This window comes from Bradyrhizobium sp. JR4.1 (genome assembly GCF_040548605.1).
Classification (GTDB): domain Bacteria; phylum Pseudomonadota; class Alphaproteobacteria; order Rhizobiales; family Xanthobacteraceae; genus Bradyrhizobium; species Bradyrhizobium canariense.
Map to the genome: position 1 here is coordinate 1 of NZ_JBEPRY010000003.1, position 224588 is coordinate 224588.

Sequence of the window (224588 nt, forward strand, 5' to 3'; positions counted from 1 at the left end):
ACTGCTGCCATGGAATTGGCGCTCTGCCATCCGGAACGTTGATCAAGCCGCCTGAGCCGAAAATGACCCGCGCGCGGTCTTCACCGGATGCTTACCTTGAATCTCCTGTAGGCACGTTTGAGACCGTAGTACCGGTCTTCTCATCAATATTGACCGTTCTAACGATCTCTAGCGCGTCGGGCGGTACCATGAACGGGGAATGCGTGGTGTAGATGATTTGGTTGAGTCCTCGCGGAAGTGTTTGAGCAAATGTTCTTGTGATTTGGCGTGTAGATAAAGCCCAGGCTCATCCAGGAGAAGAATGGCACCGTCTGCATTCCCACCTTGGGTATCTGCTGAGAACGTAATGTAAAAGGCAAAGAACCACCTAAATCCTCGGCTGCGTTCGTCTAGGTTGACCTCGACGGGATACTGAGCGTTCGGGTCGGAAACCAGAACGGTGACGTTGGGGCCGTCGACGTCAACCCGAACCATCAACTGACGATCTTTCCAGAGACGACGAATTTCGCCGGTCACAAGAGAGCTGGCGCGATTGAGAATTTGTCCCCTTAATTCATGGTCGTTGCGTTTTTCGTACAATTCTTGAGGCTTAAACCCAGCAACCCTAGCCAGCTTTTCGAAATTGTCCTCACGTTCCTTAGTCGCGGGGTTTTGTCCGCGGCGCTCAACGAAAGATGAAAGTTCTTGATGCCCGTACAGTTCAGGGAAGTCCGCTATGTAAACAAATTCCGGAAGCCATTCGAGGACTCGCTTATGCGCCTCTAACTTATTGGCATCGTAGCTAGCTATCTTGATCGCATGATCTTCAAGTTCGGTGAGGAGTTCGTCCTGTTTGTCGTCGAGCATGATGCCCGCGGCGCCCAGGTGTTGTCTCACAGCAGCGGCAGCGGGCGTCACCGCTGCGGCCCAGGCTTTTGAGTCCGTATTTGCGTTAGCTTTTTCAAGGGCGGCCCAGGCACTATCGACCTGGCCCTTCTTCTCACCCTCCAACGCAGTCCACCGCGGCTCAAGGACTGGCTTTAGCCGCTTAAGCACGTTTGTCGTTTTTTTTGCATCCAGTTCAGGCGGTTTTGTTTGGAACTCGGTCCAGACACTTTCAGCGGCGTACCCGCGGCCGATCGCCACCTTCTTGATGGCACCTACCAGCGGTGCAAGTTCTTCCGCTTCTTCGGGCGTCAAAACCCACCAGGTCCAAACAACAACGGTGTTGCCTTTGCATTCCTCCAGTCTGCGGCTGCGGGGGAAGTCTTTGACAGGGTTTAGGGGCTGCCTTTTCCCGGGCGGGTTTAAGGAGGCCAGTGCTAAGAGCAAGTTTGACTTCCCGCTTTCGTTGCGCCCGACCAGCGAGGTAAGGTCATTGACGTTGATCCAGCCGCTATCCTCAACGGAGCGGAAGTTTTTGATCTGAAAGCTCGTTAGTTTCATAGCATCGTCTTCTTTTTTTGCTCAAAACATTGTTTGAGAAATTGGTGCGTACCGCCGGTAAGGCTGCATCTATCCCGCAACCCGAACGTCTCCGTACTCTTCTTTGTTCGGCCGCTCGCCGTCAAAGTCTGTGTGAGCGAGTAGGGCTCCGATCCCGAAAAGCACCATCCCGCCAATCCAGATCAGGCTAGAGGCCGCCAACAAAGCAGACGTTCCCACGCCGATTGATCCAGTTAGGCCCAAGAGCGTCCCAGTGTTGAACAACAACCCGACAATGCCCCACAGCCAGAAGAGCAGTGTCAGAAGCCCGCGGCCGATGCGCTGATGACTTCTCAGCCGAAACGTTCGCTCCCATTGCTCCTTGCGCAAAAATAGTCCCATAGCGCTTAGATACTACTTCTTTGTGCCGTAGGGACTCTGGTTGGTTGGCGCTAACGAAATCTCTTCTTCGGAAGCTTTGTTGTAGATCGCGTTTTCGGTCCGCCCTAACTTCAGGCCGATCACTCGCGTCGGCGTGTTGCCTTTCACGAGCTGTCTGAGTTGGCTCACTTCGCCTGGGGTCCATGGTTTGCCGCTGTTACGGGTCGACTTCGCCATATTGCATTGCTCCTATTGATGGGTGCCGTAGCGATTGCCGGTTTTGGAGTTCACGTACGTGCCGCCACGATGAGATGAGCCGGAGATGCTCCCAACGAAGCTCCCCCCGTGGCTAGAAGTGTGATGTCCGCCGCCGTAACTGACGCGGCCTCCGTGTGATCCGCCGCGTGCACTCGCATCCTGGGTCAGAGCTAGAACCACCAGCAATCCCACGGTGGCTTTGATCGTATTCTTCACTGTTGCCCCCGCAAATTTGTGAAATTCTGGTTCCGCAAAAAGTTTGAGTGCGACGGGCACTCGCGGAGCGCCAGCAGGTTATCGTTATAGTAGCCATCGGCATGCGTTCGAACGTATTTGCCATTGGGACCATCGACGACGCCGATGTCAGCCCGCTTGCCATCGACCATCGTGAAAAAGGTGTTTGAGCCCGACTCGATGGATTGAATCACCTGCAATCTAGGCCATTTCCAGTTAGACCCGCCAAGGTGAGTGATGCCCTCATGGGGATTATCTCTAGGCTGCTTGTTGATACACGTGACCTGAGCATCGGCCATGTCAGTTGATCCTCCATTCTAGGAAAGGATGTTTCCAGCGATGCGGTCAAACCCCTGGCGGCCCTTGCGCCACGTCGACGACATGTCGTTCCGTACCTACTGTGATGACTATGGTGTAGCTCTTCTGTGCGCCGGCCTGATCGGTTGGCGGCGCCACATGAAGTTGACCTCCGTACCATTCACCTGGCATTAGCGTGTTGTCTTTGATGACCGACTGCTCGAGTACGGCCATGTTGCGCTGCCCAGTTTCCACCGTTGCAGCAATCATGGTCTCGTTCTGCACTGCTGCGTTGTTTTGCGCGATTACTGCAGCGGTCGGGCTGTAGAAGGTGCCAGTGCGCCCGCTCGGAGTGGTGTAGCTCCCATGTCCCGCGTGCGATGCGCTGTAGGCATTGGCGCCTGCTGCCAAGCCTGTGAGGAGGGCGGCTGCGACCTGCCGATTTCGCTCCTCTTGGACCAACATCTCGTAGGTCACGACTTTCATTTCGAAGTCAGAGCCAGCGGCGTGCTGGACAGCCTCGACTTGCGCAACGCGGAAGTCGACCGGCTGCTTGCTTAGATTGTTGATGCCGACGATGAACACGGGTCTCCCATTCGCCTGGAGCTGGCGCGAAGCCGGTCTCACGAGAACGAGTGAGTTCTTTTGTCGAGACACCAGGGCAGGCTGCCCATCTCGCATAAGCGCCTGCTGCTGCGGATTTGACGCTCGAAAAGAAACGGTCTCGCCAGTAGATACGCAGCCGCCCAGCATGACGCAAAGCGCCACGACGCCAAATCTACGCATTTGAAAAGCCCCCCGGCCCAAAAACAACAGGGCGCACTGAACCTCAACCAGTGCGCGAGATCAATAGGTTGCGCGCGTAAAATGCGGCAACTAGGGAAAAATATGCAGGGCTTGTGGACGAACGCGCCGAAGCGCCGCTAATGGAGGACCGGCGCCGAGGGTGGTCAACGCTTCGCCAGCCTCACGCCCGGCCCGCCGTCAATCGCTTGGCCGTCGTTGAGGAAGATAACTCCCGCCGCCTCGAAGGCGGCGCGGATATCGGCAACCGTCCTGGGCAACAACTCCTCACCGCGCTCCAGTCTGGTGATCGTGTTGGTGGACACTCCAGCGGCCTCAGCGATCTCGCGAACTCCCAGATTAAGAGCGGGTTGCAATTCAGGGGCCCGCCAGTTCACGCTGCCAAGCCAGCGTGCTAAAGCAGCTCGCAAGGGACCGGTGCCCGCCGGTCTAATGTTCTTTTCAACTCCCGTCGGCTCGCAAGGTCGGCGGGTTTCTTTTCCGCGGTCGCCGCCAGCAGGCTGAATCTTCGAGGACTAGCCGAGCCGCTGGAAGTAAGGCAGCAACTTCTCAAAAATCTCTGCTCGGTGCCGGTCGATTTCCCTGGTTAGCGCATCACTGAAGCCGGGCGCTTGAGCGTGGATTGTTTCACGATCTGCAGAGACTTTCTTTGGCGTTCCATTGATGACCACCCATCCAATCAAGGCCTTCCCATCCCATTCGACTGTCTGTGTGGTGCGATCGATAGACATGCTCACCTCCACGAGTTGCTAGCGTGCATTAGCACCACGGCGCGCCAGGCGCTGTTGCGAAAGCTAGCCGTCTTCGCAGGGAATACCGAAGTTGTCACAAGCGACAGCGAATGAATCTTTTGCTTTCGGATCCTCGAAGCAGAAGCGAGTGCCGATTTCCGCGCGATCGATCCACCAATCGACGTTACTGCTTTTAGCAATGCGGGAGGCTTCGCCTCGTAAAAGATCCAGTTGTCTCCCGGCAGCACGAACGATCAGGCAATTTTTCTCTTTGGACATATTACCTTCTCCAATGGCACAGGACGCCGAAGTCATTGGTACTAAGAGCCGTGAACACGAAGGCCGCAGCAGGGGACTGCTGCTGCGGCCCGCGCGCTCAAACGCCGGGTGAAAAACGACTAGGTGAAATATTTAGCCAGCCCCGGTGCGTTGATCGTAACGCAGCATCCCCGGCTCGCAATGTGATCTATTTCACAATCGGCAGAAGGCCTAACCTGCATCAGGGCGCCGGCTCTGCTATCCCATGAGGGTCGGGAACATTCGGCAATCTGGGCGCATTCGTCTCCAGCTCCGGGCGATATCTCGGAGCGACGCGTAGAACTTCCGGCCTCAGGAAACATCCTCTGGGGCCGGCTTTTTGTGGGATGCTGTGGCGAGAGCTTGATTTAGCCGTCGCCTATCCCATTTGGCATATGAAAGGTGGCAGTCCGAAGGCGGTTTTACCTCATGGAAAGCGACCGGGATATTTTGGCAATTCAGCGGAAGCTGGCACACTGTCGCCAGCTCGCGAAAGACTTTCCTGACGGACCAACGGCGAAGCATATCCGCGAGTTGGAGGACGACCTGAGGGCCGAGCTAGTGGCCGAGTTGCGCACCACAACACCGCCACCGGTTGACCAACCGCCGGTAGGAACTCGACCAGCGCTCCAATGTTGGCGCCTCATGCCCAAAGAGATCGCGATAGCGCTCTGGTCACTGGCTGCCGCCTGCGTAGTCGCGTTTAGCGTGGCGGCTCTCGTTTCTCCTCACTAACTGCCCAAAAGAGACGACCCCGGCTGGATTGCCTGGGGGGTCAAGGCCGGGGCCGCTCCGCCAGCTCGAAGAAGAGAGCTAGCGAGACAGCAAGCCGGGCAGTGATGCTAGGTTCCTACGGCTGTCAGCAGATCCCGCCCGAGTGTTAGCAGCCGCACGTAGGTACCGCTCTCGTGCAGATCGAGCCAGCCGCGCTCGACCGCATACCAAATCAGGCGGCGGACTGAACAGGAGTCTTCTTTTCATTCATTCTAGCAGCGCGTAAAAGAGTCCGCCGACTGAGACGGCATTTTTGGCTACATTTCGTCATTGAGCTACTTAACTTTCTAATCGACTAACACTTACTTATTTCCAAAATCATAGGAGCGCGAATGTCCTCTCAAGAAGAAGACGATCGACGCAAATTTTTAGAATCCTGCGGCAGGTTCGCCGCCGTAACACCTCCGACCATTACAGCGTTGCTTTCGACCTCACTGTGCAGCAACGCCATTGCCTGCTCCGACGGCCGGGGTCGTGTATGCCTAATAAGTATCGCTGAGCGTGGAAGGTCGTAACGACGGGCGGCCTTAGACTGTCGCGCATGCTTGGCCTGAGTTGCCCGCGACTGTCATGCCAGTTCGGGACGATATGCACAGATCCTGCGGCGCCGCATGCCGAGCAGACCATGCGCAAGCCGACGCTCGACCACGGTTGATCCTGCGGGAGTGTCTCGAGCCGCACGTCAACTCTGCGATCGCAACGGCCGTTCAGGCACTGGATGCTGCAGGTCACATGCCCGTCAGCCACCCATTCCGCAGGGCTGCGGGGCGGATAGTGGCCGGCCCATTTCGTGTATCGGCGAGTGCGCATGCCGCCATCAAAGCGGCATCGTAAGCAGCGCGCAAAATATCGATTCCTAGTAGGTCCGGGCGGGCGCGAACTACCGCTTGTCGTAGGTGGGGAAAAGTCGCTCGAAACGTCCGCCGGTCAGGGCGGCAGGTGCTCGCCTGAGCGACAAGCCAAAATGACGCCGCCGGGCAAACAATACCTTGTCCCGGCGGCGATCGGTTTAGTCCAGCCCCGAGAGGGATCAACAAAATCCCGGATACTGATACTACGGACAGAAGCGCGCGAAGTTTCAGTGCACCTCTCCGTGCATTGGATTCGAGGGCCTGCCGGTTCACGCTGGCCGGCCTGCCATTGTGCAGCAGAATGCCAAGCCCGAAGGCCCTAGCGGAATTCAGTATCTATTCTCGTGGAACACGCGCCTAGTGGATCCATCACCGGCCCATCACGGCCTCTATCGGTGACTGAGAGCCCCGTGCTCCCGCCAAGATATGCGGAGCCATTTATGCCCATGCTCACCACATCCCTGACAGAACGCCTCACCCAAATGGCGAGCGCCGCTCGCAGCCGGGCAGAGGCAACACCTCCGGGGCCCAAGCGGGAAGCTTTGCTAAAAGCCGCGCGCATGAGTGAGAACGCCTTGCACATTCAGCAATGGCTAAGCTCCCCCGGCCTCCGCCCCCCAACGTAAGGCCCCACTCGATGAGCATGCCGTCTCATGTGGCGGCCTCATCGTAAGCGATGGTTCGGGCTGACGGACCTCTGTGCTAGCACCACCGGTGCCGATCGTGCGGAACGGTAGCGGCGTCGGTCGCAGGAGCAGCCCTTGGCCGTTCCTGCGACCTTCACTTTCGCGGCTCCGGCGCTCTAATCCGCAATTGAATCGGCGGCCGGGAGCATTGGGGGCTGGAGGGCGAGCCATGCCATGTTCGCTCCAAACTGACAAGGCGCCACCGGTAGTTGTACGGAGTCCATTTTCGGAACGGGGTGTTCTACTGTGAGAACACCGGCGCGATTTAAGTACCAAGCAATTTCATTTATCCGGGATGGCCGCAGTGGGGGCTGGAACCACGCTGCGGCCTTTCCCTGTTTGCGGCGGTCTCACAGAGCTGATTGTTTTCACGTGCATTGGGCAAGCGGCCGACTTAACCTGCGTTAAGGAGATCAGGCCCGCTCTCGCCGGGATTGTAGCCCTACCGATCTCCGGCTGGCCGTCATGTTCGACGATGCTGCTAAGTTCCGGCTAGAGTCTGAGGAATGCCGCAAGCAAGCGGGCATAACGCAAAACCCGTGCTCCAAGGCGCAGTGGCTTCTTTTCGCTGACGAGTGGCTAAAGCAGGCTGTTGCCGCTGAGGCTCTGGCGAAGCGCGAGGCGGCTGAACCTGTGGCCGCAAAGTAAGTCCGCCTCAGTGGTCGGCTTAGAGACGACCCCGGCTTCAGGGGGGCTTATGAGGGTGGCCGGGGCCGCTCCGCCAGCTCAGGAGAGGAGCTAGCAAAAGCTGCAAGCCGGTCAACGATGATAGGTTCCTCCCGGAGCGCCAGCCGGGGCCGGTAACGAACTGTTACAATCCGACTGGAATGTCGGGCTTGTGCCGCATTTGGTCCGGAGCGACCGTGTATAGTTCAATGAGTGCGTCGGATTCGGCCGGCGAAGTAAGCAGAGCAATATTTCTCAGGGGCACGCTCTTGCCCATTCCCGCCAATGACAACCACCTCTTGCTCACACCCGAGCAGGCGGCCTCTCGGCTTAACATCACCGAAGATCATCTCCGCGACCTCGTTAGCGAAGGCGCCATCGGATACATCAACGTCGGTCTCGGCAAAAAGCGGCCACGCCGCCGATTCACCGAGACGGATCTGAACGAGTTCATTGAGCGGCGGCGCGAGAGGGAAACGCCATGTCAGTCTACAAAGACCCACGGTCGCCTTACTACTCGTATGACTTCTGGCATGCCGGCAATAGGTTTCACGGCTCGACGAAATGCACGACTAAACCGGACGCGAGAAAATTCGAAGCTGCAGAGCTAGAGAAAGCCAAGGCGCTGGTGAAAGCGACGCGGCGCGCCAAGGCGTCGCTCGCAATCGATGATGTTGTTGACCGTCTCTGGATCGACAGCGCTCAATACGATGCGGAACCGAATGCCACCGAAACCAACCTTGCACGGCTGGTCGAGTACTTTGGCAAGGAGAAGCCGCTAACAGAGATCGACCACAAGGCAGCCAAGGAACTGGTGGCGTGGCGGCGAGGGCATCGGGTCTCGCGCCGCGGCAAGCGTACTAAGGAAGCGGAGCGCGCCCTGCCGCTGGTCTCAAACGCTACGGTCAACCGATCGGCGACCAAGGTGCTGCAGCGGCTGTTCACCTTCGCCAAGGCCGAGAAGGTGGTATTCGAGAATGAGCCCGAGTGGGACAAGCTTTTGCTGGCAGAGCCGGTGGAGCGTGTCCGCGAACTGAAGATCGAGGAAGCCGACGCCCTGGATGACGCGATGCGCGCCGACTATGGCCCGTTCTTTGATTTCGTTCGCGCTAGCGGCATGCGGCTGAGGGAATGCGTGACACTACGCTGGTCCGAGGTGGATTTCGGCACCAAGCAGATTGTTCGGCTCGGCAAGGGCGGGCGCCGCGTGGTGTTTCCGATCACGGCAGCGGTTCGCGAGATTCTGTTTCCGCTGCGGGGGCAGCACCCGGAGTTTTGCTTCACCTACGTGGCGGTCTACGGCAACAAGCGACTTGGCCGGGTGAGGGGTCAGCGCTACCCGCTAACCTACACTGGCGCTAAAACGGCCTGGCAGCGGCTGCGGGCCGGCTCTGGCCTGAAGGACTTTCGTTTCCACGACTTCAGGCACGACTTCGGAACCAAGCTTCTTCGCGACAGCGGTAACCTCAAGCTGGTGCAAAAGGCGCTCAATCACCGGGACATTAAGAGCACCCTGAGATACGCGCATGTGCTGGATGAGGACGTTGCCCTAGCGGTCGAGCGGCTCGCAGAGTCCCGGAAAAAGTCCCGGAGTAAGCTCCGGGAGGTGGGTTAAGCGCCTGATTTAACAAGGGAATGGAGAATCCGCATTCCACATTCCAGATGTCGTTTGCAGCAACGCTCGGGCTGGTGGCGCTGGTGCAGATCGGCATGCCGAATTTGTTTGCCTCGCCGGACCATTCGGCGACTGCACGCATTGCGATGTGGGGCGGCCGCGAGATCGCGATGCTGTTCATGGCTTCGCTGATTGCGGGACTTGCGACCACACCCTACGCCGCTTTCCACTTCCACCGTGTCACGCCGTTCGGCGTGCTCGCCAATCTCGGCGCGATGCCGGTGGTCTCGGCGCTGGTGATGCCGGCGGGGCTGTTGGGGCTGCTTGCTGCACCGTTCGGGCTGGACAGCGTGTTCTGGTGGCTGATGGGGATCGGCATCGACTGGATGGTCGCGGTCTCGCGCTGGGTCGCAGCATTGCCGGGTGCCGTCGGCCGCATCGCGGCGTTCGGGATCGGGCCGCTGATCGCGGCGAGCCTGGGAATCATCGTGCTGGGCTTGTTGCGGACGCCGCTGCGCTGGTCCGGCGCCCTGGTGCTGCTGGCAGCGATCCTCTGGGGACTGTCGGCGCGGCAGCCCGACATCCTGATCGCCGGGGATGGCGCGAGCGTCGCGGTGCGGGGCAAGGACGGATATCTGCACCTGATCAGGACCAGCAAGGACAGCTTTCTGCTCAAGGAATGGCTCGCTGCCGACGCCGATCCGCGCGATGCCGGCAGAGCCTCGCTGGCTGATGGCGTGTCCTGTGACGAATCCGGCTGCGTGACGCCACTGATCGACGGGAGGCTGGTCGCGCTGGCACTGCGGGTCGACGCTCTCGCCGACGATTGCAGTCGGGCCGCGCTGGTGGTGACGACGCGTCCCGCGCCGCCCGATTGCGCGGCGATGGTGGTCGATCGGCAGCGGCTCGCCAGCCAGAGCGCACTGGCGCTGACGCAGCGTGGTGACGGATTTGTGGTTCAGGCGGTGAGGGCGAGAGGCACGAGCCGCCCCTGGTTGCCGGCCGGCGCCGGCGAGGGTGATTTCGACGGCAGCCTTGCGCCGAAGGCGACCGCGCCCCGCATCAAGGACGCAACGCCGGCGGAGACCGACTTGCAGGCCGACGATTGATCTGATGGTGCGGAGCAACGCAGCGGGTCGGTGCGTCCGCTCGGATTCGCTGGCGCAAACCACACCATCTCGCCGGCCACGGCGCCGGCGATGGCAATTCAATCCTGACCTCCGACCTCGTAGCCGGAGGGCGGCTGTTTCAGCCGATCGGCAGGTGCGTGACGGTCGGCTGCCTGTCGGCGATGATCTGCGCCTTGTGCTCGCGCTCGATGACCGACTGGGTCACAGGCAGTTGCAGCACGGTCGCGCGCTGGCCTTCGACGAGCTGCGTCACCAGCACAAATTTGCCGTCGGGGAATTCGATCGCGTCATGATGGCGGTCGGGAACGTGCGGATCGATCTTGCCGAACTTGCCCACGCGGGAATTGATGGTCCGCGTCCAGATCCAGCGATTGTCGTAGCGGACGTCGTCTGCGAAGGCGAGCTCCGTTCCCGGCAGCAGGCAGACGGCAACAGACGGATCGGCTGCGGAGGCGAAGCCGCGCGTCGAGGTGCCGCGGAAATTTGTCGAGACGATCGTCTCGCCGACTTCGGCGGGGCGCGACGCGACGGCATGCAGGCTGTAGTCACACATCGGGTGCTCCTCATGCTGGGATAGCAACCCGCGTCTCTTATCGAGGCGCAGGCCTCTATCAGAGTTGAAGCACGAAAGCTCTGCTCGGTTGTGGGCAAATCTGCGGCTGGTTTCCGCAAGCCGCGATCACATTATCTTTCCCGAATTCAATAGGAACAAAGCGAGTTGCGATGCATTCGGGAGGCGCATGCGCGAATCTTGCCGGCTGGTGCAACGACCTCGATCGCTGGTCGCTGTTTCCTCGCACACCCGAGCCGCGAAGCGGTGCTGTTTCGGTGCTGCTTCGTGGGCGTCGCGAGGAGCCAGCGCCGGAGGAGGGGCCGGATAGTCTGTGCAGAACCAGAAAGACTATCCAGCCGGAGCGGACGATGATCCGCTCCAATCTCTGACCGGCGATGCCGATCGGAAGCGCGCGAGGCGCCAACTTCTCCAGGTATCAAGTACGTCCGGTATCAGTACTTCCGGTAAAGCCCGATCAGCTTGCCCTGAATCTTCACCCGATTGGGCGGCAGGATGCGGACCTCATATGCAGCGTTGGCGGGCTCGAGCGCGATCGAGGCGCCGCGACGGCGGAAGCGCTTCAGCGTCGCTTCCTCGTCGTCGATCAGCGCCACCACGATGTCGCCGGTATCGGCGCTCTCGTTGCGCTGAATCAGCGCCATGTCGCCGTCAAGGATGCCGGCATCAACCATGGAATCACCGCGCACTTCCAGCGCGTAATGTTCGCCCGAGCCGAGCATGTCGGGCGGTACGCTGATGGTGTGGCTGCGTGTCTGCAACGCCTCGATCGGCGTGCCGGCCGCGATGCGGCCCATCACCGGTACCGCCACGGGGCGTTCGCCCTCGTCCGCGGGCAGGCTGGAGCCCGCACGCACCTTGCCGAGATTGCCCTCGATGACGCTCGGGGTGAAGCCGCGGCGGCTGCCGGCGGCTGCCTGGAGCTCCGGCAGCTTGATGACTTCAATCGCACGGGCGCGGTTGGGCAGGCGTCGGATGAAGCCACGCTCCTCGAGCGCCGTGATCAGGCGATGGATGCCCGACTTCGAGCGCAGATCGAGCGCATCCTTCATCTCGTCGAAGGAGGGCGGCACGCCGCTTTCCTTCAGACGTTCACTGATGAACCGCAGAAGCTCGTATTGTTTGCGCGTTAACATCTCGACCAAAGTCCCCCGGTTGATGTCGTCCGATTCCGAGACGCAGAATTCGGCAATAAGCCGCTACATGCTCGAAACAAATCATGAACGGACACTATATGTTCGATACATGTTCCGCAACTGCTTAATTTACCGTGAACAGAGCAAACTCCGCGGAACGCGCGTTGCGGGGGTGCTCAGACGGGGAGCCGCAACACTTCGCAAGCTGTGCCGGCTTCGGCCTTCGGCGCGAATGGTGCGCGCACGAGAAGTACCTGTGCTGCAGCGAGATTCGCAAGCAGCGAAGAGTCCTGATGGTTGACGGGAAGAACGACGCGTGTGCCATCGTCACGCTCCTCCAGATGCGCGCGCAGATAGTCCTCGCGCTGGTCGTTGGCGCCGACGCCGCGGCCGAGCACGGCGCGTTCGCGGCGATGGTGAATCACTGAACGGCCCGACAGGGCGCGAATCAGCGGCACCATGAACAGGAAAGCGCACACGTAGGACGATACGGGATTGCCCGGCAGGCCGATCACACCCATTGCGCCGAGGCGCCCATGCATCATCGGCTTGCCTGGCCGCATCGCGATCTTCCAGAACGCCATCGCGATGCCTTCGTCCCTCAGTGCCTGCTGGACCAGATCGTGGTCGCCGACTGATGCGCCGCCGGTCGTGATCAGGATGTCGGCGCCGCTCTCACGGGCGCGGCGGATGCCCGCGGTGGTCGCCTCCAGCGTGTCGGCGGCAATACCGAGGTCGATGGTCTCGGCGCCCTCGCTGCGGGCGAGCGCGTGCAGGGCGTAACCGTTGGAATAGACGATCTGGCCGTGGCCGGGCGTGGTGCCCGGCATCACCAGCTCGTCGCCGGTGGCGAGAATCGCGACCTTCGGACGCCTGAAAACGGCAAGGTGCGGATAATTCATTCCGGCGGCGAGCGCGAGGTCGCGCTCGGTGAGACGACTTCCCTTGCGCAGGAGCACGTCGCCCTCGCGGAAATCGACGCCGGCGGGGCGGATGTGCCGTCCGGCGATCGCGGCTTCCTTGATCGTGATCCGCTGGCCGGCGGCGACCGTGTCCTCCTGGATCACGACGGCGTCCGCGCCACCGGGAACGACCGCGCCGGTGAAGATCCGTACGGCCTCGCCGGCGCCGATCGTCCCGGCGAACGGTCGGCCCGCCGCGACTTCGCCGATGACGGTCAGCTCCGAATCGATCGTCGCGGCATCGGCCGCGCGCACCGCGTAGCCGTCCATCGCCGACATCGCCTGCGGCGGCTGCGTGCGCCGCGCCGCGACGTCACGCGCGAGCACGCGATGGTAGGCCTCGTCGAGGGAGATCATTTCTTCCGGCAGCGGCTCTGCACCCGCCAGCACCGCGGCAAGCGCGTCGGAAACCGGCATCAAGGCCACGGCGAAAACTCCTGCTCGGCACGTTCGGGCGAATGTTCCGCACGTCTTCTAGCCGAGCGCGGGCGCAGAGGCAAAAACGGCTGAGCGGGCACAGTCATCCCGCCGCTTCACATTGTTCCGGAAGGCAGGATCAAGCGCGTCGCGGCATGATCCGAAGAACCTGACAAATCGGCAGGAGAGTGGTCATGGAAGCGACGAAAATCACGGCAAGGAAAATCACGGCAAGGCGAGAACGACGAGCGCCCTGGCCTGCATCGATCAGCTCCCTGCCTGCCCGGGAGTTACGTCGGGCGCCTTGGCTCCCTGGTCTTTGTCGGGCAGCGGATCGGCCTGGGATTTCAGGTCGGCGGCCTTGCTCACAAGCTTGGCGGAAAGGTCCGAATCTGAAGTTGTCCTGGCGAATTCAAGAAGAAGAGAGGCCTGCTTGGTGAGGTAGGTTTTGCCCAGCACGATGATGCATCCGTCCGTAGAAGTCCCAACGGACTCTAAGAGTCCGGAAGGCGGTATTCCGTTCCCGGAACTCTGTACAAAAATGCACAAAGTGATCGGGTTCCTCAATTTCTCAAAATTGGTCCCGTGGGGCGGTGCCGCCGTGGGTTTCGCGACACCGACTCCTCGTCAAATGCCCAATGCCTTCAATGCGTTCCCGACGTCACGCGGCGAGGTCACATGCACCGCCGTCAAGCCGCGCGCCCGCGCTCCCTCGATGTTTTCAGCAAGATCATCGAAGAACACGATGCGCCCGGCGGGCACGCCGATCGCCGCAACGACGTGGTCGAAGGCCTCCGCATCCGGTTTGCGCAAGCCGATGCTGGACGACAAATACAGCTCGCGGAAATGGCCGAGAAGGTCGGCATATTCCCTCGAGAAATGGTCCACGTGCGGCCGGTTGGTGTTGGAGAAAGCGTAGAGCGGCATCTGCTTCGCTGCCCGCGGTAGCAGCTCGGCGATGTCAGGCATTTCGCCGGCGAAGATCGCGTTCCAGCCTTCCAGGAACTGCGCGTCCGAAATGCCGATTCCGAGCGAGGCTCGCAATGAGGCGAAATAATCCTCATCGCTGATCTTCCCCATCTCGTGCAACCGATAGGCTTCGCTGTCCCGCACATAGCGCGCGACGATGGCTTCGGGCTTGCAGCCGGCATGTCCCGCCCAGCAGGCGATTGCCTTGGAGAAATCGATATCGAGCACCACGCGGCCGAGATCGAACAGGAGCGCATCCGCGCTGCCGGGAGAGAGCGATGTCACCTGCATCCTTTCACTCAGTATCGATATGGCTCGTGGTCGAACAGCGGAAACGCGCTGAACACACTCGGCGCGTTGGTTGCGGTCGCCTGGTGCAGGCAGGATTTGTCGAGCTCGGCGAACGACGTCGCACCCAAGAGGCCGAGGCAGCGCAGCACTTCGTCCTCGAGCAGCTCCAGCATGCGCGCCACGCCGGATTCGCCGGCCGCCGCCAGCGCCCAGCATTGTAGCCGGCCGATGCCGACGAGGTCGGCACCCGCCGCGATCGCCTTGACGATGTCGGTGCCGCGACAGACGCCGCCATCGACCATGATTTTGGCGCGGCCGTTCACGGCATCGACGATCTCGGGCAGCACATGCATGGCGCCGCGACCGTGATCGAGCTGACGGCCGCCATGGTTGGAGACGTAGATCCATTCGACGCCGTGATCGATCGCGATCAGCGCGTCCTCTGGCGTCGCGATGCCCTTGAGGATCAGCGGGATCTTGAACTTGTCCTTGATCATCTTCACCGTCCGCCACTCCAGACCCTTCTGGTAATCGCCGCCGGTGGCGCGCAGGCGGCTCTCGCGAACGTAGCGCTTGGCGATGTCACGTTCGCGACGGCTGTAGTGAGCGGTGTCGACGGTCAGGCAGAAGGCGGCGTAGGCGTTCTTCTCGGCCCGGCTGACGACGTCGGCAACGAAGGCGTCGTCGCCGCGCACATAGAGCTGGTAGAGGCGCAGCGCGTCGGGCGCAGCTTCGGCGGTCTTCTCGAGGCCGGGCTCGGACACGGAACTGAGCATGTGCGCCGCACCGAAAGTGCCGCAGGCGCGTGCCACGCTCGCCGCACCATCCGGATCGAAGATCTCAAGCGCGCCGACGGGGGCGAGTACCACCGGCAGGCGCATCTTGCGGCCGAACTGCTCGACCGAGCCGGTGACCTTGCGGACATCGCGCAGCACGCGCGGGCGAAAGGCGATCTCGTCCAGTGCCATGCGGTTGCGACGCATCGTGGTCTCGGTCTCGGCCGCGCCGACGATATAATCCCAAGCATTCTGGTTGAGGTTGGCGCGGGCTTTCCGGACGAATTCATGCAGATTCTGGAACGGCTCGGTGCTGGCGCCGAGCTCGACGTTCCTTTCCGGTTGGATGCGGGGTGCTTCGTTCATTGTTATCCTCCCGAGAATTTGAAGCCTTCCGTCATCGCCTAACCCGTCCGGGGCGCCAAAACCATCCTAAAATGGCATGGCAGCGAGGCGTGGGCCGGCCGGCCGACCCCCGCTGCGCACCAACCGGGTCCTGCAACGTTGCCGAAAGTTTAGGTCCGGACGAAGGGATTTTTACGGTGTACCCGCCGGCGTGGCATCCCGGCCTTGAAGAAACCAGAATGGTATTGTGAGAAGCAGGCTGGATCGCCATTTGCATGGCGGCTCCCCAGCCCCACCGAACCGCGAAGCAAAAAGGCCAGCCTATCCATGCGGAAAACCCTGCTGTTTCCACTGGGCGCGCTCACCGGAGCGTGTCTGACCCTTCTGGTAGCCAGTCCGCACGGCGGCGTATGGGCGGCACGGGCGGCAGCGAGCGCGGATGACGCCTATTCCAAGCTCAATTTGTTCGGCGAAGTGTTCGAGCGGGTGAAGGCGAGCTACGTCGAGAAGCCTGACAATGCCAAGCTGATCGAAGGCGCGATCACCGGCATGGTGACCTCGCTCGATCCGCACTCGCGCTACATGAACGACAAGGCCTGGACCGAGATGCAGGAGACCACCTCCGGCGAGTTCGGCGGGCTCGGCATCGAGGTCACGATGGAGGACGGTCTCGTCAAGGTCGTCTCGCCGATCGACGACACGCCGGCCTCCAAGGCCGGCATCATGTCGGGCGACCTCATCAGCAAGATCGACGGTGATGCCGTGCAGGGCATGACGCTCGAGCAGGCCGTCAACAAGATGAAGGGGCCGGTCGAGACCCAGACCAAGCTCACGATCGTGCGCAAGGGCGCCGACGCCCCGCTCGACGTCGCGATCAAGCGCGAGATCATCCATGTGCGCCCGGTGCGCTTCCACGTCGAGAACGGCGACATCGGTTATATCCGCGTCACCTCGTTCAACGAGCAGACCACCGATGGCCTGAAGAAGGCGATCGCATCGATCTCCAAGGACGTTCCGCCGGAGAAGCTGGTGGGTTACGTGATGGACCTGCGCAACAATCCGGGCGGACTGCTCGATCAGGCTGTGTCGGTGTCGAGCGCGTTCCTGCAGCGTGGCGAGGTCGTCTCGACCCGCGGCCGCAATCCGGAAGAGACCCAGCGCTTCACGGCGCATGGAGGCGACCTCACCAAGGGCAAGCCGCTGGTGGTTCTCGTCAATGGCGGCTCGGCCTCGGCCTCGGAGATCGTGGCCGGCGCGCTGCATGACCACAAGCGCGCCACGCTGATCGGCACGCGCTCGTTCGGCAAGGGCTCGGTGCAGACCATCATTCCGCTCGGCACCGGCAACGGCGCGCTGGCGCTGACCACGGCGCGCTACTACACGCCCTCGGGCCGCTCGATCCAGGCCCAGGGCATCGCGCCCGACATCGAGATCCTCCAGGACGTGCCGGCCGAGCTGAAGGGCCGGATGGACACCATGGCGGAGTCCCAGATGCGCGGTCATCTCCAGGCAGCCGACGGCACCGAGCAGACCGGGTCGCAGTCCTATGTCCCGCCGGAAGCGAAAGACGACAAGGCCCTGCATACGGCCTACGACTTCCTGCACGGCCAAACCGCGAATGCGGTGGCCGCCAAGCCGGCGCCGAAGGCTGCGGTGCCGAACTAGGCCCTCGCCAGTTCCAGAGATCGATCGCCCGGGCGTGGTTGACCGCTCCCGGGCGATTTCGTTTTGGACGCCGTCTCAGCTGGGATTCATGGCCGCAAGGGTGGCCTCGTAGCAGCCATCGCGCTCGGCCCAGCGCAGGGCGCGGTCGCGCTCGAGCAGCACTTCGTCGCGGGGATGGACCCGCAGCTCCAGCGGCTGCGTTAACAAGGTCGGCCGCGTGCTGAGAATCTGCCAACGACGCGACTTCCAAGTTCAAATTGGTCGAGCGCTCGGTCTTAGCTGAGTGACAGCGACGCCGGAGATCGCGAGCAGCCCGCCGATCATCAACATTGGGGTCATGCGTTCGCCAAGAAACAACACGCTCGACATCAAGGCGAACACCGGAAGCAGCAAACCGAAGGGCGCGACGCGACCCATGGAGCAACGCCCGATCAGCCAGAACCACAGGCCAAATCCGACAATTCCCCCGATGAAAATCGTATAGGCGAGTGCCAGCCAACCACGTCCATCTGCAGTGACGAGGCTCGCGAGTTGTCCATGTTCAAGGAGCAGCGACATCAACATGACCTGCGGCACCGTGAACAGCGAGGACCATCCCATCAACATCAGGGGATCAAAAGGGCCGTAGCGTTTCGTCAGGACATTGGACACCGCGAATGCGAAGGCTGCCCCGACCACGAGCAGCAGTGGAAGCGCGTTTGCGGACGGGCCGGGCCCCGCTGCCAGCACGACCACGCCGACAAATGCAAGCACCACTCCAGCGGACGTGGTGAGAGACGGCCGCTCCGCGAGCAGCGGCCAGGCCAGCAGGACGGTGAAGGGCGTGGCGAGTTGAATTGCGACGGCCGACATGCTTCCGGAGCCGAGGCCGAGGCCAACATAGAAGAGCCCGAAGTTCAGTCCGCCAAGGAAAAACGAAATCGCTGCGATCGGGCCAAACTGTTGACGTGCGGGCCTTTTGACAAAGGGAACAAGCAGCAGCGCGATGGCCAGGAAGCGCAGCGCGAGGAAGAAGAGGGGTGGAAACTCCATAACGCCCACTTTGATGGCCACGAATTGATAACCCCAGAGCAAGGGGACAACCACCGCGCAGACGATCTGAAAGCCGGACATGGTATCGTTCTTTTCAAGACCGTTCGGTCTAGATATAGGCGTGCGAGCAGCGGAAACGTCCATGGTTGTCTACCTGATGAAGCGGTCGAGAAAAGCGTCAACGGTGGCTTGCGAAATGACCCGTGTCGGTGCCGTTTTACCGACCACCCGCAGGCCCTCGACGAAACAGACGAGAATTCGGGCGGCACTCGAAGGCTCGACACCATCGGCCAACTTGCCCGCTGCCTTCGCACGGGAAAGTGCACCAGCCACCCGAGCCTCCATAGCTTTGAAAAAGCTCCCGATGCGACGATCAATTTCGGCATCACGGCCAGCCAGTTCCATGGCTGTGGCTACCAACAGGCATCCGCGCCGACCATTGGCACCGCTGTTGCGGTCAACATAGCCGGCAAGGTAGGCCCTTAGGCCGTCGATCGGCTCCCTGCGGGGGTCGAGTTCGATATCCATCCGTGTCAAGGCAATGGCAATGTAGCGATCAAGCGCAAGCAGGAACAGCGAGTGCTTGTCGCCGAAAGCGGCGTAGAGGCTGCCCCGCGAGAGCTTCGTCGCACGAAGAAGGTCCGGTAGCGCCGTGGCGTGATAGCCGCGGGACCAGAACACATCCATCGCGCGTTCGACGGCGGATTCCATGTCGAAACTTCGGGGACGGCCACGGGGCAACTGCACAGGGGTTTGGCGGGGCATTGCCGATATATAGACCGAATGGTCTTTAATTTCTAGGGGCGCCACCGCCGTTTGGCCGTCCGCCGATGTTTCTGCTTGGCCTCCCGAGCCGACAATTGCGCGTGTGTGAGTCCAGGCCCTAGCTTGCCTCCCGGCGGCGGCCTTCGTTGCCGCCGCGCTGGGCGAGACGGCTGCGATGAGCTGCGAACAGCTCCAGCACTTTGGCGGCGGGTTTTGCGGGGCTGAACAGATAGCCCTGCATCTCGGAGCAGCCGAGCGCGCGCAGCAACCGCTGCTGCTCCTCGGTCTCGACACCCTCGGCCGTGGTGGTCATGCGGCGGGCAGCCGCGAGATTGACGACCGCCTGCACGATGCTGGCGGAGCCGTCCGGGCCGGCGATGTCGTTGACGAAGCAGCGGTCGATCTTGATCTTGTCGAACGGGAAGCGGTGCAGATAGCTCAGCGAGGAGTAACCGGTGCCGAAATCGTCGAGCGCGATGCGGACGCCGATGGCGCGGAGTTGATGCAGGATCGCAAGCGCGGTGTCGTCGTCGCGGATCAGCACCGCCTCGGTGATCTCAAGCTCGAGCCGGCTTGCCGGCAAATTGGAGGCGGCAAGCGCTGCCATGATCTTCAGCGCCAGCGTGCCGCTCTTGAACTGCACCGGCGAGACGTTGACGGCGAGGCGGACGTCGTCGGGCCAGTTCGCCGCGTCTCGGCAGGCGGTCGCGAGCACCCATTCGCCGATCTCGTTGATCAGGCCGGTGTCCTCGGCGATCGGGATGAACTCGGCCGGCGAGACCATGCCGCGTTCGGGATGGCGCCAGCGCACCAGCGCCTCGCAGCCGGTGATGCGGTCGTCCTTCAGGCTGAGGCAAGGCTGGTAATACACCTCGAGGCCGCCTTCGAGCCCGCCTTGGGCGATGGCGTGGCGCAGGTCGATCTCGAGCTGCCGCCGCTCGTGGATCTTGGCGTCCATCTCAGGCTCGAAAAAGCGATAAGTGCGGCGCCCGGCGGCTTTAGCGGCGTACATCGCCATATCCGCGTTCTTCAGGATCTGGTCCAGCGCCGTTCCATGTTGCGGCGCCAGCGCGATGCCGATGCTGGCGTCGGTGGCAAGATGATGTCCCATGCAGTCGAACGGCGCGCGGATGGCCTCAAACACCCGCGCGACGAACTCGTTGACCTGATCCAGCGATGTCACCGCGCTCTGGATGATGGCAAATTCGTCGCCGCCGAGGCGCGCCACGAAGTCTGTCGGACCCGCACACCGGTGGAGGCTCTGCGCGACTGACTTCAGGAGCTCGTCGCCGATGAGATGCCCGAGCGCGTCGTTGACGCCCTTGAACTCGTCGATATCGATGTAGTGCACCGCGAGTTGTTCGCCCCCGGCGACGAGATCGAGTTCCTGACGTAGATGCTCGTGGAACATGGTGCGGTTGGGCAGGTCGGTCAGCGCGTCGTAGTGAGCGAGATGGGTGATGCGCTCCTCGATACGCCGGCGCTCCGTGATGTCCTCATGCGTCGCGACCCAGCCGCCGTCCGTGAGCGGTTCGTTGACGATCTGGATCGAGCGACCGTCGGAGGTCTCGACTACCATGGAATTGCGCACGTGGACGTCGCGCAGGACCCGTGCGACATACTGGTCCACATCGCCGGTGAACGAGCCGGTGGCTCTGCGGTGCGCAATGATATCGTGGAAGCTGCAGCCGGGTCTCACGATTTCGGACGACAGCCCGTACATCTCGATGTAGCGCTGATTGCAGATCACGAGCTGCTGCGATGCGTCGAACAGCAGCAGGCCCTGGGTCATGTTGTTGACGGCGCGGTCGAGACGCTGCTTTTCCAGCGTCAGCCGTTCCCGCGAAAGACGATGCTGCTCCAGGAGCTTGCGTATGATCGCGATCAGCACGCCCGCGATGGCGAGCGCGGAAGAGGCGGCGACCGAGATCAGGATGCCGATCTGCTCGCGCCAGTCCGTCAGGGCCGTCGCGCGCGTCGTGGTGGCCATCATCAGGATCGGGAAGTGAGGCAGGGCGTGTGAGGAAATCAGCCGGTCCTCGCCGTCGACGGGGCTCATGAAGCGGCCGGCAAAATGGTCGAGCCCGAAAACCCTTTGATGCGCGAACGGACCGTTCTTGAAATTCCGCCCCATCAATTCGCTGGAATGGGGATAACGGGCGAGCATCGTGCCGTCCCGGTGCAGCATCGAGATCGTCGTGCTTTCGCCGAGCACGGCGGACTCGAAGAACTTTTCGAAATTTGCCGGCTCGATGCCGCGTCCGACCGCACCCAAGAATTCGCCGTTCGGTCCGACGACCTTGCGCACGATCAGGATGGTCCAGGCGCCGGAGATGCGACTGTAGAGTGGCTCGATCAGGACGTCGGGAGCATCGGGATCGTACCGGAAGGTGCGAAAATAGGCGCGATCGGCAACGTTCACGTTCGGGGCCGGCCATGCCGTCGACGAATTGATCAAATTGCCTTCGGCATCGATGACATTGAGGCCGCCTATGCGGGGTAGTGCATCGATCTTCGAGCGCAGCATCCGGTGGAGGTCCTGGCCGGCGAGGCGCTTGCGATAGTCCGCCGCACTGGTGATGCCGCTCGCGCGGACGTAGTCGACAAAATCCTTCTGAATGACTGCGAAATCCTGCAATTGCTGGTCGAAATGATGGGCCAGCATCAGCACGGTGTTTTCCAGCTCGCGGCCGGAGCTGCGCAGCGCACGTTCGCGGAAGTTCTGCGCCATCAGGGTCGCGCCGACCGCGATCGCAGCGATCAGCAGCGTGCCGCCCACCACCAGCCAGCGGATCGGTCCGCTGCGCACGAAGGCCTGGTCAAAAAGGCGACTGCCGAATCCCGTCATCATGATCGATCGTTGTCGTGCACACGTCAGGGTCAGTTCTTGGCCCCGGGAACATCCGTCGGTTTACAGGAACGGAGTGGAGGCGAAGTTAGCAAGCTGGGTTAATGCGCCGTGAACGGACGCTCGCAAAAGCAATCAATATGCGGGACGCGAGACGTGCAGCATTGTCGGAAGCTTCCGCGCGGCCGGACAATTTCTGCCGACCATCGCCTGATCGCCGCCGGCATCGCGCTTGCGATCATCGCCGTGGTGAACGGCCTGGGCAGCAAGCTCGATTCAAGATTCGGGGCGATCAGCGCGTCGTTGCGCTGATCGGCCGGGTTTCGCTGCGCGCCAGTATCGCCAACACGATCAGTGCCGCGACGATGTTCGCGGCGGCGCTGATCAGGATCGGCAAAGTATAGCTGTGATTGAGGTCGTAGGCGAAGCCGGCCGCACTCGGACCAACCAATGTCCCGAACGCCACGCTGGTGTAGAGAATGCCGATGATTCCGCTGACGTTGCGTCCGCCAAAATAGTCCATGACCACGGCGGGCAGCACCGCGACCCAGCCGCCGTAGAACACGCCGTAAATGAAGGCAAAGGCGGCGAGGGTCCGGACATCAGCGGCAATGGCCCAGATCGCCATCGCGAACGCCATTCCGATCATGACCATGATCAGAGAGCGATCGCGGCCCATCCGGTCGGCGATCGCGCCGAGAAAGAAGCGACCAGCGGTGCTGCCGGCCCCGATCACGCCCAGCAGCAGCACGGCAGAGGACGCCGCGACACCGTGGTCGCGCGCGTAAGGCACGAGATGAACGAATGGAACGAAGGCGCCGAACGAGCAGACCAGACACGATGCGTAAAGGGCGACGAAACGCGTCGACCGGACGGCCTCGCGCACCGAGGCGCCGCCGGCGTTGGCCGTGTCCGCCGCGTCGCAAGGCGGATCGCCGTCGGGCCGGAGGCCGCGGTCCTTCGGATCGTTCTCGATGAGCATCGACATCCCACCGCCCAGCACCAGCGCAATCGCGCCCAGCACCAGATAGGCGCCGCGCCAGCCCATCGATGCGATCAGCAAGGAGGCGAGCGGCGGCATTGCCAGCGTGCCGAGCCCGATGCCACTCACCGCGAGCCCAGAGGCAAAGCCGCGGCGCTTGACGAACCAGCGTTGCACCGCGCCGATTGCCGGAACATAGGCGCAGCCGACGCCGAGGCCGACACCGAGCCCGTAGGCGAGATAGACCTCCACGAGGGAACGTGCCGCGCTCGCGGCCGCAAGTCCAACCGCCATCAGGACCATACCCGCTACGGCCAGCGGACGCGAACCGAGCCGGTCGGCGAGGGTACCGCTGACGAGTCCGAGAGCGAAGTACAGAAAGCCCGCAATCGAGAACACCAGCGAGATTGAACCACGGGAGGCGCCGAAATCGCGCTGGAGCGGCTCCAGAAATGCGCTGAATGTGTACACAGAACCAAAGCCGACGAACATCACGGCAAATGCCGCCGCGACGATGAACCAGCCGTGGAAAATGCTTCGACCTACGGGATTGAATGGAATGGTCAATGCTGCCTCCGCGAGGTGAGGGAAGGATGGCGACGATGCCAGGACGTGACACGCTGGAACGCAGCGCCGGCGCGAACCAGCGTGGCCTCGTCGAGATGGGCTGCGACAAGCTGGAACGCGATCGGCAGTCCGTCCGCCGATGCACCACCTGGTAGCGTGATCGTGGGATGACCGGTCATGTCGAACGGGCAGGTGTAGCGCTGCAACTTCGCGATCAGATCCGGCTGCTCGCCGAGCGTCTGGATCATGGCCAGCGTCAACGGCGCGAAAGGGTGGACCGGGATCAGCAGCAGGTCGATGGTCTCGAACAGTGCGGTCACCTGGCCGCGCAGTGCCAGCCGCCGCAGCAGGATCTTCTGATAGTCGAGACCGGAGAGCGCGCGACCAGCCTCGAGCAGCGAGCCGAGGATTGGGCCATACTCATTCTTGCGGACAGGATGGGTCGCCTCGTGCGCGACCGCAGCTTCCACCGCACAGTTAGGGGTCCAGTCGGCGATCGCCTGTTCTACGTCGGGAAATCTGACGTTGACGGTGTGGGCGCCAAGCGCACGGAAAGCATCGATGGCATCCGCCAACACGTGCTGTGTCGCAACGTCCACGTCCTCGCCGTTCCAGGCAGCGTCGACACCGATCCGCAGGCCCCGCACGTCCCGTGCGGCCGCGGCAAGATAGTCAGGCACCGGATTGAGCAGCGACGTCGGGTCGTTGGGGTCGTGTCCGGCGATGACCCCAAGCAGTACGCCGGCATCGACCGCGCTGCGGCCGATCGGTCCGATATGGTCGAGCGTCGCGGCCAGCTCGAACGTGCCGTGGCGGCTGACGCGGCCCCAGCTCGGCTTCAGCCCGGTCAGGCCGTTGGCGGCGCAGGGCCAGCGGATCGAGCCACCGGTGTCGGAGCCAAGCGAGCCGAAGCAAAGTCCGGCGGCCGTCGCGACCGCCGAGCCGCTGGACGAGATGCCCGGCCAGTAATCCGGATTCCATGGATTTCTCGGTGGCGTCACCAGCGGGTGGTGATCGGAATAGGCGCCCTCGGTGAGCTGCAACTTGCCGAGCACCACACCGCCTGCATCCCTGACCCTGCGCGTGACGGTCGCATCTTCACCAGGGCGGAAATCGCGATGAAGCGTGGTGCCGGCCGCCGTCGGAATGCCCTTGGTCCAAAACAGATCCTTCAGCGCAATCGGCACGCCATGCAGGGGGCCCCGATACTGGCCATTTGCGATCTCAGCGTCCGCGGCCTTCGCCTCGGCAATAGCCGTTTCCGACATCACGTGAACGTAGCTGCCGAGTTCATGGTCCAGGGCGTCGATACGGTCGAGTTGCGCGCGCGTCACCTCCAACGCGGAGATTTCGCGCGCCTCGAGGCGTGCAGCAAGCTCGATGAGTTCGAGATAGTGCGGGGCTTCGGCCATGGCGTTCTCCATTTTGTCATCGCAACCTCGCTCGATTTCGATGACATGCAGACACCCGTATAATAAATATACTGGTGTCTGTTGCTGTCAACCGGTAAATATGTTTTACTGGTGTTCCAATTCTCCGGGTATTCCGATGTCGAAAGAGTCACGCAAGTTCCAGGTTCCTGACGCGTTGGCGAACATCTACGATTTCGCCAACACGCTCGATGTTCGCCACTTCTCGCATTTCGGGGTGGAGCACCCGCAGAGCGACGAACTTGCCGGGATGAAGCAGCTCGCGGACTGGATGCAGGAGCGCGGCCTCGGCGGCGGGCGCATCACGCCCGCAATGTTCGCGACCGCGCTGCGGCTGCGCGAAGCGCTACGCGCCTATCTGCAATGCGAGCCGGCCGAGCGGCGCCGGAACAAGGAGGTTCTCGGCGCGCTCGGTGACGCGCTCGCGGCGTTTCCGTTGCGGGTGGAGACGCGGGTTGGCTGCGGCGCAGTATTATCGACGATGCGCGACGATGCGCTCGCCGGCCTGTCGGCTATCGCCATCGAGTTGCACAACGCAACGCTTGTGGGAACGTTGGACCGGCTGAAGATGTGCGCCTCTGAGGAATGCCGGCGGGTGTTCTTCGATCGGTCGAAACCATCGACGCGGCGGTGGTGCATGTCGACGCTGTGCGGCAATCGGATGAAGACGCGTGCCTATCGCGAGCGGCAGCGCGAGGCGAAATAGATTAGCAGCAATCAGACGCGGTAATGGCCGGACTTGCCGCCGAGCTTCTCGACCAGATGGATGCCTTCGATGCGCACGCCGCGTTCCACCGCCTTGATCATGTCGTAGATGGTGAGGCAGGCGACCGAGACGGCGGTGAGCGCTTCCATCTCGACGCCGGTCGGTCCCGTGACCTTCACGCTGGCGCGGACGAGGCAGCCCGGCAGCTTTGCGTCGGGCTCGATTTCGACCGTCACCTTCGACAGCGCGAGCGGATGGCAGAGCGGGATCAGCTCCGCGGTGCGCTTGGCGGCCATGATGCCGGCGATGCGGGCGGTGCCGAGCACGTCGCCCTTCTTGGCGTTGCCGGACACGATCAGGTCAAGCGTCGCCCTGGTCATGACGACGCGTCCTTCCGCGACCGCGAGCCGCTCGCTCGCGGGCTTGTCCGACACGTCAACCATCCGCGCCTCGCCGGAAGCGCCGATATGGGTGAGGGCAGGGCCGGTCTTGGTCGGTTTGGCCTTTGCGGGCTGACGCGCCATCAGTTCGTGCCTGTGGCGCGCGCGGTCTCGCGCGCCAGCAGTGTGCGCGTCGCAGCGGTAACGTCGGCTTGCCGCATCAGGCTCTCGCCGACCAGGAAGGTCGACATGCCGACGCGCTCGAGCCGGGCGAGATCGGCGGGCGTGAAGATGCCGCTCTCGCCGACCATCAGCCGATCCCCGGGTATGAGCGGAGCCAATGTTTCGCTGGTCGCAAGCGTGGTTTCGAAGGTGCGCAAATTGCGATTGTTGACGCCGATCATCGGCGAACGCAGCTTCAGCGCGCGGTCAAGCTCGGCGCGGTCGTGGATCTCGATCAGTATGTCCATGCCATAGGCGATGGCGGCGTCCTCGAGCTCTTTGGCCGTGGCATCATCGAGCGCCGCCATGATGATCAGGATGCAGTCGGCGCCGTGCGCGCGGGCCTCCGCCACCTGATAAGTGTCGAACATGAAATCCTTGCGCAGCACCGGCAGTGACGTTGCCGCGCGGGCCGCCACCATGAAGTCGAGATGGCCCTGGAACGAGGGCGTGTCCGTCAGCACCGACAGGCAGGCAGCGCCCCCGGCCTCATAGGCCCTGGCCAGCAGCGGCGGATCGAAATCGGCGCGGATCAGGCCCTTTGAGGGCGAGGCCTTCTTGACCTCCGCGATCAGCGCGTAGTCGCCATCGGCGTGCTTGGCCTTGATCGCGCGCAGGAAGCCGCGCGGTGCTGCTTGCGCCCTGGCCTTCGCCTCCACCGCCGACAGCGGCTGCGCTCGCTTGGCCGCAGCGATTTCCTCGCGCTTGTAGGCTTCGATCTTGATCAAGATGTCCGACATGTCAGGCTCAGCCGTTCGAGACCGCGATCAGATGTTTCAGCCGCGCGCGCGCCGCGCCGCTGTCGAGTGATTTTGCGCCGATCACGACACCTTCCTTGAGATCCCCGGCACGCCCGGCCACGACCAATGCGGCAGCGGCGTTGATCAGCGCGACGTCACGGTAGGGGCTCGGCTTGCCGTCGAGCACGCCCTGCAAGGCGATAGCGTTGGCGTCGGCGTCGCCGCCTTTGAGTGCACCGGCCTCGCAGCGCGGCAGGCCCGCGTCCTCCGGTGTCACCTCGAAATTCCGGATCTCGCCATTGTGGAGCGCGGAGACGAAGGTCGGGCCGGTGAGGGTGATCTCGTCGAGGCCATCGGAACCGTGCACGACCCAGGCGGAATCAGAGCCGAGGTTCTTGAGCACTTGCGCCAGCGGCTGCACCCATTGCCGGGAGAACACGCCGACCATCTGCCGCTTCACGCCGGCCGGATTGGACAACGGGCCGAGCAGATTGAAGATCGTGCGTGTCGCAAGCTCCACCCGGGTCGGGCCGACGTTCTTCATGGCGGGATGATGGGCGGGGGCGAACATGAAGCCGATGCCGCATTCGCGTATGCAGCGGCCGACCTGTTCGGGCCTCAGATCGATCTTCACCCCGAGCGAAGTCAGCACGTCGGCGGCGCCCGAGCGCGACGACAGCGCGCGGTTGCCGTGCTTGGCCACCGGCAGACCGGCGCCCGAAACGATGAAGGAGGCACAGGTCGAGACATTGACCGAGCCTGAGCCGTCGCCGCCGGTGCCGACAATGTCGACGGCGTCCGCGGGCGCATCGACCGTGAGCATCTTGGAGCGCATTGCCGCGACCGCGCCGGTGATCTCGTCCACGGTCTCGCCGCGCACCCGCAGCGCCATCAGCAGGCCGCCCATTTGCGAGGGCGTAGCTTCGCCGGACATCACGGCGTCGAAGGCGGAAGCCGCTTCGTCACGCGACAGGCTGGCGCCGGTCGCCACTTTTCCAATGATCGATTTCAGGTCGTCCATCGCGTGCTTTCAACTCACTGGTTCGCGCCGGTCACCTGCGCGAAGGCGGCCTGATTAATGGTGGTCCCGATGTCGGTTTCAAGCTTGTTGACGTAGGACGCGACCTGCTCCTCGGTCTGCGCGCGGTCGAGAGTGTCCTTCAGCTTCTTGACCGCCTCGGAAGCGGCATCGACCGTGGGATCGACGATCTCGGTGACGCGGAACACGATCACCTCGGTGTCGCCGGTCACTGCCGTCTGCCCGACGCCGTCCTTGCCGACGCGGAAGGCGGCCGACACGACGGTTGCGGGCACGCTGGCGGGCGAGTCGTCGCGCTTGAAGCCGCTGGCGGTCTCGACCTTGGCGCCGATCGCGGCTGCTTCGTCAGCGAGCTTGCCGCCAGATTCAAGCTTCTGCACGATCTCGGTCGCCTTGGCCTTCAGCTTGGTCGCGATCTGGTCCTGGCGCCAGCGCGCCTCGACCTGGTCGCGGACCTCGTCGAGATTGCGGTCGCGCGACGGCGTGATGGCAAGCACGTCGTACCAGACATAGCCGCCCTTGAACGAGATCGAGTCGTTGTCGACGCCGACATCGGTGTTGAAGGCCTGCGACACCACGTCGAGGCCCTGCGGAATGCCGGAGACCGGCTGGCCGCTCGGGGCGCGGCCGGAACGGTCGACGGCGTCGATGGTCACGGCGGTGAGGCCTAGCTTCTGCGCCGCGTCGATCACGCTGGCACCGCCGCCGCGCTCGTCTTCCATCTTGTCGCGGAGATCGGCGACCTTGACGCGCGCGCGCTCGGTGGCGATCTCGCGCTTGATGTCGGCGGCAACGCTCGCGTAGTTCGCCTCCACGCCCGGCTCGATCTTTTCGACCTTGACGATCGACGTGCCGAGACGGCCCTGGATGGGCTGGCTGATTTCACCGGCGGGAAGCGCGAAGACAGCGTCTCCAACTGCGGGATCGAGCGAGGATTTGGTCACGAGCCCGAGATCGACGTCGGACGCGCTCAGTCCGCGCTCCTTGCCGAGGTCCTCGAACGACGTCCCGCTGGTGAGCCGCTCGCGTGCGGCCTGCGCCTCGGCGGCGTTGGGAAATACGATCTGCTGGATCTGGCGTTTCTCCGGCGTGCCGAGCCGATCCTTGCGCTGCTCGAACGCTTTCTTGGCGTCCTCGTCCGACACCTCGCTCCACTTGCCGATCTCCTCCGGCGAGACCACGACGAACGCGATCTTGCGATATTCGGGCGCGCGGAACTGGACCTTGTGATCCTCGAAATAGGCGGCGAGCGCCTCGGGCGATGGCGCGTCGATGGTGCCTGCCTGGGCTGCGTCGAGCCTGACGAATTCAATGGCGCGCTGCTCGTTCTGGAAGCGCGTCAGCACGTCGAGCATCGCCTTCGGCGGCTCGATACCGGCACCGATTGTGCCGGTGATCTGCCGACGCAGCGAGACCTTGCGCTGCTCGGAGACGTAGCGCTGCTCGGTGTAGCCGAAATTGCGGATCACGGACTGGAAGCGGTTCGGATCGAAGTTGCCGCCGACGCCCTTGAAGTTCGGGTCGTTCATGATGAGCTGGCGGATCTGGTCGTCCGACTGGCCGAGCCCGAGCCGGCGCGCCTCTTCGTCGAGGGCGGCTTCCGCGATCGTCTGCTGGAGCACCTGACGGTCGAGGCCGAAGGCGCGCGCCTGTTCAGGCGACAGCGGCCGGCCGAATTGACGGCTGATCTGCTGGAGGCGATCGGTGTAAATCTGGCGGAACTCGTTCAACGAAATTTCGGTGCCGCCGACCTTGGCCACGGTGGATTGCCCAAAGCCCTTGAAGATGTCGGCAATGCCCCAAACGCCGAAACTGATGATCAGCACGCCCATCACAACGGCCATAATGGTCTTGCCGAGCCAGTTTGATGAGGCCTTGCGCATTCCTCGAAGCATTTGGTCCAACTTGTTTGGCAGGAGGGGAACGGGAGCGCGTCTTAATGCAGATTCCGCAAAAGCGCGTCACCAAATTGATCAATCATCATAAAGTGGTGGCTTTCCCCCCGCAACCTCGGGTCTAGCAGGCTTTCGATCCCTGCGGTTAAAAGCCCCTGGACTCTGGAACTGCCACGGGACCTCTGCTAGCGCATGAACAAACCGAATTTTGCTGGAATTTGACATGACCGATGCCATCCGCCCCCTGATCGCCGGCAACTGGAAAATGAACGGCCTGAAGGCCTCGACTGCCGAATTCGACGCCATGCTCAATGGTGCGGCAGAGGTAGCCGGCAAAGCCGATCTGCTGGTTTGCCCGCCGGCGACCCTGATCGCTGCCTTTGCCGAGAAGGCGCGCGGCAAGAAGGTCGCGGTGGGGGCCCAGGATTGCCACCCCAAGGCCTCCGGCGCCCATACCGGCGATATCGCCGCCGAAATGCTGGCGGATTCGGGTGCGACCGCGATCATCGTCGGCCATTCCGAGCGCCGCGCCGACCACGGCGAGGGCGATGCCTTGATCCGGCAGAAGGCTGAGGCCGCTTGGCGCGCCGGGGCGACGGCTATCGTCTGCATCGGCGAGACGCAGGGCCAGCGCGATGCGGGCCAGACCCTCGATATCCTGCGCGGCCAGCTCAACGGCTCGCTGCCCGATGGCTCAACCGCCGCCAATCTGGTCGTGGCCTATGAGCCGGTCTGGGCAATCGGCACCGGCCTGACCCCGACGTCCCGGGATGTCGAGCAGATTCATGGGTTTATCCGAGAATTCCTGACCTCCCGGTTCAAGGCCGACGGCGCCGGGATGCGCATCCTCTATGGCGGCTCGGTCAAGCCGTCGAATGCGGCGGAGCTGATGGCCGTGAAGAACGTCAATGGCGCGCTGGTCGGCGGAGCCAGCCTGAAGGCGGCCGATTTCCTTGCGATCGCTCAGGGCTGTCCCTAGCTAACTCCAAACCTTAGGACCCGGCGGATCGGGGGTGGCAATGCCCCCTCCGATCGTGTAACACCGCGCAACTTCAGGAAAACCCCGCGAAGCACGATTGGCCGCCGTCTCGGCGCTGTCGGCTTGTGAAGGACACTATGCAGACTGTTGTCATCGTCATTCACCTCATGATCGTCACCGTCATGATCGGCGCCGTCCTGCTCCAGAAGTCGGAAGGCGGCGGCCTCGGCATGGGAGGTGGCGCAGGCTTCATGTCGAGCCGCGGCACCGCGAACCTTCTGACGCGGACCACCGCGATCCTGGCGGTCGGCTTCTTCCTCACCAGCCTGTTCCTGTCCTGGTATGCCGGCTACGACCGCAAGCCGTCGTCGATCATCGGCACCCCGGCGTCGCAGACCCAGCCAGCCGGTGGCGGACCGATCGCGCCGCCGACCTCGGGCGGCATCCTGGATTCGCTGAAGAAGGCCGACGAGCAGCAGCAGGCTCCGGCCCCGAGCGGCCCGCAGGTACCGCGTTCGCAATAAAGCAGGGGGCCATGCAGGGCGGCTTCTACCGTCCTGCATCAACAATCCCCATCAAGGCTCTGTCACCACTCTTAGTTCTGGCTCACCCACAGCCCCGCAAAATGTTTGGGGCGGAATACGAATCGCTTTGGCGAATCGAATTCGAGGGATTAGAGGTTAAGCCCCATGGCGCGGTACATATTCATCACCGGCGGCGTGGTTTCTTCGCTCGGCAAGGGTCTGGCTTCAGCGGCACTCGGTGCCCTGTTGCAAGCCCGGGGCTACAAGGTCCGCCTCCGCAAACTCGATCCCTATCTCAACCTCGATCCCGGAACGATGTCGCCGTATCAGCACGGCGAAGTGTTCGTGACGGATGACGGCGCGGAGACCGACCTCGATCTCGGCCACTACGAGCGCTTCACCGGACGGCCTGCGACCAAGGCCGACAACATCACGACCGGGCGCATCTACCAGGACATCATCTCCAAGGAGCGGCGCGGCGATTATCTCGGCGCGACCATCCAGGTGGTTCCGCATGTCACCAACGCCATCAAGGATTTCGTCCTCGACGGCAACGACGATTACGACTTCGTGCTGGTCGAGATCGGTGGCACCGTCGGCGACATCGAGGGCCTGCCGTTCTTCGAGGCGATCCGCCAGCTCAAGAACGAGCTGCCGCGCGATCACGCCATCTACATTCATCTGACGCTGCTGCCTTACATCCCGAGCGCCGGTGAGCTGAAGACAAAGCCGACGCAGCACTCCGTCAAGGAGCTGCGCTCGATCGGCATCCAGCCGGACATCCTGCTCTGCCGTACCGATCGCGAGATCCCGAAGGAGGAACGGCGCAAGCTCGGGCTGTTCTGTAACGTGCGCGAGAGCGCCGTCATCGAGGCGCGCGACGCCGACAGCATCTACGCTGTCCCTCAGGCTTACCATGCGGCAGGCCTCGACGACGAAGTGCTTGCCGCCTTCGGCATCGGTTCGCGGATTCCGCCGGAGCTGCGGAGCTGGCAGCAGATCAACGAGCGCATCCGCAACCCCGAGGGCAACGTCACCATCGCCATCGTCGGTAAGTATACCGGCATGAAGGATGCGTATAAGTCGCTGATCGAGGCGCTCTCGCATGGCGGCATCGCCAACAAGGTGAAGGTGAATCTCGACTGGATCGAAAGCGAGATCTTCGAGAAGGAAGATCCCGCGCCGTTCCTCGAGCACGTCAACGGCATTCTGGTGCCCGGCGGCTTCGGCCAGCGCGGCGCCGAGGGCAAGATCCGTGCGGCGCAGTTCGCGCGCGAGCGCGACGTGCCGTATTTCGGCATCTGCTTCGGCATGCAGATGGCGGTGATCGAGGCCGCTCGGAATCTCGTCGGGATCGAGGAGGCCAACTCCACCGAGTTCGGCCCGACCAAGGAGCCCCTGGTCGGCCTGATGACGGAATGGCTGCGCGGCAACGAGCTCGAGAAGCGCACCAACGCCGGCGATCTCGGCGGCACGATGCGCTTGGGCGCCTATCCCGCAGCGCTCAATCGCGGCAGCCGCGTCTCGGAGGTCTATGGCGGCGCGACCGAGATTTCCGAGCGCCACCGCCATCGCTACGAGGTCAACACCGCCTACAAGGATCGCCTCGAGCAGCACGGGCTGAAATTCTCGGGCCTGTCGCCCGACGGCGTGCTGCCGGAGATCGTCGAGTACGAGGATCACCCCTGGTTCATCGGCGTCCAGTTCCATCCCGAACTGAAGTCGCGCCCCTTCGAGCCGCATCCGCTGTTCGCGTCGTTCATTCGGGCGGCGATGGTGCAGAGCCGCCTGGTGTAATCGACTCAGCGCGCGGTAGTGTAGTCGCGCGCAAGAAGCATCGGCTCCGGCGCAGCCGGCATTGACGTATCAGGCGCAAGCGATCCCGTGACGAGCTTCATCTGCGGCCGGCGCGTCAGCTTGTAGACGGCGGCCGGCGGCACGTTCAGCAGGGCACGATCCACCAGCTTTGCGCGCAAGCCCAGCCGATCGAGCACGGGCCGCGGGATCGGGCAACTCATGCCGTAGGTGAACTGGTAGAACGCGCCGCCGGGGCGGACGTGACTGAACGCGCCACCGACGATCGAGACGACCTTGCGCGTCGACATGTTGAGCAGCGGCAGGCCGCTCACGACCGCGCCGACGGGTGCGCCGTCATAGAGGCGTTCCGCTGCCAGCCGCCCCGCATCCATCCACAAGACGCGCGCGTTGGGGAAACGCATCTGGAGCAGCTTCATGAAGTCGGAGCCGTATTCGACCAGCGTGAGGTCCTGCTGACGCACGCCGCGTTTGAGCAGCTTGTAGGTGAACGCGCCGGTGCCGGGGCCGAGCTCGAGAACAGGGCCGGTCGATGCGGTGATCTCGCGGGTGATGAGATCGGCCAGCGCCGCGCCTGACGGCGCGATCGCGCCGACGCGACGCGGGGCTGACATCCATGACAGGAAGAACGAGAGGAAATCGTTGGGCATGCGCACTCCGGCATCTTGGTTGCGCCTCGCAGGTCAGAGGTGAGGCGGCCGAACAATCGCTTGCGTGCATTGCGACAGCATTGCGTGCCGCCTGCCGATTGCGTCAATTCTCCCGGACTGGCGGCAGTGACATCCTGAAGCACGCGCCGCCGATCGCTCCGTCCGCGACCGAGATGTGGCCGCCATGCAGGAGCACGATCTCGCGCACCATGTTGAGGCCGAGGCCGGCACCGCGATCGAGCGGTGTCAGCCGATAGAATGGCTCGAATATCTGTTCGCGCTGATCGGCCGGAATGCCGGCGCCTTCGTCCGTGACCTCGATGCTCGCGGGCCTCGTGACACGAATGCCGATGGTGCCGCTGCGAGGGCCGTGCTGGATCGCATTCTGCACGAGGTTGGTCAGCGCGCGCTCCAGCGCCGCCGCATCGCCGATCGTTTCGACCGGCGTGGAGGGGGCATCGAGCGCCAACTCGTAGCCGGCGGCAATGGCCAGCGGCGCGAGATCTGCGGCCGCACTTTGCGCGATTGCGACCAGGTCGACGCGCGTGAAGGGATGACCGCAGCGGTCGAGGCGCTGAATGTCGAGCAGTTGCTCGGCAAGCGTAGCCAGCCGCGCGGCATCCTCCAGCAGCCGGGTCTTGTCCGGCCCCGCCGGAAGCGACTCCAACCGCGTGTTCAGGATTGCGATTGGCGTGCGCAACTCGTGTGCGGCATCGGCGACGAAACGCTTGTGGCGGGCATAGCCCTGGTCTAGCCGCGCCAGCGCGTCGTTGACCGCGGTCACAAGCGGCACGACCTCCAGCGGAATCCGGTCCAGCGACAGCCGCGCGCCGCGTTGATGGATGTCGATGCGCCGCGCCTGGTCCGCCGTCGCATCGATCCCCCTAAAGGCGCGCCGCACGATCATCGGTGTGGCAATGAAGGTCGCCGTACCCATGAGGAGCAGGCCGGGCAGGGCGACGCCGAGCAATGCAAGCGACGTCATGAACAACGCCTTGGCGCCGGTGAGCCTGCCTTGCGTCGCCGTGATGATTTGCACATTGCCGGCGTCGGTGTCGACGCGCTTCAGCCGCGCCGGGGGCTTGCGCGGATCGTCCTCGAACAGCTGCCAGCCGAGCCGTGCCTGGCTGATCTGGTCGAGGCTGCTGCCTATGGCGGCGAATTCGGCCGGCACGGCGCCTTCGCTGAGCGAATGTCCCTGCCTGTCGCGGATCAGGAACCAGAGATCGGGGGTCTCGCTGCGCAATTGTTTCAGTTCAGTCGTCGATCGCAGGACCAGGTCGCCTTGCGCGTCGCGTCCGAGCGCGCGCTGGACGATTTCGATCACGTGATCTTCGTCGCGCCCGGCGATCGCGAACCCCGACACGCTCAACGCCCCGACGATGACGGCAACGAGCGCCGTGAGCAGCACCGCCTGGAGCGACAGCAGGCGCCAGCTCAGCCGCGAGCGCAGGCAATAGGGATCGTGGTGCCTGCTCATGGCAGCTTCTTCAGCAGATAGCCGACGCCGCGGATGCCGTGGATCTCCACGCGCGCATCGGCTTCCGAGAGTTTGCGGCGCAGGCGCGACACTTGCGTATCGAGCGCGTTCGACTGGATCTCGTCGTCGAAACTGTAGACGGCTTCTTCCAGCGCGGAGCGCAGCACGGTTCGGCCCATGCGGCGGACCAGGGCTTCCAGCACGAGGAGCTCGCGCCGTGGCAGCTCGAGCGGAGCTCCGTCGATGCTTGCCTCGCGATGGCCGAAATCGAAAGCGAGGCGGCCGGCGTGCATGATGTCGGGCTGCATCCCGGCGGGCCGGCGCAGCACGGCGCGCAGCCGCGCCAGTAATTCCTCCACCGCGAACGGCTTTGACAGATAATCATCCGCCCCGCAGTCCAGTCCGGCGACCCGATCGGCGAGTTCGCCGCGCGCCGTCAACACGATGATCGGCACGCCGTCGGCGCGCGCCCGCAGTTTCGGGATCAGGGTGAGACCGTCGCCATCGGGAAGCTGGCGATCGAGCAGGACGGCGGCGTGGACGTCGGCAGAAATGGCCTCTTCCGCCTCCGCGAGCGTGGGGGCGTGGTCCACCACCATGTCGTAGCGCTTCAGCGCCGACGCCAGCGCGTCCGCCATTTCGGCCTCGTCCTCGACGAGCAAAATCCGCATGATCCGCACCTCAACCTCAATCGCGCCAATCTAGCGGCCGTATCATTGCGGCAGCATTGCGGGAACCGGCTGCGGGATGGGGACTTTGAGCGGACCCTAGCCATGCGCGGAACGCCACCGGGGGCGGCCGAGCGGGCCTCAAGACACCGTCAGGGCCAACCGTTATAACCGCCGGACCTGATCAGGGAGGAACAAGAATGATCTACGAAATGCGCATCTATCGCTGCGTGCCCGGCCGCCTGCCGGCACTTCTCAAGCGGTTCGAGACCGTCACGCTGAAGGTGTGGGAAAAGCACGGCATCAGGCAGGCCGGGTTTTTCACGACGCTGATCGGTGAATCCAACCAGGAGCTGACCTATTTCCTGGCCTGGGAGTCGCTCGCCGAGCGCGAGAAGAAGTGGGCCGCCTTCATGACCGATCCGGACTGGATGAAAGGGCGCGCCGAGAGCGAGGCGGACGGCCAGATTGTCGGCAACATCGTCAGCCAGATCCTGGCGCCGACCGCCTTCTCGGCGGTGAAGTAGAGGCCGCCGGCGCGAGGCCATAGCTGAGGGCCTGGGTGCAACCCTGATATTCTGGGAGGCGAGGCCGAATGGGGTTGATCCGCCCTTCATCGCGGCTATGGTCGCGCCGAAACGAGGGATTTGCCTTGAGCTCTTCGACGTCAGCGGCGCCGGTCGTTACCATTGGCAAGGTCAAATTCGGCAATGATCTGCCGATCTCGATCATTGCGGGGCCGTGTCAGCTCGAAAGCCGCCAGCATGCGCTGGAAGTGGCCTCCGCGCTGAAGGAGATCGCCGCGCGGCTGCAGATCGGCCTCGTCTACAAGACCTCGTTCGACAAGGCCAATCGCACCAGCGCGTCGGCTGCGCGTGGTCTCGGGCTTGCGCAGTCGCTGCCGATTTTCGCCGAGATCCGATCGTCGCTCGGCCTGCCGGTCCTGACCGATGTTCATGACGCCGCGCAGTGCGCCGAGGTGGCGCAGGCGGTGGACATCCTGCAGATCCCCGCCTTCCTGTGTCGCCAGACCGATCTGCTGCTGGCGGCCGCCGCAACCGGCAAGGTCGTCAACGTCAAGAAGGGTCAGTTTCTTGCGCCCTGGGACATGGCCAATGTCGTGTCCAAGATCACGAGCGCGAACAATCCCAACGTGCTCGTCACCGAACGCGGCGCGTCCTTCGGCTACAACACGCTGGTCTCGGACATGCGCGCGTTGCCGATCCTGGCGCGTACCACCGGCGCACCCGTGATCTTCGACGCCACCCATTCGGTGCAACAGCCGGGCGGGAAGGGGACGTCTTCCGGAGGCGAGCGCGAATTCGTGCCGGTGCTCGCACGCGCAGCCGTCGCTGTCGGTGTTGCCGGTGTCTTCATCGAGACCCATCCCGACCCTGACAGCGCGCCGTCGGACGGACCCAACATGGTGCCGCTGCGCGAGTTCGAGGCGCTGATTCGAAGGCTGCTGGCGTTCGACGCGCTCGCCAAAGATTTTACCAAAGCCGACCCGCGCTGATGCAGCAAGGCGAGGCGCGGGCGCACGATCACGGCCTGCCGGCCGCGCTCTACGTCATCTCCGGTGCAAGCTTCGCCGCGGCGCTCTCCGCGCGCGCGCTCGATCCGGTGCTGCCGCACGTCGCCGAGGATTTTGGCGTCAGCATCGCGACCGCTGCCGGCTTTGCCGCGGTGTTCGCCTTCACCTTCTCGATCATCCAGCCGATCGTCGGCGCGGCCGCCGATCTGTTCGGCAAGACGCGGCTGATGATCGGCTGCCTCGCGCTGCTCGGCCTTGCCAACATCCTGGGCTCGCTCTCGACCTCGTTCTCGGTTCTGTTCGCGACCCGTATCCTCGCCGGCATCGGCTCCGGCGGCGTGTTTCCGGTGGCGCTCAGCCTGACCAGCGATCTCGTCGGTCCGGAGAAACGCCAGGTCGCGATCAGCCGCACGCTCGCCGGCGCGATGACGGGCAATCTGCTCGGCGCCTCCGCTTCCGGCTTGATCGGCGATTTCCTCGGCTGGCGCGGCGTGCTGGCGGTGCTCGGGGTGCTCGTGATTGTTGCGTCGGTCGCGGTCGCCGCCGGTTTTCGTGGCGCCAAGGTCAAGCATCCGCCGAAGACGAGCCTGTCGGCGCTGAAGGCGGGCTATCGCACCATCTTCACCAACCCGAACGCCTATGTCTGTTATTCGGCGGTGTTCATCGAAGGCTGCTGCGTGCTCGGCCTGTTTCCCTACATCGCCTCGTTCCTGTTCGAGCTCGGTCAGACCTCGCTCTCGATCGCGGGCATCGTCATCGCGGGATTTGCGGTCGGCGGCTTGTTCTACACACTGACTGTGTCGCGCCTGCTGCCATGGCTGGGCATGAAGGGCATGATGATCGCGGGCATGACGCTGGTCGCTTCGCAGCTCGTTGTCGTCGCCTTCGGCCCGCGCTGGGAAGTGCAGGCGCTCAATCTTGTCGTGATGGGCTGGGGCTTCTACATCGCCCATGGTTGCCTTCAGATGTTTGCCAGCGAGCTCTCGGTCGAAGCACGCGCCACCGCGCTGTCGCTGCATTCGTTCTTCTTCTTCATGGGGCAGACGGTCGGGCCGCTCGCCTATGGCCTTGGCCTGCAGCATGGCGGCAAGATGCCGACCCTGTTCGCGAGCGCCGCGATCATGGTGGTGTTGGGCCTTGTCTGCGCGCGCCTGTTGAAGCAGCGCGCGCCATCCGACGCGCGGACCTGACGGAAGTATCAAGCTAACGCTCTTCGAGCTTTAGCAGCATCAATGCCGCCGGCCGGCGTAGGCGCTAGTTCCCGATCGGCTCCATGCCGCTCTCTATGATCGCGTCGCGGGCGGCCGGGGAAGCCAGGAACTTGATCAAGGCCCGGCCAGCCTCGGGCTCTTTGGAAACGCTGGCGATGCCGGCTGAGAAGATCGTGATCTGCTGCAATTCGTTCGGCAGCGGTCCGACGATATCGATCCCCTTCACGGGCTTCAGCTCGCTGATCTGCTGAAAGCCGAGCTCGGCATCGCCGTGGGCGACGATCTCGCCGACCGGCGTGGCCGGAATCTTGCGCGCCTTGTCCTTCATGACATCGGCAATGCCGAGCTTTCCAAACATTTCGGTCGAGACGTAGACGCCGCTGGCGCTGTCGGAATAGGCGATCGTCTTCGCCGCGAGCAACGCGCGCTTGACCGCTTCCACCGAGCTGATGTCCGGCTTCGGCGCGCCCGATTTCACGGCGACGCCGATCGGCGATCTCGTCAGGTCGACCTGGCTGCCGGCGACGACCTTGCCCTTACTGGCGAGATCGGTGAGGGCGTAGCCCACCATGATCAGGACATCGGCCGGCTCGCCGCGCTCCAGCCGGACCGGGATGGCGTTGGTCGTGGTCCCCATCGAGGGCCCATATTCCGTCAGCACCTTGTTGCCGGTAGCCTTCTCGAACTCGGGCACAAGCGCCTTGTAGGCAGCCGTCAATCCGCCCGAGATCATCACGCGGACCTCGGCAGCGTCCGACGCGCCGGTGAACCACAGGACGCCCAGAAGGCCCAACGCAACGTTGCGAAATGTTGCTGATGTCGATGTCATCGTCATGCGTCTCCAACTAGCCCCGGCCGCGATAGGGCGCGACGCCCTGCTCGGGCACCCACAATCCCTTCGGCGCGCGGCCGGTCTGCCAGAACACGTCGATCGGGATGCCGCCGCGCGGATACCAATAGCCGCCGATGCGCAAGAACTTCGGCTTGATCTCGCTTGCGATGCGCTTGCCGATCATCACCGTGCAATCCTCGTGGAAGGCGCCGTGATTGCGGAAGCTCGCGATGTAGAGCTTGAGCGATTTCGACTCCAGCAACCATTGGCCGGGGGCGTAGTCGATCATCAGATGTGCGAAATCCGGCTGTCCGGTGACCGGGCAGAGCGAGGTGAACTCGGGCACGGTGAAACGGACCAGATAATCGGTGCCTCCTTGCGGATTGGGCACGCGGTCGAGTTTTGCCTTCTCGGGCGCATCCGGCCATTCCACGGCGCGGCCAAGCTGCAAAGCAGGGGAGTTGTTCGATTTGCTGGGTTTTTTCGACATCAGGCCGCCTCCGTGGCGCCCTCTTAGCCAATCATCGTGCGGCCGTCACCCGGCCTTTTCCGTTTCGATGCATTGCGGTAGAAGCACCCCAACTGACTGCTTAGTCCCCGAAAAGAGGCCCTCATGACCGCCATCATCGACATCATCGGACGCGAAATCCTGGATAGCCGTGGCAATCCCACCGTCGAGGTCGACGTCGTGCTGGAAGATGGTGCGCTCGGCCGTGCCGCCGTGCCGTCAGGCGCCTCGACCGGTGCCCATGAGGCGGTGGAACTGCGCGACGGCGACAAGGCCCGCTATCTCGGCAAGGGCGTCACCAAGGCGGTCGGCGCCGTCAACGGCGAGATCTTCGAGGCGCTGAGCGGCCTCGATGTCGAGCAGCAGGCCCAGCTCGACCAGATCATGATCGACCTCGACGGCACGCCGAACAAGAGCCGGCTGGGCGCCAACGCCATCCTCGGCGTGTCGCTCGCCTGCGCCAAGGCGGCCGCGAACTCGCTCGACATGCCGCTGTACCGTTACGTCGGCGGCACCTCCGCGCGTCTCTTGCCGGTGCCGATGATGAACATCATCAATGGCGGCATGCACGCCGACAACCCGATCGACTTCCAGGAGTTCATGATCCTCCCCGTGGGCGCGTCCTCCTTCGCCGAGGGCCTGCGCTACGGCGCGGAGGTCTTCCACACTCTGAAGTCCGAATTGAAGAAGGCCGGCCACAACACCAATGTCGGCGACGAGGGCGGCTTCGCCCCGAACCTGCCGTCGGCGGACGCCGCGCTCGAATTCGTCATGAACGCGATCGGCAAGGCCGGTTACAAGGCGGGCTCCGACATCGTCATCGGCCTCGACTGCGCCTCGACCGAGTTCTTCAAGGACGGCAAGTACGTCTACGAAGGCGAGGGCAAGACCCGCTCGATCTCCGAGCAGGCCAAGTACCTTGCCGACCTCGTCTCGCGCTATCCGATCGTGACCATCGAGGACGGCATGTCGGAAGACGACATGGACGGCTGGAAGGAGTTGACCGACCTCGTCGGCAAGAAGTGCCAGCTCGTCGGCGACGATCTCTTCGTCACCAACGTCAAGCGGCTCGCTGAAGGCATCAAGGCCGGACGGGCCAACTCGATCCTGATCAAGGTCAACCAGATCGGCACGCTGACCGAGACTCTCGCCGCCGTCGAGATGGCGCACAAGGCCGGCTACACCTCGGTGATGTCGCACCGCTCCGGCGAGACCGAGGATTCCACCATCGCCGACCTCGCGGTCGCCACCAATTGCGGACAGATCAAGACCGGCTCCCTTGCACGTTCCGATCGCACCGCCAAATACAACCAGCTCCTGCGCATCGAGCAGCAGCTCGGCAAGCAGGCGCTCTACGGCGGCAAGGCGGCACTGAAGGCGATGGCATAAGCCAGCGGTCGGACAAAAACAGGGAGGATCGACATGAGCGACGGGAAGAACGGCCTGCAATTGCGTTCGCTGATCAAGAAGAGCGGCGAGCTCGAGATCTCGCTCCTCGACGTGCCGACTCCCGAGCCCGCCGCGGACGAGGTCGTTGTCCGCGTCGAGGCGGCGCCGATCAACCCGTCCGATCTCGGGCTCCTGATCGGCGCGGCCGACATGAGCACGGCAAAGGCTTCCGGCGACAAGGGCGCTCCCGTCATCACCGCGAAGGTGCCGGAAGGCGCGATGCGAGCGATGGCAGGCCGGCTCGACGAATCCATGCCGGTCGGTAACGAAGGCGCGGGAGTCGTGATCAGGACCGGCTCGTCGGATGCCGCCAAGGCACTGATGGGCAAGACCGTCGCGATGATCGGCGGCGCGATGTATACGCAGTATCGCACGCTGAAAGTGCGCGAGTGCCTGCCGCTGCCGGAAGGCACCACGCCGGCCGAAGGCGCCTCCTGCTTCGTCAATCCGCTGACCGCGCTCGGCATGACCGAGACCATGCGGCGCGAGGGTCACAAGGCGCTGGTACACACTGCGGCCGCATCCAATCTCGGCCAGATGCTGAACAAGATCTGCATCAAGGACGGCATCCCGCTGGTCAACATCGTGCGCAGCAAGGAGCAGGCCGACATCCTGCACAAGATCGGCGCCAAATATGTCGTCGATTCCACCGCGCCGAGCTTCCTCGGCGATCTCACCAACGCGCTGGTCGAGACCGGCGCCACCATCGCCTTCGACGCCATCGGCGGCGGTAAGCTCGCCGGCGATATCCTCAACTGCATGGAAGTCGCGATCAACAAGACCGCGAAGGAATACAGCCGCTACGGCTCCAACGTGCACAAGCAGGTCTACGTCTATGGCGCACTCGATGTCCGCCCGATCGAACTGCCACGCGGCTTCGGCATGGCCTGGGGCGTCGGCGGCTGGCTGCTGTTTCCGTTCCTGATGAAGATCGGGCAGGCGGACGGGGCCAGGCTGCGCCAGCGCGTGGTCGATGAACTGAAGACCACGTTTGCCAGCCACTACACCAAGGTGGTGTCGCTTTCCGAGGCGCTCGATCCGGCCAACATCGCGGTCTACGCCAAACGCGCCACCGGCGAAAAATTCCTCATCAACCCAAATAAATAATCGTGATGTGCGACGGCACGTGACCCAAAGAAGGTCTTGCCTTCTGAGCGAAGCCGGAGATTATTCCGCCGCCATTGAAAGCGGAAAAAACCGCAGGGCGCGCTCAGAAGGGGACTTCTCCATGACCGATCTCAATCGCCGCCATTTGCTCGCAGGCGCCGCCGTCCTCGGTGCGGCGGCCGTGACCAAGCTTGGATCGACCACCGCCAATGCCTCGGTGCCGCAAACCGGCACGCAGGCGCCGGGCTTCTACCGCTACAAGATCGGCAGCTACGAGTGCACCTCGATCAATGACGGTGCGCGTACTTTCCCGATGCCGGACAAGTTCGTCGTCAACGCGCCGAAGGAGGAAGCGCTGGCCGCGGGCGAGGCGGCCTACATGCCGAAGGGCATGGTCACGGTACCGTTCAACCCGCAGCTCATCAACACCGGCTCCAAGCTCGTGCTGATCGATACCGGCAACGGTGTCGCCAATCTCGAGCCCAGCAAGGGCGCGGTCGGCCGCACGCTGCAGAACCTCGAGGCCGCCGGCGTCGACCCCAAGAGCATCGATGTCGTGCTGCTGTCGCATCTGCATCCCGACCACACCAACGGCATTCGCCTCGCCGACGGCGCGCTCGCCTTTCCGAATGCGGAGATCATGGTGCCGGGCAAGGACTGGGAGTTCTGGACCAGCGAGGACAATGCCGCCAAGGCCGAGTCCAACGCGATGATGAAGAACTACTTCGCCAACGTGAAGAAGACCTTTGCCGGCCTCGAATCCAAGGTGACGAAGTACGCGTGGGGCAAGGAGGTCGCGCCGGGCATCACGTCGATCGCGACGCCCGGCCACACGCCGGGCCACACCTCGTTTGCGGTCGCCTCGGGCGATGCCAAGGTGCTGATCCAGTCCGACGTCACCAACATCCCGGAGTTCTTCCTGCGCAATCCGGACTGGCATGTGGTGTTCGATACCGATGCTGCGCTGGCGCAGGAGACGCGTCACAAGTTCTACGACATGGCGGCGGCCGAGAAGGCGACCGTGATCGGCTTCCACTTCACGTTTCCCTCGGTCGGCCATGTCGAGAAGGACGGCGCCAAATATCGCCTGATCCCGTCGGCGTGGAATCCGACGATCTGAACCGATTTGCGGATTGTACCAACGACTCAGGCCGCCACTTGGCGGCCTGATGGTTTGGGCAACCGTTCAGAAACGCAGCGTTTCCAAATCCGATCGGTCCATGCACTTGCATCCATCACTCGGGATCGCTTAAGTGCCGCCCCGGCACTCCCGCTGAAGATTTCAAGGACACTCCATGGCCTACAATATTGTCACGATCGCCGGCAGCCTGCGCAAGGACAGCTTTTCGCTGAAGATCGCCCATGCGCTCGCCAAGCTCGCGCCGGCCTCGCTCAAGCTCGAGGTCATCACGCCGGCCGGCATCTCGTTCTTCAATCAGGACCTCGAGGGCGCGCCGCCGGCCGACTGGCTGTCTTTTCGCGAAAAGATCCAGAAGTCGGACGGCGTCATCTTCGTCACGCCGGAATACAATCGGGCGATCCCGGGCGTGCTGAAGAACGCCATCGACGTCGCCTCGCGGCCCTATGGCAAGAGCTCGTTCAACGGCAAGCCGGTCGGCATCATCGCGAACTCGCCGGGCCCGCTCGGCGGCGTCAGCGCCGCCAAGACGCTGCAGAACATCCTGCCGGGCATTTCCGGCCCGATCATGCAGCAGCCGGAGGCCTATCTGAACGGGGTGGGCGACGCGTTCGACGCTGAGGGCAACCTGACCAAGGAGTCCCTGAAGCCCGTGCTCCAGGCCTATATCGACGCGTTTGCGGTGCACGTCGCGAAGCATCACGGCTGAGGCCAAATCGCCCGCAGCCACAGCATAGGCCCTCATCCTGAGGAGAACGCGAAGCGTTCGTCTCGAAGGATGGCTCCGGGAAACTGCCGTGCCTTCATGGTTCTCGCGGCGATGCGAAGCATCGTCCGCGAGACGGCGCTTTGCGCCTCCTCGCCATGAGGGTCCGCTAGCGTCGCGCGCGGGGCCAGCGGACGGAAATTAGCACGCCCTTAACCAACCTGTCCCATCTTCCCAAGATGGTCTCCCGCGCGCGCCTGAAATCGATCCTGACCGGTCTTGCCCTCTATGCGATGGCGGCCGCCATCGTCGGTTATTTCGGGGTCAACGCCTATACCGGCAAATACGGCCTCAACGCCCGTCAGGAGCTCGACCAGGAGATCGTGGCGCTGACCAGCGAGCTGGCTCAGCTCAAGCGCGAGCGCGCCAGGAGCGAGCAGCGCGTTTCGCTGCTGCGCTCCGCGAAGATCGACCCCGACATGCTGGACGAGCGGGCGCGCTTCCAGCTCGACTACGTCAATCCGCGCGATCTCGTCCGGACGATCCCGGCGAACTAACCACTCTTCCTAAAGTTGAAGGCTTCCAAGTTGAAGCCTGGAACCGGACTGCCGCCTTGACGGCAGCGCCGCAAAGGGCTCATGGCTCCCAGCGCCATGGCCAGGGTTGACGCAGATCAACCGGGCCGTGCCGGCACGCTCTAGATTGCCACTCGGAGGAAACAGTGATGAATGGGCAATCCCCCCGGCATCACGCGGCCCGCGTCGAGGCCGCCATTACGTCAGGCCAGGCGGCACGCTCGTCGCTCGTGGCCTCGTGGCGCCGTTCGTCCAGATTGCATCGTCTCGATCCCGCCGGCCGCAGCTCACCGAACCGGCTGAGTGAAGCCGAGCTGCACCGCGCGCGCGAACGCGTCGCGCCGCTGCTCGCCGCTGCGCGAGGTGCAATGGACCGGCTCTACCAGGCGGTCGGCGCCAGCGGCTGCTGCGTGCTTCTCGCCGACGGCGAGGGCGTGCCGGTCGATCGCCGCGGCACCCCGGCGGACGATGCGACATTTCAGTCCTGGGGCCTCTGGACCGGCGCGCTTTGGAGCGAGGAGCATGAGGGCACCAACGGCATCGGTACCTGCCTCGTCGAGCAACGACCGCTGACGATCGACCGCGACCAGCATTTCTTTACCCGAAACACGCTTCTGAGCTGCACTGCCGTTCCGATCTACGACCATGAGGCTGCGTTCGCGGGCGTGCTCGACGTCTCCTCCTGCCGCGCCGACCGCACTGACGTGTTTTCCAGTCTGATCGCGCTCGCGGCCGGTGAGGCGGCCAAGCGTATCGAGGCCGATTTGTTTCGCAGGGCCTTCGCCCATGCCCGCATCGTACTGACGCAAGCTGCGGACGGCCAGTGCGGCGGCCTCGTTGCGGTCGATGCGGACGATCTCGTGATCGGCGCGACCAGGACTGCCCGGGCAGGACTGGGGCTCGCGCCGTGCCGGGCGTTGCGACCAGTGCCTGCGGCCGATCTCCTCGGCGGCGACACCGCGCGCGACCATCTTGCTGGCGGTCAACGCGCGGTGTTGCAGCGGGCTCTGCTCCGCGCCGGCGGCAATGTCTCGGCGGCCGCCAAGGCCCTCGGCGTCAGCCGCGCCACGCTGCACAGAAAACTCAAGCGGTTCGAGCTGAACGCGCATTGAGCTGCTGGTAGATATTCATGGTGAGGAGACCGCGAAGCGGTCGTCGCGAACCACAAGAGGCCCTGCTGTCACCTCCAGCCATCCTTCGAGACGCGCGCACGAGCGCGCTCCTCAGGATGAGGTCAGCATGTGCAGCGGCATGACGTGCAGCCTCGTCACCTGTCGCAGAACTGCGACAGGTCGGCTCCTCCATCGCTCCTATCAGGGCTGACAGAAGACGCCTCCCGCGACATCGTCGGTGCAAGTCGCGACCACGCGACGAATTGCGCAAACAGCAAACATCGGGAGTGATCAATGAACAAGGTAGAATTCCTCAGCGTCACCAAAATTCCCTTCGCCGAACGCTACGACAATTTCATCGGCGGCAAATTCGTCGCGCCGATCTCCGGCAAGTATTTCGACAACGCCTCGCCGGTGACGGGCCAGATCGTCTGCAAGATCGCGCGCTCCGACGCGCAGGACGTCGAAGCAGCCCTCGACGCTGCGCATGCCGCGAAGGCCGCCTGGGGCCGCACCAGCGTCGCCGAGCGCGCCGCGATGCTGAACCGGATTGCCGACCGCATGGAAGACAATCTCGAGCGTCTCGCCATCGCCGAGACCTGGGACAACGGCAAGCCGATCCGCGAGACCCGCGCCGCCGACCTGCCGCTGGCGATCGACCACTTCCGTTATTTCGCCGGCGCCATCCGCGCCCAGGAAGGCAGTCTCTCCGAGATCGATCACGACACCGTCGCCTATCATTTCCACGAACCGCTCGGCGTGGTCGGCCAGATCATTCCCTGGAACTTCCCACTGCTGATGGCCTGCTGGAAGCTCGCGCCCGCGCTCGCCGCCGGCAATTGCGTTGTGCTCAAGCCGGCCGAGCAGACCCCGGCCTCGATCATGGTCTGGGCCGAGATCATCGGCGACATTCTGCCGCCCGGTGTTCTCAACATCGTCAACGGCTTTGGTCTGGAAGCCGGCAAGCCGCTCGCGTCCAGCCCGCGCATCGCCAAGATCGCCTTCACCGGCGAGACCACGACGGGCCGGCTGATCATGCAATATGCCAGCCAGAACCTCATTCCCGTCACGCTCGAGCTCGGCGGCAAGTCACCCAACATCTTCTTCAGCGACGTCACGGCCGAAGACGACGACTTCTTCGACAAGGCGATCGAAGGGTTCGTCATGTTCGCGTTGAACCAGGGCGAGGTCTGCACCTGTCCGAGCCGGGCGCTGGTCCATGCCGATATCTATGACCGCTTCATGGAGCGGGGGCTGAAGCGCGTCGCCGCGATCAAGCAGGGCGACCCGCGCGCGGCCGACACCATGATCGGCGCGCAGGCGTCGGGCGAGCAGCTCGCAAAAATCCTCTCCTACATCGACATCGGCAAGCAGGAGGGAGCAAAGGTGCTGGCCGGCGGCGGACGCGCCGAGCTCGGCGGCGATCTCGCCGGCGGCTTCTACGTCCAGCCGACCGTGTTCGAGGGCCACAACAAGATGCGCGTCTTCCAGGAGGAGATCTTCGGCCCCGTCGTTTCGGTCACGACCTTCAAGAGCGACGAAGAGGCGCTCGAGATCGCCAACGACACGCCCTATGGCCTGGGGGCCGGCGTCTGGAGCCGCGACGCCAACCGCTGCTATCGCTTCGGCCGGGCGATCCAGGCCGGCCGGGTCTGGACCAACTGCTACCATGCCTACCCCGCGCATGCGGCCTTCGGCGGCTACAAGCAGTCGGGCGTCGGGCGCGAGACCCACAAGATGATGCTCGATCACTACCAGCAGACCAAGAACCTGCTGGTCAGCTACAGCCCCAAGAAGCTCGGCTTCTTCTGATCGGGCGGGCGGAGAGGGCGGCGCTGTTCTGCGCCGCCCGTTCCAAATGTCGGGACCGCGTTGGCTCAAGGTTGCATGACGCGGCCACGAATCTGCGCGTGCGGCGACCGTGTCGATTTGTTGCCCGATCCGCGTCAAAGATTTTGCAATATTACGATCACGTTGCAGTGCGGCATAATGAAAGTCGTGCCATGCCGCCGCGGTGCTTTCCAAGGGCGTTTGACTTGGGTTAGAGAGGGCTGAAGTTTTCTCTGACCCGGAATTCCCATGGCCGCACCCAAGAAAGCCGCCGCAAGCACTGCACAGGACAAGACCGACGGCGGTTCGCCCCCGGAATTCACCAGAGAGCAGGAGCTCAAGGCGCTCCGCGACATGCTCCTGATCCGGCGGTTCGAGGAAAAGGCCGGCCAGCTCTACGGCATGGGCGCGATCGGCGGCTTCTGCCACCTTTATATCGGCCAGGAGGCCGTGGTGGTCGGGATGCAGATGGCCCTGAAGCCGGGCGATCAGGTCATCACCGGCTATCGCGATCACGGCCATATGCTCGCCACCGGCATGGAGGCCAACGGCGTCATGGCCGAGCTCACGGGCCGTCGCGGCGGCTATTCCAAGGGCAAGGGCGGCTCCATGCACATGTTCAGCAAGGAGAAGCACTTTTACGGCGGCCACGGCATCGTCGGCGCCCAGGTCTCGCTCGGCACCGGGCTCGCTTTCGCCAATCACTATCGCGACAACGACAATGTCAGCGTCACCTATTTCGGCGACGGTGCGGCCAACCAGGGCCAGGTCTATGAGAGCTTCAACATGGCGGAGCTCTGGAAGCTGCCGGTGATCTACGTCATCGAGAACAACCGCTACGCCATGGGCACTTCGGTCTCGCGCGCCTCGGCGCAGCAGGATTTCTCCAAGCGCGGCGCCTCCTTCAACATTCCCGGCCAGCAGGTCGACGGCATGGACGTCCGTGCCGTCAAGGCCGCCGGCGACGAAGCTGCGGCCTGGTGCCGCGCCGGCAAGGGACCCTTCATCCTGGAGATGCAGACCTACCGTTATCGCGGCCACTCGATGTCCGATCCCGCAAAGTACAGAACGCGCGAGGAGGTCGAGAAAGTCCGCCACGACCAGGATCCGATCGAGCAGGTGCGCAACCGCCTATTGGCCGCCAAGGTCAGCGAGCAGGATCTGAAGGCGATCGACGCCGAGGTGCGCGACATCGTCAACGCGTCCGCCGATTTCGCCCAGCATGATCCCGAGCCGGATGCCGCCGAGCTCTGGACCGATATTTACCGCTAAACGCGCGCAAGCTTTCTCTTGGAGTCGATATGCCAATTCAAGTGCTGATGCCCGCGTTGTCGCCCACGATGGAGAAGGGCAACCTCTCCAAATGGCTGAAAAAAGAGGGTGAGACGATCAAGTCCGGCGACGTCATCGCCGAGATCGAGACAGACAAGGCGACCATGGAGGTCGAGGCGACCGATGAAGGTACGCTCGGCAAGATCCTGATCCCCGAGGGCACAGCCGACGTTGCCGTGAACACGCCGATTGCGACGATTCTCGCCGATGGCGAGAGTGCCGCCGATCTCGCCAAGGCGCCCGCTCCGCAGCAGAAGGCTGCCGAATCCGCAGCGCCCGCCGCTGCAAAAGCCGAAGCGCCAGCTCCCAAGGCTGCGCCGGCACCGCAGGCCGTCGCAGAGCCCGACCCGGAAGTGCCTGCCGGCACCGAGATGGTGACGCAGACCATCCGTGAAGCCCTGCGCGATGCCATGGCCGAAGAGATGCGCCGCGACGCCGACGTCTTCGTGATGGGCGAAGAGGTCGCCGAATACCAAGGCGCCTACAAGGTGACGCAAGGGCTGCTTCAGGAATTCGGCGCCAAGCGCGTGATCGACACGCCGATCACCGAGCACGGCTTTGCCGGCATTGGGGTCGGCGCCGCGATGAGCGGGTTGAAGCCGATCGTCGAGTTCATGACCTTCAACTTTGCCATGCAGGCAATCGACCAGATCATCAACTCCGCGGCAAAGACGCTTTATATGTCCGGCGGCCAGATGGGCTGCTCGATCGTGTTCCGCGGGCCTAACGGCGCCGCTTCCCGCGTGGCCGCCCAGCACAGCCAGGATTATTCGTCCTGGTATTCCAATGTCCCGGGCCTCAAGGTCGTCGCGCCGTTCTCGGCCGCTGATTACAAGGGCCTGCTCAAGGCTGCGATCCGCGATCCCAACCCGGTGATCTTCCTCGAGAACGAGATGCTCTACGGTCACACTGGCGAGGTGCCGAAGCTCGACGATTTCGTGATTCCGATCGGCAAGGCGCGCATCGTGCGCTCCGGCAGCCATGTCACGATCATCTCGTGGTCGAACGGCATGAGCTACGCGCTGAAGGCCGCCGACGAACTCGCCAAGGACGGCATCGAGGCCGAAGTGATCGATCTGCGCACGCTGCGCCCGATGGACACCGAGACGATCGTCAACTCGGTCAAGAAGACGGGACGTGCCGTCACGGTGGAAGAGGGCTGGGCCCAGAGCGGTGTCGGCGCCGAGATCGCCGCGCGGATCATGGAGCATGCCTTCGACTATCTGGATGCGCCTGTAGCCCGCGTCTCCGGCAAGGACGTGCCGATGCCCTATGCCGCGAACCTGGAAAAGCTCGCGCTGCCTTCGGCTGCCGAAGTGGTCGAGGCCGCCAAAGCCGTCTGCTACAGGTAGACCATGGCGGGTCCGAAGGAGCAGCCACTACCACCCGACGTCCTTGTCCGCGATGATGCGGTCGAGATCCTGCGCGTGTTCGTGCTGGACGGCGGGCTGTCGATGGCATTCCAGCGGGCTTTCGACGAACCCGACATGTGGGGCCTGCTGCTCGTCGATCTCGCCCGTCACGCCGCGCGCGCCTATGCGCGCGAGAGCGAATACACCGAGGAGGACGCGCTGAACCGGATCATCGAGATGTTCCAGGCCGAGATCGAGCGTCCCACCGACACCGGCACCACGACGCCGCGCGGGAAGGGGCACTGACCGTGGCGATCGAATCCTATCATTTCGATTTCATGCTGGAGGCGATCCGCGAGGCGGAAGCCTCGATCGCGCAAGGCGGCCTGCCGATCGGCGCCGTGCTGACCCGCGACAGCAAGGTCATTGCCCGCGGCCACAACAACCGCGTGCAGGAGAACAATCCGATCCTGCACGGCGAGATGAGTTGCCTGCGCGAGGCGGGTGCGATTTCGTTCCACGATACCGTCATGTACACCACGCTGTCGCCATGCGCGATGTGTGCCGGTGCGCTCGCGCTGTTCAAGGTCAAGCTCGTGGTGATCGGAGAGTCCGTCACCTTCGAGGGCTCCAAGGACATTCTCGACAAGTTCGGCATCCCGTGGATCGACCTTGCGGACGACCGCTCCATCACCATGATGAAGAACTGGCGTTCCATCCCTGCCAATGAGCGCCTCTGGCAGGGCGACATCGGCAACTAAACCTGGTCTGTTCGTCTCCGGTCCGGAGGCGGATTTTTGCAAAGTTCTTCTTGAGGTCAGCATGCCCATCAACATCCTGATGCCCGCTCTTTCGCCGACGATGGAGAAGGGCAACCTCGCCAAGTGGCTGAAGAAGGAAGGCGACAAGGTCAAATCCGGCGACGTCATCGCCGAGATCGAGACCGACAAGGCGACCATGGAGGTCGAAGCCATCGACGAGGGCACGATCGCCAAGATCCTCGTGCCCGAGGGCACGCAGGACGTCCCGGTCAACGACGTGATCGCGGTGCTGGCCGGCGAGGGTGAGGACGTGAAGGCGGCAGGTGCCGCCAAGCCCAGTGCTTCGGCCGCACCTCCGAAAGCGGCTGAAGCTCCTGCTGCTGCGCCGGCGCCTGCCGCGCCCAAGGCCGCGCCAGCGCCCGCCGCCGCACCTGCACCGCAGGCCGCAGCACCGGCTGCGCAGAGCAACGGCCATGCCGGCCGCGTGTTCTCCTCGCCGCTGGCGCGCCGGCTCGCCAAGGAAGCTGGCGTCGATGTTGCGATGGTGACCGGCACCGGCCCGCACGGCCGCGTGGTGGCACGCGACGTCGAGCAGGCCAAGTCCGGCAAGGGCCTGAAGGCACCGGTGGCGGCGCCGTCAGGCGCGCCCTCGACCGCGCCGACCATGTCGGACAAGCAGATCCTGTCGCTGTTCGAACCCGGCTCCTACGACGTCGTGCCGCATGACGGCATGCGCCGCACGATCGCGCAGCGTCTGACCGCGTCGATCCAGAACGTCCCGCACTTCTATCTCACCATCGACTGCGACATCGGCAAGCTGCTCGCCGCGCGCGAGGAGATCAATGCGGCTGCTCCCAAGGACAAGGAGAAGAAGCCGCTCTACAAGATCTCGGTCAACGACTTCGTCATCAAGGCGATGGCGGTGGCGCTGCAGAAGATCCCGAATTGCAATGTGAGCTGGACCGAAAGCGGCATGGTCAAGCACCATCATTCCGATGTCGGCGTCGCGGTGGCGATGCCCGGCGGCCTGATCACGCCGATCATCCGCAAGGCCGAGACCAAGACGCTGTCGACCATCTCCAACGAGATGAAAGATTTTGCGACCCGCGCCCGCTCGCGCAAGCTGAAGCCCGAAGAATACCAGGGCGGCACGACGGCCGTCTCGAACCTCGGCATGTTCGGCATCAGCCACTTCACCGCCGTGATCAACCCGCCGCATGCGACCATCCTCGCGGTCGGCACCAGCGAGGAGCGGCCTGTGGTCCGCGGCGGCAAGATCGAGATCGCGAACATGATGAGCGTGACATTGTCGTGCGATCACCGCGCCATCGACGGCGCGCTCGGCGCTGAGCTGATCGGCGCGTTCAAGCAGCTGATCGAAAATCCTGTGATGATGATGGTGTGATCCGGGGAGGCGCGGGGTGAGTGCGGACGCGTTGGCCCTGGATCTCCTTGTTGCTCTCGGCTGTGGTTGCACTCAATCCGGTCGGGCTCGATATTCTGCATTCCGCGTTCTTTGCCGGCGAGCAGCTGGCACGGAGCATCGGCCAGGCGGTCATTATGATCGCGTTGGCTATCATGGCCGGCGCGATCCTGCTCGAATGGCTGGTCAGGGTTTTGATTTCCAGGCGCCGCGCCCGCGGCACCTCTTGAGTTGAACGGGAGCCGCCATGGCCGATACATCCTTCGACATCATCATCATCGGCTCCGGTCCCGGCGGCTATGTCACCGCGATCCGGGCCGCCCAGCTCGGCTTCAAGGTCGCGATTGTCGAGAAATCCTATCTCGGCGGCATCTGCCTGAACTGGGGCTGCATCCCGACCAAAGCGCTGCTGCGCTCCGCCGAGATCTACCACTACATGCAGCACGCCAAGGATTACGGCCTGTCGGCCGATAACGTCTCGTTCGATCCGAAGGCCGTGGTGCAGCGCTCGCGCGGCGTCTCGAAGCGGCTGAACGACGGCGTCGGCTTCCTCATGAAGAAGAACAAGGTGAGCGTGATCTGGGGCGCGGCTTCGATCGACGCGCCCGGCAAGGTGACGGTAAAGAAGTCCGACGTCGAGGGGCCCAAGGGCGCGCTCGGCGAGGGGGCTTATCAGGCCAAGCACATCATCGTCGCGACCGGAGCGCGGCCGCGGGTGCTGCCGGGACTCGAGCCCGACAAGAAGCTGATCTGGACCTACTTTGAAGCGATGGTGCCGGAGCGGATGCCGAAATCGCTGCTGGTGATGGGCTCGGGTGCGATCGGGATCGAGTTCGCATCGTTCTTCAAGACGATGGGGTCGGATGTCACGGTGGTCGAGGTGCTGCCGCAGATCCTGCCGGTCGAGGACGCGGAGATTGCCGGACTTGCCCGCAAGCGCCTCGAGAAGCAGGGCATCAAGATCCTCACCAACACGGGTGTGACGAAGCTCGAAAAGAAGAGCGACAGCGTGGTCGCGACGCTCGACGACGGCAAGGCGAAGCAGACCGCCGAGTTCGAGCGCGTGATCTCTGCCGTCGGCGTGGTCGGCAATATCGAGTATCTCGGCCTCGAAAAGCTCGGCGTCAAAACCGAGCGCGGCTGCATCGTGATCGACGGCTACGGCAAGACCAACGTTCCCGGCATCTATGCCATCGGTGACGTCGCGGGTCCCCCGATGCTGGCCCACAAGGCCGAGCATGAGGGCGTGATCTGCGTCGAAGCCATCAAGGGCCTGCATCCGCATCCGATGGACAAGCTGATGATCCCCGGCTGCACCTATTGCAACCCGCAGGTCGCCTCGGTCGGCCTCACCGAAGCCAAGGCCAAGGAGAACGGCCGCGAGATCCGCGTCGGCCGCTTTCCCTTTGTCGGCAACGGCAAGGCGATCGCGCTCGGCGAGGACCAGGGCATGGTCAAGGTCATCTTCGACAAGAAGACCGGTCAGCTGCTCGGCGCCCATATGGTCGGCGCGGAGGTCACCGAGCTGATCCAGGGCTACGTCGTCGCCATGAACCTGGAGACCACGGAAGAAGAGCTGATGCACACCGTGTTCCCGCATCCGACGCTGTCGGAGATGATGAAGGAAGCCGTGCTGGATGCGTATGGACGGGTGCTGAATCTTTGACGACCACTGCCGCCGTCATTGCGAGCGCAGCGAAGCAATCCAGAATCTTTCCGCAGCGGCAGTCTGGATTGCTTCGCTACGCTCGCAATGACGAGCAGTAGGGCCTGCAAAACAAGAAGGAAATCACCCCATGCAAGACAACGACAATCTCACCATCGAACGCCCGACCTTCGTCACCCATCTCGAATGCGCGATGGAAGGCGATCATTATGCTGCCGATCAGGTCCACAACCTCTCCAAGGCCGGCAAGCCCCTTTTGGTGCGCTACGACCTCGCCGGTGTGAAGAATGCGCTGACCAAGGAGGCGCTTAGCCACCGCCCCGCCGACATGTGGCGCTACCGCGAGCTGCTGCCCGTGCGTAAATGCAAGGACATCGTCTCGCTCGGCGAAGTCACCACGCCGCTGATCCGGTTGCCCAAACTCGGCAAGAAGCTCGGCGGCGGCGAGATCATCGTCAAGGACGAGGGGCGGCTGCCGACCGGCTCGTTCAAGGCGCGCGGCCTCGTGATGGCGGTGTCGATGGGCAAGGCGCTCGGCATCAAGCACATGGCGATGCCGACCAACGGCAATGCCGGCGCGGCGCTCGCGGCTTATGCGACCTCCTGTGGCATCAAGACCACGATCTTCTGCCCGGCCGATACGCCTGAGGTGAACGTCAGCGAGATCGAGCTTCAGGGCGCGACCGTCTACCGCGTCAACGGCTATATCGACGATTGCGGCAAGATCGTCGGCGAGGGCAAGGCGAAAGTTGGCTGGTTCGACACCTCGACCTTGAAGGAGCCGTACCGGATCGAAGGCAAGAAGACGATGGGACTTGAACTCGCCGAGCAGCTCGGCTGGGACGTGCCCGACGTGATCTTCTATCCCACCGGCGGCGGCACCGGCCTGATCGGCATGTGGAAGGCCTTCGACGAGCTCGAGAAGATCGGCTTCATCGGCAGCAAGCGCCCGCGCATGGTCGCGGTGCAGGCCTCCGGCTGCGCGCCGATGGTGCGCGCCTATGAGGCCGGCACCGAGCATGCGACGCGCTGGGAGGACGCTCACACCATCGCGTCAGGCATTCGCGTGCCGCAGGCGATCGGCGACTTTCTCATTTTGCGCGCGGTGCGCGAGAGCAAGGGCTTTGCCATTGCAGTCGACGACGACAAGATCTCTGCCGCGCTGAACGAGGTCGCGCGCGAGGAGGGGCTGTTGCTCTGCCCCGAAGGTGCTGCGACCTACGCCGCCTACAAGGACAGCCTCGCCGACGGCCGCGTCTCGAAGGGTGACCGCGTGATGCTGTTCAACTGCGCCACCGGCCTGAAATACCCGCTGCCGCCGGTCAACCGCACGCTCGATCGCCACAAGCCGATCGACTATTCGCAGTTCTAGCGCGGCATTTCGGCTCTTCACGAACGATCCCTCTTCCCGTACGCGGGAAGAGACAAAAACAACAATGGCATTGCTGGGGAGACAACAATGAAGGCCGCCTGGGCTGCGCTGGTTGCTATTCTCGCTGTTGCAGGCGCCGCGCGCGCCGATGACTATCCCTCGCGTCCGATCACGATCATCGTGCCCTTCGCCGCCGGCGGTCCGTCGGATGCGATGGCACGAGTGCTTGCCGAGCGGATGCGAACGGCGCTCGGCCAGCCGCTGGTGATCGAGAACGTCACTGGCGCGGGCGGCTCGATCGGCGTCGGCCGTGCCGTGCATTCGGCCCCCGACGGCTACACGATCTCGTTCGGCCATCTCGGCACCCACGTTGCCAACGGCGCCGTCTACAAGCTCAATTACGACCTGGTCGCGGACCTCGAGCCGGTGGTGCTGCTGCCGAGCAATCCGATGATCGTCGTCAGCAAGAACGCGGTGCCCGCGACCTCGCTGAAGGAGCTGCTGGACTGGCTGAAGTCGCGGCCTTCGCCGCCGACCGCCGGCACCGCCGGCGCCGGCTCGGGCAGCCACATCGCCGGGGTCTATTTCGAGAGCGTCAGCGGCATCAAGCTGCAATACGTGCCGTATCGCGGCACCGCGCCCGCCCTGAACGATCTCATCGCTGGCCAGATCGACGTCATCGTCGACCAGACCTCGAACTCCATCAACCAGGTCCGCGCCGGCACCATCCGCGCCTATGCCGTCACCGATGACAAACGCCTCGCGTCGGCGCCCGACGTCCCGACGGCGGAGGAGGCGGGCCTGAAGGGTTTCAACATGACGCTCTGGTCCGGCATGTGGGTGCCCAAGGGCACGCCGAAGGCGATCGTCACCAAACTCAATGCCGCAGCCGTGGAAGCGCTGAACGATCCCGGCGTGAAGAAGCAGCTCGAAAGCCAGGGGTTGGAGATGACACCGCAGGATCAGCTCACGCCCGAAGCCCTCGGCGCGCGCCAGAAGGCGGAGATCGCGAAGTGGTGGCCAATCATCAAGGCGGCGAACATCAAGGTGGAGTGAGCGCCGTGTCGCCAGGGCTCGGCGCCGGCGTATCACGTCTCGGTTTGATCGGGGCTGGGCAGGGCCATCCGCAGACATTCAAGCAGAGCGGGCGTGGAGAACGGCTTCGCGAGAAAGCAGATAGCGCCCGCTTTCAGCGCGCGGTCGCGCACGGCATCGTCGGGAAAAGCCGTCATGAAGATGAAGGGCGTGTGGTGGCCGAGGCTGCGCATGTGCGTCAAGAGCTCAAGGCCGCCCATCAACGACATCTGCACATCCGCGATCACGCAGGACGTCGTCTTCAGTTCGGCCGATTGAAGAAATTCGTCAGCGGAGCGAAAGATGTTGACCGTGTATCCCCGCGACGTCAGCAGATTATTGGTCGCAAGGCGGACTGATCGATCATCGTCAATGACGGAAATGGCCAAGGGGATTGACAAGATGATCGCTCCTGATCGGGGAGCCGCCGATCACGGTGCCGCACTTGGCGAAAGTGAGCCCTTGGAGCGAGCTTGAAAAGCATACTTAGGTTTGCACCTTTCCGCCCGGGCGTGAGATTCCGAGCGCCTCCACCATTCTGACGAGATCGGCCAACGACTTGGCGCCCATTTTCCGCATGATCTGCCCACGATAGATCTTGACGGTAATCTCGGCCAATCCAAGCTCGGCCGCGACCTGCTTGTTCATCAGGCCGGATGCCACCAGAGTGAGGATGTCGCGCTGGCGCGCGCTCAAACCCTCGAAGCGGGACCGCACTCCCGCGACCGACTCCTCGGCATTGCGTCGCTTGCGATCCCGTTCGATCGCGGCCCGAACCGCATCCAGCATGTCCTGGTCGCGCACCGGCTTGGTCAAAAAATCGATGGCGCCGCTTTTCATGGCCCTGACGGTCATCGGAATATCACCATGACCGGTGATGAAGATAATGGGCGTGTGAATGTTCGCCTTCGCGAGGTCCGACTGCAGGTCAAAGCCGCTTGAGCCCGGCAGGCGGATGTCGAGCACAAGGCAGCTGGGGACCGCCGGTGGCTTGGCTTCCATGATCTCCGCCGCGGAGCCGAAAGCCTGGACCTTGAGGCCGACGGATTGAAAGAGGTTGGTGAGCGCACGGCGCATCGATGGATCGTCGTCGACGATCAAGACGATCGGATCGTCGGAGCTCGTCTGCACCGTCGCCGCCTTGGGAATGTCGGTCACGACGTGTCCTCGATCGGCAAGGGCAGGGCAATCTGGAATGTTGCTCCGCTTCCGTCATTGGGAAAGGCCGAGAGCCGGCCCGCATGAGCCTCGATGATCGATCGGCAGATCGACAGTCCCATCCCCAGGCCGCTCGGCTTTGTCGTGAAGAAAGGTGTGAAGATGCGCTCGGTCGCGCCGTTGCCGAGGCCGACACCGCGATCGGTCACGGTCAGGAGCATGCGGCCTTCGCCGTGCTCGCTCACCTGGCTGGAGCGGATCGCAAGTTCGCGCGGGCGTTCCACATTGGCGTGCATGGCTTCAATCCCGTTCATGACCAGGTTGATCAGCACCTGCTGGAGCTGGATCCGGTCGCCGCAAACCCTGGGTAGAGCGGACGCCAGCTCCATTCGCATCGACACGGCATGGGTGGCAAGCTCGCGGCGGACGAGCGCCACCGTCTCCCTGACGAGCTGGTTCATGTCGACCGGAGCCATCTCGATCTCGGTCTTCTTCGCAAGCGCTCTGATCCGGCGGATCACCTCGCTGGCGCGATTAGCGTCCTCGACGATCCATTCCACGGAACGGCGCGCGGCATTCAGGTCGGCCGGTTCGCGGTCGAGCCATCCGATGCAGGCATCCGCATTGGAGATCACGGCGGCCAAAGGCTGATTGATCTCATGGGCGATCGAGGCCGTGAGTTCGCCGAGCATCGTGACACGCGTAACGTGAGCAAGCTCGGCTTGCGCCTTGCGCAGTGCTTCTTCGGCCTGCTCGGCGCGGATCGCCGCCGTCACGTCGCTGCTGACGCCACGATAGCCGAGAAAGTTGCCGTTCGCGTCGTGCAAGGGCTTGCCGCTGGTGCGCACGTAGATCGGAGATCCGTTGCGATCCTTGCTTCGGTAGACCAGGTCGCGAAACGGAAGGTGGGCATCGAGTGTCGCGCGATGCCGCTCCCACTTCTCGGGCTCGAGCTCGGCATCGGGCGGAATGTCCCAACGGGCGAGGCCGATCACGCCCGTGGGCACGGGACCGGCCGTGTCGGCATGTTCCGAAATCCGTGTGATACGGTGGTCCGGCCCGCTCTCCCAAAACCAGTCCGAGGCGGTTTCGGCATAGTCGCGAAATCGCTGCTCGGACAGCTTGAGCTCGTCAAAGGCGTTTTGCAGCGCTTGTCTTGCGGCAAACTGCTCGGTGACATCGACGTGGGTGCCGATGATCTCCGTCACATCGCCGTCCCCGCCGACGACGGGATGCCCCTCCGTATGGACGTGTCGTACCGAACCGTCCGGACGCACAATCCGAAAATCAACTTCGAAAGGCTGCTTTTGCCGGATTGCCTGACGTTCCACATCGACGATCCGCTTAAAGTCTTCGGCGAGGATCCGTTGTTGGAAGGCCTGCGCCGACAGATCAATCTGGTCCGGGTTAAATCCGAACAGGCGATAGAGTTCGGCCGATCGGTAAGCGAATTCCTGACGGCGCACGTCCCAGGCCCAGCTGCTCGTATGGCTGAGGCGCTGGGCTTCGGTTAGATAGGCTTCGCTGCGACGCAGTCGCTGTTCGGTTTCCTTTGCCGTAGTGACGTCAGTGACCGCTCCGACAAACTCGATGTGGCCGGATCCATGTCTCACCGCGCGTGCCACGGAATGGAGATATTTGATGGATCCATCGGGCATCAGCAGACGATATTCATGGTCGAAATCGCCGACGTCACGGAAGGCCCGATCAAGGGTCTTGCTGACCGCATTGCGATCTTCCGGATGGATGCGCTGGAAAACAAAATCGAGCGTCGGTTTGACCTGCGGGTCACGTTGGAAGATGCGAAAGGTCTCCCTGGACCAGACGGCCTCGCGGGTTGCCAGGCTCAGGCCGAAGCTGCCGGTGCGGCTCAACTCCTGCGCTTGGGCAAGGTAGGCCTCGCTCTGGCGCAGCGCATCCTCCGCCTCCTTGCGCTGGGTGATGTTTTCGCAGGCGACCAGCACGATCGGCGTGCCGTCGCCGCGCCGCATGGCCTTGGCGTTCTCACGGACCCAGAGAACCGAGCCGTCCTTCCGGATCTTGCGAATCTCCCAGGTGTGCGACTGATCCACGGTTTCCAGGCACAGCCCGACACAGCGACGAACGAAATCGCGGTCCTCTTCGAAAAAGACGTTCAGCACAGATTGGCCGGTCAGTTCGGCCACGCTGTAGCCCAGTTGCGCGGCGCCAAACGTATTCACGTTGAGCACCGTTCCGGCCGGATCGACCATGAAATACATGACCGGATTGTGCTCGAACACTTGTCGCCATTGCTTCACGGCGTCGCGCAGGTCGGCATTGTCCTGCCGCCGGCCCTCTCCAGCCGCAGGTCCGTGTTTCGCTGCATTGCCGAGAGATCGAAGCGCCGCAAGGCCGCCGAGCAGGAATTGCGCGGCCGAATTCCCTAATTTTGCGATCTGGCCAGGCATCATCGCAGGCGTCCCGGCCCGCTTGGGGGCAGGGCGAGTAGAGCACTTTGCGACAGGAGGGGCAATTCCCTCCGACCAAAGCAGGATTCCGAGTCGAGAATTCGCGGGCTCCGTGCAGCTTGCCGCCGTTGCGCCGTCTCGTTGCGGGTAGACGAAACTCCGGAAAATTACCGGACAAACCTATGTATAGGTCGCGCAACCCTAGTCATACGCTGCATTTACCTCCGTACAATTGAGCGGCCCGTCGCATGCGGACTAGTCTCACCGGCAATCCAGTGAAGTCGATCGCGAAGCACGAACCGTCGAGTAGCGCGGCGTCGTGCGCTCAAGAGGCGAGCTTCGCCTCCGCCGGCGTCCGACTTGCCGATGATCTGGCTGGTCACGATTGAGAAGCCGCATTTCGTTGACGAACGTGATGATTGTGCATCAGCGCCCGTGGGGATCCTCGACCGTCAGAGGCGCCCATCAGAGGCCAGGAGGAGAGATCATGTGCGATAAGCCCGAACACTCCGAGCGCCCTTCCGCGGCAAAAAGCTGCGCCGTCTGCAGCGGGAAGTTCGGCCTGATCCGGTATTATTCCTGGCGAGCGCCGCTTTGCTCCCGGAAATGTCTCGATCGCTTCAGGGCGCGCCGCGAACGCGATCGCCGATGGCTGTTTCGGTCTCAGGCGGCGTAAGCACCAGTCACCGGATCCGTCGACACGGTCTACTGCTTTGCGCTCGGAGGTGCCACATGAGGTTCATATTGGTGAACGGCAGGACCCCTTTCCGCAAAACGTTCTGCCTGTGGTGCTGCGAGGAGATCAGCGGCGGCTATCTGCGCGATGCGAAGACGCTGCTGCCCTACTGCGGCTACGAGTGTTACGCGCTTCATGGCGAAGCTGCGCCGCTGATCGAAGGACGCACACGAGCGGCGTCTTGAGCGGATAGGAGAGCGAAACGGGCGGTGGATTTGCCGTCCGGGTGAGAGGGCATCGCTATGAGATTCATGCTCGTCAATCAGGAAGGGCCTCGCCACGGCGGTACCTGCAGCGCGTGCGCGCAACCGTTGGGCGCGAGTTACGTCCGCCATGTGCCCGCTGAGCGGCGGTACTGCGACTATGATTGCTACCGTCGATATCAGCAGACGACGGTGGAAATGCTCTGGCCTTACCGCAGTTCGCTCGAAGCGATCACGGTGTCGAGCTGGAACTGGATACTGCAGACGGGTGCGCTCTCGCGCTCGCTGACGGAAGCATTTCTGCGCGCGTACGAACCCTCTGACCACGGAAGGAGGTGACGGCTCGCCGAACGATGCGGACCCGCGCAGAGAGGTCGGTCGCAGTCACCGCATCCAGCTTCACGCCGCGTCCAGCCCCGGCGTCGCGAAGCTAGGGCGCGGCGGCTGCGGCCGATGCCGTCGGCATCGCGCCCACGTTCGGCGTCGTAACGCGCTGCTCGGACTTCGCCGCGACGACGCTGCTGGCCTCAAACCTCGCACGATAGACCAGCACGTTCTCGATCACGCGCTGGACGTAGTTGCGCGTCTCCGACAGCGGGATGCGCTCGACCCAGTCGACCGGATCGACCTTGGGATCCCTGGGGTCGCCGCGCGCCTGCACCCATTCGCGCACGCGGCCCCGGCCGGCATTATAGCCAGCGAAGGTCATGATCTGATTGCCGCGGTATTCCGACATCAGCGCGCTGAGCTCGGCCGCGCCCATCTGCGTGTTGTAGACGGGATCGGAGACCATCTTGTCCCAGTCATAGGTCAGGCCGAAGCGCTTTGCGGTGTCGCGGCCCGCTTCCGGCGTCACCTGCATCAACCCGACTGCGTTGGCGGCCGATTTGTCGCGCTGGTCGAACGAGCTTTCGGTGCGCGCCACCGAATAGATCACGCTGGGGTCGATCGCGGGCGCGACCTGCTTATGTTCAGGGATGCCGATGGTCGGGAAGGCGTAGTGATCGAGTGCGAGCCCGCGCGCCAGCGCCGACTTGCCGACCTCCAGCATCACGCGCGCATCGTTGCGCCGGCCGGCGAGCTCGCCGAGGGCTTCGAGCGCCGCCACGTCGGTGCTCTCCTTGGCGAAATCCTCGGCGTAGTAAAACACCATGTCGCGCTCACCGACGCCGTAGAGCATGTCGGCGGCGCGCACGCGCTCGTCCGCGGGCGGCGTGTCGACTGCTGCCAGCACGGGCGAGGGCGCGCGCAGTTCGATGCGGTCGAGGCCGAGCCTGGCGCGGGCGAGCTGGCCGTAATAGGCGGTCGGATAGCGCGCCGCGGCCTGATAGCTCAGGCGCGCATCGGCGGTTGCGTTCATCGCCTCCGCCGCGCGACCGCGCCAATAATGCGCGCGCGACAGCGCGATCGGGTTGGCCGAGCCTTCGTCGATCGCGGCGAAATGCGTCATCGCCGCCTTGGGATCATCGAGATAGCGCAGCGCGATCCACCCGCACATGAAGTGATAGTCGACGCGATAGACTTCCATCGCGGGCACGGCCGCCGAGCGCACCACGTCGTAGGCGGTTTTGAACTTGCCCTGGTCGAGCAGCTTTCGCGCGAGCAGGCGGCGCTCGCGCCACCAGGCGTCGGTGTCTTGCGCCGCCATCGTATCGGGCGCGGCGGCCAGGATCACCTCGGCCGCGTCGTCGATGCGGTCATTCTGGAGATGCCATTGCGCGCGGCACAGCACATAGCCGAGGTCGCGGCGCGCCTCGGCCGAGACGTCCTCGAGGTAATCCTTGGCCTTGCTGGCCTTGCCGGTGACGGCGGCGCAGGCCTTGACGATCGCGAGCGCATCCTCGCCGAGCCGCTTGGCTGCGCGCCGCGCACCTGCGTAGTCCTTGGCGCCGAGGCGCTTGTCCATGCGGGCACGATGATCCTCGGTGGTCAGGAGATCGCGAAACGCTTCGTAGGAATCTTCCTCGCTGCGTTCGGACAATTCGTCCGTGCGCCAGGCATCGCGCACCAGACGCTCGGCCCGGTCGCTGTCGCCCTCGGTCATCAGCACGCGGGCGAGTGCGAACTTGCCCTTGGCGCTGGTCGGCCGGTCCATCGTGAATTTGTGCACGGTCGCCGCGTCGGCCTTCTCCTGCCACAGCCGCGCCTCGGCGCGGCGGCGGAGCAGCGCGCTGCTCGGCCAGTCCGGATTGGCGGCGAGGAAGGCGGCGTAGCGCTTGAAATTGGCCGTGCTTTCGGAATGGCGCAGCATGAACCAGTCGGCGAGCTTCTGCCCCGCCGGGTCAGCAATGCGGTCGCGCGCCGCGCTCGCGTCCTCGGTCTTGCCCTTCCGCGCGAGATCGATGGCATCCTTCAGCGCGGCGAGATCGCCAGTCAGTGGCGGGGCTGCCGGATTGTCCGAGGGCGCGTCGTCCTGCTTCTTCGAGTTGCGTTTGGCCTCGGCACGTTTGCCGTGCCGCGCCTTGCTGGCGGAGGCGTGGCGCTGCTTGCCGGCTTTCGCCTCATGCGTCTTCTTCGGCGCGGACGATTTCTGACTGCTCTTCGCTGCCAGCTCGGTAGGGATGAAGGCCAAAGCGGCCACGGCAACGACACACGCGAGCGAGCGTAGGCACTGGTTCATTCCGTGGTCCCCCTGCGAAACCAGTACAAACCAAAGTCCGCGACGAGATGCGGCTCGAGAATCAAAACGGCGTCAAAAATGGTGACACGACGTCGTTTCGCATCTTGAAGCTGTTCCAACAATGCGGCGAAATACGGATGGAGCGAGGGAACTTGTGCAACGGAGGGTCGAGCGGGTTTTCTTTAACCTTCATTAACGAACAAGGCTCGCGCGACGGTTGCGGCGGTTCAGGACGCCACAAGCGGCCAAATTGCGAGTATTCCCGGCGGCAAATCCGTTGTATTGGTTCCAAGGCCTTTCCCCTTCAGCCCATTGTCCCGCGCCCATGCCGATTTTCAACCAGTCGATCCGGCGCAAGATCGTCGGGATTGCGCTCGGCCTCATCATCCTGATGGTCGTCACCGCGATCCTGTCGATGGTGATGTCGAGCCGCGTCGGCCATCTTCTGGATGAGCTGACCGCCCGGTATATTCCGGCTTACGGCCACCTGGCGCGGTCCAATGTGCGTTCGTTGGAGCGGGCGCTGGCGATGCGGCGCATGGTGATCGCCAAAATGCAAACGCCGCCGGACGAGGAGGGCTTTGCGGCGCGGCTGAAGATCTTCAGGGAAACGGACGCCCAGGTCGAGCAGGAGGCCGAAGCCGCGCGAAAGCTGATCAACGCGATCATCAACGATGAGAGCACACCGTCGGACAACGCGGCACTCGCCCGCATCGAGACGCGCATCGAGAATGCAGTCAAGGAGCTTCGCCGCGAACTCGACGAGGAGGACGCCAAGCTGCTCCGGCTGCTCGATGACAAGGACTTTGCGGGCGCGCGCGACGTGCTCGTCCATGTGGAGGCGCTACGCGACCTCTTCACCCAGCGGATCGACGCGATCCGAGCCGACATGCTCTCGCAGGTGTTCGTGAGCACCGCCCAGGTCATCCGCCATCAGCGCCAGGCGATCATCGTCTCGGGCATCGTGACCATCCTCGCGGCGATCGTCGGACTTGCCTTTGCGATCATGGTCTCCACCGGGATCACGCGACCGGTCCGGCTGCTGCTGGCCGGCACCCGCGAGGTCGAGGCAGGCCATTTCGACAAGACTATCAGCGTCTCGACCCAGGACGAGATCGGAGAGCTCGCTGCCGCCTTCAACCGCATGGTCGAGCAGTTGCGCCAGAACGAGCGCATCCGCGAGACTTTCGGCCGCTATATCGATCCCAAGGTGGTTCAGGGCCTGATAGACCGGCCGGAGGTCGCCATCGACGGCCAGCGCCGGGTCATGACCATCATGTTCTGCGATATGAGCGGCTTCACCTCGATGAGCGAGGGCATGACCCCGCGCGGTCTCGTCAGGGTGATGAACCACTATTTCACCGTCATGTCCGGTCCGATCAGGAGCAACCGAGGCATCATCGACAAATACATCGGCGATGCCATCATGTCCTATTGGGGGCCGCCCTTCATCGAGGAGGAGGAGCAGGCTCAGCTTGCCTGCTTCGCCGCGCTCGACATGGCCGACCAGGTGCCCGCGCTCCAGAAGCAGCTCCCGGATCTCCTCGGCATCCGCGCCATGCCGGTGCCGTGCGATCTGCGCATCGGCATCGCCACCGGCGAGGTTTTGACCGGCAGCATCGGCTCCGAGTTGATGATGAGCTTCACCGTGATGGGCGATGCCGTGAACCTCGCCTCGCGCTTGGAAGCCGTCAACAAGACCTATGGCACCCGCATCCTGATCTCGCAGGCGACGGCGGATGCGATCGGCTCACAGCTCGAATTGCGCGAGGTCGATCGTCTTGCGGTCGCCGGCCAAAGCGTGCCGCAAACGATTTTCGAGGTGATGGGCCGGGCAGGCGCGCTGACTGCCGCGCATGAGAGTCTGCGTTCGCACTACGCCGAAGGCCTCGCGGCCTATCGCGCCCGCCGCTTCGACGAGGCCCGTGCCGCCTTCAACGCGGCACTTGAAGCCGTCCCCGGCGACGGCCCCTCGCGCGCACTGCTTGCCCGCATTGCGCAATTCGAGGCCAATCCGCCGGGCGAGGGTTGGGACGGCGCATGGCGGTTGGAGCAGAAATAGCCGGCCGCGCGGAAAAATTGATTCTACTCGATAACGATGTTCGCTGTGACCTATTTCCCGGGCTTAGGTTTGATGTCCTTGAGGCGTTTGACGGGGACACGCCGATGACAGAACTTGAGAACAGGCTCGAACGGTTCGAGACGCTCACCGCCGAATGCGAGCTGATCGCCAGGCTGGCCACCGACAGCACCAAGCGCGAGTTTTATCTGAAGCTATCGGAGCAGTACCGCCAATTGGCCGTGGACATGCGGCAGGCCATCGCGAGCAAGGCTGCGGCCTGACGCCGGCAATCCGTTCTTAACACTTGGCGCGCATCCTCAATGCAGAAGCGGGGACGCCTGCGGCGATTTCCGCTGTGGAAATGCCGAGGCTCGCTGCGGTGCAGCGCGCCTCGCGAGATTGTTTTGTCGTGCCTCACAGGGCGATCCCATGCGCCTCCTCGCGGTCATCATGTTTGGACTCATGACGGCAGCCTGCAACCAGGAGCAGGACATCACCGGCTCGACCCCAGTCTGCGCGATGCGGAACTACAGCTCCTTCAATCCCCGCGACATGACCCAATGCGTTGCCGCCTGCAAGGCGTGCGACCACGGCAACACGGTCACCTGCACCACGTCGTGCACGCTCAAGGGCGCCCATTGAGCCGCTCCGCCTCCTGGTTCGGGGCCGACGGTGTCTTGACGGTTCCTTGACGGTGTCCTTGGCGGTGTCTCGGCACCGGAACGATTCACATGGATTAATCATTGAAGGGATGGCAGGACGCGGAGTCCTTTGGAATGGGTATGCTCGATCCCGGTCGGTTCCTGGTGTCATGCTCTCACTGCGCAGCCTGGCCGATGGCCGCCAATGTAAAACGTTCGAGCTTGTCGGCTTCGCCGAACGAGGTCCGCTTCGTGTGCCCGCGTTGCCGCCACGAGGAGACCGCGATCATCTCCGCCTCCGGCGAGTTGACGCCGATCCGGCGCGTCGACGTCCCGCCGCGCGACGTCACCGCGGCCTGGGCTCAAGCCCAGCGCGCAAGAGGGCGAGCGTAGCCGGCCCGTTCTAGGACAAGAGGGCGCGTTACCATCTCTCACGACCTCCGATGGGGCAGTTGGAACTGTCGCGGGAGGCGATCCAACCAATGCAATGTGCTAGGATCGCCGGCAGGAGTTCATCCATGCCCCGTCAGATCCTGCCCTCTCACGGCGACCGTTTCCGTCTGTACCCGGTTGCGCCGCGGCTTGCGCCGCTGTTCGGCTTCGCGCTGCTGACGGTGTCATGCGCGCTGGCAAGCTTTGCATTCGCCTGCGCCACGCCATTTGCCGCTTTCGCGGTTGTCGCCGCCGCGATGCTGCCGCTGCGTCCGGCGCTGCTCGTCGTCACCGGCGCCTGGCTGGTCAACCAGACCATCGGTTTCGGCGTGCTGCACTATCCGATCGACACCAGCACCATCGCCTGGGGCTTCGTCATCGGCGCGGCTGCGCTGCTATCGACCGCAGCCGCATCGACGGTCCTCCGTAGGCTGCCACGAGGCCGCACGCCGCTGATGCTGGCGATTGCGTTCGCTGCCGCCTACGCGGTCTACGAGTTCGCGCTGCTTGCCGCGACGCCGGTCCTCGGCGGCGAGGGCGCCTTCACCGCCGCCATCGTTGCGCGCATCGGGCTGACCAGCGCCGTCTGGCTCGCCGGCCTCGTTGCCGCCTGTGAGATCGTCCGCCTGGTCGATCCGTTCGGCCGTGCGACGCGGAACGCGTAGGCGCCTCCAAGGCTTTAAGGTCCGGTCATGGCGATGACCGGACCCAGCGCCGTAAGGCGACCGCTGTCCAGACCGTCTCGACAAACCCAAACGGCCAGGTCCCCTGGAAAAAGCCATAGACCGCGCTGAGCGCGCAGGCTGCCGCGAAGGCCAGCACAAAATGCGGTCCGCGCGGCTCGAGCGCGTAGAACAACAGCATCGCACTGACCGACAGCAGTCCGAAGATCGTGATTGCGTCCATCAGCCGGCCGGAGGCTTCGGCTTCTTGGCGACACCGAGGGCCTGGAAGACAGCGGGCCCCATCACTGGCCACAGCGCGGCCGTCGCGGTCAGAACGGTCGCGGCGCACATTGCAGCCAGCACGGACGATCGGATTTTCAAGCCGCGCGTCCGCGATCGCCAGACGATCCAGCCCCAGGCGCAGATCACGACGGCGATGGACAGTATCGTCATCAGCCCGTGCGCATGGTCGAACACGGCGATCAGGCTGCCTGCACTGGCGAGCACGACAGCGGGCAGGGTAAAGGGAAGCACACAGCACGCCGTGCAGGCTACAGCGACAACCGCGGCCGCGACCGCCGTGCCGGCGGCCTTGCCGCCTCCTGGTTCGGTCCCTGGTTCGATCTTGGCCGCGCAGCCGCATCCTGGCGACGTCTCGGACGGAAGGTTGCAGGACGGTCCTATAACGCTCATGTGATTCTCCTCATACTTGTGCGCCACGGACCGGATCGCTACGCCCTCAAGCCACTTGAGGTTCAAGCGAAAAGTGAGAGCTCCATGAGAATTGGCGTCCTCGCCAAGGCGGCCGGCGTTTCGGTTCCCACCATCCGCTATTGCGAGAGCATCGGTCTTCTGACGCCGTCAGCGCGCCAGGGCGGCCAGCGCGTCTACGGCGGAGAGGCTTTCAAGGCACTCAGTCTCATCCGGCACTGCCGCGAACTGGACTTCTCCATCGACGAGACGCGCGACATCCTCGCATCGGTTCAGCGGCGCTTGCCCTGTAGCGATACGAAGACATTTGCGGAGAAGCATCTCGGATCGATCAGGAAGAAAATTGCGGAGCTGCGGGCACTGGAAGCGACCGTGGCCGCGCTGGTCAGCGGTTGCGAGACGACGTGCTGCGGCAGCGCCGCGCCGGATTGCGTGATCCTGCAGCCCGGATGCGGGGCCGCGTGATCCCGGGTCGCCTTGATCTGACTTTCACGATGCAGTCGCCGTGACCCGTCGGGCAAAACACCCGACCATTTCTTGACATGCTCGTGTCAAGACGGTGTGTCTAAAATATTCCACTTTACCGAAATTCGGAAACGGCGTATGTGTCGGTCATCCCGGCTCATCCTTGAGGGGCGATCTCGTTGTCGTCTTGATTGCGAGCCGGGCTTGCGGTGGACGCGGCAGCGTCGGCATGAGAGGTGCGGGCAGTGCGGGTAGTCCCTGTGAGCCCGTGGCCACGTGCGGACGAGCGGCGCTGTGAAGTTCGTCTCGTCGGTATTTCGATGGCTACGTGCACGAGGCCGTCGAACCCTGCGGCGAAATGGCGAATGCGCGTACGGCAAAACCGTGTGGTCCTGGCCGTCGTTGCTACGGTCAAGCTGTCGCGGAGGTGTGTGCGAGCCCAACCGGGCAGACAGCATCATCCAATTCGCGAGGCGAGGGAGGCCAGAAGGAAAGTTCGGCTCCCGGGAGAGCACGGCATAAGCCGTCCAACCATCGCGCAGGGAAGGCCGAGTGATTGGCTACACCTGTATGCTGCTGTGCGGTTTTCCTGCGTGTGCTTTTCGCGCAGCGGACCGCGGGTGCGAGGTCAGCACCCGGCCTTCCCTGCGCCCTCTTGGACAAGAGGGTGAAGCGACAAAGCAAAGCTCGGGCGAATTGCGCCGCGAGGATGCGATGGTGTGTCTTCAAGCTGAGTCTGCACTGGAGGAAGGCGATGCCGCCCCTCGCTCCGTCATTGCGAGCGCAGCGAAGCAATCCAGTCTGCCGCCGCGGAGGGATTCTGGATTGCTTCGCTTCGCTCGCAATGACGCTTTGAGAGAGTGTGCGCCACACTCAACCCTTGAGTCTCCGATGCGCAGCGCAGAGGCCTTTGCAGCGCGTAGGGGCACGCGCGGGGGATGATGAAGGCGCCGACTCACCTTGGCTGCGCCTCGTCGTCGCGCCTGAGTTGCGGTGCGGGCATCGACTGGCCTGAAGTTGTGGATTGTCCTCCCGCCGGGGGTATCGCAGTAAGCTAAATCGTGTCCTCCAGGCCACGATTGTGCCGTCCGCGCAACACCCGTCACGGATTTAACCATCATCTCTGTCCGTTCCCATCAACGCCGCTTTTTGGCCACACCCGAACATGAATAAAATCACTCGAATGTTTTAGCGGCAGCGGTGGTCCTGGAAGGCGACGGAAATCCCCAAGGTCGATTCAAAAGGTCGATTCAAATCTTGGCACTGATTTTTCGGGTCTGAAAGGGTTCGCCGGGGAAACTGGTTTGCGATGGACGCGAAGAGCAACATCAAGCAGAGGCTGCCGAGCCGTCACGTGACGGAAGGCCCTGCGCGCGCGCCCCATCGGTCCTACCTCTACGCCATGGGTCTGACCACCGACCAGATCCACCAGCCCTTCGTCGGCGTCGCCTCGTGTTGGAACGAGGCCGCGCCCTGCAACATCTCCCTGATGCGCCAGGCGCAGGCGGTGAAGAAGGGCGTCGCATCCGCCGGAGGCACGCCGCGCGAATTCTGCACCATCACCGTGACCGACGGCATCGCCATGGGCCATGACGGCATGCGCTCCTCGCTGCCGTCGCGCGAATGCATCGCCGATTCCGTCGAGCTGACGATCCGCGGTCACGCCTATGACGCCCTCGTTGGCCTGGCCGGCTGCGACAAGTCGCTGCCGGGCATGATGATGGCGATGGTCCGCCTCAACGTGCCCTCGATCTTCATCTATGGCGGCTCGATCCTGCCCGGCAATTTCCGGGGCCAGCAGGTCACCGTGCAAGACATGTTCGAAGCCGTCGGCAAGCACTCGGTCGGCGCAATGTCCGACGAGGACCTCGACGAGATCGAGCGCGTGGCGTGCCCCTCGGCGGGTGCCTGCGGCGCGCAGTTCACCGCCAACACGATGGCGACCGTCTCCGAGGCGATCGGGCTGGCGCTGCCGTACTCGGCCGGTGCTCCGGCCCCCTATGAAATTCGCGACGCCTTCTGCATGACCGCGGGCGAGCAGGTCATGGAGCTGATCGCCCAAAACATCCGGCCACGCGACATCGTCACTCGCAAGGCGCTGGAGAATGCCGCCGCCGTGGTCGCCGCGTCGGGCGGCTCGACCAATGCTGCACTGCACCTGCCAGCAATCGCGCACGAGTGCGGCATCAAGTTCGACCTGTTCGACGTCGCCGAAATCTTCAAAAAGACACCGTACGTCGCGGATTTGAAGCCGGGCGGCCGTTATGTCGCCAAAGACATGTTTGAAGTAGGTGGCATACCGCTTCTGATGAAGACGCTGCTCGACAACGGATTTCTCCACGGTGACTGCATGACCGTCACCGGTCGAACGATCGCCGAAAACCTCAAAAGCGTGAAGTGGAATCCGCACCAGGACGTGGTGCACCCGGCAGACAAACCCATCACCGTCACCGGCGGTGTGGTCGGTCTGAAGGGCAATCTGGCGCCAGAAGGTGCGATCGTGAAAGTCGCGGGAATGTCCAACCTCAGGTTCACCGGTCCGGCCAGGTGCTTCGACCGTGAGGAGGATGCTTTCGAGGCCGTCCAGCAGCGCACCTACCGCGAAGGCGAAGTCATCGTGATCCGCTACGAGGGGCCCAAGGGCGGTCCCGGCATGCGGGAAATGCTCCAGACCACCGCGGCGCTGACCGGCCAGGGCATGGGCGGCAAGATCGCGCTCATCACCGACGGCCGCTTCTCGGGCGCCACCCGCGGCTTCTGCATCGGCCATGTCGGGCCGGAAGCCGCCATCGGCGGCCCCATCGGGCTGCTCGAGGACGGCGATATCATCGAGATCGACGCGGTCGCCGGTACCCTTAACGTAAAATTGAGCGACCAGGAGCTTGCCCAGCGCAAGACCAAATGGACCGCTCGCGCGACTAACCACACGACGGGCGCGCTCTGGAAATATGCTCAGCAGGTTGGACCAGCGGTCGGTGGGGCAGTGACCCATCCGGGCGGCGCGCACGAGAAACAGTGCTATGCGGACATCTAGGCGTACCATCGTTGCGTTTGTGTTGGGGGCTACCGCGCTGGCCGCGCCGGCGCTCGCCTTTGACGGCGCACCCGTCAGCCAGAAGGATGCGACCATCCCGGTGGTCACGACCTTGCCGGGCGCAGCAGGCAAGGTGCGCAATGTACCGCCAGTCGTGCCCCAGGAAACCTCGCTCAGCGCCCTGCAATATGCCGCGGAAGGGGGCCACCCCATCGCGCAGTGGAAGCTCGGCCGCATGTATGCCAATGGCGACGGCGTCGCCCAGGACGATGTTCGTGCGTTCGAGTATTTCACCCGGATCGCCAACGCGCACGCCGAGGACAGCCCGTCGGCGCCGCAGGCGCAGATCGTCGCCAACGCCTTTGTGGCGCTCGGCCGCTATTATCTCAGCGGCATCCCGAATTCGAAGGTCAAGCCGGACCAGGAGCGGGCGCGGGAGATGTTCTCCTATGCCGCGTCCTATTTCGGCAACGCGGATGCGCAATACGATCTCGCCCGCCTGTACCTGAAGACACCAGACGCTTCGCGCGAGGATTTCCGCTACGGCGCGCGCTGGCTTGGGCTCGCCGCGCAGAAGGGCCAGCACGAGGCCCAGGCGCTGCTCGGTCAGATGCTGTTCAACGGCGACCGCCTGCCGCGGCAGGCCGCGCGCGGCCTGATGTGGCTGACGCTGGCGCGCGACAGCGCAGGTAGCGACGAGACCTGGATCAAGGAAAACTACAACCGCGCCTTCGCAAAGGCCTCCGACGACGATCGCGCCATGTGCCTGCAGATGCTGGAGCAATGGGTCCAGGGTCGCCGGGAGTGATGGGTTGAGGCGGCCTCACGCCGCCTCGAGGTCGAGATCCGCCCACACCGGCACATGGTCCGACGGCTTCTCCCAGCTGCGCACATAACTGTCGATGCCGACATTGCCGAGCCGGTCGCTGGCCTGTGGCGACAGCAGCAGATGGTCGATCCGCAGGCCGTGGTTCTTCTGCCAAGCGCCGGCCTGGTAGTCCCAGAACGTGTAGAGCCCGGGCTCGTCGGTGACGGCCCGAAGCGCATCGGTCAGGCCGAGGCCGAGCAGGGACTGAAAACTCTCCCGCGTCTCGGCCTTGAACAGGGCGTCCTCGGTCCAGGCGGCGGGATTATGGACGTCGCGGGCATGCGGGATGACGTTGAAGTCGCCTGCGAGGATCAGCGGCTCCTCGGTCTTGAGGCGCTCCTTCGAATACTCAAGAAGCCGCGACATCCATTTGAGCTTGTAGGGATATTTCTCGGTGCCGACCGGATTGCCGTTGGGCAGATAGAGGCAGGCGATGCGCAGCACGCCGCTCTTGAGCGTCACCACGCCTTCGAGGAAGCGGGCATGCGCATCCTCGTCGTCGCCGGCCAGCCCCGACTTGGTCTCGTCGAACCGGAGCTTCGAGAGCAGGGCGACACCGTTGAACGTCTTCTGCCCATGGGTGACCACGTTGTAGCCGAGCGCCTCGATCTCCAGCCGCGGGAAGGCCTCGTCGACGCATTTGATCTCCTGGAGGCAGACGATGTCCGGCTGGCACTCCTTCAGCCAGGTCAGCAACAGGTCGATCCGCTGCCGGACCGAGTTCACGTTCCAGGTGGCTATTCTGATGGGCATTTCGACGGGCTCCGGGCAGGGGCCATGGTTAGAACAAAATGCAAACGCGCCCGTCAAGGACGCTGCGAAATCTCCCACAAAATTAACCCGGCTTAAGTCGGGCCTGGGTCATTGATCGTGAAAAGGTTTTTCGAATGGGACGGCCGGACAAATCCATGAAGCGAACCGAGCCCCGCGACGGGTTGATCGGCGCGTTCCTGTACTGGCTCGGCGGCTACGAGATCGAGGACGGCCTGACCGCCGGTCTCAGCGAGCGCGAGCTGAGCCGCATCCGCGCCAAGCAGATCGACGCGGTGATACGCCTGATCCCGGTGACGATGGCCGTCACCATGCTCAACGTCGCAGTCGTGCTGGTCCTGTTCTGGGGCCGTGGCTGGAACGACTTTCTCGCGATCTGGGGCATGACCCTCGCGACCGCCGCCTCGCTCGCGGTGCGCGCGTGGCGGCGCTCCCACCGGAGCCCGCCGCAGGAAGCCTCGCCCCGCGCCGCGCGGCAGATGTTGCGGCAGGCGTTTTTCCTCGCCGCAATCTGGGGCACGCTGCCGATCGCGCTGTTCAGCCGCATCGAGCCGACCAGCCAGCTCGTCCTGGCCTGCCTGATGGTCGGCACGATGTCCGGCGGCGCCTTCATGCTCTCGACCTTCCCGCGCGCGGGCCTTGTCTATCTCGCGACGACGACGATTGCCTGCGCCGCGGCGTTGCTGTTGTGCGGCACCGGGCCTTACCTCCTGACCGCGGTGTTTCTGCTGCTGTTCGCGTTCTTCATGGCGCGCAACATCGTCTCGCAAGGCAATCTGTTCCTCGGCAATCTCAAGGCCCGGCTCGAGCTCGAGCGCCAGACCGAGATCATTTCGCTATTGCTGAAGGATTTTCAGGAGAACGCCAGCGACTGGCTATGGCAGACCGACGCCGAAGGGCATCTGGTCGACGTGCCCGAGCGCTTCGCCGCCGTCGCACAGCTGCCACTGCCGTTGCTGAAGGGCTCGCATTTCGCCGACGTGCTCGACATGCTGTGCCCCGAAGACAAGAGCGCGGCCTACAATGTCGTCGGCCTGATGGAGCACGCCGAACCGCTGCACGAAATGAACCTCAAGGTCGTCGCCGGCGGCGAGGCGCGGCTGTGGTCGCTCACTGCGAAGCCGGCCTACGACCGCGACGGTCAATTCCTCGGCTATCGCGGCTTCGGCCGCGACGTGACCGAGCGCTGGCGCGCCGAAAAGGCCGAGGCCGAGAGCCGTGCCAAATCGGATTTCCTCGCGGTGATGAGCCACGAGATCCGCACGCCGATGAACGGCGTGCTCGGGCTTGCCAGCGTGCTGCTGGAGACAAAACTCGATCCGGAGCAGCGCGAGGCTGTCACCACGATCCGCGAGTCCGGCGACAATCTCCAGCGCATCCTCAACGACATCCTGGACCTGTCCAAGCTCGAGGCCGGACGCTTCGCGTTCGAGGTGATCGACTTCGCGCCGCAGGCGATGGTCGAAGCCGTGGCGACCATCGTGCGCGCGAGCGCCAAGAGCAAGGGGCTCGCCGTCAAGGTCGAGCTCGATCCCAACCTGCCGCCGACGCTGCGCGGCGATGTCGCGCGTATCCGCCAGGTCCTGCTCAATCTCGCATCCAACGCGGTGAAGTTCACTGACGGAGGCGAAGTCACGATCGCAGCTATCTGTCAGGCCCGCCGCGATCTGCTCGCCACCGTCGAATGGAGCGTGACCGACAGCGGTATCGGCATCGCCCCCGAGAAGCTCGGCCAGCTCTTCTCCGACTTCGCCCAGGCCGACGCCTCGATCAGCCGCCGCTTCGGCGGCACCGGGCTGGGCCTAGCGATCTCCCGGCGCATCATCGAGCAGATGGGCGGCACCATCGGCGTCACCTCGACGCCCGGCGAAGGCTCGACCTTCCGCTTCACGCTGGTACTGCCGTGGAGTCAGGTGCAAACGTCCGATCACGACGCTGGCCGCGAGGAAGCCGACGATCTCAAGGCGCGCATCGCGGGCCTCGACCGACCGCTGAAGGTGCTGGTCGCCGAGGACGACGCCGTCAACCGCATGGTCGTGAGCAAGATGCTCGGTGCCTTCGACGTCGAGTTGCGCGTCGTGACCGACGGTGTCGAGGCCGTCGCGGCCGTGTCCGAAGGCGATTACGATATCGTGCTGATGGACGTGCGCATGCCCGAGATGGACGGGCTTGCCGCGACCCGCGCGATCCGCGCCGAGGGCGGACGCTTCGCGGCCCTACCGATCATCGCGCTGACCGCCAATGCCTTCCCCGAGGACGTCAAGATCTGCCGCGAGGCGGGGATGTCGGACTTCCTGGCCAAGCCGCTACGCAAGCCTGCGCTGGTGGCGGCGCTGCTGCGTGCGCTCGATGGACATGTGATGGCGGAAGACGCACCACTTCAGCCGGAGCTCACGTCTGTCGACGTGGAGTGGACGGACGAGGAAAGGCAGATGACTGGCGCCTAAAGCCTGTCAGATCGAGAAGCTGGTCCCGCAGCCACAGGACGCCGTGGCGTTGGGATTGTTGACCCGGAACGAGGCGCCGATCAGATCGTCGACGAAATCGACCTGCGAGCCCGCCAGGAACGGCTGCGAGGCGGAATCGACCAGCACCACAGCATTGTCCTGCTCGATCACGAGATCGTCGTCGGTGCGGGCACGGTCAATGTCGAACTTGTACTGGAAGCCGGAGCAGCCGCCGCCCTCGACCGAGATCCGCAGCATCGCGCCAGACCCTTCGCCCTTGAGGATCTCCCCAATCCGGCGTGCGGCCTTGTCACTGATGGTCACGTCAGTCGTCATCGTTCGTCTCCGATAGCCCCGCGGTCACACCAAGGTCGCCCGAAGGTCGGTTGCCCAATTCAGTTGGTATCCCGCGTCCGGCATAGTTAAGTGCCACCATACGCAGAATCAAATGGATAGGGACTAAATTCGCCGTGTCCGTCGGAATGGCTGCCCCCCACGCGCCCTATGCCTGCGATCCCGATCGCAGCCGCGGCCGGCTGGTCGCGGAACCGCCGAGCCGGACCCGCAGCCCGTTCCGGCGGGATTGCGACCGGGTGATCCATTCCACCGCGTTCCGCCGACTGAAGTACAAGACCCAGGTGTTCGTGTTCCACGAGGGCGACCATTACCGGACCCGGCTGACCCATTCGCTGGAGGTGGCGCAGATTGCCCGGGCGCTGGCGCGGCAGCTCGGGCTGGACGAGGACCTAACGGAAACCTTGGCGCTCGCCCACGACCTCGGCCATCCGCCGTTCGGGCACGCCGGCGAGCGGGCACTGGACGCCTGCCTGACGGATTTCGGCGGCTTCGACCACAACGCCCAGACGCTCCGCGTCGTCGCGGCGCTGGAACACCGCTACCCCGAATTCGACGGGCTCAACCTGACCTGGGAAGCGCTGGAAGGCATCGTCAAGCACAATGGCCCGCTGACCGATCGCAGCGGTGCGCCGGTCGGGCGTTATCGCGAGCACGGCATTCCTGTCGGCATCGCCGACTACATCAAGACCTACGATCTCGAATTGTGGAGTTTCGCCTCGCTGGAGGCACAGGTCGCCGCGATCGCCGACGACATCGCCTATGATGCCCACGATATCGACGACGGCCTGCGCGCCGGCCTGTTTCACCTCGACGACCTCAAGGTCATGCCGCTGACCGCGGAGATCATCGCCGAGACGTCTGCGCATTACCCCGATCTCGAAGACGTCAGGCGCGGCGCCGAGCTGGTGCGCGAGCTGATCTCGCACCTGATCGGTGCCGTGTTCGCCGAGGCGCAGACAAACCTTGCCGCCGTGAAACCGCAATCCGCCCAGGACGTGCGCCAGCAGAGCCGGGCACTGATCGCGTTCCCCGCCGCGGTCGCCGAGGAGGAGGCCGCCATCAAGCGCTTTCTCTATCAGCACATGTACCGCCACAAGCGGGTCATGCGGGTGATGAGCGAGGCGGAACAGATCCTGTTCGACCTGTTCGCGAAATACCTCACATCGCCCGGCGAACTGCCGCCGGAATGGCTGGTCGGGGCGGAGGCGGACAATGAGGGCGACCGGGCTCGACGGATCGGGAATTTCATTGCCGGAATGACCGACCGTTTCGCCCTGACCGAGCACCAGCGGCTCTTTGACTCGACCCCGGATTTGCGTTAGGCGGCGCCCATGCCCGACACATCCTCAGCACTGCACCTGTTCGCCGACGTGCTCGCACGCGTGCACGCGGTCTGCCGCGCGCTTGCGGCGGACGCCAACTGGCCCGAGGGCATCGATTTCTCGCGCGTGGTGGTCGAGCCGCCGCGCGATACCTCCCATGGCGACATGGCGACCAACGCGGCCATGGTGCTTGCGAAAGAGGCAAAGGCAAAGCCACCGGATCTCGCCGAGCAGATCGCCGAACGGCTGCGCGCGGATGCGCTGATCGCCAAGGTCGACGTCGCCGGTCCCGGCTTCATCAATTTGACGCTGAAGCCGGCCGCATGGGCGGAGGCGCTACGGACCGTGCTGCGCGAGGGCGCCGATTACGGCCGCGTCCGCGGCGGCTCCAAGGTCAACGTTGAATATGTCTCGGCCAACCCGACCGGACCGATGCATGTCGGCCATTGCCGCGGCGCCGTGTTCGGCGACGCGCTGGCGAGCCTGCTCGAGTTCGCAGGCCGTGACGTCACGCGCGAATATTACATCAACGACGCCGGTGCGCAGGTCGACGTGCTCGCACGTTCCGCGTTCCTCAGGTATCGCGAGGCGCTCGGCGAGGACATCGGCGCGATTCCGGAAGGCCTTTATCCCGGCGACTATCTGAAGCCGGTCGGGCAGGCGCTGGCCAACGAACACGGCGACAAGCTCCTCGCCATGAGCGAGGGCGCGTGGCTGCCGACGGTACGCGCCAAGGCCATCGCGATGATGATGGACGAGATCAAGGGAGATCTCGGCGCGCTCAACATCCGCCACGACGTGTTCTTCTCGGAGCGCTCGCTGCAGGACGCCGGCAACAACAAGGTCGCCGAGACCATCGACTTCCTCAAGGCCAAGGGCGATGTCTACCAGGGCCGTCTGCCGCCGCCAAAAGGGGCCCCGGCCGAGGATTGGGAAGATCGCGAGCAGTTGCTGTTCAAGGCGACTGCTTATGGCGACGACGTCGATCGCCCGCTGATCAAGTCGGACAATTCCTATACCTACTTCGCCGCCGATATCGCCTACCATAAGAACAAGTTCGACCGTGGTTTTGCGGAAATGATCGACGTCTGGGGCGCCGACCATGGTGGCTACATCAAGCGCATGCAGGCGGCGGTGAAGGCGACGACCTCCGGCAAGGGGGCGCTCGACGTCAAGATCGTCCAGCTCGTGAAGTTGCTGCGCAACGGCGAGCCGGTGAAAATGTCCAAGCGGAGCGGGGACTTCGTCACCTTGCGTGAGGTGGTAGATGAAGTCGGCCAGGACGCCGTCCGCTTCATGATGCTCTACCGCAAGAACGACGCGGTGCTCGACTTCGACCTTGCCAAGGTCATGGAACAGTCGCGCGACAACCCCGTGTTCTATGTCCAGTACGGCCACGCCCGCGGCCATTCGATCTTCCGCAACGCCCGGGCCGAGGTGTTCCCGGAACTCCACGAGGAAACCGAGAAGCGCATCGCCTGGCTCGGTGAGTCGGCGGTGGAACGGCTGTCAGACCCGGCTGAGCTCGACCTTCTTAAGCGGCTCGCAATTTTTCCGCGCATGCTTGAAGCGGCGGCAAGCGCCCACGAGCCGCACCGAATTGCTTTCTATCTCTATGACTTAGCGAGCGAATTTCACGCACTTTGGACGAAGGGTCGCGATTTGCCCTATTTACGCTTCATTATCAATAATGATGCAGATCTAACGAAGGCGCGGCTGGCCATGGTCCAGGGCGTCGTCTCTGTCCTGGCATCGGGCCTCGCCATCCTCGGCGTCCATGCTCCGGACGAGATGCGGTAGTTTGGGGCGAACTACTTAAGGGATTTCGGGGGTAACCGGCAGAAGCCGGATCGCTTAGACTTGGTTGAAAGCCTTGTGGGTCGAAAGCCGTGCCTTGGTCGAGGGGCGCGCGGCTTTCCCGAAGGGACGCATCATCACGATGGCCGAACGATATCAGGACAGACCGTTTCCTTCCGATGACTATGGTCGCGGTGGCGATCAGCATGGGAGCGGCGATCCCTTGGCCGAACTCGCTCGCCTGATCGGGCAGACCGATCCGTTTGCGGCGCAAGGGCGGCCGGGTGCGCACCCGCCAGCAGCGCCCGCGCCTGCCCAGAGCTATCAGGACGACGACTATCGCCAGGACGATGACCCGCAGGACTATGCCGAGCAGGCTCCTCCGCCGCCGCCCGGACCGCCCTCATGGATGCGGCGCGCCAATGTGCAGCCGCAGACGGCGCCAGCTGAGCCTGCCTATCCCGCTTCCGTAAACCCGGTTCATCCACTGCATCGTTATTCAGCCCAGCCGACTGCGCCCGAGCCCGAACCTGATTTTCGTCAGCCGCAGGCCTATCCGGATCAGGGCTATCAAGCTCCTGCTTATCAAGCTCCTGCCTATCAGGATCAGGCCTACCAGCAGCACGATCAGGCTTATCAGGAACAAGCCTATCAGCAGCAGCCCGATCCGGCGCGCTACGACGATGCGCTCTACGGACGGCTGGAGGCGGGCGAACAAGACTACCAGCGCGATGCCGCCTATCCCGACGATCCTTACGCATTCCAGAGCGACTATCCCGAGGCCGATCTCGACGAGCCCAAGAAGCAGCGCGGCGGCATGATGACGGTCGCGGCGATCCTGGCGCTTGCCGTGGTCGGGACCGGCGCTGCGTTCGCCTACAAGACCTATGTGGGCTCGCCCCGCAGCGGCGAGCCGCCCATCATCAAGGCCGACAACACGCCGACCAAAATCGTGCCGGCTCCGTCGGACTCCTCGGCCAAGGTGCCGGACCGCATGGTCACCGGTGATGGCGCTGAGAAGATCGTGCCGCGCGAGGAGGCGCCTGTCGACGTCAACGCCAAGGCGGGAGGTCCCCGCGTGGTGTTCCCGCCGCTGAACCAGAACGCGAACCCGCCGCCGGTCGCGAGCGTGTCGCCGTCCAGCATTCCGCTGTCGAGTGCGGGCCCGAATCCGAGTAACGGCACGCTGCCGAACAATTCGCCGCGCGCGATCAGGACCGTGGCCGTGAAGGGCGATCAGACCGACGCCACCGCGTCGCAAGCCGCCGCCGTCGCGAAGCCGGCAGCTCCACCGAAGCCCATTGCGGCACCCGCTGCACCACGCACGCCGCCGACCTCGGCCAATGCCAGTGCCAATCAGCCGCTCTCGCTGGCGCCGCAATCGGCGCCGGCTGCGGAGCCGCCGCAGCGGATGGCTGCGACCAATCCGACGCAAATTGCGCCCGCGAGCAGCGGTGGCGGTGGCTACGTCGTGCAGGTCTCCTCGCAGCAGACCGAGGATAGCGCCCACGCCTCCTACCGGGTGCTTCAGAGCAAGTACGGCAGCGTGCTGGGCTCCCGCGCTCCGGTGGTCAAGCGGGTCGACCTGACCGACAAGGGCAAGGGAATCGTCTACCGCGCCTTCGCTGGGCCCTACGGATCGCTCGAAGAGGCGAACCAGGCCTGCAACAGTTTGAAATCCGCGGGCCTGTCGGCCTGCTTCGTCCAGAGGAATTAACGGCCGTTTCCTTGACCGTCTCGCGGGTCAGGGTTAATCGGCCGTATGAGCACGCGGGCCTTCATTACCGGCGTTTCCGGAACGGAACTAACCGCCGCCGAGCGGGAGTTTATCCGCAGCGAACGCCCGTGGGGCTTCATCCTCTTCAAGCGCAATATCGAGACGCCGTCTCAAGTTGCTGCACTCGTTGCGGAATTGCGGGCGGTCGCGGGTTTCGCTGATGCCCCTGTCCTGATCGACCAGGAGGGTGGACGGGTGCAGCGCCTAGGGCCGCCGCATTGGCCGGTCTATCCGCCGGGCGCTATTTTCGCAGGCCTCTACGATACTGATTCGGCGCTCGGGCTGGCCGCGGCGCGCCTCAGCGCACGGCTGATCGCGGCCGATCTCGCAGATCTCGGCATTACCGTGGATTGCTTGCCGCTGGCCGACGTGCCGGTGGCTGGCGCCAACGCCGTCATCGGGAACAGGGCCTACGGCACCGAACCGGGAAAAGTCGCCGCGATCGCCCGCGCGGTCACCGAGGGCCTGGAAGAGGGGGGCGTGTTGCCGGTGCTCAAGCACATCCCCGGCCATGGCCGAGCTACGGCCGATACCCATTTCAATCTGCCGACCGTCGACACGTCGCGAGACGAACTGGAGCGCACCGACTTCGCGGCATTCAAGCCTTTAGCGGATTTGCCGATGGCCATGACTGCACATGTTGTGTTTAGCGCGGTCGACCCCGCCCATCCGGCGACGACATCTGCGACAATGATCGCTGAGGTGATTCGCGGCACAATCGGGTTCCAGGGTTTGTTAATGAGTGATGACGTGTCGATGAACGCGCTGTCGGGCAATATCGCCGAGCGGACCCGCGCGATTTTTGCGGCCGGTTGCGACATGGCCCTGCATTGCAACGGCAAGATCGCGGAGATGCGTGAGGTCGCCGGCCAGACACCCGAACTGGCGGGCAGGGCGCTGGAGCGGGCGAACGCCGCGCTCGCCGCGCGTCGAGGACCGCAACCGTTCGATCGCGCGGCCGCACGCGCCGAACTGGACGCATTGATCGCACGGGCAAACACGGCATCGGCATGACCGCAGAAATCCTATCGTTTGAAACCGGGCGGCCCGCAGAGCTCGCCGAGGGTGAGCCGGCGTTGGTGGTGGACGTCGAGGGCTATGAGGGTCCGCTCGACCTGTTGCTCGCACTGGCGCGGCAGCAGAAGGTCGATCTCGCCAAGATCTCGATCCTGGCGCTCGCCGACCAGTATCTCCACTTCATCGAAGCCGCGCGAAAGATCCGCCTCGAGCTTGCCGCCGACTATCTCGTGATGGCGGCCTGGCTCGCCTTTCTGAAATCGCGCCTGCTGCTGCCGGAGCCGCCGAGTGCGGAAGGCCCGAGCGCCGAGCAGATGGCGACGGCGCTCGCCAACCGCCTGCGCCGGCTGGAGGCCATTCGCGAAGCCGCCAACCGGCTGATGAACCGGCAGCAATTGCTGCGCGACATCTTCCCGCGCGGCGAGCCCGAGCAGATCGCCGAGATCAAGCATCCGAAATACACCGCAACGCTCTATGACCTGCTTACCGCCTATGCCGCGCAGCGCCAGTCGCGCGTGCTGGCGAGCGTGCATCTCGCCAAGCGCACGGTGTGGTCGCTTGCGGAGGCGCGCGCCACGCTGGAGCGGCTGGTCGGCAGCATCAGCGAGCAAGACGATTGGGGCGTTCTCGACGATTTTCTGCTGCAGCACGTCGCCGATCCGACGCAGCGCGCGACGGTGCTCGCCTCGAGTTTCGCGGCTGCGCTCGAACTGGTGCGCGAAGGTCAGCTCGAGCTGAATCAGAAAGAGGCGTTTGCGCCCATCTATTTCCGGAAGGGGCGCCCCAAGCCGGTCATGGACGCAGCTCCTGCGCCCGATGCGCCGGTCGCTTAAGTGCAACAAGGAGAATCTGCCATGGCAAGCCTGGCTGAAGTGCGGGTAGAAGAGGCCGAGCCGATGGAGAACGAGTCCCAGGCACGTCCCGAAGAATTGCGGCTGCTGGAAGCGCTGCTGTTCGCTTCGAATGAACCGCTGGACACCGCGACGCTGGCCAAGCGCATGCCCGAGGGCGTGGACGTGAAGGCCGCGCTTGAGCAGTTGCAGGCCGACTATTCCCTGCGCGGCGTGAATCTCGTCCGGGTTGCCAACAAATGGACCTTCCGCACGGCGGGCGATCTCGCCTGGCTGATGACCCGCGAGAGCACCGAAACCCGCCGCCTGTCGCGCGCCGCGATCGAGGTGCTCGCAATCATCGCCTATCACCAGCCGGTGACGCGCGCCGAGATCGAGGAGATCCGCGGCGTCGTCACCTCGAAAGGCACGCTGGACGTGCTGCTGGAAACCGGCTGGATCAAGCCGCGCGGCCGTCGCAAGACGCCGGGCCGTCCCTTGACCTTCGGAACCACCGAGGACTTCCTGTCGCAGTTCACTCTGGAACAGCTCGGCGATCTGCCGGGTTTGGAGGAGCTGAAGGGCACGGGCCTTCTGGATTCGCGTCTGCCGACCGGATTCAGCGTGCCGACGCCGTCGGATGACCCGACTTTGCGTGAGGACGAGGATCCGCTGGAACCAGGCGAGGACCTTGATCTCGCGCTGGCGCCTGCGGTCGAGCCCGAGACGCCGCCGGAAGGCGGCAATGAGGGCGGCGAGGGCGGTAGCGAGGACTGACGTCCCGGCCTTCTACCGGCCACCTGCGACCAGTTAACACTAGCAAAATTACGTAGCGCCAACAGCGAATTGGCGCTGCCTTGGTCCTTGTTTTTGACACCTGCCAAGCCTAGGTTTCGGTGAAGATCGGCCGGGTCCCGGCCATGCGCGTTTGGAGGGTTGCAGGATGGGTTCACTCAGCATTTGGCACTGGGTCCTGGTGATCGCAGTGGTCCTGCTGCTGTTCGGTCGCGGCAAGATTTCGGATCTGATGGGCGACGTGGCGCAGGGCATCAAGGCGTTCAAGAAGGGCATGCAGGACGACGACAAGGTCGCCGACAAGCCCGAGCCGGCCAAGTCCATCGAGCACAACAATGCTGCGCCGACCGCGGCACGGTCCGACGTCGGCAGCAAGGCCGTCTGAGCCAGAGAGCACGCGAGACGCGGGTAGCGGACCCGATCCTGCGCGCGAGGGATTGGGCCGGCTGCGGCTGGCGTGAACGGAAGACCTCATGTTCGATATCGGGTGGAGTGAACTGGTCCTGATCGGGGTCGTGGCCCTGATCGCCATCGGCCCGAAAGAGCTGCCGGGCGTGCTGCGCATGGTCGGGCAGTGGATGGGCAAGGCGCGCAAGATGGCCGCCGAATTCCAGGGCCAGTTCCAGGAGGCGATGCGCGAGGCCGAAATGGCCGACCTGAAGAAGAGCTTCGACGAGGTCAAGGAAGCGGCTTCCGGGTTCGCCGGCAACAATCTGATGACCTCGCTTCAGAAAGACGTCAGCGACGCGCTCCGCGTCGATGCGCTGGACAAGCCGGCCGAGACCTCGACCACCGCCGCTGTTGAGCCGCCGGCGACTTCAAGCGAAGCGCTGGCGACTTCAAGCGAAGCGCTGGCGACTTCAAGCGAAGCGCTGGCGACTTCAAGCGAATTGCCGGCGACGCCCACCACGCCGGAAGCGCCGACGCCCGAGACCTTCGTGGAGGCCGAGGCACATGCGGCGGTGAACGAGCCGCTCGCCATCACCCGTGAGGTCGAGCAGGCGCAGGTCGCTCAAGGTTCGGTCACGCAAGATTCGGTCATCCAGGACACTGCGCCGGCCGAGGCGATCAAGGACGCCAAAGCGTCATGAGCGCCGCCGATATCGAGGCCAGCAAAGCTCCCCTGATGGACCATTTGATCGAGCTGCGTTCGCGGCTGATCAAAGCGCTCCTTGGCTTCGGCATTGCCTTCATCTTCTGCTTCTTCTTCGCCAAGCAGATCTACAACGTGCTGGTCTGGCCGTTCGTGTGGGTCGCGGGTCCCGAGAACTCGAAATTCATCTACACTGCGCTGCTGGAATATTTCATTACTCAGCTCAAGCTCGCGCTGTTCGGCGCCGGCTTCATCTCGTTCCCGATCGTTGCGACGCAGATCTACAAGTTCGTCGCTCCGGGCCTCTACAAGCACGAGAAGCAGGCCTTTCTGCCTTATCTGGTCGCGACCCCGTTCTTCTTCGTGCTGGGCGCAGCACTGGTCTATTTCGTCGTGCTGCCGATGCTGGTCCGCTTCTCGCTCGGCATGCAGCAGGCTGGCAGCGACGAGACCGCGCAGATCCAGCTGCTGCCCAAGGTCGGTGAATACCTGTCGCTGATGATGTCGCTGATCTTCGCCTTCGGCATCGCCTTCCAGCTTCCGGTGATCCTGACGCTGCTCGGGCGCATCGGCATCGTCACGTCAAAAATGCTGCGCGAGAAGCGCCGCTATTTCATCGTCGTCGCCTTCGTCATCGCGGCCGTTCTGACCCCGCCCGACGTGCTTAGCCAGTGCTCGCTCGCGATCCCCTTGCTCGCGCTCTACGAGGGCTCGATCATCGCGGTGGGAATTGTGGAGAAGAAGGCGGCAGCTTCAAAGGCCACCACCGGCACTGACGTATCGACGCCGGCTAATCCGGCGGAGTAGGGCGACACCCCTCGCTGGCATTCCCCGCCTTGTGCACAATTGCGCCCTGGGGCGGGGAATCCAGTACCCCGCGGCCTATCGGAGAATCAGTGATGTCTCTGGAATACTGGATCGCCCGCTTTCGCGGGCGATGACAGCCGTGCTAGGGGAAGCAGCCATTTGCATGAATGCAAATCCAGGATTTGCAGGGTTGCAACAAGCCCCAGGACCTCGGCCATGCACGACATCAAATCGATCCGCGACAACCCGCAAGCCTTCGACGCCGGCCTCGCACGGCGCGGCCTGAAGCCGATGTCGGCCTCGCTGCTTGCGATCGACGAGACCCGGCGTGCGGCGATCCTGGCTTCCGAGCAGGCGCAGGCGCGGCGTAATGCGGCCTCCAAGGAAATCGGCGATGCCAAGAAGGCCAAGGACGAGGCGCGCGCGGCGAAGCTGATGGCGGAAGTCGCCGAGCTCAAGACCACCATGCCGGAGCTCGAGGCGACCGCGAAGGCTGCAGACGAGGAGCTAGCCAGGGAGCTGGCGGCGATCCCCAATCTGCCGCTCGGCGAGGTGCCCGATGGTGTCGACGAGCACGGCAATGTGCAGCGCCATGTCTTCGGCAACAGGCGTAACTACGCGTTCGCGCCAAAACCCCATGACGATCTCGGCGCCGCGCTCGGTGACATGGATTTCGAGACCGCGGCAAAGCTCTCCGGCGCGCGCTTCGTCGTGCTGAAGAAGGGACTGGCGCGGCTCGAACGCGCGCTCGGCCAGTTCATGCTCAATCTACACGTCGACGAGCACGGCTATACCGAGATCAATCCGCCGCTGCTCGTGCGCAACGAGATCATGTTCGGCACCGGACAATTGCCGAAATTCGAGGACGACCAGTTCTGGGCGATCAAGGGCGAATTGCTCGCCGCGCCCGACCTTGAGCGGCTCCGGACCGAGCGTCTCGGGATCATTCCGACCGCGGAGGTGGCGCTCACCAATCTCGTCCGCGAATCCATCCTCGACGAAAAGCAGCTGCCGATGCGCCTGACTGCGCTGACGCCGTGTTTTCGCGCGGAGGCGGGCGCCGCTGGGCGCGATACCCGAGGCATGATCCGGCAGCACCAGTTCACCAAAGTCGAACTGGTCTCGATCACGACGCCGGAGACGAGCAAGGACGAGCACGAGCGCATGCTCGCCTGTGCCGAGGAAGTGTTGCGGCGGCTCGAGCTGCATTACCGCGTGATGACGCTGTGCACCGGGGATATGGGTTTCTCGTCGCAAAAAACCTATGACATCGAGGTCTGGATGCCGGGTCAGGGCGACGGCGGGGCATTCCGCGAGATATCGAGCTGCTCGGTGTGCGGCGATTTCCAGGCTCGCCGGATGGACGCGCGTTCGCGCGGCCCCGATGGCAAGCCGCGGTTCGTGCACACGCTCAACGGCTCCGGCACCGCGCTCGGCCGCGCGCTGATCGCCGTGATGGAGACCTATCAGCAGGAGGACGGCTCGATTGCGGTCCCCAGCGTGCTCCAGCCCTATATGGGCGGGTTGAAGGTGGTCGCACGCGACTAGGCGTGCTGCGATCTGAAACGGAGAAACGTTTGGTTGCGAAGATCGGGCGGCCGGTTATCCTGCCGGCCACCCGACAACGCGAACTCATCGTTCATGGCCTTGCACCGCGACATCTTCTGGGTCGGCAGACAATGGGCGGTGACGGGTGCCGGCATCCAGGCTGTCGATCAGCGGCTGCGTGGCGTGCTCGACATCGCGATCACGCGGCTCTGGGACGACGATCTGGTCCAGAGCCGGCGGGCCAAGCCCGGTGTGAATGCAGCCGATTTCGACCAGGCGCTGACGTTGGCACGCGAACGCTTTCCGCAGGCGTCGGTAGCGGACCCGTTCGTCGCACAGCTGGAGGCGCTCGGCGTCATCGAGGCGCCGATCGTGAACCCGGTCGTGCCGGCGATGAAATTGCACGCCGAGGGCCGGCTGGCGCGCTTCCTGCCGCAATGGCGCGTTCGCCGATAGCCGGCCAAGCCGGTACCGGCAGCCGGCCCCGATCGGCCGGTTTGCCTGATCGGCCCCGGCCGGATAAGACGGCTGAGACCCGCTTCAGGAATCGACCTTTCCCATGCGCATTCTCTGCACCAATGACGACGGTATCCACGCCCCCGGCCTCAAGGTCCTGGAGGAGATCGCGCGCGCATTGTCCGATGACGTCTGGGTGGTCGCGCCTGAACTCGACCAGTCCGGCGTGTCGCATTCGCTGTCGCTGAACGATCCGCTGCGGCTGCGCGAGGTCGGCCCGCGGCACTTTGCGGTGCGCGGCACGCCGACCGACTGCGTCATCATGGGCGCGCGCCACATCCTCGGCGCCAAGCTGCCCGATGTCGTGCTGTCCGGCGTCAACAAGGGCCGCAACGTCGCCGAGGACGTGGTCTATTCCGGCACCATCGCCGGCGCGCTGGAGGGAACCATCTTGGGACTACCGTCTTTCGCCCTGTCGCAGGAGTTCAGCGTCGAGACCCGCGACCGGCCGCTGTGGGACACCGCGCGCAAATTCGGGCCCGACATCCTGCGCAAGGTGATCGCTGCCGGCATCCCGAAGGACACCGTCATCAACGTCAACTTCCCGGCTTGCGCGCCGGAGGATGTGCTGGGCATTCGCGTGACGCGGCAGGGCAAGCGCAATCTCGGCTTCCTCAAGATCGACGAGCGCAAGGACGGCCGTGGCAATCCCTATTTCTGGATCGGCTTCGAGCGCACCGCGATGATTGATACACCCGCCGATGGCACCGATCTCGCGGCGCTGCGCGAACGCTATGTCTCCGTCACGCCGCTCCGGCTCGACCGCACCAACGAGGCGTTTTCGGAGGCGCTGAGTGCGACGCTGAAGTAAGTCCGACGCTGAAGTAATCCGACTTGGAACGGGGCCTAGCCGCCGCGAAGCGCGGCTTCGATGGTCTTGCCGAGGGCGTCGAGCTGAAATGGTTTCTGAAGCGCCGGCCGATCGCGGTACTGCTCGGGCAGGCCGGAGGAACCGTATCCGGTGGCGAAGATGAACGGGCAGCCCTTTGCCTTGATGACGTCGGCGACCGGCGAGATGACCTTGCCGTTGACGTTGACGTCGAGAATGGCGATGTCGAACTCGGTTGCCTGGGCGAGCCGCATGGCTTCGGTGATGTCGCCAGCCTCGGCTGCGATCTTGTAGCCAAGCTCTTCGAGCATGTCCGCGACCATCATCCTGATCATCACCTCGTCTTCGACGAGGAATACAGAGCGGCCGGTAAGCCCCGTCGCGGTCATGGTCGAGTCCTTGCCCATTGTCAAAAACGTTCGCAGATAACATGAATCGACGCAATGCGCGTTTTGACGAACGGATGCATGAAAATGGCCGTCGCGGCTTGCCCGTTGCAAGCCAATTTGTGGTCAACTACTCCCATCCGAAGCCTATCATGGGTTCCCTGGCCGGAACAAGAATCTAGCGCCCCAGCTCGGCGTCCCGGACCGCAAAGACAGCACAAGCAGGCAATGACTTCCCATCAGCACCCGCCGGAAAAGATGATGTTTCAGCTCACGCTGAGGCGTCGGGGCATCAGCGACCAGGCGGTCCTGCGGGCCATGGAGGAGGTGCCGCGCGATCAATTCGTCGACGACGCCGATCGCGACGGCGCGTATCGCGACAGCGCGCTGCCGATCGCCTGCGGGCAGACCATCAGCCAGCCCTTCGTCGTCGCCTACATGACCGAGCAGCTCCAGCTTCAGAAGAGGCACCGCGTGCTCGAGATCGGTGCCGGCTCGGGCTACCAGGCGGCGGTGCTGTCGCGGCTCGCCGGCCAGGTGTTGACGGTCGAGCGCTACCGCAAGCTTGCGGATGCCGCACGGATCAGGCTTGAAAAGCTCAACTACCACAACGTCGAGGTGATGCTGGGCGACGGGCTCAATCTGCCCCCCAATATCGGCCCGTTCGACCGCATCATTGTCACGGCCGCGATGGAGCAGCTTCCGGAGAACCTGATCGAGCGGCTGGAGGTGGGCGGCATCCTGATCGCGCCCGTCGGTCCGCATCAGGGGGTGCAGACGCTGATCCGCCTGAGCCGGACGGAAGCCGGGATCGAGCGCAAGGAACTCGTCGAGGTCCGCTTCGTGCCGGCGCTGCCCGGTGTGGCGCGGGAGCTGTAGAATTCCGGATTGGCTGTGCTGCCAACATCTTATTGGGAGGGTTAAGCCGTTATTTACTCGGCGCGTGTTTACTTAAAACACCAGTTCTGTTGCGTACGAGTGAGTAACCATGTCCGTTGCCGCCGAGTTGCTTTACTCGCGCCGTGTGCCGCAGGTCGCGGTGCTGGCGCTGATCTCCTTCAGCTTCGCAGGATGCAGCGCCGACATGTCGTCGCGCATGTCCCAGTCGAACTTCTCCAATCCCTTCGCGCAGGAATCGACCGGTTCGGTGCAACAGGCACCGCCGCCCCAGCGTGAGCTGCCGCAATATTCGCGGCCGCAGACGCAGTCGGGTTATTATCAGTCGCAGCCTTTGCCGCCGGCCGTGTCCGCGCCGCAATCCTACCCCGTTGCGGCAGGCGGCGTGTCCGGAGGTGGTCGCGGTGTCGGCTCCTACGCACCCCCGGCGCAGCCGCATCTGGAGACCACGGCCACCGTGCCGCCGCGTTCGGTCGCAGCCGCCCAGCCGGTCGGTGGAACCAAAATCATCGTCGGCACCAGCGATACGCTCGACCTGCTTGCCAAACGCTATCGCGTTACGCCGCAGGCGATTCTCGCCGCCAACGGCTATAAGGGGCCGCGCGCGCTCTCGCCCGGCCAGCAACTGATCATTCCGCACCAGGCTACGGCCGCTGCGCCCGCGCCGCTCATGGCTCCCGTTGCCGCTGCCCCCGCGATGGCGCCTGCTGCGAAGCCGGTTGCAGCCGTTGCCGCGCCGTCAAGCACGCACTTCGTGAACCACGGCGACACGCTCGCCAGCATTGCCCGCAAGAACCATATCTCGGCGGCTGAACTGGCCCGCGCCAATGGGCTCGATCCCTCTGCGAAACTGAAGCTCGGCACCAGGCTGGCCGTGCCCGGCGCCAAGACCGCCGCCGTCGCAGCACCGCTTGCCGCGGCTCCGGTTGGAGCCGCTCCCGTCGCCGGAACGCTGCAACCCGTTGCGGCCGCGCCTGCGCCCGCCACCAAGATGGCGGCCGTCGCGCCGGTGCAAAGCGCGCGCCTGGCCCAGGCCACTGCCAATGTCGAAGAGAAGACCGCTGAAGCTCCGGCGAAAGCTGCGGAGACTACCAGCGCGCTGCCGACTTTCCGCTGGCCGGTGCGCGGCAAGGTGGTCACGAGCTACGGCGCCAAGACCAATGGCAAGTCCAACGACGGCATCAATCTCGCGGTGCCCGAGGGTACGCCGGTCAAGGCGGCTGAAGACGGAGTCGTTGCCTATTCCGGCAACGAGCTGAAAGGTTATGGCAATCTCGTCCTGGTTCGGCACTCCAACGGCTACGTCACTGCATATGCCCATGCGAGTGAGCTGATGGTGAAGCGCGGCGATACCATCAAGCGCGGCCAGGTCATTGCCAAGTCGGGTCAATCCGGGGAGGTGGCGTCGCCGCAGCTCCACTTCGAGATCCGCAAGGGATCGAGCCCGGTTGACCCGCTTCAATTCCTGAACGGGGCGTGAGGCCAGCGTTGCCTCGGCACGAAAGCTGTCGTCGCACGGCTTGACCGGGCGACCCAGTACGCCGCAACGTCTCGATCGATCAAAACTGTCTCTGGAATACTGGATTCCCCGCTTGCGCGGGGAACGACAGGTGTGAGTGCGGCTCTTAGCTCCCGCTACGTCGCCGTCAGCTTGACGCCGAGCCGTCCCGCAAGCTCCTGCACGAACTGCCAGGCGACGCGGCCGGAGCGCGAGCCGCGCGTCGTCGACCATTCAAGGGCCTCGCGCTCCAGCGCGTCATCGTCGACCTTGACGCCGAAATGGCTGCAATAGCCCCGCACCATCGCGAGATATTCGTCCTGGCTGCAGCGGTGGAAGCCGAGCCAGAGACCGAAGCGATCCGACAGCGAGACCTTCTCCTCGACGGCTTCGCCGGGATTGATCGCGGTCGAGCGCTCGTTCTCGATCATCTCGCGCGCCAGCAGATGGCGGCGGTTCGAGGTGGCGTAGAGGATGACGTTCTCCGGCCGACCTTCGATGCCGCCTTCGAGCACCGCCTTGAGCGATTTGTAGGACGCATCATTGCCGTCGAAGGAGAGATCGTCGCAGAACACGATGAAGCGGAAGGATGAGGCGCGAAGCTGCTCCATGAGCGCGGGCAGGCTCTCGATGTCCTCGCGATGGATCTCGATCAGCTTCAGTCTGTCGGCCGGTTTGCGCTCCGCGTTGATGCTGGCATGCGCCGCCTTCACCAGCGACGACTTGCCCATGCCGCGCGCGCCCCAGAGCAGTGCGTTGTTGGCGGGCAGTCCGTTGGCGAAACGCTCCGTGTTCTCCATCAGGATGTCGCGCATCCGGTCGACGCCCTTGAGCAGGAACAATTCGACGCGGCTGACCCGCGGCACCGCGGCAAGACGGCCGTCCGGGTGCCAGACGAAAGCATCCGCCTGCTTGAACGACTCGCGTTCGACGGCGGGCTTGCCTTGAGCGGAGAGGTGCGCCGCAATCGTCTCCAGCGCGCGAACGATGCGCTCCTGGGAGACGCTTTGGTTGGCCTTGGAAGTCGCCTTGGAAATCGTCTTGAAAGTCGCTTTGGAAGCAGCTTTGAGGGCTGCCTTGGGACGTTTTGCCGCGACGCGGGCTGGCTTCGCGGCAGGGGTGCGGGGGCCTTTGCGGGCCGGGCTTTTGCTTGGTTTTTGGGGCATGTCCGAAGTTCCTGAGAATGCAGCCTTATCGGGCCTGAGCGCGCGCCGCAAGGTGGCTAAAAGGGCGGTCTGGCAGCGTTGCAATTGGGGCAATGGCCGCTATAGTCCGCGCGAATTTGACCGAACCGGTCGCCATTTGGGCCTGACCGGTTTTCCCCCGTTCTCACGAGGATCGTCCGAATGTTGATTACCCCTGCGTATGCCCAGGCTGCGGGCGCCGGCGACACCAGCGGCATGCTGATGTCGCTGCTGCCATTCGCCCTGATCTTCGTGATCATGTACTTCCTGATTCTGCGTCCGCAGCAGAAGAAGGTCCGTGACCACGCTGACCTCGTAAAGAACATCCGCCGCGGCGACACCGTCGTGACCTCGGGCGGTCTCGTCGGCAAGGTCACCAAGGTCGTCGACGACGACCAGATCGAGTTCGAGATCGCCGATGGCGTGCGCGTGCGGCAGATGCGCTCGATGGTCTCCGGCGTGCGCGCCAAGGGCGAGCCGGCCAAGGAATCCAAGGAAAGCGCCAAGGACGACGCCGCGGCGAAGTGAGTGCTTCCGCGAGTCTCTCAAGTCTTCCTGCAAGTCTCCTGATCTGACAGGTCCAGTCGATGTTGTATTTCACGCGGTGGAAGGCGCTCGGGATCATCCTGACGGCGCTGATCGTGTGCCTCTGCGCGGTCCCGAACTTCTTCCCCGAAGCGCAGGTCAAGACCTGGCCCGCCTGGGCGCAGCGGCGGCTGGTGTTGGGTCTCGACTTGCAGGGCGGCTCCTCTCTGCAGCTCGAGGTCGATTCCAACTATGTAAAGAAGGAAAAGCTCGACCAGATCCGCGACGACGTCCGTCGCGTGCTGCGCGAGGCCAAGATCGGGTTCACCGGCGGCGTCACCGTGCGCAACGACGCGGTCGAGGTTCGCATCACCAAGGACACCGACGCGCAGCCGGCGCTCGCCAAGTTGCGCGAGCTTGCGCAGCCGATTGGCGGCCTGATGGGGTCCAGCGGTCAGCGCGACCTTGAGGTCGCCGATGCTGGTGGCGGATTGATCCGCCTCAGTATTCCAGAGGCCGCGATGCTCGACCGCATGCGCAAGACCATCGAGCAGTCGATTCAGATCGTTGAGAAGCGCGTCAACGAGCTCGGCACTGTCGAGCCCATCATCCAGCGTCAGGGTAACGACCGCATCCTGGTGCAGGTGCCGGGCTTGCAGGATCCCACCCATTTGAAGGAACTGTTGGGCAAGACCGCGAAAATGGAATTTCGCATGGTCGATCCCTCGGTGCCGCCGGACCAGGCGCAGCAGGGCCGGATTCCACCGGATTCCGAACTGCTGCCGGCGGCCACGCCGCCGCCGCCCAACTATGTGGTCAAGAAGCAGGTGCTGGTTGCTGGCGGCGACCTGACCAACGCCCAGGCGACCTTTGACCAGCGTACCAACGAGCCGGTCGTTAGCTTCACGTTCAATACCTCTGGAGCGCGCAAGTTTGCGCAGGCCACGCAGGAGAATGTCGGGGTGCCCTTCGCGATCATCCTCGATGGCAAGGTGATCTCGGCGCCGGTCATTCGCGAGCCGATCACCGGCGGCCAGGGCCAGATCTCCGGCAGTTTCACCGTGCAGTCGGCCAACGACCTCGCGATTCTACTGCGCGCCGGCGCCCTGCCTGCGCCGCTCACGGTGGTCGAGGAACGCACCGTCGGTCCGGGTCTCGGCCAGGACTCGATCGAGAAGGGCGAGCTTGCGGCTTACGTCGGCTCGATCCTGGTCGTTATCTTCATGCTCTTGACCTACCGGCTGTTCGGGGTGTTCGCCAACATCGCGGTGGCCATCAACGTCGCAATGATCTTCGGCCTGTTGTCGCTGCTCAGTGCCACGCTGACGCTTCCCGGCATCGCCGGCATCGTGCTCACCGTCGGCATCGCGGTGGACTCAAACGTGCTGATATATGAGCGCATCCGCGAGGAGTTGCGCGGCGGGAGAAGCCCGATCTCGGCGATCGATGCAGGCTTCAAGCGGGCGCTTGCGACCATTCTCGATTCCAATATCACGACCTTCATTGCCGCTGCCGTGCTGTTCATGATCGGCACCGGACCGGTGCGCGGCTTCGCAGTGACGTTGGGCATCGGAATCATCACCACGGTCTTCACCGCCTTCACCATGACCCGCCTGATCGTCGCATGGTGGGTGCAGTGGACGCGGCCGAAAACTGTGCCGATTTGATCATTCGAGGCCGGCTGTGACCACTACTCAACTCGTTCTCATTTCTCTCGGCGTCCTGATTGCCGTGCTGACCGTGGTCAGCGTGCTTGGCCTCCTGCCGTCGCTGCGCATCGTGCCAGACGAGACGCATTTCGACTTCACGCGCTTCCGCCGTATCAGCTTCCCGATCTCGGCGGCGCTGTCGATCGTCGCCATCACGCTGTTCTTTACCCATGGCCTGAACTTCGGCATCGACTTCAAGGGCGGCACCTTGATGGAGGTGAGGGCCAAGTCGGGCTCCGCCGATCTTGCGCAGATGCGCACGACCCTTGGCAGCCTGGGACTCGGCGAAATCCAGCTGCAGCAATTCGGTGGCCCCGCTGACGTGCTGCTTCGCGTTGCCGAGCAGCCGGGCGGCGACAAGGCGCAGCAGGCAGCCGTGGACAAGGTCCGCACTGCGCTCGGCGAGTCCGTGGAGTATCGCCGCGTCGAGGTGGTGGGGCCGCGTGTCTCCGGCGAACTGCTGAGTTGGGGCATGCTCGGCCTGATGCTCGCGATCGTCTCGATCCTGGTCTACCTCTGGTTCCGCTTCGAGTGGCAGTTCGCGCTCGGCGCCATGATCGCCAACGTGCACGACATCGTGCTGACAATCGGGTTCATGTCGATCAGTCAGGTCGATTTCGACCTGACCAGCATCGCGGCGCTTCTGACGATTTTGGGCTATTCGCTCAACGACACCGTTGTCATCTACGACCGTATCCGTGAGATGCTGCGGCGCTACAAGAAGATGCCGATGCCGCAGCTCCTCAACGAATCGATCAACTCGACGCTGTCGCGCTCGATCATCACCCACTTCACCGTGACGTTGGCGCTGCTGGCTCTGCTGCTGTTCGGCGGCCATGCCATCCACAGCTTCACCGCGGTCATGATGTTCGGCGTGGTGCTGGTCGGCACTTATACCTCGATCTTCATTGCAGCCCCGATCCTGATCTATCTCGGCGTCGGCGAGCATCGCGAAGATGCGGTCGATAAGGCTACGCCGGCGAAGAAAAGCAAGGCATGATCCGAACCGCATGCCCTCGCAGGAGTTTGCGAGGGCAGTAAGCTCATTCGGACGAAGCTCATGGCCGGCGATCCCAACGCACCGCATTTCCCCCGCTCGGCGCCGATCGAAGCCTATGGCAAGGGCGGCTTTGCCTTTGCCGGCATGTCGCATCGGGGATCGCTGCTTTGCCTGCCCGACGCGATCTGGGCCTGGGACATAACCGACCCCGCGAAGATCGACCGCTATTCGCTGGATCGAGTCTTCAAGTCCGCCAACAGCATCGACACGCTCCTGATCGGCACCGGAACCGGGGTCTGGCTGCCGCCGGCGGAACTGCGCCAGGCGCTTAAAGCGGCGAGGGTGGTTCTGGACACGATGCAGACCGGTCCCGCCGTGCGTACCTACAACATCATGATCGGCGAACGGCGGCGCGTGGCGGCCGCGCTGATCGCCGTGCCATGAGTGGCTCCGCGCCGCCGCCGGATTCTGCCGCGTTCTGTGCTGACCTCGTGCGCAGCCACGACTTTGCTCGCTATGCCGCGACCCTGTTCGCGCCCGCTGCCGAGCGCCGCGCGCTGCTGGCGCTCTATGCTTTCAATGTCGAGATCGTCCGCGTCCGTGACCAGGTAAGCCAGCCCTTGCCTGGTGAAATCCGCCTGCAATGGTGGACCGACATGCTGTCGGGCCAAGTCCATGGCAGCGCCGAGGGCAATCCGGTGGCGGCGGAGCTGCTCCGCGCAATCCGTGATTTCGACCTGCCGGTCGAACCGCTGTCGCTGCTCGTCGACGAGCATCAATTCGATCTCTACAACGACCCAATGCCGACCATGACGGCTCTCGAAGGCTATCTGGCCGCGACCTGTTCGGCGTTGTTTACTCTTGCGGCGCGGATCATGGCGTCACCCCTGGACCCAGCCGAGCATCTCGCGCGGCATGCGGGGTTGGCTCAAGGCATCGCGCAAGTCATCACGAACTTGCCGCGTGATGCGGCGCACCGGCAATTGTTCCTGCCGCAGCAAGTTCTGGCAAGCCACGATTGCAACATGGAGGACGTGTTCGCCGGCAAGGAGACGCCGAATTTGCGCGCCGTCCTGGACCAGCTCGTGGGCGAGGCCGGGCAGCATTTGACCACGGCCTTGTCGCTGTTGCCCGAGGTGCCGGTGTCGGCTCGGCCAGCGTTTCTGCCGCTGAGCCAGGTAAGGGCCGACCTCAAGCGCCTGTCGCAACCCGGGCGCAATCCATTTGCGCCGCAACCGTCATCGCGGCTGCGTACGCTGTGGACGCTTTGGCGGGCTTCACGTTCGCGGGAATTTACCAAATAGCGGTTGGCTTATCGCCGGAGCCGGGCAAATGCTCTATGCTGTCCTATGGCTGAGTTGTCCCAAACCATATCTTCCGATCTGGGCGGCCTTCCGGTCGCACCTGATGACATCCATGCCGCCGCCGAGACGATCCGCGGCGCCGTCGTCGAGACGCCCTGTAGCTACAGTCGTACGCTGAGCAATATCTGCGGCTGCGATATCTGGCTGAAATTCGAGAACCTCCAGTTCACGTCCTCGTTCAAGGAGCGCGGCGCGCTCAACCGCCTCACGGCGCTGACGCCGGAGGAGCGCGTGCGGGGCGTCGTCGCGATGTCGGCGGGCAACCACGCGCAGGGCGTCGCCTATCACGCCAAGCGGCTCGGCATTCCCGCCACCATCGTCATGCCGGTCGGCACGCCCATGGTGAAGGTCGAGAACACCAGGCATCACGGTGCCGAGGTGGTGGTGACGGGCGCCACGCTGGAGGAGGCGGCCGCGTATGCGCGCAGCCACGGCGAAGCGCGCGGCATGATCTTCGTCCATCCCTATGACGATCCGCTTGTCATCGCGGGGCAGGGAACGGTCGGGCTGGAAATACTCAAGGCCGTGCCGGAGCTCGATACGCTGGTCGTCCCGATCGGCGGCGGTGGCCTGATCAGCGGGATCGCGATTGCCGCGAAATCGATCAAGCCGTCGCTGCGGATCCTCGGCGTCGAGGCCTGGCTCTACCCCTCGATGTACAACGCCATCCACGACGGCAATCTGCCGGCACGTGGCGACACGCTCGCCGAAGGCATCGCGGTGAAAACGCCGGGCAAGATCACAACCGAAATCGTCCGCCGCCTCGTCGACGACATTGCGCTGGTCAACGAAGCCGAACTCGAGCGCGCGGTCGCGACCCTGATCTCGATCGAGAAGACGGTCGTGGAAGGCGCCGGTGCCGCCGGCCTCGCCGCGCTGATGTCCGACCCGTCCCGTTTCGCCGGCCAGAAGGTCGGGCTGGTGCTGAGCGGCGGCAATATTGATACACGGCTGATCGCATCGGTCCTGACCCGCGAGTTGGCGCGCGAGGGGCGGCTCACCCAATTGTCGCTCGACATCCCCGACAGGCCCGGCCAACTGGCTGCTGTCGCGGCACTGCTGGCGGAGGCCGGCGCCAATATCATCGAGGTCTCGCACCAGCGCACCTTCTCGGATCTTCCGGCCAAGGCGACGTTGCTGCAATTGGTGATCGAGACCCGCGACAGCGCCCATCTCGACGAGGTCATGGCGAAGCTTGGCGCATCCGGATTGAGTGCGCGCTGTACCTGAGCTGTGCGCGCCCGCCGCTATCGCGGCGTCAAACCCGCCAAATGGGCGATCAGCCGATCGATCTCGGCTTCCGTATTGTAGTAGTGGGGGGAGGCGCGCACCACCGGCGGCAGCGAGCGAATTTCGGCATCGATGCGCGTGCTCGACGGATCTGAGGCGCCGATCGTGATGCTGGCTGCGGCCGCGCCGCTGACGACCGCCTCCGCCTCGTAGCCGTCCACCGTGAAGCTGACGATGGCTCCCGGAGTGCGTCCGAGGTCGCGAATTCTGATGCCGCGAATGGACGCAAGGCTGCCCCTCAGGCGGTCCGCCAGCATGCGGCACCGCTGCTCGATCGGGCCGATCCCGATGTCCAGGGCATAATCGACAGCCGCGCCGAGCCCAAGCCGGGCTGCGTAGTTGTTCTCCCAGGTCTCGAAACGGCGCGCATCGTCACGCAGCCGATAAGCGTCCCGGGAGACCCAGGGTGCGGCGTAGTGGTCGATCATCGGCGGTTCGAGCCGCTGCAGCATCGCCCGGCGGACGTACAGGAAGCCAGTGCCGCGCGGGCCGCGGAGGAATTTACGGCCCGTCGCCGACAGCATGTCACAGCCGATGGCCTCGACGTCGACCACCATCTGTCCGACCGCCTGGCAGGCGTCGAGCAGATAGGGGATGCCGTGCGCCCGCGCGATCTTGCCGACGGCTGCTGCGGGATTGACCAGTCCGCCATTGGTCGGAACCCAGGTGATCGCAATCAGCTTCACGCGCTCGTCGATCATGCGTTCGAGCGCGTCGACGTCGAGTTCGCCGTTGGCATCACTCGGCACGATGTCGATCGCGGCGCCTGTTCGCTTGGCGACCTGAAGAAAAGCGACATAGTTGGCCGCGTACTCCGCCTCGGCGGTCAGGATCCAGTCGCCCTTGCTAAATGGAAGCGCGTAGAAAGCCATCTGCCAGGCAACCGTCGCGTTCTCCATGAGGGCGATCTCATCAGGTGCGGCATTCAGCAGGCGGGCCACAGAGCTGTAGACTGAATCAAGCCGGCGCGACTCCCGATCGGCTGCCGCATAGCCTCCGATCTCGCACTCCAGATCGATATGCTGCTTCATGGCTTCGACGACAGCAACGGGCATGAGAGCAGCTCCCGCGTTGTGCAGGTACGCCAGCCGGGAGGTGGCTGGCGTGTCGGCACGTATTCGCTCGATGTTGATCAACTAAATCTCCGGCTCGGACTATCGTCGCGTCAGTGCGGCATTTCCTCGAACTGCGGCAGGTTGAGCGGCATGTTCCACGACATGCGACGCTTGGTGAACATCTCGAGCTTCGGTGCCACGAGGTCGGGCCGGTCGAGGCTGCCCAACTGGACGAAGACCGTCTTGGGGAAGCTATCGAGATTAGTGGTAAAGACCCGCGAACCGCATTCCGGGCAGAAATTGCGATCCAGGCCTTTGCCGGAATTGGCGATGTAGTGAAACGCCTTCGGCTTGCCGCAGAGAAGCGTGAAATCGTCCTCGGGTACCGCGAAGAAGGTCGCCATCTCGCCGCCCGAAGCGCGCTTGCAGTCGTTGCAATGACAATTGGCGATGAAGGACGGATCGGTGCTGAATTCGAACTTGATGGCGCCACAGGCGCATTGAGCGGTGTACTTCTTGGCCATTGATCGCCTCAGGTTGGTTGAGGATAGCGGCGCGATCATAATGGCCGGTCGGAGAAGCGCGCGCAACAATGCTTCCGGCGCGGCGTCACGCCTCAGATGCAGAGGCCGAGCAGCTTGATGTGGCAGCCGCCGGATTTCGGCTTGCTTGCAGGAACGGCTTCGCGTTTCACGGCAACGAGGGGCTCTCCGTCTTTCTTGCCTTTGCCTTTGCCCTTCGGCTCGTAGTCGCCGGCGATCACCATTGCCCAATAGGTGCGCTTGCCGCTGGCGTTTTTCGCGCTCGCGATCCCGACGCGGGAAGCGTTGTGCAGCAGCAGGTTCTTGCGGTGTCCGGACGAGTCGATCCACTGCCCCAGAGTCTTCTCGAAATTGTCGTAGCCGTAGGCAATATTCTCGGCGGCGCGGCCTGCGCCGGCAGGTGCGACCCGGCGGTTGAACGGACCGAGGGCGTCGTGACTGAGGTCGTCCTTTGTCGCCATCGCGTGCGCCTGGTCCATGGCGATGCGGTCGAGGGTCGAATCGCGGACGACGCGGACCTCGCCATGCTTGAGGCGGAAGCTGGAGATCAGTTCGGCGGGAGACTCGGCCATTACGGGCGTGGTGGCGAGCAGCAGAAGGCCGGCGATCAGGCCGCCTACCACACGATGCATCACCGTCCCCCGAGTGCCCATGACCCCGCCAAGTCCCCCACCAAGCTCGAATTATCGGATCGCTTCTCTATCGCCAATGTGGACGCTTCAAGGCGTGATCCACGCTAGCCCGCCGGCAGGTCGGCCTCGAAATTGAAGCGGTCGCGCAAGTTCTTGCGCTGCTCCAGGATGTCCTTGAGGAAAGCACGGTCCTGGTCGTTCTTCATCATCGGCTCGATCAGGTCGAGCTGGTTCATGGCGACCAGTTGCAGGATCTCCGTGCGCGGCTTGCCGTCGGCGTTGCGTGGCAGTGCGTGCACGACCTGGATGTGTTCCGGGGGCTTCGGCCCCTTGGCGGCGGTGAGTTCGTTCCGCAATTGGCCTTCGAGCGCGGCCTGATCGGCTTCGACGAAGGCATAGAGGCCGACACCGGAGCGGCGGTCGGCAAACGCGACGATGGCGGTGTCGCGCACGGCGGGGTTCTTGCGGATCAATTCCGCCAGCACCGGCGCGTCGTTGACGAGCCTTCGGCCGCCGCCTTCACGGTCGGTGAAGTTGAACAGGCCGCGCGTGATTGCCCGATAGACCTTCTTGCCGGTGGCGAGCCACAGGCTGGCGGCGAACGACTTCTTCGCCAGGATCTTGCGCTCGCGCGGCGTCAGCGCCTCGGGCGCGTAGGATCGCTTGTGCTTGAGCAGATGCCGGAGATCTTCATACGCCAGGATCCGGTAAAGCCGGCCGCGACGGTCGAAGCAGGCCGCGAGCTGGAAGTCGGTCACATAGGCGCGACCGTCGCGGCCGACCAGCCAGTTCTGTTCCTTGGCAAGATCGTTGTGGCAGATGCCGGCGCGGCGCAGCCGTCGCAGCGCGGCCTTCGCCGAGCGAAAATAAGCGAGGTCGCCATGCGGTTTCGCCAGATGCAGTGCGACACCATCGACGAAGCTGCGCACCAGCGCGCGGCGTCCGGCCCACAGCAGCTCCGGGCCGACATCGAGTCCCTTGGCGAGTGCCAGCGCATGCGTCTCGCGGGCGAACAGATGGCGCGCCAAAAGGAATGACCACCACGGCACCTCGTCGAGGCGGCGCAGCACCGCGTCGACCTCGCCGTCATCGTCGCGGAATCGGCCGCGCTCGACGGTCGAGAACACGTCGCGCTTGAGCAGCACGCCCTCGGTCCAGCGCGCCGAGAGTGTTGCGGCGTCGTCTTTGGGAAGGTTCATCGAAAACTCACGCCGCGGCGGCAATGCGCAGGTGATCGGCGATCCAGCGATCGAGATCGGCGAGCGCCAGCGCGCTCATCGCCTGCTTTTTGGCCACCGTCTTCTCGTTGCCGCGCAGTCGGCTTCCGTCCGGCTTCCTCGTCGGTACACTGGCGAGCGGTGGGAATAGGCCGAAATTGATGTTCATCGGCTGGAACGAGCGCGTGCCGGGCTCGACGGTCTCGATATGGCCGCCGGTGATGTGGCCGAGCAGGGATCCGAGTGCCGTCGTAGCAGGCGGACCCGCAAGCGTCTCGCCGCGCACCTCCGCTGCCGCATAGAGGCCGGCAATCAGTCCGACGCTGGCGGATTCCACATAGCCCTCGCAGCCCGTCATCTGGCCGGCAAAGCGCAGCCGCGGCTGCGCGCGCAGGCGCAACTGGCCGTCGAGCAGCTTTGGCGAGTTGAGAAAGGTGTTGCGATGCAGGCCGCCGAGGCGGGCAAATTCGGCCTTCTCCAGCCCCGGAATGGTGCGGAAGATACGTTGCTGTTCGCCATATTTCAGCTTCGTCTGGAAGCCGACGATGTTGTAGAGCGTGCCGAGCTTGTTGTCCTGGCGCAGCTGCACGATCGCGTAGGCCTTGGTGCTGGGATCGTGCGGATTGGTGAGGCCGACCGGCTTCATCGGCCCGTGGCGCAGGGTCTCGGGGCCGCGTTCCGCCATGACCTCGATCGGCAGGCAGCCATCGAAATAGGGAGTGTTGGTCTCCCATTCCTTGAACTCAGTCTTCTCGCCGGCGACCAGCGCTGCGACGAAGCCGTCATACTGTTCCTTGGTCATCGGGCAGTTGATGTAGTCGGCGCCGGTGCCGCCGGGACCGACCTTGTCGTAGCGCGACTGGAACCAGGCCACCGACATGTCGATGGATTCGCGGTGCACGATCGGCGCGATCGCGTCGAAGAAGGCGAGGGCGTTCTCGTCGGTCAACTCGCGGATCGCATCCGCCAGCGGCGCCGAAGTGAGGGGGCCGGTCGCAACGATGACGTTGCTCCAATCGGCCGGCGGCAGGCCTGCGACCTCGCCGCGGGCGATCTCGATCAGGGGATGATCGTTCAGCGCCTTGGTGACGGCCGCTGAGAAGCCGTCGCGGTCCACCGCCAGCGCGCCGCCGGCGGGCACCTGGTTGGCGTCGGCTGCGCGCATGATCAGCGAATCGAGGCGGCGCATCTCGGCATGCAGCAGGCCGACGGCGTTGTTGGCGGCATCGTCCGAGCGGAACGAATTGGAGCAGACGAGCTCGGCAAGCCCGTCGGTGCGATGTGCCTCGGTCATGCGGGTCGGCCGCATCTCGTGCAGCACCACGGGCACGCCGGATTTGGCCACCTGCCAGGCGGCTTCGGAGCCGGCAAGGCCTGCGCCGATGACGTGCACGGTATTTGATTGGGGTCCTGTCATGGGGCGGACAGGTAGCGCTTTTCGGCGGTCAGTGGAATCGCCGAGATCGAGTTTTCTGCCTCCGGATGCGACAACGCCCGCACAAGGCGGGCGCTATCGGTTCGTCCGGTTAGGGCTGAACGATATCAGCCCTGATACTGACCGGCGGCAACGCGCGGGATGTCCGAGCGATCGAGGCCGATATCGGCCAGTTCGCGATCGCTAAGCTGGGACAGCTCGGCAACATTGCGCTGATAGTCCCGGAAAGCCTGGATCATGCGGATGAGCGAGAGCAGCATTGGTAGTCTCCTGTAGTTCGATTCAGCTCTTGCCCGAGCCTCATCGTTGAAATGAATATAAGTGAGAGTGGTGCAGTGCGAAAGTTCCGATGTTGCGATGCAGCTAAGCGCTGGGTGCATGGCATTGGTAACGGTCGATTAACCCAGGAGCACTCCCGCCCAAAGGGTAGGCGGAACGGGAAAAAGAGTGCTGAAAATGCCCGTGAATTCACGGTTTACTGCAGATGAGGCGGTTCCACTCAGGGCCAAATAGGTTGCTTCGCGCTCGTCCGCAAGTTGATCGAATAGCTTCTATACCCAAGTCTCGCATGCGCGAATCGCATGATGATCGGGTATCAATAGTGAACTTAGATTCATTAACTGGCGCGCAAGTGCACTTTTGCCAGCCTTGGCCAGCAGTGCGATTGGAACCTGGCGGATCGACATCACGCGAGCGCTGGTGCAGTGCACACACGCCGAACCGTGGGGCTTCTAAGGGGCGCGCGCGAGCTGGGTGGCGAAATAAGCGACAGTCTTCGAGTAGACCTCGCTCTTGTTCCACTGCTGTAGCACCGCGAAATTCGGACTGCCCGGCTGCCAATCCTTACCCTTTTGCCAGCCATAACCGGCGAGATAGTTCGCGGTGGAGGCGAGCACGTCGGGGGCGTTGTGCAGGAGATCGCGCTTGCCATTGCCGTCGAAATCGACAGCGTATTTCATCCATGACGACGGCATGAACTGGGTCTGTCCGAGCTCGCCGGCCCAGGCGCCTTTCATGTCGGCCGGTGCGAGGTCACCGCGCTGGACGATGCGGAGCGCATCCAACAGCTCGGCGCGAAACTGCTCGGCGCGGCGGCAGTCATAAGCCAGCGTCGCCAGCGAGCGGATGGTCGCGAACTTGCCGGTATTGACGCCGAAATCGGTCTCGAGACCCCAGATCGCAACCAGCACCTCGCCAGGCACGCCGTAAGTCTGCTCGATCCGCGACAACACCGAGCCGTATTGCTTCATCATGTTGGAGCCGCGCGTCAGGCGCGGCGGCACCATGCGGCCGGAAAACTCCTCGAAGGTCTGGCTGAAGACCTTCTGCGAGCGATCGCGGTTGAGCACGTTCTGATCGAGCGTCACACCGGCGAGCCCGGCGGAAATGGCCTGTTGCGAGACGCCTTTGGCCGCGGCGTCCGTTTTGAAGTCTGCAAGCCACGCGTCGAAATTGCCCGAACCGCAGGCAACAGCGGCGAGCGCTGGCTGGGCGGATAGGATGGACGCGGTGAGGGCTAAGGCTGCGAGGGCGAGACGAGAAATCGTCGGGGTCATTCGAGCAAATAAATTCCGTGAAGTGATCTGAACGGCGGGTGCAATCTCGATGGAAACCGCGGCCAAAGCAAGGCGTATGACTGTGCGCGATCCTGCCCGCGCCGGAGCAGGATCGCATGTCACGATATCGTCAGCCGTCGGTCCGATTGCGCCAGGGGAATAGGTTGGCGGGGAAGTCGGCGGCCGGCTTGCGTGGACGATGCGGCGGAGGCGGCACCGGACGCGCGCCCGGATCGGCTGCGATTACCTTGCGATAGAGATGCCAGGTGGCATGGCCGAGCACGGGGACCACCACGGCAAGGCCGAGGAAGGCGGGAATCGTGCCCAGCGCCAGCAGGACGGCCACGATCAGGCCCCAGGCCGCCATCGGCACCGGGTTCTTCGCGACAACGCGCAGCGACGTCACCATTGCCTCGAACGCGCCGGCATGGCGGTCGAGCATCAGCGGGAACGACACGGCGCTGATGCAGAGCGCGGCAAGGGCGAACAGGAAGCCGGTGCCGCAGCCGACCACGATCAGCCACCAGCCTTGCCGGCTCGTGAGCACGCGCGTCAGAAAATCCGAGATCCCGGATGCGCCTTCATAGCCGAAAGCGGCAACGTAGATCGCCTGCGCGGTCGCAACCCAGGTCACGAACAGGGCCAGCAGCAGCGCGCCGAGACCGAGCATCGCGCCGAAGGAGGGCGAACGCAGCACCTCCATGGCATCCCAGGCGCTGGCCTCCTCATGGCGCTCGCGCCGGCTGGAGAGCTCGTAGAGACCGAGAGCAGCGAACGGGCCGATCAGCGCGAAGCCAGCGGCCAGCGGAAATAACAACGGCAGCACTGAATAGCCCATCACCACGCGGGCAAGCACGAGGCCCAGCACAGGATAGATCACGCAGAGGATGATGGCGTGGCTCGGCACCGCCTTGAAATCGTCCCAGCCGCGCTTGAGCGCATCGTGCAGATCGGAGAGTTGGATGGTTCGGATCACCGGTCCAGCCGCTTCTGCGGTCTGGGCCAAGGTGGGGACATTGCCCTGGTAGAGTGTGGCCATGGTCGCTAGCTCCCTTGCCATGCAGCCGCATCTGGCGCCAGCAAACGGCGCAAGCGGCCGCTATTCTGAGTTTCACGATCCCCAACCAGACGCGAATTCCGGATGGCATCGCGAACTGAACGTCAAGCCTACGCCCATTTGCGAGTCCTGTCCCTCACGCTTGGGTGAGATTCGATGCCGCAGCGCAACCCCGATGATGTCGTTCGGTCGTCATTTCGCCGCAGATAAGCTGATGCTGCGTGCTGGTCCGCGGAACTTTGCGGGCGCAACGACGCAACTTGGTCTATAAGTGCCACTCAAGGCCCTCCAGCGGGTCCTTTTCGGGGAGCAGACATGAGCATTTTCGGGAAAATTATGGGCGCGATCTTCGGTAGCCAGCCAGCTTCCGCCGCGCCCGCAGGCAGCGCACCGTCGGGCAGCGCGCCCGCAGGGGCCGCGCCGGGCGGATCGGCGCCCGCGGCGACGGTGGACGTTGCCTCGATCGTCGACGCGGCGGCCGCCGCGCACAAGGGCGAGAAGCTGGAATGGCGCACCTCGATCGTCGACCTCATGAAGGCGCTCGACATCGATTCGAGCCTCGCCGCGCGCAAGGACCTCGCCAAGGAGCTTGGCTACAGCGGCGACACCAACGATTCCGCGACCATGAACGTCTGGCTGCACAAGCAGGTGATGTCCAAGCTCGCCGCCAATGGCGGCAAGCTGCCGCCGGAGATCAAGCACTGACCGGTCGCCCGGTCGTAACCCAAGGGCCCGCGATCGCGCGGGCCCTTTTGCATTCAGGCGACGAGATCCGCATCTTCCGGATGCCTGTCGAGATAGTCGACGACGAATCCGCAACCGGCGATCACCTTCTTGCCGTCGCGGCGGATCAATCCCAGCGCGCCCTTGACCAGCTCGGAGCCGATGCCGCGGCCGCGTAGCGCGCGCGGCGTCTCGGTGTGGGTGATGATCACCGCCGACGGCGTCAGCCGGTAATTGGCGAAGGCGATTTCGCTGCCGACATCGAGCTCGAAGCGGCTTTTGTCCTTGTTGTCCCGTACCGATGGCGCCATGCAAAATCCTTCCGACCTGCTGCTTGCCTCTGATCTAGGCGCCTGAACCGGCCCTTGCCAAGGTGCGACCAAGAGGGATTGCCGCAGGGGAGATATCCGGAAAATGCGTGTCCCGCTCAGCCTCATCGTGCCATCGCCGAACGACCAAGCCATCAAGCTCGATCCGCGCCGACTATGGCGAGGCGGTCCGTGTTGCGCCGACCGACGCGCGCGGCTCGGCGACAAACAGGGCGCGATTGCCGATTTCAGGAAGGCGCTGGAATTGAAGCCGGGCCTGCCGACCGCACAGGAGTCATTGCGGAAGCTCGGGGCGTTGTAGCTCCCGGTCGCTTCTCGCGACGACGGGGCCGGACTTCCACCAGGTCCTGATCGTCCGGATGTTTCAATCGGTCGCCTTGGCGAGCCTGGAATCCTCGGACTGCGCCTGCGGGCGCAGGCATCCCTGGCAGATGACGAGGGAACGGTTGACCCTGGCGTCCTGTTCCGCCTCGATGCCGTCCTGCGCCTGCCACCATTCCTTCGAGTAGGGCTTAAGCCCGGCTTGCGAGCTGTTGCGCTCGGATCGGGCCGTGCGTGCTGGTCCTGAGGGAGCGCGCGGGTGATTGGGATTTTCGCCAGCGCCGTCCCAGGCATAGCGCGCAGGCGTGAAGGCGGGACCGGAGGCGAGGTGCGCTTGTGGGCCCACGGCACATCCGGCAAGCGCCAACGACAACAGGAGGAGGGCGGGCGCTTTGACCATGATGCGGCACTCTGTACGCGAGAACTGAGCGAGGTTGCGCCGATCATGTTTAAAATTTCCTGAACGGTGGGATGGGCTGCGCTGCGCCCGGCAGCCTTGCAGGGGTCGTGGCGATGGCGATAAATGGGCTGCAATGAGCGGGCGGCTTGCGTGCCGTCCGCCGCCGAAGAGGAAGCCCGATGCAGCCCCTGCGCATGTCCCGCCGCGTCATGAATCTCGCTCACATGCTGACCCAGAATGCGCGGCGGCATAGGGCGCGTCCCGGTTTCGTCTGGGGTGACAGATCCTGGACCTGGCGGGAGATCGACGCGCAGGTCTCGGCGCTGGCGGCGGCGCTCGCGGCGCAGGGCATCGCCAAGGGCGACCGCGTCCTCGTCCATTCCAAGAACGGCGACGAGATGTTCTTCTCGATGTTCGCGGCGTTCCGGCTCGGCGCGGTCTGGGTACCCACCAATTTCCGACTGATGCCGGACGAGGTGACTTATCTTGCGCAGGCCTCCGGCGCGAAGGCGTTTCTGTGCCACGTCGATTTTCCTGAACACGCCGCGGCCGTGAGCGGTGGCGCGCTGGAATTCACCTGGAGCATCGACGGTCGGGCGCCATTTGCCGAGACGTCGGTTGCGGATGCCGTCGCGTCGCGCGCTGGCAGCGTGGTCGAGAACGTCGCGGTCGAGCACGACGATCCCTGCTGGTTCTTCTTCACGTCGGGGACCACCGGCCGCTCCAAGGCTGCGGTGCTCACCCACGGGCAGATGGGTTTTGTCGTCACCAACCATCTCGCCGATCTCACGCCCGGCGTCACCGAAGCGGATGCTTCGCTGGTGGTGGCGCCGCTGTCGCATGGCGCCGGCGTGCATCAGCTGGTTCAGACCGCGCGCGGCGTGTGCACCGTGCTGCTGCCGACGGAGAAATTCGACATCGACGAGGCGTTCCGCCTGATCGAGGCGCATCGGGTAAGCAATCTCTTCGTGGTGCCGACCATTCTGAAGATGATGGTCGAGCATCCCGCCGCCGACAAATACGATCATTCTTCGCTGCGCCAGGTGATCTATGCGGGTGCGCCGATGTATCGCGAGGACCAGAAGGCTGCGCTGAGGAAGCTCGGCAAGGTCATCGTGCAGTATTTCGGTCTCGGCGAGGTGACCGGCAACATCACCGTGCTGCCGGCGGCGCTGCATGATCCCGAGGACGGGCCGCACGCGAAGATCGGCACCTGTGGCTTCGAGCGTACCGGCATGCAGGTCTCGATCCAGGACGACGAGGGCCGCGAACTCGGCGCCAACCAGAGCGGGGAGATCTGCGTGATCGGCCCCGCCGTGCTTGCCGGCTACTACGACAACCCCGATGCCAATGCGAAGGCGTTCCGCAACGGCTGGTTCCGCACTGGCGATCTCGGTCACATGGACGAGGAGGGGTTCGTCTACATCACCGGACGAGCCTCCGACATGTACATCTCCGGCGGCTCCAACATCTATCCACGGGAGATCGAGGAGAAAATCCTGACCCATCCTTGCGTCGGCGAGGTCGCGGTGCTCGGTGTGCCCGATGCGACCTGGGGCGAGGTCGGCGTTGCCGTCTGCGTCGCCCGCGAAGGCGCAAAGCCGGTGAGCGAAGCGGAGATGGCGGCATTCCTCAGCCCCAAGGTGCCGCGCTACAAGATGCCGAAGCGGTTCTTCTTCTGGGAGGCCTTGCCGAAATCCGGCTACGGCAAGATTCCCAAACGGATGGTTCGCGACGAGCTCGAGGCGCGCGGGCTGCTCGATCTCGACAAGACGCGGGCGGGCTGAGCGAAAGTCATGCGCAGCATCAAGCAGCCCGGCGCGCCGGTCGCCGAACGCATCCAATGGGTGGAGGCGAGGGGACGCGCTTTCTCCTTCACGCTTCGAGCAGGTCTGCCGCTGTTGGAGGCGGCGCGCCGCGGTTTTGCCGCGGAGGGATTCGCCGGCGGCGTGCTCAGCTTCGGGCGCGGCGCGCTCGGGCCGTTCGCCTATGTCATGCCGGCGCTGTCGAAGACCAGCGAGAACGCCGCGTTCTATAGCGACACTTTCCGGCCGGGCGGCGTGACGCGCACCAGGCTCGGCAGCATGACGCTGGGCACGCGCGATGGCGCGCCGTTCTTTCATTGCCATGGGCTGTGGACGGAGCCCGATGGCCGCGACAGTGGCGGCCACATGCTGCCGGACGAGACTGACGTCGCCGAGCCGTTCGAGGTCGAGGCCTTCGGCATCGATGGTGCGATGTTTGCCGCCGAGCCCGATCCCGAGACCAACTTCAAGCTGTTCGGGCCGGTGCCGGCTGCGAGCACCGGCGCACGCACGACCAGCCGCGCTTTCGCGCTGCGGCTGCGCCCCAATCAGGATTTCGCCTTCTGTCTCGAAGACTTCTGCCGCGCGCAAGGCATCGCGCGCGCCAGGATCCACGGCGGCGTCGGCTCGACCATCGGCGCCCGCTTCAGCCATGGCGGCGTGACCGAGCCCTTCGCGACCGAGCTTGCGGTCACCGGCGGCACGATTGCGGCCGGCTCCTCCGGCGCGCTCGAAGCCGCACTCGACGTCGCCTTGATCGACTACACCGGCGGCATGGCGGAGGGCCGTCTGGTCCGTGGCGACAATCCCGTGCTCATGACCATGGAGCTGGTGCTCGAGGTGTTGGACTAGTCCCGGCGGCGATCGTCAGTGAGTGCGTAGCTTGGCAATGGCCAGGTATGTGGAGTCACTGATCCCCGAACCGGATCCCTGAAAGAGGTTGAGCAGGGGGGATTGACCCTGACCGGTGCTCTGGCTGTTTCTGATGTCATACATGGCGGAGAAACGGTTCAGCAGCTTTGTAACCTTCGCGGGATCGGACAGGTCCTTGATCTTCATGAATCTGTCCACGAACTTGGCCTGCTGGTCGATCGGCATCGCCGCCATCGAGTCAGGCAGATCGAAGGTGGTCCTGAACACCTCCGAAAGAGCCTTGTCGGCAAGGATGTCGTACGCAGATGTGATGTCCCCCGCCTTTCGCTGGAAATAGAGCGCCAGGCGCACGCCGGGATTCGCATCGCCTTGCTGCTGCTCCAGGCTTTGCTCGACATAGTTCGCTTGTGTTTCCCGAAACTGATCCCGCTTCTGCGGACCCATCATCGGAAGACGCGCGACGTTGCCTTGACTGTCGAAATTGAACGACGCCGCGATTTCGGCAAAGCGAGGATCGCTCTCGGTGTTCGCGAAGCTCTTTGGATCGTTCAGATTGGAGCTGAAGATCTTCTTGAGAAATTCGGTGCTGACCTTCCTGGGATCCAGACCCTTGGCCAGGAGAATGAAATCGACCATCGGCCTGTTTGCGAGAAGATCGGAAACACTGTCGATGCCGGCGATGGCCTGCTGATATTCCGACGCATCCTTCGTGGCCTGGGCCCGAACTGCGGCCTGCTGCTGGGGCGTTGCCGTGCTGGCGCTCTTCACCGCTCCAATGACGTAGTCCTTCGCGATCTGGAGGACTTCAGCCGAGTCCTGAGCCACCAAGGGGGTGGTCAGATTGCCCTTTGCGTCGAAGTTGAAGGCGCGGGCCAGCTCCAGATATCGATTGTCCTTGAGGGTATAGACGTAGCTTTTGGGGTCGTTGATGTCGCTTTCGAGCACGGCCTTGACAGTCGCCGGCGACACGTTTGCGGGATCGAGGCCGACGGCTCCCAGCGCAAAATCATAAACGCCCGGTGTCGATACGAACGCCTGGACTGAATTGATCTTGAGGATGGCGGTTCTGAATTGCCTGATTGCAAAGGCTTCGTTCAATGGGCTTGCCGCCGAATAGACGGCGGACTTGCTGTCGTCGAACCTCTGTTTCGTGATCGTGACATTTGCGGCAGTCTGCGCCGACACGCCTGACGGAAGCGACCCGTCGGAGGAAAACTCGAACGCACCAGCCAGGTCGACGAACCCGCCGATCGATCCTATCTGGTCGCTGAGGCTGGAAATGCTGCTCGCATATGACTCCAAATGATGCTTTTCGACCAGGATCTGGACGTTCAACTGGGTCACATTCGCGCCCGGTTGCGATAATTGGGCGGTGTAGTCGGCGATCCTCGAATTGGCCGCGGTGACATCCGATCGGGCTTGAGCAAGGTCGGCGTTGAGGCCACTCAACTGAGAGGCGAAAGTGGTGTTGACGTAGCTGTTGGGATCGGATGGATCGCTGCGCAAGACCTGGCTTATCGTGTCACGCGACCACTTGCTTTGATCGATCCCGTACGCCGAATAGACGTAGTTGCGAAGACGCTCGTTGTTCAGGAGCTGGTCTGAACTGCTGATGTTGCCGATTTCGGCACTGTAATAATTCGAGTCGCCGGCAAGTGCATCGACCTGGCTCTTCCTGGTCGCCGTGTACAGACCGATCATCTCGTCGGTCTGGTTCTCCGATTGCGCAACCGGCGTTGCACTGCCATTGAAGGAAAATGCCGCGGCGAACTCGCGGTAGCGCTTGTCGACCAGCTTGTTGACAAAGCTGTTTGCGTCGGAGAGATCGCTCTCCAGCACCTTTTTCATGAAGGCCTTGGCGTAGGCCATGTCTTCCAGGCCATACGCCTTCGTTGCATAATGATAAAGGCGATAGTCTTTCATGAAGTCGTCGACGGACTTCACCTTGCCGATGTGGGCTTTGTAATAGGCGGCCTCTCGCGCCACGTCCTGCTGCTGTTCGACCCGCGTCAGGGACTGTTTGAGATTGCGCGTGATGTAGCTGTAGCTGAAATAGGTTGATACCATCGCGCACTCCTCGCGGCTCTTGCGGTCCCGGACGTCCGTCAATCATTGCGGGGTCGTGAGGTCGGGCTGGCCTCATGCCGGCAAACTGTCTGAGCTGCGTCTTCCCAGGACGATTCCGTTTGACAAGCTGAGGTTACAATTTGCGTCCGATGCTGCATGACGAGTTTTGTTGCCGTTTGTTTCTGTCTGTTTCCCAGATGCAGCTTTCGCGAGGCTTTCGTGCTTGGCATGTTGCGGTCGCCAGCGCGCCAGATAAAGTTCCACGCTCGTGTCCCGGACAAGCTGCAACGCGTAAGCGTTGCGGCGTAGAGCGGGGACCCAGAAGCCGTGCATTTGCCGCTGCGTGGGCCCCGGCTCTGCGGCGCACCGCCGAAGGGGCGTTGCGCCGCGTCCGGGGCACGCGCCCAAAATCCATCTTCGTATTTCAATCCACAGAGTCCGCGCACCTTCGCCTTCTCGCGGCCTGTGCGGCCCGAGCTTTGCGGTATTCTTAGCCCCCAAAAATGCCGAGGGCGCAGGAAAGGCCGGGTGCCGGCTGGCACCCACGGTCCACTGTGCGAAGGTTGCGCTACAAGAGGCTGCACAGCGGCATACAGGTGAAGCCCAACACACGGCCTTCCCTGCGCAGTGGTTTTACGGCTTATGTCGTGATCTCCCCGGGGAGCGATGCACTATTGCCCCCGTCGCCTTGCGGATGGCTGATGCGGATGCCCGGTCGGGCCGCCCACATCACCACAAGACTTGACGCACAGACCCCGGGCGTCAGGACCACACGATTTTGCCGTACGCGGATCACACCGGTCGTGTGCGCGACGCCTTCGTTCACGGTTGCCCGCCCTGCGAAGCCTTCGCGCCGGTGTGGCCCACGTCCACCACGTCCCATCCCGCGTTCGTGACGATCGCGATCCGCCCCTCGGCCGGGTTGGGATGGCTTTCTATACGATAATCCGAAATACGGATAAAGAGAAATATTTTTGCCGATCGTGGTTGACCCGCTTATTGGGTGTTTTGCCCGCCGGGCAGCAAGGGGTTGTGGGGCGCGCGGACGCCTGCCGCAACGTGGCCACGAACGGGTCTCCCCTCGGCCGCAAAATGCGCTACCATGATCCCAGCGCGCATCAAGTCGCGCATGATCAATGAGACGCATGAGGAAACGAGATGAGGGTGACGATTGGACGCCGCACGGTCTTGGGCGTAGTACTGACCGCTGCGGGCGCGGCAGCTTTGACGGCGGCGTTTGGCCCGGCTTCGACATCGGCCTGGGCCCACGGGCCGACCCGGCAGAAGGTCCGCGAATCCATCGAGATCAACGCCGCCCCGGCCAAGGTGTGGACCGCAATGGGCAATTTCCAGGACATGAGCTGGCTGCCGCCTGTTACCAAGACCGAGGGCGAGAAGGGCAACGAGATCGGCGCGACGCGGAAGCTGACGCTGACGGGAGGCGCGACCGTCGACGAAGAGCTCTACAAGTTTGACGCCGCCGCGATGAGCTATTCCTACCGGATCACCAATGTGGACGTGAAGGTGCTGCCGGTCACCAATTATTCCTCGACGCTCACCGTCACGCCGAGCGCCGACGGCAAGGCCTCGACCCTGGAATGGGCCGGCGCGTTCTACCGCGGCTTTCCCAACAACGATCCGCCGCCGGAGCTGAGCGACGAGGCGGCTAAGACTGCGGTGAGCGGGCTCTACAAGGCCGGCCTCGAGTCGTTGAAGAAGAAGATCGAGAGCGGAAGCTGACCGTGCGGGCGTTGGTCCTGGCGGCGCTCGCTGCCAGCCTTTACCGTGCCGCTCTCGGCAGCGCGTGCGCCGACGAGGCGTTCGTGACCAACCAGCTCAGCGACGATTTGATGGTGGTGGACCTCGCCACCGCGCGCAGCGTCGCGACCATCCCGATCGGCGGCAAGCCGGCGGGCGTGGCCGTTAGCGCGGACGGGCGCTTTGCCTATGTCACGAGCCCGGACGCCAAGGCCGTGACGGTGGTGGACGCAGCAACGCGGCAGATTGCAGGGCGGATCGAGGTCGGCGGCGGGCCGCTTGGCATTGCCGTCGCGCCGGATGGCCGCACCGTCTATGTCGCGGACTGGTACGCAGCCGCCGTGCGGGTGATCGACGCTGCGAGCCGCAGCGTCACGGCCAGCATCGCGGTCGGCGCCTCGCCGTCGGGGCTCGCAGTGACGCTTGATGGCAAGCTGCTGCTCTCGGCCGACCGCGACGACGACAGCGTCTCGATGGTGGACACCGCGACGCGCCAGCGCAGGGCGACAATCAAGGTCGGCACCCGTCCGTTCGGCGTCACCATCGATGCCGACGGCAGGCGCGCCTACACCGCCAATGTCGGCTCAAACGACGTCTCCGTGATCGACATCGCCGAAGCGCGCGAGATCGGCCGCGTGCCGGTCGGGATGCGTCCCTATGCGGTGGCGCTGACGCAGGGCCGCGGCTTCGTCACCGACCAGTATGGCGGCACCGTCAGCGTGTTCGATCTGGCAACGCTGAAGCCGGTGAAGCGCATCACTGTCGGCGATTATCCCGAAGGCATTGCCGCGACCGCCGACGGCAAGCGTATCGTCGTCGCGTGCTGGGAGAGCAATACGCTCAGCATCATCGACGCGACCGAGATGAAGGTGATCGGTGAGGTCAAGACCGGCGACGGCCCACGCGCGTTCGGGGCATTCTTGCGCAGGACGGAGTAGGCTGCCGTAGCCCGCATGAGCGGAGCGACATGCGGGGCAGGGCTCTCCTCATCCACCGGCGTTCCCGGGTATCGCCTCGCTCATCCGGGCTATTGCACCGGGGCACAGCGTCCATACAATCTCATCCATCTGCTCAAACATGTGATCCGGCGCCAGCGCCCGCAGCGCCGCCGGCGCCGCATAACCCCAGCTCACCGCGCCGCAGGCAATGCCGACAGCCCGCGCCGCCTCGATATCGCGCACCTCGTCGCCGATCGCGATGACCTTGCCCGGCTCCACGCCGGCGCGCCGCATGACGCGGCGGAATTTCGAAGGCTTGCCGAACAGCGAGGCCGCGCAGTCGAAATGCGCGAACAGCGCGGCGGCCTCGCCGAGTTTTTCGCGCGCGTTCGCTTCGCTGTCCGATGTCACCAGCGCGAGCTGCACGCCGTTCTCCGCCAGCGTCCGCAGCATCGCATCGACGCCCGAAAACAGCGAAATCTCGGCGGCCGCCTCAGCCTTCAGCCGCCGCGCATGCCGCGCGATCGCCGGCAGCTTCCACAAGGGCACCTCGAGCCGGCTGAGGATCTCGCGCGACGAAGCATGCCGCAGCCCCTCGACATCCTCATCCGCGACGCGGCGGAAGCCGAAGCGGTCGGCGACGTCGTTGATGGTGCGCAGGAACCACGGAAAGCTGTCAGCCAGCGTGCCGTCGAGATCGAAGATGGCGAGGGAGTAGGGCATGGAGGCGAAGCTACACCGCTAGGCTTTCCACACCGTTTCCTCGGTCCATCCGAGTTGGTCGAATTCGGTGGCCCTGAGCGGCGCCTCTCCCTCGGCGAAGAACTCGTCTAGCTGGGGCGGGGTAAGGTGCGTTTCGGACAGCATCGCGTGGGCTTGTCCGCGATGATGAATTTGATGCTGGAACAGATGCATGAGCAGCCGGTCGCGACGTTCGATCTGCACGCGGGTGTCGCGGTTGATCCGCACGAGACCGTCGAGAAGCTCGGGCGTCAGTCCATCGCAGACGGCAATCAAGCGCTTGTCGATCGCGGATTGCGCAGGCTTTAGCGCGGCGAGTGAAAGGTGGGGCATCTGGTTCTTCCAAGCCGCCGGTCCCAGCCATCCGCCCTCCAGCGCGTCGACATAGAAGAGGTCTATGACATAGATGTGGTTGAGCGTGCGCTGCAAGCTTGGAAAGAAGCCGGTTCGTGCGGCTTCGAAGTCAGCCTGAGACAGCGCTGCGCAAGCAGTGAGCAGCCGGTGGTTCGCCCAAGCATTATTGTGGGCGAACGCACGATAGGTTTGCACAAGTCCTGCAGGCAAAAGCGACCTCCCTCAGACAATGTGTCGGCACGCTCCCGCTGCGTAACCTACTCCGCCGCCTCGCTCGCCGTGCGTCTCCGCTTCGGCTTCCGCGCCTTCGCCAGCACCGGGGCCAGAAACTTCCCCGTGTAGCTCCGCGGTGCTTTCGCGATGTCTTCGGGCGGGCCCCAGGCGACGATCTCGCCGCCGCCGTCGCCGCCTTCGGGGCCGAGGTCGATGACCCAGTCGGCGGTCTTGATGACCTCGAGATTGTGCTCGATGACGACGACCGTGTTGCCCTGCGCGACCAGTTCGTGCAGCACCTCCAGGAGCTTCTTGACGTCGTGGAAATGCAGGCCGGTGGTCGGCTCGTCCAGGATGTAGAGCGTGCGGCCGGTGGCGCGCTTTGACAGCTCCTTTGCGAGCTTGACGCGCTGGGCTTCGCCGCCGGAGAGCGTCGTGGCCTGCTGGCCGACATGGATGTAGTCGAGGCCGACGCGATGCAGCGTCTGGAAGGTCTCGCGCACGCGCGGGACCGCCTTGAAGAACTCGGCCGCTTCCTCGACCGTCATGTCGAGCACGTCGGCGATGCTCTTGCCCTTGAACAGGACCTCCAGCGTCTCGCGGTTGTAGCGCTTGCCCTTGCAGACGTCGCAGGTGACGTAGACGTCGGGCAGAAAGTGCATCTCGATCTTGATGACGCCGTCGCCCTGGCAGGCCTCGCAGCGGCCGCCCTTGACGTTGAAGGAGAAGCGGCCGGGCTCGTAGCCGCGCGCCTTCGACTCGGGCAGGCCGGCGAACCATTCGCGGATCGGCGTGAAGGCACCCGTATAGGTCGCGGGATTGGAGCGTGGCGTGCGGCCGATCGGCGACTGGTCGATGTCGATGATCTTGTCGATGTGCTCGAGGCCCTCGATGCGGTCGTGCGGCGCGGCGCCCTCGCTGGCGTTGTTCAGCTTGCGGGCGATCGCCTTGTACAGCGTGTCGATCAGCAGCGTCGACTTGCCGCCGCCGGAGACGCCGGTAACGCAGGTGAACAGGCCGAGCGGGATTTCGGCCGTGACGTTCTTGAGGTTATTGCCGCGCGCATTGACCACCTTGATGGTGCGGCGATGGTTCGGCGGGCGCCGCTCCGGCACCTCGACCTCAAGCTCGCCGGTCAGATATTTGCCGGTCAGCGAGTTGGGGTTGCGCATGATCTCGGCGGGCGTGCCTTCGGCGATGATGTTGCCGCCATGCATGCCGGCACCCGGGCCGATGTCGAGCACGTGGTCGGCGAGCAGGATCGCGTCCTCGTCGTGCTCGACCACGATCACGGTGTTGCCGAGGTCACGAAGTCTCTTGAGCGTGTCGAGCAGGCGCGCGTTGTCGCGCTGGTGCAAGCCGATCGAGGGCTCGTCGAGCACATAGAGCACACCTGTCAGGCCCGAGCCGATCTGCGAGGCCAGGCGGATGCGCTGGCTCTCGCCGCCGGACAGCGTGCCGGAGGAGCGGGACAGCGTGAGATAGTTGAGGCCGACGTCGAGCAGGAAGGTGAGGCGCTCGCGGATCTCCTTGAGGATGCGGCCGGCGATCTCGTTCTGCTGGGTGTTCAGCGCCTCCGGCACGGTCTCGAACCACGCGCCGGCGCCCTTCACTGACATCTCGGAGATGTCGCCGATATGCTTGCCGCCGATCTTGACGCAGAGCGCCTCGGGCTTGAGCCGAAAGCCGTGGCACGCCTCGCAGGGCACGTCGTGGAAGTACTTCGCCAGCTCCTCGCGCGCCCACTCGCTCTCGGTCTCGCGATAGCGGCGGTTGATGTTGGTAATGACGCCCTCGAACGGCTTCTTGGTGTCATAGGAGCGGACGCCGTCCTCGTAGGAGAACTTGATCTCGTCCTCGCCGGAGCCGTGCAGGATCGCATTCTGCGTCTTCTTGGGCAGATCCTTCCATTTGGTGGTCAGCGTGAACTTGTAGTGCTTGCCGAGCGCAGTCAGCGTCTGAATGTAATAGGGCGACGAGGACTTGGCCCAGGGCGCGATGGCGCCCTTGCCGATGGCTAGCTCCTTGTCGGGGATGACGAGGTCCTCGTCGACATGCTGCTCGACGCCGAGGCCGCCGCAGGCGGGGCAGGCGCCATAGGGATTGTTGAACGAGAACAGCCGGGGCTCGATCTCGGGGATGGTGAAGCCGGAGACAGGGCAGGCGAACTTTTCCGAGAACAGCATGCGCTCGGGTCCGCTCTTGTCGTGGATCTTGGCCGTCTTCTTTTTCTCTTCCGCGGGGGCTGCTGCAGCCGGCGCGTCCGCGAATTCGATCACGGCAAGACCCTCGGCGAGCTTCAGCGCGGTCTCGAAGCTTTCGGCGAGGCGCTGGCCGATGTCGGGGCGCACCACGATGCGGTCGACGACGACGTCGATGTCGTGCGGGAATTTCTTGTCGAGAACAGGCGCTTCCGCGAGCTCATGGAAGGCGCCGTCGATCTTGACGCGCTGAAAGCCCTTCTTGAGCCATTCGGCGAGCTCTTTGCGGTACTCGCCCTTGCGGCCGCGCACGACCGGCGCGAGCAGATAGAGCCGGGAGCCCTCCGGCAGCGCCAGCACGCGGTCGACCATCTGCGAGACGGTCTGGCTCTCGATCGGCAGGCCGGTGGCGGGCGAATAGGGCACGCCGACGCGCGCCCACAGCAGGCGCATGTAGTCGTAGATTTCGGTCACCGTGCCGACGGTGGAGCGCGGGTTTTTCGATGTCGTCTTCTGCTCGATCGAGATCGCCGGCGACAGGCCGTCGATCTGGTCGACGTCGGGCTTCTGCATCATCTCCAGGAACTGGCGGGCATAGGCCGATAGCGATTCGACGTAGCGGCGCTGGCCCTCGGCATAGATGGTGTCGAACGCGAGGGAGGATTTGCCGGAGCCTGACAGCCCCGTGAACACGACGAGCTTGTCGCGCGGAATTTCGACGTCGACGTTCTTGAGGTTGTGCTCGCGCGCGCCACGGATCGTAATCGCGCGCAGGTGTGCTCCCGCGTTCTGTTGTTGGCGCTTCGCCTTGATCACTTCATCCATCCTGGTGGTCCTCAGGGAATCCAAAAGCGCGCGATCGCGCCAACTTGACAGGCGCGCATCGCCCGGAACCGGGATCGGCGCCGATGGGTAAGTAAGCGAACGTAGGAAGAACAGGGACGGATTTCCAGTGGCGTTTGCGAATCGTCAACGGATTGTTGGCGCGCTGGCGGCATCTGGCAGGAGCACGGCTTGCGGAACTGCGCGTGACCGGTCCCGTTCAAACAAAAAGGCCGGCGCGAGGCCGGCCTTTCGTAACACGATGGCGTCGATAGCGAAGATCAGTACTTCGCGACGATCGGGCCCCCGAAGTGATAGTTCACGCCGACCTGCACGGTGTGAAACTCGAGCGTGCCGGTGGGCAGGGCGCCCGAGAAGTAGGTCTCGCCGCCGAGGCTGCGAAAGAGGTACTCGCCCTTGACCGACCACTGCGGAGCGAAGAACGCTTCGACGCCCGCACCGACGGTCCAGCCGGAGTGCCACTTGCTGTCGGAAGCGGTCACGCCGAGCGCGCTGATGCTGAGCTTGTTGTCGATCCAGGCGTAACCACCGGTGCCGTAGAACAGGACGTTGTTGACGGCGTAGCCGATGCGGCCGCGCACGGTGCCCATCGCATCGGTCTTCGAGCTGAGGGTGGTGCTGACGAGGCCGAAGCCGGGGACGGCAACGGGGCCGGTGACCGACGCGCTGACGTCAGCCCAGGAACCATCGGCCTCGATGCCGAACACGACATTGCCGGTCTGCCAGTTGTAGCCGGCAGTACCGCCGACGAAGCCGCCCTTCATCTTCGGGTCGGTCGAGGAATTTTCCCAGGCGCCGCCACCGACGATACCGAGGTAGAAGCCGGTCCAGTTGTAGACCGAAGCCATGGCCACCGGAGCCTTGGTGTAGGGGCGCGCCGCCAGATCAGCGGCCGAAGCCGGGGCAGCGAGTGCGAACAAACAGGCCGAAGCCAACCAAATCTTTTTCATCTTCAGTAATCCCAGTCCCAGTTTCTGTTGTCCCTCCCTGTTCCGGAAGAGCATCGGACGCCGTGGTCCAACTGATATCGTCCATACACCGGTGAAGCCGCAAGTTGTGTCACTGAAAAGCAACAGCGATCGGAAAACGGAACGGCTATTGACCTATTGATATCGCAGAACCGCACAGCAAAAGGCCGGCACGAGGCCGGCCTTCGAAGTGCTCTATTCCAGCGCGATCAGTACTTTGCGATGACCGGACCGCCCCAGCGATAGTTCAAGCGGACGAGGCCCATATCGACGTCCTGGCGAATCCGGTCGCTGCCGAAAACCGCACCCGCGGGCGTTGTGAAGCCGATCGTGCGATCGCCAAGGAAGATGTGGTCGTATTCAAAGCCCAGCGACCAGTTTGGAGCGAAGCCGAACTCCAGACCGGCACCAACCGTGCCACCCCAGCGAGTCTCCCGCGCCGAGGCCAGCAGCGCGCCCGCGCCGGGCGTGCCCGCCGCAGCGTAGATGTCGTACTTGTCGCCGACGACGGCGGCGCCGCCCTTCACGTAAAGCAGCACGTTGTTCCAGGCGTAACCGATCTGACCGGTGATGAGCCCGAAAGAGTCGATGCGGGAACGGTTGCGATCACCCGTGACCAGGGCGGTGCCGGGGAAAAGTGTGCTCACGTTGTCGCCCCGGAAGTCGGCCCAGTTGCCTTGGCCTTCGAGGCCGAACACCCAATTGGTGGACTGCCAGCGATAGCCGATCTGGCCACCGACCGTGCCGCCGACCGCGTTATGGCAGCCTTCCCCGACCAAAACGCCGGTCGCGGGCGTGACGAAGTCCCAGCACGTGTGGCTCGAGCCACCGCCGCCGTTGATGCCGATGTAGAAGCCGCTCCAATCGTAGATGGTGGCAATCGCCGGCGCCGGAGCCTTGGTGTAGGGACGCGCGGCAAGATCCGCCGCGCTCGCGGGAGCCGACAGGCCCATCGCCACTGCACTGATTGCACCAATAAGAAGCTTATTCATTGCCAGTCTCCCCAGGTTCGTCCGCTTCTTTCTTCCCCGAAGCGGTTGATCAGGCACGAGGGCCCATATGATTTAAGTCCGAGGAAACCGTAGCTCTACGGAGCGGCAAAGTCCGTCTCCGAAATGCAACAAGAACGGGGCCGTGCGAGGACCCATAACTTGCTGAATGTTAAGCTCTTTCCTTCGCTTTTGGGAACCTACAAAGGTTCCAATCGACGCGTGCCTTCCCGCAGTACATTGGCCGATCGACGCCACATATTCGATGCTGAAGTTCGCCAAGAACAAATCTGGAACAAGCCGGAGGTCGATGCTATATGTGGGGATAACCGGAGGGGCGACGGACTGATCGTCGTCCGCAAGCGTTCGGCGAGCGTATAGGGTCGCCTCAACAGGCACGGTGGAGCGCGGGGAGCGGACCGGCCTTCTTGAATTCAGTGGCATTCGGAGCGGAGAGCGGAGATGGCGGGAAGCGTCAACAAGGTCATTCTGGTTGGAAATCTCGGCAAGGATCCTGAAATCCGCCGCACCCAGGACGGGCGGCCGATCGCCAATCTGAGCGTCGCCACCTCGGAGACCTGGCGCGACAAGGCGACCGGCGAGCGCAAGGAAAAGACCGAGTGGCACCGCGTCGTGATCTTCAATGAAGGGCTCTGCAAGGTCGCCGAACAGTATCTGAAGAAGGGCGCCAAGATTTACGTCGAGGGTGCGCTCCAGACCCGCAAATGGACCGACCAGAGCGGCGTCGAAAAGTACTCGACCGAAGTCGTGCTGCAGGGCTTCAACTCCACCCTGACGATGCTGGACGGTCGTAGCGGCGGCGGGGGAGGCGGCAGCTTCGGCGACGAGCCGGGCGGCGATTTCGGCTCCTCCGGTCCCGTCAGCAACGCGCCGCGGCGACCCGTTGCCGCCGGCGGCGGTGGCCGCAACAGCGACATGGACGACGACATCCCGTTCTGAGCGATTCCGTTCTGAGAACGAGGCATATCGATGCGGAGGCGCCGGCCGCGTGGGCGGCGCTTCTCATCTCGTGTCAAAAAATCCCACTAATCGGCAGGACGGGCTCGGGATTTCCGGGCCCGCTTCATGTTTGGGGTGAGCTCGGATTGCGGCTTGGCAAACGCGCTGACGGGGCAAGCTCGCCGCGCGGTTTTCCACGGGCGAGCGGCGATTTTGCGAGGTCGGTGCGGGGGCTGTCCGAGACAGCGCTCGCAAGGGCTTAAGTTGTTGGAAAAATAGGTAGAAAAAGCGCTTCCCAGATCGCCGCGAGGGTGGTTATCAGAGGCTGGATGCGCTATATGATTCCCAGATAAAACCTCATCGGATTTCCCCTTGGCTGACGACGACGACAAGCCCGGCGACCAGCCGGCGCAACCCTCGGATATTCGCCCCGTCTCCATCTTTGAGGAGATGAAGAAGTCCTATCTCGACTACGCCATGAGCGTGATCGTGGCGCGGGCACTGCCTGACGCCCGCGACGGTCTGAAGCCGGTGCATCGCCGCATCCTGTACTCGATGAACGAGCAGGGGCACACGCCGGACAAGAAGTACGTCAAGTCCGCCCGCGTGGTCGGTGACGTCATCGGTAAATATCATCCGCATGGCGACCAGTCGATCTACGACGCCATGGTCCGGATGGCGCAGGACTTCTCCATGCGCGTGCCGCTGATCGACGGCCAGGGCAATTTCGGCTCGGTCGACGGCGATCCTCCGGCTGCCTATCGTTATACCGAAGCCCGATTGACGAAGGTGGCGCTGGCTCTGCTGGCCGACATCGACAAGGACACGGTCGACTTCCAGCCGAACTACGACAACAACGAGACCGAACCGTCGGTCTTGCCGGCCAAGTTCCCGAACCTTCTCGTCAACGGCGCCGGCGGCATCGCGGTCGGCATGGCGACCAACATCCCGCCGCACAATCTCGGTGAGGTCATCGACGCCTGCGTTGCGCTGATCGACAACCCCGCGCTTACCATCGACGAGCTCATCAACATCGTGCCGGGACCGGATTTCCCGACCGGCGGCGTCATCCTCGGACGGCAGGGCATCCGCGCCGCCTATCACCTCGGCCGCGGCTCAGTCATGATGCGCGGCAAGGTCGCGATCGAGACCATCCGCAAGGAGCGCGAGGCGATCATCATCACCGAGATTCCCTACCAGGTGAACAAGGCGACGATGGTCGAGCGCATCGCCGAGCTGGTCAAGGAAAAGAAAATCGAAGGCATCGGCGACCTGCGCGATGAATCCGATCGCGACGGCTACCGCGTCGTCATCGAATTGAAGCGCGATGCCGTGCCGGATGTGGTGCTGAATCAGCTCTACAGGTTCACGCCGCTGCAGACGAGCTTCGGCGTCAACATGGTGGCGCTCGACAGCGGCCGTCCGCGGATCATGCATCTGAAGGACCTGCTGGCGATCTTCGTCGACTTCCGCGAGCGCGTCGTCACGCGGCGCACCAAGTTCCTGCTCGCCAAGGCCCGTGATCGCGCCCATATCCTGGTCGGTCTGGCGATCGCGGTCGCCAATATCGACGAGATGATCCGCGTCATCCGGACCTCGCCCGACCCGACCACCGCCCGCGACACCCTGATGTCGCGCGACTGGCCTGCCCGGGACGTCGAGGACATGCTGACGCTGATCGACGATCCGCGCCACCGCATCAGCGAGAACGGTACGATCCGGCTGTCGATGGAGCAGGCGAGGGCCATTCTCGATTTGCGCCTGCAACGCCTCACCGCACTCGGCCGTGACGAAATCCGCGAGGAACTCGACAAGCTCGCCGGCGAAATCGCCGACTATCTCGACATCCTGCGCTCGCGCGACCGCGTGCTTGAAATCATCAAGTCCGAGCTCGCCGAGGTGAAGGCCGAGTTCGCGACCCCGCGCCGCACCGTCATCATCGAGCAGGAAGGCGAGGTCGAGGACGAGGACCTGATCCAGCGCGAGGACATGGTCGTCACCGTCTCGCACGCCGGCTACGTCAAGCGCGTGCCGCTGTCGGCCTACCGGGCCCAGCGCCGCGGCGGCAAGGGCCGCGCCGGCATGCAGACCCGCGACGAGGATTTTGTCAGCCGGCTGTTCGTGGCGTCCACGCATACTCCGATGCTGTTCTTCTCCTCGCGCGGCCAGGTCTACAAGATCAAGGTCTGGCGCCTGCCGATGGCCGCGCCGAACGCGCGCGGCAAGGCGCTGATCAACATCCTGCCGCTGGAGCAGGGCGAGCGCATCACCACCATCATGCCGCTGCCGGAGGACGAGTCCACCTGGGGCAATCTCGACGTGATGTTCGCCACGACAGGCGGCAACGTCCGGCGCAACAAGCTGTCCGACTTCGTCGACGTCCGCCGCTCCGGCATCATCGCGATGAAGCTCGACGACAACGAAGCTATCGTCGACGTGCAGATCTGCACCGAGCACGACGACGTGCTTTTGACCGGCGCCGGCGGCCAGTGCATCCGCTTCCCCGTCACCGACGTGCGCGTGTTCACCGGGCGCACCTCGATGGGCGTGCGCGGCATTGCGCTTGCCGAGGGCGACAAGGTGATTTCGCTGGCGATCCTGCGCCACGTCGAGACGACGTCCGACGAGCGCTCGGCGTATCTGAAGATGCGTCGTGCGGTTGCCGGCGAAGCTGCGGCCGAGGAGCCGGCGGCGGACGCCGAGGCCGAGGAGACCTCCGGCAGCTTCCAGCTGGCTCAGGAGCGCTATGTCGAAATGTCGGCGGCCGAGCAGGTCGTGCTGACCGTCTCCGTCAACGGCTACGGCAAGCGGACCTCGTCCTACGAGTACCGCACCACGGGCCGCGGCGGCAAAGGCATCGTGGCCATGAGCGTCAACAACCGCAACGGCAACCTGGTGGCGTCGTTCCCCGTGGAAGACGCCGATCAAATCATGCTGGTCACCGACAAGGGCCAGCTGATCCGCTGCCCGGTCGAAGGCATCCGCGTGGCCGGCCGCTCAACCCAGGGCGTGATCGTGTTCGACACCGCCGAGGACGAACACGTCGTCTCGGTCGAGCACATCACGGAAGAGGCCGAGAGCGGAAACGGGGCGAATGGGGAGTCGAACGGGGAGTGATGCGTCACCCCTCGTAGCCCGGATGGAGCGCAAGCGAAATCCGGGTTCTTCATTCGAACGGCTGTCCCGGATTGCACTTCCGCCTTCGCTCTCCGAGCTACGGCGGACAAGTCGCTCCATCCGGGCTACGAATTGCGCTAAATCTCCAGCTCCGTGCCGAACTCCACCACCTGCTTGGTCGGCACGCCGAAGAACGCGGCGGAGCGTTCGGCGTTGCGCTGCAGGAAGGCGAACACGGTTTCGCGCCAGACCCACATGCCCGGCACGTCCTCGCGCGGGATGATGGTCTCGCGGCCGACGTAATAGGTGATGTCGGAGAGGTCGATGCCGGGCAGCTTGCCGTGGCGGCAGGCGAAGGTCAGCCCTTCGTAGATCGTCGGGTTCTGCATGAACCCGTAATGCAGAACGACGCGGGTAATGCCGGGAATGATCTCGATCACCTCGATTCGGTCTTCGTCGTCGATGTGAGGAAGCTCCTCGATCAGCACGGTGACCAGGACGATGCGCTCGTGCAGCACGTGGTTGTGCTTGACGAACTGGGTCAGCGCCAGCGGCACGCCGCGCGGCGCCGACGCCAGGAACACGGCGGTGCCGGGCAGCCTGGCGCTGCACTTGTTGACCGCGGTTTCGATCAGATCCTCCTCGGGCTGGCGCAGCTTCGCGCGTGCCGCTTCGACGAGCTTCACGCCGCTGCGCCAGGTCAGCATCAGGAAAGCGACGAAGCCCGCGAGCATCAGCGGAAACCAGCCGCCCTCGAACAGCTTGATCGAATTGGCCGAGAAGAAGATCACGTCGATCACGAAGAAGAAGCCGTTCACGGCCACCACCAGCCACGGCGAATAGCCCCACTGGATCGCGACCAGGGCAGCGAGCAGCGTGGTGATCGCCATCAACAGCGACACCGCGATGCCGTAGGCGCCGGCCAGCGCCTCCGAGCTGCCGAAGCTCAGCACGGCGCCGAGCGTTGCGGCGGCGAGCAGCCAGTTCACCAACGGCACGTAGATCTGGCCGATCGCTGCGCTCGTGGTGTGACGGATCTGCATGCGCGGCAGGAAACCGAGCTGAATCGACTGCTGCGTCAGCGAGAACACGCCCGAGATGATGGCCTGCGAGGCGATCACGGTCGCGACCGCCGAGAACGCGACCAGCGGATAGTGCAGGGCGTCGGGGCAGAGTTGGAAGAACGGATTCTCGATCATGGAGGGGTCGGTGATCAGCAGCGCGGCCTGGCCGAAATAGTTCAGCACCAGCGCGGGCAGGCAGATCGCGAACCAGGCCAGCCGGATCGGCAGGCGGCCGAAATGCCCCATGTCAGCATACATGGCTTCGCCGCCGGTCACCGCGAGGAAGGCGGCCCCCAGGATCGCGAAGGAGACATGAAAATCCTGGTGGATCAGGAAGTCGAACGCATAGAGCGGGCTCAGCGCCGCCAGCACCGCCGGCGCCTTGACGATGCCGTGGATGCCGAGCGCTGCCAGCACGAAGAACCAGGCCAGCATCACCGGTCCGAAGATGCGGCCGATGAAGCCGGTGCCCTGCTTCTGCATCATGAACAGTCCGATCAGGATGACGACGGTCACGGGCACCACCGCCGGCGCGAGCGAGGGTGCGTCGACCTTCAGACCTTCGATGGCTGATAGCACCGAGATCGCCGGCGTGATCGCCCCGTCGCCGTAGAGCAGGGCGGCGCCGACGAGGCCGACGACCAGCAGATGCGCGCGCCAAGTACCGGGTTGGGCGTTGCGGGCATGCAGCAAGGCCAGCAGGGCGACGATGCCGCCTTCGCCGCGGTTGTCAGCGCGCAAAATCAACAGCGCATATTTCAGCGAGATGATCAGCAACAGCGCCCAGAGGATCAACGAGGCAACGCCCAGAACGGCATCGTTCGTCAATGTGCCGCCGTGGGCGGCGGCCTTGGCGGCTTCCTTGAGCGCGTAGAGGGGACTGGTGCCGATATCGCCATAGACCACCCCGAGGGCGCCCATGGTCATTGCAAGCGGCAGTGGATCAGGTTGATGGCCGGAGGCGACTGCAGGCGTACTGGACAATGGCGACCCCTCGATGGGATCGCGCCCGACGGGTCATTCCGGCGGGCGCGAGCATCGGGCAGTCTGCGACGGGACGTCGCAAATATCCATGGGGTTTATCTATGGGATTTGTCGCTACCTGACGCGAAACTGACAGACGCCGCTACGGAGTGCGGTTTGCGGTCACGAGGCGAGCCTCGCGGATGTCGGCTTTGGTGCCGGCCTGGCGAAGGCAGGACGCCTCGAAATTCGGCCAGGCCTGCTGCGAGCAGTCCTTGCCGATGGTGCGGATATCGAGCCGGTCGCTCTTGGCGAGCGGTTGCGGCACGCTCGCCTCGACAGTCGGGGCGAAGCCGGGCAGGAGGGTGAGAGCGGCAGCAACACACGCAGAGATGGCGATCGCCGAAAGAGCCTTGATCATGACAGTCCCCTGTGATGCGGCCGCTACGCCCATTTGTGCGGCCCGTCGTTCGTTGGCCGGATTAGTAACCATGGCCAGTTTCCGGACGTCTTCGCGAACGCGGGAAATGGTTTCGTTCGCGCTCCGTTTTGTTTCGTGGCCGCCCTCAGGACGAAACAATTGGGCGCATTCCGACACGGTTTTGCGGAAAAACCGCCAGGGAACCTGACCGGCTTGCCGGGCCGGGCCGGGCGCGGTAGGACGTGGCCATGCCGCGCATTGCCTTCTATCCAGGTTCCTTCGACCCCATCACCAACGGCCATCTGGACGTGGTCCGGCACAGCGTGTCGCTGTGCGACAGGCTCGTTGTCGCGATCGGGGTGCACCCCGGCAAGAAGCCGCTGTTCTCGACCGAGGAGCGGCTGAAGATGCTCCATGACGTCTGCGGGCCGGTGGCGGCCCAGGCCGGCTGCGTGCTCGAAGCAGTGACGTTTGACGACCTGTCGGTGACATCGGCGCGCAAGTACGGTGCGACGATCATGATTCGGGGCCTGCGCGACGGCACCGATCTCGACTACGAGATGCAGCTCGCCGGCATGAACGAGGCGATGGCGCCCGAGGTGCATACGGTCTTCCTGCCGGCCTCTCCCATGGTCCGCCCGATCACCGCCACTTTGGTGCGCCAGATCGCCGCCATGGGCGGGGATGTCTCGGCCTTCGTCCCGCCGCTGGTTGCGGCACAGCTCAAGGCAAAATTCGCCTGATAACGGCGCGTTTCCTTTCTCATCTCTGATCGGGAGTTATCATGATCCGAATTCTCGCAGTTCTGGCCGCGGTTCTGTTCGCGGTGCCGGCCTTCGCGCAAGCCTTGCCGGCCGGCCTCGACAAGGCCAACGCCATCGTCATCGACTCCACCAAGGGCCGCATCGTCATCAAGCTGAGGCCGGACCTCGCGCCCCAGCATGCCGAGCGCATCAAGCAGCTCGCGCGCGAGGGTTATTACAACAACGTGCCGTTCCACCGCGTCATGGACGGCTTCATGGCGCAGACCGGCGACGGTCAGAACTTCAACGGCACCGGCGGCTCGAAATATCCCAACCTCAAGCAGGAATTCTCCAAGGTGCATTTCGCGCGCGGCATCGTCGGCATGGCCCGGCGCGGCGACAGCGTCGACACCGCCAATTCGCAGTTCTTCATCATGTTCGCCGACGGCGGCAGCCTCGACAACCAGTACACCGTGATCGGCGAGGTCGTGCAGGGCATGGACGTCGTCGACAAGCTGAAGAAGGCGCCTCCCGGATCAAGCGGCGGCACCGTCACCGATCCCGACAAGATGGTGAAGGTGCAGGTCGCTTCCGACATCAAGTAGGAGAGGCGATGGCGCGCGCCTGTGGCAAGCTCCTGCTGGTTGCCGCGGTGCTGCTGCTCGGCGTCCCCGGCGCAATCGCCGAGGACGCACAGGTCAACACCATCCAGGACATCTTCCGGCATCTGCGCACCTGCTGGAAGCCGCCGCCCGCCGCCAAGGCCCGCCCGATCGACATCACCGTCGTCGTGAGCTTTAACCGGGCTGGAAACATTCTGGGCCATCCGAGGATTACCTATGAATCCGCCGAGGCCTCCGACGAGGACCGGCTGCAATACCGGGTCGCGGTGATGGAGGCATTGCAACGCTGCACGCCGATGCCATTTACCGATGCGATGGCCGGCGCCGCTGCAGGGCGTCCATTCGCGATCCAGTTTCGCAACCGCAAGACTTCACCTGGCAAGACTTCACCCCCAACCCAAGAGAGACGAGCATGAGCGCCACCGAAAACACACTGATCCTCGAAACCACGCAGGGCCCCGTCACCATCGAGATGCGGCCTGATCTGGCGCCCGGCCACGTCGCGCGCATCAAGGAACTCGTGCGCGAAGGCTTCTACGACGGCATCGTGTTCCATCGCGTAATCGACGGCTTCATGGCGCAGACCGGCTGCCCGCAGGGCACCGGCACCGGCGGCTCCGGCAAGAAGCTGAAGGCCGAGTTCAACAAGGAGCCGCATGTGCGCGGCACCACCTCGATGGCGCGTGCCGCCAGCCCGGATTCCGGCGATAGCCAGTTCTTTATCGTGTTCGACGACGCCCGCTTCCTCGACAACCAGTACACGGTGTGGGGCAAGGTCACCGAGGGCATGGAGAACGTCGACAAGATCAAGCGCGGCGAACCCGTGCAGAACCCCGACAAGATCGTCAAGGCGCGGATGGCGGCTGACGCGGAGTAGGCGTTTCTCCTCATGGTGAGGAGGCGCGTAGCGCCGTCTCGAACCATGAAGGCCGAGCTGCAGCAGCGGGGCCTTCATCCTTCGAGACGCGCGTTCCGCGCTCCTCAGGATGAGGAGTGACTGTACGGCTCCGAGCCCGAGATGCGCACCGATCTCTTCGATTTCGACCTGCCCGCCGAGCGCATCGCATTGCGCCCGGCAAGCCCGCGCGACTCCGCGAAGATGCTGGTCGTCGATCCCGGCACGCTCCGCGACCAGGTCATCGCCGATCTGCCGCAATGGCTGAAGCCGGGCGACCAGCTCGTCGTCAACGACACCAAGGTGATCGCGGCGCAATTGAAGGGCCGTCGCATGGGCCGCGAGACCGAGCCGAAGATCGAGGCGACGCTGATCAAGCGCCTCGACGGCTCGCGCTGGCAGGCGCTGGTGAAGCCGGCCAAGAAACTCGCAGCCGGCGACCGCGTCCGCTTCGGCAATGAGGGCAAGGTCTGCCTGCTCGGCCATCTCGACGCCGAGGTCGAGGCAAAGGGCGCGGAAGGCGAGGTGACGCTGTCATTTTCGTTCCACGGCCCGACGCTGGATCAGGCCATCGCCGATCTCGGCAGCCCGCCGCTGCCGCCCTACATCGCCTCGAAACGTACGCCTGACGATCAGGATCTCGCCGACTACCAGACCATGTTCGCGGCGAATGAGGGCGCCGTGGCCGCGCCGACAGCCGGCCTGCATTTCACGCCGGCGCTGGAGCAGGCGCTGCACGCGCGCGGCGTCGGCATCAACCGCGTCACGCTGCATGTCGGGGCAGGGACCTTCCTGCCGGTGAAAGTGGACGACACCGAAGGCCACAAGATGCATGCCGAATGGGGCACGCTCTCGGCCGAAACGGCGGAGCGGCTCAACACAGCGCGCAAGACCGGCGGCCGCATCATCGCGGTTGGCACCACGTCGTTGCGCTTGCTCGAAAGCGCAGCCAGCGAGGACGGCACCATCGAGCCATTCGCCGCCGAGACGTCGATCTTCATTACCCCCGGCTATCGCTTCCGCGCCGTCGATGTTCTGCTGACCAATTTCCATTTGCCGAAATCGACACTGTTCATGCTGGTGTCGGCGTTCTCCGGGCTGGAGACGATGCAACAGGCCTATGCGCATGCGATCGCGACCGGCTATCGGTTCTATTCGTATGGCGATGCGTGTTTGTTGTTTCGGGCGCCGTAGGGTGGGTTAGCCGTAAGGCGTAACCCACCCCTTCTGTTTACGCGGTAGAGACAGTGGTGGGTTACGCTGTCGCTAACCCACCCTACGCACCTCCCGTTACGCCATCACCCGCTGCGGCAAGAGCTCCGCGATCTGCACTGCATTGAGCGCAGCGCCCTTGAGCAGCTGGTCCGCTGCCACGAACATCGAGATCGAATGCCCGGAGGGGTCGCTGAGGTCCTTGCGGATGCGGCCGACCAGGACGTCGTCCTGGCCCGTGGCGTCGATCGGCATCGGGAAGTAGTTCTTGGGACGGTCGTCGACGACCTTGACGCCGGGCGCTCGCGCCATGATGGCACGGACCTGATCCTCGCTGATCGGCTTCTCGCATTCGAAGGTGATGGCTTCGCAATGAGCCCGCAGCACCGGCACACGGACGCAGGTGACGCCGATCGCGATCTTGTCGTCCTCGAAGATCTTGCGGGTTTCGTTGATGACCTTGGTCTCTTCGTCGTTGTAGCCGGTGTCGGGGTCGATCGCCGTGTTGTGGTTGAAGAGGTTGAAGGCGTAGGGATGCGGCATCACTTTCGGCGTATAAACCTGGCCGTTGAGGTTGGCGCGGGTGGACTCGACCAGCTCGTCCATGGCGGCGGCGCCGGCGCCGGAGGCGGCCTGGTAGGTCGAGATGATCACGCGCCTGATGCGGTTGGTCTGGTGGATCGGCCATAGCGGCACCAGCGCCGTGATGGCGGCACAGTTCGGGTTGGCGATGATGCCCTTGTGGTCCCGGATGCGGTTCGCGTTGATTTCGGGGATCACCAGCGGCACGTTCGGGTCCATCCGGAAGGCGGAGGAGTTGTCGACGACGACGGCGCCCGCCTTGACCGCGATCGGGGCATACCTCTTCGAAATGCTGCCGCCGGCGGAGAACAGGGCGATTTCGACGCCTTCGAAGGCGCGTTCGGTCAGCTCCTCGATGACGACGTCTTGCCCACGGAACGACACCGTCTTGCCGGCTGAGCGGGCGCTGGCGAGCGCCTTGAGCTTGCCGACGCGAAAGCCGCGCTTGTCCATGGTGGCGATGAATTCGGCGCCCACCGCACCGGTGACGCCGACAATCGCGACGACGGGATCGTTACTCACTGTGTCCTCCATTGATTTGAGAATTCAGACAACAAAAAAGCCCCGGACCAACAAGGGCGGGGCTTCGGTAGAGTGGATTGCGTTCTAGTCGACGACTACACGCGCACGCCTCCCCGGGCCCCGAAGGCCGTGGTGGTTTTAGTCGCGCGTTTGGTGGTCGTGAACATGGCGGGAGCTTATGCGGGAGAGTTTTGCGCCCGTCAATGGCTTTTCGGCGGAATGGGGCTGCCGCTATTTGGTCCGGGCGCCCGGCGGTTCGAGGATGACCTCCTTGAGGTTGTCGCCACTGATGACGACGATCGCGAAATTCAGCCGGCCGCGTTCGCGCACCAGCCCGCCGCTGATCGCCTTGCCGGAGGCCGCGCGCTCGGCGACGTGCACGGCATCCGCAAGCCGATGCTTGATGGCACCGAGCGCTGCGAGGTTGCTGCGGTCGTCGAGATCGAGCTCGGCGAGCGGGAGGGCGGCTTCGCCGCCGACGAGCTCGCCGGTCGCGGCATTGATGGTGTGGCGCCAGATCCGGTCGTTGTGCAGGGTCTTGACCCGGTAGACCGGCACGCCGGAGGCTCCGTCGAAACTCACATCCGCCGTGGTGGCACCGGCGTGGCGGGCTTCCGCAATCGCCATGGCCTGGTTGATCGAGATCGACGAGCTGCGGAAGCGCTCGATCTCGCGACTGACCGCTTGGCGGTCGGCCTCAGCGTCACCATCTGTGTCGCTGTGAAGGGCGGTCGGCGTGCCCGTGCTCACGATCGCTCGCGCCGGCGCCGCGAGGAGGAGTGCGGACAGGGCGATTGCGAGCAATCCCGAGATACGTCGTTTGGCTGTCGTCATGCTCGAAACCCTCGGCCAGCGAGTGTGCCGGATGATCGTAAAGAATTTGCGGCCGACCTTGGGCATCGGTCGGCCGCTGAGCGTCGTGACGGGCTGTACCGCCGCGGCGATCGAGGCGGTGCGGACCTCTTGGGGCTGGTGAAAAAGCGATCCGCATCGCCCTATAACTAAACCATACCGTATCGTTTTGTTTTGGTCAACGGCGCGGGCGCAGGATTCACTGGAAAGATCGCAATCTCACGGAATTGTCAGCGGGATGGGCGCCGCCGCCGCGTGGTCTTGACGGCGTCCTGGAGGCGGTCCGGGGGGCCAAGCGCTCCGGCCAGGAACAGCTTGATTGCAACCCGCATACGCTTTTCGGCGTCTTTCAGCTCGAGGGTCGTTCCGAAGGTCGCCATGCGGTGGGTGTGTCCCACGACGACGTCGAGAAACACCTCGGCTGCGATCGTGGTGTCTTCCATGTTGAGTGCGCCTTGCGCCACCAGATGGTCGAAGAAGCGTGCCGTGGTGGCGACGGCCTTGAGCCAGCCTTCCTCCTTGCCGAGCTTGGCGATCTCGGGGAAGTTGATGGCCTGCGACGTCATCATGCGGCTGAAGGCGACGGCATCGGGACCGCAGGTGAATGTCAGCATCTCGCGCCCGATCTCGACCAGCCGCTGCTCGACCGAGATGTCCGAGGGGCTCCCGAGCTGGGTCTCGGCGGCCGCGGATAGCGGTGCAAGCCATCGCGCGATCTCGCGCCGTAGCACGGCGGCGAACAGGCCGCGCTTGTCGCCGTAACGGGCATAGACGGTGGGCTTGCTCACTCGCGCGGCTTCAGCGACTGCATCGAGCGAGGTCGCGTCAAAGCCGCGATCCAGGAACAGGCGGGTGGCGACTTCGATCAGCCGCTGATCGCGCTCGATCGCGGCGCTTTTCGTCGGCCGGCCGCCGCGCGATTTCGGCACCTCGCGCCGCTGAGCTGCCGGTCTTGTCCTGGTCGCAGTCAATCCCATGCCCAATGATTCCTGCGCGGTCGTGACATCCGTGATTGCTCTATAACGCGCAGCAACGGGTGCGTCATGGCTAATCTGGCCGAATGGGCCTCATCGTCAACCGTCCCGGCACGGCCCCGTTCCTCGGCGAGCGCTCACGGAAGCGTCGAAGTCCAGGCTTGGCCAGACGCCGCCTTCTCATATCCGTACTGATACAGCGCCCGCATATAGGCGGTGTCGAACCCTTCCGAGGGAGCCGCCGGATAGTCGCGCGCGATGTAGGAGAGATGGAAGCCCAGGCGGTTGCGCCTGGCAAAATCATAGGTCGAGAAGATGATCGAACGTGTCTGCGACTGGGTGATCGACGACAGGCTGCGTGAGGCGACGTCGATGGTGCTGTTGGAGACGAGCTCGAAATTGCGTTCGATCTTCTTGTTGACGAGGATGTAGATGTCCAGTTTCGCAGGGCCGGGTAGGCGACTGCCCTGGAAAAGCAGGGCTTCCGGCAGTGTCAGCACCGGGGCGGTCACGCCGCCGTCGACATGCATCTCCTGAAACCTGCGGCCCTCGCCTTCGGCGTCGATCATGATCGGCGGAAACACCAGCGGGATGCTGGCGGAGGCCGCCATCACGTCGCGAAACAGCTTGAGCGCCTCGGGCGTGCCGACCGCGGCGATCTTGCCCATGTCCCAGATCGCGGTCCGCTGGGTGTCGAGATCGGTGGTCACCACCAGCAGCCTTCGGCCCCTGGCGTTTTCACGTGCGACCTGCGCCATGATCTCGGGGCCGACATAGCGGGCGACGAGCTCGCGCAGCCGCGTGTTGCCGAACAGGCCGGATCCGAACAGCACGCGCATGATGCTGGGATCGCTCAACAGGCTCTCGGCGACACCGCTGGTGTAGACCTCCCTCAGCGTGTCGTCATATCGCGAGCCGAGAAACGCAAAGGGGGCGATCAGGCCGCCGGTGCTCACGCCCGAGACGACCGAGAAGGTGGGACGGGTTCTGGCCGCGGTCCAGCCGTTCAGCACGCCGACACCATAGGCGCCATCGGCACCGCCGCCTGACAGCGCCAGGTAGGACTTGGTCGCGGTGCTGGTGTCCTTCTCGAAGCTGAATTTCGTGATGGGTTCGTCGGCGTAGCGCCGGAGGCCGTCGATATCGAGCACGCGCGACGTGCTGGCTTCGGTGGCCGTATAGGGCGTGCGGGGCAGGGAGGTGCAGGCGCCGAGCGCCAGGCTGCACGTCAGGACCAGCAATCCGAACAGGCGGGCGCCGGTCTGCCTTGTCCCGCCATGCGAACGGGCGGACGGCTCAGTCGAACTTGAAAGGAATGGCATTGTCGGTGGCTGGCGATCACGCATCTACCGCCGCCGGCAACATCGCCGCGGCATCTCGTCCAACCCCCAAGGTAAAACTACACTGTATCGTTTTGTTTAACAAGCGCCGCCGGTGCACAATCCCGTGTCCCCGATATTGGTGTCCATTGTCCCAGTCTGATGCATAAGCCGGCCGAAGCATCGCCTGAGCGGGTTGATCGGCCTGCTCCGACACGCAATAAGCACCGTCATGAATCGTCCTGACACCGGTCTGCCCAATCATTTCGAACTGCTCGCCACCGATGGCGGCGCGCGCACCGGGCGCCTGACCACGCCGCACGGCGTGGTGCGCACGCCCGCCTTCATGCCGGTCGGTACCGCCGGCGCGATGAAGGGCATGCACTGGCGCGAGGTGCGCGAGGCCGGTGCCGACATCGTGCTCGGCAACACCTATCATTTGATGCTGCGTCCCGGCGCCGAGCGGATCGCGGCACTTGGCGGCCTGCAGACATTCACCGGCTGGAACGGGCCGATGCTGACGGATTCCGGCGGCTTCCAGGTGATGTCGCTGGCGGATCTGCGCAAGGTCAGCGAGCAGGCCGTGACCTTCCGTTCGCATATCGACGGCGCCAAGGTCGAGCTGTCGCCGGAGCGCTCGATCGAGGTGCAGCGTTTGCTCGGCTCCGACATCGCCATGCAGATGGACGAATGCGTGCGACTGCCGGCCGAGCGCGCCGACATCGACCGCGCGATGCAATTGTCGCTGCGCTGGGCCGAGCGAAGCAAGCGCGCCTTCGAGAGCGCGCCCGACGGCTACATGCTGTTCGGCATCGTGCAGGGCGGCGACATCCCCCAGCTTCGCCATGCCAGCGCGCAAGGCCTCGTCGAGATCGGTTTCCATGGTTATGCGATTGGCGGCCTCGCCGTGGGCGAGCCGCAGGCCGTGATGCTGGCGATGATCGACGAGACGGCGCCGCTGCTGCCGAAAGAGCGGCCGCGCTATCTGATGGGCGTCGGCACGCCGGACGACATCCTCGAGGCAGTCAAGCGCGGCATCGACATGTTCGATTGCGTGATGCCGACGCGCAATGGGCGGCATGGCGTTGCCTTCACACGCTTCGGCCAGGTGAATTTGCGCAACGCGCGCCACGCCGACGATCCCCGTCCGCTCGACGTAGAGAGCTCCTGGCCGTCGGCGCGCAGCTACGCGCGCGCCTATTTGCATCATCTCGTCAAGGCGGGCGAGACGCTGGGCGCGATGCTGCTGTCCGAGATCAATATCGCTTACTACCAGTTCCTGATGCAGGGCATCAGGGACGCGGTCGCACAGGGCACGTTCGAGGAGTTCTATCGGCATACGCGCGAGGACTGGGCGAGGGGCGACATCGCCCCGCGCTAGGTCAATTGCAAGGGTCAGTGCAGAGGAAACGTCAGTTGCAGAGAATGCGCTGCTTGACGGCGTGCTTGGTCACGAAGCCGTAGCCGCAATTGTCGCAGGTCCAGAGATAGCTGATCAGGTGTTCCGACACATACGCAGAACCTTCGGCGGCGACCATGGAGTCGGCGCAGACGGGACAGGTGGGCAACTCACTGCACCGCGGAGCGCGGTTCGATGCGACGGTCGACAACACTTCAGCGACTGCTGACATCGTGGTGACCTCTCTGCTTTGAGACCTAAGTCTAACATAAGCAGAATCAGTTGACGAGGTCGCAACACAAATGCGTTGGTTTTCTGATAATTACTGCTCACGTGATTTTGCGATGCAGCGTATTTAACATGTGCCGCAATGTCGCTTGCGTGTCGCCGCAGGCTGTCTCTAACTTCGCAAGAGCTGCAACAGAAGCATAAATCATCGCCACAGGGAGTTCATCATGGACGCATCGTCCACCACGGGTGCAGCGCACCAACCCGGCCGCGGCCGGATCTATGACTCGATCGTCGATGCTTTTGGCGACACGCCGATCGTGCGCTTGCGCCGGTTGCCGGGCATGCACGGCGTGAACGCGACTATTTTGGCAAAGCTTGAATATTTCAATCCCGCCGCAAGCGTGAAGGATCGCATCGGCGCGGCCATGATCATCGCGATGGAGAAGGCCGGCATCGTCAAGCCGGACACCGTGCTGATCGAACCGACCTCCGGCAACACCGGCATCGCGCTGGCCTTTGTCGCGGCGTCGCGCGGTTATAGGCTCAAGCTGGTCATGCCGGAGTCGATGTCGATCGAACGCCGCAAGATGCTGGCCTTTCTGGGCGCGGAACTGGTGCTGACACCCGCCGCGCAAGGCATGAAGGGCGCGATTGCGACCGCCGAAGAGCTGTTGAAGACGACGCCGAATTCGGTGATGCCGCAGCAGTTCAAGAATCTCGCCAATCCCGAGGTGCACCGCCGCACCACCGCGGAGGAGATCTGGAACGACACCGGCGGCAACATCGACTTCTTCGTCGCCGGCGTCGGCACCGGCGGCACCATCACCGGCGTCGGCCAGGTGCTGAAGCCGCGCAAGCCCTCGCTGCGCGTGGTCGCGGTCGAGCCGGAGGAGAGCCCGGTGCTGTCGGGCGGCCAGCATACGCCGCACAAGATCCAGGGCATCGGTGCGGGCTTCGTCCCTGACATCCTCGATCGCTCGGTGATTGACGAGATCGTCAAGATCAACTCGACGACGGCGATCGAAACCGCGCGGGCGCTGGCGCGGCATGAGGGCATTCCGGGCGGCATCTCTTCGGGCGCCGCGATCGCCGCGGCCCTCGAGATCGGCAAGCGGCCGGAAGCCGCGGGAAAAACCATCCTGGCTATAGTGCCGTCCTTCTCCGAGCGGTATCTTTCGACGGCTCTGTTTGAAGGAATCTAGGACATGGCGGATCAACCACCGAGGCGGCCGCGGACGTTGGGCGACGCCAGGACGGAGGCCGAGGCGGCGTTCAAGAAAGTGACGGCAAAGGTCGCCGCAGCACCGCCAAAACAGAACGTGGCGCCGGGGGTCAAGGAGCAGGTCACGCTGCGCATCGACCAGGACGTGCTGGAGCATTTCCAGGCCGGCGGTCCCGGCTGGCAGGACCGCATCAACGAGGCCCTGCGAAAGGCCGCGGGGAAGTAGACGCCAAAGGTTTGGCTATTCGCAACGAAAAAGCCCGGCGCGAGCCGGGCTTTTGTATCTGCGATTGGCGTCGCCTCAGCGGCGGAACATGCCGCCCATCATGCCGCCGACGACACCGCCGACGAAGGCTGCTCCGGCAGGATCGCCGCCGCTGCTGCGATGGGGAGCCGGTGCGGGCGCGCTGCTGGCCGCGGGGGCGGCGGCCCGGCGGGCTGCCTTCTGGCTGTTGTCGCTCGCGGTCGGCGGGCCGGCCACAACCTCCGAAAGCAGAGCCTTGTGCTGGAGTTTGTTCAGGTAACCCGACGCGGGATAGCCGCGCGCCGCCTGCCACCGCTTGAGCACCGACCGGGTCTCCTCGCTGAACACGCCTGTCTGTTTGTTGTCGAAGCCGAGCCCGCCGAGGCGACGCTGAACGTCGCGGCGCAGGTTCTTGTCGAGGCCGATCTGGTCCTCGGTAAGCTGGGTGGCCTCATCGGTGAAGGTCGCGGGATCGACGCCAGCGGTGAGGGTACGCGTCGCGGTCGAGGGGCCGCTCTTGATGGCCGCGAGGCGTGCCAGCGCCAGCGCCTTGAACTGACCGTTGGGGTAGGCGGAGAGGTAGGCGTTGAGCTCTTCCGGCTTGTTGCTCTCCTTCACCGAGCGCCAGTATTCGAGCTCGATGCCGTCCGAGCTGCCGCCGGTCGCCATTGGCGCGCTGCCAGCAGCCGTCGGTGCGGCATTGGCGACCTGGGTCGTCGGAGCCTGGTTGAGATAGACCGCGCCGGTCAAATTGGTGTGGCCCCAGGGCAGCTGACCCTTGTGGGTCTCCTCGTTGACCTGGGCGCGGACCGACGTCATCGCCTGCTGGATCTCGACACCGGGCTTGGTGATGTTGTCGATCAGCGCACGGGTGAACGGGCTGTTGTTGCCCTCCTGGCCGTCGAGCGCGGTCTGGCCCGGGCCGGTGGCGAACGCGATCAGCGTGCCTTCGCCGGACTTCATCTCGGCAAGACCGCTCTGCACGTTGACGCTGCGGGTCGCGGAGTTCGACTTGATCTTGGCGGCGAACGGATTGTCGCGGCAGGCGTCAAGGAAGACCAGCTTGACCTTGGCGTCGCCCATGGTCTGCTCGAGCGTCAGATCGATGTTGATGGCAGCACCGAGCTTGACGTCCATCTCCGACTTGATGTCGGCATCGACAGGCAGAAGATAGTTGGAGCCGCCGACCGCGATGCCGTGACCGGCATAATAGAACACTGCGACATCGGAGCCCTGCGCCTTGCGGCCGAAGTCCAGCAGCTTCTCCGTCATCTGATCGCGCGAGAGGTTCGAACCTTCGATCACCTCGAAGCCGACATTGCGCAGCGTTGCCGCCATCGCCTTGGCGTCGATCGGCGGGTTCGGCAATTGTGCGACGTTCTTGTAGGTGCCATTGCCGACGACGAAAGCCACACGGCGGTCGGCCTTCGCGGCACTGACCGACAGTGCCATGCACATCAGCGACGCGAGGAGGGTGAGAGTGCGCATCTGGAATCCCCAACAGAATCGAATTGCAGGCAGCAACAAATTGGCAACGAACTTACACGAATTGCCCGACTTGGCGCCACCAAGACTTGGCACCACCAAGACTTGGCACCACCAAGACTTGGCACCACCAAACGGCAGTTCGTCGCGTTCAACCCGCTGCTGTGTGGCAGAATGTGCACGATGGAAAGCCCCTCCAACGTGATCCAAATCACACGGCCACTTGGTTTTGTCGCACGAGGCGTCGGGAGGTTCAGCGCGCGCGGACAGGAACCGGCGAAGCCGGCTTCAAATTCAGGAGATTGCCGCAGAGGATCAGCGCCGCGCCGAGCACGGTCCAGGCATCGAGCCGCTCGGAATAGAGCAGCCAACCGACGGTCGCCGTGAGTGGAACCCGCAGAAAGTCCATCGGCACCACAATGGTCGCATCCGCGTACCGGAGCGCGCTGGCGAGGCAATAGTGCGAGAATGTGCCGCAGACCCCGATGACGAACAGCCAACCCCACAGGGAGGTTGACGGCCAGGTCCAGACATAGAGCGTCGGAAGCAGGCCCACGACCATCTGCACGACGATCATCCAGAACAGGATCGATAATGCGCTTTCGGTCCGGGTCAGCGATTTCGCCAATATCATGGAAATGCTGAAGCCGATCGCGGCTCCCAGTGCGATCAGCTGGCCCGGATTGATCTCGCCGGTGGCGGGCCGCACGATCATGACCACGCCGACGATGCCGAGCACGATCGCCGCGATTTTCCAGACGGTCATGCGCTCGGACAGGAATGTCGCGGCCAGCAGCGCCGTCCAGATCGGCATGGTGAATTCGATCGCGACGACCTGGCCGATCCCGATCAGCGTCAGTGCGTAGAACCAGCCGAGCTGTGCGAAATAATGGACCCCGTTGCGCGCGAGGTGCTGGGGCAGGCGCTTGGTCGCGACCGCCTTGAAGCCACCGGCCCGGTAGATGATCGGCAGCAGAAGCGTGAACCCGATCAGCGAGCGCACTTCCATAATCTCGAAGACGTTCAGCTCGCGCGTGGTCTCGCGCCCGGCGACGGCCATGACCAGCATCAGCGACAGCCAGCCCGCCATCCACAGGGCAGCCATCGTTTTGGACGGTGTCGTGTTCATCGGCGCGGGTGTAGGAGGCGAGGGGTCCTGAGGGAGGGCCGGTATCGGCGACATCGTCGCCGTTTGCAACGGCCAAATCTGCCGGTGCAGCGATGCATGGCGGCGTGCTAAGGCATCAGTGAACAACGAGAACAATCGGGAGATCTTCGCTCATGCACATCTTGCAGCCGGCCGAGTGGAAAAAACCGCGCGGCTTTTCCCACGGTGTCGTGGTCGAGGGGCCGGGCCGCTGGGTGGTGCTAGCCGGGCAGACCGGCGGCGACGAGACCGGCAATTACGCGCCTGACATGGCAGCGCAGGTCGGGACCGCGCTGAAGCGGATCATCAAGCTCCTGGGTGAGGCCGGCGCCGGCCCCGAGCATATCGTTCGTCTGACCTGGTACCTGACCAGCCGCAGCGAATATGAGGCCGCCGGGGCCGGCATCGGCGCGGCCTGGAAGGAAACGCTGGGCCGCAATTTCCCGCCCTCGACCTTGCTCTACATCGGCGGTCTCGTGGACGACCGGGCCAAGGTCGAGATCGAGGTCACGGCGTTCGTGCCGGGCACATAAAAAATCGACCCGGCGAGATCGCCGGGTCGATTGTCAATCTACTCGTATCGGCTTAGCGCGAGAGCGAGATGTTGGCGCCGCGGAACTGGCTGTCGGCGCGCATCGTGACGTTCTGCTTGTTGCCGGATGTCTTGAGCGAGATGTTGGCGTTGAAGCCGGCGGTGGAGGCGAGCAGCTCATAGTTTCCGCCGGCGCCGCGGCCGGAAAGGGAGCCGCTGATATTGCGGCTGGCCTCGGACCAGCTGCCCGCGATGGCGCTGCCTTCAGCCCTGACGTTGGCGCCGAGGTTGAACTTGTAGGCGTCGCTGGCGCAGGTCAGCGACAACTCCATGGTCGGTCCGATCGGAGCGTATTTGGCCCGGCAGCGGATCCGCTCGGTCGAGCCGTCATCCAGAGTGACCGTGCCTGAGCCGCTCCAGCTGCCGGCCAGCGGGGCGAACGGGCCGGACTGGGCCTTGCTCTCGGAGTTGGCAATTCCGGCCGCAAACATAACGGCGGCCGCGATCAGCAACCGCCGGCCCAGACCGTTCGTCACGATTTTTCTATTGGCGCGATGCTTCCCACCGCCCGCTGCACGGTATGCCTGCAGATGCTCCATTCCACTTCCCCGATCCGGCGTTGCCGCTGAGTTGACCGTTGGCATATGCACCATTGATCGAAACTTTCACAAGTCCCCCGCTGCCGATGGTGCCGGAAACGTTAGCGCCCGGCGCGGTGATCTTGCCGTCGGCAACCGTCAGCAAGGAGCTTGCAGTCGGCTCGCAGGAACCGCTCTTAGTCACGATGGTGACCTGCCAGTTGCCGTCATAGGGAGTCTGGGCGAAAGCGGGCGCGGCGAGGGTGAAAACTGAAGCGGCACAGAACGCCGCAATGCGAGCAAAACGCATAAAATCCGTCCTTGAATTTGTCTGATATGCTGACCCTTATTCGGGCCAAATGTGACGGAAATTTGGTGCGGTGCCAAATCGAAAATTGTTCCTGTGGGAACAATGGTTTATTTGGGTTTCCGGCTGCAATTTTCGAAGCAGAATCAACGAGCCCTCACGTTAAGGGTAAACGTCAGGACAGCGACTCAGGAAAGGGGCTTAGGAAAGGGCTTTAGGAAAGACTTGGCGCCGAGGTCGCGAACTGCTCGTCCTGAGTCTTGGACGGCAGCGCCTTGTGGACCTTGGCGTAATCGATCACGTCGGCCAGCAATTTGAGCCCGAGCGGGGCCAGCGCGCGCTCCCATAGCTCCCGCGCCGTCTCGCCCTTCTTGACGAAGCACCACTCCTGGGCCGCGATGGCGCCGGCGTCCATGCGGTCGGCGAGGTGATAGATCGTGCCGCCGGCGATCGGATCGCCTTCCTTGATGGTCCATTCCACGGCCGCCTTGCCGCGGTGACGCGGCAGCAGCGAGGGATGATAGCCGATCCCGCCCAGCTTCGCGGCCTCGAGCGCGTCCTTGCCGATCCGGGCGTGGCTGTGCGCGGTGACGATCAGATCGGTGTCGGGGGCGATCTCGGAGGCCACCACCAGTTTGGGGTTGGCCTGGACCACGACCCCGATGCCTGCCGCCTTCGCTGTCGCGGCGAGACGATCCTCGGCGTCGGCCACCACGACCCGCACGATCGAGACACCGTGCTCCCGGAGCATGTTCAGGGTGGTCACGCCGAAATGGCGGGAGCCGACGAGGGTAATGCGCATGGGTGTCCGATCCGTCTCGCAACTGCGTCATCTCCCGATAACACGTCCGGAGGTCCTGTCACCACCCGCGCCGGGTTTGCGCCGGTTATCAACAATGCACCGGGCGAGGGGTGCGCGATCAATTCCGCGATTGCGGCGTCGGCCGGTCCGGTGCTTCCATGCGCGCATGGCATCGGCTCGGAGCGAACGCATGCGGAGCGCGTGGTTTGTCCTTCTCGCGGCCCCGGTCGTAACCGTTGCGGCGCGCGCTGGCGGACCACCCTATCCGGCGGTTCCGCCCGAGGTTGGGGTGGCACCGTTCATCGGCCCGACCTGGGACACCTATCGCTGCGCGGAAGGGCCGGTCATCAATTTTGATCACGGCGCCTATTACGGCCAGGAGCCGCCGGCACTCTATCGCGGCTACGCGTACCGGCCGCATTACCGCTACAGCGCCTACCGTAGGCTGCCGCGCAAACATTTTTGCGTTTCGGACTAGCGTGGCCGCGCCACCACGGTCGGGCGGCAAGTGGAGATAGGCCGGTTCCTGTGTTTCGTTTTTAACAGAGTTATCCAGGATTTGCCGGTAGAACGTGGACCCACCGGGGCTGGCGACATTTCAACCCGCATCCGTTTTCGAACCCGGATTTGGCCGCTGGCGTAATTGCCAGCGGCTTTTTCGTGCTCGGCCATCACGAAATCATCTGACGGTAACATGATCTCAACCAGCTTGGCGTATCGACGAATCCGTCGCGGATTTGTATTGCGTACCGCGACACCGAGATTGTCCCGCCGGCGTGGGTGCGCCGTGCGGGCTTTTTCGCCGGGACCTATTTCATGCCGAGCGCGATTGAGCAGATCGTCGACGTCTATGTCCGACTGAAGAACCGGCGCGGCCTCGACGAGCTGATGATGCACAGACAGCGGCTTGCGGTCGATCTGAAGAGCAGGTCCGGCTACGATTTCAGCCTGCCGATCGGCCAGATCGACGAGGAGATCGCGATCATCGAAGCCGGCCTCAGCCGGCTCAAGTCGGGCGATATCGCAGCGACGGATGACGGCCGGCCAGTTTGACGCTCAGTCGCGCCGGCCGCCGTCGATGACGGTGAACAACGGCCGCGCCGAGGTCGGCTCGACCAGCAATTCCTCTACCAGCGCGGTCGCCGCATCGACATATTTGCGCGTCGGCTTGTCGAGGGGGCGCGTGGCCTCGTCGTCGAGCGCGACCTTTGCGGCCTCGACCAGCTTGCGCATTCGCGCCGCGTGGTCATCGCCCGCCGTCAGCGTCGCGCGGGCCAGCGAGCGCAGCACGAACAGCTCGCCCTCGAGGCGGAGCAAACGGTCGTTGAGCCTGGTGAGGACGGCGTTGAGGTCGGCCATGGCGCGCGTTCGTTTTCGGAAGATCTATCCTGCTCTAGCGGCGATCGGTGAACGGAGTCCAAACGGCATCGGCGCAATTGGGCCGATCTCCCCTCAAGTCTCGGTCCGCGCCAGATAGTCGCGTGCAAAGGCAAGATACCAATCAAGGCAGGCGGGATTGGCCATCGCCTCCCGGTTGATGACCTTCTCGACGGGCTGGCCGAGCAGCAGCTTCTTGATCGGCAGTTCCTGCTTCTTGCCCGAGAGCGTGCGCGGAATTTCGGCGACCGCAAAAATCTCGTTGGGCAGGAAACGGCGGGAGAGGCCGGCCTCGATCGCCTTGTTGATCTTCGCCTGCATTGCGCCGTCGAAGGCGACGCCTTCGCGCAGCACCACGAACAGCGGCATGTAGCTGTCACGGCCGAGATATTCGAGATCGACGACGAGGGAATCCAGCACCTCGGGCAGGGCCTCGATCGCGGAATAGAGTTCGCTCGTGCCCATGCGCAGGCCATGCCGGTTGATGGTGGCATCGCTGCGGCCATAGATGATGCAGGAGCCGTCAGGGTCGACCTTGAGCCAGTCGCCATGCCGCCACACCGGCCCGCGGCCGCTGCCGTCGAAATTGTCCGGATAGGTCTCGAAATAGCTCGCCCGATAGCGCGCATCGCCCTTGTCGTTCCAGAAATAGAGCGGCATCGACGGCATCGGCTCGGTGCAGACGAGTTCGCCGACCTCGCCGATGACGGCGCGGCCCTGTTCGTCGAAGGCTTCCACGGCAGCACCCAGCAGACGGCACTGCATCGCGCCCGGCGTCTGCGGCAGTTGGCGATTTCCGCCAATGAAGGCGCCGGCGAAATCCGTGCCGCCGGAGATGTTGGCCCACCAGATATCGGCCTGCGCCTTGCTGCCGTTGGCTTTCGAGAGCGCCGCGAAGCGGTCGTTGAACCACGCTTGCGTGTCGGCGCTCAGCGGAGAGCCGGTCGAGCCGAGACATCGAAGCTGTGAGAGATCACCGGCGGCGGCGAGATCGATCTCGGCCTTGACGCAGTTGGCGAAGAACGCGGCGCCCGCACCGAAGAAGGTCGCTTTCGACTGCGCGACGAAGCGCCACAGTGTGGTCCAGTCCGGCTTGTCCCTGGCGCCGCCGGGGCTGCCGTCGAAGATGCAGCAGGTGGTGCCGCTGAGCAGGCCGCCGACTTGCGAGTTCCACATGATCCAGCCGGTCGAAGCGTACCAGTGATAGCGCTCGCCGAACGAGTTCTCGTGGTATGAGCAGCCGAGATCGTTGTGCAATCCCAGCAGCGCCAGCACCACGATGACGATGCCGCCATGGCCGTGCACGATCGGCTTCGGCAGGCCGGTGGTGCCGCTGGAATAGACGATCCAGAGCGGATGATCGAACGGCAGCCAGACCGGCTCGAATGCGTCGATCTCCGCGCCGGTTGTTGCGACAATTTCGGACAGCAGGGCGACCGGCGCTGCGGGCGCGGCGGCCTCGCTGTGCAGGATGACGTGCTCGACCGTCGGCAGCGATTGCCGCAGCTCGGTGAGGACGTCTTTGCGATCGTGCCGGCGGCCGGCATAGGTGACGGCGTCGCAGGCAATCAGCACTTTGGGTTCGATCTGCTTGAAGCGGTCGATCACGGCAGGCGCGGCCATATCGGGCGCGCACACGCTCCAGACCGCGCCGATGCTGGCGCTCGCCAGGAATGCGATGATGGTCTCGGGGATGTTGGGCAGATAGGCGGCGACGCGGTCGCCGGGCTTGATGCCTTTTTCTTTCAGATGCAGCGCGAGCGCGGCCGCCTTGCGCCGCAGCTCCGGCCAGCTCGTCTCGTAGAGCTTGCCGTCCTCGCCGCAGCTGACGATCGCGGGCAGGCCGGCGGCGTCAGCCGCATCCACATGGCGGAACACCTGCCGGGCATAGTTGACCTGGGCGCCAGGAAACCAGATCGCGCCGGGCATCTTGCGCTCGGTGATCACGGCCGCAAACGGTGTTGGCGATTGCAGATCGTAATAGTCCCAGATGCTGTGCCAGAAGCCGTCGAGATCGCGCACCGACCATTGCCGCATGTCTTCGTAGGTCGCGAAGGTGAGGCCGCGCCGCTCGGCGAGCCAGTTGCGGTAGAGGGCGATCTGGGGAACGAAGGGTGAGGTCATTGCGGATCGATTTTGATTGCAGGGAGAGGAGTGTAGCCGGCGATGGAACGAAGTAGAAGCCGCAGTTCGCGCAGCCGCGTCTGGCTCGCCAAATCCGGGCGATCGCCTTTGAGCCACCAGAAGTTGCCATTTCGCCGGGAACGCGTATGCACTGCGCCTGGGATCACAGTGTGGGACATTCAAATGACGATGGAGCTGAGGGGCGCGAGTGGTGAGGGATTTGCGACGGTTGCCGCAGATGGTCGCGTGCTGGATTCCTGGTTTCCTCGGCTGCGCCTGGTTGTGGCGGCCGATAAGGCCGTGACGGTACGGCTGACGAGCGACGAGATCGTCAGATCGTTGGGTGCATCGGCGGACGGATATGCGCGACACGATGATATCCGCCATGTCGAGATCGTTTCCATTCGTACAGAAATTCACTCTCTTGCATCTGCGCCGACTGATGTGCACGACGCGTATCTTCGACTTCATCTCCTGAGCCACCGGCTCGTCCAGCCCCATTGCCTGAATCTTGAAGGAATTTTCGGTCTTTTACCCAACGTTGCCTGGACGACACTCGGTCCCTGTGAATGCTCTCGTGTCCCGGAAGCGCGAATGGTGGCGCGAAAGCGTGCCCTCGCGTTTGAGGTGGCAGGCATCGATAAATTTCCGCGCATGACGGATTATGTGACGCCTGCGGACGTGAGAATTGCAGATGCGGACCGTGTAAGGCTCGGAGCCTACCTGGCGCCGGGCACAACCGTCATGCATGAGGGCTTTTGCAATTTCAACGCGGGTACGCTCGGCCCCTGCATGGTCGAGGGCCGCATTAGCGCCGGTGTGGTTGTGGGAAGCGGCAGCGACGTTGGCGGCGGAGCATCGATCATGGGCACTCTGTCCGGAGGAGGGAAAGAGAGGGTCACAGTTGGTGAGCGCTGCCTGATCGGAGCCAACGCCGGCATCGGCATTTCATTGGGTGACGATTGTATCGTCGAAGCCGGCTGTTATGTCACGGCGGGCGCGCGCATCCTTCTGGAAGATGGCCGAATCCTGAAAGCCAGAGAACTATCAGGCCAGAAGGGCCTTCTGTTTCGTCGTAATTCCCAGAGCGGCGCGATCGAGGCAACCAAACGTACGCCAAATTGGGAGGGCCTCAACGCGCAACTTCACAGCTAGGCCACGACGGCCGCAGCGTTGCTCCCTGGCCGCCATCGCAGAACAGCCTCAGCTTGCCCGCTTCGTCGGTTGGCCTACCACGGCACCCCGGCCCAGCGCCTTCCGAACACGGGTGGCTTGGCCTTCACCGCTTTCCAGCCGAAGAAATGGTGCTTGCCGGACCAGGTGTGCACCACGCCGCTGCAGATGCTGCACTTGAAGCTGCCGGAATGCGCTTCGGCGTGCTCCTCTCTTGTCGCGGTGTAGTTCATGCTGCAACCCGCGCAGGTGAATTCTTCGATCGTCCAGATGGTATTGGCCATTGCACCGAAAGTGGTTTGGGGGAGCTCGATGGAAGCGTAGGTGCGCGCCTTTGCAACGGCGTAAACCGGTTGGATGAAATCCGGTTAATCGTCGTTAGCCAAGCCGGCAGTCGGTCGCGGCCTTGCCGGCGCGCGCGGCGCCGCCGCAAGATCAATCGCCGGTCCGGAGGCTCCGCATATCGCGGTCGATGCGCATCTGTACGCGCCTGATGGCGAGCAACGGCAGCCTGCCTTGCACACGCCCGGAGCGGGCCCTGTCGCCGACGGCATAGGCGTAGCGCCAATAGCCCGGTGCGGCGTTTGGCTTCAGGGAAAAGTGGATGCCGCGGTGAATTCCCGCATGTGCGACGGGCTCTCTGGGGCGGCGTGCCATCGCCTCGGAATGCCGAATAGCCCGATGCGTTCCTAATCACCGGCTCGGGCCGGCCCGGTCGTCTTGACGCCGGGTGCGCGGCTGGCAATAACGCTGGGCCGCGCAAGTGCCGGAACCCGCGTCAATGCCGCAAGGAAAGCCGTGCCCGTGAAAAGTCTGCGTCAGCTCCTGACGGGCGAGGACATCATCCAGCTCGTGATCCGCGTCGGCCTGCTCGGCCTGTTGATCATCTGGACCTTCCTGATCATTCGCCCCTTCGTGCCGATCCTTGCCTGGAGCGGCGTGCTCGCGGTCGCGTTCTATCCGGCCTTCAGCTGGGTCGCCAAGATCCTGGGTGGCCGGCCTAAGACCGCGGCGGCGATCCTGACCCTGATCACGCTCGGCATCGTCATCGGTCCTGCGACCTGGCTCGGCATCAGCGCAGTGGACGGCGTGCGCGAACTGGCGCACCAGCTCGGCACCGGCGACCTTGCGCTTCAATCGGCGCCGGAACAGCTGAAGTCGTGGCCGGTCGTTGGCCCCTGGCTATTCGAGCTCTGGGAGCAGGCCTACAACAACATCCGCGCGGTGCTGCGCGAGGTGGCGCCGTATCTCCAGCCGCTGGCGGGACCGCTCTTGTCGCTCGCGGGCGATGCCGGCGTCGGCACGCTCCAGTTCCTCGTCTCGGTGTTCGTGGCCGGCTTCCTGTTTCCGCACGGGCCGAGGCTGGTTGCGGCCGGCCGCGGCTTCCTGTTTCGCATCGTGCCCGAACAGAGCGAGCATTTCCTGGGGCTCGCGGGCGCGACCATCCGCGCCGTGGCGCAAGGCGTGATCGGCGTCGCGATCGTGCAGGCATTGCTCGCCGGCATCGGCTTCAAGCTTGCCGCGGTGCCGAGCGCAGGCCTGCTCGCCTTCATCGTGCTGCTGCTCTCGATCGTGCAGATCGGCGCCTTCCTGGTGCTTCTGCCGGTGATCATCTGGATCTGGACCGCCAAGGACGTCACCACCGCGCTGCTGCTCACCGTGTTTCTCGTCGTCGTCGGCTTCCTCGACACCATGTTGAAGCCGCTGGTGATGGGGCGCGGCCTGACCACGCCGACCATCGTCATCTTCGTCGGCGTGATCGGCGGCACGCTCGCCCACGGCATCGTCGGCCTGTTCATCGGCCCGATCATCCTGTCGGTGGCCTGGGAGATGATGATGGCCTGGATCAGGACGGAGGACCGGGCAGAGGCGGGGGCAAGGGCGGGGACAGCGGCGGGCGAGGGCTGACCGGCGCCTCGAACCGCGGGATCGGCCCGCCGGGTCCGATCGGCCCTGACGGCCTTGCCCCGTGTGATCGAGGTCCGCGGAACTTGTCTATCCGACTAGACAAGTTACGATAAGCTCGATTCTGGTTTCGATTACGGCGGACATGGCGAAGTCTTCCAAACTGGTTGCCGCCAAGCGCGGCAAGGTCTTGTTGGTCAGACGGCGGTCGGACGGCCTGTGGATGTTTCCGGGCGGCCGCAAGCGGGCGCGCGAATCCGACAAGGACTGCCTGCGGCGGGAAATCAAGGAAGAGCTGCCCAAGCTGAAGCTCGGCCGGATCAGCCTCTGGAAGGAAGTGACGACCAGGAACAAGCGCTCCGGCCGCAAGATGAGCGACGCGATCTTCATCGCCAAGGGCGCCAAGGGCAGGCTCGCGATCGGCGACAAGCACGAGATTGATCGCGCCGTCTGGCAGAAGCCGCGCGGCATCCGCCTGACGCCGACTTCGCGCTATATCCGTGACCGCCTGTTTCCGCAGAAGCGCGGGTGAGCTAGTCCCCGTCGTCCTCCGATGAGAGCTGTATCCGTCCGGTGTGGGCCCGCGAAAAATTGGCGCGCGCTTGCGGCGCGGACATCCTGGCCATTTCGGTTTCGCGCTGCTCCTTGCGAGCCTGGCGCGCGCGCTTCATGGCCTGCTTGACCTGAGGGTTCGGCGAATCCTCCGCGAAGAACAGCACCACCTCGCAGCTCGGACATTGCCTGGAATAGCCGTCCTGCAACCGTCCCGCGCGGTCGCGGAACACGGTCTTGCAGCGCGTGCACTGAATCTGGACGAAACTCATGCGCGGTCGATCGACAATGACTGATGGAAATGGATCGTCAGGTGATCCCAAATGTCTGAAGAAAGCTTGAACGCGTCCGGGACTTCAAGCCGCTTGAAACAGCCGCCTATTGCTTGGCCGCTATCGTGTCCAGGCAATGGTTGAGATAGACGGTGCGATCCCTGGGCAGCACCTTCTCGAGATCCGCCTTCAGCGCACATTCGCGCTGCCGCATCTGCTCGGCCCGCCGCTTCTCTGCCGCCTCGCGATATTCGGGAGCAACCTTGTTGGGATCGACGAGAGCCTGCGAGCGGGCGGGAGCCGTCACGGCGAGTGCAATGGCGGTGATGATCATGAACTGTTTCAAATGAGCCTCCGTAAAAGGCTCATTCTAGCGCTCGGGCGGCGAGGGCTCAAACGGCAAATTCGCGGAGACCGCCCGGCAGCGCAGTTGACTTCAACTACCTGAAGTTGGGACTCGTGAAGTCCTCACTTCGGGACGTGGTCGATCTTGTGGCCGAGATGCCCGGTGTCGTGATCGCGTCGCAACTGGCTGAGCGATGTCTCGTTCAGCTGGTGCAGGACCTCGCTGAGTTCAGTCGTATCCGGATAACCGGCAGCAAAACCCTTGCCGTAGATCTTGCGCAACGTACCGACCAGCGTGTTGCCGTGCTTCTTGCTGATCGCGCCATCCTTGTCGCGGTGGCGATGATCCAGGCCCGTGTCCTTCATGGCTTTCTCCCTGAGTGGCGTCTGCGCGCCTGGAGAGAGCGTGCTCCCAAACGAGTTGATTGGCAACGGCACGGCGTGCGGCGGTTGAGCCTCGTCAAGGTGTGGAAAGATCGAAGGACGTGTGAAGCAGTTCACAAGCGATGGCCGAGATCGCTGCTACGAAGGCCTCATTGCTTCACCAATTGATATTTTGAAAACGCCCCAGCGCTCCACCAGGCGCTGGGGTTTTCACGTCGATCACCGCAAGGGCGAGAGCGCGCGACGCCCGATCGGATGGGCGGGTGATTCCGAATGCTGCCGAAGGCGGGCGGACTACGCGGCTTGCTCCTCGAACGAGGTGTAGACTTGGCCCCCTGGACCAATCACCTGAACGCCCCAGCACCCGTCGGCGATAAGTTCCTTGGCCTTCTTGAGGGCGGCGGTGAGTGACAGCCGCTTGAGGCTGACGATTCCTGCCGTGTCGAAACCGCTGATTTCAAACATGCCGCTCCTCCCTGTTTTGTCGAATCCTACACTTTTTGAGCGGGTTGTCTCGCGGCTTTTGGGGCAGGGGCCGGCGCACGAACACACGCTGGCCAAAATCGCGAAAACAACCCCATGCACAGTAGCTAAGTCCTGCTGGCGCAACGCTTTCTTTTTGGCGCACGGCGGTCTTGCATCCGGCGGAGACGCCGGTTGACGCGTCGGGCAAAACAGGGGTAGTCTGCCAACTTCGGAAAATCCGCTTCGGGCCGAGGCGGCGTCCCGGGCTCGGGAGGAGCTCTCGCATCGGCCTGCGAGTTATGTCTGTCGCACGACCCCGTAGTCGGCCGGGGCGGCGGGGCGTGCGGCAGGCCGCGGCCGCTAACGTGGAATTAAGCTGAAAAGCCGACAATTTTAGACAGTTGTAGATGGGTGCTGCGTAAGGGAGCCGTCGCGAGGACGTTCCGGCGACGGCTTCCTATTGCTCTCATTTGGGGTCAATGCCATGACCGCGACTTTCGAAATGCAAGGCCTTGTCGAACAGCTCGACCCTGCAGCACTGGCTGCGGCCATCGCCGCCGACGAACCCGCAAGCTTGGACGCTCCAGAACCCGTCAAGCGGTCCAGCCGGACGTCGGTTATGACGCTGTCGGTGTGTGCGCTGGCCATCAACGGCGCGGCGGCGATCTACACATGGCCGTCCGGCTTGCCGTCGCTCAATCTGAGCAGCCTGGCTGAGTTGCTACCGCGGCAAGAGGCTTCAGCGCCAAAGCCGGATCCGGTTGTCGCTGCCTTGAAGGATATTCAGTCGACCCAGCAGCAACACACGGCTTCGCTGCAGGAGAGCAACCAGGCATTGCAACAAAACGCGGCTGTGCTGCAGGCGGATTCGATGGTGCTGCTTTCGCTGCGACAGAGCATCACGGACGAACGGGTCGATGTGAGGAAGGTATCTTCGCAGCTGTCCACACTGATTGCGAAGATCGACTCGCTGCAAAATGCCATGATGTCGGACGTCACGTCCTCCGTTCGACGAGCGCATGCGCGCTACGGACTGTCCGCCGCGATCCGTAAGCGGATCGCCCGGCAGTCGAAATCTATCGGGCCAGTTTCGGTGGGAGGAGCTCCGCTGAGCACGCCGGCTACGGTGTCAGCTCCGGAGAGCTGAAGGTAGGTCAGGCAAATCATCTGGGGCTGTGTGCGCCATCGCGGCCGGGTTCGCGTTGACGGGCTGGCGGGCCCTAACCCAGTTTGAGCGGCCGTTGTGCGGCGATGCCTGGTTGGATAGAATAAAGCCTGTGTCAGCGTCAGTTGCGTCCGACGGTCATGATTACGTACAAGCAGTACCATATCGAACGGCTTGAGCACGGGCCCAAGCGCTGGGTTGCTCGCATCACGCGGACAGACGGCCAGAACCTCCGCACGATTTTGCCAGCGTCTGAGCGCCCCTACCTCGATACGAAGCCGACAACGTCCGCCGAGGAAGCTGAGGCGCTTGCCAAGGAAGGCATCGACTTCGGCGGCGTGGTGTAGTCCGTCGTCGCGGTCCTGACTTTCATTCGCGAGCTCGCCGTTGGGGTCGTCCGTCTTCGCAGCGGGCTTTTATCCGAAAACTATTGTGGCTCGGCCGGCTTGTCTCGCTCATGGCTCTCGGCTTCGGCGGCCGCGCACGCATCCATGCCATGGCATTTGCTGAGATAGTACCGAGCGCCTGCGAAGATCGAGCAAACGATCACCACGGAAACCAGCAGGAAGATCATCCACCGTCGATTCAACATTTCCACGACCTTCTGCACCCTCCATCCAACGCGGCCCGTTGGCCTGACCGGCCCAACCAGGCGAGGCGAAAGCTCGACAAGCTCAAATCAGACCTTGCGCTTCGGATTCAGTCGAGCCTCACGCTCCAGCCGCTCGGACTTCAGGCGTTTGAGGTTTTCCTGAAACTCCGGAGTGGCTTGACTGTCCGCTATTGTCTGTCTCGATGCTATCGGATTGAGGGTCCTTCGATCGGCTTCGTCCGCGATTTGTTGCTCGGCCGACCGTTTGGGTTTGATCATTTGCTTTTTGCCTTGAGGCCGAGATTGACCAAGCGGGCGCCGGTCAAATCATTTTCGATTTGGCCGATCGCGTCGAACGTTCTGGAATTCCTCGGGTCCCTTGACGAGCCGCCGCTTGCGGCTGGCCTGGTCATCCGGGCTCGCTTTGTTGTCTTTGAGCTTGTCGATCGCTTTACCCGCCATTTCCCGAGCCCGCTCGGACGAGGCCTTGGCGGCAGACGTAACCGCGAGGGCGGGGGCGGGTTTGCCCAAGCCAATATCGACCAGCCGACGGATGGATTCAGAGCGAGCCGGAGTGTCTTCCTGCCCCGACGCCCATGCGTCGATCTGAGCCACAGTCACCTCCGGCCAGCGCGTGCCGATCTGGACGCCCTGACCAGTAGCGGGGCGGCCGCGATGTTTTTTGGCACGAATCTTTTTTGCTGATTTCATTTTATTTGGTACCAAAAAATCAAGCCGAGGAGAAGCGCGAACTTCCGACGACTGTGCCTGTTGTGCACCGTCACCGCGATCCCCGCGCAACATCACGATCACAGATTTGGAGTCAGGCTGCTCCCCGTAGAGGGAGCGCCAGTTGTACAGCAAAAGGTCGGGAAGCATTTGCCTGGACGAAGGCCTGCAACGCCGGCGTGATCTCGCTACTCGTGACACGCTCGGCAAGCTCATCTGCGATCTCGCTGGTGGCATCGCGAGACCGGCCCTCGATCGCGTTGAAGGCGACAATACGGACGGGATAGGCGTACTGCCCGGAGAGCAGGTCGCGGATGATGGTCTCGATGTCGGTGTCCTGCTCGTCGGTCTCGCGCCAGGAGCAGCCGGCACGCGCGCCGAAGTCTTCCAGCACCAGGTAAATCTCACGGTCGAGCCGATCCAGCGGCACAATCGACGGCGCATGACGCATGACGCAACTCCTACTCAGGGAGCAATTGCGCTGCTGGCGGATCGTTCCGGCCGTCGGCCGTGCGCCTTGGCGGGTCGGGGGCCAGCCAAGCCGTCACAGTGAGGCAAAGAAAAGAGGCCGCCCACCGGGCGGCCCTTCCCGTTAGCTCGGTGCTCTCAATCCAGGTGAGCTAATCCATTGCTGGAGCTGGAGGGCGGTTTCGCTTATGCGCGCCGCTTTCAGGAGAGTTTCGCGCTTCGCTCCGAGCGGAGCCGCCTCGGCGCGGCGGCGGGCTTCCTCCGCCAATTGAGCAAGTCGCGTTGTCAGGGGAATGGTTTGTTTTTTTCTGGTTGGCATAGGGTGGCTCCGCGTAGGGCGGGAGCACGAGCAGCTCTCAGTCACCGATAGATGCCGTGATGGGCCGGTGATCGAATGACTAGGCGCTTGTTCAGTCAGAATAGATACTGAATTCCGCACCAAAGCTGGGGGTGCGCGCGTACCATAGGCTTTCCTCATGAAAACGCCGCCCGCTTGAAATGAAGCGCAGGCGGCGGCGTTCCAGCCCCGAGAGGGATCAGCAAAATCCCGGACATTCATTGGTCTAAGCCGGCTACATAAAGGTTCACTCCACTGGCAGGAGGCGGAGTCCCGGCCTACACGGGGGAACGACAGGCCGGAGAACGCGCCGAAATCGTAAGAGCTACTGCTTTGTTTGTGATTGTTGCGTTCGGCGGCGCGATGATCGCCGCCGGCTTTATGACGTCTCCAGCATCGGCGGGCAAAATGAATGGGAAGCCTGGGGGCGGACGTAACTCGGCGCATTATGATACCCCCAGCAGTGGCACAGCGAAGCCACCGACCGCAACGAAGAAGCCTCCTCAGTGAGCCATCAAAGGGCCCGCCGGCTAAGCCTGGCGGGCCTCATACGTTGGTGCCCATTTTGGGAGGGGCGAAGTCAGGCCGCACATCGGCGCCGCGACTACCGCAGACTTGGCAGATAAACCGCCGTTCAAGATCAGAAAGCCGCAGTTCGTCGGGCCAGCGATCGGCGCTGACCGCGACGTGATGGCCGCAGTGGCACCAGACCATGACGCCGCTTAAGCCCATCTCGCGCAGCTCGCCGAAAGTGATCTTGACCGGGCGGCGACTGAAATGAGTGGCGCTATGACGGCGGAGCGAGGCATGCCCCATCAAAACGCGCCTCGATGCAGGCTGCAAATTATCGATTGGTAGGGGCGTCGGTCGGCGGCGAGCTACTGCGGGTCGTGGGTGTGGATAAGCCTCGGCGCTCGATGCGGGCTACTCCAGAGCGACGGTGTCGACTCTCAGGCAGGGGAGGCACCTGTAAGCATACACTGCCGGTAGGTTCACAATCGCAGGCAGCGTCGCGAGGTAGTCCATTCGCCCCCTGCATTTGCGGCAAATGAGGATCGGTGGGCTGCCCCGCTCCTTGCTGCGCGTCATCCGAAATGGTCCAAAAGCCGGCAGGGTAGTTCCCTTTAGACGGCTGCGCATGTCCGGTGGAGTACCGGGGACTATCGGAAATTGGACGTGTACCGTCTGGCGCAGAAGCTCGAACAGCAAAAGCTGATACGCAATGAGCGCGATGGCTGGACATTGACTGCCGGCGGCCAAAAGGAGCTAAACGCTATGAATTGGCGTGGTTCAGGCAAGAACCAACCACCGCTCCCGCCGCACGTTTCCTAAGTGCAGGTTTACCACGTTGGCGGGTTCGCGGTGCTGGAAGATCAGATGTGCGCCTTCACGACCGATTTTGAGCGCGGACGCACCGGCTATTCGCCAGATCGTGTCGACGCGCTGATTGAGCTGAGCGGGCGCAACATTGGACGCGTCCTGCCCGATGACGTTGCTCCTGTTCTCGAAAATGATCGCCGGGGACTCGGAGCTGTCTCTTCCGGGCGGCGCTTTGTTCTCGGGACGGGAGTTGATGAAAAAGCTGGTAGGCGGATTCCACGTCAAAATTGTTCGTTGGGTCGGTGCTTCGATATCGATTTCTGGTTGCAGCAGGTTGGCATACGCGAAGTTTTGTATTTGGAGAGCAGCGGTCAGCAATAGACAGACCACTCCGAAGAAAGCGATCCAAATTGCTGGAATTTTGTCGCCGCCGTACCAAGCACTGCCGGCAATCCCGCTAAGTAGGATACCCGCAAGGAGCGGCAGCCAGAACACGGCCAACTCGACGCTTCTACTCGCCGTCTAGACTAACTCCGAATCAAGGAGTCGATAGTGGCACGATGGAGGCGCACGCTGCACGTGCTCGGCAGCCCTATTTTCCTATGGCGGCAAAAGGGTCCAAGTGGCCCGGAATGCGCCCCGCATGAGCAAGGCTCCGATAAAACCGAAAATTTTAAAGCGGAGTATCTGTTGGTGAGCGCGCTGGGGCTCGAACCCAGGACCCCGTGATTAAAAGTCACGTGCTCTACCGGCTGAGCTACGCGCTCCCATGGCCGCTGATGGCTTTGAAGAGATCGCCATCGTCTTCGGTCATTTGGAAAAGCATGTCTTGCCGCCACATCGACGCAAGCGTTGCGGAAAAACCGGCTGTTTCCGGATCATGCTTTCGGCCCGCGCTGTGTAGGGGGATGGGGCGCGGACGTCAATAGCTCGGGTGGCTGCCGAAGTTGAAGGCAACAGCGGGAATTCGCTCGCCGTTTCCAATGCTTGAGCCGGGATTTTCAACCGAGATGGCGGGCCGCCATCCACGCCGAAGAACCCGCGACGTCCGCCCATGGGCCGGATGCCGCGTTCGGAGCCCCGTCAGTTCGCTTCCCGCCGGACCTCGCTCGGCACCGGCAATTGCTGCGGCGTGCCGGCGGGGGTCGGCAGCGCGACCGGGCGCAGGCCGATCAGCTCGGCGGTGCGGATCGCGCTGTCGCGCCAGAACTGGAACGAGTTGATGCGGCTGAGCTCGAGGATGGCGATGGCGACCGCAGCCAGGAACGGCAGGCTCTGCAGCACCAGCACGCCAGCGAAGATGTAGATCTCGGTGATCTGGCGATAGCTGTTGGAGGCCACCAGCACGCCGGCGCCGATCAGGAGCAGGGCGCCGATCACGGCCTCCCAGAACGCCTGGAACTCGATCGACATCCTGGACAGGCCGCCCTTGGAGGTGCGCGCGAACGCGATGTGCTCGGTGATCAGTCCCTGCGCGACGGCGCGGGACACTGTCCACTGCACGCTCATCGCGGCGATCATCGCACCCAGCATCTGGCCGGGCTTGATCGCGACGCGCGCGCGGTACATCGACAAGAAGTGCGCGAGCGAGACGATGAAGGCGCCGATGATCGGCAGCGTCAGGATCTTGTCGGGAATGGCGATGTCGGCGAAGGCGACGATCGGCACCCAGACGAGGTTGAGCAGTGCCACGACCACGCCGAGGCTCTCGGCGCCCAGCCAGTTCAGCCAACCGAGGCCATATTCGCGCTTCTGGTCGGGCGTCAGCCGGCTCCGTCCCGGCAGGAAGTTCCGCCAGTGCTTCTTGACGATCTGGAGACCGCCATAGGCCCAGCGGTGACGCTGCTTCTTGAAGGCCTCGTAGGTGTCGGGCAGCAGGCCCTGGCCGTAGCGGTGGTTGGTGTAGTGCGTGGTCCAGCCGAGCTGCTGAATCGAAAGGCCGAGGTCGCTGTCCTCGCAGATCGTGTCGGACGACCAGCCGCCGGCCATGTCCATCGCGGCGCGGCGGATCAGGCACATCGTGCCGTGCACGATGATGGCGTTGGTCTCGTTGCGCTGGACCATGCCGATGTCGAAGAAGCCGGCATATTCGCCGTTCATGATGTAGTGCATGATCGACAGATCGCCGTCGCGATGTTCCTGCGGCGCCTGCACCAGGCCGACACTGGGATCGGCGAACGCCGGCACGAGGTCCTTCAGCCAGTCGGGATCGACGACGTAGTCGGCATCGAGGATGCCGATGATCTCGGCGTCGACGGCGGTGCGGTCCATCGCGATGCGCAGCGCACCGGCCTTGAAGCCCTGCACCTTCTCGGCGTTGATGAACTTGAAGCGTTCACCGAGCGCGCGGCAATGATCCTGGATCGGCTGCCAGAAGGCAGGGTCCGGCGTGTTGTTGATGATGACGACGCATTCGTAGTTCGGATAGTTCAGCCGCGACAGCGCATCGAGCGTCTGCTTGAGCATCTCGACCGGCTCGAAATAAGCGGGGATGTGGATCGAGACTTTTGGAAAGTAATTCTCCGGTACGTTCTCGACTGGCTTGTCCTTCGCGAGCAGGCGCTGCGGCGGCCGGCCGAAGGCGACGGCGGCGATCTCGTCGATGCGCGCCATCGCGATCAGCACAAGGGGAACAAGCAGGATCATGCCGAGCGTGAGCGCGAAGGCCGAGCCGAAGATGAAATAGTGCCCGTTCCAGAACGCGAACACGGTGGCGGCCCAGGCGCCGACGCCGTTGGCGGTGGCCGACAGCAGGAACGCCTGCTTCGCCGTCGGCTGCTGCAGCCGCAGGATCGGCAGCGACAGCAGGATACCGACCAGGAGCGCCACACCCATCAGCTTCCAATAGTCGGGATTCTCCACCGGCCCGGTCCAGGCGAATTTCGGCTCGCGGCTGGCGTTGAGGATGCCCCAGTACGGACCGACGCCGCCTTCGAAGTATTTCCAGGGCTGATCGATGGCTTCGACAATGTTGTATTCCATGCCGATGGCGTCGGCGCGGCTGACGAAGTTGCGCAAGGTCAGTGCCTGCTGGAACGGACCGGGGTCGGCGTTGCGCAAATTGTAACCCGCGCTCGGCCAGCCGAACTCGGCGATCACGATGCGCTTGCCGGGGAACAGGTTGCGCAACAGATTGTAGCGGTCGACGGCCTGGTCGACCGCCTGGTCCGAGCGGAAGTTCTCCCAGTAGGGCAGCACGTGGGCGGCGATGAAGTCGACGTTGGAGCCGAGGTCGGGATTGTCGCGCCAGATGTTCCAGATTTCACCGGTCGTGACGGGCACGCGGACCGCGCCCTTGACCTTCTTGATCATCTCGATGAGGTCTTCGACCTTCTGCTCGCCGCGGTAGATCACCTCGTTGCCGACGACGACGCCGTTGACGTTGCTGTTCTTGCGGGCGAGCTCGATGGCGGCCTTGATCTCGCGCTCGTTGCGATCCTTGTCCTTGTCGATCCAGGCGCCGACGGTGACCTTGAGGCCGAACTCGGCCGCGATCGGCGGCACCAGTTCCACGCCGCCCGTGGACGAATAGAGACGGATCGCGCGCGTCATCGTCGACAGCGTCTTCAGGTCGGCGCGGATTTTCTCCACCGTCGGAATGTTGTCGATATCGGGGTGAGCCGAGCCCTCGAACGGCGCATAGGAGACGCTGGGCAGCAAGCCCTTGAAGTCGGGCGCGGGTTCCTTGTCACGCAAGACCCCCCAGAGGCCGGCGTGGAGCGCGGACACAAGCAACAGAACGGCGGCGACAACCCGCATCGCGGCTAAACCAAAAGGGGCTGAGGGGGCAGGGAAGCGGATCCGACCCCGAGATCCGACCAAGTCCGCGGCAAATGGAGCATACCTCTGCCGCGCGGTTTCACAACTGTCATCGCCTCATGACCGTATGAGGGCATGCACATTTCAAATTCGCAGCAGTGCCAATTGCCTCTATCGCCGATCGTTCCTGAACGGAGGCTGAAACAATCGCGGCTATTTCGGGGGCGCCGGTGATGGGCTTGCCGCCGGCGAGGGGCTCGCGGCCGGCTGCGGCTGCGCATTGCCCGCTGCCGGAGCGGCCGGCTGCGAGGCTGCGGCTGCCGCCTGCTGCGGCTGGGATGCCGGATTGATCCAGCAAGCGTGCACACGGCTGTCCAGGGTCTCGGCGACCTTGGGATCGATCTGGCCGCCGAAGCGGGTCAGGCAGCGGAAGGCGGCCTGGATATGGCCGCCGGGGCAGCCGAAGCGGTCGTAGAGGTCGAGATGGCGGAATGCGGTATCGAGGTCATCCCGCCACATCAACCGCACCACGCGCCGGCCGAGCCAAACGCATTCGGGGTTGCCGGCTGGGCCGCTGATGACCTGGGCTGCTTCGGCGAATTCGTCCGTGCGGCGCTGATTCTGGGCGGCATCCTTGGCCGCGTCGGCGGGCTGGGCGGCTGCCTTGCTCTGGTCGGGGGCGGGCGTGCCGCTCTGGGCGGAGGCCGCGCCGATACCCATCAGGATGACAAGGGAAGAAACGGCCAAGGTGGCGGCGAACTGCCGCAGGACCGCATTTCGTAACTCGAACACCCGTTGCCGCATGAATTCCCCAATATATCACTGACCGTCCGCGTCAGGACCTTCGCGGACGCGCCTGCGTGATGGCGTCCAAATAGGTCTCCAATGCGGCGGAAAAGTCCTCCCGAGTCCATGGCCTGAATCTGGAATTTTGTCCAGCAAAGTCACGATCCTAGGCCTCGGTCGAACGGCCGCAGGTAAATTCCTCGGGGGAGGGATGGATCCATAACGGAGTCACCCCCTTGGCAGATGGCGTGGTAGCAGGTAATCGACGGCCCTTCGCGGAGGACGGAACCGATTTCTCTTCGTACGCCACTGGCGCTTCTGCTCGTTTCACTGGGTGCGATCGCTGCCGTGTGGTGGTGGCTTGCCACGCCGATCTCGCTCGCGCGCGCCCCGATCGATCCCGCCGACAAGGTCCAGTGCGTCTCCTACGCGCCGTTCCGCGGCGAGCAGTCGCCGCTGAACGCGTGGACCCATATCGAGGCCGACCAGATCGAGCAGGACCTGCGCCAGCTCAAGGAGATCACCGACTGCGTCCGCACCTATTCGATGGAGAACGGGCTCGACCAGGTGCCGGCGATCGCGGCCCGGATCGGTGGACTGAAAGTGCTCCAGGGGATCTGGCTCTCCAGCAACCGCACCAAGAATTTCGAGCAGGCCGCGCTCGCCATTCGCCTTTCCAAGGATTTCCCCGGAACCATCACCAGCATCATCGTCGGCAACGAAGTGCTGCTCCGCGGCGAGATGACGACCGCGGACCTCGTCTCCATCATCCGCTCGGTCAAGGCGCAGGTCAGCGTGCCCGTCACCTATGCCGATGTCTGGGAGTTCTGGCTCAGGAATCGCGAGATCTATGACGCCGTCGACTTCGTCACGATCCACATCCTGCCCTATTGGGAGGACTTCCCGGTCAAGGCGAAGTTTGCCGCCTCCCATGTCGAACAGATCCGCGAGCGCATGGCGGTCGCATTTCCCGGCAAGGAGATCCTGATCGGCGAAACCGGCTGGCCGAGCGAAGGACGCATGCGCGAGGGCGCTCTGCCGTCGCGCACCAACCAGGCGCGCGTGGTCTCGGAGATCCTGAGTCTCGCGAAAGCGCAGAAATTCCGCGTCAATCTGATCGAGTCCTACGACCAGCCGTGGAAGCGCAAGCTGGAAGGCACCGTCGGCGGCTATTGGGGCCTCTATGACTCGGTGCGCCGCAGCCTGAAATACCCGCCGGGCCAGCCGATCAGCAATTTCCCTTACTGGAAATGGTACATGGGCGCCGGCATGGGCCTCTGCGTGCTGGTGTTCGCGGTCGCCGGCCTGACGTTGCGGCGCAGGCCCTGGACGCCGCGCTTCTCGGCCTGGCTCGGTGTGGCGATCTCGGCGACCTCGGCAGGCATCCTGCTCGGGATCGGCGCCGACAAGATGTACTACGAGAGCTACGGCATCGGCGGCTGGCTGCTCTGGGGCATGCTGCTCGCGGCCGGCATCCTGTCGCCGATCTTCTGCGCGCAGGCGATGGTGATCGGCCGCAGCCTCCCGACCTTCCTCGATCTGCTTGGTCCGCGCGAGGGCCGGAAATGGTCGAAACTCACCGCCGTGCTCGGCTTGACGCTGGCGGTGGCCGCGGTGATCGCGGCGCAGACCGCGCTCGGCTTCGTGTTCGACCCGCGCTACCACGACTTCCCCTACGCCTCGCTGACGATGGCGGTGGTGCCGTTCGCGCTGTTGATGCTGAACCGGCCGCAGATCGGCCAGCGTCCGATCGCGGAGTCGGTCTTCGCCGGCGTGCTGACGCTGTCGGCGGCCTATGTGCTCTTCAACGAGGGCCGCGACAATTGGCAGTCGCTGTGGACCTGCGCGATCTATCTCTTGTTCGCGCTCACGCTGTGGCGGGCGCGGGCCGAGCAAATCCAAGAATGAGCAGGCCGATCGCCAGGCCCGAGAGCACGACATTGTAGAGCACGATGCCGAGACCGGCGGCGATGATGCCGACGGTGAGCAGCACGATCGACGGCCGCATCAGGTTCAGCGTGGCCACCACCAGCGCGACGATGCCGAATACCGAATTCTTGAACAGCACGGTCGAGACCGAGCGCGCCTTGCAGATCAGGGTCTGAAGCCCGGCGTCGCAGGCAAGACCGACCTGCGAGTTTTCGATTCCGAGGTAGCGCAGATAGAGCGCATAGCCGACGGATGCGAAGCCGACGACGATCAGGAACTGCGCCTGGTAGGGCGTGAGGCGGAAGGGCTTTTTTGTCATGGCGGCAATATGGTCGGGAAGGAGAGAGGGGGCAACAGGGGAGGCGCAAGTTTCTCGCGCCCTGTGTGAGATCCTTCGCCCATTACGCTGATGAATTGCCGCGAGGTAAGCTACCTTCTGAAGAACGACGACAGCGTCGATCCCGCCGACGCCGTCTCCGGCTTCGGCTGTGCGGCCGGCGGCGCCGCAGGAGCAGGCGCGGGTTCCTCGCGCTTCGACGAGCGTTTCGAGGAATAGCTGCGGCGATGCTTGTCGGGCTTGGCGGCGGGCGCGGGCGCCGGTGCGGTTTCGGCTTGCGGCACCGAGTCCTGGTTCTTGTCGGAGTTCTTCTCCTGAACTCGATCCTGAGTCTTCTCTTGTTTTTCCTGGCCGCCGCGCATCGACAGCCGCTGGCCGTCGAACACGGTGGTCTCGCAGTGGCGGTCGTTCTCGGCGAGGCCGGCGCAGAGTTTTGCCGCAGCCGCTGCATTGATCAGAGGGCCGGCACCGAGGCGGAGCTGCATGCCGAGGCCGGTGTTGCCTTCCTTGATCATGATGATCGGCCGCAGCGCTGCGATCTCGGGATTGGATTTGGTGAGCCCGCGCCACAGCGCGCGCAGGCCATCGAGCGAGTTGGCGCCGCCGAGATCAATCGCAAAGCGCGTCTGCTGGACCGCGATCGCGGGAGCCTCGCTTTCGGCAGCCTCCGGCGGCTTGGTGGGTGCAGCGGCGACTTCGATCGGCGCGGGCGCCGGATCGGGCTTCTTCTCGGCAGCCTTCTCAGCGATCTTCTCAGTGGATTCGGGCTGAACCAGTTTCGGGGCGGCCGGATCGGGCGGCGCCATGATCGATTTGGACGGGACCAACGGAAGCATCGGCAGTGCCGAATTCGTCGCCGGCAACTGCGCGACCAGCGAGGCCGCCGCTGCGCTCTGCGGCGGCGGGCTCGACGGCTCCCTTGCGGCCTCGGTGCGCGGCTTGTCGTTGGCCGGAGCTGGTGTCGAGACGACCGGCGCGATGCCGGGCGCCGGCGGTCCGATCAAAGCTGGTGCTTCCTGAGGTTTCGCAACGGACGCCTGCGGCGTCGTCTGCTTGGCGATGGCGCCGGTGACGGAATCGAGCCCTTGCTCCAGCACGGTGACGCGCGAATAGAGCCGGTCGCGATCGGTGTTCAGCGTCTCGATGGCGGAGGCGAGCCGGCGGGCCTCGTTCTGGCTCTCCTTGGTCAGGATCTGGAGCCGGTCGGCCTGGCGCGCGAGATCGGCGGACGCAACCTGGTCGCGCCGCCAGCCGAGCTGGGCCTGGTTGGCGAATACGGCAATCACCACGGCGCCGACGGCCGCCACGCCCCATGAGCCCAGCCGCCACATCATGCCGCGATCGAACGAACTCTCCTCGGCCACAAGTCCGGAGAACAGCCCGCCGGTCTCCTTGGCGCCGAAGGCATCCGCCAGTGGGTCGGAATCCTTTGCCATGAACGTTAAGTGCCCAACCCCTGTCCGGCTTCCCCGAATCAATCAGGGAACATTAACAGGAAAAGCGTGTCGCACTTGAACTCCGGGCGTTTGCGGGGGTAGCAAGGCGATAGCTCATGAGGGCGGCCGTTGCCGCTGGCGCCGATTGATTCGGCCGGATTGACAGGATTTCGATGACCGCGCGTTCCAGCCTCACGATCGTGCTCGCCGCCGGCGAAGGCACGCGTATGCGCTCACACCTGCCGAAAGTGCTGCATCCGGTCGCGCACCAGAGCCTGCTCGCCCACGTGCTCGCCGCGGCGCCCAGGGGAACCGGCACCTCGCTCGCGGTCGTGATCGGACCCGACCATCAGGCGGTGGCGGACGAAGCAAAGCGCATCCGCCCCGACGCGCTCACCTTCGTGCAACATGAACGGCTCGGCACCGCACATGCGGTGCTGGCGGCGCGCGATGCCATTGCGCGGGGCGTGGATGATTTGCTGATTGCGTTCGGCGACACGCCGCTGATCTCGGCCGAGACCTTTGCGCGGCTGCGCGCGCCGCTGGCCAAAGGCGCGGCGATTGCGGCGCTCGGCTTCCGCGCCGCCGATCCCACCGGCTATGGCCGCTTCATCGTCGAGGGCGACCGCCTGGTCGCGATCCGCGAGCAGGCCGATGCCAGCGCCGAGGAGCGCAGGATCGACCTCTGCAATGCCGGGGTCATGGCGATCGACGGCCGCCGCGCGCTCGCCATCCTCGACAAGATCGGCAATGCGAATTCCAAGGGCGAATATTATCTGACCGACGCGGTCGGCATTGTCAGCGAACAAGGATGGGATGCCGTGGTGATCGAAACCAGCGAGGACGAGGTGCGCGGCATCAACACCAAGGCGCAGCTCGCCGAGGCCGAAAGCGTGATGCAGGCGCGGCTGCGCAAGGCAGCGATGGAGGCCGGCGTCACGCTGATCGCGCCCGAAACCGTCTACCTCGCCGCGGATACCGTGTTCGGCAAGGACGTGACGATCGAACCCTTCGTGGTGATCGGGCCCGGCGTTTCGATCGGCGACGGCACGGTGGTCCATTCCTTCTCGCACATCGTCGAGACCACGCTCGGCAAGAAGGTCTCCATCGGCCCCTATGCGCGGCTGCGGCCCGGCACCTCGCTCGGCGACGGCGCGCGCATCGGCAATTTCGTGGAGACCAAGGCCGCGACGCTGGAGGCCGGCGTCAAGGTCAACCATCTCTCCTACATCGGGGACGCCACCATCGGCGCCAATTCCAACATCGGCGCCGGCACCATCACCTGCAACTACGACGGCTTCAAGAAGCACAAGACGATCATCGGGCAGGGCGCCTTCGTCGGCACCAACTCCTCGCTGGTCGCGCCGGTGACCATCGGCAACGGCGCCTATATCGGCTCGGGCTCGGTGATCACGCGCGACGTGCCTGATGACGCCATGGCGCTGGAGCGCAGTCCGCAGACCATCCGCGAAGGTGGTGCGGCGCGCTATCGCGAGATGAAGACGGGTGGCAAGAAGCTTGAAAAGAAGCCGGCGAAATGAGCGCCGCTATTCGTCGTCGGCGAATTCCGAGAAGATCGCGCGCGTCAGGCGCCAGCCGCGCGGCTTGGCACGCTTTGCCGGCTCGCCGGCGACGTGCTTGATGTTGACGGGCTTGCTTTCCTTGCCGCGCTGGGGCGGCGGCCAATGCGCAAGGTGCGTGCCGGTGGTCTCGCTGGCGCGCACCGACATCGATGACAGACTTTTGCGGTCGGATGAGCCTTTCATGGCCTGTCTCCCTGGTACGCAAGGGTTGGCCAAATTCGTTGACAACTAGTTAACGCGCGCGGTTTAAGGCCCAGCCAGTTCGACGCAGGCGAGGCTCGTTGCCGTCGGTGCTGTCTCAATCAGCAATAATTATTGAGTATCTGGTTCCTTAGGAACTTCGCTAAAAACCGAGCGCGTCGTTTAGGCGATTTTTCGACGATTTGGGGGATATTGATCCGCATGTGCGGGATTGTCGGCATTCTCGGGCGCGAGCCGGTTGCAGAGCAATTGGTGGATTCGCTCAAACGTCTTGAATATCGCGGCTATGATTCCGCAGGCGTCGCCACGCTCGAAGGCAAGCATCTCGAGCGCCGCCGCGCCGAGGGCAAGCTGAAGAATCTGGAGAAGCGGCTGGAAGCCGAGCCGCTCAAGGGCACGACCGGAATCGGTCACACCCGCTGGGCCACCCACGGCAAGCCGACCGTCAACAATGCCCATCCGCATGCGACCGAGCGTGTCGCCGTCGTTCACAACGGCATCATCGAGAACTTCCGCGAGCTGCGCGAGGAGCTCGAGACGAAAGGCACGGTGTTCCACACCCAGACCGACACCGAGATCGTGCTGCATCTCGTCGACGATCTGCTCACGCGCGGCAACAAGCCCGTGGAAGCTGTGAAATTGACATTGGCGCGGCTGCGCGGCGCGTTCGCGCTCGGCTTCATCTTCGCCGGCGAGGACGATCTCATGATCGGCGCCCGCAATGGTCCGCCGCTGGCGATCGGCTATGGTGACGGCGAGATGTATCTCGGCTCCGATGCCATCGCGCTTGGGCCGTTCACCGACACGATCAGCTATCTCGAGGACGGCGACTGGGTCGTGCTGACCCATACGAGCGCTGCGATCTTCGACAAGGACGGCCACGCCGTCCAGCGCGAGAAGACCAAGCACGCCGCCTCGACCTCGCTGGTCGACAAGGCCAATTACCGCCACTTCATGGCCAAGGAGATCCACGAGCAGCCGGAAGTGGTCGGCCACACGCTGGCACGCTATGTCGACATGGCGACCGAGCGGGTCTCCCTGCCGGTCAAGCTGCCGTTCGACTTCAAGAATATCCAGCGCATCAACATCACCGCTTGCGGCACCGCGAGCTACGCCGGCTTCGTTGCAAAATACTGGTTCGAGCGTTTCGCGCGCGTGCCGGTCGAAGTCGATGTCGCCTCCGAATTCCGCTACCGCGAGGCGCCGTTGCGCAAGGGAGATCTCGCCATCTTCATTTCGCAGTCGGGCGAGACCGCCGACACCCTGGCCGCGCTGCGCTACGCCAAGGCCGAAGGCGTGCACACGGTGGCCGTCGTCAACGTGCCGACCTCGACGATCGCGCGCGAGAGCGAAACCGTGCTGCCAACGCTGGCCGGCCCCGAGATCGGCGTCGCCTCGACCAAGGCCTTCACCTGCCAGCTCATGGTGCTGGCAAATCTTGCGATCGCGGCCGGCAAGGCCCGCGGCGAACTGTCCGACGAGGACGAGACCAAGCTCGTCCACGGGCTCGTCGAGGTCCCGCGTTTGATGTCGGATGCGCTCACCACCGAGCTCCAGATCGAGAAGCTCGCGCGCGAGATCGCGAAATCGCGTGACGTGCTCTATCTCGGTCGCGGCACCAGCTTCCCGCTCGCCCTCGAAGGCGCGCTGAAGCTGAAGGAGATCTCCTACATCCACGCCGAGGGCTATGCCGCCGGCGAGCTCAAGCACGGTCCGATCGCGTTGATCGACGAGACCATGCCGGTCGTGGTCATCGCGCCCTACGACCGGGTGTTCGAAAAGACCGTTTCCAACATGCAGGAGGTCGCCGCTCGCGGCGGCAAGATCATCCTGATGACCGACGCCAAAGGCGCGGCGGAGGCGACCGTCGAGTCCCTCGTCACCATCGTCATGCCTGACATGGCGGCGGCCTTCACGCCGATGGTCTATGCCGTCCCGGTGCAGCTGCTCGCCTATCATACGGCGGTGATCATGGGGACCGACGTCGACCAGCCGCGCAATCTCGCGAAATCCGTGACCGTGGAATAGGCAGAGGGGTCGGGCCGGAACGCTTCGTGGTCTTCCAAAACCTGCTAGAAGATCCTAGCTTGAACGAAGCGACCGACCTGGAACCCGAATGAACCCCCGTGACGACGCGCCAGCGCCTCTTGATCCCGTGCCGGAGCCGCATACCGGCCTGATAGGCCGCTTTCGCAATTACTTCCTCACCGGTCTCGTCGTGACAGGACCGGTTGCGATCACCTTTTATCTGGTTTGGTGGTTCGTCACCTGGGTTGATGGCGTGGTGCGGCCGTTCGTGCCGCTGGCCTATCGGCCTGAAACCTACATGCCGTACGTCATCCCCGGCTGGGGACTGATTGTCGCATTCTTCACGTTGACGCTGGTCGGCTTCCTCGCGGCCAATTTGATCGGCCGGACGCTGGTCGATGTCGGCGAGACCTTCCTCGGCCGCATCCCGGCGGTGCGCGCCATCTACCGCGGCCTGAAGCAGGTGTTCGAGACCCTGTTCTCGGGCAAGGGCTCGAGCTTCCGCAAAGTCGGCCTGGTCGAGTTTCCCTCGCCGGGCATGTGGTCGATCGTGCTGATCTCGCAATCGCCGAACGAGGACGTCTCCCGCAGCCTGCCGGGTCAGGAGGAGCACGTCTCGGTGTTCCTGCCGTGTTCGCCGAACCCGACGACCGGCTTCTTCTTCTACGTGCCCAAGAGCAAGATCGTCGAGGTCGACATGAGCACGGAGGACGCTGCCACCCTGATCATGTCGGCCGGCGTCGTGCAGCCGGGCTCGGCGCCCGATTCGAAGAAGGCGGCGGCGCTGGCGGGCATGGCGAATGCCGCGCGTATTGCCAACGCCTCGGCGCTCCAGCCTGCGAAGGTGGAGTAGGGCCATTCCTCTGCGGGATGGCCGCCGTTCACGCGGGCGTCACGTCCTCTGCTAGTCTCCGGTTGAACCGAGCGCGTTGCTCGGAGTTCGATCTGGAGTGCAAGATGTCCAAAACCATTGCGATCCTCGCGCCCGGAGCCATGGGCAGTGCCGTGGCCCGCAGTCTCGGCGAGCACGGTGCGCGCGTGCTGACGTCGTTGAATGGGCGGAGCGAGGCGACGCGCAAACGCGCGGCGGATGCCGGCATGATCGGCGCCGAGGACGACGCGATCGCAGACGCCGACATCATCCTCTCGATCGTGCCGCCGGGCGAAGCCGTGGCGCTCGCCGAGCGGCTGGCCGGGCTGATCGTTCGGCGCGAGAAGAAGCCGGTCGTGGTCGATTGCAATGCCGTCAACGTCGATACCGTGATGAGGATCGAGGAGATCATCGGCTCGGCACAGGCGCCGTTCGTCGATGCCGGCATCATCGGGTTCCCGCCCCAGCCCGGCGGCAAGGGCCCGGCCTTCTACATGTCCGGCGAGCACGCCAAGGACGTTGCCGTGCTGAAGGATTTCGGGCTCGACGTGCGGATCGTCGAAGGGCCGGTCGGTGCCGCGTCCGCGCTCAAAATGTCCTACGCCGGTATCGTCAAGGGCCTGGCCGGCATCGGCTCGGCGATGGTGGTCGCGGCAACGAAAGCGGGCGCGGCCGACGCGCTGCGCGACGAGCTCGCACGCAGCCAGCCCGCGGTTCTGGCCCGGCTCGAAGTCGCGCTGCTGGACATGATCCCGAAGGCCTATCGCTGGGTTGCGGAGATGCGGGAGATTTCCGGATTCCTCGGACCCAATCATCCGGCCAGCCAGGTTTACGAAGGCTTTGCGCGCTGGTTCGAGCATCTCGCCGAGGACGCGAAAGGCGAGGCGGCGGATACCGACCTGATGAAGGCCTTCGCCGCGGGTATCGCGCAGAAGAAATCCTGATCGTCCGGTCTTACGCCACGGTCATCGATCATGTGCCGTGCACCGACTCCAGAAAACCCTGGATGTCCCGATCGCGTCTCAAGCGCACGACCGGGACGTCAGCGCCAAACTGCACGCGCTCGGCCTCGATGACAGGCGCGCGCTCGGTGTCGTAGCGCCACGCCTCCCGCATCAATTTCCAGTCGAACTGTTCGGGACACCCCTCCGGGAGGTCGGGCCGGGTCCTGTCGCGATCGAACGCGGAGCGCAGGAGAATGCGCCACTGGCAAAGCCAGCGCGGGCGGTCGATGACGACCAGAGTGTCGGCGCGCGCAAGCGTGAGATCGAAGGCAAGTCCCGAGAAGCTGCCGTCGACGACCCATGCGTTACCCGCGATCGCATCAGTGACGCGCGCCCGGAAGCTCGGTTTGTCCGATGGCTTCCAGCCCGGCCGCCAGTAGAGCACGTCGAGATGCACCACGGGCAGCCCCAGCTTTTGCCCGAGATTCCGGGAGAGGCTCGTCTTTCCGCTACCCTGACAGCCTACGACGATGATCCGGCGCATGATGGGAAGATTTCACAAAGCCAGCCGCGACGAAAGGGGACGCTTAAGAGCCGGGCTTATCCGCATCGTCATTGCGAGCGGAGCGAAGCAATCCAGAGTCCCTCAATGGAAAGATCCTGGATTGCTTCCGCCTTCGCTAAAGCTTCGGCGGACAAGTCGCTGCGCTCGCAATGACGGGGAGGAGACGGCGCGTGGCCCATCTGTTATTCTTTGTGCGGAAGCGGTCACTCCGCATTGGGAGTTCGAATGAGAGTACTTGTGATCGGCGCGGGAGCGCTTGGAGGCTATTACGGAGCGCGCCTGGTCCGAGCCGGCGGCGACGTGACCTTTCTGGTGCGGGCCGGGCGTGCGGAGCAATTGCGGCGGAATGGATTGCAGGTCGTGAGCCCGCATGGCGACTTCGCCGTGCAGCCGAAGGTCATCCTGGCCAACGATCTCAAGGAAACGTTCGACGTCGTGCTCGTCGGGGTGAAATCCTACTCGCTCGACGATGCGATGGTCCAGTTTGCCCCGGCGGTCGGCGCCAACACGATGATTTTGCCGATCCTCAACGGCTTGAAACATGTCGACGCCCTGACTGCGCGGTTCGGTGCGAGGTGCGTCCTCGGCGGGCTCGCGAATGTCAGTGCCGGGCTCGATGCGGATGGCCGTGTCGTTCAGTTCATGGCCAATCAGACGATTGTCTTCGGGGAGATCGAGGGTTCGCTGAGCGAGCGTGTGCTTGCCCTGGAGACGCTGCTGCACGTGCCCGGTATCGACGTGCGCGCCAGCGAAGCGATCATGCAGGACATGTGGGAGAAATTCGTCCAGCTCAGCACGCTAGCCGGCATCACCTGCCTGATGCGTGCAAGCATCGGAGACATTCTGTCCGTGCCGAACGGCGAGCAATCCATTTTCCGCCTGTTTGCGGAATGCTGTGCCGTCGCGACCGCCTCGGGTTTTGAGCCGCGAGCGCCTTTCATCGAGTTTGACCGGAAGCTGTTCACGACCCCGGACTCCCCGCTCAAGGCCTCGATGCTGCGTGATATCGAGCGCGGTTCGATCACCGAGGCGGAGCACATCCTCGGCGATATGGCCAACCGGGCCCGTGCACTCGGCGTCGACACGCCGCTGCTGGATTTGGCCCGCGCGCATGTGGCGGCCTATGAGATCGGGCGCCAGAGAGCGGCCAGCTAACCCGCCCCGATCAGCGGGATCGCTTCATCCCGCTCATACAGATACAGCAGGCATCGCAGTGCCTCGCCGCGCTCGCCCTTGAGTTTCGGATCGTCCTTCAGGATGCGCAGCGCCTCGTCGCGGGCCTGCGTGATGAGCTGGCCGTGCACCTCCGACCGGGCGATGCGGTAGCCGGGCAGGCCGCTCTGGCGCACGCCGAGCACATCGCCTTCGCCGCGCAGCTTCAGATCTTCCTCGGCGATGCGAAAACCGTCGGTGGTCTCGCGGATCACCTTCAGTCGCGCCTTCGACATTTCGCCGAGCGGCTCGGAGTAGAGCAGCAGACAGGTCGAGGCCTCCGAGCCGCGCCCGATGCGGCCGCGCAATTGATGAAGCTGGGCGAGGCCAAAGCGTTCGGCGTTCTCGATCACCATGATGGTCGCCGCCGGCACGTCGACACCGACCTCGACCACGGTGGTCGCGACCAGCAGCCCGATCTCGTGGGCGGCGAACTGGCCCATGACGCGGTCCTTCTCGGTGCCCTTCATCTGGCCGTGGACAAGGCCGACGCGGTCGCCGAAACGCTTCTGCAGGCTTTCGAAGCGCTTGGTCGCATTGGTCAGGTGCTCGGTGCCCTCGGCCTCGGATTCCTCGACCAGCGGGCAGATCCAGTAGACCAGCTTGCCGGATTCGAGCGCACGGCCGATGCTGTCGGTGACCTCGCCGAGGCGGCTCATCGAGATGGTGCGGGTTTCGATCGGCTGGCGGCCGGCCGGCTTCTCCCTGAGCTCGCTGATGTCCATGTCGCCGAAATAGGTCAGCACCAGCGTGCGCGGGATCGGCGTGGCGCTCAGCACCAGCACGTCGACGGCCTCGCCCTTTGAGGTCAGCGCCAGCCGCTCGCGCACGCCAAAACGATGCTGCTCGTCGACGACCGCGAGGGCGAGATCGCGAAAGATCACGTCGTCCTGGATCAACGCATGGGTGCCGACGAGCAGGTCGATCTCGCCGGCTTCGAGCTGTGCCAAGAGTTCCCGCCGCTCCTTGCCTTTTTCGCGGCCGGTGAGGATCGCGACCCGCATGCCCGCACGCTCGGCGAGCGGCGCGATGGTCTTGATGTGCTGGCGCGCCAGAATTTCGGTCGGCGCCATTAGCGCCGCCTGCTTGCCGACCTCGGTGACGGCAGCGGCGGCGAGCAGCGCGACCACGGTCTTGCCGGAGCCGACGTCGCCCTGGAGCAGGCGCAGCATGCGCACCGGCTGTTGCAGATCGCTCGCGATGGCGGCTGCCGCGTCGCGCTGGGAGGATGTCAGCGCATAGGGCAGGGCGTCGATGATCTTGTTGCGGAGGTGCCCGTCGCCGGCGTTGCGCACGCCGGCCGGGCGGCGCAATTGGGCGCGAATCAGGGCAAGGGCGAGTTGCCCGGCCAGGAGTTCGTCGAACGCGAGACGGGACCAGAACGGCTGGTCGGGCAGAATGTCGGTGAGCTCAACCGGCTGGTGCACGCGGGTGAGCGCCTCGGCGATCGGCGGGAAGCCGCAGCGGCGCAGCACCTCCGGGCTGATCCATTCCGGCAGCGCCGGTAGCTTCTGCAGCGCCTGGGCGACCGCGCGGCGGAGTGAGCCGAGTGCAAGGCCCTCGGTCAAGGGATAGACGGGATCGATGCCGGAGAGTTTGGAAATCGCCTCCTCGTCCAGCACCCGGTCGGGATGCACGATCTGCGGGATGCCGTCGTACATCTGGAGCGTGCCGGAGACGAAGCGCTTCTCGCCGATCGGCAGCAGCTTCTCGACATAGCCGGGCTTTGCGCGGAAGAACGTCAGCACGACGTCGCCGGTATCGTCGCTGGCGTAGACGAGGTAGGGCGCGCGCGCATTGCGCGGCGGTGGCGGGCGGTGGCGATCGACGGTGACCTCCAGCGTCACCATAGTTCCCTGCACGGCGTCGCGGATCTTCGGCCGCGCCCGGCGGTCGATGACCTGGCTCGGCAAATGCAGCAACAGATCGACCAGCCGCGGTGTCTCATTGCGGCTGAGCAGATATTGCAGCAGCTTGTCCTGCTTCGGACCGACGCCGGGCAGGCTGGTCACGGGGGCAAACAGCGGATTGAGCAGGCTGGGGCGCATCAGGCGAACCTAGGATCGTTTTCGCTCGTCATGCCCGGCTTTATGCCCGGCATCCACGTGTTTTTTCGTGTCCCTGCGGCGGCAGCGGGGCATGACAAATCGAGGGCTGACAGGGCCCGCCTGAGTGGCTATATCACCCCGGCCCGGCACGTCCGGGCTTTTGGCGTTTGACTGGAATTGAGACATGACGGGAACGACACGATCGAGCGACGGGCTGGACGACCGCCGCAAGCGGCTTCTGTTCCGCTGCTGGCACCGCGGCACGCGCGAGATGGACCTGATCCTCGGCCGCTTCGCGGATGCCGAGATCGGCAATCTGTCCGACGACGAGCTGACGCAGCTCGAGACCCTGCTCGAAGAGGCCGATCCCGACCTCTACGCCGCCATCACCGGCGACAAGGTGCTTCCCGCCGAAGTCATCGGCCCGCTGTTTGCGCGCATCAAGGCGTTTCCGATCGCGGACCGCGACGTATGAAGCAGGGGATGAAATCGCCGGCCGAGCTGCTCACGCCCGGCCGCGCGCTGACGCTTGCCAATGTCGCCGACGGTGCCGAGGGCCTCGTCGTCTCCGATCTCGCGCGCGCAATCGCGGCGCGGCCGAAGAAGCCGGCCGTCAGCCTCGCCGTGATCTGCCGCGACGGGCCGCGGATGCAGCAGCTCGAACGTGCCTTGCAATTCTTCGCGCCCGATTTGCCCGTGCTGACCTTCCCGGCCTGGGACTGCCAACCCTATGACCGCGTCTCGCCGCATGGCGGCGTCCTCGCGCAGCGCCTGACGACGCTGGCACGGCTGGCGTCCCTGACCGGTAGCGACAAGCCGCTGATCGTGCTGACCACGGTGAACGCCGTCGTGCAGCGGGTGCCGGCGCGCGAACTCGTCGCGGCGCAGGCGCTGTCGGTCGCGCCCGGCAACGTCGTGCCGATGGACACCATCGTCGCCTGGCTCGAGCACAATGGCTACAACCGCTCCTCGACCGTGCGCGAGCCCGGCGAATACGCGGTGCGCGGCGGCATTCTGGACCTGTTTCCGGCCGGCCTCGAACAGCCCGTCCGTTTCGACTTCTTCGGCGACAGCCTGGAATCGATCCGCACCTTCGATGCCGAGACCCAGCGCACGCTGCTCGACATGCGCGCGCTCGATCTCGTGCCGATCTCCGAATTCCAGCTCGTCACCGATACCATCCGCCGCTTTCGCATGGGCTACGTCGCCGAGTTCGGCGCGCCCGAGCGCGACGATGCACTCTACGAGGCCGTCAGCGAGGGCCGCCGTCATCCCGGCATGGAGCACTGGCTGCCGCTGTTCCAGGACCGGATGGACACGCTGTTCGACTACCTGCAGGGCGCGGCGATCGCGATCGAGCCGCAGGCCGAGGACGCCATCCGCGAGCGCTTCAAGCAGATCCTCGACTATTACCAGGCCCGCCGCGATGCGATGGAGCATCCGGGTGGCGGCGCCATCTACAAGCCGCTGCCGCCTGACCGGCTCTATCTGACCGAGGAGGAGTGGGGCAAGCGCGAGAGCGGGATGCCGCTGGTGCGGCTGACACAGTTTTCGGTGCCTGCCGATGGTACCAGCGTGGTCGATGCCGGGGCACGCAAGGGCCGCGACTTCGCGCCGGAGCGCAATGATAACAAGGTCAACGTCTTCGAAGCCGTCGTCGCACATGTGCATGGGCTGCTGACAAGCCGCAAGAAGGTGGTCATCGCGCTCTGGACGGAGGGCTCGAGGGACCGCATGACCTCGATGCTGCGCGATCACAAGCTCACCCCTGTAACCAGCGTCAACAGCTGGCGCACGGTGCAGGCGACCCCGCGCAACGAGACCATGCTTGCCGTGCTCGGCCTCGAAAGCGGTTTCGAGACCGACGAGATCGCTGTCATCAGCGAGCAGGACATTCTTGGCGATCGCCTGGTGCGGCCGCGCAAGGCGAGCCGCAAGCTCGACAATTTCATCTCGGAGGTGACGAGTCTCGCCGCCGGCGACATCGTGGTCCATGTCGATCACGGCATCGGCCGCTTCATCGGGCTGCAGACGCTCGACGTCGCCGGCGCGCCGCATGACTGCCTCGAGCTGCATTATGCCGCCGAGACCAAGCTGTTCCTGCCGGTCGAGAACATCGAGCTGCTGTCGCGCTACGGCTCCGACCAGACCTCGGTCGAACTCGATCGTCTCGGCGGCTCCGGCTGGCAGACGCGCAAGGCCAAGCTCAAGAACCGCATCCGCGAGATCGCGGGCGAGCTGATCAAGATCGCTGCCGAGCGCCACCTCCACGAGGCGCCGAAGCTGCCGGTGCAGCCGGGCCTCTATGACGAGTTCTGCGCGCGCTTCCCGTATGACGAGACCGAGGATCAGCTCGGCGCGATCGAGTCCACGCTGAAGGACCTCGAGCTCGGCCGTCCCATGGACCGGCTGATTTGCGGCGACGTCGGCTTCGGCAAGACCGAGGTGGCGCTGCGTGCCGCCTTCGCGGTCGCGCTCGAAGGCAAGCAGGTCGCAGTCGTGGTGCCGACCACGCTGCTCGCCCGTCAGCACTACAGGACGTTCACCGACCGCTTCAAGGGTTTCCCGCTGCAGGTCGCACAGGCCTCGCGCCTGGTGCCGGCCAAGCAGCTCAATCTGGTCAAGAAAGGCCTCACCGACGGTTCGGTCGATATCGTCGTCGGCACCCACGCGCTGCTCAGCAAGTCGATCAAGTTCCGCGACCTCGGCCTGCTGATCGTCGACGAGGAGCAGCATTTCGGCGTCACCCACAAGGAGCGGCTGAAGCAGCTCCGCGCCGAGGTGCACGTGCTGACGCTGTCGGCGACGCCGATTCCGCGCACGCTTCAATTGGCGCTCACCGGCGTGCGCGAGCTCTCGATCATCGCATCGCCCCCGGTCGACCGTCTCGCGGTGCGCACCTTCGTCGCCCCGCACGACCCCTTGATGATCCGCGAGGCGCTGCTGCGCGAGCGCTATCGCGGCGGCCAGGCGTTCTACGTGGTGCCGCGCATCGACGACCTCGCCGAGGTCAAGGACTTCCTCGACAAGAACGTGCCGGAGATGAAGGTCGCGGTCGCGCACGGGCAGATGCCGCCCGCCGTGATTGAGGACATCATGACCGCGTTCTACGACGGCAAGTTCGACATCCTGCTGTCGACCACGATCGTGGAATCCGGCCTCGACATCCCCAACGCCAACACGCTGATCGTGCATCGCGCCGACATGTTCGGCCTCGCCCAGCTCTACCAGCTCCGTGGTCGCGTCGGCCGTTCCAAGCTGCGGGCCTATGCGCTGTTCACGCTGCCAGCGCAGCAGAAGATCACGGCGCAGGCCGAGCGCAGGCTCACCGTGCTGCAATCGCTGGAGACGCTGGGCGCGGGCTTCCAGCTCGCCTCGCACGACCTCGACATCCGCGGCGCCGGCAACATCCTGGGCGAGCAGCAGTCCGGCCACATCAAGGAGGTCGGTTTCGAGCTCTACCAGTCGATGCTGGAGGAGGCGATCGTCAACCTCAAGGCCGGCGTGTCCGAGCCCGCCGCCGATCGCTGGTCGCCGACGATCACAATCGGCATGCCCGTGCTGATTCCGGAGGACTATGTCGGCGATCTCTCGGTGCGGCTGTCACTCTACCGGCGGCTCGCCGACCTCGACAGCGAGGAGGAGATCGAGAATTTCGGTGCCGAGATGCGCGATCGTTTCGGCGTGCTGCCGGACGAGGTGCGCTATTTGTTCAAGGTCGCCGCGATCAAGGCGTTCTGCCGCCAGGCTAATGTCGGCAAGATCGATGCCGGTCCGAAGGGCGCCGTCATCGCCTTCCGAGACAATTCCTTCGCCCATCCCGATCGGCTGGTGAGCTTCATCCGCAGCCACGGCCAGGCCGCGAAGGTACGGCCCGACATGAAGGTGGTGTTCCTGCAAGACTGGGAGACGCCGGAAGAGCGTCTGGCCGGCACCACCGAGATCATGCGCCAGCTGGCGCAGCTCGCGCAGAGCAAGAAGGCGGCGTAGAGGCTTCAGGTCTCACCACGTCATTGCGAGCGCAGCGAAGCGAAGCAATCCAGACTGTTCCCCGCGGAGAGATTCTGGATTGCTTCGCTGCGCGCGCAATGACGGTGTTTGTTGCAGCAGCTTGAAGAAACTACGACGCCGCCCGCGACGCCTCGGCCGACAGTCGCCCGAGCAGCGACCGCGCCGTGTCCGACGGCGACAGGGAGTCCACGCTGACGACGGGATCGCTGCGCATCTCGTGCTTGCCGTTCGAGGTGTGCCGCATCACCGCGGAGAGGCGGCGGGCGATCATATGGGCGGTGCGGAAGTCGGTCTCCGCGAACACGACGATGACCGAACCGTCCTTCTGCGCCACGCCAAAATCCATCTGCCGCATCAGCCTGCTGAGAATGCGCGCGGCATCGAGCTGGGCTCGGGAATTGCCGGGATCGAAGGCGAAGCGTGCGACCGAGAGGCCGCCGCCACGAGCCAGCGTCTGCTCGACCGCCTTGGCAAAATCGCGCGCAAAAGCTTCTACCGTGAGCAGGCCGCTGCGCGGGTCGAGCCAGCCGCCGGCATCGATCGAGCGCAGCGTGCGGCTCAGCTGGGCTTCCATCGCGTGCTGGCGGATCAAGGGCAGCGCATTGGCGGCGACTTTCGCCGGCTCGCCCGGGATCAGCTCGAGATTGGGCAGGTCGTAAGTCTGCGTCAATTGATGCGCGGTGACGACCACGGGCAGGCTGCGGAAGCGAGTGTCCTCGGCGAGCACCGTGAGGAAGGCATCGGTCACGCGGGCGGTAAAACCTTCGGCGAGCACGACGCCGTCGAGGTCGCGGGTGTTGAGATGCTTGGCCGCGGCCTCGATCGAGAGCGCGCCGACGACGCCAATACGCTCGCCTAGCGCAACGGAAAGCGCGGGGTAAGCCGCGCCGCGACCGATCAGAAGCACCGTAGCATCGCGAACGGGATCAGCGTCCGGCAGCGCGACTTTCACCTCGGGCAGCCGGCGCAGCACCGTGGCATGAAGCGTGCGAATCCGTAGCGCGGCGCGAAGCCGCGCGATCAGGCGTTCGGAATGGCCGGCGCGCGAGGAGGAGAAAGGCAGGGCGTTGTGCGGGAGCGCGCCCGCCGCATCCAACGCCACGAAGGGAAGGTAAGGCGATTGCTCGGCGATCTTCCTGGCGAGCAGCGCCAGATGCGGCTCGTGCCCGGCATCCATCGCGGCGAGAACAACGGCCGGCTGCACCTCTTCGACCGCGCGCGTCGCGCCGGCCCAGCCGGTGTCGATCACGGGGAAGAATCGCGCCTCGTCCAGCGCCGCGATGAAGGCCGGCCGCTCGCCATTGGACACAAACAGGATCGGGCCGGCCTGGGACATCGAGAAACTCTGGTCACGCAACAGGTGCTGCGCAATCTAGTCCGGCCGCCTTAATGCAGCGTCAATGGAACGGTCGAAACTACGCTTAGACCGGCCCGGAACGGTCGCGAAAAGCTTCGACCATCAGGGGGTTAAGCCCGAGTTCACTGAGCGTCTCGCGGGCGCGGGCATTGTCCTGGGCTCGGCCCGCGAGCCGGTGACCGGAGAGCCGGTCGGGCAGCGCGGTCAGCAGGGCGCCCTGGCCGAGCCGGCGGGCCCATTCCTGGAGATCGTTGGAGAGGAAGCGGTAGCCGCCGACGGCCATGATCCCGGAGGGCGGCGCGGTGATGCAGATCGCGCCGCTGGGACGATCGAGCCGCGCGGCATAGCCGGTATCGACATAGTCACGTGGCGGCTGCGCGATCAGGGTGTCGCCGGCCGGCTGTGGCGGGGCGTAGGCCGCGATCGGCACCATCGGGCCGCGCAGGCCGAGCGTGCCCTTCGGCGTCAGCAGAATCTCGCCGGCGATCGATGAACCCGACTGCTCGCGTGGCGCGCCGTGCGGTCCCGGCATCACCGGTACCGGCATGCCGTCCTCGCCACGCCGGGCGCCGAACAATCCGGCCTCGCCGAACAGATAGACGTCCGTGAACGGCGCGTGCGGCGCGATCCATGCCTCGCTCGCCGCCACCTGCTCGGGCGCGCGCCACAGGCCGATGACGTTGCGCAAGGTCGGCATCCGCGCCGCCAGATCGGAATCGCCGAGCCGCTGGGCAAATTGCGCCGGTGCGATCAGCACGTCGCATTCGTGCGCGTTGATCTGCTGCTCCAGCACGTCGTTCTCGAACGGATGATGCAGCGCCAGCGTACCGCCGCACAGCAGCCACACCGCGAGCGAGGAGGCGAGCCCTGCGAACGACATCGGCGTGAACGCCGCCATCACGGTCGCGCCCTGCCTGACGTCGGCTTCCAGCGACATCGCGAGCCCACCGGCGATCAGGCTGAAATGCGGTCGCGGCACCGGACGAAAGCCTTCCGCGGTAACGTCGAAGGAGATCATCGCCGCCTTGCGGCCATCCTGAATCACGGCGCGCGAGGTGCCGGGCGGACGGGCCTGCACGTCGTCGAGCGAGGCCATGCCTTCGGGCAGGTTGGTGCCGAAGCCGCAGACATGGCGAATCGAGAAGGCTTCCGCGGCCGCATGCATGGCGAGATCGGCATAGCTGACGCCGTCGACCGTACTCATGGTGACGATGGCGCGCGCCGCGGTGCGGTTGAGAGCGGCGGTCAGTTCGGCATGGCGCCAGAGCAGCGGCAGCACGGCAACGACGAGGCCGGCGCGATGGGCGGCGAGAACGGTGAGCACGAACTCGACCGTATTCGGCAGCTGGATGGCGATGACGGAATTGGCCGGCAGGCCCGATTCGACGAAATAGGCGGACAGCGCCTCGATGGCCGTGTCTGCCTCGGCATAGCTCATCCGCCGCGGCTGGTGCCCGGTCACGCGGAACTTGTTCAGCGGGTCGAGCAGGGCAGTCGCGTGCGGCTGCCGCATCAGCGTGCGCTGAAACAGCGTGTCGAGCGTCGGCGATACGGCTGGCTGGTTCACGGCGTCACTTTGCTTGACGAGCTTGCGGCTGCCCCTTCGACCACCAGGTCTCCGGCAAATAGCCGGACAGCGAGGTGGCCTCTGGCGGTTCTATCCGATTCCAGCGCGCGATCCATTGCTCGGATACGTTAAACAGGGGGATTGTGTAGAAACCGGAGATCAAAGCGCGATCGAGCGCCCGCACCGCCGACACGAAAGCCGTATGTTCACGGGCTTCCAGCAGTGCGGCGATCATCGCATCGACGGCGGGATCCCGGGCCCCCATGTAGTTGCGGGTGCCGGGATTATCGGCGGCAGCGCTCCCCCAATAGAAATATTGCTCGTTGCCGGGCGACAGCGACTGGTCCCAGCGGTTCTGGATCATGTCGAACTCGTACGCGAGCCGGCGCTGGTCGAATTGCACGGGATCGACCGATCGCACGCTCGGCTCGATGCCGGCGCGCCTGAGGTCGCGCTGGAACGCAAGCGCGACGCGTTCCTGGTCGCGGGTCGTGACCAGGATCTCGAAGGTGAAGGGCGCCTTGGTCGCGCGGTTGCGCAGCACGGTGCCGTCGAGATCGTAGCCGGACTCCGACAATAGCTTCAGGGCCGCGCGCAGCGTGGTCCGGTCGCGGCCCGAACCGTCGGTCACCGGCAGGCGGTAGCTGCCGTCCATGATGTCAGGCGGGATCTGCGCGGCGAACGGCTTGAGCAGCTCGCGCTCGCGCGCATCGGCGGGATGGCCATACGCTGACAGATCCGAGCCGGCAAAATAGCCGGCGACGCGCGAGTAGAGGTTGAAGAAGTAATTGCGGTTGACCAGCTCGAAGTCGAACAGCAGCGTCAAGGCCTGGCGGATGCGGATGTCGGCGAAGATGGGACGCCTCGTGTTGAACACCAGAAATTCGGAAGGTTGCGGCACGCCCGGCTTGAAGGTGTCGCGGATCACGTCGCCATTCTTTGCCGCGGGAAAGTCGTAGCCGTCGTGCCAGCGCAGCGGCTCGTGCTCGATGCGGAAATCATAGAGGCCGCGCTTGAAAGCCTCGAACTGGCCGTTGGCTTCGCGAAAATAGTCGAGCCTGATCTCGTCGAAATTGTAGAGCCCGCGATTGATGGGGAGGTCACGGCCCCAATAGTCGGGATTGCGGGTGAGCGTCACGCTGGCACCGGGCCTCACCGCGGTGACGCGATAGGGGCCGGAGCCGACCGGACCCGTCAGCGTCGTCTCCTCGAAAGCCGCGACGTCGACCGCGTGTTTCGGCAGGATCGGCATCAAGCCGAGGATCAGCGGCAGTTCGCGGTCATTGGCCCCCGCAAGGTCGAAGCGGACGGTGAGGGGATCCGGCGCCTCGGCGCTTGCGACCTTGCCGTAATATTGCCGGTGGTTGGGGCGGCCGTGGTCGCGCAGCAGCTGCCAGGAGAACAGCACGTCCTCGGCGCGGACCGGCTTGCCGTCGGAGAAGCGGGCGCGGGGATCGATGTGGAACGTGACAAAGCTCCGCTCGTCATCGGTCTCGACCGATCTGGCGAGCAGGCCGTAGAGCGTGAACGGCTCGTCATTGCCGCGCGCGAGCAGGCTCTCGATCACGTAGTTCCGCATCTGCTGCACGGCCAGTCCCTTGACGATGAAGGGATTGAGGCTGTCGAAGGTGCCAAGAACGCCCCAGGTCAGCCGGCCGCCTTTGGGGGCATCAGGATTGACGTAAGGCATGTGGGTGAAATCGGCAGGCATCGCCGGCTTGCCGTGCATCGCGATGGCGTGGGCCTCCTCGGCCCCCGCGCCGCTTGCCGGGAGCCCCAAGGCGAACGAGAACCCCAAGGCGAAAGCCAGGGTGCAGAGGCCGACGCAAAGACCCTCAGGGCGGCCCTCGAGAAGGCGCTGGAACATGAACATCTGCACACGTTGATTCGAGGACCGCGGGCCTGAATCCTATCACAGGGATTTTCCCGGGGGCGCACGCTGGCGCGCGGCCAAAGACGCTTGTCGGCATTGATCTTTTCGTCGGCCACGTTAAGAAGGCACGCAATCGCGCACGAGCGCCGAGCCGTCACTTATCCGCCTCATTTGACGGGGAGAGAGCCGCGCCCAAGGCGGCCAGGTTCGGTGCGTCGAAGCGGTTCGGGCACTTCCCGTTTAGAAAGGGTTTTCCGCAATGAATTTCCGTTACTTGGCCGCGTCCGTCCGGCCGCGCGGGCGACTTCTCGCCTTGTTGACGGCGACGGCGTTGGCCGTCCCGTTTGCCGCCGAGGCTCAGGCGCCGGCTCCGGGCGCGCCCGCGCCCAAGGCGGCTCCGAAGGCCGCTCCGAAGGCTGCCCCAAAAGCGCCGGCGCCGGCCGCTCAGGCGCCCGCCCAACCGGCACCCGCCCAAGGCACTCCGGCGCAGCAGGGCGCGGCCCAGCCGGCCGATCAGCAGATCCAGCTGATCTATGCCCCCTGGACCAAGTTCTGCCTCAAGGGCCAGGACGCCAACGCCAAGCAGGTCTGCTTCACCGGCAAGGACGGCCGTATCGAGTCGGGCCAGCCGGTCATCGCAGCCGTCATCATCGAGCCCGAAGGCGAGCCGAAGAAGATCCTGCGCGTGACGCTGCCGCTCGGCATGCAGCTGGTGCACGGCACCCGCATCATCGTGGACAACAATCCGCCGTTGCAGAGCCCGTATGTGATCTGCTTCCAGAACGGCTGCATGTCCGACTACGAAGCCACGCCCGAGTTCATCAACAACATGAAGAAGGGCCAGAACCTCGTTGTTCAGGCGATCAATGCCAACGGCGCGCCGCTGACGCTGCCGCTGCCGCTCGCCGGCGAATTCCAGAAGGCCTATGACGGTCCGCCGACCGATCCGAAGGTGTTCGAGGAAACTCAGAGGAAGCTGCAGGAAGAGCTCCAGAAGAAGGCTGAAGAGCTGCAGAAGAAGCAGCAGCAAGCGCCTGGCGCCGCTCCGGCCGGACAGAAGTAATCAGCGATCAATCCCGCACATGAAAAAGGCGCTCGGTTCGAGCGCCTTTTTTGCTGGCCAGTTGGTGGCGGCGAAACTCAGTTCAGCGATGGATTCCGCGGGCGGTAACCGCCGGTCTTGTCCTTGACGAAGATCTCGGCGACCTGGGAATGCCGGACCGGCTCGCCGGAATCGTCCGGCACGAGATTCTGTTCGGAGACATAGGCGACGTATTCCGACTCCGAGTTCTCCGCGAGCAGGTGATAGAACGGCTGGTCCTTGTGGGGCCGCACCTCCTCGGGGATCGACAGCCACCACTCCTCGGTGTTGTTGAATTCCGGATCGATGTCGAAGATCACGCCCCGGAACGAGAAGATCCGGTGGCGCACGACCTGTCCGATCTGGAATTTGGCGGTCCGCGCTTTAATCATTCCCCGTCGATAGACCAGGATTGTGGCCGATGCTAGTGCCCTGATCTGGAATTAACCCGCGGTTGCGGGGCAGATAACCCCCCAATCTTCAGAAAACACTTCATCAATGGTCGATATCCTCAATCTGGCTCTACCTTATTTCGGCTTGATCTTCGTTGGATTCGCCTGTGGCAAGGTCAAATCGCTGCCGGAATCGGGCCTCGCCTGGATGAACTTCTTCCTGCTCTATGTGTCGCTGCCGGCACTGCTGTTTGCGATCATGTCGAAGACGCCGTTTTCGGAATTGAACAACCCGCCGTTCCTGGTCGCGACCACGCTGTCGACGGTTGCGGCGTTCACACTCGCGCTGGTGATCGGCAAGGTTCTCGGCCGGCTGACACTGCGCGAGGCGACGCTTGCCGGGCTCTCGGGCGGCTACGGTAATATCGGCTACATGGGACCGGGCCTGGCGCTCGCCGTGCTCGGGCCGAAGGCCTCGGCGCCGACTGCGCTGATCTTCTGCTGCGACAGCATCTTTCTGTTCACGATCGTGCCGCTGCTGATTGAGCTCTCGGACCGCGATCATCCCTCGATCGTGCATGCCTTCGGCGTCGTGCTGAAGCAGATCGTGCTGAACCCGTTGATCATGTCGGCCTGTTTTGGCGCGGCCTTCGCATCGCTGCATATCGAGATGCCGGTCGCGCTCGATCGCACCATCACCTTCCTCCAGAACGCAGCCGCCCCGACCGCGCTGTTCGTGCTCGGCGTGACCGTGGCGCTCCGTCCGTTCGATCGGGTCCCGTGGGAGGTGCCGGGCGTGATCGCGATCAAGCTCCTGATCCACCCGCTCGCAGCTTTCGGCCTGATGCTGGCGTTCGGCCCGTTCGCGCAGCCCTGGGCCGCGACCGCCGTGCTGATGGCCTCGCTGCCGCCGGCTTTGAACGTGTTCGTCATCGCCCGGCAGAACGACGCCTGGATCGAATCCGCCTCCGTCGCAGTGCTCCTCGGGACGTTTGCATCCGTTGTCACGCTGACCAGCGTGATGTGGGCGATCCAGACCGGGCGGCTGGCGTTTCCTTGAGCGGCGGTTACTTCCGCCAAGTCGGCGTCAGCCCCTCGCGCATCGCAAAACGCCGGAGCGGGCCGATCGCGCCGAGCAGGTGCATGCCGACCGCGCGGACCGGCTGGAGCGGCAGGAAATCGTTGAGCAGTGAGCGGTTGGCGATGTCGATCGCAAAGGTCCGGCTCAGGATGTCCGGGCGCCGGGCCCGGTCGTAACGCTTGAGCACGTCGGGCGCGCCGGGATCCTGGCCCGATGCGATGGCCTCGCCTGCGAGCCTCGCAATGTCGGCGGCATCGCGAAGGCCGAGATTGAGGCCCTGGGCGCCGATCGGGGGAACCACATGGGCGGCTTCGCCGACCAGCGCGATGCGGTCGCGACCAAAGGATTTTGGACGTTCGATCGCCAGCGGGAACAAATGGCGGCCCGGCTCCACCGTCATGCGTCCGAGGATCGAATGGGACTGCTTCTCGATCGCGGCGGACAATTCCTCGTCGCTCAGGCCGCGAAGTCGCTCTGCGTCCGCAGGCGCCGAGACCCAGACGACGCTGGAGCGATCGCCGGGCAGAGGCACGAACACGCAAGGGCCATGCGGGGTGTGGAACTCGGTCGAGACGTTGCGATGGGGCCGCGCGTGGCCGACATTGAAGGTCAGCGCCGTCTGGGTCAGCTCGCGCCGCGTCACCGCGATGCCGGAGGCTTGGCGGCACAGCGAATGCCGGCCGTCGGCGCCGACCACGAGGCGGGCCGAGAGAAATTGCGCAGCCGCGGTGCGGATCGCGACGTCATCGGCTTCGATGACGACAGTTTCGGCCTCGTCGTCGAAACGGACGACATCGGGCAGTTCGGCCGCGCGCGCCTCCAGCGCCAGCATCAGCGAGCGGTTGTCGATATTGTAACCGAAGGCATCGAGGCCGATTTCGTGGCAGGAGAACCGGACCTCGGGGCTGCGAAACAGCCGGCCGGTGTCGTCGACGAGCCGCATGATTTCAAGCGCGGCCGCCTTGTCCTTGCAGCGCGGCCAGACGTCGAGGCTCTCCAGCAGATCGACGGAGGCACCGAGTAGCGCCGTGGTGCGATTGTCGGCATAGGGCACGCGACGCGCCACCAGTGCGGTCCGTGCGCCTGCCTGCGCCAATGCGATGGCCGCGCCAAGTCCCGCCGGTCCGCCGCCGATTACGGCCGCGTCAAAGAGTGTCGATGCATCTGTCATGGAACGACATTTGACACGCCCCGCGGCAAATTCAAGCCCACTGATATTTCCCTGATTTTATGACGAATTGTGCGACCGGGCGCCGCAATGGCTTATGTGCAAACCGGTGTCATTCTGATAGCAGAAGCCATGGACAGCCAAGAGGATTCCCTGAAGCCCAGGCCCGCGATCCGCGCCGCCGCCTTCTCGGTGCACATCTTCACCGCGTTCGGTGCGGCGATCGCGCTGCTGGCGATGCTTGAGGCCGTGCGCGAGCACTGGGCGGCAATGTTTCAATGGCTGGGCGTCGCCCTCATCATCGACGCGATCGACGGGCCGATTGCGCGCCGGCTCAACGTCAAGGACGTGCAGCCGAACTGGTCGGGCGACGTGCTCGATCTCGTGGTCGATTTCGTCACCTACGTCTTCGTGCCGGCCTATGCGATCGTGGCCAGCGGCTTGCTGCTGCCGGTCGCAGCACCCTTGCTCGGCGTCGCCATCATCGTCACCAGCGCATTATATTTCGCCGATCTGCGCATGAAGGCGGAGGACAATCATTTCCGCGGTTTTCCGGCGCTGTGGAATGCGGCGGCGTTCTATCTGTTCCTGCTGCACTGGTCGCCGCTGCTCTCGACGCTGCTGGTCGCGGCCCTGGTGGTGCTGACCTTCGTGCCGTTCCACGTGCTGCATCCCGTGCGCGTCGTGCGGCTGCGTTGGCTGACGATGTCGCTGATCGCGATCTGGGCTCTGCTCTCCTTCTACACGCTGCAGATGGACTTTCGCGTCGGCACCGGCGTGACTGTCGCGCTCTGCGCGATCGCGCTCTGGATCAGCTTTAGCGACGCATTGATACGGCTGACAAGATCCTTCGCATGATGCACCTGTTGACCAGCCCCGAAGCCTGGGCCGCGCTCCTCACCTTGACCGCGCTCGAGATCGTACTCGGCATCGACAACGTCATCTTCCTGTCGGTGATCGTCTCGCGCATTCCCGAGAAGCAGGCGCACCGCGCCCGCCAGATCGGGCTGGCGCTGGCGCTGATCTTCCGCATCATCCTGCTCAGCCTCCTGGTCTGGCTGATCGGCCTGACCGCGCCGGTGTTTTCGTTTTCGGGTTACGGCTTCTCCTGGCGCGACCTCATCCTGATCGGCGGCGGCCTGTTCCTGATCGCGAAGGCGACGCACGAGATTCATGGCGAGGTCGAAGCCGATGACGGCGAGGGCGACGAAAAGTCCCCTCGTAACGCTTTCTTCTGGGTCATCGTCCAGATCGTGATCATCGACATGGTGTTCTCGCTGGACTCGATCATCACCGCGATCGGCATGGCGCAGGACCTCGAGATCATGATCGCGGCCGTCGTGATAGCCTGCCTGATCATGTACATTTCGTCGGGGCCGGTGTCGCGATTCGTCGCGGAGCACCCGACCACGAAAATGCTGGCGCTGGCCTTCCTGGTGCTGATCGGCGTCGCGCTGGTTGCGGACGGATTCCAATTCCACATCCCGCGCGGCTACATCTATTTCGCGATTGCGTTCTCGGCGGCGGTCGAGTTCTTCAACGTGCTGGCGAAACGCAACCGCAGGAAAACGGCCAAGCCGTCGGTCTAGGCATTCCAGCCGGCGTCGAGTTGACAAGGCGGGCGCGATGTCTTTCGCTGGCCCGCCAGAAGAGGAGGTCAGGTGATGACCAAAGCCGTCCGTGTGCACAAGGTCGGAGGCCCCGAAGCCCTGGTCTATGAGAGCGTCGATGTTCCGGCGCCGGGCCCCGGCGAGGTGCGCATCCGCCAGCATGCCGTCGGCCTGAACTTCATCGACGTCTATTACCGCACCGGCCTCTACAAGGCGCCGGGGCTGCCCTTCATCGCCGGCAACGAGGCCTCGGGCGAGGTTCTCGCAGTCGGGCCGGGCGTGACGAATTTCCATCCGGGCGACCGCGTCGCCTACTACCACAATCTCGGCGCCTATACCGGGGAGCGCAACATCCCCTGGGAGCGGCTGGTCAAGCTGCCCGACCACATCACCCACGAGCAGGGCGCCGTGCTGATGCTGAAGGGGTTGACGGTCTGGTATCTCCTGCACAAGACCTTCAAGGTCGAGCCGCATCATCGCGTGCTGATCCATGCCGCGGCGGGCGGCATCGGCCTGCTCGCCTGCCAATGGGCGAGGGCAATGGGCGCCCACGTTATCGGTACCGTCGGCTCGCGCGAGAAGGCTGCGCTTGCCGAGGCCAATGGCTGCGACCATGTCATCCTCTACAACGAGGAAGACTTCGTCGCGCGCGTCAAACAGATCAGCCGCAACGAGGGCTGCGACGTGGTTTATGACGGTGTCGGCAAGGCGACGTTCCCGGGCTCGCTGTCCTGCCTGAAGCCGCGCGGGATGTTCGTCTCCTTCGGCAATGCCTCAGGCCCGGTGCCGCCATTCTCGATCGCCGAGCTCAACACTCACGGCTCGCTGTTTGCGACCCGGCCCAAGCTCAACGACTATATCGGCACGCGCAAGGAATTGCTGGAAGGCGCCGACACGCTGTTCGCCGCCGTCATCAACGGCAAGCTGCACGTGCCGATCAACCATGCCTACGCGCTCAAGGACGCCGCCAAGGCGCATATCGATCTCGAAAGCCGCAAGACCACCGGCGCGTCGATCTTGAAGCCGTAGCTCGCCGTCATTGCGAGCGAAGCGAAGCAATCCAGAATCTTTCCATTGAGGCAGTCTGGATTGCTTCGTCGCTTCGCTCCTCGCAACGACGAACGCGTCACGCCACGCGCCGTGCCGCGCCTGCCCTGGTCAAAATCCCGTCCAGACAATCGATCATCTCGGCGATCTCGGCCCGCGTGACGTTCAGCGCCGGCATGAAGCGCAACGTGTCGACCTGCGGCGCGTTCAGCAGCACGCCGGCCTCGAACGCCTGCGCGACTATGCCGGGCGCGATCGGCAGCTTGAGGTCGAGCGCGCGCAGGAGGCCGCGGCCACGCACTTCGCCGAGCCCATGCCGCGCCGAGACCTTCTGCAATTCGCTTTCGAGCAGCAGCCCGGTTTCGGTCGCCGTCTTCAGGAACTCCGGCTTGTTGACCTCGTCGAGCACCGCGAGCCCCACCGCGCACATGATCGGGTTGCCGTTGAACGTGCCACCCTGGTCGCCGTGCTCGAAGCAGGCGGCGCGGTCGGTCGCGAGCAGCGCCGCGAGCGGCACGCCGCCGCCGATGCCCTTGCCGAGCGTCATGATGTCGGGCGCGATGCCGGTGTGCTCGTAGTGGAAGAGCTTGCCGGTCCGGCCCATGCCGGTCTGGATTTCGTCGAAGATCAGGAGGAGGCCGTGTGCGTCGGTGAGCGCGCGCAACTCCTGCAAGAACTGATCGGTCGCCGGCCACACGCCTGATTCACCCTGGATAGGCTCGAGCATCACAGCGACGGTGTTGTCGTTGATCAGCTTTTCGACCGACGCGATGTCGTTGAGCTTCGCCTTCTTGAAGCCGGCGACCTTCGGCTCGAACAGCGGCTCAAAGGCCTTCTTGCCTGAGGCCGACATCGTCGCCAGCGTGCGGCCGTGAAAGCCGCCTTCGAAGCTGATGATCTCGAATGCGCCACCTCTGTGGATGCTGCCATATTTGCGCGCGAGCTTGATCGCGCCCTCGTTGGCTTCCGCACCGGAATTGGCAAAGAACACCTGGTCGAACGCGCTGTTTGCGACCAGTGCCTGCGCGAGCTTCAGGCTGGGCTCGTTGTAGAAGGCCGGGCTTGGCGTCAGCAGCCGCTTGGCCTGCGCGGCAAGCGCGTCGGCGATCGCGGGCGGGGAGTGGCCGAGGCAGTTGACGGCCCAGCCCTGCACGAAATCGAGATAGCGCTTGCGGTTGTCGTCCCAGAGGTAGGAGCCGGCGCCGCGGACGAACACGGCCTTGGGCCGAGCGGTGATGTCCATCAACGCGTCATACGGATGGGTGACGTTGGTCATGTCGAACTCCTCTGGAGGCGGGGGGAAAGGGCGCGCGAACAGCAAAAAGGCCGCACCTTGCGGGTGCGGCCTTCTCGAAGACTTAAGCTGAAGTCAGTGCTTCAGCGGCGTCGTCGGACATGGCGCACCCTCTCATCGTCGCGGAAGCGACGGCGGAGCATTTCGGTGCGCTGATGGGTCCGAGCGTTGATCATGGGACGCGGCAATACATGTGAATGGCGGGGCTTGTCAAGCGGGCGCTTTACAGACCACTCGCGCAGCGTGCATGGGGCAGGAGAGAGATGCGCGCCTAGCAACCATTACGTCTCTAGCGCGTTTGTGATCGACGTACGCGAATTGGCTCGAACCGAACGCATGACGGTTCTGACCAAGAGGGGCGGGACCAACCAGATAGTTTAAAGCCTTGTCTGACACGCCTTATCCGATCGACCTCGACAGCATTCGCGGCGCGTTCCCGCCGGGCATCGAGGCGCCGTCGCTGTTGCTGGACTTCGCCGGCTGGTTGGAGGGGCGCCCCTGGGGCAGCGTCGGCTGCTTCTCCTTGCAAGGCCAATTCTCCGATCACGCTCCGATTGTCGACGGCAGTCCCTTGCGCGACAGGTTTTCGCTGTTCATGCGGTTGCCGGATGGCTCGGCTGTTGGCGGCTGGTATGGCGCGGGTCTCGACCGTGACAATCCGCCGATCGTGGGGCTTGGGTCCGAGGGCGATTACGAGCTGCTGGCACCGAGCCTCGATGGCCTGCTCGCAAAACTGACGTCGCAACAATTCGACAAGGCCTGGAGCGATCTGAAGCCGCACGACGAAGTCGAATGCCAGACGGTCGAACTTGCGCAATGGCTCACCGGACGGCTGAGCGGGGAGATGGCGGCGCCCGATGACGATCCGTCGGAGCTGCCCGACTTTCGCGGTTTCATGGAAAAATGGAGCCGGGATCGCGAAGACTACTGGGCCAATCATCGCTTGATGGCCGAACTCGGCTGGCGCCTCGCCGCGCATCTACCGAAGGGCAAGAAGCCCTGGGATAGGACGAGCTTCGAGATCGCGATCGTCGGCAGGCAATACCAGGCGCGTGTGCTGACGGGCGGGCCGCAGCCGTTCGAGGAAGCCACCGCGATCGAATCCCTGCTGCGCGATCTGCGCGAGGAGATGCGCCGCGCGCAGCCTGAGCTCGGGCTGTGGTACGCGATGAACTTCGGGCTTTATGCCGACGGCCGCGTCATGCCCAACTTCGAATACGATGTGCGCCCGAGCATCGACGGCGAGCCTGCGAAGCTGTCCGAGGCGCAAGCCGATCTTGCCCGCGCGCCGCGGCCGGAGCGCTGGGTGCCGAAATGGCTGGCGGGATCTTGAAGCCCGGATTGCCGCGACGCTGCCGCCCCGCCGGCGCGCCGAAATCTTTGCACCTCCGATCCCCCTTGACTTAGAGCGCGCTCGAAGGGGTATCTGTAGGCGCGTCAGTACGAGAACGGGCACACATGAAGATCGGCGACCTCGCAAAACGAACCGGCCTGTCGACGCACACGCTGCGCTACTACGAGCGCATCGGGCTGCTGCCATACGCCGACCGGGATCGCTCCGGCCAGCGTGACTTTGACGCATCGATCCTCACATGGATCGAATTCCTCGGTCGGCTCAAGACCACGGGAATGCCGATCCGGGACATGTTGCGTTACGCGGCGCTTCGCGACGAAGGCGACGCTACCGGCACAAGCCGGCGGCAGATCCTTGAAGTCCACCGGGAACAGGTGCGCACGCAGATTGCCGAACTCCAGGAATGCCTGCTCGTCCTTGATACGAAGATCGCCGGCTATGCCAGCGATGAACAGAGGATGAAGGAAAATGACGCACGCCTCAACACAAGACGAAAGCCGCTTCGATCGCGGCCAGCGGGCCCTGTTACGCATTGACGGCAGAGCTGGTGAAGCGGTCGTCGCCTCACTCGCCGACATTGCTCCGGATTTCGCACGATACGTGATCGAGTTTCCGTTCGGCGACATTTACTGCCGCCCGGGCCTCGGCCTGCGCGATCGCGAGATCGCGACGATCGCCGCGCTGACGGCCCTCGGAAATGCCGCGCCTCAGCTCAAGGTGCATCTCGAGGCGGGTCTGAACGTCGGGCTGTCTCGCGACGAGATCGTGGAGGTCATCATGCAGATGGCCGTCTATGCGGGCTTCCCGGCGGCGCTGAACGGGCTGTTCGCAGCCAAGGAAGTGTTCGCCGCACGTGACGAACAGCAGGCGTCGGGAGAAGCGGACGGCGGGCGTGATGTTGCCGTAGCTTAGCGACGGCCCGCTCCCTCTCCCGCTTGCGGGAGAGGGAGCGGAGAGTTCGTCGCTGCACTGACCGCGACAGCGGAAGATCAGAATCCCGCGACGCTGCCGTGCAGGTCGTATTGGTCGGCGCGCTCGATCTTGGCGGTGACGATCTCGCCGACGCGCAAGGGCCGGCGGCTCGACAGGTAGACGGCGCCGTCGATCTCCGGCGCGTCGGCCTTGGATCGGCCCTTTGAGACGGTCGGGCCGACCTCGTCGATGATGACCTGCTGGCGCGTGCCGACCTTGCGCTTCAGCCGGCGCGCAGAAATCTTCTGCTGTCGCGCCATCAACGCGTTGTAGCGCTCCTGCTTGATCTCTTCCGGCACGGGGTTCTCGATCGCGTTCGCGGTCGCGCCGGCGACCGGCTCGTATTTGAAGCAGCCGAGCCGATCGATCTCGGCTTCGTCCAGCCAGTCGAGCAGATAGGCAAAGTCCGCGTCGGTTTCGCCGGGGAAACCGACGATGAAGGTCGAGCGCAACGCGAGATCGGGACATTGCTCGCGCCAACGCTTGATCCGCGCCAGCGTCTTGTCCTGCGCCGCCGGGCGCTTCATCGCCTTCAGCACCTCGGGGCTTGCGTGCTGGAACGGGATGTCGAGATAGGGCAGCACCTTGCCCTCGTTCATCAGCGCGATGACCTCGTCGACATGCGGGTAGGGGTAGACATATTGCAAGCGGACCCAGGCCCCTAATTCGCCGAGCTCGCGCGCGAGGTCGATAAATTTGGCGCGGACCTGGCGATCCTTCCACGGGCTCTCGGCGTATTTCAGATCGGCGCCGTAGGCCGAGGTGTCCTGCGAGATCACCAGCAGCTCCTTGACGCCGGCGTCGACCAGGCGCTCGGCCTCGCGCAGCACGTCGTTGGCCGGACGCGAGACCAGGTCGCCGCGCAGCTTCGGAATGATGCAGAAGGTGCAGCGGTTGTTGCAGCCCTCGGAGATTTTCAAATAGGCGTAGTGCCGCGGCGTCAGCTTGATGCCCTGCGGCGGCACCAGATCGAGATGCGGATTGTGGGCGGGCGGCAGCGCGCGATGCACGGCGTCCAGCACGCTCTCATATTGCTGCGGGCCGGTGATGGAGAGCACGCCGGGATAGGCCTGCTCGATCTGCTCGGGTTCCGCGCCCATGCAACCGGTCACGATCACCTTGCCGTTCTCGGCCATGGCCTCGCCGATCGCCGAGAGCGATTCCTGCTTGGCGCTGTCGAGGAAGCCGCAGGTGTTGACGATGACGATGTCGGCCCCGTCATGCTTGCGGGCGAGCTCATAGCCCTCGGCGCGCAGGCGCGTGATGATGCGCTCGGAATCCACCAAAGCCTTGGGGCACCCGAGCGACACGAAGCTGACCTTCGGCGCAGCCGTCTGATCCATATCCAAATCTGCCTGATTGACAGGGTTGAGCTAGTCCCAATTGCCCATAATTACAACCCTTTGCATGGCCGGCGGGCATGCTATGGATGAATCACTGGTGGTGAGTGAGCAATGAGCGCCGAACAGTCGCCCAAAATCGTGATCGTCGATGAAAGCCCGATCCGGGCTGCGATCCTCGAAGAAGGGTTGCGGGAGGCCGGATTCACGCAGATCGTCCATATCCGCGAGATGCAGAGCCTGCTCGCCCGTATTTATGCGGTCGATCCTGATATCATCCTGATCGATCTGGAAAACCCCAGTCGCGACGTGCTGGAAGCGATGTTCCAGGTCAGCCGCGCCGTGAAGCGGCCGATCGCGATGTTCGTCGACCAGAGCGATTCATCCTCGATCCAGGCCTCGGTCGAGGCGGGGGTCTCCGCCTATATCGTCGACGGGCTGAGGAAGGAGCGCATCAAGCCGATCCTCGACCTCTGCGTGTCGCGCTTCAATGCCTTCGCAAAACTCCAGGAGGAACTGGAGCGTACCAAGTCGCAGCTCGAGGATCGCAAGGTCATCGAGAAGGCCAAGGGCATCCTGATGAAGGTGAAGGGCCTGACCGAGGACGAGGCCTATGTGCTGCTGCGCTCCACCGCGATGCGCGAGAAGAAGAAAATCGGCGAGATCGCCCAGTCGATCATCACCGCGTCGGAGATGCTGAAATGACCACTCCCCTCCGCATCGGGTTCATTCCGCTGGTCGATGCCGCAGCGCTGATCGTTGCCGTCGACAAGGGATTTGCCGCGGCCGAAGGGCTCGAGGTCGAACTGGTCCGCGAGGTCTCCTGGTCCAACGTCCGCGACAAGCTCAACATCGGCTTGTTCGACGCCGCGCACCTGCTCGCGCCCGTCGCGATCGCGTCCTCGCTCGGTCTCGGGCATGTCAAGGTGCCGATTGCGGCGCCCTTCAATCTCGGCATCAACGGTAACGCGATCACAGTCTCGCCGGCGCTTCATGCCGGGCTGATGGAGGAGATCGACGGCGACCGCTTCGATCCGCTCGCCACGGCAAAAGCATTGGCGCGCGTGGTCGCCAAGCGGCGCAAAGCGGGGGCCGATCCGTTGACCTTCGGCATGACCTTCCCGTTCTCGACCCACAATTATCAATTGCGGTTCTGGATGGCGGCGGCCGGCGTCGATCCCGACGAGGACGTGCGGCTGGTGGTGCTTCCGCCGCCCTATATGGTCGACAGTCTCGCAAATGGGCACGTCGATGCGTTCTGCGTCGGCGCGCCCTGGAATTCGATCGCGGTCGATCTCGGGATCGGCCACATCCTGCATTTCGTCTCCGACATCCTGGCCCATGCGGCGGAGAAGGTGCTGGCGCTCCGCCAGGTCTGGGCCGACAAGAATCCGGACGTGGTCGCCAGCCTGGTGCGCGCGGCGGTGAAAGCCGCGGAGTTCATCGAGCATCCGGAAAACCGGACCGAAGCGGCCCGGATCCTGGCGCAGCCGGAGCGGATCGGTGTCGATGCCGAAGTCATTCAGCGCACCCTCACGGGGCGCCTCAAGATTTCGCCGGATGGCACCTTTCGCGAGAGCGGCAGCTACCTCCTGGTGGGACGCGAGGAAGCAGGGCGCCCCGATCCGGTCCAGGCCGCCTGGCTTTATGCGCAGATGGTTCGCTGGGGGCAGACGACGCTGACGGCCGACGGCGTCAAGACGGCCATGGCCGTGTTCAGGCCCGACCTCTACGACGGCGCCCTCGGTCGCCGGCCGCCCGCCCAAGCCCCCGCGGCATTCGGCGCATTCGCCGGCCCCGCCTTCGATCCCGCCAATATTCGGGGGCATCTCGAAGCCTTCGAGGTGGGTCGCTGGAAGGTGTGATTCGGGCCTGCATCGTTTTTGAGCGCTGGAGATCCGAGTCTAAATTTTAGGCCGACTGCTCGAATTTCATAAGAGTTCCAGAGCCAAGAGTTCCCCAAGGCGCTCTTAATTACCTGATACGACACACATTTTCATTTCGTCGAAGCTGGCACGCAACTTGAATGTTGCAGTGCGGCCAGCCTGTCACAGATGCCTGCTGCGCCAGTCCCCAGCAACGAAGCTGATCGGACCGTTGGGTGCACAGCCGGCTCTCGAGCCAGCCGAGCTCCTCGCGGGTCGTGCACTTTCCGTCGATACCACCCAGGTGGCCGCAGGAGCTTCGTTACTGACCATGAAACTCGACACCGTCTCAGTCGACTTTACCGACGACCAGAAACGCTATCTCGAAGGCTTCACGACCGGTCTGCAGATCAGTCGCGTCGGTCGCGGTCTCGGCGGCGGCGCCGGCAAGGCGAACACCGAGCCGACCGGTCCCGATGCCGTGCACATCAAGGCGCAGGACAAGGTCATCGCCGCGGGCAAGAAGCTCGCCGACCAGGAGAAGGTCAAGCGCGACGAGCATCCCTTCGATGCGTATCCGCGTCTCCGCCAGCAGGCGCTCGACAATACGCCGCCGAGCCCGGCGGACAATTTCCGCTGGCGCTATTACGGCATCTTCTACGTCGCGCCGACGCAGGACTCCTACATGTGCCGTCTGCGCATTCCGAACGGCATCATGAAGCATTGGCAGCTGACCGGCCTTGCCGATCTCGCCGATGAAACGTGCGGTCCCTACAGCCACGTCACGACGCGCGCCAATCTGCAGCTTCGCGAGATCCCGCCGAAGAACGCCGTGAAGCTGATCGAGGGCATTCAGGACCTCGGCCTGTGCTCGCGCGGCTCCGGCGCCGACAACATCCGCAACGTGACGGGAACGCCGACGGCGGGCATCGATCCGCAGGAGCTGATCGACACACGGCCTTATGCGCGCGAGTGGCACTACCACATCCTGAACGATCGCTCGTTGTATGGCTTGCCGCGCAAGTTCAACGTCGCCTTCGACGGTGCCGGCAGGATCGCCGTGCTCGAGGAGACCAACGACATCGCTTTCACGGCGGTCGAGGTGAAGGACGGCTTCGGCGTCGAGCCCGGGACCTGGTTCCGCCTCGGCCTCGGCGGCATCACCGGCCACAAGGACTTTGCCAAATATTCCGGCATCGTCGTGAAGCCTGAAAACGCGACCGCCGTTGCCGACGCCATCGTGCGCGTCTTCATCGAGCATGGCGACCGCACCAACCGCAACAAGGCGCGGTTGAAATACGTGCTCGACGCCATGGGCCATGACGGTTTCCTCAAGCTCGTCGAAGAGCGGCTGAAGACGCCATTCACGCGCGTGCCGGAAGAGGCGTTTGCGCCGCGACCGGCCGCGGACCGCATGGCGCATATCGGCGTGCACAAGCAGAAGCAGAACGGCTTGAACTGGATCGGCGTGTCGCTGACGCTCGGCAAGATCAGCTGCGATCAGATGCGGGGCCTCGCCAAGGTGGCGCGGGACCTCGGCGACGGCGAGATCCGTCTGACCGTCTGGCAAAACCTGCTGATATCAGGGGTGCGCGACGAGAATGTCGAACTCGCCATCGCGGCGATCAAGCAGATTGGGCTTGCGGTCGAGGCCTCGCATATCCGCGCCGGCCTGATCGCCTGCACTGGCAACGCCGGTTGCCGCTTTGCCGCCTCCAACACCAAACGCCACGCTGCCGAGATCGGCGACTGGTGCGAGCCGCGCGTCGAGATGGACAAGCCAGTCAACATCCACGTCACCGGCTGCCACCATTCCTGTGCCCAGCACTACATCAGCGACATCGGCCTGATCGGGGCGCGCGTGCCGGTGAACGACGAGGACACTGTCGAGGGCTATCATCTCTTCACCGGCGGCGGGTTCGGTCCTGACGCCGACGTCGGGCAGGAGGTCTACCACGACCTCAAGGCCGAAGACGCGCCGAAGACGGTCGAAGGGTTGCTCAAGGCCTATATCGCCCATCGCTCGTCTCCCGACGAGACGTTCCTGTCCTTTGCGCGCCGCCACGACGGCGAGACGCTGCGCAAGCTTGCCGATGCCGAGGTGTCTTCATGAACCAGATCAGCCCTCCACCCAAACTAGACATCATTCCCACGAGTGCCCCGTTCTCCGACGCGCAACGCTCCTGGCTGAACGGCTTCTTTGCCGGGCTGCTGTCGCCTGACGCGGCCACGCCGCTGTCGGCCGAGCAGGGCGCTGCTGTCATGCAAGGCGGTGATGGTGATGACGGTGAAGCGCCGTGGCACGACCAGACCATGCCGATCGCCGATCGGATGAAACTCGCCGAAGGCCGTCCCGTGCGGCGCAAGATGATGGCGGCGATGGCGCAGCAGGATTGCGGGCAGTGCGGCTACAATTGCCACGACTATTCGGAGGCGATCGCGAGCCGCAGTGAAGCGCGGCTCAACCTTTGCGTCCCCGGCGGCAAGGAAACCGCGCGGATGCTGAAGTCACTGCATGAAGAGCTGGACAAGGCGCCGGCGGCAAAGGCCGGCGACAAGCAAGACGCTGTGGCGGCCCCCGCCGTGACCGTGACGATCGCCGAGCCCGGCCGCTCGCGCGACAACCCTGTTGCGGCGACCTTCCTGTCGCGCCGTCTTCTCAACAAGGGAAAGTCCGAGAAGGAAACCTATCACGTCGAGTTCGATCTCTCCGAGAGCAAGCTCGACTATGTCGTCGGTGACAGTTTTGGCGTGTTCGCGCGCAACGAGCTCGGTCTCGTCGACCAGGTCATCGCGTTGCTCGGCGCGTCCCACACCACCAAGGTCAATGGCAAGACGCTGCGCGAGGTGCTGATCGACGACGTCTCGCTGTCGCCGGCGCCCGACACGCTGTTCGAACTGCTCTCCTTCATCACTGGCGGCGCGCAGCGCGAGAGGGCGCGGGCACTGGCGCAGGGCGAGGATCCCGATGGCGATGCCGCCACGCTCGACGTCATGGCGGCGCTGCAGAAGTTCTCGGGCACGCGGCCGCATCCTGAAGCCTTCGTCGAGGCGCTGGAGCCGCTGCAGCCGCGGCTCTATTCGATCTCGTCGTCGCACAATGCGACGCCTGGAAAGTTGTCGCTGACGGTCGATTCCGTGCGCTACGTGATCGGCAAGCGCAAGCGCATCGGCGTCGCCTCGACCTTCCTCGGCGAGCGCATCGCCGAAGGCGAGAAGCTCAAGGTCTATGTGCAGAAGGCGCACAATTTCGGTCTGCCGCAGGATCCGAAGACGCCGATCATCATGGTCGGCCCCGGCACCGGCATTGCGCCGTTCCGCGCCTTCCTGTTCGACCGCAAGGCGACCGGCGCGCCCGGCAAGAACTGGCTGTTCTTCGGCCATCAGCGCAGCGATTGCGACTTCTTCTACCAGGAGGAGCTCAACGCGATGAAGACCTCGGGCCTGCTCACGCGCATGTCGCTGGCGTGGTCGCGCGACGGCGAGAAGAAGTTCTACGTGCAGGACCGCATGCGCGAGGTCGGCCGCGAGCTGTGGACGTGGCTTGCCGAGGGGGCGCATCTCTACATCTGCGGCGATGCCAAGCGCATGGCCAAGGACGTCGAGCGCGCGCTGGTCGATATCGTCGCCCAGTTCGGGGCGCGATCGACCGACGAAGCCGTCAGTTTTGTCGCCGAACTCAAGAAGACGGGCCGGTTCCAGGCTGACGTCTACTAGCTGTCATCTCACCGTCATCCGAGTCAGTTCCAACTGGCTCGGATTTGAACGAATAAGATTCTCGGAACCTGCGCGTAGGAAGAATTTGCTCCTGCGATGCGAGGCTTTCAGAGAACCTGTATCGCTATTTGCGCGGGTCTCTTGCCCGCCACCCCGGTTGATCCCTCATAATCCCCCAAATGGGGCGTTGGAGATCGACCATGCGCGAACTATCGGCGGAAGCCAGGCTGCACTTCTACGCGCGCTCGCTCTCGCGGCGGACCGGGGCGAGTGTGCATCATGCCGCGATGTACAGCGCCTTCGCGGTCATCGCCGCCATCGTGTTCGGCACGCTCTCGGTGCACCCGTTCTGATGACCCGCGTAGGGTGGGTTAGCCGAAGGCGTAACCCACCAACTTCGTTCCGCATGCGCTGAGCCATGGTGGGTTACGCTTCGCTAACCCACCCTACGGACCAACCTCACGCCCCGCGCCTGAACGGCGCGACCTCGATCCCTGCGTCCTTCAAAGCCTGCCGCAGACCGCGCGCGATCTCGACCGCGCCGGGCGTATCCCCGTGGATGCACACCGTGTCGGTTCGCATCTTGATGACCTTGCCCGTGACCGAAACCACCGCACCGTCCTGCACCATGCGCACCACGCGGTCGGCGATCGCCTTGGCGTCATGCAGCACCGCGCCCTCCTTCTTGCGCGAGACGAGATTGCCGTCGTCCTCATAGGCGCGGTCGGCGAACACCTCATGCACCATCGGCAGATTGGCGGCTTCGCCGGCCTTCACCAGCTTCGAATTGGCGAGCACGACGAAAATCAGGCTCGGGTCGACCGCCTTGATGCCGGCGGCGATCGCCTTCGCCGTCATTTCGTCCTCGCAGGCGACGTTGGAGAGCGCGCCATGCGCCTTCACATGCGTGACCTTGTGGCCGGCGGCGGTCGCGATCGCCTGCAACGCGCCAATCTGGTAGGCGACGAGGTTCTCGATCTCGGAGGCCTTCAGGCCCGCGATCGGATGGCGGCCGAAGCCATGCAGGTCGCGATATCCAGGATGCGCGCCGACCGAGACGCCGCGCGCTTTCGCCAGCTCGACCGTCCGGCGCATGATATCGGGATCGCCGGCGTGGAAGCCGCAGGCGACGTTGACCGAGCTCGCCAGTTCGATCATCGCGGCATCGTTGCCCATCTCCCACGCGCCAAAACCTTCGCCGAGATCGCAATTGAGATCGATCGTCTTCATTGGCTGCTCTCCATCTCTGGTCGTGTTGTCGTTTACGGCTCGGCCGCAACCTGCCAGGTCCCGGCGTCGACGGCACTGACAGCATAGCCCGCGACGTTGGCGTCGCTGAGCGCTTCGATGTTGAGCGCGATGGTGTCGGCGGAGCGCAGGCGATCGGACAGGTTGCGGATCAATTGCGCAAACTTCCTTGCCTCGTCCTGCGCCTCGGCCATGCTGACCGCCTTGAAGCGGAACGCCGTTCCTGCCGAGGTCTGCGCGAGACGGCCGACATCGGCCGTGATCACGGTCGCGATCTTCGGGTAACCGCCGGAGGTGCCGCGATCCATCATCAGCGCGATCGGTGCGCCGTTGCCGGGCACCTGGATGCTGCCGTTGACCGTGCCGTCGGAGACGATGTTGTGGCCGTGCAGATGCTTGATCGCGGGACCTTCCAGCCGGTAGCCCATGCGATCTGACGTCGCCGAGATCTTCCACTCGCTGTCGAGGAACAGCGCCTTGTTGGCGTCGTCGAATTCGTCGTCCTGCGGTCCGAGCAGTACGCGGATCGGACCGCTCGATGGCTTCGGCAATTCGATACGCAGTTCCGGTGCACCGCTTGCGGCATCGACGGTGAATTCGTCGCCGGCCTGCAACGGGCGCGGGTAGGGGCTGCCGAGACCGGCACGGGCGTTGACCGCGAGACTGCCGAACACCGGCTCGCCCTTGATCCCGCCTTCGATCGCCAGATAAGTGAACGCACCGCCGCGAGCAAAACCCAGCGTCAGCGTCTCGCCGTCCTTCAGCGTCACCGATGTGTCCATGGCGACCGGACTGCCGGCGATGTCCGTGTTGCGGGGCGCGCCTGAAATCGCGACGCGCACGGCACCGTCGCGCGCGGTGAACGAGGCGCCGAACGGGCCGACCTCGACAGCGGCTGCAAACGGTTCGTTGCCGACAAGCGTGTTCGCTGCCGCGAGCGAGAGGCGGTCCATCGCTCCGCTGACCGTCAGACCATAGCGTTGCGCGCCATGGCGTCCGCCGTCCTGGATCGAGCTTGCGGGCCCGATGCTGGCGATCACGAGCCGGCTCATGCGATCACCTGCTCGGCAATGATCTCGCCGGCCTCGGCGGCGCGGTCCTGTTCCTCGAACGTCTTGTGGTCGATGGCGAAAAACGTCACGCGATCGCCGGGTTCGGTGAGAAAGGTCGGATTGCGGTGGAGCTGATAGGTCCGCACAGGCGTGCGGCCGAGCAGGTGCCAGCCGCTTGGCGCTGCCAGGCACTGGATTCCAGCCTGGATGCCGCCGATCGAGATCGTGCCGGCAGGCGTCAGCAGCCGCGGATTCTGCCGCCGCGACATCTGCAGGGATTTGTCGAGCCCGCTGAGATAGGACCAGCCCGGCGTAAAGCCGATCATGGCAACCTTGTAGTCGCCGGCGACGTGGCGCGCGACGATGTCGTCGGGTGTGGTATTCAGCGCCTTCGCGACGTCCTCGAGGTCGATGCCGTGCTCGCCGCCATAGGCGACCGGAATGCGCCAGCGGCGCGCCTTAGTGGCCGGTGGCAGCGGCTGGCTGGCGAGCGCGAGCAGCTTTTCGCCAAGGGCGTCGAAGCCGATCTTGCCGGGATCGTAATGCACCAGCAGCGAGCGATAGGTCGGCACGGACTCGGTGATGCCATCGATCGGGCTTGCTGCGAGCGCCTTGTCGAGCGCCAGCACGCGCTGGTTCGCGTCGTCGTCGATGGTACGGCTGAACTCGACCGTGACGGCGCTGTCGCCACTGGGCAGCAGGCGGGGCGGGGGAAGCGTCGCGGACATGGGCTGTCGAAATCGGGCTTCTGGAGATACGCGGGCTCGGCCTTGAGCTCCGCTTGTTCCTGCTTCGCGTAAATGCGCCCGCAAGTCCAATAAATTAATGCAGGGGGAGGCGATAAAGCCTTGTTATCGCGACGCATAACAGCGCTGCGGCCCTGCATGATTGGTAGCTTGTTGGCCCTTGACGCAAGGCCCGCACCCCGCAAGATGCGCGCGTTCTTTCCCGCCCATCCGGAGCTCGTCTGTTTCCATGTCGCTGTCCCCCGAAGCCCGCAAGACCCTCGCCGGCATCACCACTGCCACCATCACCACGGTCCTGCTGAAGAAGGGCCTGCGCAACATCTGGATGCGCGGCGCGCGTCCGCTGCGCCCGGGTCTGCCGCGCCTGGTGGGACCGGCCTTCACGCTGCGCTTCGTGCCGGCGCGCGAGGATCTGGCGACGCCGGAATCCTGGTCGTCGCCGATCTCGACCCGCACCGCGATCGAGGCGATGCCGGAGGGCTGCATCGCCGTGGTCGATGCCATGGGCATCACCGACGCCGGCATCTTTGGCGACATCCTGTGCGCGCGCATGATGAAGCGCGGCGTCACCGCACTCGTCACCGACGGTGTCGTGCGTGACGTCGAGGGCGTGCTCGGCACTAATCTGCCGGTCTGGTGCGACGGCTATGCCGCGCCGCCGTCGGTTGCCGGCCTGACCTTCGTCGGCTGGGGCGAGCCGATCGGCTGCGGCGGCGTTGCGGTGTTCCCGAACGACATCGTGGTCGCCGACCAGGACGGCTGCGTGCTGATCCCGCAGGCGATGCTCGAACACGTGCTCAACGAGGGCGTCGAGCAGGAGCGGATGGAAGCCTGGATCGTCAACGAGGTGAACAATGGCGCGGTGCTCCCGGGCCTCTATCCCATGAACGCCGAGACCAAGGCGCGCTACGCCGCAAGCAAGAAGTAATCGGTAAGGAAACGAGGTAAATCCAATGGACATCACTGTAGCAGGCACGCGGCCGACACGCCGTGCGCCCGGGGAACACTTCACCGGCACCGTGTGGCAGGACCCCGTGATCATGGCGCCCGCCCCGGCGCGGCTGAACTGCTCGCGCGTCTCGTTCGAACCGGGCGCGCGCACCAACTGGCACCACCATCCGCTCGGGCAGACGCTCTATGTGATTTCGGGAGTCGGCCGGGTCCAGTCCAAGGGCGGGCCGATCAGGGAGATCCGTCCCGGCGACACCGTCTGGATTCCACCGGGCGAGCTGCACTGGCACGGCGGGTCGCCGACGAACGGCATGACCCACATCGCCATGCAGGAAGCGCTCGACGGCGTGTTCTCGACCTGGTTGGAGCCGGTGACCGACGCGGAGTATGGGGCGGCGGTCGGCTAGCCTCCCGGACAAGACGCATCGCTACAAGGCGATGCGGCGTCGATCCGGGACCCAGAGATTTGGGACCCACGAAGAATGCTGGGTCCCGGCTCTGCGGAGCAGCGTTGCGCGCTGCGCCGCGTCCGGGACACAGCACCCTACATCCGCTCCGCCGTCCACGTGCCCGTGCACATGCTGCCGCGCCAGGTACCGGAGCCAGAGGTGCCGCTGAGCCGGCCGAAGCCGACGGCGCGTTTGATTCCGGTGCTCAAGGTGACGTTGATGCTGCCGGCATCTGCGACGCGGCCTGACGCCGTCACCATGGCGCTGCTCGAGGCGATCTGACCGTTGTTGATGCCGATTGCGACGGTCGAGCCGTTACCGCAGGTCTCGCTCGACGACGAGATGCGGACATTCCATGCGCCGTCGAAAGTGCTGGCGCTCGCCTGCGCGGCCGGCAATGCGATGACAATGATTGTGGCGAAGAGAGCCTTGCGAAATCCGTTCATGACACGCCCCTGGGGTTGATCATGCGGGGATCGTGACATGGACGCGGAACCCACGATGTGAGGGCTGTCACGCGCGCGACGGGCTCTGTGATGTCGCGCACGTCGCAATCGATTAGGCGCCAAAAGCAAAGGGGCCCGCGTTGCGGACCCCTTGTCTCCGTCAGAGTGTCGCCGGAAGTCAGTTCACCCGCGTCCAGGTCTGGCCGCCGCAGAACATGCCGCCGAAGGCGCAGCCCTGCACGCGCAGGCGATCGGTGCCCTTCAGCGCGATGGTTGAATCGTAGGTCGAGCCGGAGTTCGGATCGAGGATGCGGCCGGACCATTTCTGGTCCTTGTTCTGATCCTTGCCGGGCTTCATGTTGATCAGAACCTGCTCGCCATTCTGGTTCGATTTCGAATCGACCGAGTAGCCGCAGAGATTGCTGCCGCATTGCTCGATCCGGACCTTGCCTTCCTTCTCCTCGGTGAGCCAGACGCCGAGCGGCGAATTGAGGTCGCGCGTGGGCGCTGTTGCGGGAGCCGGCGGCGCGACGGCAGCCGACTGAACGGGGGCAGGCGCAGGCGCCGGGATGGGAGGCGGAGACGGCGCCGGAGGCGCGGCTGCGACCGTCGGGGCGGGCGGCGGAGGCGGTGCGGGCGGGACTGCCGCCACCGTCGGGGCAGCACTCGGGGCTGGCTGAGGCGGCGGCACAAGCGCGTCTTCGGCCCGAGCATTGTTAGCCGTGGTGGCCGGAGGTGCCGGCGGGGCCGGAGGCGCGACGGCCACGGGAGCTTGGACCGGAGCTTGGACAGGGGTCTGCTCGGCCGCCGGAGGCGCCGTGACCGGTGCTGGATTAGCCGGTGGCTGCGGGTCAACCTTGGCTTGTTGCGGTGCCTGCGGGTCCGCTTTCGGAGTCCCCTTGGCATCGGTCTTGGCCTTCTTCGCCTTGCCCTGGCCGGTGTTGTCGTAGACGCCGGGGATTTGCACCGTGCCGCGGTCGGGATCGATGCGGATGGTACGCCCGCCATAGTCGAAGGTGTACTGCGCCTGCGCAGCGGTGCTCGCCAGAAGGAATGCGGCCGTGGCCAACAGCTTCCTCATTTCGCATCTCCTGAAACAGGTGGTCCCCGCACCGACGCTTACGCCCCGGTTCGATCGCAAAAAGTGATCTAGATCACTGTCACGGTATGAGTCGTGCTCCGGTGGTTGTGGGTTCAATAACACCGGAGCCGGCCCAAAGTTTGGCCGGGGCAAGCGACAGGAGGACGCGGCCCTAATCGAACCAGGCGGCGTAGATCTTCTTGTAGCTGCCGTCCTGCATGGAAATGTGCAGCCATTGGTCGACGAACGCCTTCAGCGCCATGTCCCGCTGGAGCCAATAGGCCTTCTCGGAGAAGTCGAACGGCGTTTCGGGATGCACCGCGCAGAGCACGCCTTGATGCTGCTTCTGCTGGTAGCGCGTCTCGGAGGCGTCCGTCATCATCAGATCGGCATTGCCCTTGGCGATCTCGTCGAAGATCACGGTATTGTCCGGGAAGACGGTGATGTCGGCGTCCTTGATGTTGGCACGGGCGAAGCGCTCGTTGGTGCCGCCGGGATTGACGATCACGCGGGTGCCCTTCTTGTCGATGTCTGTGATGCTCTGGTATTTGCCGACGTCGGCACAGCGCGCGATCGGCGTCTTGCCCTCGCGCATGATCGGCGTGGAGAACAAGCCCTTTTTCTGGCGGTCGAGCGTGACCGAGACGCCGCCCATGGCGATGTCGAACTGATCGGCCTCGAAATCCTTCATCAGCTTCGGCCAGGCCGTCGGCACGAATTCAACCTTGACGCCGAGCGCCTTGCCGAGCGCCTCCGCCATGTCGACATCGAAGCCGTTGAACTGCTGCGTGGTCTTGTCGAGATAGGTGAAGGGCTTGTAGTCGCCGGTCATGCCGACGCGCAAAGTGCCGCGCTTGACGATCTCGTCGAGGCGGGACGACGCCGCCTGCTGTGCGTGGGCCGAAAGGTTTGCCAGCAGGACCACGGCCAAAGTCGCCAAAATTCGAATGGTCATTCGAACGATCATCTCTTTTCCACCCATGCCCAAGCTGTCATTGTGCAGCTCTCGAAGCCTGTCTTGAGGCTCGGATTTAGACCAGATGCCCGTCGCTGGCGAGGCGGAAGTGAAGGGAATTTTGAAGTGACGATCTCGATGCATGACGCCTCGGTCGGCGTCTTCGTGCCGTATCTGCGCAACCTGTCCGCGCTGCTGGACAAGGGCGTTGCCTATGCCGAAGCCCGGAAGTTCAACCCGGCCGTCCTGCTCGGTATGCGCATTGCGCCCGACATGTACGATCTGGCGCAACAGATCGGCGAAGCCTGCCGCCATGCCACGGTCGCCGCGGCCTTGCTGGCCGACTGCGAGCCGGTGATGCTGCCGGTGCTGGAGCACGACATGGCCGGGCTCCAGGCCCGCATTGCGACGTCCATCGAGTTCATCGAAAGCCTGCCGCGCGCGGAGATCGACGCTGCGGCGGACCGGAATGTCTTCTTCAGGCTGAAGAACGGGACCGAGTTGCCCTTCACCGGGCGGACGCTGCTGCTGACCTTCAGCGTGCCGCAGTTCTTCTTTCACGTCACGACGGCCTACGACCTGTTGCGGCACGCAGGCGTCGAGCTCGTGAAGAAGGATTATCTCGGACGGCGATAAGCCGAACCCGTATCCAGTTCGCTCGGAAGCGCGCTAGGCTTCGCCCTTGCGCTCGTAATCGGCGAGCGAGCTGCGGCCGGCGATCTCGCTGCGCAGCTCTTCGAAGCGCCGATGGGCCTCGTCCTCGTGCGCGTCGACGAAATGCACCGCGGCTTCGCCGGTCATCGGGCCGCTGACCACGGGCACGGACTGCTCGCCGATGGTCTCGTGGACGTAGAACTGGCCGTCGTCGCCGCGATGGACCGTCCATTTCAGACGGATCGCCACCATCGGCCCGGGGCCGACCTTGCTGTAGCCGTCGGCATCGGTGTGCTCCGGCACCAGCGGCTGCTCCTCGACAACCGGATGCTCATCGACCACAGGGTGCTCGTCGGCGACCCCATGCTCACCGGCAACCACCATTTCGGTCACGGTGACAGTCTCGGTCTCGCGCACGGTCTCGGTCTCGCGCACGACGAGGACGGGTTCAGGGTGCTCCAGGATGCTGGCAATGGTCGCCAACGCGTGGTCGGTCGGGTCGATCTCTGACAAGGGTCCATCCTCCAGCTCGACGCGGCCGGCAAGTCTGTCCCACTGCCGCCGCGGCCGGACCTATTACGCGGGTTTGATTAAGGCTGAGTGAGGGCTCGATCTGCACCAAAATGGGACTCATTCTGGCGTTCCGAAGGCGGGCGGGTTGATCGTCCGTCCAGAAGAACCGCCCGCCCTGGAGATAGCTCAGCCCAGCACATCCTGATTGATGATGTTCTGCCGGATGGGATCGCCGTCCAGCACACTCAGGATGTTGCGCGCGGTCTGCTCGCTCATCCGGCTCACCGCCTCGACCGTGACGCCGGCGACATGCGGGGCCATGATGACGTTGGGCAGCGCGAACAGCGCGTTGCTGACCGGCGGCGGCTCGACCTCGAACACGTCGATGCCGGCACCGGCGAGCTTGCCCGAGACCAGTGCGTCGTACAGCGCCGTCTCCTTCACGATGCCACCGCGCGCGGTGTTGATCAGATAGGATTTCGGCTTCATCCGGCCGATCCTGTCAGCATCGAACAGGCCGACGGTCTCCGGCGTCTTCGGGCAGTGGATGGTGACGAAATCGGCGTGCGGCAGCGCGGCGTCGAGATCGGCGACGGGCTCGCAACCGGCCGCCTTGATTTCGGCGGCGGCCTTGTAGGGATCGTAGACCTGCACATTCATGTCCATCGCCAGGCAGCGCTTGGCGGTGCGGGTGCCGATGCGGCCGAAGCCGATGATGAGGACGGTCTTGCCGTAGAGATCGAACGGCAGCATGCCGAGGCGGTCGGCCCATTTGCCGTCCTTGACGCAGGAATGCATCTCCTGCGCGCGTTTTGCCAGTGTCAGCATCATGAACAGCGCCTGCTCGGCGACCGAGGGCGAGTTCGCGCTGCCCGCGACCATCAGCGGCACCTTGCGGCGGGAGAGGGCGGGGACGTCGACGGCGTCGTAACCGACGCCGATCCGGGTCACCACCTTCATGTCCTTCGAGGCTTCGAGCTCGGTCTCGCCGAAAGCGGTGGCGCCGAGCGCCACGCCATGAACCGGCGCGTGGCTCTTCAGCAAGGCCTCGAAATCCCTGGCGGAGATCAGGTTCGGAAACTCGATGAGCTCGATGTCATCGCGCTGGGTGAGGAGGGCGCGGGCCCCTTGCGACAAAGTTTGCGTGACAAAGATTTTCTTCTTGTTAGTCGACATCGTCCCTACCTGCGCGAGTTTCTTGGCCGGCCGTCACAAGACGACGCCGGTCGCCTCGTTTAGCAGGTGCATATTGTTGAGGTCCATCGCCAAACGCATGGGTGCCCCGTCCTTGGCGCCCGCATTGGGATCGACACGGCCGCAGACGGGCGTGCCTTCCAGTCCGAAATAGACCAGCGTCTCCATTCCCATCGGCTCGGTGACATCAAGCACGGTGTCGAAGGTCTCGACACCCGACTCCAGATGCGCATGCGATTCCGTGAGATGTTCGGGACGGATGCCGAGCAACAGGTTTTCAGCTCGGGGCAGCGCGCTGTAACGGGCGGCGCGGGCCGGCGGCAACGGGAATGAGATGCGGTCCGTCAGGCGGATGTTGAGCTTGCCGCCGACGTCCTCGAGCCGGCACGGAATGAAGTTCATCGCCGGCGAGCCGATGAAGCCCGCGACGAAGCGCGTGGCCGGCTTGTGGTAGAGCTCGTTCGGGGTGCCGATCTGCTCGATCCGCCCCTTGTTCATCACCACCACGCGATCCGCCAGCGTCATCGCCTCGACCTGGTCGTGGGTGACGTAGACCGTCGTGGTTCGGACCTTCTGGTGCACCTTCTTGATCTCGATCCGCATCTGCACGCGCAGCTTGGCGTCGAGATTGGACAGCGGCTCGTCGAACAGGAAGACTTTTGGGTTGCGCACGATGGCCCGCCCCATCGCAACGCGCTGGCGCTGGCCACCGGAGAGCTGCTTCGGCTTGCGGTCGATCAGGTCGGTGATGTCGAGGAGGCGGGCGGCTTCCGTCACCCGCGCCTTGATCTCGGCCTTGGGATAGTGCTTGAGCCGCAGCCCGAACGACATGTTCTCCGCGACCGTCATATGCGGATAGAGCGCATAGTTCTGAAACACCATTGCGATGTCGCGGTCCTTCGGCGGCACGTCGTTGACGACGTCCCCGCCGATCATGATGTCGCCGTCGGTGATGTCCTCGAGCCCTGCGATCATCCGCAACGTCGTCGACTTGCCGCAGCCGGAGGGGCCGACGAGCACGATGAACTCATGATCGGAGATGTCGAGATCGATGCCGCGCACCGCCTCGACGTCGTCGTAACGCTTGACCACCTTCCGCAGCGCAACCTCAGCCATAAGACATCAACCCTTTGTCGCGCCGGCGGTCAGGCCGGCAATGTAATAGTCCATCAGGAAGGCGTAGATGACCAGCGGCGGGGCAGCGCCAAGCAGCGCGCCGGTCATGATCTGACCCCAGTTGAAGACGTCGCCCTTGATCAGCGTGGTGGTGATGCCGACCGGCAGCACGAGCTGGTCGATGGATGTCGTGAACACCAGCGGATAGAGGAACTGCGCCCAGGACACGGTGAAGGCGAAGATGGTCGCTGCGATCAGGCCGGGCAGGGCAACGGGGATGAAAATCCGCGTCAGGGTCTGCAGCCAGGAGGCGCCGTCGATCAGAGCCGCCTCGTCCAGCTCCTTCGGGATGGAGGCGAAATAACCGATCATGATCCAGGTGCAGAACGGCACGGTCAGCGTCGGATAGATGAACACCAGCACGTACCACCGGTTGAGCAGGGGGATGCCGGTGAACTCCTGGACGGTCGCGAGCACCTTGAACAGCGGAATGAACAGAAGGCTGTCCGGAATGAGATAGGTCAGGAACACGCCGGTCGCGAGCGTCGCCGAGCCCCAGAACTTCATCCGCGCCAATGCAAACGCCGCCGGAATGCTGATCAACATCGTCACGATCACGACCACGATCGAGATCATCGACGAATTCCAGAAGAATCGCAGGAACTGGTTCGAGGTCAGTAGCTCGACATAATTCGAGAGGGTCGGATGAAATACCCACCACGGATTGGTGGCGGCCGAGATCTCCGCGCTGCTCTTGAGCGAGGTGATCAGCATGTAGATCGGCGGGATCAGGAAGAAGATCGCAAACAGCACCAGGAAAAAGTAGGACCAGCGCAGCGCCCAGGTGCGGTCGCGGCTCATGCTTCGAAGCTTGACCTTGCGTGTCGGTCCGGCCTTGTCGATTGCGAGCGTGCTCATCAGGCTTCGTTCCCACGTTTGTTGACATCGCGCAGGATGAAGACCGCTGCGACGGCGAGGATCGGCACCATGAACAGCGAGACGCAAGCGCCGAGCGGAATGTCGCTGCTCTGGATGCCGACCTGGAACGCCCAGGTGGCGAACAGGTGCGTCCGGTCGAGCGGACCGCCGGAGGTGAGGATGCGCACGATGTCGAAATTGGCGAAAGTGACGATCAGCGAGAACAGCGTGGTGATGGCGATGATGTTGCGCATCATCGGCAAGGTGATGTGCCAGATCTTCTGCCACCAATTGGCGCCGTCGATCGCCGCGGCTTCGTAGAGCTGGTCGGGTACGGATTTCAACGCGGCCAGGTACATGATCAGGAAGAACGGCGCGCCGTACCAGACGTTGACGAGGATGACGGAGAAACGCGCCCAGAAGGTATCACCGAGCCACGGGATGGGACCGATGCCGAAGAACGAGAGCGTATAGTTGAAGGCGCTATAGGAGGGATCGAACAGCCACAGCCATGCCAGCGTGCTCATCGCCGGCGGGATCACCCAGGGCACCAGCAGCATGCCGCGCCATTTACGTTGCTTCTTGCCGGGAATGTTGTGGACGAAATGCGCGACGATGAAGCCGATCAGCGCCTTGAAGACCACGGCGGTAATCGCAAAAATGCAGGACTGTCTCACCACCATCCAGAACGTTTCGCGCTTGAACAGGAAGGTGAAGTTGCTGAGGCCGACGAATTTTGTCATCGCCTTGTTCAGCGTCGCCAGGTAGACCGAGTAGAAGGCGGGATAAAGCACGAGCAGGGCGATCAGGAGGATCAGCGGCAGCGTCAGGAAGAACGCGACGGTCGATTTCCGTCCCATTGCGTTGCGCAGGCTCGCCCGTTTGCGCGGGCTCGCAGCTCGAGCGGGACGGCCTTGCTCAACGACGACATCGGCCATGAATTTAGCCTCTTTGCAGGACACCTAGCAGGACATCTGGAACGGCGAAGCCGGCGCAGCCGTCGGCTTCATTCGGCAAGCGGATCGAGCGAGGGGTGCCTCGGCGGCCCACGCGCGAAGCGTGAACCGCCATGGCACATACCCGGCTCAGGTCCGCATGAAGCCTTCGCACTCGCCTTCGGCCCAGGCGAGCGCGGTTTCCAACTTCTCTCCTTGTGCAAAGCGCAGCGCCATCTTGGTCAGCGTCGCCTGGAAGTAGATCTGCTGGGCGATCTTCGGCGGCGCCGGAGACGCGGCGATCGACATCGTCTGCTGCTTGTAGGGATCCGGATAGTGGAAGAGCGTGCCCTTCGGCGGCCCTTCCTCGGCCCAGGTCTTGAACTTCGTCATGTTCGCGTAGGCCGGGAGATCATACCCGCCGCTCGCCGCGACGAACTTCTCGATCGCCGCTGGCGAGGACAGGTGAACGAGCAAGCTCTTGGCCGCTTCCTTGTTCTTGCCAAAGGCCCAGACGCCCCAGAAGTATGGCAGGAAGGGCGCAAAACGGCCCTTCGGACCGGACGGGAAGCCGTGCGTCCAGCACTGTTCGGCGACTTGCGGTGCGTCGCGCTTGGCGACCGCCCAGGCGCTCGGCGGATTCAGGATCATCGCGCCGCGGCCCGAGATCAGCCATTTGTTGTTGGAGGCATCGTCCCAGGACGGCGCGTCGGTGGGCAGGACGGCGATCAGCTTTTTGTAGAATTCGAGCGCCTGCCGCACCGCGTCGGTCTTGACGGTGATATCGCCCTTGGCGTTGACGAGCTCGGCGCCGAAGGACTGGAAGATCGCGCCGGCAGTGTCGACGCTGTCGGTGGTCTCGCCGAGACCGATGCCGAAGGGGAAGCCGGCCTTGTGGCAGGCCTCGGCCGCCTTCAGGAACGTCTCCATGGTCCAGTTGTCCGCCTTCGGCGGAGCGCCGACCGGATACATCTCCTGCACGTCGATGCCGGCGTGTTTCTTCATCAGATCTATGCGGGAGCAGGGGCCTTTGATCTGGCTTCCCGGCGTCGCGGGCACTGCGAGCCATTTGCCGCCCGACCGCCCGAGATATTTGACGGTGTCGTTCACCTCACCGTTCTGCTTGATGAGCGGCTCCATGACGTCGTTGAGCGGCTCGAGATTCTCGGAATAAGCGTGCGGCCACCAGCTCGGCATCTGGAGAATATCGTGACCGGACTTGGCCTGGGCTTCGGCCGCTGCGGTCAGCTCGATCTTCTTGTTGTTGCTGGTGATGTAGTCGATCGAAACCTCGACCTTCTCCTTCTCGCCCCATTCCTTGACGAGAGCGGTCGAGGCATCGTTGGCGCCGGGCACCCAGTGGTCCCAGAAGCCGATCGAAAGTTTGCCGGCAGCGTAAGCGCCTCGGACATAGGGCGCCGCGATCAGCGCCGTGGAGGACATTGCAGTGGCAGCCACAAATTGACGTCGCGTCAGTGTCTTGCGTGACATCTCGTTTCCTCGCTTGGGTGTTTTATTGTTCTGGCGTTTCCTCTGAACTCTTCCGAGTTCTGCTTTCTTTTTGAAAGTTTCTTGTTCGACGTTTCTTATTGATGCCGTCGGCTTCGAAGGCAAATTGGTAGCGCGATCAGATCATGATTGATTGCGTCTGTCGAGAAAACCGAACGACTTGCGCCTAGAACTAACGTTGTGTCCGGGAAGGTGGCAGTGCCCTCGATGTCCTGCGCAGGCCATGAACCACGATCGGTCATTTTGCGACGCACACTTTGCGCCGACCTGCCCGGCCGATGCATGCGCAATTACACCGCAGTTTCGAATAAGCCTGCATAAGCGCCTCGGGCCAAACACTTTTCGGGCGTGGATAGCAATTGTCGGTGGCTAGACCTCGAAGCGGTGAAAACGATAGAGTTGCAACTGGCGAGTGGTTCTCACCCCCAACAGCCTAATCAGATCGAGATGGAGACCAGAATGATCAACCCGGCGCCGTCCGCGCGGCTTAACCTGCGACGATGGTTCGCGCTGGGATCCGTTTTCGTGTTGCTGCTAGGCGCAGCCGCGGTGGCAAACGCTCAAGGTCTGGTCAAAGGGGTTCAGGAAGGAGCGGCGGCCGGGAACAAGGCGGCAGGTCCGGTCGGCGGCGTGCTTGGCGGCGCGATCGGCGGTGTGGTCGGCGTTTTCACCGGCGTGCTCGGCGTTGGCAATAATGGCAATCAGGCGCCTGCAGCCAAGGATGCGAGCAAGGACGCAAGCAAGGATGCGGCCAAGGACGCCAAGCAGGGCGCCGGCAAGGACAAGGATGCCAAGAGCGCCAAGGCGGGCAAGGGCGCCAAGGCGAGCAAGGAGGCGAAGAACGCGCCGCAGGATGTCACGGTCCTGACCCAGACCGGCGCGCCGCAATTGACCGCCGACCAGATCGTCACCAACAGCGACTCCTATATCGAGCGGATCAAGACCGAACTGAACCTCACGCCCGAGCAGGAGAAGCACTGGTACGGATTCTCGAGCGCCATGCACTACCTCGGGCATAACGGTGCCGAGCGGCTCAACCTGCGGGTTGCGCGCGCCAAGCGGGATCCTCCCGACGACATCGTCGAGCAGATGCGCAACGAGGCCCAATTCCTCATCGACCGCGCTGCCGACCAGCGCAATGTCGCCGACGCCGCCGAACCCCTCTATTCGAGCCTCGATGACAAGCAGAAGCAGGTCTTCGTACAGGAGATGGTGCGGCTCAGCCACGAACGAGGACTGGATTGATCAAGTTGAATCGGATCGGGCGTGTCCGAATTAACGGCCCCCGCCACGAATTCGTGAATCCTCTTCGCGATTCGGTTATGATTAGCTTTGGAAGCTGATTGCGGGGTTGATATGGCGGACGGACTCTCCGTTTTCCTGGTCGAAGACGAGACGTTGATCCGGATGATGATGGCGGACATGGTGGAGGAACTCGGCCACCACGTCGCCGCGGAAGCGGACAATGTGCGGGACGCCAGTGCTTTCGCCATGACCGCGCAGTACGATCTTGCGATCCTCGACATCAATCTCAAGGGCGTCTACGTCGATCCGGTCGCCGACCTGATCGAGCGTCGCGGCAAGCCGTTTTTGTTCGCCACGGGCTACGGTCCGGAGCTGCTGCCGTCCTTGCTCCGACGGCGGCCGATCCTGCGCAAGCCGATTTCGATCGATCAGCTCAGGGCGATGATCGATTCGATGTTTCCGGAAGCGGCAGCTAAGACGCCGCACTGAGACCAAAACAAAAATGGCCGCCCGTCAGGGGCGGCCATTTCGCAACGGAATTCGTTGCGGTCTCACATCAGGCCGGCGCCGAGATCGATGCCGCGCGCCATCAGGCCGAACGAGGCGACTAGGCCCGTGCAGCAAAACAGCAAGATGGTCTTGAATGAAGAATCGGCCAAACGGGTTTCGATGGTGGCCGGCATCGCGGCGATCGAAATCATGCTCATGTTCATTCCCCCCTTTGTTGCCCCTGAATTGGATCAGGTAAGGGAACTCCTAGAGCAAAAAGTTTGACGCGAGCTTTCGAGGGATCGTTAACGAAATCGCAATCGATCCTGCATTTTCGGGCACTGGAGCGCAATCACTCGTTTCACTGGCGCCCGTTCTTTAGCACGGTAGCGATGGTGTGGGCCGTCATGGCGGCGCGGTCCGAAGCGCGCTGGGCGGCGAGGCGGTCACGCGCCTTTTCCTCGATCAAGAGCTCGATCAGGGCCAGCCGCTTGCCCTCGTCGTCCGCCTCGAGCAGCAGGCGGTGATAGCGGTGATAGTCGAAACCCAGATCCTGCTTACGCATGTCACGCCCCAGCAACTACGCCACACACAAGCCAGGATTGTTTCTTATCCGGGACGTGCGCGCAAGCACGATCCCGCGTCGCGCGCGCGTGCTCGTTAATCAGCTGTGAATTACTGGAACCCGCGGACGGAGGCGCGCGCCGCTTAAGGCTGGTTGTGCTCCGCGAACATCTTCAGTCCGACGAAACTCGCATCGGGTTTGGTGACCAGCCTGGTCGGGATGTTGCGCAGATAATCCTGGAAGCGTCCCTTGGCTTCGAAGCGCGCCCGGAATGCGGAGGCTGCAAGGAAGTCGGGAAAGCGCGGCACGATTCCGCCGGCGATATAGACGCCGCCGCGTGCGCCGAAAGTCACCGCGAGATTGCCCGCGACCGAGCCGAGAATGGCGCAAAACATCTCCAGCGTTTTGCGGCTGAGCTCGCAACTGCCTTCCAGGGCGGCCTTCGTGATGGCGGCAGCATCGCGATGCGGCACCTGAGCGCCGTCAATCTCGGCCAGCGCCTCGTAGAGGCTTTGCAGGCCGGAACCGGACAACGCGCCACGCTCGATGGAGACATGGCCGAGGCGTCGGCGCATGCAGGCGATGACGCGTTCCTCGCGCTCGTCCTCCGCCGGCAGGGTCGCGTGGCCGGCCTCGGTGACGACCGCCAGTCGTGCGCCATGGCGCTCGACCAGGCAGGAAACGCCAAAGCCGGTTCCGGGGCCAACCACCAGCAACGGCTCTCCGGGAAGGCCATCTTGTCCGCCGAGCGGGATCAGGTCGGCGGGCTGCAGGGCGGGCAGGGACCAGGCCACCACCTCGAAATCGTTGAGAACATGGACGCTGTCGAAGCCGAGGGCCGGCTGAAGCTCGTTGCCGTCGATGACCCAGGGGCTGTTGGTCATCACGCAGCGGTTGTTGGTCACCGGCCCCGCCACGGCCAGCACGGCCCTTGGGGGCGGCAGGCCGTGGCAGCGACGCGCGAGAACATCGGCAATGGCCTCCCGGACGGTCGGGAAGTCTGCCACTTTGACGTAGTCGATCGGTCCGGTCTGGTCGCCCTGACTGAGCGCGAAGCGCGCATTGGTGCCGCCGATATCGGCGAGAAGAATCTGTCCTGTCTTGCCGATGGTCATGTGCGTATGGCTGCCGCAGCCTTTCCGGCTGCGGGAACCGCTTCCTCCGCTCTATCCGATCGCAAGACGCGAACGGCTGTCAGAATCCGTCCCCGGGTGGATCTAGTCAACACGCATCAGTCCAAACCGTTGCATCCCGGGACCGAAGGGGGCGCATTCGCGCAGATCGCCTCACCCCCTCGGTGGTTGCGAAGCAGCGCGGGAAGATCGACACTGGCGGCGCGGCCTTCGGCGCCGGTCGCGCGGGATGGCCTGGAATGGACCTTGCGATGAAGATTTCCGACCGCGACGTGCTCCTGGTCATCGACGTGCAGAACGATTTTTGCACGGGCGGGGCGCTCGCCGTGCCCGGCGGCGAGAAGGTTGTCCCCGCCATCAATCGGATCGCCCAAAAATTCGCCAATGTGGTGCTGACCCAGGACTGGCATCCCCGCGATCATGTCTCCTTTGCCCCGAACCATACGGGCAAACAGCCGTTCGAGACCATTGCGCTTGACTACGGCGTCCAGGTGCTCTGGCCGAGCCATTGCGTGCAGGGCACGGCCGGCGCTGAATTTCATCGCGATCTCGACGCCACTCGCGCAAATCTCGTGGTGCGGAAGGGGTTTCGGCGCGGCATCGATTCCTATTCGGCGCTGTTCGAGAACGACAGGAAAACGCCGACCGGCCTGCTCGGATATTTGCGCGAACGCGAGTTGAACACCGTCTTCGTCGCCGGCCTCGCGTTCGACTTCTGCGTCCGCTTCTCGGCGGAGGATGCCCGCAAGGCGGGGTTCGAGGTCGCAGTCATCGAGGACGCCTGCCGCGGCATCGATCTCGACGGCTCGGTGGCCGCGACCCATCAGAGTTTTCGGGAGCGCGGTATTTCGCTCGTCAGCTTCGAGGCCTTCCTGTGAGGACCGTGAGATAGCCATGGCGGAGAAGACCGGCAAACAGCAGCGCGCACCGGGCCCGGTCCCGGATGACCCGCTGCTGTGGCCGTTCGCAGCAGCTCGGCTTGCCATGGACGCCTGCTTCGGATGGCTCGACCGCGGTCCGCCGGAGCAGGCCGACAGCAGTCTGCCGTGGACCACGCCCAACTCCGTCGCGCTGGAGCTTGCGACCATGCGCCTGCGCGATTGCACGCGAACGGGCTCCGGCCTCCCGGCACTGGTCTGCGCGCCCTATGCGCTGCACCGGGCCCTGATCGCCGACTTCGCGCCCGGCCACAGCGTGGTGCAGTCCCTGCAAAATGGCGGCATCGACCGGGTCTATCTCACCGACTGGCGCTCGGCCGCACCCGACATGCGCTATCTCTCGATCGACAGCTATCTCGGCGATCTCAACGTCGCCGTCGACGAGATCGGCGCCCCGGTCGATCTCGTCGGCCTGTGCCAGGGTGGCTGGCTGTCGCTGCTCTATGCGGCGCGCTTTCCCGCCAAGGTGCGGCGGCTGGTGCTGGCAGGCGCGCCCGTCGACCTCTCGATCGAGTCCAGGCTGTCGCAGCTCGCCCGCAACGCGCCGGAGATGGTCTATGACCAGCTCGTCGCCCGCGGCGGCGGCAATGTCAGCGGCGAGGAGATGCTGCGGGTCTGGTCGAAGGCGCCGAGCCGCGACGACATCGCGACGGCGCTGCAGAGCGACCTCTCCGGCGAGGAGGGTGCGGCGCTGCTGGCACGCTTCGAGCGCTGGAATGCCGAGCCTCTCAATCTGCCCGGCACCTATTATCTCGAGATCGTCAACTGGATCTTCCGGGAGAACCGGATCGCGCGCGGCCAATTCACGGCACTCGGCCGCGTGATTGATCTGAAGGACGTCAAGGCGCCGGCCTTCCTGCTGGCCGGGCTCGATGACGACGTCGTGCCGGCTGCGCAGGCGCTTGCCACCGCCGGTCTGCTCGGCACACCGCCGGCCTTCGTTGCGGCGGTCTCCGAGCCCAGCAACCATCTCGGCTTGTTCATGGGCGCGCGGACCCACGCCCATGCCTGGCCCCGGATCGCGGAGTGGCTGCGCGACGATCTGCCCGGCATGCTGGTGCGCAGAGCCTGAGACTGCCCCCAAGGGAAGGGCCGGGCGCCGGGCAGCGAAGCTGCAAATCCGTTATGCATGCCGTTGAATGGCCTGCACGGGGCGATGTCGATGGGTTAAATGGAGTCCAGAGCTGGCGGAGGCCGGTCGCGACGAGACAAAGGGACTGTGCTCGATGAGTTTCCACTCGATCTATGCCCACGGATTTGCGCGCGTGGCGGCCTGCGTCACCACCTCTCATGTGGCCGATCCCACGGCCAACGCGGCTGCGGTTCTGGCGGCGGCGAAGGACTGCCACGAACAGTCGGTGGCGGTTGCCGTGTTTCCCGAGCTGTGCCTGTCCGGCTATGCGATCGAAGATCTTGTGAAGCAGGATCCGCTGCTTGATGCGGTCGAGCGCGGGCTCGTGTCCATCGTCGAGGCCTCCTCGGCCCTGATGACCATCCTGATCGTCGGCGCGCCGCTGCGCTTTGGCAATCGCATCTACAATTGCGCGGTCGTCATCCATCGCGGCAAGGTCCTGGGCGTCGTGCCCAAGAGCTACCTGCCGACCTATCGCGAATTCTACGAGGGACGGCATTTCGCCTCCGGCGCCGGTATGGTCGGAGAGATGGTCGCCTTTGGCGGGCTGCATGCTCCGTTCGGTGTCGACCTCCTGTTCGCGGCCGAGGACGTTCCGGGCCTGACCATCGGCGTCGAGATCTGCGAGGACATGTGGATCCCGGTGACGCCGGCCTCCGAGCTCGCACTCGCGGGCGCGAGCGTGCTGATCAATCTCTCGGGCAGCCCGATCACGATCGGTCGCGCCCGCTCGCGCGCGCTCTTGTGCCAATCGACTTCGGCGCGCTGCCTCGCGGCCTACGTCTATTCCGCCGCCGGGGCCGGGGAATCGACCACGGATCTGGCCTGGGATGGCCAGACCTCGATCTACGAGAACGGCGTGCTGCTGGCCGAGGGGGAGCGGTTCCGCCAGGGCGGCCAGATCACGTTGGCCGACGTCGATCTCGACCTGCTCAGGCAGGAGCGCGCGCTGATGGGAACCTTCGACGACAACCGCCGGCAGCGCGAGGGTTTCTTCCGGAAAGTGACTTTTGCCCTGAAGCCGCCGGCCGCCGATATCGGCTTCCTGCGCAAAGTCGAGCGCTTTCCGTTCGTGCCGAGCGACGAGAGCCTGCTCGAGCAGGACTGCTATGAGGCCTACAACATTCAGGTCGCGGGCCTGGTCCAGCGTATGCGCGCGACAGGCACCAAGCGCGTCGTCATCGGCGTCTCGGGCGGGCTCGATTCCACCCACGCTTTGATCGTCGCCGCCAAGGCGGTCGATTTGCTTGGCCTGCCGCGCGAAAACATTCTCGCCTACACCATGCCGGGCTTTGCCACCGGCAGCGAGAGCAAGACCAATGCGCTGGCGCTGATGAAGGCGTTGCAGACGAGTTGGCAGGAGCTCGACATTCGCACCACGGCGACGCAAATGCTGAAGGACATCGGCCATCCCTTCGGCAAGGGCGAGAAGGTCTACGACGTCACCTTCGAGAATGTGCAGGCGGGCCTGCGCACGGACTATCTGTTCCGGCTCGCCAATCATCACGGCGGCATCGTGATTGGCACCGGCGATCTCTCCGAGCTCGCGCTGGGCTGGTGCACCTACGGCGTCGGCGACCAGATGGCGCACTATAACGTCAATGCCGGAGTGCCGAAGACGCTGATCCAGCATCTGATCCGCTGGGTGATTGCTTCCAAGCAGTTCAACGACGACGTCAACCAAACGCTTGGATCGATCCTGTCGGCGGAAATCTCGCCGGAGCTGGTTCCGGCCGAGCCGGGCGAGAAGCCGCAGAGCACGGAAGCTTCCGTCGGTCCCTACGAGCTCCAGGATTTCAACCTGTTCTACACGCTGCGGTTCGGCATGCGGCCATCCAAGATCGCGTTCATGGCGCTGCAGGCCTGGAAAGACGTTGCTCAGGGCGAATGGCCGCCGGCATTCCCGACCGATAAGCGCAAGGCCTATGACCTTCCCGAGATACGCCGCTGGCTGGAGGTGTTTCTGCGCCGCTTCTTCGCTTTCAGCCAGTTCAAGCGCTCGGCGATGCCGAACGGCCCCAAGGTTTCGGCCGGCGGCTCATTGTCGCCGCGCGGTGACTGGCGCGCGCCGTCGGATTCGAGCGCGGCGGCGTGGCTTGAAGATCTCGAACGGAATGTGCCGGTTTGAACGGGAGATGAGCGATGTCGGCCGGCGATGAGCCCGAGCAGGGCGCCAACCCACAGAAGGTCCTCAACGGCCTCTACATCTTTGAGATTGAGATGCGCGACGGCAAGCGCGGCCAGGCCAAAGGCGTCGTCGTGCTCTGCGATGGCCGCATCATGGGCGGTGACAGCTATTTCTATTACACCGGCAGCTACACCTTCCGGAACGGGAAATGGCGCGGCGACATGACCGTCAATCAGCACACCGAGGCCGTCGGCAAGCCACTCGCGTTCGGCGGCAGGGAAGTGACCTGCGGCTTTTCGGGCGACTACTCCGCCGACGGCGCCGAGGTCGAAGGCATGGCGCTGGTTGGCAAGACCAGCGTGACATTCACGGCGCGGCTCACGCTGAAGGACCCGATGTGAGACCCGCCTGAGATGTGAGACCGCGTGATCAGCCCTCGTTCCTGATCAGGAACCTTCGCACCCACAGAACGTTCGCGTCTGTTGTTGCGAATTTCCGAGGAGAGGGACCATGCGCAAGCACTTGATGTTATCGACCGCAGCTATCGGACTGATGCTTGCTTCCGGCTTCGCCTACGCCCAGGCGCCCGGTGAGCGAAGGGACGAGCCGAAACGGACCGAGGAGCCGGCGAAAGGCGCCGCACCGCAACGCGGCGGCGCCCAGGAGCATGTTCAAGAGCGGGCGCAGGGCGCCCAAGAACGATTGCAGAGCGCGGGCCGCGAGGAGAAGGGCGGCGCGGCCAAGCAGGACGCGAGTGACGATAAGCGCCCGCCGGCCAGTTCTGCCGAGCGCAACCAGCCGAAATCGAAGGATCAGGCGCAAGAATCCCGCGAGCCCTCCCGCGATCGCAACCGTGAGGCGGAGAGCCCGAAGCCGGGACGCGACAGCAAGAGCAGTGCTGAGACGAAGCAGGACAAATCCGCGCCGCAGAAATCAACGGCGGAGTCCGAGAGGTCCAAGTCAGGCACGTCTAGCCAGCAGAACGAGCGCACGGGTGCCGCAGCCAACCAGAACGAGCGCAACCAGACCCAGCCGCCGCGCAACGCGGCCGAGCAGCAGCCGCCGGCGCAGCAGAACAACCGGCCGGCCACCGCGACCGACACGAACCGGACGGCCCCGACCAACAATGCGCAGAGCGCACCTGCCAGTTCGGGCACGCAGACCAACCAAGCCAACCAGACCACGCAGACCAACACGCAAGCCAATCAGCAGGCGCAGGTGACCTCCGAGAAGCAGGTGCGGATTTCTGAAACGGTGAGCCGTGCACGCCTGGCGGAGCCGGAGCGCAATCTGAACATTTCGATCCGGGTCGGCGAGACCATTCCCTCGCGCGTGCGCCTTCACAGGCTTCCGCCCGAGATCGTCTCGATCGAGCCCGAATATCGCGACTACGAATATTTTGCGACCGGCGATGACGTCGTCATTGTGGAGCCGCGGACGCATCGCATCGTGAGCCAGGTGCCCCGCGATCCGTCGCGAGCACGTGCGCAAATGAGCGGCGGCACCTCATCGGGCATGGCTGCGGCAGGAGGGAGCGCGGCCGGGGGCAGCAATGTGAACTGCCAGATCATGCGGCGTGACGCCTCGGGCAATGTGGCCCAGGCAGAGCCCTCGACCGTAGGCTCGACCGCGCGAACCGATTCCCTGAGCGTGACTGTCCAGATGCCCGGCGGCGGCTCGTCCGCGCCGATCGCCCTCGGCGCTCCCGCGGGCAACATCGTGGTCGCGACGCAAGGGCAGGGCGACTGCACGGTGACGATCGAGCCCCAGACGCGCTAGCGCCCGTGTCGGCATAACGACGCCAAAACGACTTCGCGCCGCACGGCTGATCAAGCCGGCGGCGCGAAATCACGTTCAATCTAGAAAGTCCCGAGGTCCGGAGTGCCTAGGAGTCCGGACCTCGTAACCTTGCCCCAGCCTTTGATCCCCCCGCCCCATGTGGTCCCCCAACCCCATGTTGCGCGATCAGAGGGTGATGCCCTTGGAAGGCCGCCGATCGATGTCCCGCGATGTACGCGACATCAGAATAGGATTCCATTCCGGATCACTACGGATTTCATCGCGCTTGATCCGAGCGCAGATGCATGCGTCTGCACTCGCCGCTGCCTGAATTCGATGCACGCGATCGCGGGGATGTCCACATCTCCTCAGCGCTGCGGAACCTGCATTTCACCGGCCTGTCATTGAACTGGTCTAGCGCTGCTCCCGTCATTGTTGACGGCCGAGGAGCAAGCCATGTCGAAGCCGGTACTGGGCGCCGCATTGTCCATCAAATCGATCCCTGCGCATCGCGACTGGCTTCTCGAACGGCAGCGCGATCTCGAAATTCAGGATTTTTTTCGCGCGGACTTGCTCGACGGCGACTGGCGAAGTGCTGCTAGCGAAATCAAGCAGATGCTCTCAGGTCACACCGGCCGGCTCGGCATCCACGGACCGTTCTGGGGCTTCGCGATCGGTAGCCACGACCCGATGATCCGCCAAGTCGTGACGAAACGCCTGCTTCAGGGCCTCGAAGCCGCCGAGTTTCTCGGCGCGACGCAGATGGTGATCCATTCGCCATTCACGACCTGGGACCACAACAACCTCGACCTCTATCC

221 protein-coding genes, 1 tRNA gene and 2 pseudogenes (1 of these 224 running past the window's edge) are annotated in these 224588 nt (G+C 64.1%); 114 read left to right on the forward strand and 110 right to left on the reverse strand.

Annotation, left to right across the window (positions count from 1 at the left end):
* Positions 1-168: 168 nt before the first annotated feature.
* The 7 genes from ABIB90_RS08460 to ABIB90_RS08490 form a co-directional block, all read right to left on the reverse strand.
* Positions 169-1425 carry an AAA family ATPase gene (locus ABIB90_RS08460; RefSeq protein WP_354170718.1) on the reverse strand — a complete coding sequence of 419 codons (1257 nt, stop codon included), beginning with the start codon at positions 1423-1425 and terminating at the stop codon, positions 169-171.
* A 393-nt stretch (positions 1426-1818) separates the two neighbouring features.
* Positions 1819-2022 carry a hypothetical protein gene (locus ABIB90_RS08465; RefSeq protein ID WP_354170720.1) on the reverse strand — a complete coding sequence of 68 codons (204 nt, stop codon included), beginning with the start codon at positions 2020-2022 and terminating at the stop codon, positions 1819-1821.
* Positions 2023-2255: 233 nt separating this feature from the next.
* Positions 2256-2576, reverse strand: coding sequence for a DUF3892 domain-containing protein (locus ABIB90_RS08470; RefSeq protein WP_354170722.1), 321 nt, complete (start codon positions 2574-2576; stop codon positions 2256-2258).
* 46 nt (positions 2577-2622) lie between these two features.
* Positions 2623-3159 carry a hypothetical protein gene (locus ABIB90_RS08475; RefSeq protein WP_354170724.1) on the reverse strand — a complete coding sequence of 179 codons (537 nt, stop codon included), beginning with the start codon at positions 3157-3159 and terminating at the stop codon, positions 2623-2625.
* A 365-nt stretch (positions 3160-3524) separates the two neighbouring features.
* Positions 3525-3683, reverse strand: coding sequence for a hypothetical protein (locus ABIB90_RS08480; protein WP_354170726.1), 159 nt, complete (start codon positions 3681-3683; stop codon positions 3525-3527).
* A 210-nt stretch (positions 3684-3893) separates the two neighbouring features.
* A complete protein-coding gene (locus ABIB90_RS08485; RefSeq protein WP_007590575.1) occupies positions 3894-4109 on the reverse strand; it encodes a hypothetical protein in 216 nt (71 codons plus the stop codon).
* Between the two features lie 63 nt (positions 4110-4172).
* On the reverse strand, positions 4173-4388 hold the full coding sequence (locus ABIB90_RS08490) for a hypothetical protein (RefSeq protein ID WP_354170728.1): 216 nt from the start codon (positions 4386-4388) through the stop codon (positions 4173-4175).
* 3204 nt (positions 4389-7592) lie between these two features.
* On the opposite strand from ABIB90_RS08490, the pseudogene ABIB90_RS08495 reads away from it, so the two are divergent.
* The 3 genes and pseudogenes from ABIB90_RS08495 to ABIB90_RS08505 form a co-directional block, all read left to right on the forward strand.
* A pseudogene (locus tag ABIB90_RS08495) lies at positions 7593-7838 on the forward strand (helix-turn-helix domain-containing protein); the annotation flags it as partial.
* Between the two features lie 26 nt (positions 7839-7864).
* Positions 7865-8998 carry a tyrosine-type recombinase/integrase gene (locus ABIB90_RS08500; RefSeq protein ID WP_354170730.1) on the forward strand — a complete coding sequence of 378 codons (1134 nt, stop codon included), beginning with the start codon at positions 7865-7867 and terminating at the stop codon, positions 8996-8998.
* Positions 8999-9030: 32 nt separating this feature from the next.
* Positions 9031-10107: pseudogene (locus ABIB90_RS08505) on the forward strand (ComEC/Rec2 family competence protein); the annotation flags it as partial.
* A gap of 139 nt (positions 10108-10246) precedes the next feature.
* Here ABIB90_RS08505 and ABIB90_RS08510 read toward each other — a convergent pair.
* From ABIB90_RS08510 to ABIB90_RS08535, 6 genes are all read right to left on the reverse strand, one after another.
* Complete coding sequence (locus ABIB90_RS08510; protein ID WP_354170732.1) at positions 10247-10681, reverse strand: hypothetical protein; 435 nt, start codon at positions 10679-10681, stop codon at positions 10247-10249.
* A gap of 452 nt (positions 10682-11133) precedes the next feature.
* Entirely contained in the window at positions 11134-11835 is a 702-nt protein-coding gene (gene lexA / locus ABIB90_RS08515) for a transcriptional repressor LexA (protein WP_007590583.1), read from the reverse strand.
* Between the two features lie 176 nt (positions 11836-12011).
* Positions 12012-13223, reverse strand: a complete 1212-nt coding sequence (locus ABIB90_RS08520; RefSeq protein WP_354170735.1) for a molybdopterin molybdotransferase MoeA — start codon at positions 13221-13223, stop codon at positions 12012-12014.
* Between the two features lie 258 nt (positions 13224-13481).
* Positions 13482-13673 (reverse strand): hypothetical protein, encoded by a 192-nt coding sequence (locus tag ABIB90_RS08525; protein ID WP_007590586.1) that lies wholly within the window; start codon positions 13671-13673, stop codon positions 13482-13484.
* Positions 13674-13841: 168 nt separating this feature from the next.
* Positions 13842-14474 carry an HAD family hydrolase gene (locus ABIB90_RS08530; protein ID WP_027567128.1) on the reverse strand — a complete coding sequence of 211 codons (633 nt, stop codon included), beginning with the start codon at positions 14472-14474 and terminating at the stop codon, positions 13842-13844.
* An 8-nt stretch (positions 14475-14482) separates the two neighbouring features.
* Positions 14483-15616 carry an alpha-hydroxy acid oxidase gene (locus ABIB90_RS08535; protein ID WP_354128689.1) on the reverse strand — a complete coding sequence of 378 codons (1134 nt, stop codon included), beginning with the start codon at positions 15614-15616 and terminating at the stop codon, positions 14483-14485.
* 306 nt (positions 15617-15922) lie between these two features.
* Here ABIB90_RS08535 and ABIB90_RS08540 point away from each other — a divergent pair, with 306 nt between their 5' ends.
* Positions 15923-17260 carry a S41 family peptidase gene (locus ABIB90_RS08540; protein WP_354170738.1) on the forward strand — a complete coding sequence of 446 codons (1338 nt, stop codon included), beginning with the start codon at positions 15923-15925 and terminating at the stop codon, positions 17258-17260.
* A gap of 75 nt (positions 17261-17335) precedes the next feature.
* On the opposite strand, the gene ABIB90_RS08545 is transcribed toward ABIB90_RS08540, so the two are convergent.
* The 4 genes from ABIB90_RS08545 to ABIB90_RS08560 all read right to left on the reverse strand — a co-directional run bounded on the left by ABIB90_RS08545 (position 17336) and on the right by ABIB90_RS08560 (position 21908).
* Positions 17336-17467, reverse strand: a complete 132-nt coding sequence (locus tag ABIB90_RS08545) for a hypothetical protein (protein ID WP_354170740.1) — start codon at positions 17465-17467, stop codon at positions 17336-17338.
* A 45-nt stretch (positions 17468-17512) separates the two neighbouring features.
* Positions 17513-18373, reverse strand: a complete 861-nt coding sequence (locus ABIB90_RS08550; RefSeq protein WP_035992605.1) for a DMT family transporter — start codon at positions 18371-18373, stop codon at positions 17513-17515.
* Positions 18374-18442: 69 nt separating this feature from the next.
* Positions 18443-19003, reverse strand: coding sequence for a TetR/AcrR family transcriptional regulator (locus ABIB90_RS08555; protein ID WP_354170742.1), 561 nt, complete (start codon positions 19001-19003; stop codon positions 18443-18445).
* Positions 19004-19175: 172 nt separating this feature from the next.
* Complete coding sequence (locus tag ABIB90_RS08560) at positions 19176-21908, reverse strand: bifunctional diguanylate cyclase/phosphodiesterase (RefSeq protein WP_354170744.1); 2733 nt, start codon at positions 21906-21908, stop codon at positions 19176-19178.
* Between the two features lie 189 nt (positions 21909-22097).
* Between ABIB90_RS08560 and ABIB90_RS41620 the strand changes: the two genes are divergently transcribed.
* On the forward strand, positions 22098-22217 hold the full coding sequence (locus ABIB90_RS41620) for a Flp family type IVb pilin (RefSeq protein ID WP_502917044.1): 120 nt from the start codon (positions 22098-22100) through the stop codon (positions 22215-22217).
* Here ABIB90_RS41620 and ABIB90_RS08565 read toward each other — a convergent pair.
* Positions 22198-23454 carry an MFS transporter gene (locus ABIB90_RS08565; RefSeq protein WP_354170748.1) on the reverse strand — a complete coding sequence of 419 codons (1257 nt, stop codon included), beginning with the start codon at positions 23452-23454 and terminating at the stop codon, positions 22198-22200. The genes ABIB90_RS41620 and ABIB90_RS08565 overlap by 20 nt on opposite strands.
* Positions 23451-24866: an amidase gene (locus ABIB90_RS08570; protein ID WP_354170750.1), complete on the reverse strand. Its 1416-nt coding sequence runs from the start codon at positions 24864-24866 to the stop codon at positions 23451-23453. The genes ABIB90_RS08565 and ABIB90_RS08570 overlap by 4 nt, the downstream gene beginning before the upstream one ends.
* Before the next feature lie 136 nt (positions 24867-25002).
* Between ABIB90_RS08570 and ABIB90_RS08575 the strand changes: the two genes are divergently transcribed.
* On the forward strand, positions 25003-25590 hold the full coding sequence (locus ABIB90_RS08575; protein ID WP_354170752.1) for a CGNR zinc finger domain-containing protein: 588 nt from the start codon (positions 25003-25005) through the stop codon (positions 25588-25590).
* Between the two features lie 11 nt (positions 25591-25601).
* Here ABIB90_RS08575 and moaC read toward each other — a convergent pair whose 3' ends face one another.
* Genes moaC through ABIB90_RS08595 form a run of 4 tightly spaced genes read right to left on the reverse strand, consistent with a single transcriptional unit; the run spans position 25602 to position 29866 of the window.
* The gene (moaC, locus tag ABIB90_RS08580; protein WP_007590598.1) at positions 25602-26114 is read right to left on the reverse strand and encodes a cyclic pyranopterin monophosphate synthase MoaC; all 513 of its coding nucleotides are present in this window, start codon (positions 26112-26114) and stop codon (positions 25602-25604) included.
* Positions 26114-26932: an indole-3-glycerol phosphate synthase TrpC gene (trpC, locus tag ABIB90_RS08585; protein WP_354170755.1), complete on the reverse strand. Its 819-nt coding sequence runs from the start codon at positions 26930-26932 to the stop codon at positions 26114-26116. Before trpC ends, moaC begins: the two co-directional genes overlap by 1 nt.
* 7 nt (positions 26933-26939) lie before the next feature.
* Positions 26940-27953 carry an anthranilate phosphoribosyltransferase gene (trpD, locus tag ABIB90_RS08590; protein ID WP_354170757.1) on the reverse strand — a complete coding sequence of 338 codons (1014 nt, stop codon included), beginning with the start codon at positions 27951-27953 and terminating at the stop codon, positions 26940-26942.
* 14 nt (positions 27954-27967) lie between these two features.
* Positions 27968-29866, reverse strand: a complete 1899-nt coding sequence (locus ABIB90_RS08595; RefSeq protein ID WP_354170759.1) for a peptidylprolyl isomerase — start codon at positions 29864-29866, stop codon at positions 27968-27970.
* Positions 29867-30089: 223 nt separating this feature from the next.
* Here ABIB90_RS08595 and tpiA point away from each other — a divergent pair, with 223 nt between their 5' ends.
* From tpiA to pyrG, 3 genes are all read left to right on the forward strand, one after another.
* Positions 30090-30845, forward strand: coding sequence for a triose-phosphate isomerase (gene tpiA / locus ABIB90_RS08600; RefSeq protein WP_354170761.1), 756 nt, complete (start codon positions 30090-30092; stop codon positions 30843-30845).
* A gap of 137 nt (positions 30846-30982) precedes the next feature.
* A complete protein-coding gene (gene secG / locus ABIB90_RS08605) occupies positions 30983-31369 on the forward strand; it encodes a preprotein translocase subunit SecG (RefSeq protein WP_354170762.1) in 387 nt (128 codons plus the stop codon).
* Positions 31370-31534: 165 nt separating this feature from the next.
* Positions 31535-33166 (forward strand): CTP synthase, encoded by a 1632-nt coding sequence (pyrG, locus tag ABIB90_RS08610; RefSeq protein ID WP_007590604.1) that lies wholly within the window; start codon positions 31535-31537, stop codon positions 33164-33166.
* 5 nt (positions 33167-33171) lie between these two features.
* On the opposite strand, the gene ABIB90_RS08615 is transcribed toward pyrG, so the two are convergent.
* The 3 genes from ABIB90_RS08615 to ABIB90_RS08625 all read right to left on the reverse strand — a co-directional run bounded on the left by ABIB90_RS08615 (position 33172) and on the right by ABIB90_RS08625 (position 35985).
* Positions 33172-33834 (reverse strand): class I SAM-dependent methyltransferase, encoded by a 663-nt coding sequence (locus ABIB90_RS08615; RefSeq protein WP_354170764.1) that lies wholly within the window; start codon positions 33832-33834, stop codon positions 33172-33174.
* A gap of 103 nt (positions 33835-33937) precedes the next feature.
* Positions 33938-35314, reverse strand: a complete 1377-nt coding sequence (locus tag ABIB90_RS08620; RefSeq protein ID WP_354170766.1) for a sensor histidine kinase — start codon at positions 35312-35314, stop codon at positions 33938-33940.
* Positions 35311-35985: a response regulator transcription factor gene (locus ABIB90_RS08625; RefSeq protein ID WP_354170768.1), complete on the reverse strand. Its 675-nt coding sequence runs from the start codon at positions 35983-35985 to the stop codon at positions 35311-35313. The genes ABIB90_RS08620 and ABIB90_RS08625 overlap by 4 nt, the downstream gene beginning before the upstream one ends.
* 197 nt (positions 35986-36182) lie before the next feature.
* On the opposite strand from ABIB90_RS08625, the gene ABIB90_RS08630 reads away from it, so the two are divergent.
* The 3 genes from ABIB90_RS08630 to ABIB90_RS08640 all read left to right on the forward strand — a co-directional run bounded on the left by ABIB90_RS08630 (position 36183) and on the right by ABIB90_RS08640 (position 38706).
* Entirely contained in the window at positions 36183-36509 is a 327-nt protein-coding gene (locus tag ABIB90_RS08630) for an NIPSNAP family protein (protein WP_007590607.1), read from the forward strand.
* Positions 36510-36634: 125 nt separating this feature from the next.
* On the forward strand, positions 36635-37498 hold the full coding sequence (gene kdsA, locus ABIB90_RS08635) for a 3-deoxy-8-phosphooctulonate synthase (protein ID WP_354170770.1): 864 nt from the start codon (positions 36635-36637) through the stop codon (positions 37496-37498).
* On the forward strand, positions 37498-38706 hold the full coding sequence (locus ABIB90_RS08640; RefSeq protein ID WP_354170772.1) for an MFS transporter: 1209 nt from the start codon (positions 37498-37500) through the stop codon (positions 38704-38706). Before kdsA ends, ABIB90_RS08640 begins: the two co-directional genes overlap by 1 nt.
* Positions 38707-38770: 64 nt before the next feature.
* On the opposite strand, the gene ABIB90_RS08645 is transcribed toward ABIB90_RS08640, so the two are convergent.
* Both ABIB90_RS08645 and queF read right to left on the reverse strand, forming a co-directional pair.
* Entirely contained in the window at positions 38771-39556 is a 786-nt protein-coding gene (locus ABIB90_RS08645; protein WP_354170774.1) for a substrate-binding domain-containing protein, read from the reverse strand.
* 16 nt (positions 39557-39572) lie between these two features.
* Positions 39573-40049, reverse strand: coding sequence for a preQ(1) synthase (gene queF / locus ABIB90_RS08650; protein WP_007590611.1), 477 nt, complete (start codon positions 40047-40049; stop codon positions 39573-39575).
* 123 nt (positions 40050-40172) lie between these two features.
* Here queF and eno point away from each other — a divergent pair, with 123 nt between their 5' ends.
* The 16 genes from eno to ABIB90_RS08730 all read left to right on the forward strand — a co-directional run bounded on the left by eno (position 40173) and on the right by ABIB90_RS08730 (position 56946).
* Positions 40173-41456 (forward strand): phosphopyruvate hydratase, encoded by a 1284-nt coding sequence (gene eno / locus ABIB90_RS08655; RefSeq protein WP_354170777.1) that lies wholly within the window; start codon positions 40173-40175, stop codon positions 41454-41456.
* A gap of 33 nt (positions 41457-41489) precedes the next feature.
* Positions 41490-42623, forward strand: coding sequence for a zinc-binding dehydrogenase (locus ABIB90_RS08660; RefSeq protein ID WP_027518151.1), 1134 nt, complete (start codon positions 41490-41492; stop codon positions 42621-42623).
* A 121-nt stretch (positions 42624-42744) separates the two neighbouring features.
* Complete coding sequence (locus ABIB90_RS08665; protein ID WP_354170779.1) at positions 42745-43743, forward strand: MBL fold metallo-hydrolase; 999 nt, start codon at positions 42745-42747, stop codon at positions 43741-43743.
* A gap of 175 nt (positions 43744-43918) precedes the next feature.
* A complete protein-coding gene (locus ABIB90_RS08670) occupies positions 43919-44470 on the forward strand; it encodes an NADPH-dependent FMN reductase (RefSeq protein ID WP_007590616.1) in 552 nt (183 codons plus the stop codon).
* Between the two features lie 236 nt (positions 44471-44706).
* Positions 44707-45024, forward strand: coding sequence for an FtsB family cell division protein (locus tag ABIB90_RS08675; protein WP_007590617.1), 318 nt, complete (start codon positions 44707-44709; stop codon positions 45022-45024).
* Between the two features lie 167 nt (positions 45025-45191).
* Positions 45192-46154, forward strand: a complete 963-nt coding sequence (locus tag ABIB90_RS08680; RefSeq protein WP_354170782.1) for a helix-turn-helix domain-containing protein — start codon at positions 45192-45194, stop codon at positions 46152-46154.
* Positions 46155-46448: 294 nt separating this feature from the next.
* Entirely contained in the window at positions 46449-47966 is a 1518-nt protein-coding gene (adh, locus tag ABIB90_RS08685; protein ID WP_354170784.1) for an aldehyde dehydrogenase, read from the forward strand.
* A 267-nt stretch (positions 47967-48233) separates the two neighbouring features.
* The gene (pdhA, locus tag ABIB90_RS08690) at positions 48234-49256 is read left to right on the forward strand and encodes a pyruvate dehydrogenase (acetyl-transferring) E1 component subunit alpha (protein WP_007590620.1); all 1023 of its coding nucleotides are present in this window, start codon (positions 48234-48236) and stop codon (positions 49254-49256) included.
* 29 nt (positions 49257-49285) lie between these two features.
* Positions 49286-50668, forward strand: a complete 1383-nt coding sequence (locus tag ABIB90_RS08695) for a pyruvate dehydrogenase complex E1 component subunit beta (protein WP_354170787.1) — start codon at positions 49286-49288, stop codon at positions 50666-50668.
* A gap of 3 nt (positions 50669-50671) precedes the next feature.
* Positions 50672-50974 (forward strand): DUF5076 domain-containing protein, encoded by a 303-nt coding sequence (locus ABIB90_RS08700; protein WP_007590623.1) that lies wholly within the window; start codon positions 50672-50674, stop codon positions 50972-50974.
* Positions 50975-50976: 2 nt separating this feature from the next.
* Entirely contained in the window at positions 50977-51429 is a 453-nt protein-coding gene (locus ABIB90_RS08705; protein ID WP_354170789.1) for a nucleoside deaminase, read from the forward strand.
* A gap of 61 nt (positions 51430-51490) precedes the next feature.
* The gene (locus tag ABIB90_RS08710) at positions 51491-52834 is read left to right on the forward strand and encodes a pyruvate dehydrogenase complex dihydrolipoamide acetyltransferase (protein ID WP_354170791.1); all 1344 of its coding nucleotides are present in this window, start codon (positions 51491-51493) and stop codon (positions 52832-52834) included.
* A 20-nt stretch (positions 52835-52854) separates the two neighbouring features.
* Entirely contained in the window at positions 52855-53082 is a 228-nt protein-coding gene (locus ABIB90_RS08715) for a hypothetical protein (protein ID WP_007590626.1), read from the forward strand.
* Between the two features lie 17 nt (positions 53083-53099).
* Complete coding sequence (gene lpdA / locus ABIB90_RS08720; protein ID WP_007590627.1) at positions 53100-54518, forward strand: dihydrolipoyl dehydrogenase; 1419 nt, start codon at positions 53100-53102, stop codon at positions 54516-54518.
* Between the two features lie 130 nt (positions 54519-54648).
* The gene (locus ABIB90_RS08725; RefSeq protein ID WP_354170794.1) at positions 54649-55890 is read left to right on the forward strand and encodes a threonine synthase; all 1242 of its coding nucleotides are present in this window, start codon (positions 54649-54651) and stop codon (positions 55888-55890) included.
* Between the two features lie 87 nt (positions 55891-55977).
* Positions 55978-56946, forward strand: coding sequence for a tripartite tricarboxylate transporter substrate binding protein BugD (locus ABIB90_RS08730; protein WP_354170796.1), 969 nt, complete (start codon positions 55978-55980; stop codon positions 56944-56946).
* 32 nt (positions 56947-56978) lie between these two features.
* On the opposite strand, the gene ABIB90_RS08735 is transcribed toward ABIB90_RS08730, so the two are convergent.
* The 3 genes from ABIB90_RS08735 to ABIB90_RS08745 all read right to left on the reverse strand — a co-directional run bounded on the left by ABIB90_RS08735 (position 56979) and on the right by ABIB90_RS08745 (position 60554).
* Positions 56979-57365, reverse strand: a complete 387-nt coding sequence (locus ABIB90_RS08735) for a response regulator transcription factor (RefSeq protein ID WP_354170798.1) — start codon at positions 57363-57365, stop codon at positions 56979-56981.
* A gap of 85 nt (positions 57366-57450) precedes the next feature.
* Positions 57451-58122, reverse strand: a complete 672-nt coding sequence (locus tag ABIB90_RS08740) for a response regulator transcription factor (RefSeq protein WP_007590631.1) — start codon at positions 58120-58122, stop codon at positions 57451-57453.
* The gene (locus tag ABIB90_RS08745) at positions 58119-60554 is read right to left on the reverse strand and encodes a PAS domain S-box protein (RefSeq protein WP_354170801.1); all 2436 of its coding nucleotides are present in this window, start codon (positions 60552-60554) and stop codon (positions 58119-58121) included. The genes ABIB90_RS08740 and ABIB90_RS08745 overlap by 4 nt, the downstream gene beginning before the upstream one ends.
* 729 nt (positions 60555-61283) lie before the next feature.
* Here ABIB90_RS08745 and ABIB90_RS08750 point away from each other — a divergent pair.
* Positions 61284-61472: a hypothetical protein gene (locus ABIB90_RS08750; RefSeq protein WP_007590634.1), complete on the forward strand. Its 189-nt coding sequence runs from the start codon at positions 61284-61286 to the stop codon at positions 61470-61472.
* Positions 61473-61920: 448 nt separating this feature from the next.
* On the opposite strand, the gene ABIB90_RS08755 is transcribed toward ABIB90_RS08750, so the two are convergent.
* Complete coding sequence (locus tag ABIB90_RS08755; protein WP_354170803.1) at positions 61921-64110, reverse strand: lytic transglycosylase domain-containing protein; 2190 nt, start codon at positions 64108-64110, stop codon at positions 61921-61923.
* Between the two features lie 325 nt (positions 64111-64435).
* On the opposite strand from ABIB90_RS08755, the gene ABIB90_RS08760 reads away from it, so the two are divergent.
* The 3 genes from ABIB90_RS08760 (at position 64436) to ABIB90_RS08770 (ending at position 66814) form a co-directional block, all read left to right on the forward strand.
* Positions 64436-66172, forward strand: coding sequence for an adenylate/guanylate cyclase domain-containing protein (locus tag ABIB90_RS08760; RefSeq protein WP_354170805.1), 1737 nt, complete (start codon positions 64436-64438; stop codon positions 66170-66172).
* Positions 66173-66276: 104 nt separating this feature from the next.
* The gene (locus tag ABIB90_RS08765; protein WP_007590638.1) at positions 66277-66453 is read left to right on the forward strand and encodes a hypothetical protein; all 177 of its coding nucleotides are present in this window, start codon (positions 66277-66279) and stop codon (positions 66451-66453) included.
* A gap of 148 nt (positions 66454-66601) precedes the next feature.
* Positions 66602-66814, forward strand: coding sequence for a hypothetical protein (locus ABIB90_RS08770; RefSeq protein ID WP_007590639.1), 213 nt, complete (start codon positions 66602-66604; stop codon positions 66812-66814).
* A 175-nt stretch (positions 66815-66989) separates the two neighbouring features.
* Here ABIB90_RS08770 and ABIB90_RS08775 read toward each other — a convergent pair whose 3' ends face one another.
* Positions 66990-67163 (reverse strand): hypothetical protein, encoded by a 174-nt coding sequence (locus ABIB90_RS08775; protein ID WP_354200656.1) that lies wholly within the window; start codon positions 67161-67163, stop codon positions 66990-66992.
* Between the two features lie 168 nt (positions 67164-67331).
* On the opposite strand from ABIB90_RS08775, the gene ABIB90_RS08780 reads away from it, so the two are divergent.
* On the forward strand, positions 67332-67910 hold the full coding sequence (locus ABIB90_RS08780) for a hypothetical protein (protein ID WP_354170810.1): 579 nt from the start codon (positions 67332-67334) through the stop codon (positions 67908-67910).
* Between the two features lie 25 nt (positions 67911-67935).
* On the opposite strand, the gene ABIB90_RS08785 is transcribed toward ABIB90_RS08780, so the two are convergent.
* Positions 67936-68151: a hypothetical protein gene (locus tag ABIB90_RS08785; protein WP_354170812.1), complete on the reverse strand. Its 216-nt coding sequence runs from the start codon at positions 68149-68151 to the stop codon at positions 67936-67938.
* On the reverse strand, positions 68151-68603 hold the full coding sequence (locus ABIB90_RS08790; protein WP_354170814.1) for a hypothetical protein: 453 nt from the start codon (positions 68601-68603) through the stop codon (positions 68151-68153). Before ABIB90_RS08790 ends, ABIB90_RS08785 begins: the two co-directional genes overlap by 1 nt.
* An 84-nt stretch (positions 68604-68687) precedes the next feature.
* On the opposite strand from ABIB90_RS08790, the gene ABIB90_RS08795 reads away from it, so the two are divergent.
* From ABIB90_RS08795 to ABIB90_RS08805, 3 genes are all read left to right on the forward strand, one after another.
* Entirely contained in the window at positions 68688-69086 is a 399-nt protein-coding gene (locus ABIB90_RS08795; protein WP_354170816.1) for a MerR family DNA-binding protein, read from the forward strand.
* Positions 69087-70395: 1309 nt separating this feature from the next.
* A complete protein-coding gene (gene ilvD / locus ABIB90_RS08800) occupies positions 70396-72120 on the forward strand; it encodes a dihydroxy-acid dehydratase (protein ID WP_354160951.1) in 1725 nt (574 codons plus the stop codon).
* Entirely contained in the window at positions 72107-72928 is an 822-nt protein-coding gene (locus ABIB90_RS08805) for a tetratricopeptide repeat protein (RefSeq protein ID WP_007590646.1), read from the forward strand. The genes ilvD and ABIB90_RS08805 overlap by 14 nt, the downstream gene beginning before the upstream one ends.
* A gap of 15 nt (positions 72929-72943) precedes the next feature.
* On the opposite strand, the gene xth is transcribed toward ABIB90_RS08805, so the two are convergent.
* On the reverse strand, positions 72944-73741 hold the full coding sequence (gene xth / locus ABIB90_RS08810) for an exodeoxyribonuclease III (RefSeq protein WP_007590647.1): 798 nt from the start codon (positions 73739-73741) through the stop codon (positions 72944-72946).
* Positions 73742-73875: 134 nt separating this feature from the next.
* On the opposite strand from xth, the gene ABIB90_RS08815 reads away from it, so the two are divergent.
* The gene (locus tag ABIB90_RS08815; protein WP_354160949.1) at positions 73876-76206 is read left to right on the forward strand and encodes a hybrid sensor histidine kinase/response regulator; all 2331 of its coding nucleotides are present in this window, start codon (positions 73876-73878) and stop codon (positions 76204-76206) included.
* Between the two features lie 6 nt (positions 76207-76212).
* Here ABIB90_RS08815 and erpA read toward each other — a convergent pair whose 3' ends face one another.
* The gene (gene erpA / locus ABIB90_RS08820) at positions 76213-76542 is read right to left on the reverse strand and encodes an iron-sulfur cluster insertion protein ErpA (RefSeq protein ID WP_007610737.1); all 330 of its coding nucleotides are present in this window, start codon (positions 76540-76542) and stop codon (positions 76213-76215) included.
* A gap of 146 nt (positions 76543-76688) precedes the next feature.
* On the opposite strand from erpA, the gene ABIB90_RS08825 reads away from it, so the two are divergent.
* The 12 genes from ABIB90_RS08825 (at position 76689) to surE (ending at position 88876) form a co-directional block, all read left to right on the forward strand.
* Positions 76689-77885, forward strand: a complete 1197-nt coding sequence (locus ABIB90_RS08825; RefSeq protein WP_246649028.1) for a deoxyguanosinetriphosphate triphosphohydrolase — start codon at positions 76689-76691, stop codon at positions 77883-77885.
* Positions 77886-77894: 9 nt separating this feature from the next.
* Entirely contained in the window at positions 77895-79685 is a 1791-nt protein-coding gene (gene argS, locus ABIB90_RS08830; protein WP_354200657.1) for an arginine--tRNA ligase, read from the forward strand.
* A 139-nt stretch (positions 79686-79824) separates the two neighbouring features.
* Positions 79825-81399: an SPOR domain-containing protein gene (locus ABIB90_RS08835; RefSeq protein WP_354160965.1), complete on the forward strand. Its 1575-nt coding sequence runs from the start codon at positions 79825-79827 to the stop codon at positions 81397-81399.
* Between the two features lie 45 nt (positions 81400-81444).
* The gene (gene nagZ, locus ABIB90_RS08840) at positions 81445-82473 is read left to right on the forward strand and encodes a beta-N-acetylhexosaminidase (protein WP_354160944.1); all 1029 of its coding nucleotides are present in this window, start codon (positions 81445-81447) and stop codon (positions 82471-82473) included.
* On the forward strand, positions 82470-83309 hold the full coding sequence (locus tag ABIB90_RS08845; protein ID WP_007590654.1) for a segregation and condensation protein A: 840 nt from the start codon (positions 82470-82472) through the stop codon (positions 83307-83309). Before nagZ ends, ABIB90_RS08845 begins: the two co-directional genes overlap by 4 nt.
* A gap of 21 nt (positions 83310-83330) precedes the next feature.
* Positions 83331-84083, forward strand: coding sequence for an SMC-Scp complex subunit ScpB (gene scpB / locus ABIB90_RS08850; protein WP_007590655.1), 753 nt, complete (start codon positions 83331-83333; stop codon positions 84081-84083).
* 166 nt (positions 84084-84249) lie between these two features.
* Positions 84250-84486, forward strand: coding sequence for a twin-arginine translocase TatA/TatE family subunit (locus ABIB90_RS08855; protein WP_007610722.1), 237 nt, complete (start codon positions 84250-84252; stop codon positions 84484-84486).
* Between the two features lie 88 nt (positions 84487-84574).
* Positions 84575-85192 (forward strand): Sec-independent protein translocase protein TatB, encoded by a 618-nt coding sequence (gene tatB / locus ABIB90_RS08860; protein ID WP_354160941.1) that lies wholly within the window; start codon positions 84575-84577, stop codon positions 85190-85192.
* Entirely contained in the window at positions 85189-86001 is an 813-nt protein-coding gene (tatC, locus tag ABIB90_RS08865) for a twin-arginine translocase subunit TatC (protein ID WP_247397669.1), read from the forward strand. The genes tatB and tatC overlap by 4 nt, the downstream gene beginning before the upstream one ends.
* A gap of 216 nt (positions 86002-86217) precedes the next feature.
* Positions 86218-87549 (forward strand): serine--tRNA ligase, encoded by a 1332-nt coding sequence (serS, locus tag ABIB90_RS08870; protein WP_354160939.1) that lies wholly within the window; start codon positions 86218-86220, stop codon positions 87547-87549.
* Positions 87550-87642: 93 nt separating this feature from the next.
* Complete coding sequence (locus ABIB90_RS08875; protein ID WP_354160937.1) at positions 87643-88005, forward strand: hypothetical protein; 363 nt, start codon at positions 87643-87645, stop codon at positions 88003-88005.
* 103 nt (positions 88006-88108) lie between these two features.
* A complete protein-coding gene (surE, locus tag ABIB90_RS08880; RefSeq protein ID WP_007590669.1) occupies positions 88109-88876 on the forward strand; it encodes a 5'/3'-nucleotidase SurE in 768 nt (255 codons plus the stop codon).
* 35 nt (positions 88877-88911) lie between these two features.
* Here surE and ABIB90_RS08885 read toward each other — a convergent pair whose 3' ends face one another.
* Positions 88912-89283, reverse strand: coding sequence for a response regulator (locus tag ABIB90_RS08885; RefSeq protein WP_007590670.1), 372 nt, complete (start codon positions 89281-89283; stop codon positions 88912-88914).
* A 225-nt stretch (positions 89284-89508) separates the two neighbouring features.
* Here ABIB90_RS08885 and ABIB90_RS08890 point away from each other — a divergent pair, with 225 nt between their 5' ends.
* Positions 89509-90159 (forward strand): protein-L-isoaspartate(D-aspartate) O-methyltransferase, encoded by a 651-nt coding sequence (locus ABIB90_RS08890; protein ID WP_354160934.1) that lies wholly within the window; start codon positions 89509-89511, stop codon positions 90157-90159.
* A 109-nt stretch (positions 90160-90268) separates the two neighbouring features.
* On the forward strand, positions 90269-91657 hold the full coding sequence (locus ABIB90_RS08895; RefSeq protein WP_007590672.1) for a LysM peptidoglycan-binding domain-containing M23 family metallopeptidase: 1389 nt from the start codon (positions 90269-90271) through the stop codon (positions 91655-91657).
* A gap of 155 nt (positions 91658-91812) precedes the next feature.
* Here the strand turns inward: ABIB90_RS08895 and ABIB90_RS08900 are convergent, their stop codons facing one another.
* On the reverse strand, positions 91813-92841 hold the full coding sequence (locus tag ABIB90_RS08900; RefSeq protein ID WP_354160932.1) for an ATP-binding protein: 1029 nt from the start codon (positions 92839-92841) through the stop codon (positions 91813-91815).
* Between the two features lie 180 nt (positions 92842-93021).
* On the opposite strand from ABIB90_RS08900, the gene yajC reads away from it, so the two are divergent.
* The 6 genes from yajC to ABIB90_RS08930 are packed head-to-tail and all read left to right on the forward strand — an operon-like array spanning position 93022 to position 98687.
* Positions 93022-93387: a preprotein translocase subunit YajC gene (yajC, locus tag ABIB90_RS08905; protein ID WP_007590674.1), complete on the forward strand. Its 366-nt coding sequence runs from the start codon at positions 93022-93024 to the stop codon at positions 93385-93387.
* 59 nt (positions 93388-93446) lie between these two features.
* A complete protein-coding gene (secD, locus tag ABIB90_RS08910; RefSeq protein ID WP_007590675.1) occupies positions 93447-95051 on the forward strand; it encodes a protein translocase subunit SecD in 1605 nt (534 codons plus the stop codon).
* A 16-nt stretch (positions 95052-95067) separates the two neighbouring features.
* A complete protein-coding gene (secF, locus tag ABIB90_RS08915; protein WP_354160929.1) occupies positions 95068-96093 on the forward strand; it encodes a protein translocase subunit SecF in 1026 nt (341 codons plus the stop codon).
* 60 nt (positions 96094-96153) lie between these two features.
* Positions 96154-96537 (forward strand): Mth938-like domain-containing protein, encoded by a 384-nt coding sequence (locus ABIB90_RS08920; protein ID WP_007590678.1) that lies wholly within the window; start codon positions 96154-96156, stop codon positions 96535-96537.
* The gene (locus tag ABIB90_RS08925) at positions 96534-97397 is read left to right on the forward strand and encodes a phytoene/squalene synthase family protein (protein ID WP_354160927.1); all 864 of its coding nucleotides are present in this window, start codon (positions 96534-96536) and stop codon (positions 97395-97397) included. The genes ABIB90_RS08920 and ABIB90_RS08925 overlap by 4 nt, the downstream gene beginning before the upstream one ends.
* Before the next feature lie 45 nt (positions 97398-97442).
* Positions 97443-98687 (forward strand): threonine ammonia-lyase, encoded by a 1245-nt coding sequence (locus tag ABIB90_RS08930; protein ID WP_354160925.1) that lies wholly within the window; start codon positions 97443-97445, stop codon positions 98685-98687.
* Between the two features lie 17 nt (positions 98688-98704).
* Here the strand turns inward: ABIB90_RS08930 and ABIB90_RS08935 are convergent, their stop codons facing one another.
* From ABIB90_RS08935 to ABIB90_RS08970, 8 genes are all read right to left on the reverse strand, one after another.
* Positions 98705-99883 carry an aminotransferase class V-fold PLP-dependent enzyme gene (locus ABIB90_RS08935; RefSeq protein WP_354160924.1) on the reverse strand — a complete coding sequence of 393 codons (1179 nt, stop codon included), beginning with the start codon at positions 99881-99883 and terminating at the stop codon, positions 98705-98707.
* Positions 99884-99912: 29 nt separating this feature from the next.
* Positions 99913-100326 carry a GFA family protein gene (locus ABIB90_RS08940; protein WP_007590685.1) on the reverse strand — a complete coding sequence of 138 codons (414 nt, stop codon included), beginning with the start codon at positions 100324-100326 and terminating at the stop codon, positions 99913-99915.
* 92 nt (positions 100327-100418) lie between these two features.
* The gene (locus tag ABIB90_RS08945) at positions 100419-100976 is read right to left on the reverse strand and encodes a CAP domain-containing protein (RefSeq protein WP_354128849.1); all 558 of its coding nucleotides are present in this window, start codon (positions 100974-100976) and stop codon (positions 100419-100421) included.
* Between the two features lie 104 nt (positions 100977-101080).
* Complete coding sequence (locus ABIB90_RS08950) at positions 101081-102175, reverse strand: serine/threonine protein kinase (protein ID WP_354160921.1); 1095 nt, start codon at positions 102173-102175, stop codon at positions 101081-101083.
* 7 nt (positions 102176-102182) lie between these two features.
* Positions 102183-103610: a methylenetetrahydrofolate--tRNA-(uracil(54)-C(5))-methyltransferase (FADH(2)-oxidizing) TrmFO gene (trmFO, locus tag ABIB90_RS08955; RefSeq protein WP_354160919.1), complete on the reverse strand. Its 1428-nt coding sequence runs from the start codon at positions 103608-103610 to the stop codon at positions 102183-102185.
* A 125-nt stretch (positions 103611-103735) separates the two neighbouring features.
* Positions 103736-103888: a DUF1127 domain-containing protein gene (locus tag ABIB90_RS08960; RefSeq protein ID WP_007590701.1), complete on the reverse strand. Its 153-nt coding sequence runs from the start codon at positions 103886-103888 to the stop codon at positions 103736-103738.
* Positions 103889-104359: 471 nt separating this feature from the next.
* Positions 104360-105184, reverse strand: a complete 825-nt coding sequence (locus tag ABIB90_RS08965) for a lytic murein transglycosylase (RefSeq protein WP_354128846.1) — start codon at positions 105182-105184, stop codon at positions 104360-104362.
* 130 nt (positions 105185-105314) lie between these two features.
* Positions 105315-106223 carry a DUF2189 domain-containing protein gene (locus tag ABIB90_RS08970; protein WP_219685498.1) on the reverse strand — a complete coding sequence of 303 codons (909 nt, stop codon included), beginning with the start codon at positions 106221-106223 and terminating at the stop codon, positions 105315-105317.
* A gap of 333 nt (positions 106224-106556) precedes the next feature.
* On the opposite strand from ABIB90_RS08970, the gene ABIB90_RS08975 reads away from it, so the two are divergent.
* Complete coding sequence (locus ABIB90_RS08975; RefSeq protein WP_007590704.1) at positions 106557-106946, forward strand: DUF3597 domain-containing protein; 390 nt, start codon at positions 106557-106559, stop codon at positions 106944-106946.
* A gap of 53 nt (positions 106947-106999) precedes the next feature.
* Here ABIB90_RS08975 and ABIB90_RS08980 read toward each other — a convergent pair whose 3' ends face one another.
* A complete protein-coding gene (locus ABIB90_RS08980; RefSeq protein WP_354160915.1) occupies positions 107000-107275 on the reverse strand; it encodes a GNAT family N-acetyltransferase in 276 nt (91 codons plus the stop codon).
* A 103-nt stretch (positions 107276-107378) separates the two neighbouring features.
* Between ABIB90_RS08980 and ABIB90_RS08985 the strand changes: the two genes are divergently transcribed.
* Complete coding sequence (locus ABIB90_RS08985) at positions 107379-107594, forward strand: tetratricopeptide repeat protein (RefSeq protein WP_354160913.1); 216 nt, start codon at positions 107379-107381, stop codon at positions 107592-107594.
* Between the two features lie 63 nt (positions 107595-107657).
* On the opposite strand, the gene ABIB90_RS08990 is transcribed toward ABIB90_RS08985, so the two are convergent.
* Positions 107658-108014, reverse strand: a complete 357-nt coding sequence (locus tag ABIB90_RS08990; RefSeq protein ID WP_007590711.1) for a hypothetical protein — start codon at positions 108012-108014, stop codon at positions 107658-107660.
* 179 nt (positions 108015-108193) lie between these two features.
* Here ABIB90_RS08990 and ABIB90_RS08995 point away from each other — a divergent pair, with 179 nt between their 5' ends.
* Both ABIB90_RS08995 and ABIB90_RS09000 read left to right on the forward strand, forming a co-directional pair.
* Positions 108194-109801 (forward strand): acyl-CoA synthetase, encoded by a 1608-nt coding sequence (locus ABIB90_RS08995; RefSeq protein WP_354160911.1) that lies wholly within the window; start codon positions 108194-108196, stop codon positions 109799-109801.
* 9 nt (positions 109802-109810) lie between these two features.
* A complete protein-coding gene (locus ABIB90_RS09000; protein WP_354160909.1) occupies positions 109811-110671 on the forward strand; it encodes a PCC domain-containing protein in 861 nt (286 codons plus the stop codon).
* A gap of 15 nt (positions 110672-110686) precedes the next feature.
* Here the strand turns inward: ABIB90_RS09000 and ABIB90_RS09005 are convergent, their stop codons facing one another.
* The gene (locus ABIB90_RS09005) at positions 110687-112759 is read right to left on the reverse strand and encodes a DUF1217 domain-containing protein (protein WP_354160908.1); all 2073 of its coding nucleotides are present in this window, start codon (positions 112757-112759) and stop codon (positions 110687-110689) included.
* Positions 112760-113917: 1158 nt separating this feature from the next.
* On the opposite strand from ABIB90_RS09005, the gene ABIB90_RS09010 reads away from it, so the two are divergent.
* Positions 113918-114499 (forward strand): SRPBCC family protein, encoded by a 582-nt coding sequence (locus ABIB90_RS09010; protein WP_354160906.1) that lies wholly within the window; start codon positions 113918-113920, stop codon positions 114497-114499.
* A 2-nt stretch (positions 114500-114501) separates the two neighbouring features.
* Positions 114502-115455 carry a YVTN family beta-propeller repeat protein gene (locus tag ABIB90_RS09015; RefSeq protein WP_354160904.1) on the forward strand — a complete coding sequence of 318 codons (954 nt, stop codon included), beginning with the start codon at positions 114502-114504 and terminating at the stop codon, positions 115453-115455.
* Between the two features lie 48 nt (positions 115456-115503).
* On the opposite strand, the gene ABIB90_RS09020 is transcribed toward ABIB90_RS09015, so the two are convergent.
* The 5 genes from ABIB90_RS09020 to ABIB90_RS09040 form a co-directional block, all read right to left on the reverse strand.
* Positions 115504-116178, reverse strand: coding sequence for an HAD-IA family hydrolase (locus ABIB90_RS09020; RefSeq protein ID WP_354160903.1), 675 nt, complete (start codon positions 116176-116178; stop codon positions 115504-115506).
* 18 nt (positions 116179-116196) lie between these two features.
* On the reverse strand, positions 116197-116760 hold the full coding sequence (locus ABIB90_RS09025) for a DinB family protein (protein ID WP_354160901.1): 564 nt from the start codon (positions 116758-116760) through the stop codon (positions 116197-116199).
* Between the two features lie 47 nt (positions 116761-116807).
* Entirely contained in the window at positions 116808-119789 is a 2982-nt protein-coding gene (gene uvrA, locus ABIB90_RS09030) for an excinuclease ABC subunit UvrA (protein WP_354160900.1), read from the reverse strand.
* Positions 119790-120067: 278 nt separating this feature from the next.
* Positions 120068-120757 (reverse strand): outer membrane protein, encoded by a 690-nt coding sequence (locus ABIB90_RS09035; RefSeq protein WP_035992628.1) that lies wholly within the window; start codon positions 120755-120757, stop codon positions 120068-120070.
* A 227-nt stretch (positions 120758-120984) separates the two neighbouring features.
* On the reverse strand, positions 120985-121767 hold the full coding sequence (locus ABIB90_RS09040) for an outer membrane protein (RefSeq protein ID WP_007590725.1): 783 nt from the start codon (positions 121765-121767) through the stop codon (positions 120985-120987).
* Between the two features lie 459 nt (positions 121768-122226).
* Here ABIB90_RS09040 and ABIB90_RS09045 point away from each other — a divergent pair, with 459 nt between their 5' ends.
* Positions 122227-122724, forward strand: a complete 498-nt coding sequence (locus ABIB90_RS09045) for a single-stranded DNA-binding protein (RefSeq protein ID WP_354160897.1) — start codon at positions 122227-122229, stop codon at positions 122722-122724.
* A gap of 372 nt (positions 122725-123096) precedes the next feature.
* A complete protein-coding gene (gyrA, locus tag ABIB90_RS09050) occupies positions 123097-125841 on the forward strand; it encodes a DNA gyrase subunit A (protein WP_354160895.1) in 2745 nt (914 codons plus the stop codon).
* Between the two features lie 137 nt (positions 125842-125978).
* On the opposite strand, the gene ABIB90_RS09055 is transcribed toward gyrA, so the two are convergent.
* Both ABIB90_RS09055 and ABIB90_RS09060 read right to left on the reverse strand, forming a co-directional pair.
* Positions 125979-127832, reverse strand: a complete 1854-nt coding sequence (locus ABIB90_RS09055; protein WP_051058391.1) for a potassium transporter Kup — start codon at positions 127830-127832, stop codon at positions 125979-125981.
* Positions 127833-128031: 199 nt separating this feature from the next.
* Positions 128032-128289 (reverse strand): hypothetical protein, encoded by a 258-nt coding sequence (locus ABIB90_RS09060; protein ID WP_354160893.1) that lies wholly within the window; start codon positions 128287-128289, stop codon positions 128032-128034.
* Positions 128290-128537: 248 nt separating this feature from the next.
* On the opposite strand from ABIB90_RS09060, the gene coaD reads away from it, so the two are divergent.
* From coaD to queA, 5 genes are all read left to right on the forward strand, one after another.
* The gene (gene coaD, locus ABIB90_RS09065; RefSeq protein WP_007590732.1) at positions 128538-129032 is read left to right on the forward strand and encodes a pantetheine-phosphate adenylyltransferase; all 495 of its coding nucleotides are present in this window, start codon (positions 128538-128540) and stop codon (positions 129030-129032) included.
* Between the two features lie 41 nt (positions 129033-129073).
* Entirely contained in the window at positions 129074-129637 is a 564-nt protein-coding gene (locus ABIB90_RS09070; protein WP_007590733.1) for a peptidylprolyl isomerase, read from the forward strand.
* 8 nt (positions 129638-129645) lie between these two features.
* Complete coding sequence (locus ABIB90_RS09075) at positions 129646-130071, forward strand: UCP034077 family protein (RefSeq protein WP_354160891.1); 426 nt, start codon at positions 129646-129648, stop codon at positions 130069-130071.
* Positions 130068-130532, forward strand: a complete 465-nt coding sequence (locus tag ABIB90_RS09080) for a peptidylprolyl isomerase (RefSeq protein WP_007590736.1) — start codon at positions 130068-130070, stop codon at positions 130530-130532. The genes ABIB90_RS09075 and ABIB90_RS09080 overlap by 4 nt, the downstream gene beginning before the upstream one ends.
* Positions 130533-130673: 141 nt before the next feature.
* Entirely contained in the window at positions 130674-131744 is a 1071-nt protein-coding gene (queA, locus tag ABIB90_RS09085; protein WP_354160888.1) for a tRNA preQ1(34) S-adenosylmethionine ribosyltransferase-isomerase QueA, read from the forward strand.
* 96 nt (positions 131745-131840) lie between these two features.
* Here the strand turns inward: queA and ABIB90_RS09090 are convergent, their stop codons facing one another.
* The 4 genes from ABIB90_RS09090 to ABIB90_RS09105 all read right to left on the reverse strand — a co-directional run bounded on the left by ABIB90_RS09090 (position 131841) and on the right by ABIB90_RS09105 (position 136014).
* Positions 131841-132878, reverse strand: coding sequence for an aspartate-semialdehyde dehydrogenase (locus ABIB90_RS09090; protein ID WP_354160886.1), 1038 nt, complete (start codon positions 132876-132878; stop codon positions 131841-131843).
* Positions 132879-133097: 219 nt separating this feature from the next.
* Entirely contained in the window at positions 133098-133700 is a 603-nt protein-coding gene (locus ABIB90_RS09095) for a PepSY domain-containing protein (protein WP_063996249.1), read from the reverse strand.
* A 248-nt stretch (positions 133701-133948) separates the two neighbouring features.
* On the reverse strand, positions 133949-134695 hold the full coding sequence (locus ABIB90_RS09100; protein ID WP_354160884.1) for a TetR/AcrR family transcriptional regulator: 747 nt from the start codon (positions 134693-134695) through the stop codon (positions 133949-133951).
* Between the two features lie 134 nt (positions 134696-134829).
* On the reverse strand, positions 134830-136014 hold the full coding sequence (locus ABIB90_RS09105; protein WP_354160882.1) for a patatin-like phospholipase family protein: 1185 nt from the start codon (positions 136012-136014) through the stop codon (positions 134830-134832).
* A gap of 229 nt (positions 136015-136243) precedes the next feature.
* Between ABIB90_RS09105 and tgt the strand changes: the two genes are divergently transcribed.
* A complete protein-coding gene (gene tgt / locus ABIB90_RS09110) occupies positions 136244-137392 on the forward strand; it encodes a tRNA guanosine(34) transglycosylase Tgt (RefSeq protein WP_354160880.1) in 1149 nt (382 codons plus the stop codon).
* Positions 137393-137423: 31 nt separating this feature from the next.
* Here the strand turns inward: tgt and ABIB90_RS09115 are convergent, their stop codons facing one another.
* Complete coding sequence (locus ABIB90_RS09115; protein WP_007590746.1) at positions 137424-137642, reverse strand: hypothetical protein; 219 nt, start codon at positions 137640-137642, stop codon at positions 137424-137426.
* A gap of 223 nt (positions 137643-137865) precedes the next feature.
* Between ABIB90_RS09115 and cysK the strand changes: the two genes are divergently transcribed.
* Both cysK and ABIB90_RS09125 read left to right on the forward strand, forming a co-directional pair.
* Complete coding sequence (cysK, locus tag ABIB90_RS09120; protein ID WP_354160878.1) at positions 137866-138843, forward strand: cysteine synthase A; 978 nt, start codon at positions 137866-137868, stop codon at positions 138841-138843.
* A gap of 3 nt (positions 138844-138846) precedes the next feature.
* Positions 138847-139089 (forward strand): BrnA antitoxin family protein, encoded by a 243-nt coding sequence (locus ABIB90_RS09125; RefSeq protein WP_027518078.1) that lies wholly within the window; start codon positions 138847-138849, stop codon positions 139087-139089.
* A 75-nt stretch (positions 139090-139164) separates the two neighbouring features.
* Here the strand turns inward: ABIB90_RS09125 and ABIB90_RS09130 are convergent, their stop codons facing one another.
* Both ABIB90_RS09130 and ABIB90_RS09135 read right to left on the reverse strand, forming a co-directional pair.
* Complete coding sequence (locus ABIB90_RS09130) at positions 139165-140595, reverse strand: caspase family protein (protein ID WP_007590751.1); 1431 nt, start codon at positions 140593-140595, stop codon at positions 139165-139167.
* Positions 140596-140845: 250 nt separating this feature from the next.
* Complete coding sequence (locus ABIB90_RS09135; RefSeq protein WP_354160875.1) at positions 140846-141721, reverse strand: DMT family transporter; 876 nt, start codon at positions 141719-141721, stop codon at positions 140846-140848.
* 152 nt (positions 141722-141873) lie between these two features.
* On the opposite strand from ABIB90_RS09135, the gene ABIB90_RS09140 reads away from it, so the two are divergent.
* Entirely contained in the window at positions 141874-142272 is a 399-nt protein-coding gene (locus ABIB90_RS09140) for a RidA family protein (protein ID WP_247392007.1), read from the forward strand.
* A 52-nt stretch (positions 142273-142324) separates the two neighbouring features.
* Here ABIB90_RS09140 and ABIB90_RS09145 read toward each other — a convergent pair whose 3' ends face one another.
* The 3 genes from ABIB90_RS09145 to ABIB90_RS09155 form a co-directional block, all read right to left on the reverse strand.
* Positions 142325-142870, reverse strand: a complete 546-nt coding sequence (locus ABIB90_RS09145; RefSeq protein WP_007590758.1) for a hypothetical protein — start codon at positions 142868-142870, stop codon at positions 142325-142327.
* The gene (locus ABIB90_RS09150; protein ID WP_007590760.1) at positions 142815-143159 is read right to left on the reverse strand and encodes a hypothetical protein; all 345 of its coding nucleotides are present in this window, start codon (positions 143157-143159) and stop codon (positions 142815-142817) included. The genes ABIB90_RS09145 and ABIB90_RS09150 overlap by 56 nt, the downstream gene beginning before the upstream one ends.
* A gap of 211 nt (positions 143160-143370) precedes the next feature.
* On the reverse strand, positions 143371-143958 hold the full coding sequence (locus tag ABIB90_RS09155) for a formyltransferase family protein (RefSeq protein WP_007590762.1): 588 nt from the start codon (positions 143956-143958) through the stop codon (positions 143371-143373).
* A gap of 190 nt (positions 143959-144148) precedes the next feature.
* Between ABIB90_RS09155 and ABIB90_RS09160 the strand changes: the two genes are divergently transcribed.
* Positions 144149-144436, forward strand: a complete 288-nt coding sequence (locus ABIB90_RS09160) for a hypothetical protein (protein ID WP_354160872.1) — start codon at positions 144149-144151, stop codon at positions 144434-144436.
* Positions 144437-144774: 338 nt separating this feature from the next.
* Positions 144775-145011, forward strand: a complete 237-nt coding sequence (locus ABIB90_RS09165; protein ID WP_026233472.1) for a hypothetical protein — start codon at positions 144775-144777, stop codon at positions 145009-145011.
* Positions 145012-145014: 3 nt separating this feature from the next.
* On the opposite strand, the gene ABIB90_RS09170 is transcribed toward ABIB90_RS09165, so the two are convergent.
* Both ABIB90_RS09170 and ABIB90_RS09175 read right to left on the reverse strand, forming a co-directional pair.
* Positions 145015-145317, reverse strand: a complete 303-nt coding sequence (locus tag ABIB90_RS09170; protein ID WP_007590765.1) for a hypothetical protein — start codon at positions 145315-145317, stop codon at positions 145015-145017.
* Between the two features lie 93 nt (positions 145318-145410).
* The gene (locus tag ABIB90_RS09175) at positions 145411-147459 is read right to left on the reverse strand and encodes an acetoacetate--CoA ligase (RefSeq protein ID WP_354160870.1); all 2049 of its coding nucleotides are present in this window, start codon (positions 147457-147459) and stop codon (positions 145411-145413) included.
* Positions 147460-147642: 183 nt separating this feature from the next.
* On the opposite strand from ABIB90_RS09175, the gene dapD reads away from it, so the two are divergent.
* Positions 147643-148614: a 2,3,4,5-tetrahydropyridine-2,6-dicarboxylate N-succinyltransferase gene (gene dapD, locus ABIB90_RS09180; protein WP_354200658.1), complete on the forward strand. Its 972-nt coding sequence runs from the start codon at positions 147643-147645 to the stop codon at positions 148612-148614.
* A 74-nt stretch (positions 148615-148688) separates the two neighbouring features.
* On the opposite strand, the gene ABIB90_RS09185 is transcribed toward dapD, so the two are convergent.
* Entirely contained in the window at positions 148689-148916 is a 228-nt protein-coding gene (locus ABIB90_RS09185; protein ID WP_354160866.1) for a hypothetical protein, read from the reverse strand.
* Positions 148917-149430: 514 nt separating this feature from the next.
* Between ABIB90_RS09185 and ABIB90_RS09190 the strand changes: the two genes are divergently transcribed.
* Complete coding sequence (locus tag ABIB90_RS09190) at positions 149431-150540, forward strand: AI-2E family transporter (protein WP_007590777.1); 1110 nt, start codon at positions 149431-149433, stop codon at positions 150538-150540.
* A 142-nt stretch (positions 150541-150682) separates the two neighbouring features.
* Positions 150683-151069 carry an NUDIX hydrolase gene (locus ABIB90_RS09195; protein ID WP_198288224.1) on the forward strand — a complete coding sequence of 129 codons (387 nt, stop codon included), beginning with the start codon at positions 150683-150685 and terminating at the stop codon, positions 151067-151069.
* Position 151070: 1 nt separating this feature from the next.
* On the opposite strand, the gene ABIB90_RS09200 is transcribed toward ABIB90_RS09195, so the two are convergent.
* The 4 genes from ABIB90_RS09200 to ABIB90_RS09215 form a co-directional block, all read right to left on the reverse strand.
* Positions 151071-151361 (reverse strand): hypothetical protein, encoded by a 291-nt coding sequence (locus ABIB90_RS09200; RefSeq protein WP_354160863.1) that lies wholly within the window; start codon positions 151359-151361, stop codon positions 151071-151073.
* Positions 151362-151467: 106 nt separating this feature from the next.
* Complete coding sequence (locus ABIB90_RS09205) at positions 151468-151695, reverse strand: hypothetical protein (RefSeq protein WP_198288291.1); 228 nt, start codon at positions 151693-151695, stop codon at positions 151468-151470.
* 134 nt (positions 151696-151829) lie between these two features.
* The gene (locus tag ABIB90_RS09210; RefSeq protein WP_007590794.1) at positions 151830-152072 is read right to left on the reverse strand and encodes a hypothetical protein; all 243 of its coding nucleotides are present in this window, start codon (positions 152070-152072) and stop codon (positions 151830-151832) included.
* 312 nt (positions 152073-152384) lie between these two features.
* Positions 152385-152555 (reverse strand): hypothetical protein, encoded by a 171-nt coding sequence (locus tag ABIB90_RS09215; RefSeq protein ID WP_007590796.1) that lies wholly within the window; start codon positions 152553-152555, stop codon positions 152385-152387.
* A 484-nt stretch (positions 152556-153039) separates the two neighbouring features.
* On the opposite strand from ABIB90_RS09215, the gene ABIB90_RS09220 reads away from it, so the two are divergent.
* Together ABIB90_RS09220 and ABIB90_RS09225 are read left to right on the forward strand one after the other, a co-directional pair.
* A complete protein-coding gene (locus ABIB90_RS09220; protein WP_354160861.1) occupies positions 153040-153702 on the forward strand; it encodes a hypothetical protein in 663 nt (220 codons plus the stop codon).
* Between the two features lie 158 nt (positions 153703-153860).
* Entirely contained in the window at positions 153861-154067 is a 207-nt protein-coding gene (locus tag ABIB90_RS09225) for a hypothetical protein (RefSeq protein ID WP_007590800.1), read from the forward strand.
* 80 nt (positions 154068-154147) lie between these two features.
* Here the strand turns inward: ABIB90_RS09225 and ABIB90_RS09230 are convergent, their stop codons facing one another.
* From ABIB90_RS09230 to ABIB90_RS09260, 7 genes are all read right to left on the reverse strand, one after another.
* Positions 154148-154330 (reverse strand): hypothetical protein, encoded by a 183-nt coding sequence (locus ABIB90_RS09230; RefSeq protein WP_157158529.1) that lies wholly within the window; start codon positions 154328-154330, stop codon positions 154148-154150.
* A gap of 69 nt (positions 154331-154399) precedes the next feature.
* Positions 154400-154591: a hypothetical protein gene (locus ABIB90_RS09235; protein WP_007590801.1), complete on the reverse strand. Its 192-nt coding sequence runs from the start codon at positions 154589-154591 to the stop codon at positions 154400-154402.
* A 48-nt stretch (positions 154592-154639) separates the two neighbouring features.
* The gene (locus ABIB90_RS09240; RefSeq protein WP_354200659.1) at positions 154640-155191 is read right to left on the reverse strand and encodes a hypothetical protein; all 552 of its coding nucleotides are present in this window, start codon (positions 155189-155191) and stop codon (positions 154640-154642) included.
* A complete protein-coding gene (locus ABIB90_RS09245; RefSeq protein ID WP_354160856.1) occupies positions 155136-155492 on the reverse strand; it encodes a hypothetical protein in 357 nt (118 codons plus the stop codon). Before ABIB90_RS09245 ends, ABIB90_RS09240 begins: the two co-directional genes overlap by 56 nt.
* A 900-nt stretch (positions 155493-156392) precedes the next feature.
* Positions 156393-156662 carry a hypothetical protein gene (locus ABIB90_RS09250; protein ID WP_007590810.1) on the reverse strand — a complete coding sequence of 90 codons (270 nt, stop codon included), beginning with the start codon at positions 156660-156662 and terminating at the stop codon, positions 156393-156395.
* Between the two features lie 474 nt (positions 156663-157136).
* The gene (locus ABIB90_RS09255; protein WP_354160854.1) at positions 157137-157667 is read right to left on the reverse strand and encodes a hypothetical protein; all 531 of its coding nucleotides are present in this window, start codon (positions 157665-157667) and stop codon (positions 157137-157139) included.
* Between the two features lie 190 nt (positions 157668-157857).
* A tRNA-Lys gene (locus tag ABIB90_RS09260) sits at positions 157858-157933 on the reverse strand.
* 2 nt (positions 157934-157935) lie between these two features.
* Between ABIB90_RS09260 and ABIB90_RS09265 the strand changes: the two genes are divergently transcribed.
* Positions 157936-158070: a hypothetical protein gene (locus tag ABIB90_RS09265; protein ID WP_256375789.1), complete on the forward strand. Its 135-nt coding sequence runs from the start codon at positions 157936-157938 to the stop codon at positions 158068-158070.
* Positions 158071-158249: 179 nt separating this feature from the next.
* Here ABIB90_RS09265 and ABIB90_RS09270 read toward each other — a convergent pair whose 3' ends face one another.
* Together ABIB90_RS09270 and ABIB90_RS09275 are read right to left on the reverse strand one after the other, a co-directional pair.
* Positions 158250-160925: a glycosyltransferase gene (locus ABIB90_RS09270; protein WP_354160852.1), complete on the reverse strand. Its 2676-nt coding sequence runs from the start codon at positions 160923-160925 to the stop codon at positions 158250-158252.
* A gap of 213 nt (positions 160926-161138) precedes the next feature.
* Positions 161139-161729, reverse strand: coding sequence for a beta-1-3, beta-1-6-glucan biosynthesis protein (locus tag ABIB90_RS09275; protein ID WP_247289897.1), 591 nt, complete (start codon positions 161727-161729; stop codon positions 161139-161141).
* A 330-nt stretch (positions 161730-162059) separates the two neighbouring features.
* Between ABIB90_RS09275 and ABIB90_RS09280 the strand changes: the two genes are divergently transcribed.
* Entirely contained in the window at positions 162060-163619 is a 1560-nt protein-coding gene (locus ABIB90_RS09280) for a glycoside hydrolase family 17 protein (protein WP_354160850.1), read from the forward strand.
* Here the strand turns inward: ABIB90_RS09280 and ABIB90_RS09285 are convergent.
* The gene (locus ABIB90_RS09285) at positions 163579-163959 is read right to left on the reverse strand and encodes a hypothetical protein (RefSeq protein ID WP_354160848.1); all 381 of its coding nucleotides are present in this window, start codon (positions 163957-163959) and stop codon (positions 163579-163581) included. The genes ABIB90_RS09280 and ABIB90_RS09285 overlap by 41 nt on opposite strands.
* Positions 163960-164069: 110 nt before the next feature.
* Positions 164070-165413: a hypothetical protein gene (locus tag ABIB90_RS09290; RefSeq protein WP_354160846.1), complete on the reverse strand. Its 1344-nt coding sequence runs from the start codon at positions 165411-165413 to the stop codon at positions 164070-164072.
* A gap of 173 nt (positions 165414-165586) precedes the next feature.
* Here ABIB90_RS09290 and glmU point away from each other — a divergent pair, with 173 nt between their 5' ends.
* A complete protein-coding gene (gene glmU, locus ABIB90_RS09295) occupies positions 165587-166954 on the forward strand; it encodes a bifunctional UDP-N-acetylglucosamine diphosphorylase/glucosamine-1-phosphate N-acetyltransferase GlmU (protein ID WP_354160844.1) in 1368 nt (455 codons plus the stop codon).
* 6 nt (positions 166955-166960) lie between these two features.
* On the opposite strand, the gene ABIB90_RS09300 is transcribed toward glmU, so the two are convergent.
* Entirely contained in the window at positions 166961-167179 is a 219-nt protein-coding gene (locus tag ABIB90_RS09300; RefSeq protein WP_354160842.1) for a hypothetical protein, read from the reverse strand.
* A 219-nt stretch (positions 167180-167398) separates the two neighbouring features.
* Here ABIB90_RS09300 and glmS point away from each other — a divergent pair, with 219 nt between their 5' ends.
* From glmS to ABIB90_RS09315, 3 genes are all read left to right on the forward strand, one after another.
* A complete protein-coding gene (gene glmS / locus ABIB90_RS09305) occupies positions 167399-169225 on the forward strand; it encodes a glutamine--fructose-6-phosphate transaminase (isomerizing) (protein ID WP_007590830.1) in 1827 nt (608 codons plus the stop codon).
* Positions 169226-169313: 88 nt separating this feature from the next.
* A complete protein-coding gene (locus tag ABIB90_RS09310) occupies positions 169314-170078 on the forward strand; it encodes a DUF502 domain-containing protein (protein WP_354160840.1) in 765 nt (254 codons plus the stop codon).
* Positions 170079-170182: 104 nt separating this feature from the next.
* On the forward strand, positions 170183-171040 hold the full coding sequence (locus ABIB90_RS09315; protein ID WP_354160838.1) for an NAD(P)-dependent oxidoreductase: 858 nt from the start codon (positions 170183-170185) through the stop codon (positions 171038-171040).
* Between the two features lie 28 nt (positions 171041-171068).
* Here the strand turns inward: ABIB90_RS09315 and ABIB90_RS09320 are convergent, their stop codons facing one another.
* On the reverse strand, positions 171069-171584 hold the full coding sequence (locus tag ABIB90_RS09320) for a P-loop NTPase family protein (RefSeq protein WP_354160836.1): 516 nt from the start codon (positions 171582-171584) through the stop codon (positions 171069-171071).
* A 246-nt stretch (positions 171585-171830) separates the two neighbouring features.
* On the opposite strand from ABIB90_RS09320, the gene panE reads away from it, so the two are divergent.
* The gene (panE, locus tag ABIB90_RS09325; protein ID WP_354160834.1) at positions 171831-172760 is read left to right on the forward strand and encodes a 2-dehydropantoate 2-reductase; all 930 of its coding nucleotides are present in this window, start codon (positions 171831-171833) and stop codon (positions 172758-172760) included.
* Here the strand turns inward: panE and recG are convergent.
* The gene (gene recG, locus ABIB90_RS09330; RefSeq protein WP_354160832.1) at positions 172757-174865 is read right to left on the reverse strand and encodes an ATP-dependent DNA helicase RecG; all 2109 of its coding nucleotides are present in this window, start codon (positions 174863-174865) and stop codon (positions 172757-172759) included. The genes panE and recG overlap by 4 nt on opposite strands.
* Positions 174866-175049: 184 nt before the next feature.
* On the opposite strand from recG, the gene ABIB90_RS09335 reads away from it, so the two are divergent.
* On the forward strand, positions 175050-175340 hold the full coding sequence (locus ABIB90_RS09335; protein ID WP_009859479.1) for an FAD assembly factor SdhE: 291 nt from the start codon (positions 175050-175052) through the stop codon (positions 175338-175340).
* Positions 175337-178855 (forward strand): transcription-repair coupling factor, encoded by a 3519-nt coding sequence (gene mfd, locus ABIB90_RS09340; protein ID WP_354160830.1) that lies wholly within the window; start codon positions 175337-175339, stop codon positions 178853-178855. The genes ABIB90_RS09335 and mfd overlap by 4 nt, the downstream gene beginning before the upstream one ends.
* A gap of 130 nt (positions 178856-178985) precedes the next feature.
* Here the strand turns inward: mfd and ABIB90_RS09345 are convergent, their stop codons facing one another.
* From ABIB90_RS09345 to ABIB90_RS09355, 3 genes are all read right to left on the reverse strand, one after another.
* Positions 178986-180212, reverse strand: a complete 1227-nt coding sequence (locus tag ABIB90_RS09345) for a GGDEF domain-containing protein (protein ID WP_354160828.1) — start codon at positions 180210-180212, stop codon at positions 178986-178988.
* Between the two features lie 85 nt (positions 180213-180297).
* Positions 180298-181800: an AMP-binding protein gene (locus ABIB90_RS09350; protein ID WP_354160826.1), complete on the reverse strand. Its 1503-nt coding sequence runs from the start codon at positions 181798-181800 to the stop codon at positions 180298-180300.
* A gap of 4 nt (positions 181801-181804) precedes the next feature.
* On the reverse strand, positions 181805-183673 hold the full coding sequence (locus tag ABIB90_RS09355) for an extracellular solute-binding protein (protein ID WP_354160963.1): 1869 nt from the start codon (positions 183671-183673) through the stop codon (positions 181805-181807).
* 259 nt (positions 183674-183932) lie between these two features.
* On the opposite strand from ABIB90_RS09355, the gene ABIB90_RS09360 reads away from it, so the two are divergent.
* The gene (locus ABIB90_RS09360; protein ID WP_354160824.1) at positions 183933-184736 is read left to right on the forward strand and encodes an invasion associated locus B family protein; all 804 of its coding nucleotides are present in this window, start codon (positions 183933-183935) and stop codon (positions 184734-184736) included.
* A gap of 77 nt (positions 184737-184813) precedes the next feature.
* Here the strand turns inward: ABIB90_RS09360 and hspQ are convergent, their stop codons facing one another.
* The gene (hspQ, locus tag ABIB90_RS09365; protein WP_007590865.1) at positions 184814-185146 is read right to left on the reverse strand and encodes a heat shock protein HspQ; all 333 of its coding nucleotides are present in this window, start codon (positions 185144-185146) and stop codon (positions 184814-184816) included.
* A 106-nt stretch (positions 185147-185252) separates the two neighbouring features.
* Here hspQ and ABIB90_RS09370 point away from each other — a divergent pair, with 106 nt between their 5' ends.
* Positions 185253-186206 carry an AEC family transporter gene (locus ABIB90_RS09370; RefSeq protein WP_354160822.1) on the forward strand — a complete coding sequence of 318 codons (954 nt, stop codon included), beginning with the start codon at positions 185253-185255 and terminating at the stop codon, positions 186204-186206.
* Between the two features lie 7 nt (positions 186207-186213).
* Here ABIB90_RS09370 and ABIB90_RS09375 read toward each other — a convergent pair whose 3' ends face one another.
* Entirely contained in the window at positions 186214-187398 is a 1185-nt protein-coding gene (locus ABIB90_RS09375) for a UbiH/UbiF family hydroxylase (protein WP_354160820.1), read from the reverse strand.
* 87 nt (positions 187399-187485) lie between these two features.
* Between ABIB90_RS09375 and pcsA the strand changes: the two genes are divergently transcribed.
* From pcsA to ABIB90_RS09390, 3 genes are all read left to right on the forward strand, one after another.
* Entirely contained in the window at positions 187486-188253 is a 768-nt protein-coding gene (gene pcsA / locus ABIB90_RS09380) for a phosphatidylcholine synthase (protein WP_007590883.1), read from the forward strand.
* On the forward strand, positions 188250-188984 hold the full coding sequence (locus ABIB90_RS09385) for a TerC family protein (RefSeq protein WP_219684363.1): 735 nt from the start codon (positions 188250-188252) through the stop codon (positions 188982-188984). Before pcsA ends, ABIB90_RS09385 begins: the two co-directional genes overlap by 4 nt.
* Positions 188985-189059: 75 nt before the next feature.
* Positions 189060-190034, forward strand: a complete 975-nt coding sequence (locus tag ABIB90_RS09390) for a quinone oxidoreductase family protein (protein WP_007590887.1) — start codon at positions 189060-189062, stop codon at positions 190032-190034.
* A gap of 97 nt (positions 190035-190131) precedes the next feature.
* Here ABIB90_RS09390 and ABIB90_RS09395 read toward each other — a convergent pair whose 3' ends face one another.
* Positions 190132-191328 (reverse strand): acetylornithine transaminase, encoded by a 1197-nt coding sequence (locus tag ABIB90_RS09395; protein WP_354160817.1) that lies wholly within the window; start codon positions 191326-191328, stop codon positions 190132-190134.
* Between the two features lie 403 nt (positions 191329-191731).
* Between ABIB90_RS09395 and ABIB90_RS09400 the strand changes: the two genes are divergently transcribed.
* The 3 genes from ABIB90_RS09400 to ABIB90_RS09410 all read left to right on the forward strand — a co-directional run bounded on the left by ABIB90_RS09400 (position 191732) and on the right by ABIB90_RS09410 (position 193612).
* Complete coding sequence (locus ABIB90_RS09400) at positions 191732-192679, forward strand: hypothetical protein (RefSeq protein ID WP_354160815.1); 948 nt, start codon at positions 191732-191734, stop codon at positions 192677-192679.
* Between the two features lie 125 nt (positions 192680-192804).
* Entirely contained in the window at positions 192805-193236 is a 432-nt protein-coding gene (locus ABIB90_RS09405; protein WP_354160814.1) for a MerR family transcriptional regulator, read from the forward strand.
* Positions 193169-193612: a carboxymuconolactone decarboxylase family protein gene (locus ABIB90_RS09410; protein ID WP_354160812.1), complete on the forward strand. Its 444-nt coding sequence runs from the start codon at positions 193169-193171 to the stop codon at positions 193610-193612. Before ABIB90_RS09405 ends, ABIB90_RS09410 begins: the two co-directional genes overlap by 68 nt.
* Before the next feature lie 77 nt (positions 193613-193689).
* Here the strand turns inward: ABIB90_RS09410 and rimO are convergent, their stop codons facing one another.
* Positions 193690-195015 carry a 30S ribosomal protein S12 methylthiotransferase RimO gene (gene rimO, locus ABIB90_RS09415; RefSeq protein ID WP_354160810.1) on the reverse strand — a complete coding sequence of 442 codons (1326 nt, stop codon included), beginning with the start codon at positions 195013-195015 and terminating at the stop codon, positions 193690-193692.
* A gap of 111 nt (positions 195016-195126) precedes the next feature.
* Here rimO and ABIB90_RS09420 point away from each other — a divergent pair, with 111 nt between their 5' ends.
* The 5 genes from ABIB90_RS09420 to ABIB90_RS09440 all read left to right on the forward strand — a co-directional run bounded on the left by ABIB90_RS09420 (position 195127) and on the right by ABIB90_RS09440 (position 200947).
* Positions 195127-195717: an ANTAR domain-containing response regulator gene (locus ABIB90_RS09420; RefSeq protein WP_007590901.1), complete on the forward strand. Its 591-nt coding sequence runs from the start codon at positions 195127-195129 to the stop codon at positions 195715-195717.
* Positions 195714-196877 carry a CmpA/NrtA family ABC transporter substrate-binding protein gene (locus tag ABIB90_RS09425; protein ID WP_354160808.1) on the forward strand — a complete coding sequence of 388 codons (1164 nt, stop codon included), beginning with the start codon at positions 195714-195716 and terminating at the stop codon, positions 196875-196877. The genes ABIB90_RS09420 and ABIB90_RS09425 overlap by 4 nt, the downstream gene beginning before the upstream one ends.
* Positions 196878-197208: 331 nt before the next feature.
* Positions 197209-198990 carry a NirA family protein gene (locus tag ABIB90_RS09430; protein ID WP_354160806.1) on the forward strand — a complete coding sequence of 594 codons (1782 nt, stop codon included), beginning with the start codon at positions 197209-197211 and terminating at the stop codon, positions 198988-198990.
* Positions 198987-200594 carry a sulfite reductase subunit alpha gene (locus ABIB90_RS09435; RefSeq protein ID WP_354160804.1) on the forward strand — a complete coding sequence of 536 codons (1608 nt, stop codon included), beginning with the start codon at positions 198987-198989 and terminating at the stop codon, positions 200592-200594. The genes ABIB90_RS09430 and ABIB90_RS09435 overlap by 4 nt, the downstream gene beginning before the upstream one ends.
* 200 nt (positions 200595-200794) lie before the next feature.
* Positions 200795-200947, forward strand: a complete 153-nt coding sequence (locus ABIB90_RS09440) for a hypothetical protein (protein WP_007590908.1) — start codon at positions 200795-200797, stop codon at positions 200945-200947.
* Between the two features lie 106 nt (positions 200948-201053).
* Here the strand turns inward: ABIB90_RS09440 and ABIB90_RS09445 are convergent, their stop codons facing one another.
* Genes ABIB90_RS09445 through pxpB form a run of 3 tightly spaced genes read right to left on the reverse strand, consistent with a single transcriptional unit; the run spans position 201054 to position 203622 of the window.
* Positions 201054-201824 (reverse strand): LamB/YcsF family protein, encoded by a 771-nt coding sequence (locus tag ABIB90_RS09445; protein WP_354160802.1) that lies wholly within the window; start codon positions 201822-201824, stop codon positions 201054-201056.
* Positions 201825-201856: 32 nt separating this feature from the next.
* Positions 201857-202894: a 5-oxoprolinase subunit C family protein gene (locus ABIB90_RS09450; RefSeq protein ID WP_354160800.1), complete on the reverse strand. Its 1038-nt coding sequence runs from the start codon at positions 202892-202894 to the stop codon at positions 201857-201859.
* Positions 202891-203622: a 5-oxoprolinase subunit PxpB gene (pxpB, locus tag ABIB90_RS09455; RefSeq protein WP_354160798.1), complete on the reverse strand. Its 732-nt coding sequence runs from the start codon at positions 203620-203622 to the stop codon at positions 202891-202893. Before pxpB ends, ABIB90_RS09450 begins: the two co-directional genes overlap by 4 nt.
* Positions 203623-203869: 247 nt before the next feature.
* Between pxpB and ABIB90_RS09460 the strand changes: the two genes are divergently transcribed.
* Together ABIB90_RS09460 and ABIB90_RS09465 are read left to right on the forward strand one after the other, a co-directional pair.
* The gene (locus tag ABIB90_RS09460) at positions 203870-204568 is read left to right on the forward strand and encodes a ribonuclease activity regulator RraA (protein WP_007590912.1); all 699 of its coding nucleotides are present in this window, start codon (positions 203870-203872) and stop codon (positions 204566-204568) included.
* A 25-nt stretch (positions 204569-204593) separates the two neighbouring features.
* Positions 204594-204998 (forward strand): (R)-mandelonitrile lyase, encoded by a 405-nt coding sequence (locus ABIB90_RS09465; protein WP_007590914.1) that lies wholly within the window; start codon positions 204594-204596, stop codon positions 204996-204998.
* A gap of 137 nt (positions 204999-205135) precedes the next feature.
* Here the strand turns inward: ABIB90_RS09465 and ABIB90_RS09470 are convergent, their stop codons facing one another.
* The 3 genes from ABIB90_RS09470 to ABIB90_RS09480 form a co-directional block, all read right to left on the reverse strand.
* Positions 205136-205486 (reverse strand): hypothetical protein, encoded by a 351-nt coding sequence (locus tag ABIB90_RS09470; protein ID WP_007590916.1) that lies wholly within the window; start codon positions 205484-205486, stop codon positions 205136-205138.
* Between the two features lie 178 nt (positions 205487-205664).
* A complete protein-coding gene (locus tag ABIB90_RS09475; RefSeq protein WP_354160795.1) occupies positions 205665-206567 on the reverse strand; it encodes a DUF2147 domain-containing protein in 903 nt (300 codons plus the stop codon).
* A 172-nt stretch (positions 206568-206739) separates the two neighbouring features.
* The gene (locus ABIB90_RS09480) at positions 206740-207522 is read right to left on the reverse strand and encodes a transporter substrate-binding domain-containing protein (protein WP_354160793.1); all 783 of its coding nucleotides are present in this window, start codon (positions 207520-207522) and stop codon (positions 206740-206742) included.
* A gap of 138 nt (positions 207523-207660) precedes the next feature.
* Here ABIB90_RS09480 and ABIB90_RS09485 point away from each other — a divergent pair, with 138 nt between their 5' ends.
* Positions 207661-208158, forward strand: coding sequence for a DUF1993 domain-containing protein (locus tag ABIB90_RS09485; protein ID WP_354160961.1), 498 nt, complete (start codon positions 207661-207663; stop codon positions 208156-208158).
* A 33-nt stretch (positions 208159-208191) separates the two neighbouring features.
* Here ABIB90_RS09485 and ABIB90_RS09490 read toward each other — a convergent pair whose 3' ends face one another.
* The 6 genes from ABIB90_RS09490 to ABIB90_RS09515 form a co-directional block, all read right to left on the reverse strand.
* Complete coding sequence (locus ABIB90_RS09490) at positions 208192-208689, reverse strand: hypothetical protein (protein WP_027566977.1); 498 nt, start codon at positions 208687-208689, stop codon at positions 208192-208194.
* A 186-nt stretch (positions 208690-208875) separates the two neighbouring features.
* The gene (locus tag ABIB90_RS09495; RefSeq protein WP_354160791.1) at positions 208876-209865 is read right to left on the reverse strand and encodes a hydroxyacid dehydrogenase; all 990 of its coding nucleotides are present in this window, start codon (positions 209863-209865) and stop codon (positions 208876-208878) included.
* A gap of 33 nt (positions 209866-209898) precedes the next feature.
* Entirely contained in the window at positions 209899-210999 is a 1101-nt protein-coding gene (locus tag ABIB90_RS09500; protein WP_354160789.1) for an ABC transporter ATP-binding protein, read from the reverse strand.
* A gap of 6 nt (positions 211000-211005) precedes the next feature.
* On the reverse strand, positions 211006-211917 hold the full coding sequence (locus tag ABIB90_RS09505) for a carbohydrate ABC transporter permease (RefSeq protein ID WP_219684342.1): 912 nt from the start codon (positions 211915-211917) through the stop codon (positions 211006-211008).
* Positions 211917-212855 (reverse strand): carbohydrate ABC transporter permease, encoded by a 939-nt coding sequence (locus ABIB90_RS09510; protein WP_007590928.1) that lies wholly within the window; start codon positions 212853-212855, stop codon positions 211917-211919. Before ABIB90_RS09510 ends, ABIB90_RS09505 begins: the two co-directional genes overlap by 1 nt.
* A gap of 147 nt (positions 212856-213002) precedes the next feature.
* Positions 213003-214343: an ABC transporter substrate-binding protein gene (locus tag ABIB90_RS09515; protein ID WP_007590930.1), complete on the reverse strand. Its 1341-nt coding sequence runs from the start codon at positions 214341-214343 to the stop codon at positions 213003-213005.
* 477 nt (positions 214344-214820) lie between these two features.
* On the opposite strand from ABIB90_RS09515, the gene ABIB90_RS09520 reads away from it, so the two are divergent.
* Together ABIB90_RS09520 and ABIB90_RS09525 are read left to right on the forward strand one after the other, a co-directional pair.
* Complete coding sequence (locus ABIB90_RS09520) at positions 214821-215606, forward strand: Spy/CpxP family protein refolding chaperone (RefSeq protein WP_354160786.1); 786 nt, start codon at positions 214821-214823, stop codon at positions 215604-215606.
* A gap of 111 nt (positions 215607-215717) precedes the next feature.
* Positions 215718-216095, forward strand: coding sequence for a response regulator (locus ABIB90_RS09525; protein ID WP_007590941.1), 378 nt, complete (start codon positions 215718-215720; stop codon positions 216093-216095).
* 62 nt (positions 216096-216157) lie between these two features.
* Here ABIB90_RS09525 and ABIB90_RS09530 read toward each other — a convergent pair whose 3' ends face one another.
* The 3 genes from ABIB90_RS09530 to glk form a co-directional block, all read right to left on the reverse strand.
* Positions 216158-216313, reverse strand: coding sequence for a hypothetical protein (locus tag ABIB90_RS09530; protein WP_007590942.1), 156 nt, complete (start codon positions 216311-216313; stop codon positions 216158-216160).
* Between the two features lie 143 nt (positions 216314-216456).
* Positions 216457-216660 (reverse strand): hypothetical protein, encoded by a 204-nt coding sequence (locus tag ABIB90_RS09535; protein WP_063996317.1) that lies wholly within the window; start codon positions 216658-216660, stop codon positions 216457-216459.
* 143 nt (positions 216661-216803) lie between these two features.
* Positions 216804-217775 (reverse strand): glucokinase, encoded by a 972-nt coding sequence (glk, locus tag ABIB90_RS09540; RefSeq protein WP_354160783.1) that lies wholly within the window; start codon positions 217773-217775, stop codon positions 216804-216806.
* A 257-nt stretch (positions 217776-218032) separates the two neighbouring features.
* Here glk and pncA point away from each other — a divergent pair, with 257 nt between their 5' ends.
* From pncA to ABIB90_RS09570, 6 genes are all read left to right on the forward strand, one after another.
* Positions 218033-218671, forward strand: a complete 639-nt coding sequence (gene pncA, locus ABIB90_RS09545; RefSeq protein WP_219684337.1) for a bifunctional nicotinamidase/pyrazinamidase — start codon at positions 218033-218035, stop codon at positions 218669-218671.
* Between the two features lie 16 nt (positions 218672-218687).
* Positions 218688-219803, forward strand: coding sequence for an alpha/beta fold hydrolase (locus tag ABIB90_RS09550; RefSeq protein WP_354160781.1), 1116 nt, complete (start codon positions 218688-218690; stop codon positions 219801-219803).
* Between the two features lie 154 nt (positions 219804-219957).
* Positions 219958-221991: an NAD(+) synthase gene (locus ABIB90_RS09555; protein ID WP_354160779.1), complete on the forward strand. Its 2034-nt coding sequence runs from the start codon at positions 219958-219960 to the stop codon at positions 221989-221991.
* 14 nt (positions 221992-222005) lie between these two features.
* Complete coding sequence (locus tag ABIB90_RS09560) at positions 222006-222392, forward strand: GrlR family regulatory protein (protein ID WP_007590950.1); 387 nt, start codon at positions 222006-222008, stop codon at positions 222390-222392.
* A 109-nt stretch (positions 222393-222501) separates the two neighbouring features.
* Entirely contained in the window at positions 222502-223770 is a 1269-nt protein-coding gene (locus ABIB90_RS09565) for a DUF1236 domain-containing protein (protein ID WP_354160777.1), read from the forward strand.
* Between the two features lie 456 nt (positions 223771-224226).
* On the forward strand, positions 224227-224588 hold the 5' portion of the coding sequence (locus ABIB90_RS09570; RefSeq protein WP_007590953.1) for a sugar phosphate isomerase/epimerase family protein. The gene runs 454 nt beyond the window's last position; the window shows 362 of its 816 coding nt (coding positions 1-362); the start codon lies at positions 224227-224229; its stop codon lies off the right edge, out of view.

Coding starts and splice junctions, on each gene's coding strand:
- ABIB90_RS08460 (WP_354170718.1), bottom strand. CDS start 1,425: ATGAAACTAACGAGCTTTCAGATCAAAAACTTCCGCTCCGTTGAGGAT.
- ABIB90_RS08465 (WP_354170720.1), bottom strand. CDS start 2,022: ATGGCGAAGTCGACCCGTAACAGCGGCAAACCATGGACCCCAGGCGAA.
- ABIB90_RS08470 (WP_354170722.1), bottom strand. CDS start 2,576: ATGGCCGATGCTCAGGTCACGTGTATCAACAAGCAGCCTAGAGATAAT.
- ABIB90_RS08485 (WP_007590575.1), bottom strand. CDS start 4,109: ATGTCTATCGATCGCACCACACAGACAGTCGAATGGGATGGGAAGGCC.
- ABIB90_RS08490 (WP_354170728.1), bottom strand. CDS start 4,388: ATGTCCAAAGAGAAAAATTGCCTGATCGTTCGTGCTGCCGGGAGACAA.
- ABIB90_RS08500 (WP_354170730.1), top strand. CDS start 7,865: ATGTCAGTCTACAAAGACCCACGGTCGCCTTACTACTCGTATGACTTC.
- ABIB90_RS08510 (WP_354170732.1), bottom strand. CDS start 10,681: ATGTGTGACTACAGCCTGCATGCCGTCGCGTCGCGCCCCGCCGAAGTC.
- lexA (WP_007590583.1), bottom strand. CDS start 11,835: ATGTTAACGCGCAAACAATACGAGCTTCTGCGGTTCATCAGTGAACGT.
- ABIB90_RS08530 (WP_027567128.1), bottom strand. CDS start 14,474: ATGCAGGTGACATCGCTCTCTCCCGGCAGCGCGGATGCGCTCCTGTTC.
- ABIB90_RS08535 (WP_354128689.1), bottom strand. CDS start 15,616: ATGAACGAAGCACCCCGCATCCAACCGGAAAGGAACGTCGAGCTCGGC.
- ABIB90_RS08540 (WP_354170738.1), top strand. CDS start 15,923: ATGCGGAAAACCCTGCTGTTTCCACTGGGCGCGCTCACCGGAGCGTGT.
- ABIB90_RS08550 (WP_035992605.1), bottom strand. CDS start 18,373: ATGTCCGGCTTTCAGATCGTCTGCGCGGTGGTTGTCCCCTTGCTCTGG.
- ABIB90_RS08555 (WP_354170742.1), bottom strand. CDS start 19,003: ATGGAATCCGCCGTCGAACGCGCGATGGATGTGTTCTGGTCCCGCGGC.
- ABIB90_RS08560 (WP_354170744.1), bottom strand. CDS start 21,908: ATGATGACGGGATTCGGCAGTCGCCTTTTTGACCAGGCCTTCGTGCGC.
- ABIB90_RS08570 (WP_354170750.1), bottom strand. CDS start 24,866: ATGGCCGAAGCCCCGCACTATCTCGAACTCATCGAGCTTGCTGCACGC.
- ABIB90_RS08575 (WP_354170752.1), top strand. CDS start 25,003: ATGTCGAAAGAGTCACGCAAGTTCCAGGTTCCTGACGCGTTGGCGAAC.
- moaC (WP_007590598.1), bottom strand. CDS start 26,114: ATGGCGCGTCAGCCCGCAAAGGCCAAACCGACCAAGACCGGCCCTGCC.
- trpC (WP_354170755.1), bottom strand. CDS start 26,932: ATGTCGGACATCTTGATCAAGATCGAAGCCTACAAGCGCGAGGAAATC.
- trpD (WP_354170757.1), bottom strand. CDS start 27,953: ATGGACGACCTGAAATCGATCATTGGAAAAGTGGCGACCGGCGCCAGC.
- ABIB90_RS08595 (WP_354170759.1), bottom strand. CDS start 29,866: ATGCTTCGAGGAATGCGCAAGGCCTCATCAAACTGGCTCGGCAAGACC.
- tpiA (WP_354170761.1), top strand. CDS start 30,090: ATGACCGATGCCATCCGCCCCCTGATCGCCGGCAACTGGAAAATGAAC.
- secG (WP_354170762.1), top strand. CDS start 30,983: ATGCAGACTGTTGTCATCGTCATTCACCTCATGATCGTCACCGTCATG.
- pyrG (WP_007590604.1), top strand. CDS start 31,535: ATGGCGCGGTACATATTCATCACCGGCGGCGTGGTTTCTTCGCTCGGC.
- ABIB90_RS08615 (WP_354170764.1), bottom strand. CDS start 33,834: ATGCCCAACGATTTCCTCTCGTTCTTCCTGTCATGGATGTCAGCCCCG.
- ABIB90_RS08620 (WP_354170766.1), bottom strand. CDS start 35,314: ATGAGCAGGCACCACGATCCCTATTGCCTGCGCTCGCGGCTGAGCTGG.
- ABIB90_RS08625 (WP_354170768.1), bottom strand. CDS start 35,985: ATGCGGATTTTGCTCGTCGAGGACGAGGCCGAAATGGCGGACGCGCTG.
- ABIB90_RS08630 (WP_007590607.1), top strand. CDS start 36,183: ATGATCTACGAAATGCGCATCTATCGCTGCGTGCCCGGCCGCCTGCCG.
- ABIB90_RS08640 (WP_354170772.1), top strand. CDS start 37,498: ATGCAGCAAGGCGAGGCGCGGGCGCACGATCACGGCCTGCCGGCCGCG.
- ABIB90_RS08645 (WP_354170774.1), bottom strand. CDS start 39,556: ATGACATCGACATCAGCAACATTTCGCAACGTTGCGTTGGGCCTTCTG.
- queF (WP_007590611.1), bottom strand. CDS start 40,049: ATGTCGAAAAAACCCAGCAAATCGAACAACTCCCCTGCTTTGCAGCTT.
- eno (WP_354170777.1), top strand. CDS start 40,173: ATGACCGCCATCATCGACATCATCGGACGCGAAATCCTGGATAGCCGT.
- ABIB90_RS08660 (WP_027518151.1), top strand. CDS start 41,490: ATGAGCGACGGGAAGAACGGCCTGCAATTGCGTTCGCTGATCAAGAAG.
- ABIB90_RS08665 (WP_354170779.1), top strand. CDS start 42,745: ATGACCGATCTCAATCGCCGCCATTTGCTCGCAGGCGCCGCCGTCCTC.
- ABIB90_RS08670 (WP_007590616.1), top strand. CDS start 43,919: ATGGCCTACAATATTGTCACGATCGCCGGCAGCCTGCGCAAGGACAGC.
- ABIB90_RS08675 (WP_007590617.1), top strand. CDS start 44,707: ATGGTCTCCCGCGCGCGCCTGAAATCGATCCTGACCGGTCTTGCCCTC.
- ABIB90_RS08680 (WP_354170782.1), top strand. CDS start 45,192: ATGAATGGGCAATCCCCCCGGCATCACGCGGCCCGCGTCGAGGCCGCC.
- adh (WP_354170784.1), top strand. CDS start 46,449: ATGAACAAGGTAGAATTCCTCAGCGTCACCAAAATTCCCTTCGCCGAA.
- pdhA (WP_007590620.1), top strand. CDS start 48,234: ATGGCCGCACCCAAGAAAGCCGCCGCAAGCACTGCACAGGACAAGACC.
- ABIB90_RS08695 (WP_354170787.1), top strand. CDS start 49,286: ATGCCAATTCAAGTGCTGATGCCCGCGTTGTCGCCCACGATGGAGAAG.
- ABIB90_RS08700 (WP_007590623.1), top strand. CDS start 50,672: ATGGCGGGTCCGAAGGAGCAGCCACTACCACCCGACGTCCTTGTCCGC.
- ABIB90_RS08710 (WP_354170791.1), top strand. CDS start 51,491: ATGCCCATCAACATCCTGATGCCCGCTCTTTCGCCGACGATGGAGAAG.
- lpdA (WP_007590627.1), top strand. CDS start 53,100: ATGGCCGATACATCCTTCGACATCATCATCATCGGCTCCGGTCCCGGC.
- ABIB90_RS08725 (WP_354170794.1), top strand. CDS start 54,649: ATGCAAGACAACGACAATCTCACCATCGAACGCCCGACCTTCGTCACC.
- ABIB90_RS08730 (WP_354170796.1), top strand. CDS start 55,978: ATGAAGGCCGCCTGGGCTGCGCTGGTTGCTATTCTCGCTGTTGCAGGC.
- ABIB90_RS08745 (WP_354170801.1), bottom strand. CDS start 60,554: ATGATGCCTGGCCAGATCGCAAAATTAGGGAATTCGGCCGCGCAATTC.
- ABIB90_RS08750 (WP_007590634.1), top strand. CDS start 61,284: ATGAGGTTCATATTGGTGAACGGCAGGACCCCTTTCCGCAAAACGTTC.
- ABIB90_RS08755 (WP_354170803.1), bottom strand. CDS start 64,110: ATGAACCAGTGCCTACGCTCGCTCGCGTGTGTCGTTGCCGTGGCCGCT.
- ABIB90_RS08760 (WP_354170805.1), top strand. CDS start 64,436: ATGCCGATTTTCAACCAGTCGATCCGGCGCAAGATCGTCGGGATTGCG.
- ABIB90_RS08765 (WP_007590638.1), top strand. CDS start 66,277: ATGACAGAACTTGAGAACAGGCTCGAACGGTTCGAGACGCTCACCGCC.
- ABIB90_RS08770 (WP_007590639.1), top strand. CDS start 66,602: ATGCGCCTCCTCGCGGTCATCATGTTTGGACTCATGACGGCAGCCTGC.
- ABIB90_RS08780 (WP_354170810.1), top strand. CDS start 67,332: ATGCCCCGTCAGATCCTGCCCTCTCACGGCGACCGTTTCCGTCTGTAC.
- ABIB90_RS08785 (WP_354170812.1), bottom strand. CDS start 68,151: ATGGACGCAATCACGATCTTCGGACTGCTGTCGGTCAGTGCGATGCTG.
- ABIB90_RS08790 (WP_354170814.1), bottom strand. CDS start 68,603: ATGAGCGTTATAGGACCGTCCTGCAACCTTCCGTCCGAGACGTCGCCA.
- ABIB90_RS08795 (WP_354170816.1), top strand. CDS start 68,688: ATGAGAATTGGCGTCCTCGCCAAGGCGGCCGGCGTTTCGGTTCCCACC.
- ilvD (WP_354160951.1), top strand. CDS start 70,396: ATGGACGCGAAGAGCAACATCAAGCAGAGGCTGCCGAGCCGTCACGTG.
- ABIB90_RS08805 (WP_007590646.1), top strand. CDS start 72,107: ATGCGGACATCTAGGCGTACCATCGTTGCGTTTGTGTTGGGGGCTACC.
- xth (WP_007590647.1), bottom strand. CDS start 73,741: ATGCCCATCAGAATAGCCACCTGGAACGTGAACTCGGTCCGGCAGCGG.
- ABIB90_RS08815 (WP_354160949.1), top strand. CDS start 73,876: ATGGGACGGCCGGACAAATCCATGAAGCGAACCGAGCCCCGCGACGGG.
- erpA (WP_007610737.1), bottom strand. CDS start 76,542: ATGACGACTGACGTGACCATCAGTGACAAGGCCGCACGCCGGATTGGG.
- ABIB90_RS08825 (WP_246649028.1), top strand. CDS start 76,689: ATGGCTGCCCCCCACGCGCCCTATGCCTGCGATCCCGATCGCAGCCGC.
- argS (WP_354200657.1), top strand. CDS start 77,895: ATGCCCGACACATCCTCAGCACTGCACCTGTTCGCCGACGTGCTCGCA.
- ABIB90_RS08835 (WP_354160965.1), top strand. CDS start 79,825: ATGGCCGAACGATATCAGGACAGACCGTTTCCTTCCGATGACTATGGT.
- nagZ (WP_354160944.1), top strand. CDS start 81,445: ATGAGCACGCGGGCCTTCATTACCGGCGTTTCCGGAACGGAACTAACC.
- ABIB90_RS08845 (WP_007590654.1), top strand. CDS start 82,470: ATGACCGCAGAAATCCTATCGTTTGAAACCGGGCGGCCCGCAGAGCTC.
- scpB (WP_007590655.1), top strand. CDS start 83,331: ATGGCAAGCCTGGCTGAAGTGCGGGTAGAAGAGGCCGAGCCGATGGAG.
- ABIB90_RS08855 (WP_007610722.1), top strand. CDS start 84,250: ATGGGTTCACTCAGCATTTGGCACTGGGTCCTGGTGATCGCAGTGGTC.
- tatB (WP_354160941.1), top strand. CDS start 84,575: ATGTTCGATATCGGGTGGAGTGAACTGGTCCTGATCGGGGTCGTGGCC.
- tatC (WP_247397669.1), top strand. CDS start 85,189: ATGAGCGCCGCCGATATCGAGGCCAGCAAAGCTCCCCTGATGGACCAT.
- serS (WP_354160939.1), top strand. CDS start 86,218: ATGCACGACATCAAATCGATCCGCGACAACCCGCAAGCCTTCGACGCC.
- ABIB90_RS08875 (WP_354160937.1), top strand. CDS start 87,643: ATGGCCTTGCACCGCGACATCTTCTGGGTCGGCAGACAATGGGCGGTG.
- surE (WP_007590669.1), top strand. CDS start 88,109: ATGCGCATTCTCTGCACCAATGACGACGGTATCCACGCCCCCGGCCTC.
- ABIB90_RS08885 (WP_007590670.1), bottom strand. CDS start 89,283: ATGACCGCGACGGGGCTTACCGGCCGCTCTGTATTCCTCGTCGAAGAC.
- ABIB90_RS08890 (WP_354160934.1), top strand. CDS start 89,509: ATGACTTCCCATCAGCACCCGCCGGAAAAGATGATGTTTCAGCTCACG.
- ABIB90_RS08895 (WP_007590672.1), top strand. CDS start 90,269: ATGTCCGTTGCCGCCGAGTTGCTTTACTCGCGCCGTGTGCCGCAGGTC.
- ABIB90_RS08900 (WP_354160932.1), bottom strand. CDS start 92,841: ATGCCCCAAAAACCAAGCAAAAGCCCGGCCCGCAAAGGCCCCCGCACC.
- yajC (WP_007590674.1), top strand. CDS start 93,022: ATGTTGATTACCCCTGCGTATGCCCAGGCTGCGGGCGCCGGCGACACC.
- secD (WP_007590675.1), top strand. CDS start 93,447: ATGTTGTATTTCACGCGGTGGAAGGCGCTCGGGATCATCCTGACGGCG.
- ABIB90_RS08920 (WP_007590678.1), top strand. CDS start 96,154: ATGGCCGGCGATCCCAACGCACCGCATTTCCCCCGCTCGGCGCCGATC.
- ABIB90_RS08925 (WP_354160927.1), top strand. CDS start 96,534: ATGAGTGGCTCCGCGCCGCCGCCGGATTCTGCCGCGTTCTGTGCTGAC.
- ABIB90_RS08930 (WP_354160925.1), top strand. CDS start 97,443: ATGGCTGAGTTGTCCCAAACCATATCTTCCGATCTGGGCGGCCTTCCG.
- ABIB90_RS08940 (WP_007590685.1), bottom strand. CDS start 100,326: ATGGCCAAGAAGTACACCGCTCAATGCGCCTGTGGCGCCATCAAGTTC.
- ABIB90_RS08945 (WP_354128849.1), bottom strand. CDS start 100,976: ATGCATCGTGTGGTAGGCGGCCTGATCGCCGGCCTTCTGCTGCTCGCC.
- ABIB90_RS08950 (WP_354160921.1), bottom strand. CDS start 102,175: ATGAACCTTCCCAAAGACGACGCCGCAACACTCTCGGCGCGCTGGACC.
- trmFO (WP_354160919.1), bottom strand. CDS start 103,610: ATGACAGGACCCCAATCAAATACCGTGCACGTCATCGGCGCAGGCCTT.
- ABIB90_RS08960 (WP_007590701.1), bottom strand. CDS start 103,888: ATGCTGCTCTCGCTCATCCGCATGATCCAGGCTTTCCGGGACTATCAG.
- ABIB90_RS08965 (WP_354128846.1), bottom strand. CDS start 105,184: ATGACCCCGACGATTTCTCGTCTCGCCCTCGCAGCCTTAGCCCTCACC.
- ABIB90_RS08970 (WP_219685498.1), bottom strand. CDS start 106,223: ATGGCCACACTCTACCAGGGCAATGTCCCCACCTTGGCCCAGACCGCA.
- ABIB90_RS08975 (WP_007590704.1), top strand. CDS start 106,557: ATGAGCATTTTCGGGAAAATTATGGGCGCGATCTTCGGTAGCCAGCCA.
- ABIB90_RS08980 (WP_354160915.1), bottom strand. CDS start 107,275: ATGGCGCCATCGGTACGGGACAACAAGGACAAAAGCCGCTTCGAGCTC.
- ABIB90_RS08985 (WP_354160913.1), top strand. CDS start 107,379: ATGCGTGTCCCGCTCAGCCTCATCGTGCCATCGCCGAACGACCAAGCC.
- ABIB90_RS08990 (WP_007590711.1), bottom strand. CDS start 108,014: ATGGTCAAAGCGCCCGCCCTCCTCCTGTTGTCGTTGGCGCTTGCCGGA.
- ABIB90_RS08995 (WP_354160911.1), top strand. CDS start 108,194: ATGCAGCCCCTGCGCATGTCCCGCCGCGTCATGAATCTCGCTCACATG.
- ABIB90_RS09000 (WP_354160909.1), top strand. CDS start 109,811: ATGCGCAGCATCAAGCAGCCCGGCGCGCCGGTCGCCGAACGCATCCAA.
- ABIB90_RS09005 (WP_354160908.1), bottom strand. CDS start 112,759: ATGGTATCAACCTATTTCAGCTACAGCTACATCACGCGCAATCTCAAA.
- ABIB90_RS09010 (WP_354160906.1), top strand. CDS start 113,918: ATGAGGGTGACGATTGGACGCCGCACGGTCTTGGGCGTAGTACTGACC.
- ABIB90_RS09020 (WP_354160903.1), bottom strand. CDS start 116,178: ATGCCCTACTCCCTCGCCATCTTCGATCTCGACGGCACGCTGGCTGAC.
- uvrA (WP_354160900.1), bottom strand. CDS start 119,789: ATGGATGAAGTGATCAAGGCGAAGCGCCAACAACAGAACGCGGGAGCA.
- ABIB90_RS09035 (WP_035992628.1), bottom strand. CDS start 120,757: ATGAAAAAGATTTGGTTGGCTTCGGCCTGTTTGTTCGCACTCGCTGCC.
- ABIB90_RS09040 (WP_007590725.1), bottom strand. CDS start 121,767: ATGAATAAGCTTCTTATTGGTGCAATCAGTGCAGTGGCGATGGGCCTG.
- ABIB90_RS09045 (WP_354160897.1), top strand. CDS start 122,227: ATGGCGGGAAGCGTCAACAAGGTCATTCTGGTTGGAAATCTCGGCAAG.
- ABIB90_RS09055 (WP_051058391.1), bottom strand. CDS start 127,832: ATGACCATGGGCGCCCTCGGGGTGGTCTATGGCGATATCGGCACCAGT.
- ABIB90_RS09060 (WP_354160893.1), bottom strand. CDS start 128,289: ATGATCAAGGCTCTTTCGGCGATCGCCATCTCTGCGTGTGTTGCTGCC.
- coaD (WP_007590732.1), top strand. CDS start 128,538: ATGCCGCGCATTGCCTTCTATCCAGGTTCCTTCGACCCCATCACCAAC.
- ABIB90_RS09070 (WP_007590733.1), top strand. CDS start 129,074: ATGATCCGAATTCTCGCAGTTCTGGCCGCGGTTCTGTTCGCGGTGCCG.
- ABIB90_RS09075 (WP_354160891.1), top strand. CDS start 129,646: ATGGCGCGCGCCTGTGGCAAGCTCCTGCTGGTTGCCGCGGTGCTGCTG.
- ABIB90_RS09080 (WP_007590736.1), top strand. CDS start 130,068: ATGAGCGCCACCGAAAACACACTGATCCTCGAAACCACGCAGGGCCCC.
- queA (WP_354160888.1), top strand. CDS start 130,674: ATGCGCACCGATCTCTTCGATTTCGACCTGCCCGCCGAGCGCATCGCA.
- ABIB90_RS09090 (WP_354160886.1), bottom strand. CDS start 132,878: ATGGAGGACACAGTGAGTAACGATCCCGTCGTCGCGATTGTCGGCGTC.
- ABIB90_RS09095 (WP_063996249.1), bottom strand. CDS start 133,700: ATGACGACAGCCAAACGACGTATCTCGGGATTGCTCGCAATCGCCCTG.
- ABIB90_RS09100 (WP_354160884.1), bottom strand. CDS start 134,695: ATGGGATTGACTGCGACCAGGACAAGACCGGCAGCTCAGCGGCGCGAG.
- ABIB90_RS09105 (WP_354160882.1), bottom strand. CDS start 136,014: ATGCCATTCCTTTCAAGTTCGACTGAGCCGTCCGCCCGTTCGCATGGC.
- tgt (WP_354160880.1), top strand. CDS start 136,244: ATGAATCGTCCTGACACCGGTCTGCCCAATCATTTCGAACTGCTCGCC.
- ABIB90_RS09115 (WP_007590746.1), bottom strand. CDS start 137,642: ATGTCAGCAGTCGCTGAAGTGTTGTCGACCGTCGCATCGAACCGCGCT.
- cysK (WP_354160878.1), top strand. CDS start 137,866: ATGGACGCATCGTCCACCACGGGTGCAGCGCACCAACCCGGCCGCGGC.
- ABIB90_RS09125 (WP_027518078.1), top strand. CDS start 138,847: ATGGCGGATCAACCACCGAGGCGGCCGCGGACGTTGGGCGACGCCAGG.
- ABIB90_RS09130 (WP_007590751.1), bottom strand. CDS start 140,595: ATGCGCACTCTCACCCTCCTCGCGTCGCTGATGTGCATGGCACTGTCG.
- ABIB90_RS09135 (WP_354160875.1), bottom strand. CDS start 141,721: ATGAACACGACACCGTCCAAAACGATGGCTGCCCTGTGGATGGCGGGC.
- ABIB90_RS09140 (WP_247392007.1), top strand. CDS start 141,874: ATGCACATCTTGCAGCCGGCCGAGTGGAAAAAACCGCGCGGCTTTTCC.
- ABIB90_RS09145 (WP_007590758.1), bottom strand. CDS start 142,870: ATGGAGCATCTGCAGGCATACCGTGCAGCGGGCGGTGGGAAGCATCGC.
- ABIB90_RS09150 (WP_007590760.1), bottom strand. CDS start 143,159: ATGCGTTTTGCTCGCATTGCGGCGTTCTGTGCCGCTTCAGTTTTCACC.
- ABIB90_RS09155 (WP_007590762.1), bottom strand. CDS start 143,958: ATGCGCATTACCCTCGTCGGCTCCCGCCATTTCGGCGTGACCACCCTG.
- ABIB90_RS09160 (WP_354160872.1), top strand. CDS start 144,149: ATGCGGAGCGCGTGGTTTGTCCTTCTCGCGGCCCCGGTCGTAACCGTT.
- ABIB90_RS09165 (WP_026233472.1), top strand. CDS start 144,775: ATGCCGAGCGCGATTGAGCAGATCGTCGACGTCTATGTCCGACTGAAG.
- ABIB90_RS09170 (WP_007590765.1), bottom strand. CDS start 145,317: ATGGCCGACCTCAACGCCGTCCTCACCAGGCTCAACGACCGTTTGCTC.
- ABIB90_RS09175 (WP_354160870.1), bottom strand. CDS start 147,459: ATGACCTCACCCTTCGTTCCCCAGATCGCCCTCTACCGCAACTGGCTC.
- dapD (WP_354200658.1), top strand. CDS start 147,643: ATGACGATGGAGCTGAGGGGCGCGAGTGGTGAGGGATTTGCGACGGTT.
- ABIB90_RS09185 (WP_354160866.1), bottom strand. CDS start 148,916: ATGGCCAATACCATCTGGACGATCGAAGAATTCACCTGCGCGGGTTGC.
- ABIB90_RS09195 (WP_198288224.1), top strand. CDS start 150,683: ATGGCGAAGTCTTCCAAACTGGTTGCCGCCAAGCGCGGCAAGGTCTTG.
- ABIB90_RS09200 (WP_354160863.1), bottom strand. CDS start 151,361: ATGAGTTTCGTCCAGATTCAGTGCACGCGCTGCAAGACCGTGTTCCGC.
- ABIB90_RS09205 (WP_198288291.1), bottom strand. CDS start 151,695: ATGATCATCACCGCCATTGCACTCGCCGTGACGGCTCCCGCCCGCTCG.
- ABIB90_RS09210 (WP_007590794.1), bottom strand. CDS start 152,072: ATGAAGGACACGGGCCTGGATCATCGCCACCGCGACAAGGATGGCGCG.
- ABIB90_RS09215 (WP_007590796.1), bottom strand. CDS start 152,555: ATGTTTGAAATCAGCGGTTTCGACACGGCAGGAATCGTCAGCCTCAAG.
- ABIB90_RS09220 (WP_354160861.1), top strand. CDS start 153,040: ATGACCGCGACTTTCGAAATGCAAGGCCTTGTCGAACAGCTCGACCCT.
- ABIB90_RS09225 (WP_007590800.1), top strand. CDS start 153,861: ATGATTACGTACAAGCAGTACCATATCGAACGGCTTGAGCACGGGCCC.
- ABIB90_RS09235 (WP_007590801.1), bottom strand. CDS start 154,591: ATGATCAAACCCAAACGGTCGGCCGAGCAACAAATCGCGGACGAAGCC.
- ABIB90_RS09240 (WP_354200659.1), bottom strand. CDS start 155,191: ATGCTTCCCGACCTTTTGCTGTACAACTGGCGCTCCCTCTACGGGGAG.
- ABIB90_RS09245 (WP_354160856.1), bottom strand. CDS start 155,492: ATGCGTCATGCGCCGTCGATTGTGCCGCTGGATCGGCTCGACCGTGAG.
- ABIB90_RS09250 (WP_007590810.1), bottom strand. CDS start 156,662: ATGGGGCATGCCTCGCTCCGCCGTCATAGCGCCACTCATTTCAGTCGC.
- ABIB90_RS09265 (WP_256375789.1), top strand. CDS start 157,936: ATGGCCGCTGATGGCTTTGAAGAGATCGCCATCGTCTTCGGTCATTTG.
- ABIB90_RS09270 (WP_354160852.1), bottom strand. CDS start 160,925: ATGCGGGTTGTCGCCGCCGTTCTGTTGCTTGTGTCCGCGCTCCACGCC.
- ABIB90_RS09275 (WP_247289897.1), bottom strand. CDS start 161,729: ATGCGGCAACGGGTGTTCGAGTTACGAAATGCGGTCCTGCGGCAGTTC.
- ABIB90_RS09285 (WP_354160848.1), bottom strand. CDS start 163,959: ATGACAAAAAAGCCCTTCCGCCTCACGCCCTACCAGGCGCAGTTCCTG.
- ABIB90_RS09290 (WP_354160846.1), bottom strand. CDS start 165,413: ATGGCAAAGGATTCCGACCCACTGGCGGATGCCTTCGGCGCCAAGGAG.
- glmU (WP_354160844.1), top strand. CDS start 165,587: ATGACCGCGCGTTCCAGCCTCACGATCGTGCTCGCCGCCGGCGAAGGC.
- ABIB90_RS09300 (WP_354160842.1), bottom strand. CDS start 167,179: ATGAAAGGCTCATCCGACCGCAAAAGTCTGTCATCGATGTCGGTGCGC.
- glmS (WP_007590830.1), top strand. CDS start 167,399: ATGTGCGGGATTGTCGGCATTCTCGGGCGCGAGCCGGTTGCAGAGCAA.
- ABIB90_RS09310 (WP_354160840.1), top strand. CDS start 169,314: ATGAACCCCCGTGACGACGCGCCAGCGCCTCTTGATCCCGTGCCGGAG.
- ABIB90_RS09315 (WP_354160838.1), top strand. CDS start 170,183: ATGTCCAAAACCATTGCGATCCTCGCGCCCGGAGCCATGGGCAGTGCC.
- ABIB90_RS09320 (WP_354160836.1), bottom strand. CDS start 171,584: ATGCGCCGGATCATCGTCGTAGGCTGTCAGGGTAGCGGAAAGACGAGC.
- panE (WP_354160834.1), top strand. CDS start 171,831: ATGAGAGTACTTGTGATCGGCGCGGGAGCGCTTGGAGGCTATTACGGA.
- recG (WP_354160832.1), bottom strand. CDS start 174,865: ATGCGCCCCAGCCTGCTCAATCCGCTGTTTGCCCCCGTGACCAGCCTG.
- ABIB90_RS09335 (WP_009859479.1), top strand. CDS start 175,050: ATGACGGGAACGACACGATCGAGCGACGGGCTGGACGACCGCCGCAAG.
- mfd (WP_354160830.1), top strand. CDS start 175,337: ATGAAGCAGGGGATGAAATCGCCGGCCGAGCTGCTCACGCCCGGCCGC.
- ABIB90_RS09345 (WP_354160828.1), bottom strand. CDS start 180,212: ATGTCCCAGGCCGGCCCGATCCTGTTTGTGTCCAATGGCGAGCGGCCG.
- ABIB90_RS09355 (WP_354160963.1), bottom strand. CDS start 183,673: ATGTTCATGTTCCAGCGCCTTCTCGAGGGCCGCCCTGAGGGTCTTTGC.
- ABIB90_RS09360 (WP_354160824.1), top strand. CDS start 183,933: ATGAATTTCCGTTACTTGGCCGCGTCCGTCCGGCCGCGCGGGCGACTT.
- hspQ (WP_007590865.1), bottom strand. CDS start 185,146: ATGATTAAAGCGCGGACCGCCAAATTCCAGATCGGACAGGTCGTGCGC.
- ABIB90_RS09370 (WP_354160822.1), top strand. CDS start 185,253: ATGGTCGATATCCTCAATCTGGCTCTACCTTATTTCGGCTTGATCTTC.
- ABIB90_RS09375 (WP_354160820.1), bottom strand. CDS start 187,398: ATGACAGATGCATCGACACTCTTTGACGCGGCCGTAATCGGCGGCGGA.
- pcsA (WP_007590883.1), top strand. CDS start 187,486: ATGGCTTATGTGCAAACCGGTGTCATTCTGATAGCAGAAGCCATGGAC.
- ABIB90_RS09385 (WP_219684363.1), top strand. CDS start 188,250: ATGATGCACCTGTTGACCAGCCCCGAAGCCTGGGCCGCGCTCCTCACC.
- ABIB90_RS09390 (WP_007590887.1), top strand. CDS start 189,060: ATGACCAAAGCCGTCCGTGTGCACAAGGTCGGAGGCCCCGAAGCCCTG.
- ABIB90_RS09395 (WP_354160817.1), bottom strand. CDS start 191,328: ATGACCAACGTCACCCATCCGTATGACGCGTTGATGGACATCACCGCT.
- ABIB90_RS09405 (WP_354160814.1), top strand. CDS start 192,805: ATGAAGATCGGCGACCTCGCAAAACGAACCGGCCTGTCGACGCACACG.
- ABIB90_RS09410 (WP_354160812.1), top strand. CDS start 193,169: ATGACGCACGCCTCAACACAAGACGAAAGCCGCTTCGATCGCGGCCAG.
- rimO (WP_354160810.1), bottom strand. CDS start 195,015: ATGGATCAGACGGCTGCGCCGAAGGTCAGCTTCGTGTCGCTCGGGTGC.
- ABIB90_RS09420 (WP_007590901.1), top strand. CDS start 195,127: ATGAGCGCCGAACAGTCGCCCAAAATCGTGATCGTCGATGAAAGCCCG.
- ABIB90_RS09425 (WP_354160808.1), top strand. CDS start 195,714: ATGACCACTCCCCTCCGCATCGGGTTCATTCCGCTGGTCGATGCCGCA.
- ABIB90_RS09430 (WP_354160806.1), top strand. CDS start 197,209: ATGAAACTCGACACCGTCTCAGTCGACTTTACCGACGACCAGAAACGC.
- ABIB90_RS09435 (WP_354160804.1), top strand. CDS start 198,987: ATGAACCAGATCAGCCCTCCACCCAAACTAGACATCATTCCCACGAGT.
- ABIB90_RS09440 (WP_007590908.1), top strand. CDS start 200,795: ATGCGCGAACTATCGGCGGAAGCCAGGCTGCACTTCTACGCGCGCTCG.
- ABIB90_RS09445 (WP_354160802.1), bottom strand. CDS start 201,824: ATGAAGACGATCGATCTCAATTGCGATCTCGGCGAAGGTTTTGGCGCG.
- ABIB90_RS09450 (WP_354160800.1), bottom strand. CDS start 202,894: ATGAGCCGGCTCGTGATCGCCAGCATCGGGCCCGCAAGCTCGATCCAG.
- pxpB (WP_354160798.1), bottom strand. CDS start 203,622: ATGTCCGCGACGCTTCCCCCGCCCCGCCTGCTGCCCAGTGGCGACAGC.
- ABIB90_RS09460 (WP_007590912.1), top strand. CDS start 203,870: ATGTCGCTGTCCCCCGAAGCCCGCAAGACCCTCGCCGGCATCACCACT.
- ABIB90_RS09465 (WP_007590914.1), top strand. CDS start 204,594: ATGGACATCACTGTAGCAGGCACGCGGCCGACACGCCGTGCGCCCGGG.
- ABIB90_RS09470 (WP_007590916.1), bottom strand. CDS start 205,486: ATGAACGGATTTCGCAAGGCTCTCTTCGCCACAATCATTGTCATCGCA.
- ABIB90_RS09475 (WP_354160795.1), bottom strand. CDS start 206,567: ATGAGGAAGCTGTTGGCCACGGCCGCATTCCTTCTGGCGAGCACCGCT.
- ABIB90_RS09480 (WP_354160793.1), bottom strand. CDS start 207,522: ATGACCATTCGAATTTTGGCGACTTTGGCCGTGGTCCTGCTGGCAAAC.
- ABIB90_RS09485 (WP_354160961.1), top strand. CDS start 207,661: ATGCATGACGCCTCGGTCGGCGTCTTCGTGCCGTATCTGCGCAACCTG.
- ABIB90_RS09495 (WP_354160791.1), bottom strand. CDS start 209,865: ATGTCGACTAACAAGAAGAAAATCTTTGTCACGCAAACTTTGTCGCAA.
- ABIB90_RS09500 (WP_354160789.1), bottom strand. CDS start 210,999: ATGGCTGAGGTTGCGCTGCGGAAGGTGGTCAAGCGTTACGACGACGTC.
- ABIB90_RS09505 (WP_219684342.1), bottom strand. CDS start 211,917: ATGAGCACGCTCGCAATCGACAAGGCCGGACCGACACGCAAGGTCAAG.
- ABIB90_RS09510 (WP_007590928.1), bottom strand. CDS start 212,855: ATGGCCGATGTCGTCGTTGAGCAAGGCCGTCCCGCTCGAGCTGCGAGC.
- ABIB90_RS09515 (WP_007590930.1), bottom strand. CDS start 214,343: ATGTCACGCAAGACACTGACGCGACGTCAATTTGTGGCTGCCACTGCA.
- ABIB90_RS09520 (WP_354160786.1), top strand. CDS start 214,821: ATGATCAACCCGGCGCCGTCCGCGCGGCTTAACCTGCGACGATGGTTC.
- ABIB90_RS09525 (WP_007590941.1), top strand. CDS start 215,718: ATGGCGGACGGACTCTCCGTTTTCCTGGTCGAAGACGAGACGTTGATC.
- ABIB90_RS09530 (WP_007590942.1), bottom strand. CDS start 216,313: ATGAGCATGATTTCGATCGCCGCGATGCCGGCCACCATCGAAACCCGT.
- ABIB90_RS09535 (WP_063996317.1), bottom strand. CDS start 216,660: ATGCGTAAGCAGGATCTGGGTTTCGACTATCACCGCTATCACCGCCTG.
- glk (WP_354160783.1), bottom strand. CDS start 217,775: ATGACCATCGGCAAGACAGGACAGATTCTTCTCGCCGATATCGGCGGC.
- pncA (WP_219684337.1), top strand. CDS start 218,033: ATGGACCTTGCGATGAAGATTTCCGACCGCGACGTGCTCCTGGTCATC.
- ABIB90_RS09550 (WP_354160781.1), top strand. CDS start 218,688: ATGGCGGAGAAGACCGGCAAACAGCAGCGCGCACCGGGCCCGGTCCCG.
- ABIB90_RS09555 (WP_354160779.1), top strand. CDS start 219,958: ATGAGTTTCCACTCGATCTATGCCCACGGATTTGCGCGCGTGGCGGCC.
- ABIB90_RS09560 (WP_007590950.1), top strand. CDS start 222,006: ATGTCGGCCGGCGATGAGCCCGAGCAGGGCGCCAACCCACAGAAGGTC.
- ABIB90_RS09565 (WP_354160777.1), top strand. CDS start 222,502: ATGCGCAAGCACTTGATGTTATCGACCGCAGCTATCGGACTGATGCTT.